The organism is Mycolicibacterium helvum (genome assembly GCF_010731895.1).
Classification (GTDB): Bacteria; Actinomycetota; Actinomycetes; order Mycobacteriales; family Mycobacteriaceae; genus Mycobacterium; species Mycobacterium helvum.
Window position 1 is genome coordinate 6135690 of sequence record NZ_AP022596.1, and the last position, 229003, is coordinate 6364692.

Sequence of the window (229003 nt, forward strand, 5' to 3'; positions counted from 1 at the left end):
GCGCGATCGCCGGCCAGATCGCCGGACGGCTGCCGAGCGCCTAGTTTGGGTGCCCCACGCGAGCCGTGCGGGCGCATTTGGGACTCGGGTCACTGATCCGTTAGCCTTAAGCGCCCCTGGGCTGGTCTTCAGGGGAAGGTCCGAGTGGCGGAATGGCAGACGCGCTAGCTTGAGGTGCTAGTGCCCTATTAACGGGCGTGGGGGTTCAAGTCCCCCCTCGGACACAATTTTCTCGAGCGCATCAGCGCAGCTAGACGGCGGTTTTGGTGCGCGAGCGGCGACGGTCGGCAGGCGCTTTGGACACGGTTTGGACACTGCCCGAAATTCTCGCGTCCAGATTGACGGCCACCGCGTCGAGGTCGCTGTCGAACAGATCGGCGTAAATCCGAAGCGTCACGCTCGGGTCCTTGTGGCCGAGCATCCGCGACACCGCAAGAACATTCGCGCCGGAACTGACAGCCAGGCTCGCGCAAGTATGCCGAAGATCGTGCGGAGTGATCGTCTGCACTCCGGCACGCTCGACCGCCCGGTTGAACCACCCCGTTGAGTCATAGCTCGGCCGCTTCAAATAGCCGCCGGCGCGGGCCGGGAACAGTAGGTCGTCGGCGGTGCGGTCCTCGCACCGGACGGCCAGCCGAGACAGCACCGACGCCGCTACCGGCACCATCCGGTTCTCCTTGCCCTTCGTCTGCCCGACCTCGAACTGCTGACCGACTTGGACAGCGTTGCGATGCACCGAAATGCGCCGTTTGAGGAACTCGACGTCGGCGACGGTCAGGGCGATCGCCTCACCCCAACGCAACCCGGTGAACGCCAGGGTCAGCACCAGGTCGGCGTAGCGGCCGGATTCCTCGGCCAGCCGGCACACGTCGTCCTCGGTGAGGTAGACGTGGCGCTTCGGGGCCTTCGTCGGCTTCTCGCCGCGCTTGAACCGGCGGGCCGGATTGAACACGAGCGCCCGGTGCTCGACCGCGTCGTCGAGGATGCCCGCCAGGATGCCGACGGCGCGATTGACCACGGTCGCACTGGACCCGTCGCGGGTCATGGACGCGGCCCACGCTTTCACGTCCAAGATGTCGACCTTGTTCACCGGCACCCTGTCCCACTTGGCCGCGACGTGTTTGGGGTACGCGTAAGCGATGGTTCGGTAGTAGGACGGCGATAGCGTCTGCTCCTGCCGTGCCAGCCATCCGACCGACAGATCGCCGACCGTCACCCGGCCGCGCGCTGGTGACACGAAGGCACCCTCGGCCTTCGTTGTCTCAACCTTCGAGCCCCAGGCCGACGCATCACGCTTAGTGGTGAAACCACGCTTGCGGCTGGTAATTCCGCTCGGCTGCCGGTACCGGACTTCCCACCGCTCCCCCGCGGCCGTCGTGTAGCGCTTAATCGTCGCCATCGTGGTCCTGGTCGCCGTCGTGCAACGCCGCGAGCTCGGCTTCGAGCCTGCGGATCTGATCGTCGTAGTTCGTGATCAGCTCACGGTCGCGGTCGAACTCGCCGCGGATCAGCAGCATGCTTTTGGCGCTCTGCGCAGACGCAAGCTCTCGTGACAACCGCAGAGCCCGCGTGTTGTTGAGCCACACGTTGCCGTCGTTGCGAGCCTGCGGAATGTCCGCCCAATACCCGAGCGCCGAGAACCATTGCGCTGCAGCAAATTCCGTGAGTTCACGACCGGGCAGCGCTTCAATCTCGCGATCGTAAGGACCGGGATAGAGCAGCGCGACGGGGGATGTATTCAGTGCGTGCGCGAGCACCAGGAGTTCCTGCACCGTGACCGTCTTGCGCTTACCCGTTTCCAACTCGCTGATCGTAGGCCGTGAGATCCCCCAGCCGTATTTGGTCGTCCGTTCTGCGAGCCATTGCGCAGAGCGTTTGCCGCGGAGCCGCCGAACTTCGGCGCCGATTCGCTTGGTGACCGTCGCTGCCCAATCGGACTGGTCATCACTTGTCGTCATTTCCGACACGCTACGGCGTTGTGGCGTGAATATCCATCAGTGTGCTATTCCTTGCAAGGCAATCCAGCAGAATCAACACATTCTGCTGACTTCACCTACATGACGGATGGAGAAATACGATGGACCTACCGGAGGTCGTCACCCCGAAGCAGTTGGCCGAGTACTTCCAGACGACCGAGGCATCGTTAGCCCAGGATCGTTACCTCGGTCGTGGTGTGCCGTTCATCAAGGTTGGAACCAAGCGCGTCCGATACCTCCGCAGCGACGTTCTGGCCTACCTCGAATCGCAGCGCCGGACGCAAACCGGTGTGGCATGACCGAGCCAGAGTTGATAGCTCAACATCTGGCCGGCTCGCCGTGGTTCCCGTTGTCGGCATCGGGGGGCCCGGTAGCTGCGCGGGAGTCGGTCGCTCACGTAGAGGTCGATGGCAACGCGATCACGATCCGCGTAACGGATGCCGTCGGCGCCAAGCGTGAGTACCAGGCCCGCGTGGAACCCATCACCGGCCAATGCCAGCACTGCACCGTACCCGTCGACCGTGGCGACACCTGTGCGTTCTGCCTCGACTACGTGCCACCGGAGTCCCCGCATGTCCGACAACAAGATTGACGGCGCTCGTCGATCGGCGGATGGCACCGTGGAGCCGCCCAAGTTCCTGAAGGTGCGGCCCGCCGACATCGGCCGCGTCGGTGTGCTCGGTGCCGCCATCCTGGCGCTGGTCCGATACGTGATCGCGTTCCCAGACGAAACCGACGGCCGCAAGATAGTCGACGGCGAAATGTGGTGGTGCGCATCGCACGACGACATCGGCCGAGCGCTCGGCGGCGTGCATCGCGATTCGATACGTCGAGCGCTGGCCAAGCTGCAAAGCGCGGACGAAATACTGACGATTCCAGCGGACAGGCGCTACGGCGACCGGGCCCACGCGTATCGAGCCCCTGACCTCCCATTACGCGGAATGCAACAAGGGTCTGAGCTGCCATTACGCGGAATGCAGCAAGGCATTACGCGGAATGCAGCAAGCAGCTGCGGCGAAACACAACAAGCAGCTGACGCGAAACACAACAATCTTCCTCTTACTAAAGAACTAGAAGAAGAAGGGAGAAGCGCCGCCCCGCCTTCGCTGCAATCAGCTAACGGCAAACCGACCTACAGCCCGCGGTGTCCGAAGCACATTCACGATGAGAATCCGCCGGCGTGCGGTGGATGCGGACGGGCGCGCGAGGCGTCCAAGGCATCCGCCCAGACAGCCCAGGAACGCGAAGCCCAACGGCGCAACCAGATCCGCGACGCCATCGATGCATGCGGGGACTGCGATCAGGTCGGCCGGCTCGACGACCTCAGCGACTGCCCGAAGCACCCGAACTTCCGCATGATCGCGGTCAGCGCATGAGCCACCGCAGCGATATCGAGCAGACCGGGCGCAAAGCGCGGTACGCCGCGATCCGCCGGTGCAGACATTGCGATCCCTGCGGCTGGCGCCTGCTCCCCGACGGCACACCCATCGACCCGGCCGTCCGGTGTGACCACAACAGCCCACCGTCGGCGCCGGCATCGGGGCGGGACATCACCGAGCCCATCCACAAACCGGATCTGTTCTCCGAGCCGCTACACGATCTGACGGCCCCGAGGAGTAAGCCGTGAACTGGAAGTCCATGGCCGCGTTGATCGCTGGCATCCCAGACCTTCCCGGCGCGCGCTGCAAGGGCAAGGCGGATCTATTCGAGGCGACCGTCGGCGTGCGTCCAGTCGACGGTCGACCCAGCAGGGACGAACTCGAGAATGCTCGCAGCGAGGCTCTGCGCCTATGTGAGACGTGTCCGGCATTGGATGCCTGCGAAGCCTGGCTCGACGGCCTGCGGCCCACACGTCGCCCGCGCGGCGTCGTCGCCGGCCGAGTCGTGAACACCGTGAACAGATGACCGATCTCGACCGGCAACTCCTCGGCGAAGCCGCCTACGTAATCCGCGACGCGATCCACCGGCTGAACGTCAGCCGCGAACAGATCCCGCCCCGATGGCCGCGACTGCTCGACGCCCTCAACAGGCGTTTGTCCGCGGGCGGACATCGCGATCGGGTCGACCTGTCAGCCTTGAAGACGAGCAAGCAACTCGCCGCCGAATGGGGTTGCACGCCAAGGACAGTGACACGCAAAGCCGAAGCGGCCGGCGCCCGCAAGGTCAACGGCTGGATTTTCCCGGAGGGCACATGAGCACCACCAGCGAAGACGAAAAAGCATTCGCACGAACACTTTTCGCACCCGACGACGATGACGGCGTTCAGGCCCTACACAACCTGTTCGAATCCGACCATGGGCAGGCACAGGGCGCAGAAGTCGACGACGGACTCGACGCGCAGCACCGCTTCGCCGCGGACCTCTTCGCACCTGAGGACCCCGACGCCGACATCCTCCCAGGCCTCAAACCTGGCAGGAACGTCGGCCGCTGGCGGCACCCCGAACCCGAACCCGTCGACAGAGGTCCCTGGTTCGACCGCCGGTAACTCGTCGGCGCCCAACCCACCACGCAACCAAAAAGGAACCAACGCAATGCTTCACATGCTCTCAACGAACACCCACGCGATGACCGTCACCCGCACCGCCGAAACCCTCGGCATCCCGCTCCCAACCGGCTACGTCGAACAAATCGCGGAGGTCGACGCATTCACAGCCGCAGTCGCCCAAATTGCCGTCACGACCGACCAGCTGCACGAAGCGGTCCTGGACGCGATCGCAGACGGAAGGGACTACCACGCGGACGAAACCGTCCAGCGGCTCGCGCTGGATCGGTCACTGACGGCGCAGAACATCAGCGCCCACCGCGCCCAAACCCGCGCCGACCAGATGCGCAGAGCCGCGCTCGCAGACTGGGCCGACGAGATACTCGAAGACTGGGCCGACGCCCTCGGACCGCATTCGGCCGCGCTCGTCGACGCCGCCGCAGACGCCAACCTCAGCGATCTGACGGACACAGCCGCCGCCGTCGCCAAAGGCGGCGACACCATGGACAAACTGCACCACGCACAGGTCGCCGTGAAGGCCTGGACAGCGGCAGTCAACGGCTTTTTCTCGCTGGCCAGCATCTCTAGCGTCGGCTACAACGGCGACGCCAGCGTGGCGATCTACACCCCTGCACGGCATTCGGACCTCGCCCCGGCGTTCGCGTTGGCCGACAAGTCGAGGACCGATGTCGATGCGTGGACGCTGGCGCGCTGCGGCATCCCGCTCGACCTTGCGACCCTCGGCGACTTCATGTCGCGCGCCGCAACGTTCAACGCAGACCGCGAGACCGAGGCCCGCGCTGAGAAGGAGCAACTCAAACAGCGCGTCGCCAACAGCTGGTAGCCGCGGCCCACACACAGCCTCGCGGCTGGCGCGCGTTTGACGTAGGCGCAGCGCCGCCGCGAGGCCCCAGGAATCGACGACGAGGACCAGGACGTGAGCACCAGCCAGCGGCCGCCAGCACCCAGGGCGGGTGACCCCACCCCGCCCCCACAGCCGCACCCCATGGCATAGGCACTGCTCCCCCCGACCAGATTTTTTCTATACCCAGCGGAAGGGAGTTGTGACGTGACTGAGCGGAGGTTGCGTGCTGTGGCGGCGGATGAGAAGGCGCCGGCGAAGCGGGCTGCGCGGAAAGCCGCGCCGATGTCGGTTTTCGATGCTGCGAGGAGTGGTGATCGGCGAAAGCTGCTGGTCGCGTTGCAGCATCGGATCGCCGAGACCATCGACGACCCGAAGACTGCGGGCCCGGCTTTGGCAGCATTGATCAAGCAGCTGCGCGATATTGCCACCGAGATTCAAGCGATCGACGCGGCCACAAGAGCGAACTCGGCCAGGCCGCCGAAGTCGGTGATCGCCACGACGCCCGACGCGGCGTGGGACGAGTCCATGATCTGAGCGCCGGCCGTGCCCGCCATCCGGTCGGCGCCGTGGTCATCGTCGTCGGCGAGGGTCGCAGGCGACCTGCACGGCAACTTCGCGCTACGCCACCCGGAGTGCCACTTCGGCCGTTCGGCGAGGAAGAATTGACTTCGCGACCGCACCTTCCATCAGTAATCATCCTGAGAAGCAACATGATTTGGTCGTCGGGTGGGCACGTCAACGTTTCCGGAGAATGACGCCTGCGGTCCGCGATGGGTGGCCCGGACAGCGCCGTCCTCGCCATCTCTTGCCGGCCGCTCGTCATCCCGCAGTCGCGAGGCCTCCTGGCTATGCGCCAAAAAGTTTCTAAGTCGCTTGTACATGGGCCGCAAAGCCTCGTCGCGTGACGCCATCTCCAACAGCGTGTCCATGTCTGCCGATGTGAACCGACCTTCGGAGGTCTGCCGTGCGAACAGATCGGCCAGATTCGCGATCGTTGCGTCTTGGGGAGGAGCCTGCCGCCGTCGTTCCCGGAGAACAAGCCGCTCGACCACGTTCTCCATCGACGCCACGGACTGCTGAATGTCGGCGAGGGCGATTTGATTGGGGTCGCCCGAACTCCTCAACTTGTCGAGGTCGATCGAAATTGTCACCGGACTGATTACCTTGTAATCGTCGCCGGCGTCGATAATCTCCTTGGCCGCCGCGCGAACTGACATCTTCGCCTCATGCATGCTGTCTGGGTTCGTGGTGTCGTAAAAAACGGTCCGCAGCGTGGCGACGTCGAATGGAATCTTCTCGCCGTCCTTGATCATGTGGATGAACGGCTTCTTGACGGCATGCCGCAACGCCAGCTCGTAGAAGACATTGGGGTTGTGGTCGGTCAGGTCGGCGACGACTAGGTCGGCATTGAGCAGCTCGGTCACGATCTGCTCGGTGATGATCCCCGACCCATTCATTGTGTCGGCGCGGCGAACCGTGAAGTCGAACGGTTCGAGCGCTTCCCCGACGATGTACTTGCGGACGTGATCGCTCCGCAGGCGTACCGGACTTCCCGCATCGCTAATAGGTGACACGATGAAGCAAGATCTCTGCGTGTGGGCGGAGGCCTCTGTCGGGTTGGACGTCATAGCGGGCATTCTCACACGATCAGCAGCGGCGACCGACCGATTCTGGGAGGCCACCGCATTCTTCGCCACCGGTCCCCGGTCGTCGGCATGGGATCCGCCAAACCGGACCGGCACGCTGCATCATGGCCGGGTGAATATGCGGCAGGCTGCGACGTGCGCCCTATACGAGGGCAGGAACGCCGAGATAGGCGCGGCGAACCCCTACCGCGGACGATTCGCGCTGGCCGCGTGCTGGCAGCGCGGCTACATGACGATGCTGACGATCAGAACCGCGGCGACGCCGGCGCGCCAGAAATACCTCCGGGCGCGTGCTGGCGGCGACGCGTAGCTACTCGCTGTCCGACGAGCCGGTCGGCGTCGCGTCGGCGAGCTCGGCCTGATCGGCGTCCGCCAGCTCGTCGAGCAGATCCCGCTCCCACACCTCGGCGGGCCGCATTACCTGCACGCCGTCGACGTTCTGGCCGATCGGAAATCCCTCGTCGTGGGTCATCAGATAGCTGCATCCGAGCCGAACGGCCGCCGCGAGGTGTGTGGCGTCCGCGCCGCCGAGCCGCTTGTTCGGTGCACTGAATTGCTGCCACTGCCGGGCCAGGCGGGCAGCGTCGCGGCCGAGGAACCTGTCGATGTCGGTCCACTGTGTCGATACGGCGGTGAACCACCCGCGGACCTGCTCGTTGATCGACTCGCTGCCGTCCCGGACGACCGAAATGCAGTTCACCTCGGCTTCTAGCAGTGCCGATGCCGCAAGGATCACCCGATCAGCGTTGACAGCATCGAGGACGGCTTTTGCGCTTTCCCACCTTGGCCGCCCGGTCTCTTTGTGCTCGTCCTCATTCCTGGCGAGCAGGTCGATGTATATGCATGTGTCGAGGTAGACCAGCGGGGCCGGCTCGGGCTTAGTCATCCCGGAGCCTGTCTACGAACTCGTCGACCGTGACGTTTCGGAACAATTCGGCGGCCGCGCCGAGCAGGTCGTCCGTCGCGGGCCGGCCAGCGTCGTCTTCGGGCATCGACTCGATGCGCTCGACGTCCATGCGGATTGCCTGTCCGCGAACATTGCGCTTAATCTTCCCGCCGAGCGTGACGCGGTGACGCCAGACGTCTCCGGCCACGTCGGCGAGGGCCGCCGGCGCTTCACCGTCGATCGCCGCTCGAGTCAACTCGTCGCGGATCGTGAGCTTCACTCGGCCGGCGCGTAGCTCCTTCACGCCGAAGACACGGCCGGTCACCGTGCCCCATGAAATCTCGAACGGCTTCACCGCGGCGGCGGCGTTCTCCTTGACCGACTCGTCGAGGTCGACCTTCTCGCCGCGCTCACCGTTGTAGGTCGCCAGCGATACGCTCTGAACGCCGTCACGCGGGACCGACAGGCCGGCCAGCCGGTTGACCGTGGCCGGGGTGAACAGTCGTGGCACGGAGGGTTCGGTTTGTAGAACGTGCGCACCATCGACGAGCGCCTGGACCGGCACGAGCATGTCCGACAGGTCGCGCTTGGCCTGCACGTTCCTCGCCTCAAGGCACACGATCAGGTTGCCGCGGCGATGCCGTAGCGAGGCGAGCACCCACGTCGCGCGGGTCTCGTTGGCGATGTAGACCTCGTCGATCTCCCGTAGCGAGCGCACGATTTCGTCGAGCGTGCGGGTGAATCGCGATACCTCTGCCCGCTCGCGGCCCTGGTGAAGGGTGACCTCTAACCCTGTCGCCGCCATGTTCTTACGGTAGCGGCGGGTTGTGACCGTCGGGCCGCAACGTGGTATCGAGCAGGAAACGGCGGAAGACCAGCGTCTCGTGCTTTCGGTTTACTGCGGCTCCCGGCCCGTCCTGACCGAGCGTCTTGCGGTTGTCGTCAACTGGTCCACTTGGACCAATTGGAAAGATCGCGGGCAACGGTCTGATGACCGACGTCCAGCATGTCGGCGATGGCGCGGTTGGACACGCCGGCGTCGGCCAGGCCGGCGACGAACTCGCGGCGCCGCGGAACCGGCTAATCGCTAACCGCGGCCATCGCCGCGGCGCGAATCTCGTCGGAGTCGACCGCGGTGTACCGCTCCGTGGTCGCGACGCTCGAATGTCCGAGCAGCACTTGCACGGCACGCAGGTTGCGGGATCCGCGGTAAGCGCGGGTGGCGAATCGGTGGCGCAGCGTGTGCGCGGTCCAGTGATCGGGCAGCGCGCCGGCCATCAGCTTGCCGACGTGCTGCGGTGTCAGGTGCCCGTCGTCGTCTCCGGGAAACAGGTAATCGCCGCCGTCCGTGACGATGGGGTATGTCTGGCATAGCCCATCGGCAATACCCTCTGTCGGCCGTAGGGTATTCGCCGACCGGACTCCCTTCGCGATCGCCGCAGCCAGGTCGTCGCCTATCGGCACAGTGCGCAGCTTGCCGCCCTTGCCGTGGACCAGAAGCTCAGCACCGGCCGGCCCGCGAGTGAGGTCGCGGCGGTGCACGCGCGATATCTCGGCGCGACGGAGACCCGCTTCGGCGCCAAGCCTCAGCATGAGCCCGACGCGCGGATCCGCGGCGGCGATGGCTGCGGACCACGCCGCGTCGGGGGCGGGCCGAGGCGCCGGCGCAGCCGCGCGCATCACCGGAAGCTCGGCCGCAGGGTTTGTCGGAAGGTGGCCGGTCCGGTGCGCCCACCCGAAGAACGAAGCCGCCGTGTTCCGGTGGCCGCGGCGTGTCTCGATGCTCCACGTCTTCCGTCCGAACCACGCGAGGATTCCGGCCGTCGTGACGCGCACCGGTGCACACCGGAGCCCGCGCGCCATGTAGGCCAGATGCCCGCGGCGGGTCGCGAGTGTGGCCGGCGACCGGCCCGCGCCGGCCTCAGCGCTGAGGTAAGCCGAGATTAGGTCAGCCCACGCCGGCGGCAACGGCCGGCGTGCTGGGCCGCTCACATCACGCCCAGCACGATCGCGGCGACGTCGAGCGCCTGGGCGATGCCTTCGGGGTTGGCGCAATGCCGATCCCAGTAGCCGGCACGCATCGAGCCGGCTCGGATCCGCAGCGAGCCGACGGGATCGTCGTCCGTGAGCGCGTCGTAGGCGATCGCCGCGGCGGCGAGTCGAGCGTCATCCCATACAAGACCGGCGAACGCGCCTTCGACTTGGAGGGCGCCGGTGAGGTCTTGCAGCACGGCACGTAACGCGGTGCCGCCGACGGCTTCCGCGGCTTGAACGATGAGGTCGAGCGCGGCGGATTCAGGGTCCGCCGGCGGGGTGCTGATAGTGGTCGTCATGCACCGAAGCTAACCTCACAGATAGCGAATTGCCAAGGGCTACACGGAAAGTCGTACATATGTCGTCACCAGTGCAAATGTCAGATTCGGGCATATGTCGGGATCGGCGCAAATGCCGCACGGATGGCCGGCAGTACTTCGCCGGTGATCCAGCGCCGGAACGCGACGGCTTCGGGTTTGTCCGACCGGATCACCACTTCGTACATGCCGGCTTCGTTGACGACGGTCACGTTCGGGTTGCCGCGAATACCCTCAGTCAGCCGTAGGGTATTCACGACGGCGGCGTCGAGTCGTGCAGTGACGTTGCGCGGGTTGACGATTTCGAGCACGCGGCATAGATCGGCGAGCACGAACCAGGGTTCGCCGTCGAACATGACGACGCCGGCGAGCGTGGACACCGTTTGGACACAAACTGCGCGAAAACCAGTGCATCTGCGGTGATTTGCAGTGACGTGTTTCCGCAGATAAATGCCTTTTCGAGCCCCTGAGCTGGGGGTCTGCGGGGGTTCAAGTCCCCCCTCGGACACAGAGTAGGCGTTATGGCTCAGGCAGGCCTGACCTAGCGTTGAAAAGCGCACCGCGAGCAAAGCTCGTCCCTCACACCCCCATATGTGAGACACGTTCGGCCCCTTGGCCTTTCCCAAAACGCAACTCTGGGGCCATTTCTCCAATGGCCCCAGAGCATTCCGTCGCAGAACCTAACGCGACACTGATTGCGATGACGCCATCGTGCTGACCACCTATCCGGTTCTTCCCGCCGTGATCGGGATTGGTGAGGATCTCCAGCGATCCAGCAGTGCTCATTGAATAACCCCACACCAACGCATCCATTGGTTCGAGGGTCGCTGATCGACGCCCAAACGGCTAGTAGCGTCACGCCTGGCAACTTATGGTGCCGCACTCGTTGATCCGACCGATAATCCGGCGTAAACATCCCTGAACTGGCATGATCTCCATGCCTAGACCGTGCCGGCACCTATGACTGATCCGGAGGATTGTATGTCCACAGCAACATCTCGTTTAGCCGTGGGCCGGGTGGGTGCGCTGGCCGTGGCACTGGGAATCGGTGCGGTGGTTATCGCACTGCCAGGAGCTGCGGCGGCGGATGTGGCGTCGGCGGGATCGGGAGCCTCAGGACGCTCGCATGCGGCGGCGAGTTCATCGGGGAGCAACGGTCACAGCTCAGGGTCCACCGCGAAGTCGGGTTCCGGCGCGAAGACCTCGTCATCGAAAGCAGCGACGCCGTCGGGTAAACACTCCGCCCTGACCCGATCAGCGACGACCGTCCCGGCGTCGGTCACGGGGACCGTACGGCCGATACAGGATTTCATCGCCCTCTTCGTCGGCAATGGCACCGAATCCCACCCCAATGCGGGTTTACTGCTCGGCAACGGCTACTCATGGACCGCTCAAACCTGTAATACAGGCACGGCCTGCAAGGGCGGCCGGGGCGGCTTGATCGGCAACGGCGGCGATGGCTATAACGGCGGTAACGGCGGCGCGGCCGGTCTAATTGGCAATGGCGGTGACGGCGGCGACGGCATCGCTACCGTGAACAACGGAAACGGCGGAAACGGCGGCAACGGCGGGGTCCTCTACGGCAACGGCGGTAATGGGGGGGCTGGCGCGTATTCCACAACCGCGAGTGTCAACGGTGGAAACGGCGGAAACGGCGGCCGTACCGGGATTTTCGGGCTTTGGAGTTCGGGCGGCACAGGTGGCGCGGGCGGAGCGGGAGGCGCCCACGCTGACGGCGGCCGTGGCGGCAACGGGGGCCACCTGGGCTTTTTGTCACTGCTATCCCACGGCGGCGATGGCGGGCAGGGCGGAGCGGGCGGCACCAAAGCCCATGGCGGCTCAGGCGGCACCGGTGGCGGCGCGGGCATCGTTGCGTGGTTCGACCGTGGCGGCGCGGGCGGCCACGGTGGCACCAGTGGCGACGCAGGGAATGCGGGCGACGGCGGCACCGGCGGCCAAGGCGGCGTTCTGGCGGTGCTGTCGGTGGGCGGCAATGGCGGTGCGGGCGGAACCGGAACGACAGGCGCCTCCGGAGCCATCGGCACCCCGGAGAATCCAGACGGCGGTGACGGCGCCCGGGGCGGCAAAGGCGGCAATGGCGGGATCGGTGGCGGGGTCGGTTGGCTGTCCCTGTTGAGCCTGGGCGGAGCTGGCGGAGCTGGCGGAGCTGGCGGAGCTGGCGGGACCGGCGGCACAGGCGGCACGGGTGGTGCGGGTGCTCGCGGCAGAATCGGCGAAGACGCAGGGTCCGATGGTGGTGATGGTGGTGATGGCGGCAACGGGGGTGACGGCGGCACTGGCGGGACTGGTGGTGCGGGCGGCCGCGGGTCGCTGATCCTCGGATTCCTTGGTGGCGGCGGCACCGGCAGCACCGGCACGGGCGGCGGAGGTGGAGTCGCGGGTGCGGGCGGTGACGGCGGTGACGGCGCCGACGGCGACGCCGCCACACCCGATGGGGGCAATGGCGGAAAGGGCGGGAACACCGGCATTGCAGGAAGGTCGGCTACCGGCGGCTCCGCGGCCGTGACGCTAGCCGCCACAGGTAATGGTGGTGACGGCGGAAATGGCTGGAATGCAACAACATCCGGTGCCAACGGCGGCAATGGCGGTTCGGGTGGCACCGGCGGCAACCGCGGTAACGGTGGTCTCGGCGGCAACGGTGGCAACGGGGCCAACGGCACCACGAGCGCCGATCCGAGCATCGCTGGCACCACCGGCGGGGCGGGCGGAAACGGTGGTGCCGGCGGTTCAGCGGGTGCCGGGGGCACCAATGGCAACGGCGGCAACGGCGGCGCCGGTGGTGCCGGTGGTGACGGCGCTAACGGCACCGACGCCCTCACCGCCGGAACCAACGGAACCGACGGCGGCCAGGGCGGCCAGGGCGGTCACGGCGGTAACGCGGGTGCAGCCGGAACCGGCAGCGGCATCGCAGCAACCCAGGGCATCGGCGGCGCCGGCGGTCACGGCGGCAACGGCGGCAACGGCGGCACCGGAGCCAACGGCACCGACAACACCGCCAACACCGGAGTCGCCGGCGGTGACGCCGGTGACGGCGGCAACGGCGGCAACGCCGGCACCGGCGGTGCCGGTGGTACCGGATCGGTCCACGGCCTCGACGGCGCGGCCGGTAACGGTGGTCTCGGCGGCAACGGCGGCAACGGTGGTTTCGGCGGCACTGTTCTCAACGCCGGTGATGACGGCACCACCGGCGGGGCGGGCGGAAACGGTGGTGCCGGCGGTTCAGCGGGTGCCGGGGGCACCGGTGGTGACGGCGCTAACGGCACCGACGCCCTCACCGCCGGAACCAACGGAACCGACGGCGGCCAGGGCGGCCAGGGCGGTCACGGCGGTAACGCGGGTGCAGCCGGAACCGGCAGCGGCATCGCAGCAACCCAGGGCATCGGCGGCGCCGGCGGTCACGGCGGCACCGGCGGCAACGGCGGCACCGGAGCCAACGGCACCGACGGGGCGGTAGCCACCAACGGCGGTGACGCCGGTAATGGCGGCAACGGCGGCAACGCCGGCACCGGCGGTGCCGGTGGTACCGGATCGGTCCACGGCCTCGACGGCGCGGCCGGTAACGGTGGTCTCGGCGGCAACGGCGGCAACGGTGGTTTCGGCGGCACTGTTCTCAACGCCGGTGATGACGGCACCACCGGCGGGGCGGGCGGAAACGGTGGTGCCGGCGGTTCAGCGGGTGCCGGGGGCACCAATGGCAACGGCGGCAACGGCGGCGCCGGTGGCACCGGTGGTGACGGCGCTAACGGCACCGACGCCCTCACCGCCGGAACCAACGGAACCGACGGCGGCCAGGGCGGCCAGGGCGGTCACGGCGGTAACGCGGGTGCAGCCGGAACCGGCAGCGGCATCGCAGCAACCCAGGGCATCGGCGGCGCCGGCGGTCACGGCGGCACCGGCGGCAACGGCGGCACCGGAGCCAACGGCACCGACAACACCGCCAACACCGGAGTCGCCGGCGGTGACGCCGGTAATGGCGGCAACGGCGGCAACGCCGGCACCGGCGGTGCCGGTGGTACCGGATCGGTCCACGGCCTCGACGGCGCGGCCGGTAACGGTGGTCTCGGCGGCAACGGCGGCAACGGTGGTTTCGGCGGCACTGTTCTCAACGCCGGTGATGACGGCACCACCGGCGGGGCGGGCGGAAACGGTGGTGCCGGCGGTTCAGCGGGTGCCGGGGGCACCAATGGCAACGGCGGCAACGGCGGCGCCGGTGGCACCGGTGGTGACGGCGCTAACGGCACCGACGCCCTCACCGCCGGAACCAACGGAACCGACGGCGGCCAGGGCGGCCAGGGCGGTCACGGCGGTAACGCGGGTGCAGCCGGAACCGGCAGCGGCATCGCAGCAACCCAGGGCATCGGCGGCGCCGGCGGTCACGGCGGCACCGGCGGCAACGGCGGCACCGGAGCCAACGGCACCGACAACACCGCCAACACCGGAGTCGCCGGCGGTGACGCCGGTAATGGCGGCAACGGCGGCAACGGCGGCACCGGCGGTGCGGGCGGCGTCGGCGATACCGACGGTGACGGCGGCACCGGCGGCAACGGCGGTGCTGCCGGCGACCCCGGCAACGGCGGTAACGGCGGTAACGGTGACTCCGTCACCATCGACGGCAGTAACGGCGGCAAGGGCGGTAACCCCGGTGCGGCCGGTCAAGGTGGCAGCGGGGGTAGCGGGGGTAGCGGCCTTGTCTCCGGTGAGAACGGCGCGGACGGCGCTACGGTGACCGGCCCGGCCGGTAACGGCGGCAAGGGCGGTGACGGTTACGACGCCGGCGCCGGCAGCGGCAAGGGCGGCGCCGGAGGTGACGGCGGCATCGGCGGTGCGATCGGCAATGGCGGTGACGGCGGTGACGGCGGTGACTCCGTCGACGACAGCGGTGGCGCCGGCGGTGACGGCGGTGCGACGGTCAATACCGGAACCGTGGCCACCTACGGCGGCAACGGTGGCAACGGTGGCAACTCCGGCATTACCGTCGGTAATGGCGGAGCGGGTGGCGATGGCGGTGCTGCCAGCAACGGGGTCGGAGGCAACGGCGGTAACGGTGGCAGCGGCAACCAGGTCGGCGGTACGGGCGGCCGCGGCGGCAACGGTGGCGATTCCACGAGCGACGGCATTATTGCTGCGGTCGGCGGCAACGGCGGTGACGGCGGCTGGTCAGAGGGGGCCACCGCCAACGGTGGCCAGGGCGGTCGTGCCGTCGTCGCCGACCCAACGTCCTCAACGACCGCCACCGGCGGCAATGGCGGAGCCGGTGGGACCGGCGGCGGCGGCGTAAAGGGCGGCACCGGCGGCGCCGGCGGCGAGGCGGAGAACTACGGCCTGGGCTCGGCCACCGGTGGCCATGGCGGAGTTGGCGGTCTCAGCACTGTCTACAGTGCCGGCGGATCAGGCGGGACCGGCGGCGCGGCGGTGGCCCATGGGGACGGTGATGCCATCGGCGGCGCTGGTGGAGCCGGCCACGTGGGTTCCGGTGACGTCTCTGGAAGCGGAGTCGGAGGAACAGGCGGTAACGGTGGAGCTGCGACCGTAAACGGCTCCGGGACCGCCATCGGCGGCGTTGGGGGCGAGGGCGGCGCCGGCTATTACCTTCTTGGTCGCACGGGCAATGGTGGTGCCGGTGGAACAGGTGGAACCGGTCACGCCACCGGCGATGGCAACGCAATCGGCGGAACCGGCGGTGCCGGTGGAGCCAGCCCTAACGCCGGCGGCGGGGCGGGTGGCGATGGCGGTAACGCGATCGTCGACGGGGACGGCGACGCCACCGGCGGCCTCGGCGGTGACGGCAACAACGGCTCCGCGGGCGGTGCGGGCGGAAAAGGTGGACAAGCCTCCGCCGTCGGATCCGGCGACGCCACCGGCGGTGGGGGCGGATCCGGGGGCAAGGGCTTAGCCACCACGGCTAACGGCGGCAAGGGTGGCGACGGCGGTAGCGCCACCCAACCCGGCACCGGTAATGCTTACGGAGGTAGAGGCGGTAACGGCGGTGACGGCGGTATCAGCCCTCTCGCGGGGAAGGGCGGCAACGGCGGCAACGGGGGGCAGGCCTCCATCACCAACCCGTCCTCGGCCGCCGATGCCGTCGGCGGACGCGGTGGCGATGCTGGGGCATCGCCCCATACCGCCGGTACCGGTGGAGTTGGCGGCGCCGCAGAGACTTACGGGATCAGCGGCAACGCGACCGGCGGTCAAGGCGGCGCCGGCGGCCAAGGCGCCGTCGGGGGCACTGGAGGAACCGGCGGAAGCGCCCAGGCCTACAACACCCCGGGATCGGATGCATCGGCGACCGGCGGAACCGGCGGAACGGGCGGAACCGGGGGCTACGGCCTCTTAACGGGCGGCCTGGGCGGCAACGGCGGAGTTGGCACCAGCTGGACCTCCGGCACTGTCACCGGAGGCACCGGCGGCGACGGCGGGGCGACGACCAGCCCAACGGCAGGCACCGCAGGAACCGGCGGCAACGGCGGGGAGGCCGACGCGTACGGCACCGGTGCCGCCGTCGGCGGCTATGGCGGCAACGGCGGCAACGGAGGGGCCAACGGCGGCTATGGCGGTGACGCCAGTGACTCCATCATCTGGAATGCCAATTCGTCAGCACCTGCCTACGGCGGCAACGGCGGCAACGGCGGCAACGGGCACGTCTACCCTGGGTACGGCGGAAACCCGAGCATGGGCAACACCCTGGGTAGCGGGATTACAACCGTCGGGAACGGAGGCCAAGACGGGGTCATCGTCTGACCCAACAGCCTTCTCCGGGTTCGCAGACGGTCATCGTGCGCTGCCAGCGAGCGCGCTGCGCACGCATGATCATCAATATGCCTTGAAAGCATATTGCGCACCGGGCTCGACGGGTTGACGTGATACCAGGAGCATCGAACGATTACTATCCGGCGCTGGCCCGGCCCCGGGTCTTGGCCAGGCTGGCCACCGTGGTCACCAGCAGCACCACGCCAATCGCGCCGATCGACATGCCTGTGGAGATCACCGGCACCGCAACGTGTTGGCCGCCGTTGATGAACGGCAGGGTGTTCTCGTGCAGCGCGTGCAGCACCAGCTTCACACCGATGAACGCCAGGATCAGCGCCAGCCCGTAGGACAGGTACACCAACCGGTCCAGCAGCCCGCCAATCAGGAAGTACAACTGGCGCAGCCCCATCAGCGCGAAGGCGTTGGCGGTGAACACGATGTAGGGCTGCTCGGTCAGGCCGTAGATGGCCGGAATCGAGTCCAGCGCGAACAACACGTCAGTGAACCCGATTGCGATGAGCGCCAACAACATCGGCGTGACGGCTCGTTTGCCGTCGAGTTTGGTGAGAAATTTGTCGCCGTCATAGTCGTCGGTCGTTGGGACCAGCCGGCGCACCAGGGCGATGATGCGGCTGTCGCGCTTCTCCTCGACCTCCTTCTCGTGGCCGGCCTCCTTCGCCAGTTTGACGGCGGTGAGTACCAAGAAGATTCCGAAGAGGTAAAACACCCAGCTGAAGGTGTTGATGGCCGCCGCGCCGACCGCGATGAACCCGGCCCGCATCACCAGCGCCAGCACGATGCCGATCAGCAGCAGCTTCTGCTGGAACTCCCGCGGCACCGCGAAAGTCCCCATGATGACCGTGAAGACGAACAGGTTGTCGACGGACAGCGCCTTCTCGGTGACGTAACCGGCGAAATACTCACCGGCGAACTGGCCGCCCCATAGCCACCACACGACGAGCCCGAATACCACCGCCAGGCCGATGTACACCGACGACCAGATCGCCGATTCGCGGAACGTCGGCTCGTGCGGCACCCGCACGTGCGCGTAGAAGTCGAACACGAACAACCCGAGTATCACCGCGCACGTGATGACCCACACCAGTACCGAGACACTCATGACAGCCATTATCTCGCTGCGACAAGACTGGCGTGCGCTGGCAAGATCTGACGCTTATGACGGTGCACCGCCTTCCGGCGACGGCCCAGACGGTGCATTGGGGATATTTCGACCCACGACAGGCTCCCGCGCTGACCGTCGAATCCGGTGATCTGGTGGCGATCGAGACGCTGACCCACCACGCCGGTGACGCCCCCGATCTGCTGATGGACGAACACATCTCGCGGGTGTTCGCCGAGGTCGACGACCGCGGGCCGGGACCGCACATTCTCACCGGACCGATCGCGGTCACCGGGGCGCGACCTGGTGACGTGCTGCAGGTCGACATTCTGGAGGCCACCCCACGGCTGCCCTACGGTTCCAATCTCGCCGGCCATTGGGGCTACCTGTTCAACGAGATTCCCATCGAGCGGGTCACCGTCTACGAGCTGGACATCGACGCGTTGCTGGGGCGCGCGCTGTTCGGCTACGACTGGACCGCCACCCCGCTGGCCAATGAGCCCGGCACGATCGTCACACCCGATCCCGCGCGCCGGGAGCCTGCGCTGCCCGGCGTGGTGGTGCCCTTGCGGCCGCACTTCGGCACGATGGGCGTGGCACCGGCCGATCCGGTGCGGGTCTCCTCGGTGCCGCCGGGCAATCACGGCGGCAACGTCGACAACTGGCGCATCGGCGCCGGTGGCCGGATGTACTACCCCGTCCAGGTGGCCGGCGCACTGCTGTCGATCGGCGATCCGCACGTCTCGCAGGGCGACGGGGAGGTCAGCGGCACCGCGTTGGAATCGTCGCTGAACGGCTTGCTGCGCTTGACGATTCGCCGCGATCTGCCGTTCACGGCGCCGGTGTTGGAGACCGCGACCGAGCTACTGGTGCACGGATTCGGGGACAGTCTGGACGCGGCGATGAAATGCGCGACCCTGCGCACGCTGCACCTGCTGCAAAGCCACTTCGGGTTGTCCGGCGCCGATGCGTACTCGTTCATGTCGGTAGCGGTGGACTTCACCGTGACGCAGGTGGTCGATCAGCGTCAGGGTGCACACGGCCGAATCGACAAACGGTGCTTCCCACGCTGGCACAATCCAGCGGCATGAGTGGTATCCAGGCGTACACGTTCACCCCTGCCGACGGCGTTCCGCCCGCGGTGGCGCCGTTCTCGCACGCGACCGCGGCCGGCCAAACCCTCTACGTCACCGGGCAGATGCCGACCGACACCACTGGGTCGGTGGTCGGCGATGACGTGGCCACCCAGACCGATCAGGTGCTCGCCAATCTGCTGCGGGTCACCGAACTGTGCGGCGGCGGGCTGGCAGACGTGGTGTCGGTGCGGGCATTTCTCACCGACTGGACCGACTATGGGGCGTTCAATGCGGCGTACGCGCCGTGGTTTCCCGACCGGCTACCGAGCCGGACCTGTGTCGGCACGACCGGGCTGGCGGTCGGCGCGCTGGTCGAGATCGACTGGGTCTGCTGGCGGGCCGACGGTTGGGCCTGACTCACGCCCCGTCACCGTAACGATTCAGCCGCTCGCCAATGGCGCTGGCGGCCAGGAGAACCCGCTCGCCGAGGCCGGTGATCGCCCGTGAATCCAGCATGGCGAACGGCGCTGCGGTGACCGACATAGTCACCACGCCGTCGGCGTTGGTGATCGGCGCCGAGACCGTCGCGATGCTGTGGGTGGCTCCGGCGCCCAATTCGTTTGGCAGAACGTCGATCACGCTGAGGTCGGCGAACGCGCGGGCGAGCTGCGCGGTGATCGCGTCCACTTCGCCGTCGCGGCTGAGCGCCTCCAATGCCGAGTAGACCCGCAGGTACTCTTTGGTGAGCCGTTCTACGACAAAGCCGCGGTCACGAGTTTCGCTGAGCACAGCCGAGATTCGATCGCGTAGCGCATCGCTGGGTTGGCCGATCGCCTCGAGCCAGGCACGCTGCGCTTCCGGAGTCGACCACGCCACGTAGTCGCGGCCGAACGGCGCGACGAATGGCGTCCTGGTCCCCCGTCCGATCCGGGGCGCGGTCAAGCTCTGACCGGCAACGCCGATGATCACCAGGCTGTTGACCTCACGCCGGGCCAGGTAGACCTGCATGCCGGTGTCCGCCGCCAGGTCCTCGAGCTCGCCGCGGAACAGGTCGGCGGGTTTGGCCAGGCTGGCGATGGCCGGGCCCCAGGCGTACTTCGCGGACCGGGGGTCGCGGGTCACCCACTCGTGCGCGACCAGGGTCGCCAAGATGGCGTGGCCGGTGGCCCGGCTGATGTCGAGGCGACGAGAGATCTCGGCCAACGAGAACTGCCGGCCGGGGTCGGCGCCGAGCATTTCCATCACCGCGATCACCCGCCCGGTGGGCGGCGATGACGCTTGACCCGCCGTCTTGGCAAGGTCTACTTTGAGCGTCATATTTCCGAACAATACGTCGAATATTCGACAGGAACAAGATATGGCGACTCGGTCATCAATGGAGACCCTGAACCTCGACGACCTGACCGACCCGGTGCTGACCGACACCCAACGCCACATCCTGGAATACACCGAGTCACGCGAAGTGACGTTCGACCTCGACGCGATGCTCGCCGAAGCGGTGGCGCAGGCCAGGGCCGACGACCTCACCGACGACGACGGATTCAGCGACCGGCTGGCCGCGCATATTGCCGCGATCGAGTCGGATACGGGCCTGCGTCAGCTGAGCCGAAGCACCCTGCGCGCCAGGGTCGTTCGCAAGCTCCGTAATCGGCTCTCGCTGACCGACCTGATCAGGCGTTACCCCGAGATCGAGGCGATCCCGATCGAGCGGCCGCTGATAGTGGTCGGCATGCCCCGTTCGGGGACCACCCACCTGGTCAACCTGATCGCGCGGGACCCGCGCCGCCGCGCCCTGCCCTACTGGGAGAGCGAGGATCCGATTCCGGCCCTCGGCCAGGGACCCGATGTGTTCGGCGTCGATCCCCGCTACGCCCGGGTCAAGGCCGAACACGAGGCACTGATGGCCAGCACCCCGTATGTGGCCGCGATGCACGACCGCTTCCCCGAGGCCATCGAGGAGGAGGTCGAGCTACTCGACCTCGATATGGCCGGCTACGTCCTCGAATGGCATGCGCGCGTTCCGGGCTGGCGCGACTTCTATCTCGGCCTGGACCACACCCGCCACTACGCCTACCTCAAGAAGGTCCTGCAGGCACTGACGTTCTTGCGCGGTCCGCGGACCTGGGTACTGAAATCGCCGCAGCACGCCGAACAACTCGGTCCCTTGATGGCCACCTTCCCCGACGCCACCGTGGCCTTCACCCACCGCGACCCCGTCGCGGTGATCCAGTCGGCGATCACCATGATGGCCTACTCGGATCGATTGCGCCGCACCAGTATTGACCCCGACTGGCTGGTCGACTACTGGAGTGATCGGATCCACCGCCTGCTGAGCGCCTGCGTGCGTGACCGGGAACTCGTGCCGGCAGAGCGCAGCGTCGATATCGGGTTTCATCACCTCAACGGCAACGAGATGCCGGTGCTCGGCGAGTACTACCAGCGCGCGGGCATCGACGTTCCGCCCAAGGTGGCCAAGCGATTCCAGGCCTATATCGACGGCAACCGGCGCGGCGCCAAAGGGCGCATCCCCTATGACCTGAAACGTCACTTCGGCGTCGAGCCGCAGGAGCTGCGCTCCCGGTTCGCCTTCTATTTCGACCGTTTCGACGTCCACCCCGAGATTTAGAGGTCACCGTGGAACCCATCTATCGTAGTCGCCCGGGCGCCGACGCGATGGCGCCCGCCTCAGCCGAACAGGCCGAGGAAGTCGCACCGGGGATCTGGTGCTCACCGGGACTGACCAACTCCTACCTGCTGACCACCTCGGACGGCCGCGTCGTCGTCAACACCGGCATGGGATTCGAAAGCCCGGTGCACCGGGCCGTGTTCGACGCCGTCGACTCGTCGCCGGTGCGCTACATCCTGATCACCCAGGGCCACTACGACCACGTCGGCGGCCTGGACACCCTGCGTGACCGGGATACCAAGGTTGTGGCACAAGCCAATTGGGAACAGTGGCGCGACGATAACGAGCGACTACTGCCCTATCGCGCTAACCGCAGCGCCTTCGCGTTCTCCGGCAGGCTCGCCGGCGGCATCGCCAAGATTCAGCAGCGCTTCGGCAAGAAGCTCCCCTCCCAGAGCACCGCAACCGCCGACATCGTCGTCGAGGACCGGCTGACACTGACGGTCGGCAACCGGCGCTTCGAACTGATCGCGACCCCCGGCGGGGAAACCACCGACTCCATGGTGATCTGGCTACCCGATGAACGAGTCTGCCTGTGCAGCAACACGTTCGGCCCGGTGTTCGGACACATTCCAAACCTGGTCACTATTCGCGGCGACCGCTACCGGGATGCGCTGACGGTCATCGACACCATCGAACGCGTCCGCGCGCTGCAGCCCGAGGTGCTGCTCACCGGACACTTCGACCCCATTCGCGGGGCGGGGGTGATCGACGCCGAACTGAGCCGGCTGCGCGACGCCATCCAGTACCTGCACGACGAGACCGTCGCAGGAATGAACGCAGGCAAGGACGTTCGGACCCTGATGGCCGAGATCACGCTGCCCGACCATCTCGATGTCGGCCAGGGCTACGGCAAGCTCGCCTGGGACGTCCGCGCGATCTGGGAGAACTACTCCGGCTGGTTTCACCACCGTTCGACCACCGAGCTGTATGCAGTCGGGCCCGACGCCGTCAGCGCCGACGTGGTGGAGCTGGCCGGCGCCGATGCCCTGACCGAGCGCGCCGGCACCCATCTGGCGGGCGGTCGCCCGCTGGAAGCCATCCACCTCGCCGAGCTCGTCACCCAGGCCGACCCCGAGCACGACGGGGCGCGGGCGGTACTCAAAGCGGCCCACGAGGAACTTCTGGCGAGCAGCGTCAACTTCTGGGAGACCGCCTGGCTGACCAAGCAGATCGAAAGGTACACATGACCGCCCAGCTCAGCTTCGACTTCACCGGCACCCAGGCACTGGTCACCGGGGCGACCAGCGGCATCGGGCACGCCGTCGCCGTGCTGTTTCGCGATGCCGGGGCCGACGTCATCGTCACCGGCACCAAACCCGCCGCCACCGATTACGACACCGACCTCTCGCAGATGACCTACCGCCAACTTGTGCTCACCGACAATGCATCCATTGACAGCCTGGCACAGAGCATCTCCACGCTCGACGTTCTGGTGAACAACGCCGGCGCCAACTTCCCGGGCGGCCTCGACGAGTCCACGCCCGACGGGTTCGCGGCCTCCGTCGCCCTGAACCTCACCGGGCCATACCGGCTCACGGTTGCCCTGCGCCACGCGCTGAAGGCTTCCGCGGCGACCGGCGGAGCGAGCGTGGTGAACCTGGCGTCGATGTCTGCGCTGCGTGCGGTCACTATGGTCCCCGGCTACGGGGCTGCCAAATCCGGCGTCATCAACGTCACCCGCAACCTGGCCGTCAAGTGGGCCAAGCACGGAATCCGGATCAACGCCGTGGCGCCAGGCACCATCGAAACCGCGATGACCGCGCCGATGCACGCCGTCCCGGAGGTCATGGCGACCGAAATCGCCCACATCCCGGCCGGGCGGATGGGCACCGTGGGCGAGGTCGCCCCCGCCATCGCGTTCCTGTGCACGACCCAAAGCAGCTACATCAACGGCGCGGTGCTGGTCGTCGATGGCGCCTCGGACTGCGTCTAGCGGCAGTTCTGCCGTACCGTGTTCGGGTGCCCCGTCAGGTCCTGTTCATCTACAACGATCCGATCGCGCCCGAGGCATTACTCGGCGAAACGTTCACCGAACTCGGTTTCGACGTGGACACATTCGAGGTGGTTCCGGCAGCGCGAGCCGGCGACCCTGCGCTCGAGGTCACCTTCCCCGACCCGACCCGCTACGACGTGATCGTGCCGCTGGGTTCGCGGTGGGCGGTCTACGACGAACAGCTGCCGTGGGTGGCCGCCGAGATCGATACCGTGCGGCAGGCCGTCGACGCCGGGCTCGGCGTGCTCGGGGTGTGCTTCGGCGGCCAGCTGATAGCCACCGCGCTTGGCGGCTCCGTGCAGCGGTCGCTTGCCCCCGAGGTCGGCTGGCACCAGGTACACAGCAGCAACCCCGATCTGGTGCCCGACGACGGACCATGGTTCCAGTGGCACTTCGACCGGTTCACTCCCCCGCCGGGAGCCACCGAGATCGCCCGAAACGACCGCGCATCACAGGCTTTCGTCCTCGGCCGGGCGATGGGTCTGCAGTTCCACCCCGAACTCGACCACAAGCTGCTGGAGCTGTGGATTGATGACGACCACAACCGCGGCAGCGGTGATCTCGTCCAGCTCGGGCTGAACCCCGACGATCTACGGGCCGACACCACCACCCACGTCGACGACGCCGCTCGCCGGCTGCGGCTATTGGTGCGGGGCTTCCTCGATAAGGTCGCCCGCTAGCCGGCCAACAGGATTTCGTGACCGCCTGTCGCCCAGGCTTTTTCGAACGTGTCGATGCTGACAGTCTCGCCGCGGGTGTCGTCGCCGCCGCTGTCGCCGAGATAGACGACGCCCTCCCCGGTGTCGATGGCGGCCACCGTCACCAGATGCCCGCACCTGCTCCGGTCCCCGTCGGTGTCCCAGATCGTCGCGGAGCTGACGCACACGATGGCTTGCTTCCCCTCGCCGAGGTAACTCTGGAGAGCCTTCAGGCCGGTGGGGATGCCGCCGCCGCTGTCGCTGGTGTATTCCGAAGCGACCCCGTAATGACTCAGCAGCAGCGCCAGATCCGTCGTACACGTGCCGTGTCCGGTTCCACCGTCCGACGGATCGAAACTGTCGTCGTACACCGGTTCCCCGGGGCTGCATTCGCTCGGCGTCTTTTTGGCCAGGTCGATCATCTGCCCTTCGGTGGGCGTCTGGCCGGTGAGTTCGGCAATGGCGAGCCGAGTCGCCATCAGGCCGCAGTCGCTCTGACTCTGCTGCTGCCAGTACCTGCTGGCGGCCTCCGGGTCACCGAAGACCTCACCCGCAGAACCAGATCCGTTCTTGGCCTTCGGTGCTACATGCGCCACGGTCGGGAGCACGTCCGGCGGTGCCGGGTCCACCCCGCGGCATCCCCAGTTGGACACCGGCTTGCCCGGGGCCGGCGCGGGAGCGGTGGCGGGCTGCGTCGATGACGCCGCGCTGGTCGACGCTTTCGGCGCGTCAGCCGTGTGTTTCGCCTCCGAACAACCCGCCACCAGCAACATGACAATTGCCGCTGAACAGCACAGTTTATGCATCCGGCGAAGATAGCACAGCACCGAGAACCACGGGCCGGTTGCCCGGCCCCAACCGTTCACGCACTCGCAACGTGAGATGACTAGCGTCGTTGCCATGGCCGCCGCCGCGCAACAGCTGGATCGACTGCAGTGTGACGTCGACGCGCTGCTGGCGCGGCTGGCCGATGCCGAATCCCGATGGCAACCATGGACCGCCCCGGTCGCCACCGAGAACCACTGCAGTGCAGTGAATTTGGTTCACTACTGGGCGCTGCGGCAGGTCGACCTTCGCGATGTACAGGAACGGCTGACCGGCTTCGGGCTGTCCTCGCTGGGCCGCAGCGAGGCCCATGTGCAGGCGACACTGCAGCTGGTGTCGGCCGCGATCGCGGCGATGCGCGGTCACGGCTGGACTCCGGACGAGCAGGCTTGCGCGAGGATCACCCAGGGCGCGCAGCTGCTCGAGCGCAATGCCGTCGAACTGCTCGGCCCGACCGCCGACGACCGTGCGGCACGGATCATGGTCACCCTGCCCTCAGAAGCCGCCGGGGATACCGCTTTGGTGCGCACGCTCCTCGACGCCGGAATGCGAATAGCCCGGATCAACTGCGCCCACGACGACGCCACGGCGTGGAAAGCAATGGCCGCCAATGTCCGCGCCGCGGCCGCCGCAGCCGGCCGCAGCTGTCTGGTGGCGATGGATTTGGGTGGCCCGAAACTCCGCACGGGCCCCCTGGAGCCCGGGCCACGGGTGGTTCGGCTGCGGCCGACACGCAACGCGCAAGGTCAGGTGGTGGCCGCCGGCCGTGGCTGGCTGACCTCAGCGAAACGGCCGGCCCGCCCACCCGAGCCCGGCCTGGTCACCCTGCCGGTCGACGCCAAATGGCTGGCACACCGCTCCGAGGGCGACGAACTGGTGTTGCGGGACACCCGCGGATCCAAGCGGCGGCTGCTGCTCGCCGCGGCCGGCCCCGGCGGATTCGTCGTCACCACGGAGAAGACGACCTACCTGAGCACGGGGACTGTGTTGCGGACCGGCGGGCAGGAGCGGAGCGACTCGGGAAGAAATACCGGCGGGCAGGAGCGGAGCGACTCGGGGAGAAATACCGGCGGGCAGGACTCCACCGAGCTCGGCGAGCTGCCCGCCGTCGAGCAGAGCATTCGGCTGACCGCCGGTGACATCGTGCGACTGACCCGCGATTGCACACCGGCACCCGTCGACGACGACCAGCGGCCCCGGATCGGCTGCACGCTGCCGGAGGTGTTCGACAACGCCGAAGTGGGCGAGCGGGTCTTTTTCGACGACGGCAAGCTCGGCGGCGAAGTCGTCGCCGTCGCCGCCGACAGCATCGACATCCGCATCGACCATCCCCCGCACGGCACGGCAAAGTTACGCGCCGCCAAGGGAATCAACGTGCCGGACACCAACCTGCCGATCTCGGCACTCACCGACAAAGACCTGGCCGACCTGGCCGCCGTGATCGAGCTCGCCGACTTCGTGCAGTTCTCGTTCGTACGCGAGGCCGCCGACGTGATCCGGCTCTTCGACGAGCTGGACCGGCTCGGCGACCACGACCTCGGCGTGGTACTCAAAATCGAAACCCGACAGGCCTTCGAGCAGCTCCCGCAGCTGCTGCTCACGGCGATGCGCCGACGCCGGGTCGGGGTCATGATTGCACGCGGCGATCTGGCTGTGGAGACCGGCTACGAACGGATGGCCGAGCTCCAGGAGGAGATTCTGTGGCTGTGCGAGGCCGCACATCTGCCGGTGATCTGGGCGACCCAGGTACTCGAGCAACTAGCCACCACGGGGCTGCCGACACGCGCCGAAATCAGTGATGCCGCAATGGCCGAGCGCGCCGAGTGCGTGATGCTCAACAAGGGGCCTTACATCACCGACGCCGTCTTCGCCCTCGACGACATCCTCGGCCGGATGGCCGGCCACGAGTACAAGAAGAACCCGCTATTGCGCAGCCTGCACTCGTGGCGGGCCGACGCACTCTAGCCATCGTGGCCCAGCTGGTGGGCCAGCGCATCTTCGATCGTCGGTTGGCGGAATCGGTGTCCCAGCGCCTGCAGCTTGGTGGGCAGGGCACGCTGGTCAGCCTCGGCGAGTTCGCGCGCGCCCTGGGCGCCCAGCAGAATTCGCGGACCGATCGACGGCACCGGCAGCACGGCGGGGCGATGCAGCGTCGCGGCCAGCGCCTTGGTGTATGCGTTGTTGCGCAACGGATTTGGCGCGACGGCGTTGACGGCACCGGTCAGCCTGTCGTCGTAGGCCGCCCGGTAGTAGACGTCAAGCAGGTCGTCGAGACCGATCCAGGACAGCCACTGCTGACCGCTGCCCAGCCGGCCACCCAGGCCGGCGGCGAACAACGGCCGCATCAACCTCAGGGTCCCGCCGCGGGCGGCCTGCACGATGCCGGTGCGCACGCAGACCGTGCGGACCCCGGCGCGGGCGGCGGGTTCAGTGGCCGCCTCCCAGTCCGCAACCACGTCGGCTAGAAAGCCGTTCCCCCGCGCGCTTTCCTCGGACAGCACCGCGTCTCCGCGGTCGTAGCCGTAGATACCGATCGCCGAAGCGCTGACGAATGCCCGCAACCCGCCCGATGTCGCAGCCAATTCGGCCAGCCGCCGGGTCGGTTCGATGCGTGAGTCGCGGATCGCCCTGCGGTGGGCATCGGTGAACCGCCCGGCGATCGAGGCACCGGCCAGATGGATGACGGCATCGACACCCTCGAACAGGTCGGGAGCGGGATCGCTTGGCGCCCAATGTCGTTCATCAGGCCGGACCGGATCGTGACGGACCAGCCGGATCACCCGATGCCCGCCGGTCGCCAGCAGGGCGGTCAGCGCGGTCCCGACCAGACCGGACGAGCCGGTGATCGCCACAGCCAGCCCGCTCGCACCCGCCTGCTCGGCATCCCGATGCGCGGCGAGATCGTCGGCCAGTTGACGATGCCGGTAGGCGAAGGTCGCGCGCAGCGCGGCGCCCGGGAGCGTGGTGTCTACGTCGTCGTGCACAGCCGTGGTGCCGGCGCCGGCGTCACTGAACCGGTGGGTGTGGCGCCACCACCCGATGATCCGTGGCGGCAGAGTCATCAACCCGTCCGAGGACAACACGTCCACGAACTGGTGCGGCGGATCGAAACCGGCCGGATCGTGCCTGGCGATCCAGCGCAGCCCGCCAGGCAGGCCAAGGACCGCGCGCCCGTCAGCCAGCGACTCGGTCTCGCTCACCACGCGCATCGGCTGCCACGGCGGAATCAGCCGAAGCATGGCGCCCGGGCGGGTGTGCCAGGCGAACACCCTGTCGATGGGATGGTCGACGACGCTCGTGTAGTGGATGCCCATGGTGTTCTCTTTACCCGCGCGGGCCGGGAAAAGATCAGCGTGAGCCGGATTCGCCCGAAGGCTCTTCCTCAGCTTCTTTCGCGGGCTCGTCGGCCGGCTCGTCGTCGGCCGGCTCGTCGTCGGCTGGCTCGCCGTCGAGCGGCTCGTCGTCGACCGGCACCTCAGCGGGCGCATCGTCGGGATAGTCGGCGTCGAACGTCGAGTACGTGGCGTCTACTGCCTCGTCGGTCTCGGCGTAGGCAGTGGTCTCGGCTGTTGCCGACGACTCGGTGGTCTCGGCGGCCACCGCCGCCGGCGCCGACTCCGCTTCGGCACCGCGGCGGTTCTGCCGCTCCCGGATCGCGTCGACGATCAGCAGGATCACACCAATAACACTGGCCGCGATACACACCCAAGCGACCAGCTCATTGCTGGTGACGACCGCGGTGACCAGGGCTGCGAGACCGATCACCGCCAGTACCAGGGCAACGATCAGCATCGATCAACCTCCGGTCGACAAACGATTAGTTATTGCCCCGGTTGAACTGGTTGAAGCCGCCGCCGTCGCTGTTCGCGCCGGAATCGACCGGTGCGGCTGACCCGCGCTGCCCGAGCTCCTCGAGCTGGGACTCCAGGTAGGTCTTGAGCCGAGTGCGGTATTCGCGCTCGAACGTCCGCAGCTGTTCCAACCGTCCCTCGAGGACGGTGCGCTGCTGGTTGATGGTGCCCATGATTTCGGTGTGCTTGCGCTCGGCGTCAGCCTGCAGGGCATCGGCCTTCTCCTGCGCCTGCCGCAGCTGGGTCTCCGAGCGGGTCTGCGCATCGCTGAGCATTGCGTCGGCGCGCTGCTTGGCGTCGGCGACGGTGGTCTCCGCGGTGTGGCGAGCCTCCGACACGATCTGGTCGGCATTCGCGCGGGCGTCGGCCAGCAGCTTGTCGGCCTCTGCCTTGGCGGTGCCGGTCAACCGGTCGGCGGTGTCCTGGGCCAGGGCCAGCACACGAGCGGCCTTGAGTGCTTGCTCCTCGCTGGCGGCCGGGCTCGGCACCGGCTGCGGGGCTGCCTGCGGCACGGGAGCCGGCGTGGGCTCCGGTTCCGGCTGCGGCTCCGGCTGGTAGAGCGGAATCGCCTGGGTCGGCTGCGGTACAGCACCCCCGGCGCGGGCGGCGCCCAGCTCCTGATCGAGCTCGGCGACCCGCTGGCGCAGATCGGAGTTCTCCTCGATGAGGCGAGTCAGCTCGTTCTCCACCAGGTCGAGGAAGGCGTCAACCTCATCCTCGTTGTAGCCTCGCTTGCCGATGGGCGGCTTGCTGAATGCCACATTGTGCACGTCGGCCGGTGTAAGCGGCATCATCTGCCCCCTCGGGTCTGGGCGTTAACCGTCTGCAAAGTGTAGAACGCGGCTAAACGTTCGTTCCGTACTGTAACTGGCGTCCATCCTGTCACACCAGAACCGTCACTCCGATAATTAAGAGCTAATTTCAATCTTTCGATACCACGCACCCGGCGTGGCTAATCGCGATTCGCGACGCAATAGCGTACCTTCCCGTCTTTCGACGGCACGTCAGGCTGCGGCGCCGAACGCCAGTTGCATCCCGATGAACGCCACCAGCAGCAGAACCATAATCGACAAGTCGAATCGGACAGCGCCGATCGTCAGCTGCGGGATTAGTCGACGTAATAGCTTCACCGGTGGATCGGTGACCGTCATGATCAGCTCGAGGACGACAACGGTGAAACCACGCGGGTGCCAGTCCCGGCTGAACGAGCGGATGAACTCGACGACTACCCGCGCGATCAGCAGCAGCCAGAAGACGAACAGCACGAAGCCAAGAATTTCGAAGAACAGCGACAACTAAAGCCGGTCCTTAATAAACAGCGGATGTGACATTGGCGACATCGCTGGATTGCCCCAGCGAGACGCCGTCAGCCTACCTAAGTTTTTCGACGTCCCTCGACGACCAGCGATCGGCCGCCTACTGATAGCTGTAGAAACCGGCTTCGGCGATCCGCCGGCGTTCCTCGGCGCTGACGTCGACGTCGGCCGGTGACAGCAGGAAGACCTTGGTGGCTACCTTGTCGAAGGATCCACGCAGGGCGAAGGCCAACCCGGCGGCGAAATCGACCAGGCGCTTGGCGTCGGCGTTGTCCATGGAGACCAGGTCCATGATCACCGGCTGACCGTCGCGGAAGCGCTCACCGATGGTGCGGGCCTCGCTGTAGTCCTTGGGCCGCAGCGTGGTGATTTTCGACATCGGGCTGCCGGCCTCGAAGATCTCGGCCATCCGGCGTGGGTCCATCGCCAGCGCGCCGCGGGTCGAGCCGCGCAGCGCGCCGAACCGGGAAGCGCGCGGCATGTCGTGCGGGTGCTCGAACTCGCGCGGGCGGAACCGTGGCTCCTCGGCGTACGGGGCGCGGAAGCCGCCGGTCGGCGCGTAGTCGGCCTCGCGTGGGTCGTCGTACTCGCGACCCAGCCGCGGATCGCGGTCGTCGTAGCGGCCTGGACGCTCGAACTCGTCGTCGGCGAAGCGCTCACGGCGGGCGTACCCGCGGTGCGCGCCGCGGTCATCGTCGTCGTAGTACTCGTCGTCGTAATCGTCCGAAGGCGCCATGCCAAAGTAGGCCTTGACCTTGTGGAGAGTGCTCATCGCTGGACCCTTCTGAATGCGTGAAGTTCGGTGTCTGTGATGAAGATGTGACTGGAGTGACTACTCAGGGAGACGTTAGAGGACGTTTTCCCATAAGCGCGGTTCCGACACGCACACACGTCGAACCGTGTCGCACTGCAGCTTCCAGGTCACCGGACATCCCCGCCGACAGCTCTGTCGCGTCGGGGTGGTTGCGCAAAACGCGGCGGTGCTCGGCGGCCAATGCCGCGAATGCGGTATCGGGGTCGACGCCCAGCGGCGGGATCCCCATCAGTCCGGCCAACTGCAGCGCGCCGGCGTCGTCGACCTGGGCACACAGGGCGTCGACGGCAGCGGGATCACCGACGTCCACCCCACCGCGCGAGGTGTCCCCATCGAGGCTGATCTGCACGAACACCCGCACGGGCGCCGTCCTGATACCCCCCTCGATGGCGTGCGCGGCGCCACGGTCCAGTGCGGCAGCCACTTTGGCGGCACTCAGCGAATGCACCGAATCCGCCCATGCCGCAACGGCTTTTGCCTTATTGCTCTGGATCTGACCGACCATGTCCCACCGCACGTCCGACGCACCGGTGAGCTCGCCGAACTCGACGATCTTGGCGGAGGCTTCCTGTTCGCGGGATTCACCGAACGCCCGGCAGCCCAGCCGCCACAGGATCGCGACGTCGGTGGCCGGGAAGAACTTGGTAATGGGCAGTAGCTCGATATCGTCGATGTCACGGCCGGCGGCCTGGGCGGCATCTGACAGCCGGTCCCGTAACGCGGCCAGCGCGGTCGCCAAATCGGTTTCCCGGGTCGCTGCGCCCGTCATTCCATCCACACCAGACATGCCAGCCGGCCGGTCGGGGCGCCCCGCCGGTGGCTGAACAAGTTCTTGTCGGCCACCGTGCAACGCGGGTCCGCATCGATGGCCCGCACCCCCGCACCTATTAATTGGCGCGCAATTCCGGCCCGCAGATCCAGTCCCGGTGTGCCGCGCGAGGTGGTGGTCCGGCTCCCGGGCAGCCGGGCTTCGACATCGGCGGCCATCTGCGCGGGCACCTCATAGTTGGCGCCACTGACGGACGGGCCCAGAAGCACCGAGATGTCCTCGGCGCGGGCGCCGTTGGCCAGCATGGCTTCCAGGGTGCGCAGCACGACGCCATCGGCGGCGCCGACCCGACCCGCATGCACGGCGGCCACCACGCCGGCACTGGCATCGGCCATCAGCACCGGCACACAATCGGCGGTCACCACGGCCAGGGCCAGTTGCGGTGTGGTGGTCACCAGGGCGTCGGTGTCATCGACGGCGTCAGTGCGGGGTTCATCGACGACCACGACGTTCGAGCTGTGTACCTGGTTCATCCAGATCACATGGTCGTCGGGAAGCTTGATCGCGGCGGCCAGCCTCTGGCGGTTGGCCGCGACCGCCTTGGGATCGTCACCGACATGGTCACCGAGATTGAAAGTGTCGAACGGCGGCGCCGAGACGCCACCCGCGCGGGTGGTGGTCACGCGACGGATGCGAACAGTCACAACACCCAGTATCCGGGCGCAGCAAGCGGGGTCAGTGCCGCATGAACGGCGGCACGTCGACGTCGTCGTCGGAGATACCGTCGTCGCCGCCACCGATGCTGACCGTCGCGCCGTTGGTGTGCACCGGCACGCTGGCGGCATCGATCGGATCGAAGAGCGAGGAGCTGAGCTTGCCCGCCGCACCGGGTGCGATGGGCTGAGCACCGGTGGTCGCTCCCCCGACGACGGGCTTGCGGCTCGGGCTGGCCGAGTCGAACCCGGCGGCGATAACTGTGACCCGGACCTCGTCGCCGAGCGAGTCGTCGATCACCGTGCCGAAGATGATGTTGGCGTCCTGGTGGGCAGAATCCTGCACCAGCGAGGCGGCCTCGTTGATCTCGAACAGGCCGAGATCGCTACCGCCGGCCACCGACAGCAGCACGCCCTGGGCGCCCTCCATCGAGGCCTCCAGCAGCGGCGAGTTGATGGCGATCTCGGCAGCCTTGAGCGCACGCCCGTCGCCGCGCGCCGAGCCGATACCCATCAGGGCTGTGCCAGCGCCGCTCATGACGCCCTTGACGTCGGCGAAGTCGACGTTGATCAGGCCCGGGGTGGTGATCAGGTCGGTGATGCCCTGCACGCCGTTGAGCAGCACCTCGTCGGCGCTGCGGAAGGCGTCCATCAACGAGACCTGTGCATCGCCCATCTGTAACAACCGGTCATTCGGGATGACGATCAGGGTGTCGCAGCTCTCGCGCAGCGCCTGGATGCCGTTCTCGGCCTGGTTGGAGCGCCGCTTGCCCTCGAAGGAGAACGGCCGGGTCACCACGCCTACGGTCAGCGCGCCGAGCTTGCGAGCGATGGTGGCCACCACAGGTGCGCCGCCGGTGCCGGTGCCGCCGCCCTCACCTGCGGTGACGAAGACCATGTCGGCGCCGCGCAGCAGCTCCTCGATCTCGTCCTTGGCGTCCTCGGCCGCCTTGCGGCCGACCTCAGGGTCGGCGCCGGCGCCCAACCCACGGGTGGATTCACGGCCGACGTCGAGCTTGACGTCGGCGTCGCTCATCAACAGCGCCTGAGCGTCGGTGTTGATCGCGATGAACTCCACGCCCTTGAGGCCCTGCTCGATCATTCGGTTGACGGCGTTGACACCGCCGCCGCCGATGCCAACGACCTTGATGACGGCGAGGTAGTTATGCGGGGGGGTCATCGTCTGTCTTCCTCCCAAGTGGGGATCGGGTCCTGCGGCCCTCCTGGCAAACCCTCAACCTCAACCAGAGGCTTAGAGTTATGTCAAGTAGTGCCGCGCAACCAGAACGGTATGGCCGGTGGGTGCTGGATTGGGGAGGCGCGCCGACGTGTCGCGGCGAATTTGTCGCGAGCGCCGATGCCGCCCGCTCACTTGACGGTGGGCAGGTCCGGGCTGGAGACGTCGTAGACCTTGCCCGGCTGCGTCAGCAGCGCGGCCAGCTTCTCGGCCTTCTCCTCGGTGCGGTCGGTCGTCCCCCACACCACGGTGCGGCCGTCGGTCAGCGTCAATGTCACCGATGCGACCGACGGCGCGGCCACCCGGCTGACCTGAGCCACCACTTCTGGGCGCAACGCCGTCATCACCTCGAGTGCGGCCCTGGTCGGTTGATCCGTCGGGCCCGGATGGTCGACGTCGATATACGGCAGCCCGGGCGGGGGCGGCGCAGTCGCGAAATCCACCCCGTCCCGGTCGAACAGGTGCGGCCCGTCGGGATAGTCCTTCACCACGATCGGGATGCGCTCGACGATGGTGATCCGCAGCGTCGACGGATACTCCCGCTGCACGCGTGCGCTGGCCACCCGCCGGATACCGGCCACCCGGTCGGCCACCTGGTCGGTGTTGATCTGCAGCAGCGGGGTGCCGAGGGTGACCTTCGCCGCGTCGACAACCTCGTCGCGGGTGACCGCGCCGATCCCGGTGATCACCAGCGAGCGGGCCGACATCACCGGGGTGAAATAGAGGATCAAGCCCAGCGCGACGCTGACGATGGTCAGCACGATCAGCCAGGTGAGCAGCTTCAGGCCGCGAACAGCCCTATTACCCAAGGGTTTCGGGGCCTCGACGGTCTGGCCGCGGACCCGGCGCTTGGCTTCGCGGCGGTTCTCCTCGATTGCCGTGGCGCGGGCCTGCGCGGCGCGCCGCTCGGCGCGCTCGCGGCGTTCCCGCCGACGGGGGCCTTCTTCATCTTCTTGTTGGTCATCGAGATCGACGTTGGGGACGTCGTCACTCGCACTTTCGCTGCCGTTTGCCGGTTTGGGCAGGATGGGGGGCTCCTCGAGGGGTGCCTCCGGCGCCGCCTCGTCCCCATCCTCACTCATCGATTCCCCTTGGCGTGCAACGCCGTCAGGATCTCCTGGCCGAGCATCGTCACATCACCCGCACCCATGGTGACCACGACGTCACCCGGCCGGGCCGCGGCCGCCACCTGCTCAGCGACGGCCGAGAAGTCAGGAATGTAGGTCACCTCGACGGTGACGTGGTCGGCGATCGTCGCACCGCTGACACCTGCAATCGGCTGTTCACGGGCACCGTACACATCGAGGACGAAGACCCGGTCGGCATCGCTGAGAGCCGCACCGAACTCCCGCGCGAAAATCTTTGTCCGCGAATACAAGTGCGGTTGGAAGACGACGATGGCACGACCCGCCCCCGCATGGGTCGTCTCGCCCTGGCGGGCCAGTGTGCGCAACGCCGCCAAAGCGGCACGGACCTTCGTGGGATGGTGGGCGTAGTCGTCAAAGACGCGCACGCCGTTGCTTGTGCCCACCAACTCGAATCGCCTGCGCACACCCTCGAATCCGGCAAGCCCATCGAGGATGCCGTCGACAGAAGCGCCCGCCTCGATCGCCGCCAACAACGCCGCCAGTGCGTTCAAGGCCATATGCCTACCCGGCACCGCTAGACGCATCGCCCGTGGATACGGTTCGCCCGCGAGTGCAACGTGCGCCAGCGCACTGGTGCCCTGTTGCTCCCAACCGAGCAGTGTCGCCGCCAGGCCCGGAACCGGGGCACCATCCTGTGAGCTGCCGTAGCGCAGCACCCGGATGCCTTGTTCCGCAGAACGATCGGCCAGTGCGGCGGCACCGTCGTCGTCAGCGCACGCGATCAACACACCCCCCGGCGCCAGTCGCTCGACGAACGCGTCGAAAACCGCGGTGTAAGCCTCGGCGGTGCCAAAGAAGTCCAGGTGATCGGCCTCGATATTGGTGACCACCGCGACGTCCGGTGTGTATTCGAGTAACGAACCGTCACTCTCGTCGGCCTCGGCCACGAAACACGTGCCGCTGCCGTGGTGGGCGTTGGTGCCGGCCTCCCCCAGGTCGCCGCCGACCGCGAACGAGGGGTCAAACCCGGTGTGCTGCAACGCCACAATAAGCATCGAGGTGGTGGTGGTCTTGCCTGCCGTGCCGGTGACCATCAGGGTGCGATAGCCGGCCATCAGCTTGGCCAGCACCACGGGCCGCAGGATCACCGGGATCCCGCGCCTGCGGGCCTCGACCAGTTCGGGATTGGTCTTCGGGATCGCGGCGTGGGTGGTGATCACCGCGGTGGCACCGCCGGGCAGCAGGTCGAGATTGGCCGCGTCGTGGCCGATGCTGATCGCCGCCCCCCGCGCCCGCAACGCCACCACTCCGCGGGACTCCTTGGCGTCGGATCCCGAAACCATGCCGCCACGATCCAGCAGGATCCGGGCGATACCAGACATCCCGGCACCGCCGATGCCGACCATGTGGACCCGCTGCAGTTCGGGGGGCAGCCCCTTGGGTCCCTTCGGCGCGTTCATCGGCGGCCCTTCCGGGTGCGTGCCACATCAAGGGCTACCTCGGCGACCCGCTGCGCGGCATCACGGTGGCCGACCCGCGCGGCGGCCGCCGTCATCGCCTGTAGCCGCGGAGTGTCGGTGAGCAGACCGGCGACCTCGCGGGCGACGAACTCGCGCGTGAGCTGGGCGTCCTCGACCAGCAGGCCGCCACCGGGATTGACCACCGGCAGGGCGTTGAGCCGTTGTTCGCCGTTGCCGATCGGCAGCGGTACGTAGACCGCGGGCAGTCCGACCGCGGATACTTCGGCCACCGTCATCGCCCCGGACCGGCAGATCGCCAGGTCGGCGGCGGCATAGGCCAGATCCATCCGGTCCAGGTAGGGCACCGCGCGATAGGGCGGCTCACCGGGCTGCGTGGACCGCAGGTCGAGGGTGTTCTTGGGGCCGTGGGCGTGCAACACCGAGACGCCGGCGGCGGCCAGGTCGGCAGCGGCTGCCGACACCGCGCGGTTGATCGAGGCGGCTCCCTGCGAGCCGCCGAACACCAGCAACACCGTGGCGTCCTCGGCGAAGCCGAAGTGCTCGCGGGCCATCGCCCGCAGTGCCGCACGATCCAGCGAGGTAATCGAGGCCCGAACCGGCATGCCGACCACTTCGGCGTGCCGCAGGCCCGAGTCGGACACCGCCGAGAGCACCCGCCGGGCGGTGCGCGCACCAACTCGATTGGCCAGCCCGGCACTGGCATTGGCCTCATGCACGACGACAGGTATCCGGCGCCGGTGCACCGGGCCGCCACGGGCGGCCAGGTAGGCGGGCAGCGCCACGTAGCCGCCGAAACCGATCACCACGTCGGCGTCGACGCCGTCGAGCACGGCCCGGGTTTCCCGCACTGCCCTGCGCACCCGGATCGGCAGGCGCACGAGGTCGCCGTTGAGTTTGCGCGGCAGCGGCACGGGCGTGATGAGTTCCAGGTCGTAGCCGCGGTCAGGCACCAGCCGAGTCTCCAGCCCGCGCGGGGTGCCTAGCGCGGTGATGCGAATATCCGCGTCCAGCATTTTCAGTGCATCGGCAACCGCCATGGCCGGTTCGACATGCCCTGCGGTACCTCCACCGGCAAGGACGACCGACACCGAGACACTCACCCGTAACGCTGACCTTCCAATGTGCGGGACCGCCGTGCGCGGCTGCTTCCCTCATTCGGATGCTGCGCGCTATTGCGCGGAGCGTCACCATGATGCCCTGAGCGCCGGGTGGGTCGCTCAGCCGTCCGGGTTTTGGCAGGTAAAGGCCTACGTTCGCGGGTGGGCTGGGATGTGCGGCCCGCTTTTTTGGCAGCCTTGGCGGCCGGCCGCGCGGCCCTAGCCGGTTTGGGAGTCTTGGTGGTCTTGGTGGTCTTGTCGCCCGGCTGGGTGCGCAGCCGGTCGCGCAGCGCCTCGACCCGCGACGGCACGTAGGCCTCGGGCAGTGGCAGTCGCAGCAGGCGATTCACCCGGTCCTCGCGGCCGGCGCGCAGCGCAGCCACCGCTTCCGGTTCGTGGCGGGCGGCGTTGGTCATCAATCCGATCATGAACAGCGTTGTCGCCGTGGATGTTCCACCCGCCGAGATGAGCGGAAGCTGAATACCGGTGACGGGCAGCAAGCCGATGACGTAGCCCACGTTGATGAACACCTGGCCGATCACCCACATCGTGGCGGCGGCGGTCAGCAGCCGCAGGAACGGGTCCGCCGAGCGCTTGGCAATTCGCATTCCGGTGTAGGCGAACAACCCGAACAGGGCCAGCAGCCCGAACGCGCCGACGTAGCCGAGTTCCTCGCCGATGATCGCGAAGATGAAGTCGTTATGGGCGTTGGGCAGGTAGTTCCACTTCGCGGTGCCCTGGCCCAAGCCGTCACCGAAGACACCGCCGTTGGCCAGCGCGAACTTGGCCTGACGAGCCTGGTAACCCGAGCCCTGGGCGTCCGCGCTGGGATCCAGCCAGGACCGCACCCGGTCGGAGCGGTAACCCTCCGAGACCGCCAGCACGGCCGCGGCGGCAACCGCCGCCAGCAGCGAGCTCACGAACACCTTCAGCGGCAGACCCGCGTACCAGAGCAGGGCCAGCAGGATGATGCCCAACGACACCGTCTGCCCGAGGTCGGGCTGGGCCACGATCAACACCAGCGCGACCACCGCGGCGGGAATCAGCGGGATCAGCATTTCCCGCAGCGACGCCCGCTCCATGCGCCGGGTCGCCAGCAGGTGGGCGCCCCAGATCGCGAACGCGATCTTGGTGAGCTCCGAGGGCTGCATCGACAGGCCGGCAAACACGAACCAGCCGCGAGAGCCGTTGGATTCGTGGCCGATACCGGGGATCAGCACCAGCACCAGCATCACGATGGTGACGGCGAACGCGGAGAATGCGGTGTTGCGCAGGAAACTGACCGGCACCCGCAGCGCGACCCAGAATCCGATCAGACCCACCACGGTCCATAGGACCTGGCGACCGAAGATCGCCCACGGTGAGCCGTCTTCGTCGTAGGAGTGCACGCCAGACGCGGACAGCACCATGGTTAGGCCGAGGGTGACCAGCAGCGCCGACACCGAGATGATCAGGTGGAACGACGTCATCGGCCGGCCCAACCAGGCACCGAACTTGCGGCTCACCTCGAACCGGGCTTTGGCCGGCGCCGCGGCGGTGGTGACGGGTTCGGTGGTGGTTTCGGTGGTGGCTTCGGCGGCGGCCGTCGAATCGGCCTGGGCCTCGGTGCCTTCGGCCGCGTCGCTGTCGACGGCGTTTTCTGCGGTGTCGGCCGCGCCGCGACGGCGCAGGCGGGACAGGATCTTGGCCACAGCGACTACCGAGCCGCGGCGCGCACGGCGGCAGCGAACGCGTCGCCCCGGTCGGCGTAGCCGGCGAACTGGTCGAACGACGCGCCAGCGGGAGCCAGCAGCACCGTGTCACCGGTTCGAGCCAGGCTGGCGGCAGCGGCGACGACCTCGGTCATCACCCGGGCACCCAGGCCGGGCGCCGAGGCGTCGACCACTCGAGTCTCATGAGTAACAGTGGTCTCATGCACCACTGCATCCTCTCGTGTCACAACCTCGATGACGGGGACATTGGGCGCGTGTCGCGATAACGCCTCGGCAACCACCGCGCGGTCGCGTCCGATGAGCACCGCCCCGACCAGCCGATCCGCGATCTGGGTGACCATATCGTCGACGGACGCCCCCTTGAGCAGGCCGCCGGCCACCCACACCACCCGTGGATAGGCCAGCACCGAGGCCTGAGCGGCATGCGGGTTGGTGGCCTTGGAATCGTCGACATAGGTGACGCCGCCGACGACCGCCACCCGTTCAGCGCGGTGCCGGCCGACCTGGAAGCCGGCCAGCGCGGCCGCGATCGAGGCGGGTGCGACGCCGACGGCCCGGGCCAGCGCAGCCGCACCCAGCGCGTCGAGCACACCGACCGGTCCGGCGACCGGGATGGAGGTGATCGGTGCAAGTACGACGCCATCTGCGTCGTCGGCGAACGCCCGGTCGACCAGCATCCCGTCCCGCACCCCCAGTTCCCCGGCTTCCGGCTCGCCGAGCCGGAAACCCGCCTTGACCGGCGCGTCGGCACTCGGAAGCAGGCCGGCCGCCACCGGGTCATCGAGCCCGACGACCGCAACGCGGCCATCGAGCGCGCGGGCCTTGGCATCGGCGTACGCCTCCATCGAGCCATGCCAGTCGAGATGGTCTTCGGCGATGTTGAGCACCGCGCCCGCCTCCGGCCGCAGTGACGGCGCCCAGAACAGCTGGAAGCTGGACAGTTCCACGGCCAGCAGATCGGCCGGCTGGCTCAACACGTCGAGCACCGGGTCACCGATGTTGCCGCACAACACCGCTCGGCGGGCATCGGCGATCAGCATGGCGTGCAGCATCGAGGTGGTGGTGGTCTTACCGTTCGTGCCGGTGACCACCAGCCAGCGTCGGGGCGGCCCGTAGTGGCCCGCCGCGTCCAGGCGCCAGGCCAGCTCCACGTCACCCCAGATCGGGATTCTGGCCGCGGCAGCCGCGGCCAGCACCGGAGAGTCCGGCGGGAAACCCGGGCTGGTGACCACCAAGGCAAAATCGCCGATCGCGGTGACCGCCTCAACGGGTGCGATCGTGCCAATACCGTTGTCCGCCCATGCTTTCAGCATGTCGGCGCTGTCGTCGCAGACCTTGATATGCACGTCGAAAGAGGCCAGCGCCGCCACGATCGCACGCCCGGTGACCCGGGCGCCGGTCACCAGCACCTGCGCCCCCGAGGTCAGCTCCCCCAGACCGGGCTGCACGTCAGGCCCCGATGGCAGACAGCCACTCGCCGTAGAACAAGGCCACGCCGAGCCCGCAGGCGATTGCGGTGAGCAGCCAGAACCGGATGATCACCGTCGTCTCGGCCCAGCCGACCAGCTCGAAATGGTGGTGGAACGGCGCCATTCGGAAGACCCGGCGCCCGGTAGTTCGGAAGGCCAGGATCTGTACCACCACCGAGGTGACCTCGGCAACGAACAACGCGCCCAGCACCACCGCCAGCACCTCGGTGCGGCTGGTGACCGACAGCCCGGCGATCATGCCGCCCAGCGCCAGCGATCCGGTGTCGCCCATGAAGATCTTGGCGGGCGCGGCGTTCCACCACAGGAACCCGATGCACGCGCCGGCGGTCGCGGCGGCCAGCACCGCCAGGTCCAGCGGGTCGCGCACGTTGTAGCAGCCCAGCCCGGGGGCGGTGGCGCAGGCATTGCGGTACTGCCAGAACGTGATCAGCACGTAGGCGGCGCTGACCATCGCCATGCTTCCGCCGGCCAGCCCGTCGAGGCCGTCGGTGAAATTCACCGCATTGGACCACGCGCTGACGATGACCACGCAGAACAGGACGAACACCGCCGAGCTCAAGGTGACGGTGGCGATCTCGCGCACGTAGGACAGCTCCGGACTGCCCGGGGTCAGTCCGTCGGCGTTGCGGAACTGCAGCACCAGGATGCCGAACAGCACCGCAGCGGTGAGCTGCCCGACCGTCTTGGCGGTCTTGTTCAGGCCGAGGTTGCGCGAACGCCGGATCTTGATCAGGTCATCGACGAAGCCGACCGCACCCAAGGCGGTGGCCAGGCCTAGCACCAGCAGCCCGGAGGCCGAGGGGCCGTCGCCGTCGAGCGCCAGGCCGACCAGGTGGGTGCCGAAATAGCCGGCCCAGATGCCGGCCAGGATCGCCACGCCGCCCATCGACGGGGTACCGCGCTTGGTCTTGTGGCTCGGCGGGCCGTCCTCGCGGATCTCGTGGCCCAGGCCTTGGCGGGTGAACAGCCTGATGAGCGCCGGGGTCAGCAGGATCGACACCGCCAGTGCGATGCCGACGGCGATCAGGATCAGTCTCATGCCGGGTCACCCACCAGCGCTTCTGCCAGTGCCCCCAGCCCGGCGGCGTTCGACGCCTTGACCAAGACAACGTCACCGGGCGCCAACTCGGCGCGCAGCAATTCCAGGGCAGCGTCGGCGTCGTCGACCATGGTGGATTCCGAACCCCAGGATCCCTCCATGACAGCGCCGTGATGCATGGCGTTCATGGGCCTCCCGGTTCCGACGACGACGAGTCGACTGATATCTAAGCGCACCGCGAGTCGGCCGACACGATCATGCTCGGTAATCGAGGAGTCCCCCAGCTCGGCCATCTCGCCGAGCACGGCCCAACTGCGCTTGTTCTGGCGCCGCGCCATCACCGCCAGCGCCTGCAGACCGGCCTTCATCGAGTCGGGGTTGGCGTTGTACGCGTCGTTGACGACGGTCACCCCGTCGCCCCGGGTGTGCACCTCCATACGATGCCGCGACGCCGGGCCGGCGCTGGCCAGCGCGGCGGCCGCCTGCTCAGGTGTCGCCCCGCATTCGAGCGCCACCGCGGCCGCGCTCAGCGCATTACCGACCTGATGCTCACCGTGCACGGCCAGTTGCACATCTGCGGTGCCGGCCGCGCACACCAACAGAAAGCGGGGCCGGGCCAGATCGTCGAGTTCGACGTCCACGGCGCGGATGTCGGCGCTCTCGGACCGCCCGACCCTGACCACCCGCGCGGCGGTTCGCTGCGCCATGGCGGCCACCATCGGGTCGTCGGCGTTGAGAATCGCAACTCCTGAGTCCGGAACCGCTTCTACCAGTTCGCCTTTCGTGGCCGCGATGATCTCGCGCGAACCGAACTCGCCAAGGTGGGCGGTGCCGACGTTGAGCACCACCGCGATCGACGGCGGGGCGATCGCGGCCAGCGCGGCGATGTTGCCGGGATGACGCGCGGACATCTCGAGAACCAGATAGTCGGTGTCCGTGGTCGCGCGCAGCACGGTCCACGGATGCCCCAACTCGTTGTTGAACGAACCCGGCGGGGCCACCACCTCGCCCAACGGGCGCAGCACCGCGGCAATGAGATCTTTCGTCGACGTCTTGCCCGACGATCCGGTGACCCCGACGATCGTCAGCCCGCCGGCGACGAGTTCGGCGGCCACCGCGGTGGCGAGTTTGGCCAGCGCGGCCAGCACGGCCGCACCAGAGCCGTCGACGTCATGCTCGAGCACCCCGGCGCCGGCGTCGGCGGCCGACGCCGGCGGCACGACGATCGCGGGCACCCCGACCGGGCGCGCGGCGAGCACCGCCGCGGCGCCGGCATCGACGGCGCCCCTGGCGAAGTCGTGGCCGTCGGAACGCGCACCGGGCAACGCCAGAAACAGTCCGCCCGGGGTGACGGCCCGCGAGTCGAACTCGACGGTGCCGGTGACCACCCGCCGGGCGGCCTCCTCGGGACTGATGTCGGTGAGCACTCCCCCGACGATCTCGGCGATCTGGGCGACGGTCAGCGCGATCATCGGTTCGTCTCCCGCTCGTCGAGGGCGGCGGCGAGCTCCGCACGATCGTCGAACGGCCGGGTCTGGCCCGCCGCGGTCTGCCCCTTCTCGTGGCCCTTGCCGGCAATCACCACGACGTCCCCGCCGCGAGCCCACGCCACGGCGTGCCGGATCGCAGCACGGCGGTCCCCGATCTCCAGGACTTCAGCGCCCTCGGCCCCGCCGTTTCCGGCTCCGGCCAGGATGGCCGCGCGGATGCTCTCGGGGTCCTCGTCGCGAGGGTTGTCATCGGTGACGATCACCAGATCGGCGAGTTCAGCGGCGATGCGGCCCATGGGTTCTCGTTTGCCGGGATCGCGGTCGCCGCCCGCGCCGAACACCACCGCCAGCCGGCCCCGCGGTCGCTTGAGGGTCTCCAGCACCGCCTGCAGTGCGCCGGGTTTGTGCGCGTAATCCACGACGGCCAGGAAGTCCTGGCCGCGCTCGATGGCTTCCAGCCGGCCCGGTACCGAGGCGTCGCGCAGGCCTGGCGCCGCCTGTTCCGGCGACACCCCGACGGCGTCCAGCATCGCCAGCGCCAGCAGTGCGTTGGCGACGTTGTAGCGGCCTGGCAGGCGGATTCGCAGCCGGTGGTGCACACCGGCAGGGTCCACCACGGTGAACTCCTGCGCACCGCCGTCGAGCACCACCACATCTTCGGCCCGCCAGTTCGCCGGGCGGCCCTCGGCAGACACCGTGACCGCGTTGTCGGCACGGCGGGCCATGTCACGGCCCGCGTCGTCGTCGACACAGATCACCGAGATCGCGGCGTGCGTGGGTGAGGCCGGGTCGAACAACCGGGCCTTGGCTTCGAAGTAGGCCGCCATCGTGGGATGAAAGTCGAGGTGATCGCGGGACAGATTGGTGAACCCGCCGGCCGCGAACCGGATGCCGTCGGTGCGGCCCAGCTCGAGCGCGTGGCTGGAGACCTCCATGACGGCGGTGTCGACGCCGCGCTCGGCCATCACGGCAAGCAGTGCTTGCAGGGCCGGGGCTTCCGGGGTGGTCAGCGAGCTGGGGACGTCGGCCCCGGCGATCCGGACACCGACGGTGCCGATCAGGCCCGGCGTGCGCTCGGCTGACTGCAGACCGGCCTCGATCAGGTGGGTCGTGGTCGTCTTGCCGGACGTGCCGGTAACGCCGAGGACCACCACCCGGTCCGACGGGTGGCCGTAGACCGCGGCCGAGAGTGCACCGAGCACCGCGCGCGGGTGTGGATGCACCAGGACCGGGATGGGCGCCGGCTCACCGAGTCTGCGGTGAATGACGGCCAGGCCTTCGGCATCGGTGAGCACCGCGACCGCACCACCCTCGATGGCGGTGGCCGTGTATTCGGCGCCGTGCGAGGACGAGCCGGGCAGCGCGGCGAACAGGTCCCCGGCCAGTGCCTCCTGGCCGCGCAGAGTCACGCCGGTGATCGGAACCTGGGGAGCCACACCGCCGGCGGCCGGCACCGCGCCGACCCGGGCGGCCAGCATCGGCAGGGTCAGCGCGACAGTGGTACTTGGCCGCAGGGCATTGATCATCGGGTTGTCACCCTACCGATCTACCGGGGGTAAGCCGGCACACACGCGCGCCGGGGTCGGCCGACAGCTATGTGGCCTGCAGGATCAACGGCGCGCCGGGGTCGGCCGACAGCGGGATGTTCTGCCGCTGCAGCAGCCAGGCGGCGATGTTGTGGAACAGCGGCGCGGCTGACGAGCCGGGCGTGCCGTCGGCAGCGCGGTGCGGGGCGTCCATCATGATGCCGATGACGTAGCGGGGGTCGTCGGCGGGCGCCATGCCGGCGAAGGTGATCCAGTAGACGTCGCTGTAGTAGCAGCCGCAGGCCGGGTTGATCTGCTGCGCGGTGCCGGTCTTGCCGGCGATCTGGTAGCCGTCGACGGCCGCGGCCGGGCCGGTGCCCTGCTGGTATCCCATCGGGTCGCGTTGGACGATCGCCCGGAACATGTTGCGCACCGTGCGCGCGGTGTCGGGCGAGATCACCCGAATGCCGTCGGGGCGCGGCTCCTCGGTGCGGGTGCCGTCCGAGGCGACGGTGGCCTTGACGATCCGCGGCGGGATGCGCACCCCGTCATTGGCGACGGCCTGGTAGATGCCGGTCATCTGCAACAGGGTCATCGAAAGACCTTGTCCGATCGGCAGGTTGGAAAATGTGCTGCCGGACCACTGGTCGATCGGGGGAACCAGACCGGAGCTTTCACCCGGCAGTCCGACGTTGGTGCGCTGACCGAGCCCGAACTTGCCGAGCATGTCGTAGTAGCGCTCCGGACCGATGCGCTGGGCCAGCATCAGGGTGCCGACGTTGGAGGACTTCCCGAACACGCCGGTGGTGGTGTACGGCATCACGCCGTGGTTCCACGCGTCGTTGACGGTGACGCCACCCATATTGATCGACCCGGGAACCTGCAGCACTTCGTCGGGGGTCGACAACCCGTACTCGATCACCGACGAGGCGGTGATGATCTTGTTGACCGACCCGGGCTCGTAGGGCGAAGTGACCGGGAGGTTACCCATCTGCTTGTCTTGCTGACGCCCGATGTCCTGGCTGGGATCGAAAGTGTTGTCATTCGACATGGCCAGCACTTCACCGGTTTTCGCGTCCAGCACCACCGCGGAGACGTTCTTGGCACCGGAGGCGTCCTTGGCCAGCTGAACCTGCTGCTGGACGTAGAACTGGATGTCGTCGTCAATGGTCAGCTGGATGGTGGAGCCGTTGACGGCGTCGTGCTTGTTGCGGTAACTGCCGGGGATGACAACGCCGTCGGAGCCGCGGTCGTAGGTGATGGAGCCGTCGGTGCCCGACAGCTTGCCGTCCATCGAGTCCTCCAGGCCGAGCAAGCCGTGGCCGTCCCAGTCGATGCCACCGACGAGGTTGGCCGCCAACGCACCTCCCGGGTACTGGCGCAGGTCCTGGCGTTCGGCGCCCACCTCGGGGAACTTCTTGATGATGGCTGTGGCGATCGCCGGATCGACGGCGCGGGCGAGGTAGACGAAGGTTTCGTTGCTGCGCAGCTTCTTCAGCAGCGTGGCCGCGTCGGGCTTGTTGTTGAGCTTGGCGGCCACCTCGGTGGCGATCTGAGTGAGTCGCGTGTCGGGATCCGGTGCGGCGGGCGACTTCTCCTTGGCCTCGGCCAGCTGCTTGCGAATCTTGACCGGCTGGAAGGTCAGCGCCCTGGCCTCGATGGTGAACGCCAGCTTGTCGAAGTTGCGGTCGACGATGCTGCCGCGGACGGCCTTTTCGACATCGGTCACCTTGAGCTGGCCGGCGGCCTCGGCGCGAAGGCCGGCAGCCTGCGGCACCTGGAGGTTGAACAGCTGGACGGCGGCGATCCCGAGAGCAAGGAAGATGACGATGTTGCCCGCTCGGTGGCGGAACACGAATGACGCTGTTCGGCCGCCACTTTCGACCAGCTCGCGGGTGCGTCGAGCCTTGGCCGACCGTCCCTGCCCGGCCTCCGGCGGCGACTTGACCACCCGGCTGCGTTGCCGCGTGGTCTTGACGGGTCCGGTCCCTTTGTCGGACTTGTCCCGTCGGCTCACTGCCCGGCCCCGACGGGCGCGACCGGCGCGCCGGGTACCACGTCAGGCATCAACGCCGGCGGGGCGGCGTCGGCCGGCGCGGGCGGGAGAACGACGGCGGGGGCGGGTTGGGCAGCCGGCGCCTGGGCGGGCACCGCCAGTACGCCTGCCGGGGGCGGTGCGATCGGGGCCGTCGCCAGCGCGCCGGGCAACGGCGCCACACCAGGCAACGTCGGCGCTCCCGGCGGCAGAACCGTGCCGGGCGGGAGTGTCAGGGCACCAGGCGGCAGGGTCACGCCACCATTGAACGGCAGCCCGCCAAGCGGTGTCGGTACGACACGCACGGGAACCTCTGGCGAACTGCCCGGCTTCGGTGCGGCGGCCGGGGGCGGCGCCGGGGCGGCCGGGGGCTGCGGCACGGCGTCGGGCAGCTTGTTGTTCAGCGGAGGCGGCGGCACCCCTTCGGCGGGCTTGGGCTTACCGACCACGGTCCAGTTGCCCGTCGGGTCCTGCACCAGATGGGCGGTGTCCTTGGACGGGATCATGCCCAGGTTGCGCGCGGACTCGGCCAGCGCCGGCGCCGACTCGGCCTCGAGCACATCGCGTTCGAGGGCTTCCTTCTGCTGCGAGAGCGCCTCGTTGGTGGAACGGGCGGCGCCCAGCTGGTAGGACCGCTGCGCGGCATCGGTGGACAGCCACAGCGTGACGGCCAGCCCGACACCGAGCGATCCGATGACCAGGACCACGAACGGGACCTTGGCCATCAGTGTCTGCGGACGCAGATCGATGGTGGCCAGCCGGGCGATCAACCGATCGCGTAATGGCGGCCGAACAATCCTGGGAGCCTTGGCCTTACGAGCCTTTGCGCGAGCCTTGGCCTGGCTGACGTTCTTGGCCCGCGCCGGACGTTCGGCCGGCCGGGCGACGGGAGCGGTCTGCGGGCCCTGCCGCAGGCCCCGCGGTTCGTGGGGCCGGCGAGCGGTAGCGCGGCCGCCGCGCGCCGGCGTCTCGGCGCCGCGGCGCCGAGCCGTGGCCGTGCCGGCCGCCGCCTTACCCTTCGCCGCCTTCTTCGGGGCCGGCGCTTTCTTATCCTTCTTGCCTTCTGCCTTCGCCGCTGGCCGATCTCCCGGACCCGCTGGCTTGCGCCCGACCTTCATCAGCTCTTCCCTCCCCGTCGCGGGTTGCCCGGCGCCACCCGCTGCAGCGCCCGCAGCCGGACCGGCGCACTGCGCGGATTACGTTCGATTTCTTCGGCGTCAGCACGTTCGGCGCCTCGGGTGATCGCACTGAATTCCGGCTCGTAGCCGGGCAATTCGATCGGCAGACCCGCTGGTGACCGGGACGCGGTCGCTGCGGCGAACGTGGTCTTGACGATGCGGTCTTCCAGCGACTGGTACGACATCACCACGATGCGCCCGCCGGGCCGCAGCGCGGCCAGCGCGGCGGGCAAGGCCTCGGAGAGCGAATCGAGCTCGGCATTGACGGCGATCCGCAGCGCCTGGAACGTCCGCTTGGCGGGGTGACCTCCGGTGCGCCGGGCTGGTGCCGGGATGCCGCGGTAGATGATCTCGACGAGCTCGCCGGTGGTGGTCAGCGGCGCCTTCTGACGCTGCTCGACGATCAGCCCTGCAATCCGCTGGGCGAACTTCTCCTCACCGAAGCGGCGCAGGATGTCGGTCAGCGCGCCGCGGTCGTAGGTGTTGAGGATCTCCGCTGCCGTCAGCGGAGCGTCGGTGTCCATCCGCATGTCCAGCGGTGCGTCCTTGGAGTAGGAGAAGCCGCGGTCGATCTGGTCGAGTTGCATCGACGACACACCGAGGTCGAGGAGCACACCGTCAATCGAATCCGTTGTTGCGCAGCCAGCTTCGGCCAGCGCATCGGCGATGCCGTCGTAACGGGTGTGGACCAGGGCGATCCGATCGGCGAACGGGGCCAACCGCGCCCCGGCGATCGCCAGCGCGCCAGGGTCGCGGTCGAGGCCGATCAGTCGCAGCTCGGGGAATGCAGTCAGGAAGCGTTCGGCGTGACCGCCGGCGCCCAGGGTGCCGTCGACGAGGACGGCCCCCGGTCGGGCCAACGCGGGAGCCAGGATCTCGACGCAGCGCTCCAGCAGGACGGGGACGTGCCCGTGGTCGGATTCGGGGCCGGATTCGTCAACCACGACGGGACCTCCGGGTAGGTGGGCACGGTGCACCCGAGAATCGAGGTCCCTGTCCGAGATCGCGAACCTGGCGTTGGGGAAGTACGTCAGGGTCGGTTCGGGCAGAGGCCACGATGCACGGGCTACCTCCGGCTGGGCGGCCAGCTCAAATGATGTCGCTGAGTGCTTCATCGCTGGCCGCGGAGAAGTTCTCTTCGTGGGTCTCTTGGTATTCCTGCCAGGCCTGGGCGTCCCAGATCTCGAGGAAGTCGACAGCACCGATCACCACGCAGTCCTTGGACAGATTGGCGTAGCGCCGGTGGTCCGCGGACAGCGTGATCCGACCTTGGGAGTCGGGGTGCTGTTCATCGGTGCCGGCCGCCAGGTTACGCAGAAAGGCACGCGCCTCCGGATTGCTGCGCGAGGTCTGCGTAGCCCGTCGGGCCAGCTGTTCGAACTCCGCACGCGGGTAGACAGCAAGGCTGTGATCTTGGCTTTTGGTGACCATCAACCCTCCTGCCAACGCGTCACGGAACTTGGCGGGCAGTGTCAGCCGCCCCTTGTCATCGAGCTTGGGCGTGTAGGTGCCGAGAAACATGCTGCGCACATCCCTTCGCACCTACCGGAGCCCCAGCCCCTTGGAGCCGTCGCTCCGTTAGCCGCCACGATACCCCACAATCCCCCACTTCGCTCCACTTAGCGGCCCGATTTCGGCCGCGGTCCACCACTTTCTGCCACCAAGCGCGCAATGTGGCACCGCAAAGCACCACCGACGTCGACAAAAGACCAGGTCAACCGCTAGTGGGGCGGTGTGGGGGATGTGGGGCGTGCCCGAAATCGACACCAGGGTTGCCCGCAGCGCGAATGCACGGCCCTCGTGTCGATCTCGCCGCGCGCAAACAAAAACGGGGCAGCCGGATGGCTACCCCGTACGCGAGACGTTCCCGCTCACTCGTCGAAACGACGCCTGAAACGATCCTCCATGCGGCTGGTGAACGAACCGCCGCCGCCCTTGGCCTTGCGTTGACGCGGACCGGACGACGAGGACGGGCCGGACTTGTCCCGTCCGCCGGCGACGCGCGGACCGGTGATCGCGAATACGACGCCACCGAACATCACCACGAAGCCGACCACCGACAGGATCGGGAAGCTGCCGATCATCGTCGCCTTGAACGCGACCCCGGCAACCAGCATCGCCAGGCCGATCACGAACAGACCGGCGCCCTGCAGTCGTCGACGCGTGGAGGGAGCCCGCAGCGTTCCGCCCCGTACGCTCGAGGCGAACTTGGGGTCCTCGGCATAGAGTGCGCTCTCGATCTGATCGAGCATGCGCTGCTCATGATCGGAGAGTGGCATTCGTCCCTCCTTGCCGACGCGGCCGGTCACGATTCCGATAAAACTTGACTGCCCAGCGATTACGGGGCAACTAACCAAATGATACGAGCTGAAGGTGCGCCGTACCACCTAGTTGGTCCACCCGATTGTAGCTGTGTCCAGGGGTTGTTCTGTTCCCGCCATCGCGACGTAAGAGGCACGTCATCACCTCACCGGTGAAGCTCGGGCCGGGACTGCCCGGATAATGGCCTCACACCCATGACTGATCCGCAGACGAGGAAGGGCACTGAGGCGTTGGCGACTTTCCTCATCGATCTGTCGCCTGACGATATGGCGCAGCGTCTCCACGACGCGCTGACCGTGTATGTCGACGCCATGCGCTACCCGCGTGGCACCGAGGGCCAGCGGGCCGCGATGTGGCTCGAGCACACCCGCCGACAGGGATGGAAGGGCGTTGCGGCCATTGAAGTCGACGCGACCGACGCCATCGGTCAACAGCCCAGCGCCGAAGCACTCTCTGGCGCTCCCCTGCTCGGAATCGCCTACGGGTACTGCGGAGCGCCCGACCAATGGTGGCAGCAGCAGGTCGTCGCGGGGCTGCATCGGATCGGCATGCCTGCCGACGACGTCGGCCGGCTGATGCGTGACTACTTCGAGCTCACCGAGTTGCACATCCACCCGAACGCCCAGGGCCGCGGACTGGGTGAGGCACTCGCCCGGCGCCTGCTGAGCGGCCGCACGGAAGCCCATGTGCTGCTGTCCACCCCAGAGATCATCGGCGAGGCCAACCGCGCCTGGCGGCTGTATCGGCGGCTTGGCTTCACCGACGTGATCCGCGGCTACCACTTCGCCGGCGACCCGCGAGCGTTCGCCATTCTGGGCCGCAGCCTCCCGCTTTAGCCCGAATCTGGCACGATACCCACGTGCGCGACCGATCCCGCCGCCTGCGCTTACGCGCCGTGGCGTTGCTGTTGCTCCTTGTGGCGCCACTGGCAGTCGGCTGCGTGCGCGTCCACGCCTCGATCACCGTGTCGCCCGACGACCAGGTCTCCGGGCAGATTCTCGCGGCCGCGAAACCGCGCGATGCCGGCGATCAGGGGCCGCAGTTCGATCTCAATGTGCCCTTCAGCCAGAAGATCTCGGTGTCGAAGTACGACACGGACGACTACGTCGGCTCCCAGGCCGTGTTCTCGAACCTGAGCTTCGCCGAGGTGCCTCAGCTGGCCAACCTCAATCGTGAGGCGGCCGGGGTGGACATCTCCCTGCGGCGGGCCGGCAGCCTGGTGATCCTCGAAGGCCGGGTCGACCTGACCAGCGTCAGCGACCCCGACGCCGATGTGGAGTTGACGGTGTCCTTCCCCGGCGAAGTGACCTCGACCAACGGCAACCGGCTCGACACCGACGTCGTCGAATGGAAGCTCAAGCCGGGTGTCGTGTCGACCATGAGCGCCCAGGCCCGCTACACCGACCCCAGCACCCGTTCGTTCACCGGCGCGGCGCTATGGCTCGGGCTCGGCGCACTGGTGGTCTGCGGCGTGATCGGGACGCTGGCTTGGGTCAGCCGGGACCGTTCACCGCGGTTCACCAACGCCGATCAGGCCGACAACTGATGCTCAGAAGGGCTGGTTAGGGCCTGAGCAGTGGGGACGCTCTAGTCTGGTTGCACCCACCCGCGTACACAGAAAGGGGCGCCGCGCTGAGCGTCGAAGCAACAGCTCCGTCGGTCGTCCAGCTGGCCGGCGCCGTCACTGATCAACTGCGGGGATACCTCGCAGGGCGCCGCGCCGACGCCGCTTACATCGGCACCGACTACGACGGGCTCATCGCCGCTCTGGAGGACTTCGTCCTGCGCGGTGGCAAACGTGTGCGCCCCGCGTTCGCGTACTGGGGATATCGCGCGGTGACCGCCGAGCCCGACGCGGCAGTGGACGACGGGATCCTGCTGCTGTTCTCGGCGCTGGAGCTGCTGCACGCCTGCGCGCTGGTCCACGACGACGTCATCGACGATTCGGCGACCCGGCGCGGCTGGCCGACGGCCCACGTCCACTTCACCGAACTGCATCGCAGCCGCGGTTGGCGGGGCTCCTCCGAGCAGTTCGGCCGCTCGGCGGCCATCCTGCTGGGCGACCTGTCGCTGGTATGGGCCGACGACATCGTCGCCGGGGTGGATCTGCCCGTCGACGGCCGTCGGCGCCTCCAGCGCGTGTGGTCCGATATCCGCACCGAGGTCCTCGGCGGCCAGTACCTCGACATCGTCGCCGAATCCAGTGGCGCCGAGTCGATCGAGTCGGCGATGAACGTCAATACCTTCAAGACCGCGTCGTACACCATCTCGCGCCCGCTGCAGCTAGGCGCCGCGGCCGCCGCCGACCGGCCCGACGTACAGGCCATTTTCTACGAGTTGGGCACCGACCTGGGTGTCGCGTTTCAGCTGCGCGACGACGTTCTCGGTGTGTTCGGGGATCCCGCGGTGACGGGCAAGCCGTCCGGCGACGACCTGCGCTCCGGGAAACGCACCGTACTGCTGGCCGAAGCCGTCGAACGGGCCACCGCCTCCGACCCGGCGGCCGCCGACCGGCTGCGGGCCGGCGTCGGCACCGAGCTCACCGACGCCGCGGTGCGCGAGCTGTGCGACATCATCGAATCGGTCGGGGCGCTGGCCGCGGTGGAAGCGCGCATCGAACTGCTCACCCACCGCGCACTGGGGCTGCTGGAGAACGCGCCGATCAACGCGCCGGCGAAAACCGGTCTGACCGAGCTCGCCAGATTGGCCGCCAACCGGTCGGCCTAGACCCATGTCCGCAATCACACCCACCCCACCCAAACCCCAGGCCGGCCTCGCGCGCCTGGCGGCGTTCACCGCCGGCGACGAGGGGCGGCCGGCGCTGCTCGGCTTCCTCGGCGCGGCACTGATCACGCTCGGCGGGCTGGGTGCCGGAAGCACCCGCCTGCACGACCCGTTGCTCGAGTCGATCCACTTGTCGTGGCTGCGGTTCGGCCACGGCCTGGTGGTGTCCTCGGTGCTGCTGTGGGGCGGCGTCGTGGTGATGCTGGTGGCCTGGCTGTGGGTGGGGCGGCGCGTTACGCAGCCTGATGCCGACGTCAGCGATTACACGATGATCGCGACGACAGGGTTTTGGCTGGCCCCGCTACTGCTGAGCGTTCCGCTGTTCAGCCGCGACACCTACTCGTATCTGGCGCAGGGCGCGCTGTTGCGCGACGGCCTCGACCCCTACGCGGTCGGGCCGGTGGAGAACCAGAACTCATTGCTGGACAACGTCAGCCCGATCTGGACGACCACCACCGCACCCTACGGGCCGGCGTTCATCCTGGTGGCCCGATTCGTTACCACGCTGGTCGGCGATCACGTGGTGGCCGGGACGATGCTGCTGCGGCTGTGCATGCTGCCCGGATTAGCGATGCTGATCTGGGCGGCACCCGGGTCGCCCGCCATATCGGCGCGAATGGCGCGGTGGCCCTGTGGATTTGTGTGCTCAACCCGCTGGTGATCATCCACCTGATGGGCGGCGTGCACAACGAGATGCTGATGGTCGGGCTGATGATGGCCGGCATCGCGCTGACCTTCGCCCGCCGGCACGCCGCCGGCGCGGCGCTGATCGCCATCGCCGTCGCGGTGAAAGCCACCGCGGTGTTGGCCCTGCCGTTCATGGTATGGGTGTGGATGCGGCACCTGCGGCAGACAAAGAATCTCTCTGCCATAAGGGCTTTCGCCACGGCATCGGCAGCATCGGTGGCGATCTTCATCGCGGTGTTCGCGGTGTTGTCCTGGGTCGCCGGGGTGGGCCTGGGCTGGCTGACAGCGCTGGCCGGTTCGGTGAAGATCATCAACTGGCTGACCATCCCGACCGCGATCGCCAACCTCACCAACGCCGTCGGCAGCCTGTTCATGCCGGTGAACTTCTACGCCGTCCTCGAAGTCACCCGCATCGCCGGGATCATCATCATCGCGGTGTCACTTCCGCTGCTGTGGTGGCGGTTTCGTCACGACGACCGCGAGGCGCTGACGGGCATCGCGTGGGCGATGCTGATGGTGGTGCTCTTCGTGCCCGCCGCACTCCCCTGGTACTACACCTGGCCGCTGGCCGTGATGTCGGCGCTGGCGCAGTCCCGCGCGGCGATCGCACTGATCGCCGGGTTCTCCACGTGGATCATGGTGATCTTCAAGCCGGACGGCTCGCACGGCATGTACTCGTGGATCCACGTGCTGCTGGCCACGGCCTGCGCACTGGCCGCCTGGTATTCGCTCAGTAAGCCATGGCCTGAGCGCGCCGGATCACCTCGCGGGCCTGGTGCGCGTGCAGCGCATCGATCGGGCGGGCGTTGCTGACCGACTCACGTGATCCGTCGCGGGTCACCGTCAGGGATGGATCAGCGGTGAACAACCAGCGCAGGATCTCCGTGTCGCGATAACCGCCGTCGCGCAAGACGGCCAGCAAGCCGGGCAAACTTCGGACCACCTCGCCGTGCTCGTTGAGGAAAGCCTTCGGAATCATCGGGACGCCGCCACGCCGGACCGCCACCAAGTGGCCCTCGCGTAACTGCTGGTGGACCTTGGTCACCGGGATGTGCAACAACTCAGCGACTTCGGGAAGATTGTAGACGGGCTCGTCGGGATCGAGAATGTCCTCGCCGGCCGGAATGCTGCTCACCCCCCTAGTGTAAGACCGAGACCCGACCGGCACGGCATACCATGTGGCGGTGACGTCGGACCCACTCAACGGCGTGTTGCTGGAAGGCCGGTACCGCGTCGACGCCAAGATCGCGACCGGCGGAATGTCGACCGTGTATCGCGGCCTGGACGTCCGCCTGGACCGGCCGGTGGCGCTGAAGGTGATGGATGCGCGCTACGCCGACGACAGCCAGTTCCTGACCCGCTTCCAGCGTGAAGCCCGCGCGGTGGCGAGGCTGAAGGACCCCGGCCTGGTCGCGGTCTACGACCAGGGCGGCGGTGGGTCGAGTCGGGAGGCTCCTTTTCTCGTCATGGAGCTGGTCGAGGGCGGCACGCTGCGCGAACTACTGCGCGAACGCGGCCCGATGCCGCCACACGCCGCTGCGGCGGTGCTGCGCCCGGTGCTCGGGGGTCTGGCCACCGCGCATCACGCCGGGCTGGTGCACCGCGACGTCAAACCCGAGAACGTTCTGATCTCCGACGAGGGTGAGGTCAAGCTCGTCGACTTCGGCCTGGTGCGCGCAGTGGCCGAAGCCGGCATCACCTCGACCAGCGTCATCCTGGGCACCGCGGCCTACCTATCCCCCGAACAGGTCAGCAGCGGCTTGGCCGACGCCCGCAGCGATGTGTATGCCGTCGGGGTCTTGGCCTACGAATTAATCACCGGCACAGCGCCGTTCACCGGTGACAATCCGCTGACCGTGGCCTATCAGCGAATGGATAACGACGTGCCGCCGCCCAGCACGGCGATCAGCGGGGTGCCCCGGCAATTCGACGAGTTCATCGCGCGGGCCACCGCGCGCAATCCCGACGAGCGGTTCGCCGACGCCGAGGAGATGGCCGAGGATCTCGACGCGATCGCAGACGAGCTGGCGCTTCCGAAATTCCGTGTGCCAGCGCCGAAAAACTCCGCTCAGCACACGGCCGCCACGGCGTTTCACAGCCGGCCAACCGACGACTATCGGGCCGCACCAGCACCACCGCTGGCGCCGCCGCAAGCAGGCAAGAATCCCACCCGGCAGCTCATCCGCGACCCACAGGACTGGCAGGCCACTGCGACCGAGGACGAAAGCCCGGAATCACCAAGCCAATTCGCCGGTATCGAGATCGGCGAGTTCATCTGGGAGCGTCAGCGCGCCCGGCGGTCACTGGTGTTCTGGATGCTGGTCGTGCTGCTGCTCACCGGCGGGGTGGCCGCGGCCGGCTGGACGCTCGGGACCAACCTACAGGCGCTGATCGGACAATAGCGGCAATGTAGCCGCGACCCAGCCGACGCGAGCGGTGGCCGATCCGCTTCACGACATCTGTTCTGCCAAAGCCAGATTCAGCTGATCACCAGGAAACTCCAAGTTGACCCGGGCATCGGCAATGGGGTCTACTGTGCTCCGCACACGCAGTTTCGCGTGTGTCCGCAACGTCGACAGCCGGAGGTGACCACCATGGACGAGGGAAGTAGTTCCCGCATCCGTGCCCGGCTCGGAAACGTGCGGACGCCGCGTCAGCGCGGCTGAATTCCCACTTTCCGAGGACACGCACACCGACGGCGAGGTCGGTGCTGCGAGGGCATGGACACACCCCACGAGACCCTGGGCCGCCACGTGCCCGCCACCAATGTCCGAAGGTCGGGTGATCACGCATGGCCACCACCACGTTTCCGAGCCGGGGCGCCCTGGCGCGTCCGGCGACCAGCCGGGCCGCCGATATCGCGGTGTTCGCCGGCGCTGCCGCACTGCTCTGGCTGATCGTCCGCGTGGGTTCGACCGCCGATGTGCCCTGGACGGTGGAACACGCCCCGACATCGGTGTCGACCGATCCGGCCGATCTGCCGTACTACGCCGCGAGATCGCTGCTGCGCATGTTCATCGCGCTCGCACTGTCGGTGGTGTTCACCTTCGTGTACGCAACAGCTGCCGCACGATCCCGGCGGGCCGAGAAGGTGCTCATCCCGGTGCTCGACATCCTGCAGTCGGTGCCCATCCTCGGCTTCCTGTCGATCACGGTGACCGGCTTCATCGCCCTGTTCCCGGGTTCTGAACTGGGTCTGGAGTGCGCGTCGATCTTCGCGATCTTCACCTCCCAGGCGTGGAACATGACGTTCGCCTTCTACTACTCGCTGAAATCCCAGGCCCGTGACTTCGACGAGGCATCCCGACTCCTGCGGCTGTCGCGCTGGCAACGGTTCTGGCGAGTCGATCTGCCCGGCGGAATGATTCCGCTGGTCTGGAACGGCATGATGAGCTTCGGCGGCGGCTGGTTCTTCCTCACCGCCTCGGAGGCGTTGAGTGTCAACGGGCACCAGTTCGCTCTGCCTGGCATCGGCGCCTACGTGGCGGCAGCCAGCGACGAGGGCGACCTCAAGAAGGTGATGCTCGCCGTCGCCTTGATGGTGGTGCTCGTCATCTCGGTCAATGTGTTGTTCTGGCGCCCTCTGACCGCCTGGGCCGAGCGGTTCCGCGTCGAGGAGTCTGAAGCCGCCGAAGCACCGCGCAGTATCACCCTGGATGTGTTGCGCCGCTCACGGATACCGGAGCTCGCCGGCCGGCCGCTGGGTCGCTTGATCCAGCCGCTCGACCGGGTGATGTCACTGTTCGGCATTGCCGACCGGCCGCTTCGGAGCGCGCCGATCCGTCGCCGGGTGGGCGACGCGGTGTTCGCACTGGCCGTCGGCGCCGTCGTTGCGTACGGGGCGTACCGGGTGGTCACCTACATCGGCGACGGCGTGGGCTTCGGCGAGGTGGGCCATGCGCTGCTGTTGGGCCTGGCGACCTTCGCGCGGGTGATCGTGGTGGTGGTCGTTTCGACGCTGTTGTGGGTGCCGGTCGGAGTGTGGATCGGGATGAATCCACGGGTCTCCCGGCTCGCCCAGCCCGTCGTTCAAGTGCTGGCGTCCTTCCCGGCCAACTTCTTGTTCCCGCTGGTGACCGCGGGCCTTATCGCCACCGGTATCGGCCTGAACATCGGCGGAATCCTGCTGATGGCGCTCGGCTCGCAGTGGTACATCCTGTTCAACGTCATCGCCGGGGCCAGCGCGATCCCCAACGACCTGCGGGAGGCGTCAGCCAACTTGATGCTGCCCACGGCGCTGAAGTGGCGCAAGCTCGTCCTGCCGGCGATCTTCCCCAGCTACATCACCGGCGGTATCACGGCGGCCGGCGGCGCGTGGAACGCGTCGATCGTGGCCGAGGTCGTCAGCTACCACGGCTCCACGTTGACCGCCACCGGCTTGGGTTCCTACATCACCGAGGCGACCGCCGCCGGGGACTGGGGCCGCATCCTGATCGGCGTCATCGTGATGAGTTTCTTTGTCGTATTGACGAATCGGGTGTTCTGGCGGCGGCTGTACGCACTGTCCGAACGTCGCTACTCGCTGGCCTGACAACTGCTCGATGGAGGTGTCCTCATGACCGGTCGTGACCAGGTGATCATTTCGCTGGACCACGTCACCAAGAGTTTCACCGGCGCCGCCGGTGACACGCTGCTCGTGCTCGACGACATCAGTCTCGACCTGATCGAGGGCGAAATCGTGGCGTTGCTGGGGCGTTCGGGCTCCGGCAAGTCCACGCTGCTGCGCACCGTCGCAGGCCTGATCGCTCCCAGCTCCGGGGCCGTACGCTACCGCGGCACCGAACTCAACGGCGCCAACCCCGGCACGGCCATGGTGTTCCAGACTTTCGCGTTGATGCCCTGGCTGACCGTCCAGGACAACGTGGAGCTCGGCCTGGCCGCCAGGGGGGTCGGACCGCAGGAGCGACGACAACGCGCGCTGAAAGCGATCGACGTGATCGGCCTGGACGGCTTCGAATCGGCCTATCCCAAGGAACTTTCGGGCGGCATGCGCCAGCGCGTCGGTTTCGCCAGGGCGCTGGTCCTCGAGCCTGACCTGCTGCTGATGGACGAGCCGTTCTCGGCGTTGGACGTACTGACCGCCGAGAACCTGCGCAACGAACTGATGACGCTCTGGGGTGCCAAGGAGTTCCCGACCAAGGCGATCTGCCTGGTGACCCACAACATCGAAGAAGCGGTGTTGCTGGCCGACCGGGTGATCGTGCTGGGGGCCAACCCTGGGCACATCCGCGCCGAAGTGACCGTCGAGCTGGATCGACCGAGGGACCGGCGTTCGCGGGCGTTCGAGAGCATCGTGGACAAGCTCTACGGCTTGCTCACCGGCATCGATACCGACACCGACACAACCGAACCCGCTGCGGCCACCCCCACCAGCAGACCGTTGCCCAATGCCACCGTCGGCGGGCTGGCCGGGTTGGTGGAGATCGTCTACGCCCAGGGTGGCCGCGCCGATCTGCCTGACATCGCTGCCGAACTCAACTTCGACATCGACGATCTGCTCCCACTGGTCGATGCCGCCGCGATGCTGGGATTCCTGCACGTCAGCGAAGGTGATCTCGAATTGTCACCAACTGGACAAGAATTCACCACGGCTGACATTCAGACCAGCAAGCAAATCTTTGCCGCGCAAGCCCGCCAGCGAGCGCCGCTGGTGCGCACCATCTGCCGCGCGTTGGCCACGTCGTCCGACGGAAGCCTGCGCGCAGGATTCTTCCTCGATCTGCTGCGGCGTGGGTTCGGGCCGGATGACGCTCGCCAGCAACTGGATACGGCCATCGGCTGGGGCCGCTACGGCGAATTGTTCGACTACGACACCGACAGCGACCAGATCACCGCCGATCCTGCGGCCGGGATCTTCGCTACCCGAGCCTCGTAGCGCGAATCGGGCCAGTTCCCATACCGGAACGGAGCGTCCGAATCAAGGGCCCGATGGAGGATCTTTGTTCGGGATTGACCGGCCACCGGGCCGATCCGCCGCACCGTCACGGCACCGAAGACTGTGGATGTCAGAATCCAGCCACGACCCTTCGGAGCAACAGTGCCATCGGTATCCCGTCGAGGATTCCTGCTCGGGTTGGCGGCGAGCCCGATAGCGCTTTCGCTGGCGTGTTCGGGCCGCCCTCCCGCAACACCGACGAACAACGGCGGTAAACGCCCGCTGCCGATCCCCCCACTGGCCGAATCAACGCTCGATGACAAGCAGACCCGGATCTTCTCGCTGCGGGCCGCCGCCGGAACATCGGAGATTCGTGCCGGGCAGCACACCCCAACGTGGGGCTACAACGGATCGATCCTCGGTCCGACCCTTCGGGCCAAGGACGGTGAGACCGTCGCCGTGCACTTCGACAACGATCTGCCGGAGCCGACGTCCGTGCATTGGCACGGAATGCACGTGCCCGCGCGGTGCGACGGCGGCCCCCACCAGGTCGTCGAATCCGGGGGGCAGTGGCAACCGACATGGACGGTCCGCCAGCCGGCGGCGACATTGTGGTATCACCCCCATCCCCACGGCGCGACCGAGAAGCACATCTATCGCGGGCTGGCGGGCTTTTTCATCGTGGATGACGCGTCCTCGGGCCAGCTCCCGCATGACTACGGCCACGACGACATCCCGCTGGTCATCCAGGACCGCCGGTTCACCGCGTCCGGCACCCTGGACGAGTCAGATTCGACACACGTCGGGCTGCTGGGCGACACGATCATCACCAACGGGGTGGCCGACGCGTACCTTCAGGTCCAGTCGCAACGGGTGCGGCTTCGCATCCTCAACGGCTCCGGAGGTCGGCTCTACAACCTGGGTTTCAGCGACGACCGGCCCTTCTTCATCGTGGGCAGCGACGGGGGCCTGCTGTCGGCGCCGGTCGAGGCCAAGCGCGTCCGGCTGAGCCCCGGCGAACGGATGGAGATCGTGGTCGAACTGCGTTCGGGCGCACCCGTTTCCCTTCGATCGTTCGCCTTCGACGACAACGCCGGGGTGTCCCCGTCCGAGGCGAAGCGATGCGGGCTCGACGACACCTTTGAGATTCTGGAGCTCCGCCCCGACGCGACACTGCGATCCGGCGGCGAGGTTCCAGCCGTGCTCGCGGCCATCCCCACCCCCGACATATCGCGGGCGACGGCGACGCGGACGTTCGACCTGCGCTGGTTCATGATCGACGGGGAGCGGATGGACATGGATGTCATCGACTTCGATACAACCGTCGACACGACCGAAATCTGGACGGTTCGCAACATCGACAATTGGCCGCACAACTTCCACGTCCACGACACTCAATTCCGCATCATCGACGTTGACGGATCGCCGCCGGTACCAGCGCTTGCCGGCTACAAGGACACCGTGTACGTCGCACCGGGACAGCGGATTCGGCTGGCGGTACGCTTCACCGACTACACCGACGCGACCTTCCCCTACATGTACCACTGCCATCTGGCGATGCACGAAGACCGCGGGATGATGGGCCAGTTTCTGGTGCTCGCACCGGGCCAGACACCCGCCCCGATGCTGGGGCAGATGCCCGCGGGCAGCGGTCACTCCATGCACTGACACCCGTAGATCGCGAGCTGAACGCGGTTTGCGCAACCTGTCTTATCCAACAGGTTGGCCACATGGGTTTTCACCGTGGTCAGCCCCAGATGAAGTTCCTCGGCAATCTGCCGATTGGACAAACCCGTGCTGAGCAACGCCAGCACGTCGCGCTCGCGCGCCGTCAACGACACCGGCTCCGGTGATCGCTCGACGCCGCTTTCCGTCACCGCCTTGGCGACCAACCGCCGCAGCAGATGTGGTGACACCGTGACGTCACCGTCAGCGGTTCGCCGGATAGCATCGGCGAGCTGGGCCGGGGACGTGTCCTTGACCAGAAAACCTGCCGCACCGGCGGCCAGCGCCGGGTAGAGATGCTCATCGTCGTCGAACGTGGTGAGCACCAGTATCTTGGACTCCGGCCTGGTGGAGGTCAGCAGTCGGGTGGCTGCGACGCCGTCCAATCCGGGCATCCGCAGGTCCATCAGGATGACGTCTGGCGCGAGTTCTGCGGCCAGTCGGACCGCTTGCTCACCGTCCGCGGCTTCGCCCACCACGTCGAGGTCCTCGGTCGCCTCGCACAGCATGCGCAGGCCGGCCCGTACCAGCTTCTGGTCGTCGACGAGCAGCACACGAATCCCGGCCGTCATCGCGCGTCCCCCGCCCCGGCGACCCGTTGCGGAATCCACGCTTCGAGCACCCACAGCCGGCCAACGCGACGGGCATCGAATCGCCCGCCGACGAGGTGCAGCCGCTCGGTCATTCCGATGATCCCGTGACCAGTGCCGCTCGGCGGGCTCGGAGATGCGCAGGTGTTGCTGACCCGAATCGCGACGCCGTCGTCCTGGTGGTCGATGGTCAGCTCGACGGGGTCTGACAGCGTGGCGTACTTCATCACATTCGTCAGCGCCTCCTGCGTCACCCGCAGCAGGGTGAGCCGGGACATGACGTCCAATCCGCCCACACTTCGATCAATTCGCGTGCTCATGCGCAAACCCGCGGCCGCAGCCCGTGCGGTGGCCGCGTCGATCTCGGTCCAGAGTGTGTCGGATTCGATCATCGTCACCTGGCTCAACTCCGGGTCACGTAACGCATCGTGTAGTCGGCGAATGTCTGTCAGCGCAGCCGAGGCGGTGCCATGAACATCGTCGAGCACCGCGGTCACGCCTGGGGAAATATCGTGAATAGCATGCTGCGCCACAGCGATTCGCAGAACTATCGACGCCATGTGATGTGCGACGACATCGTGTAGCTCACGCGCCATCGCGGTGCGTTCCTGCGACCGCACCACCGCTTCTGATGCCGCTCTTTGCAGCTCCGCGTCTTCGGCGCGCTGTCGGTACATTGTGGCGAGTCGCCGCTGAGCTCGCAGATAGAGTCCGGCCAGAACCGGCACTGCGACAACCGCAGCGGCAGTTACCAACGTGGCAGCGTTCCGCAACGACGTATGGTCATCCAACGAGTACCCGACGATAACTGCCGTAGACCACGCTGCGGTCGTGGCGACAACCGGCAGAGCGCGTGCGCTGCGAGCGGCAACGTCGGCTAGCGCGACCGCGCCCAGGTACGGGACCAAGCCGGACAGCCCCCACGCTTCGGCGGCGAACAGCGGAACCGCCAGCGCCGATATGGCGAATGACGCAAGGGCGGGCCAGCGCCAACCTGCGCCGAAGCAGAATGCCGCGCAGATCGACAGCAGAGCGTACGAGCACGAGACCTGGAATCGGCCGGGAAATATGCTGAGGCCGAGAAACACCGGCACGATCAACAGCGGTGCGACGCGAAACACCAAGGCCCCCCACGGAAGACGGCGTTCACCGATGGTCACGCCTTCTCCGTACTGGGTTGGCCGCCAACCCGTTGCCAGCCGCGATCGCGCCGACTGCTCGCGCGAAATCCTCAGTCGCGCAGCATCTCCGCGACCAGGAACGCCAGCTCAAGACTCTGCTGGGTGTTCAGCCGCGGATCGCAGGCCGTCTCGTAGCGGCCGGCCAGATCGGTGTCGGAGATGTCCTGCGCGCCGCCGAGGCATTCGGTGACGTTCTCTCCGGTGATCTCGACGTGGATGCCGCCGGGATGGGTGCCCAGTGCGCGGTGCACCTCGAAGAAGCCCTGCACCTCGTCGACGATCCGGTCGAAGTGGCGGGTCTTGTAGCCCGTCGAGGACTCGTGGGTGTTGCCGTGCATCGGGTCGCACTGCCAGATGACCTGGTGACCCGAGGCCTGCACCTTCTCGATGATCGGCGGCAGCACGTCGCGCACTTTGTGGTTGCCCATCCGGCTGACCAGCGTCAGCCGGCCGGCCTTGTTGTGCGGATCGAGCCGTTCGACGTACTCCACGGCCAGCTCCGGCGACGTGGTCGGGCCGATCTTCACCCCGATCGGGTTGGCGATCGTCTCGGCGAAGGCGATGTGTGCGCCGTCGAGCTGGCGGGTGCGCTCCCCGATCCAGACATAGTGTGCCGACAAGTCGTAGAGCCGAGACTCGGGCGCCTCGAGCGGGAACTCCTGGCTCAAGCGAAGCATCGCCCGCTCGTAGTCGAGCACCAGCGCCTCGTGGCTGGCGTAGATCTCGGCCGTGTCCAGGTTGCGGTCGTTCACCCCGCAGGCACTCATGAACTTCAGGCCGCGGTCGATCTCGCCGGCCAGCGTCTCGTAGCGGGCCCCCGCCGGTGAGGTACGAACGAACTCGCGGTTCCAGTCGTGCACCAGGTGCAGTGAGGCCAATCCCGACGAGGTCAGCGCGCGCACCAGGTTCATTGCCGCGCTGGCGTTGGCGTAAGCCCGCACCAGCCGGGACGGATCATGTTCGCGCACAGCGGCATCCGGGGCAAAGCCGTTGACCATGTCACCGCGGTAGGACTTGAGTCCGAGCGCGTCGGTGTCCGACGAGCGCGGCTTGGCGTACTGCCCGGCGATGCGGGCGACCTTGACCACCGGAAGGCTGGCACCGTAGGTCAGCACGACCGCCATCTGCAGCAGCGTGCGGATGTTGGCCCGGATGTGCGGCTCGGTGTTGTCGGCGAACGTCTCGGCACAGTCGCCGCCCTGCAGCAGAAATGCCTCACCGCGGGCCACCGCGGCCAGCTGGGCGGACAGCTTCTCGATCTCGGAGGGCACGGTGACCGGTGGCACACTCTCCAGAACCGTCCGCATCGCCTGTGCCTGGCCGGCATCCCAGCTGGGCTGCTGGGCGGCCGGCTTGCTCAGCGCGGCGTCGAGGCGTCCGCGCAGATCAGCGGGCAGCGGCGGCAGCGACGGCAGCTGTTCGATGGGTACATCAACGGTCCAATTCACCCGTCCATGGTAACCGGGGCGTGCACCCCCTTTTACCGCTCCGTACTGGCCGCACCGCGGTCGACGCCGGTGGTCATCAGCACATAGCGGCGCAGGTTGTGGCGGGCGTCGACGAGCGCATCGTGGGTGTCGTGCGGCCGAGGTGGCATCCGCGGGCAGCCCCGCTCTTCCCAGAACTGGCGCAACTCGCGGGTGAACCGCGGGATCTGGGGCGGCAGGCTGGTCATCGGTCCCCACAACTGGCACAGGGCGACGTGATCGTAGGCGGCCACCCAGGCCCACAGCTCGATCGGCTCGTCACCGTCGATGCCGAAGAACTCCTCCAGGCTCTCCCGGATCTGACGTCGGGATTGCCACAGCTGCGACGACGGGCTCGGCAGTTTCGGCAGCACGTTGGTGCGCACCCACTTGCCGGCCGACTCGGGGTCGAATTCGGTGGAGATCGCGTAGAACTCGCGCCCGTCCTCGGCCACCACCCCGATCGAGATCAGGTCGATGATCCGGCCATTGTCGATGAACTCGGTGTCGTAGAAGTACCGCACTGGCGCACACCCTATCCCGTCGAGACCTGCGGCTCAGCGCCAGCGGTTGGCGGTGGTGGCGCCGCATGGATCTCGCGGTCGAGTTCGGCGTCCACCTCGGTATCGGCCGGGAAGCTCGGCTCACCGGCGATGATGTGCTGCAACCACAGCTTGGCCTGCACCACGGGCCGGCGCACATAGCGTTCACGCTCCAGGGCGCGGTGCATCTTGCGGGGTTTGTCCTGGTAGTGCCAGCGCGCCCACGGGGCGTGCGGCCGGGACAACCGGATGGCGCCGACAAACAGCAGTGGCGTGATGAACATGCCGACCAGACCGGTCCAGACCTTGCCCTTGAGCAACACGACCACTGCTAGCGCCAGGGTCAGTGCGGCGAAGACGACGACGACGGCGCGGGCCCCGACCGAGTCGTCCGCGCGCCAGATCCCGATGTCGAAGAACGACAACGGGTTGAATCCCATGATCAACAGGCCCGCGACGGCGATCGCGGCGAACACCGCGTCCACCGACGCCCGGCCGTCCTCGGCCCAGTACACGTCCTCCAGATGCAGGATCAGCGCGAACTCGTCCAGTACCAGGGCCGCGCCGATCCCGAAAATGATTGCCGCTGCAGTGAATTCACCGATCCCGCCGTCGACAGCCAGGGTCACCATGGTGACTCCGGAGATCATCACCAAGACGATGCCGATCACGACGTGGTGGATGTGCAGCCCTCCGCGGCCGGAGATGTTGCGCGGTTGCCACCACTTGCGGGGAGCGTCGTTGCCGGCGTTGTGGCGGATGTAGCGCACGATCGTCCTGGTCACGAAGAACGTGAGGATGAACGCGATCAGGCACCACATCAGCGGCACGCGCCCGGGGGCGACGACGTCGAAGTGCAGGTGGAAGGACACGGGGTCAGAAGATACGCCCGATAACCCCGATGGGGGCCGGCACGGCCGGGATAACTCTCGGCGCGTCGCACCCCGGAGATAGTCTGGTGGCGACATGACTATGCAGCGGTTGCCCGGCGTGGGCAGTGTGACAGGGCCCTGGCTGACCGCGGCGTGGCGGGTGACGCAGGTGGCGATCATCGCGCTGGTCATCAACGCCGGCTGGCTGTTGTTCGCGAAGATCCCTTACCGCATCGACATCGAGGTCTACCGGATGGGCGGGCAGGCCTGGCTGGACGGCCGGCCGCTGTATGCCGGCGACGCGATGTTCCACACGCTGGCCGGGTTGAACCTGCCGTTCACCTATCCCCCGCTGGCGGCCATCGTCTTCAGCCCATTCGCCTGGATGTCGTTGCCGGTGGCCAGCGTGACCATCACGGTCATCACGCTGATCCTGGTGCTGCTGTCCACCTGGATCGTGCTGACCCGCCTGGCCGTCTGGCCGGTCTCAGCGGCCACCCGGGAGCCGGCATGGCTGCGTCGCGCCTGGCTGGCCGCGGGGATCGTGGCGCTGGCCGTGATGTACCTCGAGCCGATCGACGCCAACTTCGACTTCGGCCAGATCAACGTCGTGCTGATGACGCTGGTGATCGCGGACTGTCTGCCGCGGCGCACCCCCTGGCCGCGCGGAATGCTGCTGGGCATCGCGATCGCGCTGAAGCTGACACCCGCGGTGTTCCTGCTGTACTTCGTCCTGCGCCGGGACGGCCGCGCCGCCCTGACCGCGGTCGCCTCGTTCATCGCCGCCAGCCTGCTGGGCTGCGCACTGGCGTGGCGCGATTCGGCGGAGTACTGGACCACGACGGTGCTGCACACCGACCGCATCGGCAGCGCGGAGCTCAACACCAACCAGAACATCGCCGGCGCGCTGGCCCGGCTCGGCCTGGACAAGAGCACCCACTTCGTCCTGTGGACGCTGGCATGCTTCGCGGCGCTGGCGCTGACGATCTGGGCGGTCCGGCGAGTGCTGATGGCAGCCTCCGCCGCAGCAGGAGATTCGGGGGATGAAACGACCCTGGCGCTGATGTGCGTGGCCCTGTTCGGACTGATGGTCTCGCCGGTGTCGTGGTCGCACCACTGGGTGTGGGCACTGCCAGCGGTCGTCACCGGCACGGTCATCGCCTACCGTCGCCGCAATGTCGCACTCGGTCTGGTCACCGCCGTCGGGGTGGTGGTGATGGTGTGGGTTCCCCTGGAGTTGCTGCCCAAGCACCACGAGGAGACGGCGTCGTGGTGGCGCCAGCTGCTGGGGATGTCCTACGTGTGGTGGGCGCTCGCGGTGATCGTGGTCGCGGGGCTGACGGTGGCCACGGCGGGCGCTACCCCGCGGCGGTCTCCGGGATCCGCGCCGGTGGCTCACCTGGTCCACCCGGCTTAGGGTCCGTGTTCTTCAGCGTCGCGGCGTAGATGTCGACGTACTCCTGGCCGGACAGCTCCATCAGCTCGTACATGACCTCGTCGATGACGGCGCGCTCGATGAACCGGTTGCCGGCCAGACCGTCGAATCGGGAGAAATCCATCGGCTTGCCGAAGCGCACCGTCACCCGGCCGAAGCGCCACATTTTCGATCCGGGCGGGTTCACGACGTCAGTTCCGATCATCGCGACCGGAATCACCGGAACCTGAGTTTCCAGTGCCAGCCGAGCCAGCCCGGTCTTGCCCTTGTAGAGCCGGCCGTCCGGTGAGCGGGTGCCCTCGGGATACATGCCGAGCAGCTTGCCCTGCTTCAGCAGTCGCTCGGCGGTGGTCAGTGCGGCCTGGGCGGCATCGGCGTCGGCACGGTCGATCGGCACCTGACCGGCGGCCGTGTAGAACCACCGGGTGAACCAGCCCTTGATGCCGGTGCCGGTGAAATATTCGGACTTGGCCAGGAACGTGATCCGCCGGCTCACCACCAACGGCAGATAGAAGCTGTCCGCCACCGCCAGGTGATTACTGGCCAAGATCACCGGCCCGGAATCCGGAACGTATTCCAGCCCTTCAACTTTCGGCCTACCGAGCAATGCCAGCAGGGGGCCCATGAAGATGTACTTGAACAGCCAGTACCACATGGGGCCTCCCGATCGGTCACGCGCTTTGGGCTAACTCTACCCAGGCGGGCGGACACCGACCACAGGTCAGGCCCGGTTCACACCGGATAGTCAGGGCCCGCGGCGGCTTACTCCTCGACGCTGACCGGGATGTGTTGGTAACGGGTCGGCCCGGGGCCAGGCGAATCCGGCCCGGGCTCATCGGGTGGTACACCGTCGGGCCCGGGTCCGGGCTCGCCTTCGCCGCCCTCGGCGACCATCGCCCGGATCATCGTCACCAGAGCCACGCTGTGCTCGGCGACAACAGTCAGCAGCGGGTGCTGTTCACCGTTGACCAGCGCGGCCAGCGCACACACCGGGCACCACACCTGCTGACATTTGCCCGGTGGGCTGCCCGCGGTCATTGCGGCGCCGGCACGGACGGCTGGATCGAGCCGGTCCAGGATCGCCTGGGCCAGCGCACGCAGTTCGGGCCCCAAGTCGGGATGTGGGCCGTTCACGCGGGCCACACCTCCGGGTTGGGTCGAAAGCGCACGGTCAGCTCGGTACCGCGCAGTGCCGCGTCCACCACGATGCACCGCCGCAACACCGACGCCAGTCGCACGCGGCGTCGCATCCCTGCGGCGCCGATGATCAAGTCGTCGTCGACCCGGCCCAGTGTCAGTGTTTCCGGATCGATTTGCGGCAACTCTAGCCGCATGCGGTAGATCACATCGACCCCCGAGCCTGATTCCCGATCCACCACGGGCTTCAGCGGCCCTGGCGGCGGCGAGCCGTCTCGCCGGCGCGCGCTGTCGAGCAGCTGGCCGAGCGCCTTGGCCCCGATCGGCTCACCCGCCAGGTGCGGCGCCAGGACCAGCGCAACGTCGCCGATCGCACCGGCGAGCTCGTCGAGCACCGCCTGCTGCTCGACGATCCGCTCGGAGTACCAGTCGAAGGCGGGATGCTCAGGCAGGTTGCGGTACTCGTACGAATCATCCTGGACCAGAATCTGATTGACGATAAGTTCAGCCACCCGCAGCCCCATCAGCACCAGCGAACCCAGGGTGCGCACAGCCTCGGCGGCGACCACCCGCTCGGCGGTCAACACCAGATGCGCACTGACCCGCCGTCCATCGGTGAGCAATGCGGACAACCCTTCGACCCCGCCGCTGATCCCCTCGATCACCGCCACGGTGGCGGCGCTGTGCGCGCTGTCGAGGGCAGCGCTGAGCCGGCGATGCCGCGGCCAGGCCCGCTCGATGTACATCGCGAACGCCGCGGGCAACGTCAGCATCCGCATGGCGTCGGCGGTCGAGGCACAGTCGACAACGATGTAATCCCACCGGCCCGAGTCGGCCAGTGCCGCGACCTCAGCCAGGCCGAGCACCTCCTGAATCCCTGGCAGTGCGGAAAGCTCCTCCGGGGCAACGTCTTTGAGATCAGAATCAGGGAATCTGGCGGCCAGAACCGGCGCGATGGCCCGCCATCTGCCCTCCAACAGCGCCAGGGTGTCCAGGGCGAGCGCGTCGAGGTGGCCGCCGCCGACGGCGTCGGTGCCCTCTTCGGTGAGAATCCGCACCGGCTCACGCCCACCGGTTGGCGCAACCGCAACACCGAGGACATCACCCAAGGAGTGGGCCTGGTCGGTCGACACCGCCAGCACCCGTTCGCCGGCCAGTGCCGCGCGCACCGCCGTCGCCGAGGCCAGCGTCGACTTGCCCACACCGCCCTTGCCGACGAAGAAGCTGATCCGGGCCTGGTCAGTCAGGCCCGCATCGGCGGGGGCGTCACCGGGGGTCACTCAGCCCTCGACCCATTTCTTCAGGTCCTTGAGGGCGGTGTCGGTGAGCCGCCGCTCGGCCTTGCGCTTGAGTAGCCCGATCATCGGGATGACCAGGTCCACTGACAGTTCGTAGGTGACATCGGTTCCAGAACCCTTGGGGGCCAACGTATATGCACCGTCGAGCGCCCTCAGCAGCGAGCTCGACACCAGCGACCAGCGCACCGACTTGCGGTCGGCAGGCCAGTCGTAGGACAGGACCATGGTGTCCTTGAGTACCGCGGCATCCAGCACCAGCCGGGCAGTCAGCGGGTAACCCTGTTCGTCGGAATCGAGAACTTCGGTCTCCTTGTACTCCGAGACCCACTGCGGGTACGCACCGATATCGGCGATGACGTCCATCACGGTGCGGGGATCCGCGTCAATGTAGATGGTCTGCGCCGTCTTGTCAGCCACTGTTGCCAATTCCCGTCGCTTTGCGCTGCGCGACCCGAGAAGATCGCGCTCCCTCGGCCACAAACGGTACCCTCCCGGCCCAGGGTGTGACCCGATATCAGTGCCGGGGTGCGACGCCCACCGGGCGGGCCGCCTCCAGCGTCGTTTTCACCTCGAACGCCATCCGTTTCCCGGCGACCCGACGCTCATGGGTCAGCTTCGGCAGGTTCATCTTGGCCAGTTGCCAGGCCGCGACGCCGGAAGGCTCGGCGTGCAGAAAGTAGTGCAGCAGCACGCCGTCGAGCACCGGTTCGAGCCAGATTTCCATGGTGCCGGTCAGCGGACCGGTGACCGTCCACCGCACCCCTTTGTCGGCGCGGTCCTCGACGACCTCCAGTCGCAGATCCGGCCACCATCGCCGCCAGCTCGCACAGTCCGAGACCGCGCGCCCCACCGCCGCCGGATCAGCCGCGACGAACGTCTCGTCGGCGACCTGGATGCTGTTCATGGGCACTAGCTTCACATATCAGACCCGCGAGGCCACCGCCCGCCCGTTGACTACGCTGGTGGACATGCGTGAATACAGTGTTCCGGCGTCGTTCACCATTGGCGAACACGACAATGTGGCCAGCTCCGTCTACGACCACGAGCGGACCGATCCGGACTACGTGATCGTCCAGCGCCTCGTCGACGGCGCCTGGACCGACGTGACCTGTGCCGAGGTGGCCGCCCAGATCCGCTCGGCGGCCCTGGGATTGATCGCCGAGGGTGTGCAGCCCGGTGACCGCGTGGCGATCCTGTCGGCGACCCGCTACGAGTGGGCCCTCCTCGACTACGCGATCCTGTCGGTCGGCGGCGTCACCGTTCCCATCTACGAGACCTCCTCGGCCGAGCAGGTCCGCTGGGTGCTAGAGGACTCCGGCGCGGTGCTGGTCTTCACCGAGACCGACGCACACGCGCAGATGGTCTCCGAGCTTCACGACGAGCTGCCGGCCCTGCGCACCGCGCTGCGCATCGAGTCCGTGGGCCCCACCGCACTCGACGAGCTGGCCGAACGTGCGGCCAGCGCCGACCCCGCAGAGCTGAACCGCCGGCTGGCCGAGCTGCGATCGGCCGACCCGGCGACCCTGATCTACACCTCGGGCACCACCGGCAGGCCCAAGGGCGTCGCACTGACCCACGCCAATCTGATCTCCGAAATCCGTGGCGCCACAACGTGTTTCCCGACGCTACTGCGCCAGAACGAACGTCTTCTGGTCTTCCTGCCGATGGCCCACGTACTGTCCCGCGCGCTGTCGATGACCGCGTTCGCCAACAAGGTGACGCTGGGCTACACCAGCGATATCAAGAACCTGGTGCCGATGCTGCAGTTGTTCAGGCCGACCATCGTGGTCTCGGTGCCCCGGGTGTTCGAAAAGGTCTACAACACAGCGGAGTTGAACGCGCGCGACAGCGGCAAGGGCCGGATCTTCGAGTTGGCCGCCAAGACCGCGATCGCCTACAGCGAGGCGCAGGCGTCGGGCGAGCCCAATCTGCTACTCAAGGCCGCGCACGCCGTGTTCGACCGGCTGGTCTACGGCAAGCTGCGTGCCGCGCTTGGTGGCGACTGCCACGCCGCCATCTCCGGTGGCGCCCCGCTCGGCAAGCGGCTGGGCCACTTCTACCGCGGCGTCGGGCTGTCCATCTACGAAGGCTATGGGCTGACCGAGACCAGCGCCGCGATCACGGCGAACCGGATCGGCGAGCTGAAGGTGGGCACCGTCGGCAAGCTGATCCCTGGCAACGCCATGAAGGTGGCCGGGGACGGCGAACTGCTGGTCAAGGGGGGCGTGGTGTTCACCGGCTACTGGCACAACGAGAAGGCCACCGCCGAGTCGATCGTCGACGGCTGGTTCCACACCGGCGATCTGGCCAGCGTGGATGCCGACGGCTTCCTGTCGATCACCGGCCGCAAGAAGGAGATCATCGTGACCGCGGGCGGCAAGAACGTCGCACCCGCCGTCCTCGAGGATGCGCTGCGGGCCCATCCGCTGATCAGCCAGGCGATGGCCGTCGGTGACAAACAGCCGTTCATCGGCGCGCTGATTGCCATCGACCCCGAGGCGTTCGACGTCTGGAAGTCCCACCACGGCAAGCCGGCCGGTGCGTCAGTCGGTGATCTGCGGGATGATCCGGATCTGATCGCCGAGGTCGAAATGGCCGTCAAGGACGCCAATCAGCATGTGTCGCATGCGGAGTCGATCCGCAAGTTCCGCATCCTGCCGTGCGATTTCACCGTGCTGACCGGTGAGCTGACGCCGACGCTGAAGGTCAAGCGCAACGTGGTGGCGGAGAAGTTCGCCGACGAGATCGAGGCGATTTACACGAAGTGAGCCGGTTCAGCAGCCAGGCCAACGGAATCGTGACGCCCAGCGTCAGCAGGTACAGGCCGGGCAGTGAGCCGGTGAACAACGGCCAGCCCAGCACCGCGCCCAGCACGACAGCCATCACCAGCACGTGCAGCAGGAAGATCTCGTAGGAGATCTCGCCGAGCCACACCATGGGCTTGCTGGCAATCAGCCGGTCGAACATTCCGCGCCCGCCCAGCGTCGGCGCCGCCACGACCAGCGTCGCGATCGCGGCATACAGCAGCGCCTTGGCCAGCGGCTCCCACAGCGGTACCGGACCCATCGTGACCGCACCCGCCACCGGCGTGGACACCACCAGGTAGAGGATCGCCGCGACCGGCACCAGCAGCCCGGCCCGCCAGCGCACCCCCATCACGCTCAGCACGGCCACCGCCATCCCGCCCGCGAACGGCGCCAGCTGCGCCGGCAGCCACATCCCGGCCGAGTTCGGCAGCCAATCGCTTGTGTTGAGCACGAGCAGCCACAGCGGACTGATCGCGGCCAGGCCGGCCAATCCGGTCAGCAGCCGGGCCGGGCGCCACCGGTCACCGCACAGCACCACCAGCAGCAGATGGGCCAGCAGCGGCAGAACCGCGTAGAACGCCACCTCCACGGCCAGGCTCCAGGTTTGTGACAGGCCGCGGTGCAGGTAGGTCAGCAGATAGTTGTCGGTGTAGATCTGCGTCAGCGTGAGGTGCCGGATCAGTCCCGAAACACTTTGGCCGGGGTTGGGGCCGGTCGAATAGAACGAGTACACGCCGTAGGCCAACAGGACGGTCACCACGTAGGCCGGCATGATCCGGCGCAGCCGGCGCCGGGCGTAGGCCCGCGCAGACGGTGCCAACGTCCCGTCGGCCGCCGCGGCGACCCACGGGCGGAACAGCAGAAAGCCGGACAGCGCGAAGAAAATCGACACCCCAACCTCCAGGCGCGCCCATACGACACCGATGTAGCCGTGGGTCAGCTTGCCGGTCGCGAAGGCTGCGTGGGTGCCGACCACCAGCAGGGCCGCCAGCGCCCGCAGCCCGGTCAGCGAGTCCAGCCGGCCATCCTCCCGCCGGGATACGCCGGCGCGGAGGTCGAGGTCAGAGCCGGCCAGCACCCGGGCGACGGTAGCCGGACAACCCGTGAAACTGCTGAGCCGCAGCTCAGATCAGGCCCGCGACGAAGCCCGCCGCCTGATCTGGGTACGGCGGCAGCTCGTAGGCACTGTGCGCGCCGCGGTCGCGTCCATCCGAGCAGATCGGGTCACCACCGCTGCACACGTCGATGGCGCGGCCGGCGAACTGACCCGTGCTCGACAACGGTGTGCCGAACCGGGCGCCGGGATTGCCGAACACCGCGACCGCGGCGACCCTACCGGCGGCCGCCGGCGGCAACGGCGGCGCCGACCCGATGCTGCCGATCCGTTGTCCGACCGGTGGCACGCCGGCCAACATCGACACCGCGGCCGCGCCCTGGGAGAACCCGCCCAGCACCAGCGAGGTCTGTGGGCACCGGGCACCCATGTCGGCGATGCGAGCGGCCGCGTCGTCGGCGCCGGATGCCGCCGCGAGGAAGTTCAGGCTGGCCGGGTAGTTCACCGCATAGGTGTCCATCGTCCGCCCGCCCAGCCGCGGGGCGAGTGCGTCGGCGAAAGCCTGGCCCACCCGCCCGATGCCGGGCGGTTCGCCGGTGCCGCGGGCGAAGATCACCTCGACGTCGGGACAGTCGTCGGCCGTCGCGAGACCGACCGGGACAAGCAGCGCCGCAACGGCGGCCAGGACACCGCCGAGCGCCGTCACGCGGGTCATGCTCATCGGCACATCGTCACACGGTCCGATCGGCCGCACGCAGCAGTTCGGAAAGCCGCGCCGTGTGGGCGGCCCAGTTCCAGTCCGTCTCGACCCACGTGCGGCCGGCCTCCCCCATCCGCGCGGCCAGCGCGGGATCGGCGAGGATGCCCGAGACGGCGTCGGCGATCTGCTCGACCGAGCGCCCGTCGACGACGCGGCCCGTCTCGCCCTGGATGACGGCTTCGGGGGCGCCGCCCGAGTCACCGGCGACCACCGGCACGCCGGTGGCCGACGCCTCCAGGAACACGATGCCGAGCCCTTCCACGTCCAGTCCGGAACCCCTTGTGCGGCAAGGCATCGCGAAGACATCAGCCATCGCGTAGTGGCCCGCCAGCTCGGCACTGGGCACCGCCCCGGTGAAGACGACGTCCTCGCTCACGCCGACGTTGTGGACCAGCTTGTGCAGGTCATCGGCGTAGGGGCCGCTGCCGACGATCACCAAGACGGCGTCACCGACCCGGCGGCGGATATCGGGCAGCGCCTTGATGAGCATGTCCTGGCCCTTGCGCCGCACCAGCCGGGACAGGCAGACGACCGTGGGCCGCCGGCCTAGGCCATAGCGAGCGCGCAATTCGGCCCCGGCCGCGGGGTCCGGCCGGAACCGATCGGAGTCGACGCCGGGCGGCAGGTGTTCCAGCGCGGCATGCGGGCCGAACGCCGAGGCGAACCGACCGCGGGTGTAGTGGCTGACGAACGTCACGACGTCGGTGTCCTCGCCGATGTGCCGTAGCGCCGAGCGGGCGACGGGCAGCATCGACCAGCCCACCTCGTGGCCGTGGGTGCTGGCCAGCACCCGGCGCGCACCAGCGCCGCGGGCCCGGTTGGCCAGCAGCGCCAGCGGCGCAGCGGCGCCGAACCACACGGTTTCGATGCCGTGCTCGACGATGAGGGCACGCATCCGGCGGTCCACCCCCGGCTCGGGCAGCATCAACGTGCCTGGGTGGCGCACGATGCGGTAGCCGGCCGCGCGGTCGTAGTCGTCGGCACCCTTCCACGTCGGGGCATAGACGGTGAGCTCGTGTTCGCCGGTGTCCACGAGCCGGCCGACGAACTGCTCGAGATAGGACTGGATGCCGCCACGGCGGGGCGGAAAGTCATTGGTGACCAGCAGGACTCGCGTCATCGTCACCTACGCTAGCGCGTCAGCCACTGCGCCCAGCGGGCACGTAGCTCGGCGGTATCGGTACCAAGCGCGCGGTGCACCGCGGTCGCGAAGTCGCCGTGACCGGGCCCGCAGGCCTCGACGTAGAGCCGGCGCAGCGCATCGACGCCATAGCTGTCGGCGACGAATCGGGCGAACCACCAGGCCCGGTCGTAGCCCCGCTCGCGCCGCGGCCCGGCCACGTCGAGGTCGGCGTCGACCGGCAGTGCGGTGTCCGTCGCGGCGTCCCGCGGCAGCGGCTCCGGCGGCCGTGCCACGAAATCGGCCACCCCCTCGACCAGCCAGCGTGGCGCATCCAGCGCGGTGTCGGCCCGGGCGGCAAGGTGAAACAGCTCATGGGTCAACACAATTCGCAGCGATCCCGCGCTCATGTCGGCGGCTCCGGGCGCGAACACCATGCGCTGCCCGCTGGCGTGATGGCGCGCGAAGTCGACGTGGTCGGCGACCGACACCGCAGCGATGTCCGCCCAGTTCCTGTCCGGAGCAAGACCGGCCTGCGCGATGAACTGCGCCTGCGAATCGGTGGCGATGACGACGATCTCGTGGTCCCAGTCGGTGCCCCAGAACGTCTCGACGGCACTGACCGCATCGCCGATGTCGCCGGCGATCCGGGTGAGCAGGCCGTCGGTGTGGGCACCGCCCAGGCTGATCAGCCGCACGGTGCGACCGTCACCGACGACCAGCGGCGCCGGTGCCAGAACCGCGACGGACGGCGAGGGGGGCGGGGCGGACGGCGCGACGATCAGCACCGATGCCGCAATCAGTTGGGCGATCAGTACGACGGCGACGACGGCCGTGAGCCGCCTGCGGTCAGTAGCGGCGAACGTTGTAGATCGGGGCGTTGTTCACCGGGGAGATCATCACCGGTCGGCCGAACGTCGAAGCGTGGACCATCATCCCGTCGCCGATGTAGATCGCCGAATGCGATGCGTCGGAGTAGTAGTTCACGACGTCGCCGGGCTGCATCTGGTCCATGGAGACCGGCTGACCGCCGGCGGCCAGCGCCTGGCTGGAGTGCGGCAGGAAGATACCGGCCTGCTGGAAGGCCCACATCACCAGGCCGGAGCAGTCGAACTGGTTGGGACCCGAGCCACCCCATACGTAGGGATCACCGATCCGGGTGAGCGCGGCCTGCACAGCCACGCTGCCCTGATCGCTGCCGGGGCCGGGGACGGGCACGGCGGCCATCGGGATGACCTGGGCGGCGTCCGGCGGCGGCGGGGCGTCAGGCGGCGGCAGAGCAGGCAGCGCGTCCGGCGGCGGTGGCGGCGCGTCGGCCAGCGGCGGGAGACCAGCAGGAGCTCCCAGTGCCAGGATGTCGGCCGGCGGCGGCGGTCCGGGGGCGGCCAGCGCCGTCCGCTGTTCGGGGGTCAAAGTCTGGTAGCGCGCCTTCACAGCCGAGATCTGTACCTGCAGCTGGGACTGCTTACGCTGCAGGTCGGCACGCACAGCCGCGGCCTGTTCAGCGGCCGTCTTCGCGTCGGCCGCCGACTTGGCCGAGGCGGCCTCAGCCTGGCGAAGTTCGTCGTCGGCCCGTCGATAGTTCGCCATCTGGGCCGACATCTCGGTGGCCATCGCGCGCTGCACGGTCAACTTGTCGATCAGGCCCTGCGGTGACTCGGCGGTCAGAATGGCGCTCAGGCCGTCCGTGCTGCCGCCCATGTAAACCGCAACAGCAAATTTGTCGACCGCAACCTGATAGGTAGCCAACTGGGCCTTGGCCGCGTCGGCGGCGGCGATGTCGTCTGCGTGCTTCTTTTCCGCGGCACCCTCTGCTTGCAGCTTCTTGTCAAGATCAAGCTGAGCGGAATGCATCGACTCGGTGATCTGTTCTGCTTGTCGTGACAGCTCATTCAGCTTTGCCACACCGTCTTCGGCGGGATCGGCATGCACCGAACCGGCGATAACTGTCGCAAAGATCGTGAGCCCCGCGATCCCACCTACTAGAGGGCGTTTGAAAACGCGTTTAGTCAGGTACCTGCGGTCAAAGCTCAAGATTGCGCTTCCTTGTATCGCCGTCGACGTCGCTGCATCGAGTGCCTAAGGTCTCGAACAGGTTACGAAATGGCATCAGCGTTGTCCAACCAGGGACACAGTTCTCAAGAGACTCTCAGCCTCACCGGCCACACCAGTCACAACCTGCCATCCAACCTATCAGGCCCCTAGCTCGCCAGCCCTGAGCCTCCGTGGCGGTGGATCGGTACCAGCTTCAATCGCGGCGCTAAACCAGCCTCGGCCAGCACTTCCAATGCGGCTCGCTCATCTTCCAGCAAAGTCTCCGGCACACCGAGCAAAACGCTCACCACACAGTCGCGGCAGCCCAGCCCGCGAACCGCGCAGTCGTCGCAGTCGATGACAACCGGTTCGGTTGGGTCTATTTCCATCTCGGGTCTCCTCTCTCATCGTGTTGGCCGCACGCTAACTGCGACCCCCGACAAGTCCGGCCACGTCGCGATCCACTCGGAGTGGCGCCCGCGTCCTGTCGGTGGGGCTGCCTACCGTCAACTGCTGTGGCGGGGTCAGTTGATGCGGTTTCCGGTGCTGCGCACCGGGGTGATGTGCAGCTGAGCTTCGCCGATGTCGATCCGACCGCCGACGTGTCGCTGCGGGACACCACATTCGTGGTCGTCGACCTCGAGACCACCGGCGGGCGCGCCACCGCATCGGCCGACGGGTCCTGCGACGCCATCACCGAGATCGGCGCGGTCAAGGTCCGCGGCGGCGAGGTGCTCGGCGAGTTCGCCACCTTGGTGGACCCGCAGCGGTCCATCCCACCGCAGATCGTCCAGCTGACCGGGATTACCACCGCGATGGTGCACGATGCGCCCACCATCGCCGCGGTGCTGCCGATGTTCCTGGAGTTCGCCCGCGACGCCGTGCTCGTGGCGCACAACGCCGGCTTCGACGTCGGCTTCCTGCGCTCGGCCGCCGAACAGTGCGGCATCGCCTGGCCGCGCCCGCCGGTGCTGTGCACAGTACGGCTGGCCCGCCGGGTGCTCACCCGGGAAGAGGCACCCAGCGTGCGACTGGCCACGCTGGCCGCACTCGTCGGCTCCGCCACCCGGCCGAACCACCGCGCCCTGGATGACGCCCGCGCCACCGTCGATGTGCTGCACGCGCTCATCGAACGGGTGGGCAATCAGGGCGTGCACACCTACACCGATCTGCGCGGGTACCTGCCCAACATCTCCAATGCCCAACGGGGCAAGCGGGTTCTGGCCCGTAACCTGCCGCGCCGGCCCGGGGTGTACCTGTTCCGCGGGCCGACCGGCGAGGTGCTCTACATCGGCACCGCCACCGATCTGCGCCGCCGGGTACATCAGTACTTCACCGGCGCCGACCCGCGGGGGCGGATGAAGGAGATGGTGGGTCTGGCCACGAAGGTCGACCACGTCGAGTGCGCCCACCCGCTGGAGGCCGGGGTGCGCGAGCTGCGGCTGCTGGCCGCGCACGCCCCGCCGTACAACCGACGCTCCCGCTTCCCGCACCGCTGGTGGTGGATCGTGCTGACCGACGAGGCATTCCCCCGGCTCTCGGTGGTCCGCGAGCCGCGGCACGACCGTGCCATCGGCCCGTTCCGGTCGCGGGCTGAGGCCGCCGACACCGCCGGCCTGGTCGCCCGGTTCACCGGGGTGCGCACCTGTACGGCCCGCATCGGGCGCAGCGCCGAGCACGGCCCGAAATGCCCCGAGCGGGAGGTCTCCGGATGTCCCGCGCCGCGCGGGATCTCCGCCGCCGACTACGCGCCCGCCCCGCTGCGGGCGGCCGCGCTGATCGAAGGACTGGACAACAGCGCACTGAGGGCGGCGGTCGATCAGGTCGGCGAGCTGGCCGGGCGGGGCCGTTATGAAACCGCCGCGCGGCTGCGCGATCACATCGCCGTGGCCGTCGACGTGCTCTGGCGCGGCCAGCGCCTGCGCGCGCTGACAGGAATCGATGAGCTCGTTGCCGCCGCCCCGGACGGCGCGGGCGGCTGGCACCTCGTGATCGTGCGGCATGGTCAGCTCGCCGCGGCGGGAGTCGCTCCGCGTCGCGTCCCACCGATGCCCGTCATCGAAGCCTTACAGGCGTGCGCACAAACCGTGCTCCCCCGCCCGGCCCCGTTGGGCGGCGCACTCGTCGAAGAAACCGCACTCATCGCCCGGTGGCTCAATGCTGCAGGCGTACGAATCGTCAGCGCTACAACAGGTTTGGCGTCACCGCTGCATTCGGCGGGACCGTGGAACCAGTGGGCCAACACCGCGCGCTCGGCGCGGATAGCCGCCGAGCAGGCCGAGAGACTCGACTCAGAGCTGCTGGGTGAACCGCGCCCAACGCGCCAGGAGCTGCTCGGCGGCACCGGAGTCGATCGCCTCGGCAGCGCGGGCCAGCCCCTCCTCCCAGCACGGCAGCCATTCGGCGTGGCTGGATAGCCCGCCGTGGGCGACCATCGCCCCGGCTGCGTTGAGGATCACCGCGTCCCGCACGGGTCCGTGCGCACCGCCAAGCACACTGCGCGCCTCGGCCGCGTTTTCCTCGGCTTCCCCGCCGACCAGTTCCTCGATGCGGGCCCGGGCGAAACCGAATCCCAGCGGGTCGAAGGTGAGCTTGTCGATGGTGCCGGCCTGCACCCGCCAGATGGTGCTGGTGGTTGTGGTGGTCAGCTCGTCGAGCCCGTCGTCGCCGTGCACCACGAGCACGCTGCAGCGCCGCGCTGCGAACACCCCGGCCATCACCTCGGCCAGGTCACCGAACGCACAACCGATCAGCCCCGCCCGCGGGCTGGCCGGATTGGTCAGCGGCCCAAGCAGATTGAACACGGTCGGCACGCCGATCTCGCGGCGCGGCGGTCCGGCGAACTTGTAAGACGGATGGAACACCGGCGCGAAGCAGAACCCGATGCCTACCTCGTGCACGCTGCGGGCCACCTCCTCGGGGCCCAGATCGATGCGCACCCCGAGCGCCTCGAGCATGTCGGCCCCGCCACTCTTCGACGACGCGGCACGGTTGCCGTGCTTGACCACCGGCACCCCGGCGGCGGCGACCACGATCGCCGCCATCGTTGAGAGGTTCACGGTGTTGGCGCGATCGCCACCGGTGCCGACGATGTCGACGGTGTCGGTGCCGATGACATCGGTGGGCACCATGCGCGCATAACGCAACATCGTGTCGGCCAGCTCCCGCACCTCGGCCGGCGTCGGCCGCTTCATCTTCATCGACACGCCGAAGGCGGCGATCTGCGCCGGCGTCGCGACGCCGGTCATGATCTGGTCCATCGCCCAGCTCGCCTGCCCCGGTTCGAGTTCGAGGCTGGCCGTCAACCGGTCCAGGACCTGCGGCCATGACGAATTCAGCGCGTCGGCGCCGGGCTGGGAAACGGGGTGAGTCACGCGCCGATATTCCCATGCCGGCGGGGCACTCCACAGCTGGTGTCGCCGACAGTTCTGACAAATTCGGCCCCTGGCTGTACCTCAACAACTACAAAGCGTCATACTTCTTGATGTGACGAGCGCTGTTGGCACTTCGGGAACTGCGATCACATCGCGCGTACATTCGCTGAACCGGCCGAACATGGTCAGTGTTGGCACCATCGTGTGGCTTTCCAGTGAGCTGATGTTCTTTGCTGGGCTGTTCGCGATGTACTTCACTGCCCGTGCTCAGGCCGGCGGGGTATGGCCGCCGCCACCAACCGAACTGAACCTGTATCAGGCGGTTCCGGTGACGCTGGTGTTGATCGCGTCGTCGTTCACCTGCCAGATGGGTGTGTTCGCGGCCGAGCGCGGTGACGTCTACGGGCTGCGCCGCTGGTATGTGATCACCCTGGCGATGGGCGCCTTCTTCGTGGCCGGCCAGGCCTACGAGTACTACCACCTGGTCACCCACGGCACGACCATCGCCAGCAGCTCGTACGGCAGCGTGTTCTACCTCGCTACCGGCTTCCACGGCCTGCACGTCGTCGGCGGTTTGGTCGCCTTCATTCTTCTTCTGTTGCGCACAACGATGAGCAAGTTCACGCCCGCTCAGGCGACCGCGGCCATCGTCGTGTCCTACTACTGGCACTTCGTCGACATCGTGTGGATCGCGTTGTTCGCGACGATCTACTTCATCCGATGAGAAGGGGTTCGATGCTCAAGAGATCGGCGCGGGTGAAGGAACCGGTGAGCGACAAGTCGCGTCGTCGGCTTCGTCGCCGCCTGACTGGCGCGGCGCTGCTGCTGGTCGGCCTCGGTGTCGCCGGCGGTGTGGCCGCCACGTTGACGCCCACACCCCAGGTCGCGGTCGCCGACGAATCGCAGTCGGCGCTGTTGCGCACCGGTAAGCAGTTGTTCGACACCTCGTGCATCAGCTGCCACGGCACCAATCTGCAGGGCGTGCAGGGCCGCGGCCCCAGCCTGATCGGCGTCGGCGAGGCCGCGGTGTACTTCCAGGTCTCCACCGGCCGGATGCCGGCGATGCGCGGCGAAGCCCAGGCCCCGCGCAAGGACCCGATCTTCGACGAGGCCCAGATCGACGCGCTCGGCGCCTACGTTCAGGCCAACGGCGGCGGTCCGCTCGTTCCGCGGGACGCCAATGGCCAGATCGCCGATCACTCGCTGCTCGGCAACGACGTCGCCCGCGGCGGCGATCTGTTCCGGCTCAACTGCGCCTCGTGCCACAACTTCACCGGCAAGGGCGGCGCACTGTCGTCGGGCAAGTACGCGCCCGACCTCGAGCCGGCCACCCCTGCCCAGATCTACACCGCGATGCTGACCGGTCCGCAGAACATGCCCAAGTTCGGCGACCGCCAGCTTTCTCCCGAAGAGAAGCGGGACATCGTCGCCTACGTGCGCATGGCGACTCGCGCGCCGGATCCCGGCGGCTACAGCCTCGGCGGCTTCGGACCCTCGTCTGAAGGTATGGCGATCTGGATTATCGGCATGGTCGCCGCCATCGCGGCGGCGCTGTGGATCGGAGCAAGATCATCATGAGTGACGTGAATCGGCCGAGCGACGAACAGCTCGCAGCGATGTCACGCGAGGAGCTCCTGGAGCTCGGCGGCAAGATCGACGGCGTCGACATCATCCTCAAGGAGCCCCGCTGGCCCGTCGAGGGCACCAAAGCAGAGAAGCGCGCCGAGCGCCTGGTGGCCGGCTGGCTGCTGCTGGGCGGCTTCTTCGGTCTGGCCCTGCTGCTGGTGTTCATCTTCTGGCCGTGGCAGTGGGACGGCTCGAACGAGACCTCACTGGCCGACTTCGCCACCCCGCTGTACGGACTGACCTTCGGGATGTCGATCATGGCGATCGGCATCGGCGCGGTGCTCTACCAGAAGAAGTTCATCCCCGAGGAGATCACCGTCCAGGATCGCCATGACGGGCGTTCCCCGGAGATCGAGCGCAAGACCGTGGTGGCCAACCTCACCGACGCCCTCGAAGCCTCGACGATCAAGCGGCGCAAGCTGGTTGGGCTGTCGTTGGGCATCGGCCTCGGCGCGTTCGGCGCCGGCACGCTGGTGGCCTTCGTTGGCGGCCTGATCAAGAATCCGTGGAAGCCGGTGGTTCCCACCGCCGAAGGCAAGAAGGCCGTGCTGTGGACGTCGGGCTGGACCCCGCGGTTCACCGGCGAGACCATCTACCTGGCCCGGGCAACCGGCCTGCCGGGCCAGTCGCCGTTCGTCCGGCTGCGGCCCGAGGACATCGACGCCGGCGGCATGGAGACGGTGTTCCCGTGGCGCGAGAGCGACGGCGACGGCACCACCGTGGAAAGCCACGAGCGGCTGGCGGAAATCGCCATGGGCGTGCGCAACCCAGTGATGCTGATCCGCATCAAGCCGGTCGACATGGCCAAGGTGGTCAAGCGTGCAGGCCAGGAGAGCTTCAACTTCGGCGACCTGTTCGCCTACACGAAGGTCTGCTCGCACCTGGGCTGCCCGGCCTCGCTGTACGAGCAGCAGACCTACCGGATCCTGTGCCCGTGCCACCAGTCGCAGTTCGACGCATTGCATTTCGCGCGACCGATCTTCGGTCCGGCCGCGCGCGCACTGGCGCAGTTGCCGATCACGATTAACCAGGACGGGTATCTGGTCGCCAATGGCGACTTCGCCGAGCCCGTCGGACCCGCATTCTGGGAGCGCACATCATGAGTCCGAAACTCGCTGATGCCCTGGCCAAGCAGGGCGACGACATTGACTCCCGCTACCACCCGTCCGCTGCGGTTCGGCGCCAGCTGAACAAGGTCTTCCCCACGCACTGGTCGTTCCTGCTGGGCGAGATCGCCTTGTACAGCTTCATCGTGCTGCTGCTCACCGGCGTGTACCTCTCGCTGTTCTTCGACCCGTCGATGGCCGATATCACGTATCAGGGTGTCTACCAACCCCTTCGGGGCGTCGAGATGTCCAAGGCATACGCATCCGCCCTCGACATCAGCTTCGAAGTCCGCGGCGGCCTGTTCGTCCGGCAGGTCCACCACTGGGCCGCGCTGTTGTTCGCCGCGGCGATCATGGTGCACCTGGCGCGCATCTTCTTCACCGGCGCCTTCCGCCGGCCCCGCGAGGCCAACTGGGTGATCGGTTCGCTGCTGCTGATCCTGGCCATGTTCGAGGGTTACTTCGGCTACTCGCTGCCCGACGACCTGCTGTCCGGCATCGGCCTGCGCGCAGCGTTGTCGTCGATCACGATGAGCGTGCCGATCGTCGGAACCTGGTTGCACTGGGCGCTTTTCGGTGGCGACTTCCCCTGCGGCGGACTCGGCTACCAGTGCAGCACGGTGGGCACCATGCTCCCCCGGATGTACGCCCTGCACATCCTGCTGATCCCCGGAATCATCCTGGCGCTCATCGGCGCGCACATGGCACTGGTGTGGTTCCAGAAGCACACCCAGTTCCCCGGCCCCGGGCGCACCGAGAAGAACGTCGTCGGCGTACGCGTCATGCCGGTGTTCGCGGTGAAGTCCGGTGCGTTCTTCGCGATGACCACCGGCATCCTGGGCCTGATGGGTGGTCTGCTGCAGATCAACCCGATCTGGCAGCTCGGCCCCTACAAGCCGTCCCAGGTGTCGGCAGGCAGCCAGCCCGACTTCTACATGATGTGGACGGAAGGCCTGGCCCGCATCTTCCCGCCGTGGGAGCTGTACTTCTGGCACCACACCATCCCCGCGGCGTTCTGGGTCGCGATGTCCATGGGCATCGTGTTCGGGCTGCTGATCGCGTATCCGTTCCTGGAGAAGAAGTTCACCGGGGACTACGCGCACCACAACCTGTTGCAGCGTCCGCGTGACGCACCGACGCGCACCGCGATCGGCGCGATGGCGATCTCGCTGTACATGGTCTGGACGCTGGCCGCCATGAACGACATCATCGCGCTGAAGTTCCACATCTCGCTGAACGCGACGACGTGGATCGGCCGCATCGGCTCGCTGGTGTTGCCGCCGCTGGTGTTCTTCATCGCCTACCGGTGGGCAGTCGGGCTGCAGCGCAGCGACCGCGACGTGCTCGAGCACGGCATCGAGACCGGCATCCTCAAGCGGCTGCCGCACGGTGCCTACATCGAGCTGCACCAGCCGCTGGGCCCGGTCGACGACCATGGCCACCCGATCCCGCTGGAATACCAGGGGGCGGCGTTGCCCAAGCGGATGAACAAGCTGGGCTCCGGCGGCCAGACCGGCCACGGCAGCTTCCTGACCGCGGACCCCCCAGCCGAGGATGCCGCGCTCAACGAGGCCGCACATGCCTCCGAGCACCGGGCGCTCACCGCACTGCGCGAATGGCAGGACGCTGAGTCCAACGGCAACGGAAGCACCAACGGCCAGCACTAGGCACACAACGAAAGACTCCCGCACCACTGAAGTGCTCCCCGGAAGTGGGACCGAGAAATTCGGTTCCTTCTTCCGGGGAGTACTTTTTTGCGTCCAGGTAGCTGTGGCGACGCTTTTCCTGGGGTGAAGCGGTGGATCTGTATCGCCGGTGGCGTGTACACGGTATGGGCGCACTGGTGGGCAAGCCGACGACGTTCGCGTTCAAAGGTCGATGTCGTTCACAAGGTCCTCGACGGGGAAGCCACCGCCGCTGAGGTTCAGTCATGGGTTCGGGTATGCCGCCGCCACGGTGAAGACGGGCTGAAGCCCAACGTGAAGGGCCGTCGCTCCCCCGGGATCCGCCGATGCCTGAGATGAGCGAGATTGGTCATTGATTCTGCGCACAGCGCCTAGCTGCCCGCCAGATTCACACGCTCACTGCGGAATCGATGTACTCATCGCCGACTAGTTAGTCGACGGTCTCCTCTACCGCGCCATGCAGCTGGCGCAGATAGGTCACCGGGACAGCCGGCATGGCGATCGTGATGACGGCGGCCAGGCCCAACGCCACCCAGGCCGCGGTGTCGTTGTCCACCGCCAGCAGATAGGTCGCGGTCGATACCCCGAGCAGCGCCAGGCCGATCGCACCACCCAGCATGGCTGTGCAGCGCAGCCACAGCCGGTCCAGCTCGGTGGCCGGGATCAGCGGATCGGCCCGCCGGGACGCCGACGATTGGGCGAAGTCGGGCTGGTAGCGCTCATACGGGTCCACCGTCGAGCCGAACACCTTCAGCTTCTCCGTCGGCGCCTCGGTGCCGCGCACAGGGGCGGCTGGTGCCGTGCTGGGACGTTGGGGACTCGGCGCCTTGGGGGGATCGAAGGGTGTCAGCCGCGCATCGGCCAGCGCGGTGCGCCTGGCCCGGATCAGCAGCGGGATCGCGCCGACGATGATCAGCGCCGACACCGCGATGATGCTGTAGAGCAGCCACGGGGTCCGTGAGCCGTCGTTGCCTGCGGTATGACCTCGGCTCATGTCGACCAGGGCGACGATCGCAATGACCGTCACAGCCAGCAGCACCAGCCAGATCGCACCGCACACGCCGACCAGCAGGCGGTCCACCGTCTCCGGTGATCGTCGATCTTCCTCCGTTGTCCCGGCCAGCGGGAGCTCTGTTTCGCGCGCCATCAGCAACTAGTCTGCGCGGCGTTGTTCTGATTGGACGACAACACCACTCCATCGCTGGTCGTGATCGAACAGTTAAGCCTGCTGACCAGGAACAGGCTGGACGCCTGCACCGAGCCGACATCGGACTGCGAGATCGGTGTCACCGTCAGTGACCATGGGATATAGACATTGCGCTGGGTGCGCTGGCGACCCGACGCATCGACGTAGGTCACCGAGATGATGTCACCGGGAGCCTTGGTCCCGGTGACCGAATAGGTCACCTGACGCGGGCCGGCGGGCGTCGTCGTCGTGGTGGTCGGGGGCGGCGGGGCCGTCGTCGTGGTCACGGGTGGTGGTGCCTCCGTCGTTGCTGGCGGGGGTGGTGGTGGCGGTGGTGCCGGGGGTTCCGTCGTCACCGTCACCGTCTCGGGGGGCGGCGGTGGCGGCTCCTCGGTCGTCACCGGCGGAGGTGGTGGCGGTGGCGGCGGCTGGGTGGTGGTGATCTCGTCCTGCACCGGCGGCGGTTTGACGGTCGTGGTGGTCACCGGAGTGGCCAACTTGTTGGTGTCGGTGCTGGTCACCAGCAGCGACACCGACACCACCAGCGCGATGGCGGCCACGATCGCGGTGATCCCGACCACCCACGGCCACCTGGGCGGCTGTGCCTCGTCGAGGTATTCAGTACCCGCGTCGTACGTGTCGTAGTCGTAGAGCGCGGGGTCGGGCGCGACAAAAGGGCCTGCGGTGTATTGCTCGGCTTCCGGTGCGGAATAGGCCTGAAAGCCTGTACCTGTGGGTGTCTCACCCCGGTCGCCCGACTCCTCATCCGGCGGATTCGGCCCGCTCATGCTCGCCTGTCCTCTTTCGACTACATCACCGCGGCACGCGGGCCAAGGACTGGCACGCAGCGTACCGACGGCTCCCGTTGCCCTGGCAAGACCCTACCCAACCGGGCGGGCCGGGTAGAGCGCAGCACACCGTTGGCGCGAAGTGATGTCTCGATTGTGACCTTCGCCCGGGGCGCTCAGTGCTTCTCGGGTCCGATGTAGTACTCGAACACCAGACCGCAGACTGCCGCGATCACGAAGACCACGCCGGCCGCAATCAGCCATGGCAGCCACAGTGCGGCGCCGACCGCGGCGGTCGAAAAGGACAGCGCGATCAGGATGGGCCACCAGCTGTGCGGTGCATAGAACCCCAACTCCCCTGCGCCGTCACTGATTTCAGCGTCCTCGTAGTCCTCGGGCCGGGTGTCCAGGCGGCGCGCCACGAACCGGAAGAAGGTGCCGATGATCAGCGACAGGCCGGCGGTGAGCACCAGTGCGGTGGTACCGGCCCACTCGATGCCGCCGTACTGGAACACGGCAGTCAACGCGCCATAGACGATCGCGGCGAGCACGAAAAAGGCGGTCAGGATTTCGAAGAGCCTGGCTTCAATATGCATCTGCTCATCCCCTACTTACTCGCCTGCGGGATCACTAACTCGCCCCGGCGGGTGTCGAACGGGTGCGTGGTGGTGGCCACCGGTGACTGGTTGATCGACTCCAGTGCCTCGGCGTTGGTCTTGCCGGCGATGCGCTGGTCGAGGTAGGCCTTGAAGTCGTTGGGCGAGACCACCCGGACCTCGAAGTTCATCATCGAGTGATAGGTGCCGCACATCTCGGCGCAGCGCCCGACGAACGCGGCGCTGGTCTGACCGTCCGGCAGCATGATCTCGGAAACCTGGAACTTGTTCTCGGTGTGGTTGGCTTCCGGGTTCGGGAAAACGTCACGTTTGAACAGGAACTCCGGCACCCAGAACGAGTGGATGACGTCGGCGGAAGCGATCTGGAACTCGATCCGCTTACCGGCCGGCAACACCAGCACCGGGATCTCGTTGCTGGTGCCCAGCGTCTCGACCTTGTCGAAGTTGAGGTAGGTGCGGTCCTGCGGGTTCAGGCCACGCACCGCGCCAACCCGCTCCTCGCCGTGGGCGTCGACGCCTTCGGGCTTGGAGACCATCGCGGCCTTGCGCGCCGGGTCTGCACCGTCGTAGTTGAACGTGCCGTCCTTGAAGTCGACCTTCTGGTAGCCGAACTTCCAGTTCCACTGGAACGCCGTGACGTCGACGACGACCTCGGGATTGGGATCCCGGTGCATCATCTTCTCCTGCACGACGACCGTGAAGTAGAAGAGCACGGAGATGATCAAGAACGGAACGACCGTCAGCACCAGCTCCAGCGGCATGTTGTAGCCGAACTGGCGGGGCAGCTCCTCGTCGGCGGGCGTGCCCTTCTTCTTGCGGTGGAAGGCCATCGTCCAGAAGGTCAGGGCCCAGACGATCACACCGACGACGAGCGCAGCAATGACCGACCAGACCCACAGGTCTCGGTTGGTCTGCGCTTCGGGGGTGATGCCCTTCGGCCAGCCCAAGCCGAACACTTCCTGCCAGCTGCACCCGCTGAGAGTGAGCGCCAGCGCGCCGAAAGTGACGGCTAACGCCAGCACCCGAAACCGGGAACCGCGGGTCTTCACGTAGGCGCCTCCTGCTCGCGGGAACTTTTCGCGAATCGAATACTACGCAGCGTAGACCACACCCGAACACCCAGCCCGGTTGATTGCTCGGTTACGGCATACTGGGCCCGGTGTGCGGACTGCTTGCCCTGGTTACAGACCCCGCCGGCACAGTTACCCCCAACATCGTCGAGGCGGTGGCGGGCGCGTCGCATCTGATGCGGCACCGGGGCCCCGACGAGCCAGGAACCTGGTCTGATGACCGGGTCGTGCTGGGGTTCAACCGGCTTTCGATCATCGACATCGCGCACTCCCACCAGCCGTTGCGTTGGGGTCCGCCCGAGGAACCTGATCGCTACGTGTTGGTGTTCAACGGCGAGATCTACAACTACCTGGAACTACGGGAAGCGTTGCGTTCCGAGCACGGCGCGGTCTTCGCCACCGACGGCGACGGCGAGGCGATCGTGGCCGCCTATCACCATTGGGGCACCGCGGCGCTGAGCCGGCTGCGCGGGATGTTCGCGTTCGCGCTGTGGGACACCAGGAACCAGGAGTTGTTCTGCGCCCGCGACCCATTCGGCATCAAGCCGCTGTTCATGGCCACCGGGCCCGGCGGCACCGCCGTCGGCAGTGAGAAGAAGTGCCTGCTGCAGCTGGCCGCGGAGGTCGGCATCAATCTGGCCATCGACCAGCGCGCCGTGCAGCACTACACGGTGCTGCAGTACGTGCCCGAGCCCGAGACGCTGCACCGCGGTATCCGCCGGCTCGAATCCGGCTGTTACGCGGTGATCCGCCCCGGCGAGCAGCCCCGCGTCAGCCGCTACTTCGTGCCGCGGTTGACCGCCCGCCCGTTCACCGCGGGCAGTGAACAGGCCCGCTACGACGAGATCACCGAGGTCCTGGAGGACTCGGTGGCCAAGCACATGCGCGCCGACGTGACCGTCGGGGCGTTTCTGTCCGGCGGTATCGATTCGACCGCGATCGCCGCGCTGGCCATCCGGCACAATCCCCGACTGATCACCTTCACCACCGGTTTCGAGCGGGAAGGCTTTTCCGAGGTCGATGTGGCGGTGGCCTCGGCGGAGGCGATCGGCGCGCGGCACGTGGCCAAGGTGGTCAGCCAGTCCGAGTTCGTGGCTGCACTGCCCGAAATCGTCTGGTACCTCGACGAACCCGTGGCCGACCCGGCGCTGGTGCCGTTGTTCTTCATCGCCCGCGAGGCCCGCAAGCACGTCAAGGTGGTACTGAGCGGCGAGGGCGCCGACGAACTGTTCGGCGGGTACACGATCTATCGGGAACCGTTGTCGCTCAAGGGATTCGACTACCTTCCCCGGCCAGTCCGTAGGACGCTGGGCCGGGCGTCGCGGCCGTTGCCGGAAGGCATGCGCGGCAAGAGCCTGCTGCACCGGGGCTCGCTGACCCTCGAGGAGCGCTACTACGGCAATGCCCGCAGCTTCTCCGACGATCAGCTGCGCGCGGTGCTACCGGGTTTCGATCCGGGCTGGACGCACACCGACGTCACCGCCGGAATCTACGCCGAGTCAGCCGACTGGGACCCGGTCGCTCGCATGCAGCACATCGATCTGTTCACCTGGCTGCGCGGCGACATCCTGGTCAAGGCCGACAAGATGACGATGGCCAACTCGCTGGAACTGCGGGTGCCGTTCCTGGACCCCGAGGTGTTCGCCGTGGCCTCCCGGCTGCCGTATGACCAGAAGATCACCCGCACCACCACCAAGTACGCGCTACGCCGCGCACTAGAGCCGATCGTCCCGCCGCACGTCCTGAACCGGGCCAAGCTGGGCTTCCCGGTGCCGATCCGGCACTGGTTGCGGGCAGGCGAACTGATGGACTGGGCCTACGGGATGATCGCCGCTTCGCAGGCCGGCCATCTCGTCGACATCGCCGCGGTGCGCGCCATGCTCGACGCGCACCGCGCTGGCGAGGGCGATCACAGCCGCCGGCTGTGGACGGTGCTGATCTTCATGCTGTGGCACGCCATCTTCGTCGAGCAGAGCGTCGTGCCGAAGATCAGCGAGCCGCAGTACCCCATCGAGCTTTAGGCAAGCGCAGCCGAAATCTCGTCGGCAGCTTCAGGGCCATAAGCGTCCTTGATGCGCGCAATCCCGGCGTTGCGGTCCCAGGTCCACTCCTGCGGACCCGGTGCCTCCAGCACCAGGGTGGCGACCAGCGACGCGAACTGCGCCGCGCGTTCCAGGCTCAGTCCGACATCGCGGCCGGTGAGGAATCCGGCGCGGAAAGCGTCGCCGATACCGGTCGGGTCGTCCTTCTGCGTCTCAGGCACCACGTCGACGTGGATGAAGGTGCCGTCGCGGCCGACGAGGTCGACACCGTTGGGGCCCAGCGTCGTGATGCGCAGCTGAATCTGGCTCATCACTTCGGCTTCCGACCAGCCGGATTTCTGCAGCAGCAGATCCCACTCGTAGTCGTTGGTGAACAAATAGGTGGCGCCGTCGATGAGCCGACGGATCTCGTCACCGGAAAGGCGGGCCAGCTGCTGGCTGGGATCGGCGGCAAACGCCAGGCCCAGCGCCCGGCACTCCTCGGTGTGCAGGAACATCGCCTCCGGATCGTTGGCGCCGATGATCACCAGTTCCGGTGCACCGCTTCGCTCTACGAGATCGGCGAGCTTGATGTCGCGGGCCTCCGACATCGCGCCCGGGTAGAACGACGCGATCTGAGCCATGTCCTCATCGGTGGTGCAGACGAACCGGGCCGTGTAGGCGGTCTTCGACACCAGGACGTGCGAGGTGTCCACCCCATGTGATTCCAGCCACTGCCGGTACTCGTCGAAGTCCGAGCCGACGGCGCCGACCAGCGTGGGGTTGCCACCGAGCAGGCCCATCGCGTAGGCCATGTTGCCCGCGACACCGCCGCGGTGCACCACCAGATCGTCGACCAGGAAGCTCAGCGACACCTTCTGCAAGTGCTCGGCCAGGAGTTGTTCGGAGAACCGCCCGGGAAACCGCATCAGGTGGTCGGTGGCAATGGATCCGGTCACCGCGATCGTCACGGAGGGCCCGCCCTTCATTTGCTAATGGGACTAGCCCCGCTCGGTGCGCTAGCCTGCGTACAAGAGCCGACTATATGGCCCGGCATCGGCCCCGTTGCGACGGGTGCTTGAAGTTTCGGCCTACGCGAAGAGCCCAGGGAGACTTATCGATGGCTGGCCCGATTCCGCCGCATCAGCAGGCCGGGGCCGTGGGTCAACCCAATCTTGGGCCACCCCCGTATTCCGAGCCCTACCCCGACGAGCCCTACGGCCGCCCGGGAATGGCCGCCCAGGGGCCCTATCCCGGCGTGCACCCGGGGGCATTGCCGCCGCCGGTGGTCTACCCGAAGCCGCGTCGGCGGCTGGGGCTGTGGCTGGGCCTGGGCGCGCTGGTGCTGGTGGGCGCCATCGTGGCGGGGGTCCTGACCATCCGCACCGGCGAACCCAGCACGACAGCGGCCGGCGGATTCACCGAGGCGTCGGCCAAGTCCGCGATCACGGGCTACCTGACCGCGCTGTCGAAGGGCGATACCGAAACCATCGCGCGCAGCAACTTGTGCGGCATGTACGACGGCGTGAAGGACCGCAAGTCCGATCTGGCGCTGGCCCGGCTGGCCAGCGACGCTTTCCGCAGGCAGTTCTCCGGGGCCGAGGTGACCTCGATCGACGCGATCGTGCCGTGGTCGAACTACCAGGCCCAGGTGCTGTTCACCATGAAGGTGGCGTCTTCGGGCTCACGCGGCAATCGCGGCGAGGAGCAGGGCGTGGCGCAGTTGCTGCGCCAGGGCAATCAGCTGCTGGTCTGCTCGTATCTACTGCGAACGGCCGCCCAGTACTGACTGGACGGCCGCTGGCAGGACGAGCGGGATTTCGTTTTCTCAGTTGAATGAGTCGCCGCAGGCGCAGGAGCCGGTGGCATTCGGGTTGTCGATCGTGAAGCCCTGCTTCTCGATGGTGTCGACGAAGTCGATGGTGGCGCCCTGGATGTAGGGGGCACTCATCCGGTCGACGGTCAGATTGACGCCGCCGAACTCACTGATCAGGTCACCGTCGAGGGTGCGGTCGTCGAAGAACAGGTTGTAGCGCAGGCCGGCGCAGCCACCGGGCTGGACGGCGATCCGCAGCGCCAGGTCGTCGCGACCCTCCTGGTCCAGCAGCGCCTTGGCCTTGGCGGCCGCGGCATCGGTCAGGACCGCGCCGTGGGTCTCGGTTGTGGTCGACTGATCGGAAACAGTCATTGCGTCTCCCTAAAAGCTGATGTCTGTGTGGGTTGCCGTGAGGTGCTAGCCCACCTGGTCAACGGTACCTTGTCCGGGCGCTATTCCCGAGTTGATGCAGCGCCCAGCTCGGCCGCGGTCCGGCGGGCCAGTCCGGTGAGCTGGTTGGCGGCGTCGTCGATGGCGACCTGCACCGACCCGGCGAAGTCGGCGATCGCGTGGGCCGCGGCGATCCCCGCCTCGTCCAGCACCGCCGGCGCCAGGGTGACCTGCCCGGCCAGCACCAGCACCGGGATACCGCGGGCCACGGCGCCGCCGGCCAGTGCGCTGACCACCTTGCCGTGCAGGGACTGGTCGTCGAAGCGGCCCTCTCCGGTGACGATCACGTCGGCGGCCGCGATGTCGTCGGCCAGCCCGGTGAATTCGGCGATGACGGCCGCCCCGGATTCGCGCCGGCCGCCCAGGGCCAGCAGTGCGGCGCCCAGTCCCCCGGCCGCACCCGCGCCGGGCAGCGGGCTGACCGTGTCACCTGCCAGCGCGTCGAGTTCGGCCGCCCAGGCCGTCATCCGCTGCTCGAGAACCTCCACGGTCGCCGGGTCGGCGCCCTTCTGCGGGCCGAAAATCCGCGCCGCGCCCATCGGACCCAACAGCGGGTGTTCGACGTCGGTGGCGGCGACCAGCTCGACGGCGGCGAGCTTCTCCTTGGCCTGGGCAAGCCCGCCGAGGGCCTCGATGAGCCCGCGCCCGCCGTCGGTGCAGGAGCTACCGCCCAGGCCGACCACGATCCGGGTCGCGCCGGCAGCCAGCGCGGCGTCGACCAGCTGGCCCACCCCGCGGCTGTGCGCGGCGACCGCGGTGTCCGCGGTGGGCGGCCCACCCAGCAGCGCCAGTCCGCAGGCCTGCGCGCATTCGATGTAGGCCGTCAAGGTCCGGCCGTCATACACCCATTCGGCATCCACGTACCCGGCCAGCGGACCGGACACCCTGGTGTGACGGACATCGCCGAGTCGGCCGGCCAGCACGCCGACGAAGCCTGGGCCACCGTCGGATTGCGGCGCGAGGGTGAGTTCATCGGACGGCCGGGCTTGGCGCCAGCCGGCTGCGATGGATTCGGCCGCTTCCACGGCTGTCAAGCTGTCGCCGTAACAGTCCGGCGCAATCACCACCCGCATTCGTGCAGGGTAGCCTGACACGCGTGAAGCTGCTGGGCCGCAAGAAAGACGAGGGCGACGCCAACGCCGAACCGATCGAGGCCGATGTGCCCGTCTCCTCGGCGGGCACCACCGCGCCCAAGGGCAAGCCCACCCCGAAGCGCAGCGAGTCCGCCAAGCGCCGTGGGCCGGTCGCCCCGGCGCCGATGACGTCTGCCGAGGCACGCAAGCGCCGCAAGGAGATGCGTGCCACGCTGACCAAGGAGGAGCGCAAGGCCGAGAAGGCTCAGCGCCGCACGGCGATGAACGAGCGGCGTGAGCGGATGATGTCGGGCGACGAGGCCTACCTGCTGCCCCGCGACCAAGGTCCGGTGCGCCGCTACGCGCGCGACATCGTCGACTCGCGGCGCAACATCCTCGGGCTGTTCATGCCCGCGGCACTCGGCCTGATCTTCGTGATGCTTGCCGTGCCGCAGGTTCAGCTGTTCATCTCCCCGGCGATGCTGGTGTTGATGGCGCTCATGGCGGTCGACGGAATCCTGTTGGGCCGCAAGGTCAACAAGGCAGTCAACGCCAAGTTCCCCGATAACGCCGAAGGATCGTTCAAGCTCGGGATGTACGCCGCGGGCCGGGCCTCTCAGATGCGCCGGATGCGCGCGCCGCGACCGCAGGTCGAGCGCGGCGCCAAGGTCACCTGATCCGACCAGACGCGGTGCGCACGCTGGTGCTCGGCGGAATCAGGTCGGGCAAGTCACGTTGGGCTGAGGAGATCATGGCCGGCGAGTCCTCGCTGCGCTACGTCGCCACCGGCGCGCCAGCCGACTCCGATCCGGCCTGGGCACAGCGGGTCGCCGCGCATCGCGATCGAAGGCCGGCATCGTGGAGCTCGATCGAAACCACCAATGTGGCGGCTCTTCTGCACGCCGGTCCACACACCGCGACCCTGGTCGACGATCTCGGCGGCTGGCTGACCGCCGCCCTGGACCGCCGGGGCTGGGATGGCGGTTCGGTGGCCGCCGACGTCGACGAGCTGGTGGACGCCGTCGACGGGTTCTGCGCCCCGTTGGTGTTGGTCAGCCCGGAGGTGGGCCTGACCGTGGTGGCTGCAACGGCGTCTGCCAGGCGCTTCACAGATGAGCTCGGCACACTCAACCAACGACTCGCCCAGTGCTGTGAGCAGGTGGTCCTGGTGGTTGCGGGACTTCCGATCTGGGTCAAACCGACGAAGGCGTTGAACTGATGGAATTTCCCGCGGTCACACCGCCAGACTCCCGTGCCGCCGCCGCGGCACAGCGCAGGCAGGACATTCTCACCAAACCGGCCGGTGCGCTCGGCCGGCTCGAGGACCTCTCGGTGTGGGTGTCGGGCTGCCAAGGACTTTGTCCTCCACAGCAATTCGAGCGCGCCAGGGTGGTGGTTTTCGCCGGTGACCATGGCGTGGCCCGCACGGGTGTGTCGGCCTACCCGCCGGAGGTCACCGCGCAGATGGTGGCCAACATCGACGCCGGCGGCGCGGCGATCAACGTGCTGGCCGGTATCGCGGGCGCATCGGTGCGCGTCGTCGACATCGCGGTGGACTGCGAGCAGCCGCTGACCGAGGCGATCGGCGCGCACAAGGTCCGCCGGTCCAGCGGCAACATCGCACTCGAGGACGCCCTGAGCACCGAGGAGGTCATCGCCGCACTCGAAGCCGGCCGGCAGCTCGCCGACGACGAGGTCGACGCCGGTGCCGATCTGCTGATCGCCGGCGACATGGGCATCGGGAACACCACGGCGGCGACGGCGTTGATCGCGACGCTGACCGACACCGAGCCGGTCGCGGTGGTGGGCCGCGGCACGGGCATCGACGACGCGGCGTGGGTACGCAAGACGGCGGCGGTGCGCGACGCGATGTTCCGGGCCAGGCAGTTCCGTCCGGATCCGGTTGGGCTGCTGCGCACCTGCGGCGGCGCGGACCTGGCCGCGATGGCCGGCTTCTGCGCGCAGGCCGCGGTGCGGCACACTCCCCTGCTGCTCGACGGCGTGGTGGTGACCGCGGCCGCGCTGGTCGCCGACCGGATGGCCCCCGGCGCGCGGGCCTGGTGGCAAGCCGGGCACCGGTCGACCGAGCCGGCGCACACGCTGGCGCTGGCCCACCTGGACTTGGTGCCGATCGTGGACCTTGGCCTGCGGCTGGGTGAGGGCACCGGCGCCGCGGTGGCGCTGCCGGTGCTGCGGGCGGCCGTCGCGACGCTGGCGTCGATGGCCACCTTTGAGGGCGCCGGCGTCTCCGAGCGCGCATCGCACTGACTGTGTTTCGTTCGCTGGCAACCGCTTTCGCCTTCGGGACGGTGTTGCCCGTCCCGCTACGGGGTGCGGTGGTCGGCCGTTCGGCGATGACGGCGCTGCCGGTGGTCGGCGGCGCCCTCGGTGCGCTGGCGGCCGGGGTGCTGTGGGTCGGCGCGTGGGCCTTCGGCGCACACAACCCGCTGGCCGGGGTGCTGGCCGTGGCCGCGCTGCTGCTTGCCACGCGGGGCCTGCACATTGACGGGTTGTCCGACACGATCGATGCACTGGGCTGTTACGGACCGCCGGACCGCGCGCTGCAAGTGATGCGAGACGGAACGGCCGGCCCGTTCGGCGTCGCGGCCGTCGTCGTCGTGGTGGCCGCGCAGGGTCTGGCGTTCGCCACCGCGCCCTCGGGATGGACCGGCCTGCTGGCCGTGGTGACCGCGCTGGCCACCGGCCGGGTGGCCGCGGTGCTGGCCTGCCGGCGCGGGGTGCCCGCCGCGAGTGACAGCGTGCTGGGCGAACAGGTGGCGGGCAGTCAACCGGTCGCGGTCGCGCTCGTGTGGGTTCTACTGGTCGCAGGGTTGGCGAGTGTGGCGACGCCGCAGGTGTGGCAGGGACCGGTGGTGGTGCTGGTCGCACTGGGGCTGGCCATGATCCTGGTGGCCCACTGCGTGCGCCGCTTCGGCGGTATCACCGGCGACGTGCTGGGTGCGGTGATCGAGCTGACCACGACGCTGACGATCGTCGGTTTGGTTGCACACGCCTAGCTGAGCCGGGCCATCCAGCCATGCGTGTCGGCGAAGGTGCCGCGCTGGATGCCGGTCAGCGTGTCGCGCAACGCCATCGTCACCTCACCGGGCTCCCCGTCGGCGATGGTGAATTCGCCGTCGCCGTACTTGACGTGCGAGACCGGGGTGATGACGGCGGCGGTGCCGCAGGCGAACACCTCGGTGATCTCGCCGGCGGCGGCACCCTTGCGCCACTCCTCGACATCGATCTTGCGTTCCTCGACGCCGAAGCCGGCGTCACTGGCCAGTTGCAGCAGCGAATCGCGGGTGATGCCGGGCAGCAACGAGCCGGACAGTTCCGGGGTGACCAGCCGTGCCGAGCCGCCGCTGCCGAAGACGAAGAACAGGTTCATCCCGCCCATCTCTTCGATGTAGCGGCGTTCGATCGCGTCCAGCCAGACCACCTGATCGCAGTTGTGCGCGGTCGCTTCGGCCTGCGCCAGCAGGGAGGCGGCGTAGTTGCCGCCGAACTTCGCCGCGCCGGTGCCGCCCGGGCTGGCCCGCACGTAGTCGGTGGACAGCCACACGCTGACGGGTTTGATCCCGCCCTTGAAGTACGCACCGGCCGGTGAGGCGATGACCAGGTAGCGGTATTCGGTGGCCGGCCGTACCCCCAGGCCGGGCTCGGTCGCGATGACGAACGGCCGCAGATACAGCGACGCCTCGCCGCCTGCGGGCGGCACCCACTGGTTGTCGACAGCGATCAGCTGGCGCAACGATTCGACGAACAGGTCTTCGGGCAGCTCGGGGATGGCCAGCCGGCGCGCCGACGTGCGCAGCCGCGCCGCGTTGGCCTCCGGGCGGAACGACACGATGGATCCGTCCGCCCACCGGTAGGCCTTGAGGCCTTCGAAGATCTCCTGCGCGTAATGCAGGACGATGGCCGACGGGTCCAGCTCGATCGGGCCGTACGGGACGACGCGGGCGTCGTGCCAACCCAGTTCATCGGTGTAGAGCACCGACACCATGTGGTCGGTGTGGAACCGGCCGAAGCCGGGGTCAGCCAAAATTTGTGCCCGTACCTCGTCGCTCGCCGGATCTGCATTGCGCTCAACCGTGAACTCGAGGGGGCCGTCTGTCATAGCCGAAATTGTAGACCGGGCCGCTAGCCGATTTCCCGGGTCGCTTCGCTCCTGCCCGCCGCTAGCCGATTTCCCGGGTCGCTTCGCTCCTGCCCGCCGCTACCGAGTTTTGACCTCGACGAACGGCGGCTTGACCACCTCGCACTCCAGTGCACGGCCGCGGACGTCGACGTTGACCAGCGCACCGTCGTCGATTCCGGCGTCGGCGTCGATGAGGGCAAGGGCGATACCGACTTTCAGCGTCGGCGAGAACGTCCCGGACGTTGTGACGCCCACCGGCTCAGTGCCATCAAGCACGGTCAGATCCTGGCGCAGTACGCCCCTGCCGGTCGCGCGCAGGCCGCGCAGCAGACGACGCGGGCCGGCTTCTTTCTCGGCCAGCAGGGCTTCGCGGCCCCAGAACGCATCCTTCTTCCAACCGATCGCCCAGCCGCAGCGGGCCTGCAGCGGCGAAATGTCCAGCGACAGCTCGTGGCCGTGCAGCGGGTAGCCCATTTCGGTGCGCAGGGTGTCGCGTGCACCCAGCCCCGCGAGTTGTCCACCCGCGCCCTGTACCTCGGCAACCAGGGCGTCGAACACCACCGGCGCGGAGTCCCACGGCGGCAGCAGCTCGTAGCCGTGCTCGCCGGTATATCCGGTGCGACAGACCCGCACCGTGATGCCATCGACCTCCCCGTCCCCAAAGCCCATGTAGTCCATGTCGGTGGGCAGGCCCAACGCAGTGAGTACATCGCCCGAGCGGGGGCCCTGAACGGCCAGCACGGCATACGAGCGGTGCTCGTTGGTGACTGAAATACCAAGTGGCGCAGCCGCTTGCAGGGCGTCGACCACCGCGGCGGTGTTGGCGGCGTTGGGTACCAGGAAGATCTCGTCGTCGCTGACGTAGTAGGCGATGAGGTCGTCGATCACCCCGCCGTCCGGCGTACAGCACAGGGTGTACTGCGCCTTGCCGGGACCGACCCGGCGCAGATCGTTGGTGAACGCGGAGTTCACGAATTCCGCGGAGCCCGGGCCGACGACGAGCGCCTTACCGAGGTGGCTGACGTCGAACAGGCCGACCGCTTCGCGGGTGGCGGCGTGCTCGCCGACCGTCCCGGCGTAGGAAACCGGCATCAGCCAGCCCCCGAACGGCGCGAAGGTGGCGCCCAGCGCGCGGTGCTGACTGTCGAGCGGCCCTAGCAACAGATCGGATGTGTCGGTCACGGCCAACAACACTAATCCCCCGCGATTAGGGTGAATCCTCGTGAGCACTGAAGCCGGCTACCTCGCCCCCACCGTCACCGTCGCGACCTCGCTGCCCAAGCGCGCCCTGGGGGCCGTCTTGATCGTCCCCGTCGTGACCGGCCTGGGCGGGGAAGGCAGCGACGGCTCCGCCACCGTGGTTGGCGGACCGTTCCTCGACGCCGAGACCATCGGCGAGATCCAGGTGAGCCTGCGGGCCTTGGGCGCCAAGGGCGGCGCCGAGCAGCTCACCCGCCTGCATGTGCCGTCGCTCGCGGTGGGCAGCGTCTTGGCCGTTGGGCTCGGCGCCGACCGTGACGAGTGGCCGGCCGAGGTGATCCGGCGCGCCGCTGGAGTGGCGGCCCGCTCGCTGTCCGGTGTGGAGACCGTCATCACCACGCTGACCGAGTTGCACCTGGAGGCCGCGGTCGAGGGGCTGATCCTGGGCAGCTACCGGTTCACCGAGTTTCGCAGCGCCAAGACCGCCCCGAAGGAAGCGGCCCTGGCCAAGATCGTCGCGCTGAGCACCGCAGCCGGCGCCAAGAAGGACGCCGCCCGGGCCACCGCCATCGCGACCGCGGTGGCTACCGCCCGCGATTTCGTCAACACCCCGCCCAGCCACCTGTTCCCGGGCGAATTCGCCAAGCGCGCCAAGGCCCTGGGCGAGGCGGCCGGCCTGGAGGTCGAGGTGCTCGACGACAAGGCGCTGGCCAAAGCCGGCTTCGGCGGCATCGTCGGGGTCGGCCAGGGCTCGTCGCGCCCGCCGCGCTTGGTGCGGCTGGTGTACCGGGGCGGGAAGGGCAAGAAGGCGAAAACCGTCGCCTTGGTCGGCAAGGGCATCACGTTCGACACCGGCGGCATCTCGATCAAGCCGGCCGCCTCGATGCACCATATGACCTCGGACATGGGCGGCGCCGCGGCGGTGATCGCCACGGTCGTGTTGGCCGCCAAGCAGGGCCTGCCGCTCGACGTGATCGCCACGGTGCCGATGGCCGAGAACATGCCGTCGTCGACCGCACAGCGCCCCGGTGACGTGCTGACCCAGTACGGCGGGATCACCGTCGAGGTGCTCAACACCGATGCCGAGGGGCGGCTGATCCTGGCCGACGCCATCGTGCGGGCCTGCGAGGACGACCCGGACTATCTGATCGAAACCTCGACGTTGACCGGCGCGCAGACCGTTGCGCTGGGCGCGCGTATCCCCGGCGTCATGGGCAGCGACGAGTTCCGTGACCGGGTGGCCCGGATCTCGCAGGACGAGGGCGAGAACGGCTGGGCGATGCCGCTGCCCGACGAGCTCAAGGACGACCTCAAATCGAGCGTGGCCGACCTGGCCAATGTCAGCGCGCAGCGGTTCGCCGGAATGCTGGTCGCCGGGGTCTATCTGCGCGAGTTCGTCGCCGACGATGTGCAGTGGGTGCATATCGATGTCGCCGGTCCGGCGTACAACACGTCAGGCCCGTGGGGGTACACCGGCAAGGGCGGCACCGGGGTGCCGACCCGAACGATGTTCGCGGTCCTGGAGGATATCGCCGTCAACGGCTAGCCCAGCGGGAAGTCGATGCCGTGCTCGGCCAGCGGGCGCGGGTGGTCTCGGTCATGCTTTGACCTTGGCAGCCGGGCTCGCGACTGACATCACCACAGGCCGCCATCCGGTCTTACCGGCTCGCCGCTAAGACGGCCTAGATGAGCTTCTGGCGCGCGGCGCTGCGCATGATCTGCGGGGCGACGCGCGAGGTGCCGTACAGCAGGTAGGCCTCCGGGGCGACGGGCCGGATCGCCTTCTTCTTGACGACGGACTCGACGATCGCCTTGGCCACCTTCTCTGGGCCGTAACCGCGCTTGTCGAACCCGGCGGCGACCTGCTTTTGCCGGGCCGCCACGGCGCCGGCCTTGCCTGCAGGCGCATCCCAGCGCGTGGTGTGGATGATGTTCGTGTTGATCACACCCGGACAGATGGTGGTCAATCCGATTCCGGCGGAATCTAATTCGGCACGCAGACAGTCGGAGAACATGTAGACCGCCGCCTTCGACGTGCAGTAGGCGTTCATCGCTTGCAGCGGCGCGTATGCCGCCATCGACGAGACGTTGACGACGTGACCACCCAGACCGCGGTCGACCATCCGGTTGGCGAACGACCGGCAGCCGTTCACGACGCCGCCGAGATTCACCTCGAGCACCCGATCCCACTCTTGTGCTGGAGTGTCCAGGAATGAGCCCGCCTGGCCGATGCCGGCATTGTTCACCACGACGTCGGGCACGCCGTGCTCACGACAGATCCGTTCGGCGAATTCCTCAACAGCCTCGGCGTCGGACACGTCGAGCACGTAGGAGTGCGCGACGCCGCCACTGCCGCTGATGTCGGCGGCGGTCTTCTTCACACCGGCCTCGTTCAAATCACTGACCACCACCTCGGCACCCAGTCGGGCGAACAGCAGCGCCGTCTCGCGGCCGATGCCGCTGCCGGCGCCGGTGACCGATACGAGCATGTCGCCGAATTGCTTTCGCGGCCGATTGACCTGGGCGCGCAACAGCGCACGGCTGGCCGGCTTGCCGTCGAGGTGCTCGGCAAGCTCGGTGACGGCCGCCGCCAGCACCTGTGGGTGGGAGAACGGCGACCAATGCTTGGCGCGGATATCGCGGCGCCACAACCGCGGCGCCCAGCGCGCGGTGTCGTCATAGACATAGGGCCGCACGTAGGGGTCGTCGAGGTTGACGATCAGCTGCACTGGGACGTGGACGTAGCGGTCGTTGCGGACCCGAAGCAACGAGTGAAAGAAGTTGGCGCGGTATATCTTCAAGCCGTTGGCGGCGTCGGAGGTGTAGGTCTGCCCGTAGTGCCGCTGCTCGACGGGAATACCCCGGTTCAGCAGCTGCTTCAGCGGCGCGGCGGCGGCACGCATCAGCGCCGGGGCCAGGACAGGTATGGAGAATCCCGCCATGTAGCTCAGGTGGGCGGCCTGAGACAGTGCGCGGGCGAACAGCTTCGGTCGATACGGCCGCTTGAGGCCGTCGCGGACATAACGGCTGAAATGGTCGGCGCCCGGGCCGGACACCGAGGTGAACGACGCCACCCGGTCGGCCGCTTCGGCGCGGGCCACGTACTCCCACATGGTGGCCGAGCCCCAGTCGTGGGCCAGCACGTGCACGGGCTGGCCGGGGCTGAACTCGGCGATGACCGCGGCGAAGTCGTCGGCGAGGTGAGCCATCGTGTAATACGAGAACGACTTGGGTCCCGACGAAGCGCCGGCGGCACGGTTGTCGTAGCGGATCACCCGGAACGTGGGGGCCAGCAGCGGCACCACGGCGTCCCACAATGCGTGCGAGTCGGGCCAGCCGTGGACCAGGACGACGGTCGGGCCGTCGGGGTTGCCTTCCTCGTAGACCGCAAGCCGGGTTCCGTCGTTGCCGTCGACATAACGCATGGTCATCAGGACCCTCCAGTGTTTCCGCGAGCGTTCACCGCTCGTCGAGTTCCTCGCGCAGGGCGCGGCGGCGTTCGATCCGCCGCCGGGCGTCGTAGTCGCGCATCCGCTGTGGATACCCGACTTTCTCCACGTCGTAGACGGGAATGCCGAGTTGCTCGCCGAGTCGGCGGGCACCGGCGGGACCGCCGGCCGGCCGACGGGTCCACTCACCGTCGGCGGCGACCAGCACGATCGTCAGCGGCGTGACACTGGTCTGGGGCTCGACGAATGCCTCGACACCAGTGCGCTGCGCGGCCCACTCCCGCAGATGCTTCTGGTCGGCGGCAACATCTGATTCGCCCCGGCGACCGGGCCGGAACCTGTCGAACAGCCCCAACTCCGACGCACTCCTCTCGATGGTTCTTCCCGTCGATGGTGCCAGAGAAAACACACGTCGCCCTGAGTGCGTGTGAGTGGCCCGGCAATGACAGGATGGGTACACGACGCTGTGGTAAGCCAGAATTCCGACCCGCACAACTGACCGTTCGAGGGAGTCAACACAATGGCCGTCTCCGTCCAGATGCCGGCACTCGGTGAGAGCGTCACCGAGGGGACTGTCACCCGGTGGCTGAAACAAGAGGGCGATACCGTCGAAGTCGACGAACCTCTGCTCGAAGTGTCGACCGACAAGGTCGACACGGAGATTCCCTCGCCGGCGTCGGGCGTGCTGACCAAGATCGTTGCCCAGGAGGACGACACCGTCGAGGTCGGTGGCGAACTGGCGGTCATCGGCGAAGCCGGCGAGGCGGCGGAGTCCGCTCCTGCCCCGGCCGAGGAACCGGCAGCTCAGCCCGAGCCGGCCGCCGAAGAGAGCGAGCCCGAACCGGAGCCTGAGCCAGAGCCGGCCGCCCAGCCGGCCGCTGAGTCGTCGGGGTCTTCGACGTCGGTGGTGATGCCCGAGCTCGGCGAGTCCGTCACAGAGGGCACGGTGACCCGGTGGCTGAAGAAGGTCGGCGACTCCGTCGCGGTCGACGAGCCGCTGGTCGAGGTGTCCACCGACAAGGTCGATACCGAGATCCCCTCGCCGGTGGCCGGGACGCTGATCAGCATCACCGCCGAGGAGGACGTCACCGTCGCCGTCGGTGGCGAGCTGGCCAAGGTTGGCGATGCCGGTGCCGCGCCGCAGGCTGCGCCGGCCCCCAAGCCCGAACCGAAGCCGGAACCCAAACCGGAGCCCAAGCCCGAACCGAAGGCTGAACCCGCACCGGAGCCCAAGCCGCAACCGAAGGCTGAACCCGCACCCAAGCCAGTCCCCGCACCCGCGGCCGCCGACGAGACCGCCGGCGGGGACGGCAGCCCCTACGTCACCCCGCTGGTACGAAAGTTGGCCGTCGAGAACGGGATTGACCTCGCGACGGTCAAGGGCACCGGCGTCGGCGGACGGATCCGCAAGCAGGATGTGCTGGCCGCCGCCGAAGCCAAGGAAGCAGCCAAGAAGGCTCCTGCCGCTCCTGCGGCCGCGCCACCTGCTGCAGCCGCCCCGGCCGCCGCGGCAACGCCTTCGCCGCTGGCCCATTTGCGCGGCACGACGCAGAAGGCCAACCGGATCCGGCAGATCACCGCCAAGAAGACCCGCGAATCACTGCAGACCACCGCGCAGCTGACGCAGACTCACGAGGTCGACATGACCAAGATCGTGGCGCTGCGGGCCAAGGCGAAGAACAGCTTCGCCGAGCGCGAAGGCGTCAACCTGACGTATCTGCCGTTCATCGCGCGCGCCGTGATCGATGCACTCAAGGCGCATCCGAACATCAACGCCAGCTACAACGAGGACACCAAGGAGATCACCTACTACGACGCCGAGAACCTTGGCTTCGCGGTGGACACCGAGCAGGGTCTGCTCTCGCCGGTGGTGCACAACGCCGGTGATCTGTCGCTGGCCGGGTTGGCGCGCGCCATCCACGACATCGCCGACCGGGCTCGCAGTGGCAACCTCAAACCCGATGAGCTGTCCGGTGGCACGTTCACCATCACCAACATCGGCAGCCAGGGTGCGTTGTTCGACACCCCGATCCTGGTGCCGCCGCAGGCCGCGATGCTGGGCACCGGCGCGATCGTGAAACGCCCCCGGGTGATCGTCGACGACTTCGGCAACGAGTCGATCGGCGTGCGATCCATCTGCTACCTCCCACTCACCTACGATCACCGGCTGATCGACGGCGCGGATGCGGGCCGATTCCTGACCACCATCAAGCGGCGGCTCGAAGAAGGGGCATTCGAGGCCGACCTGGGCCTGTGACCTTATGGGCCAGCCAGTAGAGGGGCTCGTCGTTGCGATCGCCGGTTCGTCCGGCCTCATTGGATCGGCGTTGGTGTCGGCGCTGCGCGCCGCCGACCACCGTGTGTTGCGCATCGTCCGCCGGGCGCCGGCCAACAGCGACGAGTTGCACTGGAATCCCGATAGCGGCGAGTTCGATCCCGCCGGCCTCGAGGGCGTCGACGCGGTGATCAACCTGTGCGGGGTGAACATCGGCGAGAAGCGGTGGTCGGGCGCGTTCAAGCAGAGCCTGCGCGACAGCCGGATCGGACCCACCGAGGTGATATCGGCCGCGGTCGCCGACGCCGGCGTCCCGGTGCTCATCAACGCCAGCGCGGTCGGCTATTACGGCGACACTCGCGGCCGGGTCGTCGACGAAACCGCCCCTGCCGGAGGGGGTTTCCTGTCCCGGCTCTGCATCGACTGGGAATCGGCGACACTGACCGCCGAGGACGCCGGGGCCCGCGTGGTGCTGGCCCGCTCCGGGTTGGTGCTCTCCCCCGGCGGCGGCGTCCTGGCACGGCTGCGTCCATTGTTCAGCCTGGGCTTGGGGGCTCGGCTGGGCAGCGGGCGGCAGTACATGCCGTGGATCAGCCTCGAGGACGAGATCCGCGGGCTGCTGTTCGCGATCAACAACGACGAGATCACCGGCCCGGTCAACTTCACCGGACCGGCGCCGGTGACCAACTCGGAGTTCACCGCGGCGTTGGGCCGGGCGCTGAACCGGCCTACCCCGTTGCTGGTGCCCGGGTTCGCCTTGCGGACCCTGCTCGGCGAGTTCGCCGACGAGGGGCTGCTCGACGGACAACGGGCCATCCCCGCCGCACTGGAGCGGGCTGGTTTCGTCTTCCACCACAACACCATCGGCGAGGCGCTGGCGTACGCCACCGCGGCGACCTCGGCGTAGTAGCGTCGACTAGATGCGGCAGTCCATCCGATCCAGTTCAGCGGGCCTGCAGGTGCGCCAGCTGGGCACCATCGACTATCTGGCCGCCTGGGAGTTACAGCGCGAGGTGGCCGACGCCCGGATCGCCGGTGGACCTGACACGCTGCTGTTACTGGAGCATCCCGCGGTCTACACCGCGGGCAAGCGCACCGAAGCCCACGAACGGCCGATGGACGGCACCCCCGTTATCGATACCGATCGCGGCGGCAAGATCACCTGGCACGGCCCCGGGCAGTTGGTCGGCTATCCGGTGATCGGCCTGGCCGAGCCGCTCGACGTGGTGAATTTTGTTCGGCGCCTTGAGGAATCGCTGATCCGCGTGTGCGCCGACTTCGGGGTGGATGCCGGCCGCGCGGACGGCCGCTCCGGGGTGTGGCTGCCCGCCGACAGCGTTCGTCCGGCCCGCAAGATCGCCGCGATCGGCATTCGGGTGGCCCGCGGGACGACGTTGCACGGGTTCGCCCTGAATTGCGACTGCGACCTGCAGGCGTACTCGACGATCGTGCCGTGCGGAATCTCCGATGCCGGGGTCACTTCGCTCACGGCAGAACTGGGTCGGCGGGTCGGCGTCGAGGACGTCCGCACCCGGGTCGCCGAGACGGTGTGCGACGCACTCGATGGCCGCCTGCCCGTAAGCTTGACCACGTGACAGTCACTCCGGAGCCCAATGTCGCCGGCCCAGCGGCTCCGGAAGGCCGCAAGCTGTTGCGGCTGGAGGTCCGCAACGCCGAGACGCCGATCGAGCGCAAGCCGCCGTGGATCAAGACCCGGGCGCGCATGGGCCCGGAGTACACAAACCTGAAGGCGCTGGTCAAGCGCGAGGGTCTGCATACCGTCTGCGAGGAAGCGGGCTGTCCCAACATCTTCGAGTGCTGGGAAGACCGGGAGGCGACGTTCCTCATCGGCGGCGAACAGTGCACCCGGCGCTGCGATTTCTGCCAGATCGACACCGGTAAACCAGCGGAGCTGGACCGCGACGAGCCGCGGCGGGTGGCCGAGAGCGTGGCCGCGATGGGATTGCGCTACGCGACGGTGACCGGGGTGGCTCGCGACGACCTACCTGACGGTGGAGCCTGGCTGTACGCCGAAACGGTGCGCGCCATCAAGGAACTCAACCCGGCCACCGGGGTGGAGCTGTTGGCTCCTGACTTCAATGGCGAGTCGGACCTGCTGGGCGAGGTGTTCGATTCGCGTCCGGAAGTGTTCGCGCACAACGTGGAAACAGTGCCCCGAATTTTCAAGCGGATCCGCCCGGCATTCCGCTACCAACGCAGCCTCGACGTGCTGACCGCCGCCCGCGGGGCTGGACTGGTCACCAAGAGCAACCTGATCCTCGGCATGGGCGAGACCATCGACGAGGTGCACACCGCGCTGGCCGATCTGCACGGTGCCGGGTGCGACATCGTCACCATCACCCAGTACCTGCGTCCGTCGGTGCGCCATCACCCCGTCGAGCGCTGGGTCAAGCCCGAGGAGTTCGTCGACCTGGCCGCCTACGCCGAAGGGCTGGGATTCGCCGGGGTGCTGTCTGGGCCGCTGGTGCGCTCCTCCTACCGAGCCGGCAGGCTGTACCAGCAGGCTGCAGCGGCGCACAAGCTCACGCGGTGACCGCGGCGTCACGCTGATCGCGGGCCCGTATTCTTGGTAGTTATGGCGAAATCCCGCAACGCTGCCGACAACAAGGCGGCCAAGGCCGAGGCAAAAGCTGCCAGCAAGGCTGCTGCCAAGCAGCGCCGCAGCCAGCTATGGCAGGCCTTCCAGATGCAGCGCAAGGAAGACAAGCGACTGCTCCCCTACATGATCGGTGCATTCGTGCTGATCGTGGCCGCTGCTGTGGCGACCGGGGTGCTGGTCGGCGGGTTCACCATGTACATGCTGATCCCGCTGGGCGTGGTGCTGGGTGCACTGGTGGCGTTCATCATCTTCGGCCGGCGCGCCCAGAAGTCGGTGTTCACCAAGGCTGAGGGCCAGACCGGTGCAGCGGCCTGGGCGCTGGACAACCTGCGCGGCAAGTGGCGGGTGACCCCGGGGGTTGCGGCCACCGGCCACTTCGATGCGGTGCACCGGGTGATCGGACGGCCCGGCGTGATTTTCGTCGCCGAGGGTTCGCCGACGCGGGTCCGGCCACTGCTGGCGCAGGAGAAGAAGCGCACCGCCCGGCTCGTCGGTGACGTCCCGATCTACGACGTGATCGTCGGAAACGGCGAGGGCGAGGTGCCGCTGTCCAAGCTGGAGCGACATCTGACCAAGCTGCCTGCCAATATCACCGTCAAGCAGATGGACGCTCTGGAGTCCAAGCTCACCGCGCTGGGCAGCCGGATGGGTCCGGCCGCGATGCCGAAGGGGCCGCTGCCCGCACAGGCAAAGATGAAGGGCGTGCAGCGCACGGTGCGGAGGCGCTGACAAGCGTGGGGGGCCGATCGTTTGTGTACTGCATGTGAGTGGGCGCCGCACTTCAGCGCCCTCGGAACCGGTGTCCTGACGCGACGGTCGGCCTTGCGTGCGGTGGCGGTGACTGCCGTCGCGGCGACAGGTGCGGCGTGTGTGAAGCCGCCAGCGGCGGTCGGCAAGAAATCGGCTGACTTCGTGTTCCGCAACGGCCGGATCTACACCGTGTCCCCCGCACAGCCCTGGGCGCAGGCCGTTGCCGTCACCGGAAACGCGATCACCTATGTCGGGGACGACGCCGGCGCGACGGCGCTCGAGGGACCCGACACGCACGTCGTCGACCTCAAGGGGAACCTGCTGCTGCCGGGGTTCGTCGAAGGGCACATCCACCCGTTCCTGGGCTCGTTTCTCACCAGCGGCGTGGACCTACAGGTGCCCACCGGCGCGGACGCGCTGGCGGCGATCGCCGCGTACGCGAAGGAACATCCCGACGGTCCGGTACGTGGATTCGGTTGGCGGGTAGACATGTTCGGGCCCAACGGGCCTACCCGCGACGAGCTGGACCAGGTGCTGCCGGACCGGCCCGGGTTCTTCTTTGCGATCGACGGCCACAGTATGTGGGCCAACAGCAAGGCACTGGAGAAGGCGGGCGTCAACCGGGACACCCCGGATCCGATTCCCGGGTTCAGTTACTACGCCCGCGACTCACACGGCGAGCCCACCGGGTATGTGCTCGAGGTCGACGCCGTGCTCAGCCTGGTCAACGCCGTCGACCCGATCTCACCGCACTCGATGCAAACACTGCTGGAGACGTGGCTGCCCAAAGCCTCGGCCGCCGGGATCACCTCGGTGTTCGATGCCGGGGTTCCGCCGATCGGCGAGGATCAGGGTGCGCTGATCGGGCTGTACGCCGAGCTGGAGCAGCGAGGGAAGCTGCCGTTCCGGGTGGTCGCCTCCTACAGCGTGAAGTCACCGCCGGTCGACGACGCGGTGGCCAAGCTGACCGATATCCGCAACCGGATCTCGACCGAGCTGGTCAACGTCGGCGTGGTGAAGGTCATCGGTGACGGCACGCAGGGCGGATACACCGCGTGGCTCATCGAGCCCTACGCCGACAAGCCCGATTCGGTCGGCGGGTCGCCCTTCACCGAAGAGCAGTGGCACCAACTGGTCCGCGAGGTCGACGCCGCCGGGTTCGATGTGCACGTCCATGCGTGCGGTGAGCACACAGCGCGCACGGCGCTGGATTCCATCGAGGCGGCGATCGCGGCCAACCCACCCCGGGACCGCAGGCACACCATCGCCCATCTGGTGTACGTCGAGGATCCCGATAGCCAGCGATTCGGCAAACTCGGTGTGATCGGCCAGTTTTCGGCGAACTGGATGTCGGCCGATCCCGACACGGTGCAGAACATGGCTGCGCGCTACGGCAAGCCACGTCAGGACCTGTTCTACCGGGCGCAGGACGTCCTGCGCGCCGGTGGCCGCATCTCGCTGGGCACCGATTGGCCGGCGGCGGGGTATTTCTCCACCTATAAGCCACTGGAATCCATCCAGATCGGCGTGACCCGTCAACTGATCGGCGACCCGAACGCGCCCGTGCTGGCACCGGCCGAGCAGCGACTCAGCGTCGCCGAGGCGGTGCATGCCAACACCATCGGTGCGGCTTACCAGATCCGGCTGGACGCCTTGGTCGGCTCAGTCGAGGTAGGCAAGCGGGCTGACCTGATCGTGTTGGATACCAATATCTTCGAGGCCGACCCGCACGATATCCACCGCGCGACCATCACGATGACGATGATGAACGGTCAAGTCCGTCACCAGATCTAGAAACGGCAGCGGGTGTCGCTAGCGCTCCCGCCGCCAGTACCACAGGCCGCGGTACATGACCCACTGCCCTTCGGCTGAGGACAGCCCAATCTCACGTCGCCGCCTGGGCAACGCAGCGTCTGGATGCTCGCTGGGCGGTGCAGGATCCGGGGACACCAGTTGCCGGGCAGCCTCCAGAAAAGCCATCTGCCGTTCGGTCATTGGCACATGGTTGCGGGAGACGAATTCACCGACGATCTCGTTGAAGCGCGCGTGGAGACCTTGCAGGTTCATGCCAAACAGTGGCAAGACCTCCTCCTCGTCTGGACCTCCGTATGGAGCCCACTTGACCATGAACTCGATTATTTCCCAATGGAACTGGTCGTTGGCCGAAAACCGGGGCTGCACGGAGATTTCAGTGAAATCCCGTATCTCACTTGCCCCGTGTGGACCGTCGTTGAGCGGACTAGGCCTGGGCCTTGCGGCCGTCATGGATGCTCCGAGATGCGTTGGCGATGATGTTGTCGCGAGAGTTTCAATTGCGTTCTCTAACTCGGATATTTCACCAAGTACGTGTTGCGAGCGGCCGGGTTAGCAGACCACCCACGATCGTTGCGGTGACATCTGCGGCGCGTGCGACGAGCGGGAGCTGAGATGGTTCAGCGCCCCAGGTTCGCGCTGTCGCCATGTCGATTTCGACCGCATCGAAGGGCTCGCCCACGACTAGCCCCGGCGCACGCTGGCACAACTCCGACAACCCGAGTGAGCGCCCGCCGCCCATGGCGCCGGCTCTCCACAATGTCTCCACTGGGAAAATCCCACGGCGCTGCAACCGCAATCGCTGATCGAACTCAAGGCGGCTGAGCTCTTCCAAGGGGTCGATGACCACGTGCTGATCGGACCCGATCGCGATGCCGGCACCGGCAGCCAACAACTCGGGAGCCGGGCCAATCCCATCACCGAGATCCGCCTCGGTCGTGGGGCACATGACGACCGTCGCTCTGGCATCACCGAGTAGGCGGATATCGTCGGCAGTGAGGTGTGTCGCGTGCACGGCCGAGAATCGTGGCGACAGCAGCCCATACGCTGACAGCAACCCGGTGGGCGTCACACCGTACGCGTCCAGGCATGCTCGATTCTCGGCGGGTTGCTCCGACACATGAGCGTGCAGTGGCACATCGGTCGGCAACTCGTCGGCGATCACGCCGAGATCGTGGCGCGATACGGCTCGCACGGAGTGGATCGCCGCACCGAGTGTGACCAGTCCTCGTCCGCTGGCAGTGAGCGTGTCCTGCAGCGCGTGCCAGCGTTCTAGCCACCCGTGTACGTCCGCATCGCCGAACCGGCGCTGTTCCTTGCCGAGCGGCTTCCCCACGCCTCCGTGCAAGTAACACGTATCGAGCAGGACGAGTCGAATACCGGCCGATACCGCGGCGTCGGCGAGCGCAGACTCCATCAGATGATCCGGATAGGGCTGACCCTGCGGATCGTGGTGGACATAGTGAAATTCGCCGACCGCCGTGAAGCCTGCGTCACGCATCTCGGTGAACACCCGATGAGCGAGGTCGCGATAACTGTCTGGAGTGAGGTGGGTGGCCGTCTCGTACATCCGGCGGCGCCACTGCCAGAAATCGCCGCCGTCGGCGTGAGTGCGTCCGCGCAACTCACGGTGGAAAGCGTGGGAATGCGCGTTGACGAATCCCGGGACGACCGCGCCAAGCGGAATGTCGCCTGGCTGAGGCGACACACCCGCCGTCACCTCGGCCAGATCTCCAGCTTCCACCTTCAGGCGCACTTGCTGGACGAATATGCCGTCGATGAGCGCGAGCTCACAATGGTAAAGCCGGTCCACGACTGTCATGGGATCGCGGTGCCCGCGAGATGCCGGAGGACGGCAGCGAGCCCCAGCGCACCACGCTCGCAGTCTTCATCGCGTGCGATCTCCCCCGGTGCGTGAGACACCCCGGTTGGGTTCCGCACGAAGATCATCGCGGCCGGCAAATACGCGGAAAGCACACCGGCGTCGTGGCCGGCACCGGTCGGGATGGCCGGCGCCCCGCCGAGCACGTCGGCTATCCGCCCGGTCAGCGTCTGGTCGAACGTGACCAGCGACGAGAACGACTCCTCATCGACATCGAGGAGGCAACCCTCGGCCTCTACACATTTCTGTATCAGCGCGACAGTGGAGTCCAGTTGAGCACGCACCTCCGCATCGGTGTGCGCGCGGATATCAAGCCATGCATCGACCCGCGAGGCGATCACGTTCGTTCCGTTCGGTGTGACGGCGATCCGGCCGACCGTACCGCGTGCCGTCGGGTGCTCCAGCGCGACGTCGCGAACGGCCAGTGCCGCCGCCGACGCCGCGACCACGGGATCGCGTCGCCCCGCCATGGGAGTGCTACCCGCGTGGTTCCCCTCGCCTGAGATCGTCAGCCGCCATCTGCCGTGCGCCATGATCGCTGAGGCGACCGCGAGCGGTCGGCCGCGCTCTTCCAGATCGAGGCCCTGTTCGACATGCAGTTCGACGAACGCGTCCAGTAAGGCCAATCGGTCATGATCGGGACCCATCCGCGACACATCCATACCCGCCTGCCGCCACGCATCTTCGAGTGTGACCCCATCACCGTCGGCTCGGGCCAGGGCGGATTCCGGGGAGATTTCGCCGACGAGCAACCTAGAACCCAGGCACGGCATGCCGAAACGGGTGCCCTCTTCCTCGGTGAAGGCGCAGACCGCGATCGGACGTGCCGGAAGCCAACCTTGTGCCTTCAGGATTGCCACTGCCTCAAGCGAACTCGCTACACCGAGGGGACCGTCATACGCTCCCCCTCCAGGGACCGAGTCCAGGTGGCTTCCTGTTGCGATCGCACCGGGTCCCGGATCACCCCACCATGCCCAGAGATTGCCGTTCCCGTCTAGCTCGACGGTCAGGTCAAGCTCTCGCGCCGAGCTGCAGAACCAGTCGCGAAGCGCCAGTTCGGCCGCTTCCAATAGGTGTCGCGAATAGCCTTGGCGGATCGGATCGCGCCCGATCTCACTGATCTGCGCAAGCCTTTCAAGCACCGACATGGCTCGCTCCTCTCACATGGATTCGCGCAGATCGTGTTTCAGCCAGATTGATGTCGACACAGTGGTTCGTGGCCAAATGTGTCGGAGTCAGGTCTGTCAAGGAGTCGTCTTCCTCACGGGTCTCGAAGTGGTGGTCAATGCGATGCGGCTCTACATGTCGTCTCCTCTACCGGCCACAGCACCCCGCAAGACCAAGCCGAAGAAGGCGGTCAGCTCACCGGCGACCGTCTCGGGCTGCTCCAGTGGGCCGGCGTGCGCTGCATTCGGGACGCATTGAACGGAACCCCGCCGTACGCCACGTGCAATCTGTACGGATCGCTGTTCGGGGACCAGTTGGTCGTGTTCTCCCCACAGCGCCAGAACGGGTGGCGCTACCTGCGCCAGCCTCGCCGTGGCGTCGTAGTCGGCGAGCGCCTCACAGGCCCGGGCATAGCTCTCGTCGTCGGTATATCCGAGTGCGAGAAGCATGCGGTTGACTCTGTCGGGGTGCAATTCCCGCGTCGATGGAGCGAACCAACGCTGCAACGACCCGGCTGCCAGAGAATCGGTGCCATTGGCTCGCACCGATGCCGCCCGCTCGGCCCACGCGACACGAGAGTCCACACTCGCTCCTGCCGAAACGATCGCCGCGGCGGCGACCCGATCGGAGTACCTCAGCGCCAAGTCGAGCCCCACCGTGCCGCCGATCGAGACGCCCGCATAGAAGAATCTCGACACCCCGCGAGCATCGAGGTGCTCCATGATGGCGTCGGACAGGTCGCCGATCGTGAAAGCGTGCTCTGCCGAAGGCGATTGGCCGTGTCCGGGGAGTTCCCAGCACACGACATGAAGCGACTGTGCCAGCAGGGGAACGACATCCGCCCATAGGGCAGCGGAGGTGCCCAGAGAGTGCCCGAGTACCAGAGTTGCGGCGTCGGCGGGGCCGACCGGATCGGTGAACGTGAGCGTGGGGGTGGGCACAATCTTGTCCTGGGGTCTAGGTCTGTCGGTTCGGCGCCTCGCGCCTCGTTCGGGTTCTGGTGTCAGCCCACGTGGTTGAGGAAGAGTCGCGTCCGTTGGGAACTCGGTGAGTCGATGAGCTGCTCGGCCGGACCGATCTCGATCATCCGACCCTGATCCATGAAGGCGACGCGGTCGGCGACATCGCGCGCGAACCGCATCTCATGGGTGACCACGATCATCGTCATGCCGGCTTCTGCCACGCGGCGCATAACCGACAGCACTTCGCCGACCAGTTCGGGGTCCAGCGCGCTTGTCGGCTCGTCGAACAACATCAGCTTGGGCTCCATCGCCAATGCGCGGGCGATGGCCACTCGCTGCTGTTGGCCGCCGGAAAGATGACGCGGGTACGAATTTTGCAGGTGCTCGAGCCCCACGTCCGCCAGGGCGGCCCTCGCTCGATCGATCGCATCGCTCTTGGAGAGACGGCGAACCTTGGTGAGCCCAATTGTGACGTTCTCGAGCGCAGTCAGGTGAAGAAAGAGATTGAAGTGCTGGAACACCATGCCGATGTGCTGGCGGTATCTCGCAATCTCCGACTCGCTCGCCTCGTGCAATTCACCATTCTTGACGACGGCACCGGCAAACTGATCGTCCACTTGGATGTAGCCGCCGTCGATCCGTTCGAGATAGTTCACACAGCGAAGCAGAGTGCTCTTGCCAGACCCGGACGGCCCGATGACGCAGAGCACTTCACCCGGCGTGACATCGAGATCGATCCCCTTGAGGACGTCCACCTCGCCGAAGCGCTTGACGACGTGTCTGATTGTGACAAGGGGTTGCTGCTTCATTGGGACGCCTTCGCGAGACGAGGGGTGACGGGTTTCTTCTGAGGGCCTCCGGACAGCGAGTACTTCTTCTCAAGGAAATGCTGACCGACGCTCGCGAGCGTGACGAGCACCAGATACCAGAAGCTGGCCACCATCAGCAGCGGTATGGTCTGGAAGTTGGAGCCGTAGATCTGCTGAGCACGCGTGAGCAAGTCACCGCCGCCGATGACGGCCACGAGCGCGCTGGCCTTCAACAGACTGATGAACTGATTGCCTGTGGGCGGAATGATCACCCTGATGGCCTGGGGGATCACGATGGTCCGCATGGCGAGGCCTCGCTTCATCCCCACGCTCTGGGCCGCCTCCCGCTGGCCGCCGGGAACCGACAGGAAACCCGCCCTGATGATTTCCACCATGAACGCGCCTTCATGCAGCGACAGCCCGATGATTGCTGCGCTGAAGCCGGTGATGAGTGTGTTGGTGTCCCAGCTGAAAGCGCCGATGCCCACCCGGGGGATGAACAGCGCCGCGTTGAAGCAGATAAGGAGGAGAATGAGCAGCGGAAGTCCGCGGAAGAAGCCCACATACGCTTTCACGAGGGTGCGAAATACGGGGTTGGGGGACTCCCCCAGTAACGCCAACAGACATCCGATGAGAACCGCAAAAACTTGGGACACGAGCGATAGCTCGATCGTCACCTGCACCCCTTGCAGGATGGGGTCGGAAAACACGTACTGCGCGAAGACGGACCATTTCATGTTCTCGTTGGTCGCAAACCCATAGCCAACCCCGCCTGCCAGCAGGATCGCCACGAGTCCGCTGATCCAGTAGCTCGTACGTCTGCGTGGCACGGGCCTCGCGTGGGGGTCCCGCACCAAGCCGTCCGCGATCAGATCAGTCATTGGTGCACCTTCCTTTCGTTGTCTCCCGAGTATGTGGTCGGGGGGCGACCCCACGAGGCGGTGCAGACGCCGCTTGACCTTCGGCGTCTTCCCGCTCAGAACCCACAGGCTCCGCACGGCTCGGGCACCTTGAGCGGTCGGGTCGTCGCCAGGTTGATGCCGGGCTCGTCCAGGGCGATGTCGGCAAGACCCCACTTGTCCATAACTTTGCCGTAGGTGCCGTCTTTGATGATTGCCGTGAGCGCGCCGAGGAACGCCTTGGCGGTGTCGTCAGCGTCGGGTGTGACGACAATGCCAACGTATGTGCGCGCCAGCAGCGGGTTGGGGACGACCTTGAACGCGTTGTTGGACGTCTTCACTTGCCAGGCGCCCGTTGCGGTGTCGGTGACGGCGAAGTCGATCTGGCCGGATTGCAGAGCGGTGTTTTGATCGCCTGCGGACGGGAAGTTGGTCACCTGCACCGGCGGGCGGCCTGCCCCCTGGCAGTTCTTGTTGAAAAGGTCTACGTCACTGACGAATTCGGTGCCGGTCTGCACGCCCGCGTTCAGACCACATAGAGTCAACGGGTTCTCAGTAATGCCCTTGTCGCTCTTCGAACTAACGAGAAGGCTCTTCGTCGCGTACGCGTAATCGACGAACTTGACCGTCTTTTCACGCTCCAGGTTGTCGGTGATGCACTCCATGGCCGCGGTGAAGCGCCCACTTTGAACTCCCGGCAGCAGGCCGTCGAACGTGATCGACTTCTGCTCGATCTTGACACCGAGTCGCGGGGCCATTGCCATCAGGAGATCGTGGTTGAAGCCGTCGATTTGGCCGGCGTCGTTGGTGAAGTCGCACGGTGGGTACGAAGGATCCGTCGCCACCGTGATGACGCCCGAGTCGCGAACCTGTTGAGGAAGCAGGGCATGCAGTTCGGGCATGACTTGAGCATTTGGCGTTTCGGTCCCGCTGGGCGACGCGGTCTTGGACGTACAGCCGGCGCCGAATAGTGCCGTGACGGCGATTGATGCGAGCGTGATTGCAAGCGCACTGGACTTGGGCATCTCTGGCTCCTAATGTGACGCGGAACATCCGAAATGAACAAAACTATTCACTGTGACGGAAAACGTATCAGCCGTTATGCAAGGGGGCAACCCCCAAATTCGCACGCCATCCAGCTGTTTCATGGCCGTAACACAGGGAAACCGCCCGCCCACCCCGTCCCACCCATCGATGGGCGAGAGACGTGCCCAGCAGCGGACAGCAGAGGGGGTGGGCACAACGTGCCCACCCCCTCGGTCGCCGCCACATTCGTCACGGCGCGAACCGCTCGCTAGCCCACGGTGTCGAGTGACACCCCGGCAATCTTCACGAAAGCCCCGTCGAGAACTTCTGCGGCAATGGACTCCATCTCCCCTGCCATGATCCGGTCATCCTTGAGGAAGGCGGCCTTGGACCGGACGAGCTCGTATGTGGGACGGTTGGCCGTCGCGGCGTGCCCACCGTTACGAAGGTCCAGTCCCTGTGCGGCGCATAGCAACTCAATGGCAACGACGTACGCCGCATTACGCACCATCGCCCCTAGGCGAACGGACGCATGAGTCGCCATGCTGACGTGGTCTTCCTGACCGGCGGAAGTGGGGATGCTGTCCACGCTGTTGGGCGTCGCCTTGGCACGGTTCTCTGCGACGAGCGCGGCGCTGGTGACCTGGGCCATGATGAATCCTGAGTTGAGCCCCGCGTTCTCGACCAGGAAGGGCGCGAGCCCGCTCATAGAAGCATCCATCAGCATTGCCTGGCGACGCTCCGAGATGGAGCCGACCTCACAGATCGCCAAAGCGATGATGTCCGCCGCGTACGCGATGGGCTGCCCGTGGAAGTTCCCACCCGAAAGCACAACACCGTCATCAGGGAACATCAGCGGATTGTCGGAGACGGCATTGACCTCCTGCTCGATCGTGCCCGCCGCGAACGTGAGAAGGTCCAGCGCTGCGCCCATCACCTGCGGCTGGCAGCGCAGGCAGTAGGGGTCCTGCAGGCGGCGTCCCTCGAACTCGAGATCGAGCACCGCGCTGTCTTCGACCAGGCGACGCAGGGAGGCGGCGACGCGGATCTGACCGGCATGTCCGCGGATCTGCTGGATGCGGTCATCGAGCACCACCTGCCGCCCCGCCGTGGCTTCCAGGGTGAGCGCGCCCGCGGCAAGCCCGGCATTGAACACGGCCTCGGCCCCGATCAACCCACGCAGAGCGATGGCGGTAGACGCCTGAACGCCATTGAGGAGAGCCACGGCTTCTTTGGGGCCGAGCACCACCGGGGTGATCCCAGCCTTGGCGAGTCCCGCGACGGCGTCGTAGGTGACCCCATCGATCCGCACGCGACCCTCACCCATCATCGCTCCGGCCAGGTGTGCCAGGGGTGCGAGGTCTCCGGATGCCCCCACTGAGCCCTGGCTCGGGACGACCGGCAGCACATCGGCGTTGAGAAGAGCCACGAGCATCTCGGCGATCTCCACGCGGACGCCAGAGTGGCCCCTGGCCAACCCGATCAACTTGATGACGAGGATCGCGCGCACGATCTCGTCCGAAAGTGGGTCACCCACCCCGACCATGTGCGAAAGCACCGACCGCCGCTGCAATTCCGCGAGATCCCCTGGCGAGATGCGTCTATCCGCGAGCTTGCCGAAACCGGTGTTGACGCCGTAGACGACATCTCCTCGGCTGATCGCATCGAGGATGACCTGGTGTCCTCGCCGCAGGTTCTCCACCGCCTGATCAGTGAGCTCGACTTGGACGGGTCCTCGGAATACGGGCCGAAGTGCGTCGAGGCTCAAACGCTCGCCACTTACTGTGATGGCGGTCATGGTGATCTATCTCCTCGTACTAATAACTCCCGTGTGATGGTGCCGAAGCGGGCAAGACAGCTGGTGGCCCGCAGCGAATGCAGAAAATCATTCAGTCGACATGCAGACGGTATCTTTTGCATGCAAGGCAGGCAACCTCCGCGTATGGTTCAGCCGTGACTCCCACGACGGCCGTCGTCCTCGCCTCACGCCCGAACGGTGAACCCGTTCACGAGAACTTCCGACTTGAAGTGCGCGACGTCGGCCCCGTGCGGGAGGGCCAGGCCCTGCTGCGGACGATCTACCTCTCCCTTGACCCGTATATGCGCGGGCGGATGAATGCCGGCCGGTCATATGCAACCCCGGTCGAGATCGGCGAGGTCATGGAAGGAGCAACGGTCTGCGAGGTCCTCGAATCGGCGTCGCCCCTGGTCACTGCCGGAGATATCGTGTTGGCGCATACCGGATGGCAGACCCATACGGTCGAGGATGCCCGGCTGCTGCGCCGGATCGATCCAAGCAAAGCGCCCATCTCGACCGCGTTGGGAATTCTTGGCATGCCGGCCTTCGCCGCGTACGTCGGTCTCACCGAAATCGGCCGTCCACGACCGGGCGAGACCCTTGTGGTCGCGGCCGCCGCCGGTCCGGTCGGCTCCATGGTGGGGCAGATCGCGCGGTTGCGGGGCGCACGCACCGTCGGGATCGCGGGCGGGCCGAAAAAGGTCACCTGGCTCAAGGAATTGGGTTTCGATGCTGCGATCGACCACCGCTCAGCCACCTTCGCCGACGACCTGAGCGCGGCGGTCCCCGATGGCGTCGACATCTACTTCGAAAATGTCGGCGGTGCGGTGTGGGACGCCGTCTTCGAGCATCTGAACGACTTCGCCCGAATCCCGGTCTGCGGGTTGATCGCGCAGTACAACCAGACCGGCCCGTCGGCCGGGCCCGACCGACTGCCCCTGTTGATGAAGGCCGTCAACACCAAGCGCCTACTTGTCCAGGGTTTCACCCAAAGAGACTTCATCACAACGCATTACGACCAGTTCCAGCGCGACGTTTCGGGCTGGCTGGCCGACGGGAAACTCAGATACCGGGAGGACTTCGTCGACGGCATCGAGAATGCGCCCGACGCGTTCTTCGGGCTCTTGCAGGGTAAGAACTTCGGCAAACTCATCGTTCGGGTTTCCGAGGACCCGACGAGCGCCGCGCCGGGCGTGCAACGCGAGTGAGTCGAACCCGTTGCTTCAGTCCTCGAACACATCCAGATCCGCAGCGTGCGTTTCGAAACGCTCCAGCCCGTCCTGGGAACTCCCGGGACTGGAATCGGCCATCGCATGAAGCAGCGCGCTCGACATGATGTTGATGGCGGCCGACGTGTCGAACAGCAGGCCGCTGGCGAGCCTGACCGTGATGAGCTCGTCGGCTTCATGGCCTACCGTCGCAAACGACTCGTCGCTGAGGACCACCGCCTTGAGCCCGATCTGCCGCGCATAGCGCACGAGCTCGCATGACTCACGCGGATAGCGGGGAAGAATAAAGAACAGACACCAGGTCGCGCCCCGGCTTTGTGCCCGGGCGATGCTCTCTTTCGCCTGGGTGTCGCCTCGGCAGATCACCGAGATTCCCGAATGGACCTTGGCCCCGAGGTAGGCGAAGTGCTCGGCGAACGATCGGGATACCCGAAGACCGACGACGGGCAGCAGGTTCGACGACATGATGGCCGCGCCGACCCGGGCAACCTGTTCGGCGAGGCCGGCCGAACTACCCAGCCATTGCAGGTTGGCGATCTCGGCGTTGATTGCATCGTCGAGCGGGCTTGGATCCTTGGTCTCCGGCGTATGCGCAGCCATCTCCAACCGCGCCCACTTCTGAAGTGCGCGTTTAAAATCGGAGAATCGTGTATAGCCAAGCGCTGCAGCGAATCTCGAGACCGACGGCTGACTGACGCCAACCTGGCGTGCGATGCTCTCGCTCGTCAGGAATGCCGCCGCGTCGCGATGGTCAACGATGTAGCGCGCGATCCGTCGCTGCGCCGGAGAGAGCCGGGCTGTTCTCAGTCGGTCATAGATGTCATCGGAGAAGACGGGCGCAGTCGTCGTCATCGCGGCCCTCCCACGCAGCTGTCCTCAAGCCCCGCGTGGCCAGGGTCGAGAACCGGTTCGTCGAACGTACCCAGGATCTCCAGAAGCAACGCTGCGGTGGCTGCGGGATCGCTGATGTTCGGGGAGTGCCGTGCCTCGATGTCGTAGACGCAACAGTGCGGCGCGTGCTCGGCGATTTTCCGTGCCCAGTCGCGTTCCACGAGGTTGTCCTTCACACCGCTGACAAGTGCAAGACGAGCCTTCACATTCCGGAGGTTATCCGGATACTCGTCCGCGGGCTTTGCATCCGCGTTGAACGGTGTGGCGAGTCCGGCCGCGGCGACCGCTCGGTAGTGGCCGGGGCTGGTCGCGTCGCGCATCCGCATGTCGACGTGGCTGTCGATACCATCGAAATCGCCAGTGAGCATGCGAACAATTCGCAGCATATCGGCGCGTGAACCGTCGAAATGCGAGAGAGCGACCAACGATTCCTTCGTGCGGTAGGGGCCCCCGGTTCCCGCGATCGACACCGCAGATCGCACGCGCCACGCACACCACGGCAGGGTCGAGGCGCGTAGCGCCATGGCGCCGCCGAACGAATTTCCGACGAAGTGCGCGGCCGTGGCGCCCAACCCGACCGCGTCGAGCAAGTCGGCGACCTGTCGAAGCCGGAACTCGTAGGGCGCGACGTCAAGCTGGACCATCTTGCTGGACTGTCCGTAGCCGTACAGGTCGGGGGCGATCACCCGGTAGCGGGTGGCCAAGATCGGAATGATCTCGCGCCAGCTGGCTTCAGCCGACCCGCCCCACGCCCCGTCATGCAGGAGCACGACCGGTTGAGCGGAGTGGTCCCCCGCAGACAGGTAGCTCGTCTCCAGCCCACCGATCGTGATCTGGTCCCGCTGGATTGTTGCCATCCCGTATTCTCCCGTCTCAGAAGCGTGCCCGCGTACGGCCGATCGTGTCCGCCTACGCGAGGAACTCGTAATCGGCTTCGATCACCGATTCGGTGATGTCCCAGTACTCGACGTTCGTATATGGCCAGATCTGGGAGACCCGGCCATGCGTGTTCTGGTACCACGTTTGCACGTAGGACTGGCCCCACGCCATTTTGCGGTTGCCCTGGTCCACCCACGTGACGAAGCGGTCGAGCGCCTCGGGGCGGACATCGATCGCGGAGATATGCCGGCTCAGGATGTGGTGAATCAGCGACAGTGAATACTCCACCGCGCGTTCGAGCATGAAGTGCAGGCTTCCCGCGACGACACCACCGACGTTGGGGCCGTAGACAAGAAAGAAGTTGGGAAATCCGGGGACGATGATCCCGTTGTAAGCGCGCGCGTCACCCGCCCAGAACTCGTGGATCTCACGACCACCGCGACCGATGACCTCGATTTCGTCCAAATAATCGGAGGGCTTGAAGCCAGTCGCGTACACCACGATATCGACCTCGTGCTCCCGCCCCGACGCGTCGACGATCCCTTTCTCGGTGAACCGTTCGATTCCCGCGGTCACCAGCGTCGTCTTGTCTGCCCGCAACGCGGCAGCCCACACCTCATTGTCGCGAAGCATCCGCTTTGCACCCGGCGGGTAGTTCGGGATCGCGTGCTCGAAAAGGTCTGGGCGACTATCTAATTGCGCTTTGACGCGGGCGCTGAGGTACTCGCGCAGCTCCTGGTTCTTCGGCGAGATGCTCAACGGAGCTCCCGGCCAGTTCTCCTGTGCCGTCACCGTGTGCGCCCTGCCGGGGATGCCGGTGAGGATGACCCACAGCCGATACCACTGTGCGTAATGGGGAACCTTGAGCCGCAGCCAGGTGAAAGCATCCGTGACAGGGTGGTGGTAGTTGGGTGCAGGCAGCATCCACGGGGCGCTGCGCTGGAATACCACGAGAGATTCCACCTCGTCGACAATCGCCGGCACCACCTGATACGCACTCGCACCGGTGCCTATGACCGCGACTCGCTTGCCCGCAAGGTCAACATCGTGGTTCCACTCCTGGGTGTGCATTGCCACACCGCGGTAGAGCTCCGACCCGGCGATGTCCGGGATGTTCGGCCGATCGAGCTGTCCCACCGCGCTAATGACAGCGCAGAACCGTCGCACTTGCTCAGAACCGTCGCCACCACGAGTAGTGGCCTCCCACTGGCGAGCATCCTCATCCCACCGCAGGCGTACGAGCCGCGTCGAGAATTCGATCTCATTCGTGATCCCGGCCCGCTCGGCGACATCGCGAAGATAGTCGAGGATCTCGCCGCCCCGAGCGAATTGGTTGGGCCAGTCACCTCGCTGGGCGAATGAGTACGAGTAGCCGAAGGTCGGCGTGTCGAGGCGAACACCAGGATAGGTGTTCTTCGCCCACGTCCCACCGACGGTCGCGGCGGCCTCGATGAGGACATAAGGGACACCGGCCTGCCGATACCGGTGGGCGGCCGCTATGCCGCTGACGCCCGCGCCAACGATGAGCGTCGAGAACTCGCGCCCGTTGGCTACCTCATCGAAATCCCATCCGGGCCGTCCGCCTTTGCGTTCGGCGATGTCGAGTTCGTGCGTGAGCATGTTGCCCCACTCGCGGCGGCCACCCGAGAGATAGCCGAGGATCTCGCCCACGGTCGCATCCGAGAGCATGTCGACGGAGTTGATTTTCGCTTCGCGTATCTTCTGCAACCCTGTCAATGCCAGGGCAGCCGCCTTCTTCTGCTGATCCGGTGTCATGCCACCGTGTGGCTGCGGCTCGGTATCCATCGGCGTCAGCGGTGGGACCAGATCAGCCGAAAGAAACGAGGTGTCGCGCAGTGCGGCAGCGATCGCGGCCAGCAAGACCGGCAGCTCCGCATTGGCCACGATCTGCTCGAGGAAGGTGTCGTCCTCGACGATGACCTCGGACCGCGACTCCCAGTACAAGTCGTCGAACTGGTCAGCTCCCCCACCCTGGGACTCGCGACTACCTGCCATGTCGAGTTGCATCCTCTCCGTGGGTCACCTGGCCAACTCTTTGTATAATCCTATTCCAGTCTGACAGATATGCATAGAATGCAGTCATTCAACGTCGCCATGTGCCAGGTCAACAGTGAGGAAGAATCAATGACTGTCTCAGCTGACAACGTGAAGGACTGGCTGGAGAGCTTCGGTCGAGTCTGGCGCGAACGCGACGCAAAGGGTGCCGCAGCGATCTTCACCGAAGACGCCAGCTATCGAAACAGCCCCTTCCTTGACGAAGCCTTCGTCGGCCATGACGCCATCGAGGGATTCTGGGCGGCGGCCGTCGCCGACGTTGCCGACGTGGACTTCCGTTATGGGGTGCCGGTGATCGAGGGCGATCGCGTGGGCGTTGAGTGGTGGACGAACCTGAAATCCGGCGGGGAGGACTACACACTGGCCGGCAATTTCCTTCTCACTTTCGCGGGTGAACGGGTATCGGATCTCCGTGAGTCGTTCGTGAAACAACAAGGCGCACACAGCCCTCACCCGGGCTGGGGGCTGTGACCAGCTACCCAGGCCAAACCATGGACGCCGGGCGAGCGAACCGAACTGAAGTACTCGTCGTCGGCGCGGGCGTGATCGGCGCGAGTGCCGCACTGGCGCTGGCGAAGTCGGGTCACGATGTGCTTGTCATCGACCGCAACAGCGGCGTCGGCGACGGATCGACGGGCGCGTCAGCCGGGATCATCCGGGTGCACGCGAGCGATACACAGAGTTCGGCGCTCGCCGACGACGCGTTGACGGTGTGGAAAAACTGGCGGGAATTCCTCGGTTCTGACGAATCCGAGAACCTCGCCCGATTCGTGCAGTGCGGTTCGCTCATCCTCGATGCTGGCAACGGATTCACCGACCAGGCGGCTGCAGCGATGACTGGCGCGGGCGTCGCGTTCGACAAGTGGACCCTCGACGAGATGAGCGGTCACTTTCCGTACTTCGACTTCCGCCGATTCGGTCCGCCCAAGTCGGTCAATGACGAGGCGTTCTGGGACGAACCCACCGACTATCTCAGCGGCGGCATCTACACGCCGCAGTCCGGCTACGTGGGAGATCCGACGCTCGCGGCCGTCAACCTGATGCAGGCTGCGCAAAGAGCGGGAGCGCGTCTACGGCTGTCGGCCACCATCGCCGGCGTCGATATCGACGGTGGCCGCGCGGTGGGTGTCACACTCGCAGATGGCACCGTCTTGCGGGCCGAGGCGGTGCTCGTCGTCGCCGGGCCGAACACCGACGGCCTGATCCGAGGCATCGGCGCAACCGCCGACTTCCGGGTGCGCACGCAGCGCATCCGGGAGGAACTCATCCACATCCCGGCACCGCCTGACCTGAACCTTGCACTGCACGGGGTGCACCTCGTGGACGGCGATCTCAACATCAACTTCCGCCCGGAACGCGACGACGCCATCCTGGTGGGGAGCAATGGCGATCGCGCGGATGAGCGGACACTCATCGATGATCCCGATGACTTCAATCAGCTTGTGACGGCTGCCGTTTGGGAACGGACGACCTTGCGACTCGCCAGGCGAATCCCAGATCTGGGCATACCGCGAACTCGTATGGGGGTCGTCGGGCTCTACGACGCCGCCGAGGACTGGCTTCCGATCTACGACCGCACATGCTACGACGGCCTTTTCGTCGCGATGGCCACATCCGGAACGCAGTTCAAAACCGCGCCGATCGTCGGCGAGCTACTCCGGCACGTCATCGAGACCGAGCTGAACGGACGCGATCACACGGCCGAACCCTTCCACAGTCCGGTCGGCAATCGCACGTACGCGACGGCACAGTTTTCCCGATTACGAACTCCGAGGGAAGACCAGTCACGAGGATGATCGGAGACGTGAACGTATGACAGGGACACAGGAATCCGTTCTCCTCGACGGCATCTCAGAGCTGACGACGAACGACGAGGCGAACGGCGGAAGGGTCACCGACGCGGCGCTGGTGATCGAGGGCGATCGAATCGCCTGGGTCGGCGCGGCTGGTACCGCACCGGCTGCGGACCGAAAGATCGCCGTCGACGGCCGCGCGGTCCTCCCTGGCTGGGTCGATTCCCACACGCACATGGTGTTCGCGGGAGACCGAACTGCGGAGTTCGAGGCGCGGATGGCTGGTCAGCCGTACTCAGCCGGCGGCATCAATGTCACGGTTCAAGCCACCCGCGCTGCGAGCGACAGCGATCTCGAAGCGAACATCGAACGACTCGTCGCCGAAGCACGTCGGGGCGGGACAACGACGATCGAGACCAAGACCGGCTACGGGCTCACCGTGGTCGACGAGGTGCGGGCCGCACACGTGGCCCGTCGATATGCCGATGCCGTGACCTTCCTGGGTGCCCACGTCGTACCCGAGGACCAAGACCCCGTCGACTACCTCGAACTCGTCACCGGCGCCATGCTTGACGCAGTGGCACCTCTCGTTTCAGCGGTCGACGCATTCTGCGAGACCGGCGCCTTTGACGAATCGGCGACGCGACGGGTTCTCGAAACCGCACGAGCGCGCGGCCTGGCACGCCGACTCCACGGCAACCAACTTGGGCATGGTCCGGGCGTACAACTCGCGGTGGAGTACGGGGCCCTCAGCGTCGACCACGTCGGATTCCTCGCCGACGACGATATCGATGCACTCGCCTCCTCGTGGGTGGAGGGAATGCGGGGCACCGTTGCGACCGTGCTTCCGGCCTGCGACTTGTCGACGAAGATGCCGCTCGCACCAGCCCGCCGGCTACTCGATGCCGGAGCGGTCGTCGCGATCGCATCGAACTGCAATCCAGGTACGTCATTCACCACCTCGATGGCGTTCTGCGTTGCCACCGCGGTTCTCCAGATGGGGATGTCTGTCAGGGAGGCGGTCCGAGCGGCAACGCTGGGCGGTGCGATCGCACTCGGAATGCACACGGACGGATGGCTCGATCCTCGAGGTGCGCCACAGCTGGCGGTCGGCGTCTTACGCGCCGGCGCGCGGGCAGACCTCCAAATACTTGATGCGCCTTCGGTCGCGCACCTCGCATACCGCCCGGCGGTGCCACTCACACACGCGGTCTGGAAAGCCGGAATCCGCGAAATCTAGCTCCTGACCGTCCAACTCGATCCGTCCCCACATCAACCACGTTCAGAAACGGAAGCGGTATGAATCACCAGCTCGACGGCAAGACAGTCCTCATCACCGGCGCCGCCGAGCGTGCCGGCCGCCAGTTCGCATACAGGTTCGCGGCTGCCGGTGCGGCAGTCGTCGTAAACCATTGGCAGCAGGGGGAACTCGCCGAGGAAACCGTCGAAGCCATCCGTTCTGAAGGCGGTGAGGCCACCGCGATCGAAGCCGACGTATCGCAACCGTCGCAGGCTCGGTCGTTGGTGGACCGCACATTTGCCTGGCGCGGGGACCTCAGTGTCTTGATCCACAACGCGAGTTCGCTTCGGGCCAAGGAATTCGAGGATGTGACCGAGGACGACTTCGACGCGGCGTTCGGAATCAACATTCGGGGCCCTTTCTTCCTCAGCCAAGAGGCGGCAAAACTCATGCAGAAGCAGGGGCACGGCCGAATCATCGCGTTGGTGGGCAATTCGACCAACGAGGCGTGGCCCAACCTCATCCCGCACAGCGTGTCCAAGACTGCTCTGATTCGACTGATGGAACAGCTCGCAGTGGCGCTCTCGCCGACAGTGCAGTGCAACGCCGTCGCACCGACGCAGTTCTTCCGATCTGACGACGGAACCAACGACGCATTGCGGCGATACCGCGGCGAGCCCTTGGTCCAGGGTGACACCTACCGCGTCGGCACACGCTACGAGTTCCGCAACGGGGACGCCGACGACGTCGCCGAGACACTGCTGTTCTTGTCGACGTGCTCGCCCTACCTGACCGGTACGGTCATCCGCCTCGACGGCGGCAAAGCGCTCTATTGACGTGACGGCGCGGCGCAGGCATTACGACGGCGGTGCACAGACATTGTATAGAAGCGTCAAAACTCAGCGGCGCACAACAGCCGTCGCGGTGAACTTGTCCTGCAGGCCGCGGCCGTCGGCGTCGGTGAACAGACCCGGGATCACCAGTGCGAGCAGCACGCCACGCACGATCGCCCGCCCGGTACCCACGTGCTGACGATTGTCGACCGGAACCACCATCAGCCCGAGCGCATACTGCCCCGGCGTGAACCCGAACAGCCGAACCGACAGCACACCCAGCACGAACCAGATCGCCAGCACCGCCGTCGACAGCGTGGCGATGCTGACGATGCCCACTGTCATCCCCAGCGCGGCCAGCCCGTAGGCGATCAACCAGTCGATCAGCAGCGCCAGGAACCGACGGCCCATCCGCGCCAGCGAACCCGTCCCTGATTCCGGCAGGCCAAGCGTCTGACCGGGCCATCCCGCCTCGTCATCAGGCTTTACCCCTTCCGGTCCGGACAGCCAGGATCCGATCTCGCGCGCCATGGCCCCAGGATATGCGGGCCTGCGGCAACGCCTGGCAGCGCTCCGCCACCTAGGATGCGTAACGTTGGCGCAACATGAGCTTGACGGGCAGGCAACATCTGCTTCATAGCGTCAGCCGCGGGTTCACAAACCCCTTGCCGAGACCTGCGCAAAACCGGCTGCACCGAAGGAGTTGTAAGTGGCAGAAAAGAACGCTGATGACCTGTTCAAGCTGATCAAGGACGAGAAAGTCGAGTACGTCGACATCCGGTTCTGCGATCTGCCCGGCGTGGTCCAGCACTTCTCCATCCCCGCCTCCGCGTTCGACGAGAGCGTGTTCGAGGACGGCCTCGCGTTCGACGGTTCGTCGGTGCGCGGCTTCCAGTCCATCCACGAGTCCGACATGATGCTGTTGCCGGACCCCGACACCGCACGTATCGACCCGTTCCGCGCCGCCAAGACGCTGAACCTGAACTTCTTTGTGCACGACCCGTTCACCCGCGAGGCATACTCGCGCGACCCGCGCAACGTTGCCCGCAAGGCCGAGAACTACCTGGCCAGCACCGGCATCGCCGACACCGCGTACTTCGGCGCCGAAGCCGAGTTCTACATCTTCGACTCGGTCAGCTTCGATTCGAAGATCAACGGCACCTTCTACGAGGTCGACTCCGAGTCGGGCTGGTGGAACACCGGAGAGCCGTTCGAGGCTGACGGCTCGGCCAACCTCGGTTACAAGGTTCGCCCGAAGGGCGGCTACTTCCCCGTCGCGCCGTACGACCACTACGTCGACCTCCGCGACGAGATGTCCACGAACCTCCAGAACGCGGGCTTCACGCTGGAGCGCGGTCACCACGAGGTCGGCACCGCCGGCCAGGCCGAGATCAACTACAAGTTCAACACGCTGCTGGCCGCGGCCGATGATGTGCTGCTGTTCAAATACATCATCAAGAACACCGCATGGGCGAACGGCAAGACCGTCACCTTCATGCCCAAGCCGCTGTTCGGCGACAACGGTTCGGGCATGCACGCCCACCAGTCGCTGTGGAAGGACGGCAAGCCGTTGTTCCACGACGAGGCCGGCTATGCGGGTCTGTCGGACATCGCCCGGCACTACATCGGCGGCATCCTGCATCACGCGCCGTCGCTGCTGGCGTTCACCAACGCGACGGTGAACTCCTACAAGCGCCTGGTGCCGGGCTACGAGGCCCCGATCAACCTGGTGTACAGCCAGCGCAACCGCTCTGCCTGCGTGCGTATCCCGATCACCGGCAACAACCCGAAGGCCAAGCGCCTCGAGTTCCGTTGCCCGGACAGCTCGGGCAACCCGTACCTGGCGTTCTCGGCGATGTTGATGGCCGGTATCGACGGCATCAAGAAGAAGATCGAGCCGCTCACCCCGGTCGACAAGGACCTCTACGAACTGCCGCCGGACGAGGCCGCTGCGATCCCGCAGGCGCCCACCTCGCTGTCGGCCGTCATCGACAAGCTCGAAGAGGACCACGAATACCTCACCGAGGGTGGCGTGTTCACCGAGGATCTCATCGAGACCTACATCTCCTACAAGCGTGAGAACGAGATCCTGCCCGTGCAGATCCGGCCTCACCCGTACGAGTTCTCGCTGTACTACGACGTGTAAATCGGCGTAGCAGTTCGATTGAGTCCACCCGTTCGGCCGGCACAGTCCGCCGAGCGGGTGGACTCGTCTGCGTCGGGCCACAAATGGCCGTAGGTGTCCAACGTGGTCCGTGCTGAAGCGTGGCGCATGCTTATCCAGGATGGGAACGCCCGGTCGACGAGCCACGGACGGGCTCGGTCGCTGCCATGCCCGTTTGTCACCATCACTTCGCTCGGGTACTTCTCGACCGAGGCGGCGAACAGTAGAGCGAGATCGCGCGAGATCGGGATTGGGCCACTTGCGGCCACCGGCCTTGTGCGCGAACGATTTCGAATGCTCCCTCCCCCGCTCATCGACGTAACGCGCCAGCCAGCGGAGACCCTTGCCGTGACGCAGCTGCTCGATGTATCGCATGGCGCTCGACTCCATTTGCTCCTTCATCGCAGCTAGCGCCTGTTCAGCCTTATCAAGGGACTCCTGCATCTCCTGGATTGGCTATCGCAAATCCTCGGGCGCCTGTCCCTACAACACAGCAAGTGGGACGCCCGAAGGATGTTCACGAAGGCCGCGGTACTTAGCCCTGCCGCCGGGCTGAACAACCAGCCGTTCCACCATGCCGAGAGTTCTCTGATATAGCCAATGAATACGAGCTTGCCGCCACTCGTCACGCGGACATCGCTGTGAGTCGCCCCGACCTTGACGCGGTCACCCGAGATGACCGTGGGTACAGGGCGAACGATACTGGCGCACAAGGACGCTCGTTTGGTCGCACAATTCATAGTCGAGCGCTGCGGCAAGTCACGTGCCAATCCCGACCGATCCTGAGAAACTCCTGATAAATTCCACGTCCATGTGGATAGCAGCAGCTCATCGCTCGGTTTGCGCTCTCGCCGTCGCCACCGCACTAACGCTGGGCGTGGTGTCGGAGCCTCCGCCGGCCCCGACGCCTCGGACAGAGATTATTCACGTCGTGAACGTCAGCGATGTGGTCTTGGCAGGATCTTCGTCGTTGTCATCAAATGAGGTGACCCGTGCAGATGTTCTGAAACCGTTTGTGCAGATTGCTTATTGGGTGGGGCGTTGGGTCGAGCTGGGAGCGTATATTGCGCTAGCGCCGGTGTATCTGCCTACGGTTGAGTTCTTCCACAGCTTGGCGCCGGACTTGATCCCCAGCTACTTGGACACAGTTCGGTGGTTTCTCGACAGAGCCCTCACGAACCCATTCACAATCAACCCCTGGCCTAAGGTGACGGCGCCATATCTCGTGGCCAACCGTCAGGTGACCTCGGCTGCAACGGCGTCCGTAGCCACAACCCGGCAAGTAGATCCCAGCGATGCGACCTTGCCGGTGCCTTCGTCTTCGTCGCCGGTGGCGAGTGAGGTGGCCGCTCCGAATCCGCTGGCGCCATTGCAGCAGATTGGCAACTGGGTGGGGGGCCTGCTGGCACTGGGTCTGCTCATCGTGGGGCCACCAGTCCTTGAGCCGACGGTCTGGCTGGCGCGGCGGGCAACGGGCAATACGACGGCTTCTAATCCGATCGCCTACATTCCCGACTATCTGAAGATGCTCTCGGACACTTTCGTGGGACTCGTTCAGTACCCGTTCAAGGTCATAACGGGAGCGGCTGCCACAACCTCCGCTTCCGCAGCATCGATGGTGGTCAACCGCGAGATGAGTTCGGCTGCCGCGGATTCCGTCGACACATCTGCGCCAAAAGCATCGCGACAGATACACCGCGCAGCACCGGGTCAGGGCAAGGCATCGAACCATCGCTCAGCCCAGCCGAATACAGCCGCCGGGCGAGTCGCCGCCACGCATGCGGATGCACAGAAGGCCCGTACGGGTCCCACCGCCGAACGCCACTCTGGCCAGGGGCACGGCGCACGTAGCGCCAGCTGACCGGGGCGCCCGCTCAACTCGGCCCGCCTACAGGAGACGAGGGCGGAACGGGGATACCACAGTTCGCTTTCATCAGCGAGCCGGATCGCAATGCGCCGACGACGTGAACCGCCCTGAGTTCCCCGTTTCGTGGGGAACGTGCGGCGGGGGAAATATCCCTGAGTACGTCGCGACCTCATTGACGATCCAAAGATTTGGACCCACTCCCCACCTCGCACCGAATCACGAATAACAAGACGGCGAACTCTCGGGAAGAGTTGCAGGAGAACAGAAATAATAGGGCAACCGGTGGCGAGCGGTCACGTCACCAGAACACAACGGGGCGCATGGTGGCCGGTGTGCGCGCCAGCCTTGCCGAGCTTGAGTTGGCGTTGGGCAGGGAACGTCGTTCGGCGTCTCGGGATGCGCGGCGGGCGCGCGGGCAGTCCATTGGTCGACCGAAGGCACTTGACCAGTCGAAGGTGGCTCTGGCAAAGCGTATGCAAGCTAGTCCGCTCTCAGTCCGCAGTAGTTCCAGCATCCATGCTGCGCAGCAAGCAGATCCAACACGCTGAACACCGAAATCCCGATTCACACTTTGGTGTCGAACATCTACTGATCTGGCAGCTCACTAGATTGCTCGAGTTCTGTTCGGGCCTGGTCAATTTGGCCGTAGGCGTAGGTCACAATTTCAGCGGTGGTCATCGACTCACCCTTGCCGGCAAGCGATTCGAAGGTCTGGTTGTCAAAGACATCGCGGAGGTGGGTGATCGCGGTGAGGATTTCGGGGACCGCCGCCTGCGCCAGGGGATTGACGGCGAAGCCGGCGACGGTGGCCGCGGGTTGGTAGCGTCCGAGCCGATCGAAAAGAACGGCGAGGACGGCCAACGGGATACGGATCGTCGTCGTGTTGCCCGAATTGTGCCAGTTGCCGATCGCCAGAGTGAGGTGATCGAATGCGGGCACCGCTTCGCCGTGTTCGGCCTCGAGTCGCGCCAGAAGCTGCGCCAATGCTGACACGCCAGCACGGTTGCCGCTGTCTTGGGCGATCGCCAGACCCCGGCCGACGGCGCTGAGTGCCCCGAGTGGATCTACGTCACGGGAAGCGGCACCGTAGGCACCGAGCGCCGATGCGATCCACGCCGGATTGCCTGTTGCCTCCGCAGCCTCGATTAGGCCGTCCGCGGATTCCATCGCCTCCCTAGAAGAAGCGGACAATGAAAGCGCGCTAACCAACCACGCCCGGATGTGGACGTGGCTGTCGCGGCGCCGCGCGAGTTGGCAGCGGCACAACTCGACCCACCTTTCGGGCTGCCCGGTAGCTAGGTAGACGGCGCCAAGGAAGACTTCGGTGCCATACGGCAGGGCGTCGCGACTCTTACCGAGAACGATCTGGCCGGCGTCGCTGTAGCGGAGAGCCGCCTCGATCCGTCCTGTTGTGTAGCACAGCGACGCAATTGCGTACAGGGCTGCGAGCCGAGGGTGATCGACCGCCCGGGCACGCTCGATCAGCTCTTCAGCCCACGCTATCGGCTCATAGATTTGGACCATCGCGCCGAGCAACCCGACATAGGTGGCGATGGTGGCGGCGGCATCGAGATCGCCTTGGTCCTCCGCCCACCGAAACGCTGAGCGCAGGTTGGCCAGTTCGCTCGCAGACCAAGCGTAGGCCTCACCCTGTCGGGGGCTGTCCCACACGGCCATAACTGCGGCTTCGCGCTGCGCGAAGTACTGCGAGTGCGCGGTTCGAATCTCGGACGCTTCGCCGCGGGCGTGGAGTTGTTCCTCGGCGAACTGGCGGATCGTCTCTACCATCGAAAAGCGGGTACGCCCGGAGGACCGGTCGGCGACGAGCAGCGACTTTCGCACGAGAGCATCGAGCAGATCCAGGGTAGCGAACTCGTCATCTGATCCTGCCAGGACGCAAGCGCTTTGCAGGTCGAATCCACCGGCGAACACCGAACACCGATCCAGTAGCACCTTTTCCGTGTCATGGAGAAGGTCGTAGGACCAAGCGACGGCGTGGCGCAACGTCTGGTGGCGTTCCAGACCCCGCCGCGGCCCGACTAGCAGCCGGAACCGCTGATCGAGCCGATCCCGGACCTCGCTGGCAGTCATCGACGCCATGCGCGATGCTGCCAGTTCGATGGCCAGCGGGATCCCGTCGAGGCGGCGGCAGATCTCCACCACCGCGGCCGCCTCATCAGGTGGGGCCACCGAGAATCGGGAGGAGACGCTATGTGCGCGTTCGGCAAACAGTGTCGCTGCTGCCGAGTCGATACCCGCGTCGACGTCCAGCGAGGACACCAGCCACAACTGTTCGTCGACAACCCCCAAGCCCTCCCGACTCGTGGCTAATACCTTGACCGTGGCCGAGTGCGCGAGGATCGCCTCGACCAGATCGGCGACGGCGTCGCGCACATGCTCACAGTTGTCGATCACTAACAGCCGAACTCTGCCCTCCAACGCCGTCGCCACGCTGTCGCCCACGCCTTTACCGGGTTGCTGGGTGATACCAAACACCGCCGCCACCGCATCAGGCACTGCCGCCGGATCAGCCACCGCAGCCAATTCGAAAAGCCAGACACCGTCGGGGAACTCATCACCGAGCCGAGCTGCAACTTCGGTTGCCAGGCGGGTCTTGCCGACCCCACCCACCCCGGTCAACGTGACCAGCCGATGAGCCTTCACCGCGGCTTGCACCTCACCGACCTCGGACTCGCGGCCGATGAAGCTGGTGACCGCGGGCCGTAGGTTGCCAGGACTGGCATCGAACGCGCGCAGGGGCGGAAACTCCGTGCGTAGTCCCGGCGCTCGCACCTGGAACACTCCGATCGGGCTCAGCAGGTCCCGCAGCCGGCGCGCCCCCAATTCGAGCAGATCAACTCCATTGAGCAGACCCGCCGTCGACTCCGCTAACAGGATCTGACCGCCGTGGCCGGCGGCCATGACCCGCGCCGCACGGTTGAGCACCGCACCGAAGTAGTCGACCCCGCGCAACTCAGCCTCACCGGTGGCGATCCCCATTCGCACCGGCAGCTCAAGCTCTCGCTGCGCCGCCACAGCGGCATCCACCGCTGACCTCGGCGATGAAAACGCGGCGCACACACCGTCGCCAGTGTGTTTGAACATGAAGCCGCCATGGGCCTCAATCGCTTCGCGCAATACCCCATCATGCTTGGCGAGCGCCGCCCGCATGTCGTCGCCGTCAGCCTCCCACCGACGGGTCGAACCCTCGATGTCGGTGAACAGAAAAGTCACAACACCCGAAGGAGCGGACATCTTCGCAGGATGTCACAAGAAACCCTGTTCCACCCTGGACATCGCCTGGGAGCACCCAGATAACCCACTGAGGGACCCGCCACACTGGTGAGCAATAGTTTGGATTAGGTCCTCCCGACCGAAAGCCCTACGACGTCTTGGCCTTCCGAACGAGCATGACTATGCCGCGAACTGAGGTGCGCCGCACGGGGTGACCTGTAATAACGCCGGACGTGTGGAACATCTCTACAGAGAGCCAGTCAACCCGATTATCCGGACCGCAGTCCGAATAGTAGGGTTGACGCCATGACGCAGAGACTTGACGCTCGCCTCGACCGCAATGCACCTGCCGCCCTCAGCGTGTTCCGGATCTTCTTCGGACTGCTGTTCCTCTTCCACGGTCTGTCGAAGATCTTCGGCTGGCCGATCGCGCCTGGTGGCGGCACGGTCCCGGTGGGCGCGTGGCCCTTCTGGTACGCGGGCATCCTCGAGCTGATCCTCGGCGCGCTGATCACCCTCGGATTGTTCACCCGGATCGCCGCGTTCATCGCCTGCGGGGAAATGGCTTTCGCCTATTTCACCCAACACATCGAGGTCAGCTTCTGGCCCATCGTCAACGGCGGCGAGCTCGCCGTCGCGTTGTGCTTCGGATTCCTGCTGCTGGTCTTCACCGGCGGCGGCGCGTACGCACTCGACGCCGTCCGCGGCCGCCGCTAGGCGTCCAGCGCCAGATCCTTGCGGAACCGCCGCATTCCGTCGATCTTGTCGGCCAGCGACGCGTCGGGGCCGGAGTAGAACATCCACGGCATCGTCACGATCCCGGTGATGCCCGCCGACGCCGCCCGCTCGTAGTGACCGATGGTGAACGCATCGGTCAGCGGTGTCAGGATTTCGAAACCGTCCATCGTCAAACCGTTTTCGGCGCGCAACGCACGCAGCTTGTCCACTCGCAGAATGGCCTGGTCGAGGCTGATCAGGTCGCCGATCCAGCCGTCCAGGCGAGCCGCCCGCCGCAGCGCAATGTCAGACAGTCCCCCGCTGTAGATCGGGATGTGCGGTGGCGTGGGCATCATTTCCAGCCGCGGGGTCTGATAGAACTCGCCGTCGAACTCGGTCCAGCCCGGCTGCCAGAGCGCCCGCATCAGCTCGATCATCTCGTCGGTGCGCTTTCCGCGCTTGGCGAACTGCTGGCCCATCAGCGTGAACTCTTCTTCACACCAGCCCACGCCGATGCCGAGCTCCACCCGCCCCTTGGCCAGATACGCTGCGGTGCCTATCGATTTGGCCGCCGAGTACGGATCGCGCATCCCCGGGATGTAGACGGTCGTCACGAATTTGATCTCACTCGTGACCTGAGCCAGCGCGCCCACCAGCACCCACGGGTCGGGCCAGTCGGTGAACGGCTGCCAGCGCCGCTCGCCATTCTTGGTGTACGGATACGGGGTGGCCAGAGTTTCCAGGTTCACCACATGATCGGGAATACCCAGCCCGTCATAGCCCAACTCGTCGGCTGCTTTGGCGATCTCGAGGACCTCGCTGGTCTCCAGGAACGCAACGCTGACATAGAACTTCACTCTGTTTCAACCCCCGAGTCGCTTCGCTCCTGCCCGCCGTCCAGGTCCCTCGCCCACGCCGGCATGATGAAAACCCCTTCTGCTTCTACGGTTGTTCCCTGTGCGTCGCTGAGAAATCCGCGCGCATACGTCTTATAACCCTCGGTGCGCTCCACCCAGGCCTCACCCCGCAACGGGCCCAGCGGCGTGCCACGCAAGTACTTCAGCGTGATCGTGCCGGTGAACTTGGGCTTGCTCAGCTGGTGGGTGGCGACTTCACCCAGGAGCTGGTCGAGCAGCAGCGCACAGATGCCGCCGTGCACCAATCCGGGCGGCCCCTCATAGACCGGCCCGAGGCTGAACTCGGTCCAGACCCGGCCGTCCTCATGGTGGGTCGTCATCGGCGGCGCTAACGGATTGTGCCGTCCCACAGCCGGATTGCGCCATACCACCGGTAGGCCAGTCTCAGCGTGCCGCAGTGTCCGTGGCCGATCGGTCGGCATGCGCTCGAGCATCTCGCTGACCTCGTCGATCGTCTGCCGGGCCGCCACGATCGTCTCCTCATCGGCCCCACTGTGCAGGCTCGCGTCGACCAGCCTGCGTACCGCCTCGGCCAACGGCTCATGCAGTGCCTTGATCCGGTCGTGCTCGTCGGCGCTGATGACGCCCCATTCGAAGTCCATCGTGGCCTAACCTCCGAATACCTTGAGCACAACGGCTTTCGCGCGCCGCGTCACCCGCAGATAGTTGTCCAGGAACTCGCCGCCGTCGTCGTTATGCCAGCCAGCGGCCACCGCGACCGCATTGAGCTGACGCCCGGGGCCGGGCAGCTGGTCGGTCGGCTTGCCGCGCACCAGCACCAGCGCGTTGCGCGCACTGGTCGCTGTCAGCCAGGCCTGGCGCAGCAGGTCGACATCGTCCTCACCCAGCAGCTCGGCGGCACCGATGGCGTCCAGCGTCTCCAGTGTTGAGGTGTTGTGCAGTGCGGGCACTCGGTGGGCATGACGCAGCTGCAGCAGCTGCACCGTCCATTCGATGTCGGCCAACCCGCCCCGCCCGAGCTTGGTGTGAGTGTTCGGATCGGCACCGCGCGGCAGCCGTTCGGCATCCACCCTCGCCTTGATCCGCCGGATCTCCTGCACGGCTTCGGCCGACACCCCGCCGGCCGGGTACCGCGTTTTATCCACCATCAACAGGAAGCGGTGCCCGAGATCCAGGTCGCCGGCCACCCCGTGGGCCCGCAGCAACGCCTGGATCTCCCACGGCTGCGCCCACTGCGCGTAGTAAGCCTCATAGGAAGCGAGGGTGCGCACCAGCGGACCCTGCCGGCCCTCAGGACGCAGATTGGCGTCGACCTCCAAAGGTGGGTCGGCACTGGGGGTTCCGAGCAGTGTCCGCACCTGCTCGGCGATCGTCACCGACCACTTGACCGCGCGCGAATCCTCGATGCCGGGATTCGCCTCACAGACGAACATGACGTCGGCGTCCGAGCCGTACCCTAGCTCTCCACCGCCAAGCCGGCCCATGCCGATCACCGCGAGCTTGGCCGGCACGACGCCGTCGGCAGGGGTGTTGGCACGAATCACCGCGTCAAGCGCCGACTGCAACACAGCCAGCCAAACCGACGTCAGTGCGCTGCAGACCTCGCGAACCTCCAGCATCCCAAGTAGATCCGCGGAGGCCACCCTGGCCAACTCCCGCCGGCGCAGGGTCCGCGCGGCCGCGATCGCACGCACCGGGTCGGCATGCCGCGTGGTCGAAGCGATCAGCGCGCGGGATACGGCCTCGGGGTCGACGTCGAGCAGCTTGGGTCCGGCCGGACCGTCGGCGTACTGCTGGATCACTTCTGGCGCTCGCATCAGCAGCTCGGGCACGTAGGCCGAGGTGCCCAGCACCCGCATCAGCCGCTTGGCGACCGCGCTCTCGTCGCGCAAAGTGCTCAGATACCAACGCTGTTCAGACAGCGCCTCGCTGACCCGCCGGTAGGCCAGCAAGCCGCTATCCGGGTCGGGGGCATCCGAGAGCCAGTCCAGCAGCCGCGGCAACAGCACCGCCTGGACCCGGCCGCGGCGCCCGCTCTGGTTGACCAGTGCGCTCAGGTGCGTGAGCGCACTCTGTGGGCCTTCGTAGCCCAGCGCAGCGAGCTGGCGCTCGGCGGCGGCGGGCGTCAGGCCGGGCGCAAGCCCCACCGACGGGCCGACCGACTCCAGCAGCGGCTGGTAGAAAAGCTTGGCGTGCAACCGCGATACCCGAAGGTTCTGCCGCTTGATCTCCTCGCGCAGCACACCCAGTGAGTCGTGAGTACCGTCGGGACGCATGTGCGCGGCCCGGGCCAGCCACCGCAGCCCTTCCTCATCCTTGGCGGGGGGCAACATGTGGGTTCGCTTGAGGCGCTGCAACTGCAGGCGATGTTCCAGCAGTCGCAGGAACTCATACGACGCGGTCAGGTTCGCGGCGTCGTCACGTCCGACGTAACCGCCGGCCGCCAGCGCCGCCAGCGCGTCGACCGTCGAGGCCACATGCAGCGACGCATCGGTGCGGCCGTGCACCAATTGCAGAAGCTGGACCGCGAATTCGACGTCACGCAGACCACCGGTGCCGAGCTTGATCTCGCGGTCACGCACGTCGGCCGGCACCAACGCTTCCACCCGGCGGCGCATTGCCTGCACTTCGGGCACGAAATCCTCACGCTCGCAGGCGGTCCACACCATCGGCATCAGCGCGGCGATGTACTGCTCCCCCAGGTCGGCGTCACCCACCGCAGGCCTGGCCTTCAACAGCGCCTGGAATTCCCACGTCTTGGCCCACCTTTGGTAGTAGGCGACGTGCGAATCCAGGGTGCGCACCAAAGCGCCCTGCTTTCCTTCGGGGCGCAGCGCGGCATCCACTTCGAAGAACGTGTCCGACGCCAGCCGCATCATCTCACCGGCCACCCGAGTGGTCACCGCATCGGCGTCCTCGCCGACGAAGATGACATCGACGTCGCTGACGTAGTTCAGTTCCCGCGCACCGCATTTGCCCATGGCGATGACGGCGAGACGGGGGGCCGGACTGCCCTCCTTGCAGACCGTCGCGATCGCCACCTTCAGCGCGGCGTCCAGCGCCGCGTCGGCGATGTCCGACAGGTGTTCGCCGATGGTGGAGAACGCAGGCACCGGTTCGTTCTCCACAGTTGGCGCCAGGTCGAGTCCGGCCAGAACCAGCAGCTGGTCGCGGTACAGCGTGCGTAACCGCGGCATGATGACGGCCGGGGCAGTGCCGAACTCGGCGATGCAGTCGTCGAATTTCCGGCGCAGCGCGGCGGGATCTGGCAGTGTCACCGCACCTTCGAGCAGATGCCACGACTGTGGGTTGGCCACCAGATGATCGCCCAGGGCCAGCGACGAGCCGATCACCGCGAACAACCGGCCGCGCAAGCCGCGATCCTTGAGCAGAGCGGAATTCAGCTGCGGCCAGTCACCGCCGAGCGCGTCGGCCAATCGGCTCATCGTCTGCAGTGCCACGTCGGCGTCGGGTGCCCGCGACAGCGACCACAACAGTTCCACGTGGGCGTCGGTGTCCCAGCCGAGCCGCCTCAGTTCAGCGGCGGCCGAGGGTTCGACCAGACCGAGCCGACCCACGCTGGGAACGCGTGGGCGGTGCGTCGCTGGTTTCGCCACGTGCACGACGGTAGCGCAGACCCTTTTCCCGGGTCGCTTCGCTCCTGCCCTCCGGCCGGCATCAGCGGTCGGCTACAGAGACAGGTAAGCCTTCAGCTCGTACGGCGTCACGTTGCTGCGGTACTCCTCCCACTCGGCGCGCTTGTTGCGCAGGAAGTAGTCGAAGACGTGCTCGCCCAGCGCCTCGGCGACCAGCTCGGAGCTCTCCATCTCCGCCAATGCCATGCCCAAGCTGGACGGCAGCTCCCGGTAGCCCATCGCGCGGCGCTCTTCGGGAGTCAGCATCCACACGTTGTCCTCGGCCTGCGGACCCAGCACATAGTTCTTCTCGATACCGCGCAAGCCGGCTGCCAACAGAACCGCGAACGCCAGATACGGGTTGCATGCCGAGTCCGGGCTGCGCACCTCGATGCGCCGCGAGGAGGCCTTGCGTGGGGTGTACATCGGCACCCGCACCAGCGCCGAGCGGTTGGCCGCGCCCCACGACGCCGCCGTCGGGGCCTCGCCGCCGTGCACCAGCCGCTTGTAGGAGTTCACCCACTGGTTGGTGATCGCACTGATCTCACTGGCATGCTCCAGGATCCCGGCGATGAACGACTTTGCGACGTCGGAGAGCTGCAGCGGATCGTCGGGGCCGTGGAAGGCGTTGGTCTCGCCCTCGAACAGGCTCATGTGGGTATGCATGGCCGAGCCGGGATACTCGGCGAACGGCTTGGGCATGAAGGACGCCCGCACGCCTTCGGCGAGCGCGACTTCCTTGACGACGTAGCGGAACGTCATCACGTTGTCGGCCATCGACAGCGCGTCGGCGTAGCGCAGATCGATCTCCTGCTGGCCGGGCGCACCCTCGTGGTGGCTGAACTCGACCGAGATGCCCATCTGTTCCAGCGCATCGATGGCGTGCCGGCGGAAGTTGGGCGCCGAATCGTGCACGGCCTGATCGAAGTAACCGCCGTTGTCGGCGGGCACCGGCACCGAGCCGTCGTAGGGACCTGGCTCGAGCAGGAAGAACTCGATCTCGGGGTGCACGTAGCAGGAGAACCCGAGGTCGCTGGCTTTGGCGAGCTGGCGGCGCAGCACGTGGCGGCTGTCGGCCCACGACGGCGAGCCGTCCGGCATCGTGATGTCGCAGAACATCCGGGCCGAGTGGTGCTGGCCCGCGCTGGTGGTCCACGGCAACACCTGGAACGTCGACGGATCCGGGCGCGCGACGGTGTCGGATTCGAAGACGCGCGCGAAGCCCTCGATCGAGGAGCCGTCGAAACCGATGCCCTCCTCGAAGGCGCCCTCGAGTTCGGCGGGAGCGATCGCGACCGACTTCAGGTAACCGAGCACATCGGTGAACCACAGCCGGACGAATCGAATATCCCGTTCCTCCAGCGTGCGCAGCACGAATTCCTTCTGGCGGTCCATGACGCGAGCGTATGCAGCGGGTGTTAATTCCGTGTTACGGCGCTGCTGTATCTGGTTGTCAGCAGTTCAGATTGGCCGGCACCGTCTGGTCGACGAAGTACTTCACGATCGCCGAGTCGACGCATTCGTTGCCGTTGAACACCACGGTGTGCTGAGTGCCGTCGAAGGTGATCAGCGGTGCGCCCAGCTCGCGGGCGAGGTTGACGCCCGCGTCGTACGGCGTGGCCGGGTCATGCGTCGTGGACACCACGACGACGCTGCCGGGTGGGGCGGGCAGCGCCGGGTGCGGCGCCGACGTCGGCGGCACCGGCCAGAACGCACACAGATCGCGCGGCGCGAATCCGGTGAACTGGCCGTAGGCCTGGAACGGCGCCAGCTCGCGGGTTCGTCGATCGATATCGGCCCATACCGCCGGGTCGGTGGGTGTCGGGCCGTCGACGCAGCGGACCGCGTTGAACGCGTCCTGCCCGTTGCTGTAATGCCCGTAGGGATTACGGCCGTCGTACTCGTCGGCGAGCATCAACAGGTCGCCGGCATCGGTCTGGCGCGCCAACCCCAGCAGGCCGCTGGTGAGGAACTTCCAATATTGCGGGGTGTAGAGGGCGTTGAACGTGCCGGTGATTGCGTCTTGATAGCCCAGCCCGCGCGGATCGGACGTCGGGCCGGGCTTGGTCACCAGTGGATCGACCAACTGGTGGTAGCGGTCGACCCAGTGCGCCGGGTCCGTCCCCAGCGGGCAGCCGGCCGATTTCGCGCAGTCGGCGGCGTAGTCGTTGAACACCACCTGGAAGCCGGTCATCTGCTGAATGATCGAGGCGACGGTGTCCTGCGCGGGGTCGATCGCGCCGTCGAGCACCATCGCGCGCACCCGGTCCGGGAACTTCTCCAGATACGCGGTGCCCAGCTCGGTGCCATAGCTGAACCCGAGATAGTTAATCCGCTCATCGCCGAGCACCCGGCGGACGGTATCCATATCCTTTGCCGCCGAATCGGTTCCGACGCCGGCCAGGAACGCCGCCCCCATCTTGTCCGCGCATTCCTTGGCATAGGCACGGTTGATCTGCTCGATCGCAGCCACCCCGGCGGGGCTGTAGTCGACCATCGGGTTGCGCCGCCATGCGTCGAACTCGGCGTCGGTGCGGCAGCGCACTGCGGGCGTCGAGTAGCCAACTCCGCGCGGGTCGAACCCGACGATGTCGAAGTGTTCGGCGATCGGGCTGCCCGCCAGCGCGTAGCTCATACCGGCTGCGGAATCGACCGCCGAGGCACCCGGGCCGCCGGGGTTGACGAACAGGGCACCGATGCGCTCGCCACTGGCCGGGATCTTGATGACAGCCAACTGTGCTTGCGGCCCAGTGGGATCCGCGTCGCTGATCGGTACCGGCACAGTTGTGCACTGCGCGGTGGGGATGTCACGAGCGCCGTCGCCGAGGAAGCGCTGACAGCCCCCCCACGTGACCTGCGGCGCCGACACCTGACCGGGCCCGGCGTTCGGCGTGGCAGCAGCCGGCGGGGCCGTGACACCGACGGCAAGCGCGATGCAGAAGAAGAGCACCGAGCCGATTCGACTCGTGCGTCCCATGGGAGCAATGGTCGCACGGCGGCACGTTCGGCGCGGAGGCGAGGCGGTCACACTCCGATCTCAGATGAAAGCCACGTCGGTAACGATTCTTGACGCAGGCGTAGAAGCGTTGTGGCGCCGAGGGTTTCGCGTCAGCAGGTGGCGCCGGGCGGCGGCAGCTTCAGATCGACCAGGTACGCGGCGGCGTAGTTGTCCACACAGGTGTTGCCCTGGAAGACGACGGTGTGCTGAGTTCCGTTGAATGTCAGCAGTGCTCCACCGAGCTGCTTGGCCAGGTCCACACCCGCTTGGTACGGCGTCGCCGGGTCGTTGGTCGTGGACACCACCAGCACCGGCGGCAGGCCCTGCGCCTTGACTGAGTGCGGGGTGCTGGTCGCCGGCACCGGCCAGAACGCGCACGTGCTCAGCGGGGCGTGCCCGGTGAAGTCGCCGTAGCTCATGAACGGCGCGACCTCGCGCAGCTTCTTGTCTTCGGCGATCACCTTGTCCCGATCGGTGATCGGCGGCTGGTCTACGCAGTTGACCGCGATGCGCGCGTCGGTGGCGTTGGTGTAGTGGCCCTGCCCGTCGCGGCGCATGTACATATCGGCCAGTGCCAGCATGGTGTCGCCGCGACCGTTGGTCATCTCGGTCAGGCCCTGCGTCAGGTGCCGCCACAGGTTCGGCGAGTACAGCGCCATGATTGTGCCGATGATCGCGTCGCTGTAGCCGAGGCCGCGTGGGTCGGAGGTCGGCAGCGGCTTGCTGACCAGCGGGTCGACCAGATTGCGGTAGACGTCGACGGCCTTGGCCGGGTCGGTGCCCAGCGGGCAGCTGGGATCCTTGGCACAGTCGGCGGCGTAGTCGTTGAAGGCCTGCTGGAAGGCCGCGGCCTGGTCGATGTCGGCCTGGATCGGATCGGCGTTCGGGTCGACGGCGCCGTCGAGGATCATCGCCCGCACCTTGTCCGGGTAGGCCTCGGCGTACGCCGAACCGATCCGGGTGCCGTAGGAGTAGCCGAGATAGGTCAGCTTGTCGTCGCCGACGGCCGCGCGCAGCGCGTCCAAATCCTTGGCGACGCTGGCGGTGCCGACATTGGCCAGGAATTCCTTGCCCATCTTGTCGACGCAGCGCTGGACGAAGGCCTTGGTCTCGCCCTCGATATGGGCGACACCCTCGGGGCTGTAGTCCACCTGCGGGTCGGCCCGCAGGCGATCGTTGTCGGCATCGGAGTTGCACCACAGCGCCGGGGTGGAGGAACCCACCCCGCGCGGGTCGAAGCCCACCATGTCGAAGCGTTGGCGTACCGAGGCGGGCAGGTTCTCCACGATGCTGGCGGCGGCTTCGATGCCCGACTCGCCGGGGCCGCCGGGGTTGATGATCAGCGAGCCGATCTTCTGGCCGGTCGCCGGGAAGCGAATCAGCGCGAGCACGGCGACGCCGCCGTCCGGCTGCGCGTAGTCGACCGGCACGGCGATCTTGCCGCACTGTGCGCCCGCCGGGATCGGCAACGCGTTGCCGCCACCACCGCCGGCAACCCGGCACGGACCCCACTGCACCGGTTGCCCGATCTGCGGTCCGGCGATCACGGCCGTTCCCCCCACGATCGTGCTGCAGCCGGCGCTCGCGACGAGTGCGGCCACGACGGGGAGCACCAGAGCGGTGCGGACAGCGCGTGGTCGGTGGTAGAGCCTCATGGCAAACATGCTGCCATGTACGGCTGTGGTGCCCCGCATGCCGACCCGCCGGGACAGGTCATTTGGTGGCGTCGAGCAGTTCCTTCATTCCCACGGCGAAGTCGTCGGCCAGATCCCATAGGTCCGGCAACAGTTCGGGGCAGGCGATCAGACCCACGTCGAGTTTGCCGTTCAGTGACATCACGGTGATGTTGAGACCCGAGCCGTGGAAGATCGGTCCGAGCGGGTACATCGCGGTCACCTCGGCGCCCAGGAAGTAGAGCGGGATCTGCGGGCCGGGCACATTGGAGATGACCAGGTTGTGCACCGGGCGGGCCTCGGTCAGCCGGCTTCGGGCGTAGACCCGCATGGCGACACCGAAGATGGCCGGGCCGGCGAATTGGCTCCAGTCCTGCAGCAGGGTCGCCCCGATCGCCGAGCTGTGCTCCTTGGCGGTGGTGTTCGCCGCGGCGATGGCCTTGATCCGCTCGGCGGGATCCTCGATCTGGGTCTCCAGTTTGGAGAACATGCCGGATACCTGGTTGCGGCCGGGACGGTCGGAGCGATCATGCACCGAGACCGGAACCATGGCCACCAACGATGCCTCGGGCAGTTCGTCACGGTCGAGCAGATACTGCCGCAGCACCCCGGCGACCAGGGCCATCACCACGTCGTTGACTTTGACCCCGAAGTGGTTCTTGACGGTCTTGATGTCCTCGAGGTCCAGCTCGACGAACGCGACGTTGCGGTGCGCGGTGATGCTGGCGTTGAACTTGGTTTGCGGCGCCGCGAACGGGGCGGCCATCGCCCGCCCGCCGATCGCGCGCTGGACGGTGTCGACAACGGTGCTGACCGTCGAGGGAATCACCTTGGTGGCCAGGTGCAATGGCCGGGTGGCGAACCGACCCAGGCCACCGAGGGCGATACGCAGCTGGTTGGTGGCGCCGAACTCGTCGTCGACCGGGTCCGGTGGCGGCGAATCGGGTTCGGTGCTGCAGAGCTGGGACATCAGGTTCGCGCCGGTCACTCCGTCGACGGCCGCGTGATGCACCTTGGTGAGCACCGCCAGCCGTCCGCCGTTGCGGGCGTCGGTGCCGCCGACGCCCTCGATGACCCAGGTCTCCCACAGCGGGTGACGACGATCCAGTGGCAGAGACGCAAGATGACCGCAGATTTCGCCGAGCTCCGCCCGACCACCCGGCGCGGGCAACCCGATGCGGTGCAGGTGACGGTCGATGTCGAAGTGCTCGTCTTCCACCCACACCGGATGGTCGAGGTTGAGGAAGCTGTTGGCGAGTCGCTCACGGAAGCTCGGTATTGCCTTGACTCGCAAGCTCAGTTCGTCACGTAGCCGTTCGAACGTGTAGCCACCCGGGATCGTGGAGGCGTCGAGCTCCAGGATCGAGCACACATGTAGTGGCTGTGAAGGAGTTTCAAGGTAGAGGAAGCTGGCGTCGAGTCCACTGAGTCGCTGCAGGTGTTGCACCATGCCGCCGATGGTATGTCGGCGCGCCTGTGACAGGTGTGAGAAAGTCCACTTCACCCCTGCGTTCACCTTTGCCACCCGCGGTGGCACACTTGAACGCGTCAGACGAACCCGGGGACCCGGATGGGCCTCGAGGATCGACAGAGACAAACTCTAGGGACAAAGATGTCTGAACAGACTGTCTATGGTGGCGCTAGCGTGCCGACTGTTTCGCGCACCAAGATTCGAACCCACCACCTGCTGAAGTGGAAATCCGAAGGCCACAAGTGGGCCATGCTCACGGTCTACGACTACTCCACCGCCCGGGCTTTCGATGAGGCCGGGATTCCGGTTCTCCTGGTCGGCGATTCCGCCGCCAACGTCGTCTACGGCTATGACACAACCGTGCCGATCTCGGTCGACGAGCTCATCCCCCTGGTTCGCGGTGTCGTCCGCGGCGCCGAGCACGCGCTGGTCGTCGCTGACCTCCCGTTCGGTACCTATGAAGAGGGGCCCAAGCAAGCGCTGCGGACCGCAACCCGGTTCATGAAGGAAACGGGCGCGCATGCGGTCAAGCTCGAGGGCGGCGAGCGGGTCGCCGAGCAAATCGCCACGCTGAGCGCCGCGGGCATCCCGGTGGTGGCCCACATCGGGTTCACGCCGCAGAGCGTCAACGGTCTGGGCGGCTTCCGCGTCCAGGGCCGTGGTGATGCCGCCGAGCAGACCATCCACGATGCGATCGCGGTTCAAGAGGCAGGCGCCATCGCGGTGGTGATGGAGATGGTGCCCGCCGAGCTGGCCACCCAGATCACCGGCAAGCTCACGATTCCGACCGTCGGTATCGGCGCCGGGCCCAATTGCGATGCGCAGGTGCTCGTCTGGCAGGACATGGCCGGGCTCACCAGCGGCAAGACCGCTAAGTTCGTCAAGCGCTTCGGTGATGTCGGCGGCGAATTACGCCGCGCGGCAACGCAATACGCCGAAGAGGTGGCGACCGGCGCGTTCCCGGCCGAGGAGCACAGCTTCTAGCCGAACTCGGGCGCGCGCTTGTTCAGGAACGCGTCGATACCTTCGCGGCCGTCAGCACTGTCGGCGCACGCTGCGATCAGCCGGCCCTCCAGTTCCATCTGCTCCTCGAGCCCGCTGCCGAATGTCGCCAGCATGAGTTTCTTCACCGCGCTACCGGAACCCTTTGCCGCAGAAGCGATCTGCTCGGCAAGCGCCTGCCCGCGGGTCTCCAGCTCGGCGGCAGGCACCACCTCGTTGACCAATCCCCAGTCGGCGGCCTCGGGAGCTTTCAGCGTGCGGTTGGTCAGCATCAATTCCTGGGTCCGGCGCACGCCGATGATGCGCGGCAGGTAGTACGACGAGCTGCCATCCGGGCTCAACCCGGCCTTGGTGTAGGCCATGGTGAACGACGCGGTGTCGGCGGCCAGCACCAGATCACCCGCGACAGCCAGGCTGAAGCCGGCGCCCGCGGCCACCCCGTTGACCGCGGTGATCAGCACGGCATCCATCCGGGCCAGCGTCGAGATCGCGCGGTGCAGGTCGTCGGCGATGCCCTTGACGAAGCGGCCCGGTCCCAGCGGGGACGCCGCCATCGCCTTGAGGTCTCCCCCGGCGCAGAAGAACCGGCCGGCCCCGGTGAGCACGACGGCTTTGATCTCCGCGACATCGCAGCGGGCCGCGACCTGCGCCAGCTCAGCAGTCATCACGTCGTTCATGCCGTTGGCGGCCTCGGGCCGATCCAGCACGATCCGCGCGATCGGGCCGGCCTGCTCGAAGGACAAGGTCTGGTAGTCGCTCACGGCCGGAACGTTAGCAATGCCAGCCCAGAATCCGAAGGGCGGCATCGGCGATCACCGTCGGCGTCTCCGGTGTGCACTCCTCGTTGTCGGAGCGGCGGTTGATGACCGACTCCACCAGGCGGAACGGAAGGTCGTCAGCATCGGGGATCCCGTCGCACTCGGCAATCACCTGGGCCGCCAGCCGGCGGTAGCGGCGACGCAACTCCTCGCGATTGGCGCGAAACTGCGCGAATCGGTCAACGCGAAGTTCCGGCAGCAGGTACAGCGCACCGAGATTCCATCGACTGCCACACAGCTGTGAGCAATCCGCGACCACCAAGGCGTGCAGCCTGATCCCCGCAGGGCCATCCTGGGCCAGCAGCTCACCGGCCAGCCGCAGCGCCTCATCGACGGTTCCGGCCAGCAACGCATCCAGGATGTCGTCCTTGGTGGCGAAGTGGTGGTACAGCGAGGCCTGGCGCATGCCAACGGCATCCGCGATCCGGCGCGTCGAAGTTCCGGCGTAGCCGATCGTGGTGAAGAGTTCGGCGGCAGCATCGAGGATCTCCTCGCGCGCGGTGTTACCCGGTCGACGGGATTGTTCGAGCCGAGGTCGGCCCCGCCCCTCGTGGCCCGCGCTGCGCATAGGCCATTGTCGCATTCACCCCCTGCGCGATTACCTGTCATTTGATAGAAATACAGTCAACCCAGTCGTTACACCGGCGACACCCGCCGGGAACCGCGCCTGGGAAAACTTTCAGTTGACAGTTAATCGGGCGTGGGCCCGGACAGGAGTGACGAGATGACCACCGCGTCAACCGACGGCGCTCGCTCGCACGCGCGGTCCCAGGCGGGCGCCGCCACCATGCGAGTACCAGCAGTGCCCCACGGCGTCGACGGCACCCGATTGGTCTGGGCCGAGGCCGTGCCCGCCGAGTCCTACGTCTCCCGGGTGCTCGGGCGGGGCACCCGGCTGCGGCTGTCCGACCCCGACGGCGGCGCCTGCGCGCACCTGCTGCTGTTCCGCGCCGACGCGTCCTGGGAACGGCTCAATGTCGCCGACACCATGAAAGTGCCGTGGCAGGCCTACCTCAGTGTGGGCCACCCACTGCTGTCCGACCAGGGCCGTCTGCTGGCGACGATCGTCGCCGACAGTTCCGGCCATCACGACCTGCTGTGCGGACTGCCACCTGCCGGCCAGCAGAAGATGCTGCTGGCAACCATGAAGCACGGCATGGACATTCGCGACGTCGCACCGTCAGCGACTCTGTTCAAGGGCGTGCGGGTCGAGGATTCCGGTGCATGTGTGTTCACCGGCTCGGCCGGGCCGGGCGCAACCGTCGACCTGCTGATCCACCTGCCCGTCGTGGTCGCGGTGGTCAACACCGCCCATCCGCTGGACCCGCAGCCGGCGACAACCGAGCTGGACATCGTGGCCTGGCGGGCCGACGAGGAACTGTCCGTTCCGGTCAACACCGACCCGGAGTACTCCCGAGCCTTGTTCAACACCGAATCCACCTGGGCGGCAGCACAATGATCTCCGACGACGTCGTCGCGGCCTGCACGCCGTGGTCAGCCATCCTGCGCACCGGCCAGTCTCTGCAGATCATCGACCTGCACGGCAACCAGGCGGTGGACACCCTGTTCTACGCCGTCGCCGGTGATCGGGTCGATCCAACCGGGCGCTACAGCGCGCAAGCCACAATCACCGCGCAGCGCAACATCTTTCTCACCACCGGCTCGGTGCTGCGAGCCGCCGACGGCCGGGCATTGGTGACGATCGTCGCCGACGAGGTGGGCAACCACGACACCATCGCCGGCGCGTGCTCCAAGGAATCCAACACGCTGCGCTACGGCCACCACACCGTGCACCAGCACGCCTGCGCGGAGAACTTCCTCGCCGAGGCCGCCAAATGGGGAATGGGCAAGCGCGACATCGTCTCCAACATCAACTTCTTCATGAACGTGCCCGTCGAGGCCGACGGCACCCTCGGCATCGTCGACGGCCTGTCCGCGCCGGGCAAATCACTGACCGTCCGCGCCGACGCCGACACCCTGGTGCTGGTGTCCAACTGCCCCCAGATCAACAACCCGTGCAACGGATTCGACCCCACCGAAGTGCGGATGGTGATCACGGCGTGACGACCATCGAGGTGGTGCGGCCGGGAATGCTGACCACCGTTCAGGATTGGCCCGGCCGCGTCGGGTACTGGCATGTCGGGGTGCCGCCGTCGGGTCCGATGGACGACCTGTCGTTCCGGGTCGGCAACCGGGTGCTCGGCAACCCCGAGGGCGCCGCTGGCCTGGAATGCACGAAAGCCGGCCCGGCACTGCGTTTTCCCGAGGGTGGCCGGGTCTGTGTTGCCGGTGCGGCCGCCCCGGTGACACTGGACGGCATTCTGGTGCCGATGTGGCAGTCGGTCACCGTTCCCGCCGGTGGTGTGCTGGATGTCGGCGTGGTCCCCGGGCCGGGGATGCGCTGCTATGTGCTGATCGCCGGTGGCCTATGCGAACTCGAATACCTAGGCAGCTCAGCGACATTCACCATGGGCTGCTTCGGCGGCCACGACGGACGTCCGCTGCGGGAAGGCGACCTGCTGAGCGCGGGCGACGATGCCGGCCCGGCGTCGGCCCGGCCGGCACGCGCCGCCATCGACGAACAGCCTGCGATCGGCCACCGCTGGCAGGTCGCGGTCACCGAGGGCCCGCACGGCGCCTCGGAGTTCTTCACCCGTGCGGATATGGAAACGATCGTCGGCACGGACTACACCGTGCACTTCAACTCCGATCGCACCGGTGTACGCCTGATGGGCCCCAAGCCGCAGTGGGCCCGCACCGACGGCGGCGAGGCCGGACTGCACCCGTCGAATATTCACGACAATGCTTACTGCGTAGGCACTTTGGACTTCACCGGCGATACCCCGATCCTGCTCGGCCCCGACGGGCCCAGCCTCGGCGGGTTCGTTTGCCCGGTCACCGTGGCGCGAGGCGATCGCTGGAAGCTCGGGCAGATGGCCCCCGGCGACACCGTGCGGTTCGTGCCGGTTCGCGCCGACCGCGCCCCCTCGCTGGGCAGTATCGACGCCAACCGGCGCGCGTCGATGCCGCTGGTGATCTCCACCTCCAGCGACGCCGACGACGGCGTGCTGACCCGATTCGTCGGCACCGAGGGCACCGATGTGACCGTGCGCCGCGACGGCGACGGCGGCGTGCTCGTCGAATACGGTCCGATGGTGCTCGACCTAGCCATGCGTGCGCGAGTTCATGTTCTCTACGAATCCCTTTCGGCCAGTGCAGTTCCCGGTGTTACCGAGCTGACACCGGGGGTGCGCTCGCTGCAGGTGCAGTTCGATCCCGGCGTCCTGAGCACGCGCGAGTTGGTGGACCTGCTGGCCCGCACCGAGGAGGCGTTGCCCGCCACCGACGAACTCGTCGTACCCAGCCGTACCGTGCGCCTACCGCTGTCCTGGGACGATCCGGCCACCCATGAGGCGATCCAGCGCTACATCCACGGGGTGCGCGCCGACGCCCCCTGGTGCCCGTGGAACATCGAATTCATCCGGCGGATCAATGGTTTGGCCGACGTCGAGCAGGTGCACGACATCGTCTACGACGCGCAATACCTGGTGCTCGGGCTCGGCGACGTCTACCTGGGCGCGCCGGTGGCCACTCCACTGGATCCGCGCCACCGGTTGGTGACCACCAAGTACAACCCGGCGCGCACCTGGACCCCGGAGAATGCGGTCGGGATCGGCGGCGCCTATCTGTGTATCTACGGCATGGAGGGCCCGGGCGGCTACCAGTTCGTCGGGCGCACCACGCAGGTGTGGAATCACCGCCATCCGCAGCACTCGCGATCCTTCGAGCCCGGAACCCCTTGGCTGCTGCGCTATTTCGACCGGATCGGGTTCTATCCGGTCAGTGCCGAGGAACTGCTGGACCTGCGCGCCGATATGGCCGCCGGCCGTGGTGACGTCGAGATCGCCGACGGCACCTTCTCGATGGCCGACTATCAGGACTTCCTGGGGGACAACGCCGAAGGCATCGCCGAGTTCCGGGCCCAGCAGGCCGAGGCGTTCGCCGCCGAGCGGCAGGCATGGGACAAGGCCGGCGAGTTCACCAACCAACTAGCAAGCTAGCCGAGCACCCTGCTTCAGGCGGTGATGCCGTAAGTCTTGAGCTTGCGGTACAGCGAGGATCGCGACATCCCCAGATGGGCGGCGGCGACCACCCGGTTTCCCTTTGAATCCTGCAACGCGGCCACGATGGCGTCTCGTTCGGCGGTCTCCAGCGGTGTCAGCGCATGCCGCGACACCGTCTGGCAGTAACCCGGCAGATCATGCTCCTGGATCTCGCCGACTGGGCGACGGCGCAGCGCATGAACCAGAGCCTCGCGCAGCTGGGCGATGTTGCGCGGCCAGGAATAGCGCGCGATCAGCCGGTGGGCCTCCGGGCTGAGCCGCACTCTGCGCTGCGGTGCCAGATTGCGCAGCAAGCCGGCGGTGATGGCGGGCAGATCATCGGTGCGGCAACGCAGCGGCGGCAGGACGATCGATGCGTCGAAATGGTGCAGCAACTCACTGAACGGCAGGTCGGACCCGTCGAGGGCGGCTGTGGAGGTATCGGCGACCGTCGCCACCACCCACACCGGACCGGTCAGCTGCTCGACGGCGGAGAAGTACTCCTCGAGACGGTCGGCCCCGTCCGTGCTGGCCTGGTCGAGATCGCGGATGATGTGCAACGTGGGCTGGTCGGGGCTGCTCAGCAGCGACCGGATGTCCGAGGGGGGCCCCTCGGCGCCCAGCTGGGTGGCGTCGACCGACAGACTGCGACCGCCGGGATAGACGCAATGGAAGAGTTCGGCGGTCAGGGTGAACTTGCCCACCCCGCGCTCCCCCACCACCAGCGTCGGCTTCTCGTGTTCGAGCGCCTCGCGCAACTCGTCGCAGGCCCGCAGCCAGGCCGGTGATGTTCCCGTGGCCACCGAATCACGCGGCCGGCTCAGGCCGTCGAGAATCTGCGAGGTCTGCGCCGTGGCAACCGCGATCGGCGGCAACCGGTGTTCGCTGAAGTCCGCCGGCGAACCGGCCTGCCGGTCCGACACGATGTCGGCGATCACCACCATGCCGGCCACCGCGGCGCCGGCCAGGATCCGAGTGCCGCGGATGTGCACGAGCCGCTGTCCACCAGGCAGCGCCAGGGTGTCGCTGGCACGTTCACGGCCGCCCATCAGAAATGTCGCGTGCTCCCGCAGCGTGCGTTGTTCATCGGCGTCGAACAGCTGCTGGGCGACAGGGTTGGCCATGAAGATGGAGTCGCCGAACGCGAACACCGCCTGTCGCGCCGAGCGTGCCGTCACCCGCAAGTAGGTGTCGAAGATCGCGTGCTGGGACTGGCTGCGGTCCAGCAGCAGATTGCGTGCGATGTCCTTGGCAGCGCTCTTGACCAACGTGTGCATCACCGGGCTCCAGGCGTCGGCCAGTGTCGAGACGTCGAGCACGCCTTCGAGGCGGCCGGTGATCGGATCGATCACCGGTGCGCCGGTACAGGCGAACAGGTGCAGGTTCTCGCTGAAGTGCTCGGGGCCGACGACGCTGACCGGTTGCCCAGCCTCGAATACGGTCCCGATCCCGTTGGTGCCCATCGTGGACTCCGAGTAGTCGAAGCCGGGCGCCAGGTCCACCCGGTCGAGCAGCCTGGCCACCGCCGTCGAACTGTCGATGCGGCGCACCACCCGGGCGCGGTTGTCGGTGAGCGCGATGACCAGTGGCATGTCGGCAGTGTCGGCCTCCAGCTGGGCCAGTACCGGTTGGGCGGAGCGAATCAGCAATGAGCTGGTGTCGACGTCACCGGTGAAGGCGCTGTGCGGCCGCGATACGTCCACTCCAGCCGCTTGACTGCGCTCCCAGGACGCCGCCACCAGGTCGGATACGCCGGCCGACCCGGCACCGCCGTACTCGAGGAAGTCCGCGCGGGCAGCCGCCACCCGCAGCATCCGCGCCGCACTGTTGGGCATCACTGCCTCTCTCTGAACGGCGTCACGCCTCCATGGTGGACGAGATCTGCGTCACAGGAAAGCCCGCCGGATGTCCCATCTTGGGACATCGGCCCGGGGTGAGACGTCGGCAACGTTGTCCCAGCGGATGTGGCACAGCACACAAGGGTTGCGCTACCCCATCCCCTCATCCGGTTAACCACCCCACGAGGCGACGACGAACGGAACATCGCATGGGCACATTGATCAACATCGACAACGGTGGCACGCTCACCGACATCTGCGTCTGGGACGGCGCTGGCTTCACCTTCACCAAGACCTTGACCACGCCGCACGACCTGTCCGAGTGCCTGTTCACCGGGATCGAGAAGGCTTCCGCGGCACTCTACGGCAATGCTGACATCACCCGGCTGCTGCACGCCACCGAACACATCCGCTACTCCACCACTCAGGGCACCAACGCCCTGGTCGAACGGCGCGGGCCGATGATCGGCGTGCTCACCTCGATCGCCGGGCTCGATGACCAGATGCGCACCTCGCCGGCCGAAGAGAAGCTGTTCGAAGGTCTGGTCGCCAACCGCCTCGTGACCCTCGACGCCGATGACGACGCCTTCGAATTCGACGCCGTCCAGAGCATCAACCGACTGACCACGCTGGGGGCCGCGCGGATCGTGGTCGCCGGCCCGACGCCCGAGGACGAGCGCCGACTGCGCCACATCCTGCTGCGAAAGTTCCCCCGCCACCTGCTCGGCTCGGTGCCGGTGATCTACAGCTGGGAACTGGCCGGCGACCGCAGCCACCCCCGCCGGGTGTGGTCGTGCGTGGTCAACTCCTTCCTGCACCCGACCATGGAGCGCTTCCTCTACGGAGCCGAGCGCCGCTTGAAGGAATACCGGGTGGCCAACCCGCTGCTGGTTTACCGCAATGACGGGGCCTCATCCCGGGTGGCGAAATCGGTTGCGCTGAAGACCTATTCGTCGGGACCGCGAGGTGGCCTGGAAGGCACCGCCGCGCTGGCCGGCAGGTACGGACTGGACCACGCGCTGATGATGGACATCGGCGGGACCACAACCGACGTCGGTGTAGTCGAATCAGGCGCGGTGGCCGTTGCCGAGCGCGGGGCCATCGAAGGCGTCGCGATGTCCTATCCGCTGAGCAATGTGTCCTCCGCCGGCGTCGGCGGGTCATCGGTCATCAGGGTGCTCGACGGCGCCATCGTGGTCGGACCCCAATCGGTGGGCGCCGCACCGGGACCGGCTTGTTTCGGGTTCGGCGGCAAGCAGGCCACCATCACCGATGTCAACCTGCTGCTGGGAATCCTGGATCCGGATACCTACCTGGACGGCACCTTCACCCTCGACGCCGACCGGTCACGGGCGGCGATCACCGACGCGATTGCCACCCCGCTGGGAATCTCGTTGGAGGAAGCGCTGATCCAGATGGAGCAGGCCTACTTCCGGGCGCTTGCCGACGCGTTCGCCGATCAGGTCAGAGCGGACACCACCTTGCTGGCGTTCGGCGGGGCCGGCCCGATGAGCGCGGCGGGCGCGGCGCGCCTCGCCGGTGTCAAGCGGGTCCTCATTCCGCGCACCGCGGCGGTCTTCTCCGCGTTCGGAATCTCGTTCTCCGACATCGGCAAGACCTACGAAGTCATCGTCGCCGAACCCAGCACCGAGGCGGCGCGGCAGACCCACGACGCACTGCTCACGCGTGCCGAGCGGGACATGTTCCAAGAGGGCTATTCGCTGGCCGAGTGCGACACGTCGTGGCAGCTGCTGGTGGAGAACCTCGATGACGCCACGGTGTCCCGGCTGCCCTATCAGCCGGGTGACGAAGTCGACTTCCCCGGTTGTGCAGTGTCACTGCAATTGAGTACCACCGCCGCGCTGCCGCACCCCGACCTGGCTGGCGACACCGTCATCGAAACCACTGCCGCACCGTCGATCGGGCAGCGCAGCGTGCGCTCGGCCACCAACACCGTTGACACGGTGCCGGTGCATGCGCTCGACCAGCTCGAACCCGGCCATGCCGGCAGCGGCCCAGCGATCGTCGAGGGTTCCTTCTTCACCGCACGAGTGCTTCCCGGGTGGACCTTCCAGGTGACCTCGGCCGGCGATCTCCTGCTCATCGATAACGCCTAACCGGCGCCCCAGTCCCGTTATTCACTGCTTCCAGAAAGGAATGCTCCCATGCGAGTACCCATGACCGAGTATCTCGTGATCGACCTCGACACCGAGCGCTGGGTATGTCGAGTGTGCGCCCACGACATGGGCTCTGCCCATGAGAACTACAAGCCGGGGACACTGGTCTACGACCGCGACCCCCGCGAGATTCACCAGCCGGTACTCGACCCCGACCGCTACGAGTACACGTTCAGCCCAGACCCCTCCTACTGCCGGATCCTCGAGTACTACTGCCCCGGGTGCGGCACACAGCTCGAATGCGAATACCTCCCCCCGGGCCATCCCCCGGTGCTCGACATCGTCGTCGACGTGGCAGCGCTGCGCGCCCAGTGGGAGCAGCGCGGGGTCGACGCGGAGAAAGTCCACAACTACGGGCCGGGCGAAGACGCCCAGAAGCACACCGCGGCCCTCAAGGCCATCGGCCACCTGCACTGAGCTGACAGGAGAAACCAAGAGATGAAACGTATTTCGGTCGACATCGGTGGCACGTTCACCGACTGCTTCTTCGTCTGGGACGACATTTATGTCGACGCCAAGGCCCTGACCACCCACCACAACTTGGCCGTCGGTTTCAACGACGCCCTCGACTTGGCCTGCAAACGCGCCGGACTGGATCGCTCTACGGTGCTCTCCGAGGTGGATTCGGTGCGCTACGCCACCACCCTGGGCACCAATGCGCTCATCGAACGCAACGGCCCGAAGGTGGCCGCGATCGTCACCCACGGATTCGAGGACACCATCCCGCTGTCCCGCGGCCGCGGCTACGGCGAGGGCCTCGACTACGGGATGCAGCAGAATCTTCCGGCTGCCGAACGGCCCGACCCGCTGGTACCGCGGGCGATGATCCGCTCGGTGAAGGAGCGAATCAACTCCGCCGGCAAGGTGGTGGCCCGCCTCGACCCCGAGGATGTCCGCAACGTGGTGCGTGAACTGGTCGATGCCGGCGCCGAGGCGATCGTGGTCTCGCTGGTCAACTCCACCGAGAACCCCGATCACGAATTGGCCGTCCAGGAAATCATTCTCGACGAGTTCCCGCCGCACGAGCTGGGCGCCATTCCGGTGCTGCTCGGCCATCAGGTGTCCGGCCGCAAGGGCGAGTACGTGCGGGCCACGTCGACCATCATCGACGGCTACCTCCACGAGATCATGTTCCACGCGCTGGCCCAGTTGTCGACCAACCTGCGGGACTTCGGCTATGACAAGCCGATGCTGGTGATCCACAACTCCGGCGGCATGGCCCAGATGAACTCCACCGATGCGCTGCAGACGATCCACTCCGGCCCGATCGCCGGAGTCGGTGCCGCCGAGCATCTTTCGAACGAGACCGGAATCGGCCACGTCATCGCCACGGACATGGGCGGCACCTCGTTCGACATCGGCCTGGTACCCGAGGGCGGTGTCAAGCATTACGACTTCCTGCCCACCATCGACCGCTGGCTGGTCTCGGTGCCGATGGTGCACCTCGACACCCTCGGCGCCGGTGGCGGATCGATCGCGGCCTACGACCGCATCCACAACTCGGTCAAGATCGGCCCGAAGTCGGCGGGCTCCAATCCCGGACCGGCATGTTACGACCGTGGCGGGCTCAAACCGACGGTCACCGACGCCGACCTGCTCCTGGGGTACCTCGACCCGGACAACTACGCCAACGGCTACATCAAGCTCAACCCGAGGCGGTCACTGTTCGCCATCGAAGAAGAGCTGTGCGATCACCTCGATATGGATCCCATCGACGTCGCCCGGGTGATCAAGGACGGCGTGGACGAACAGATGGCCATCGGCATCGGCAAGGAACTACGGGTCCGGGGCTACCTGCCCGAGGACTTCACCATGCTGGCCTACGGCGGCAACGGGCCGCTGCACGCTTGCGGAGTGGCCCGGCACGCCGGCATCAAACGTGTTCTGGCTCCGCCGTTCTCCTCGGTCTTCTCGGCCTGCGGGGCGGGCAACATGAAGCAGCTGCACTTTCACGAGCGCGGGGTGCACGTCACCATGTACAACGCGACCACCCGGGCCCTCTACGACAATTACGCCGAGTTGAACGCCGTGATCGCCGAGTTGGAGGAACGCGGCTGCGAGGATCTTGTCAGACAGGGCTTTTCGGCTGACGATGTCAAGTTCCGGCTCGAGCTGGACATGCGCTATGGCAACCAGCTGCTCACCCAGGCGGTGGCGCTGCCCGATATCCGCCGGGTGGGCGGCGTCGGGGACCTGCTGGCCATCATCAAGACGTTCGGGGACGTCTACAGCCACCGGTTCGGCGCCTCCTCGGCGGCCCCCGAAGCCGGCATCCGGTGCAACACCGTGCGGGTCGCCGCCTACGTCGACGGCGATGTGGTCAACTTCGAGTCACTCGAGGACGGCGGCCATCGCACTGCGCCGACTCCGGTGGGTTCTCGCCTGGCCCACTTCATCGGCATCGCCGATCCGATCGACACCCCGGTCTATGACCAGGACTCGCTGACCGCAGACCGCGTGATCACCGGCCCGGCGATCGTCACCACCGAAAACACCACGTTCCTCGTCGAACCCGGCTGGCGGTTGGAACCCACCAGCCAGGGCGCCGTCTGGTTCCTGCAGGACTGAACCGAAACCGAGCAAAGGACACACACATGACCACCATCAACGAACGCCCGGCCGGCACTCTGACGGCCGAGGAGCAGCAGTGGGTCGACCAATTCATGGACGAAACCACCTTGTTCCTCGGGCCAGACCCGGAAATCATGCGAAGCCACCGTATTTCGGAGCGCTCGCCGCACGAGGAGACGGCCATCGCCGCCGGGGTGGACCGCCTGCAGGTGGAACGCATCCGCAAACGCATCGCCGGCGCCCTCGATGAGGGCTATGAGATGTGCGAGGCGCAGGGCGCGGCGCCCGGCGCCAAGTGGGGTGATCTCACCACGGCGATCTACACCGGGTCCGGGGATGTCTCATACCTGTCCTGCCACGGTGTCATCGCCTTCAGCGCGATCCTGCACCACCCGATCCGGTACATCATGAAGTACTGGAAGGACGAGCCGACCGTCGGCATCAACCCCGGTGACGGCTTCATCCACAACGACGCCCGATTCGGCAACGTGCACAACACCGACCAGTCGATGATCATGCCGATCATGCGTGACGGGGAGATCATCGCCTGGGTCGCCGCCACCATCCACGAAGGTGAGAACGGCGCATGCGAGCCCGGTGGCATGCCCTCTGGCTCGGAGACCGCATTCGACGATGGGCTGAGGATGAGCCCGTTCAAGATCGTCGAGCGCGGCGAACTCCGCCGGGATCTGCTGACGTTCCTGCAGCATTCGGTTCGGGACCCCAAACTGCAGCTCGCCGACCTGAAGGTCAAGATCACCGCGGTGCGCAAGATCATGGAACGCGTCGACAAGGTGATCGACGAGGTGGGTGTCGACACGTTCGTGGCCGCGCTGCGCACCACCGTCGAAGACGTCGATCTCGAGGTGCGCCGCCGGATCAGCGAATTGCCAGACGGGACTTACCGGTTCGATCAGTTCATGGACAGCACGCTCAAGGAGAACATCCTGATCAAGTTTGCGTGCACGATCACCGTCAAGGGTGACCACATGACCGTCGATCTGCGCGGCACCGGGCCCGAGATCCTCAACCGGGCCATCAACTCGCCGCTATGTTCGGTGAAATCGATGATGATGCAGGCGATTCTGGCGTTCTGGTGGCCGGACCTGCCGCGCTGCACCGCCGCCATGAGCTGCATCGATATCGTGTCCGACGAAGGCACCTGGGCCGACGCGTCCTACGACGCACCCATGGGCCAGTCGCTGCAGGCTTCCTTCCGCGGCTTCTCCTGCATGCAGGCGCTCTACAGCCGGATGTCGTTTTCCACACCACACAAGTACAGCAACGTGGTGGCCAACTGGTTCAATCAGATCAACACCTTCCTGTGGGGAGGCATCACCCAACACGGCGACATGGTCGGCAATCTGTGCGCCGACCTCAACGGGATGCCCGGTGGCGCAAAGCCGTTCCGCGACGGCGAGGATGCCGTCTCGCCGCTGTTCTGCGCCATGGCCGATACCGCCGAACAGGAGGTGATGGAGGAAGAGGTGCCGTTCATGCAGCTGGTGGCCAAGCGGCTGGTCCGGGACAACATGGGCTTCGGCAAGTTCACCGGCGGCATGGGTTACGAGATGATCGTCGCGGCCGAGGGCAGCCCCCAATGGGGGTTCATGACGGTGACCTCGGGGGCGAAGTTCTCCTCCATCTACGGCATGTACGGCGGGTACGGGTGCGGCACGTATCCGCTGGCCATGGTCAAGGGCACCAACGTCTACGAGCACTTCCGGCGGGACAACAAGACGTTCGACCTGTCGATGGAGAAGGTCATGAACAACCGGCCGTTCCCGGACGGCCGGTACTCGACCTATCACATGGGGTTGCAGTTCGATCTCGCCAAGGACGGTGAGCTCTACATGATCAGTCAGGGCGCCGGCGGCGGATACGGAGATCCGCTGGAGCGGTTGCCGGAGTCGGTCGTGCGGGACGCCGAGCTGGGCCGGATCAGCCAGAAGGTGGCCGAGGATATCTTCGGGGTGCGCTACGACCCCGCCACCTACCGGCTCGACGCGGCAGCGACCCTGGCCGCCCGCGTCGAGGCGCGCAAGGCACGGTTGCGGCGCGGCAAGCCGTTCGCCGAGTTCTGCGCGGACTTCGTCACACCGGAGCCACCGAAAGATCTTGCCTACTACGGATCCTGGGGTACCTGGACCGAGGACGCCCCGGATATCACGGCAACGGTCTACAGCATCGACGGTCCGGAGCGCGTGACCGCACCGCTCAACGAGCTGCCGATCGTGATGGTTCCCGACCGCCGCGAGGTCAAGATCAACAAACTCGAGGCACGCATCGCCGAATTGGAGTCCAAATACGGCGAGACTGTCAACCGACTGACCTGATCCGCGGCTATCAACAAGGAACTCACGATGATGTTGAAAACCCTTGTCGTCGAACCACCCAGTGGGCGGCGGCGGCCATTGTTCATCGACGATGCGCAGTACTCCACCGCGGTGATCCGGCAGGGCGCACCGATCCCGTGGACCGACACCGCGGCGCTGACAGCGCATTTCGGTCAGGTCCGCGGTCTGCTCGATCCCGACGCCCAGTGGATCGACATCCGCCGGGTCTTCGAGGCTCACTGCGAGGCTCGTCCGGAACTGATCGAAGCGATGGGGGCGCGTTCGCGCTGCGGATATCCGCTGCGGACGGTGCTCGGCGACCCGCGGATACTCACCGCGGTTCTCGAGTCGCTGAGCACCGTGGCTGCCACCTCGGCCCGACCGCTGGTGTTGCACGTTCCCTCGCCGGCCTGTTGGCTGGCCTGGGCACACCAGCTGGCCGGCAGCCCCCTCGACGACGTCGATGCCGACCGAGCCGACAGCGCATCGATGTACATCGCCGAATGGCTGGGACAACTGGGGGCTCTTCCGCTGGCCCTGGTCCTTTTTGACGCCCGCCAGGCGCGGTTCAGCTCTCCCGAGCACCTGGAGTCCTATACCGCCCTGGCCAACGTCGCCGCGCACTTCGACTGGTCACTGGCCCTGTGGCAATCCGACGGAATCACCGGCCAGCCAGGCTCGCCGTCGGTCGGCGTCATTGCACCGGAATTCTGGACATCCGGCGACACCGTGCCAGACACCGACGTCCTGGTAACGACGATCCCCGACACCGGAACACCGGAGACCGTCCTGGACCAACTGGCCACCCTGCGCTGAAAGGCAGTCTTGCCCGCTCAGCAGACCATAGGAAGGTAAAGATGAAGGCGCTTGTCTATCACGGCCCGGGACAACGTAATTGGGAGGAAGTCGCTGATCCCGTCATCGACGATCCCGCCGACGCTGTGGTGCGCGTCGACACGGTGACGATCTGCGGAACGGATCTGCACATCCTGCGTGGCGACGTCCCAGCGGTGACCGATGGGCGCATCCTGGGCCACGAGGCGGTCGGCACGATCACTGCGGTCGGTCCCGGCGTTCGCCGGTTCGCCGTCGGTGATCGGGTGTTGGTCTCGTGCATCACCTCATGTGGCAGCTGCCGGTACTGCCGGGAGAACAGCTACGGCCAATGCATCGGCGGCGGCGGATGGATCCTGGGACATCGCATCGACGGCACTCAAGCCGAGTACGTCCGCGTCCCTTTCGCCGACAACTCGCTCTACCCGGTTCCCGACGGTGTCACCGACGACCAGATGATCGTGCTGGCCGATATCCTGCCAACCGCCTACGAGGTCGGAGTGCTCAACGGCAACGTCCAACCGGCTGACGTCGTCGCGATCGTGGGTGCCGGACCGATCGGCTTGGCCGCGATCATGACCGCTCGGCTGTTCAGTCCCAGTCATATCGTCGCGATCGACCTGGCCGACACCCGGCTGGACGCGGCCAGGAGTTTCGGCGCCGACGTCGTCGTCAATCCCGCGCGCCACGATCCTCGCGAGGTGATCCTGGGGCTGACGGATGGGCTGGGTGCCGACGTCGTGATGGAGGCGGTCGGGCTCCCCCAGACCTTCGAGCAGGCGGTCACGCTGGTGCGGCCGGGTGGGCATGTCGCGAACGTCGGCGTACACGGCACGGCCGCGACGTTGCATCTCGAGGACATCTGGATCAAGAACATCACCATCACCACTGGACTGGTGGACACGTTCTCGACGCCCACCCTGATCAAGTTGCTCGCCAGCGGAAAGTTGGACACCACATCGATGGTCACCCATCGATTCGGCCTCGACGAGTTCACCCGGGCCTACGACGTGTTTGGTGATGCCGCCGCTACGGGGGCACTGAAAGTCCTGCTGACTGCCAAGCGGTAGTAATCGGGCGGCCCTCGACGGGTCTAGCGCGGCCCGTACACGCCGGCCAGGTACTCGTCGCGGCAGGCGCGCCGGGCCAACTTGCCACTCGTGGTGCGCGGGATCGTGCCGGCGGCGACCATGCGGACGTCGGCAACCGGCAGGGCGTGCTGGCGCGAGACGGCCGCCCGGATCACCTCGACGATGGGCCCGGGTTCGGCCTTGCCCGCACCGGGGGCCCGCTCGGCGACGATCACCAGGCGCTCCCCCGCGCCTTCGGCGGCAGGCACGGAGAAGGCCGCCACGAACCCGGTCCGCACAGCCGGCGAGGCCGCGGCAACGGTGGCCTCGATGTCCTGCGGATAGTGATTGCGGCCGTCGATGATCACCAGATCCTTGATCCGGCCGGTGATGTAGAGCTGACCGTCCAGGTGCACACCCATGTCGCCGGTGCGAAACCAGGTGGCCTCGGCCGGGGCCCCGTCGGCGTGGCTGCCGCTCTCCAGCCGCACCTGCAGCTTGTTGCGGAACGACCGCTCGGTCTCGACGTCCCGGCCCCAATACCCGCGGCCGATGTTGTCGCCATGCAGCCAGATCTCGCCCACCTGGCCGTCGGGGAGTTCGACTTCGGACACCGGGTCCACGATGGCCGCCCACTGGCTGCGCGCAACCCGCCCGCAGGACACCTGCGGCACGGCGTTGGGCGCGTCGGGCGGCACCCGCACCGCGCGGCCGGCACCGAGTTCGGTGCGATCGAGATACGTTGCGCGGGCCTGATCTTCGGCGCCGATGGTCGATACGAACAGGGTTGCCTCGGCCATGCCGTAGGACGGTTTGACCGCGGTGGGCGGCAGCCCGTAGGGGGCGAACACGTCGTTGAAGGTGTTGATCGAATCGATGTTGACCGGCTCGGAGCCATTGATCAGCCCGGCCACGTTGCTCAGGTCGAGGTCCTCGCCCCGGGGCGGCAGGCCCCGCTGCGCGGCGAGCTCGAAGGCGAAGTTGGGCGCGGCGGCGAAGGTTCGACCGTATTGTGCTTCCACGGCAAGCTCTTTGATCCAGCGATGGGGCCGGCGCACGAACGCCGTCGGCGACATCAGCGTCAGATGCCCGCCGAACATCGCCGGGAACATGATCATCAGCAGGCCCATGTCATGGAACAGGGGCAGCCAGCTGACGCTGGTGGTGTCGAAGTCCAATCCCACCGAGATGATCATCTGGGCGACGTTGGTCAGCACCGCCCGGTGGGTGATCTCCACTCCGGCGGGGGTGCGCGTCGAGCCCGACGTGTACTGCAGATAGGCCAGATCACTGCTCTGCAACCGCGCTGGGGTGAAGGTCGCGCCGACCGACTCCGGCAGCGCGTCGAGCGCGATCACCCGGGGGCGCTGCGATCGCGGCGACGTACGCAGGAAGCTCCGCACCCGGTCGGCTGCCGCCGTGGTGGTGAGCACCACCGAGGGCTGGGCGTCCGACATGACGGCTTCGAGTCGTTCGCCGTGGCCCGGCAGTTCCGGCGCGAACAACGGGACGGCGATAGTGCCGGCCTGGATCGCGCCGAAGAAACCGACCACGTAGTCGATGCCCTGCGGCGCCAGTATCGCAACCCGGTCACCGGGCTGGGTCACCTGCTGCAGCCGTGCGGCGACCGCACGCAGCCGCGCGCCAAGCTCCCGCCACGTCAGCTCGACGGCGTTGCCGGTGGAGTCGTGGTCATAGTCGAGGTAGCGATACACCACGCTGTCGCCGAACTCGAGCACGTTGTGGTCGAGAAAGGTCATCAGCGTCAGGCCTGGCGGCAGGACGATGTTGCCGTCGGCATCGAGGTAATCCTCGAGTTTCAAGCGCGTCCCCTGACCAGAATTGGCAAGTGTTCCGCGGTTCATAAGGAGATTTTAAGACTCCTGCCGGTGCCACACCGCCTACATGTGTCGGCGTGCCGCGATCTCGCGGCACCTCGGCGAGGCTGAGCCGTCGCCGGGCCCCAAGAAAGTACGGCGTCGTGTTCACTCAGGTGTGACACCCTGTGCAGCAATGCGTACCGCCGATGATCGTCGCGAGCGAAGGTGAAAATGGGTTCTGGAAACCGCCATGTCGAGGTGGAGCGAAAGTTCGACGTCCCCGCAGGCACGGTGTTCCCGTCCTTCGACGGGCTTGCCGCGGTGGCCCGGGTGGAGCGGCAACCAGCGCAGTCGCTGGACGCTGTGTACTTCGACACACCCGGGCGCGATTTGGCCGCCCACCGGATCACGCTGCGCCGCCGCACGGGTGGCCCCGATGCCGGCTGGCACCTCAAGCTGCCCGCCGGGCCCGACGCCCGCACCGAGGTCCATGCACCGCTGGACACCTCCACCGAAGTGGCGGACATGCCGGTGCCCGACGAGCTGCTCGACATCGTGCTGGCGATCGTGCGGGACCGCCCGCTGGCGCCGGTCGCGCGGATCGCCACGACCCGCAATGTGGTGATGCTCTACGGCGGGGACGGATCGGCGCTGGCCGAGTTCTGTGACGACGAGGTCAGCGCGTGGGCCCTGGGACCGGCCGACGGCGAGGCCGGGGAGGAACAGCGCTGGCACGAGTGGGAGCTGGAGCTGGTCGACGGCGAGATCGATGGCGGCAGGGATCTGCTCAAGCGCCTGGGCAACCGGCTGTTGGATGCCGGTGCGGCGCCCGCCGGGCATGGCTCGAAGCTGGCGAAGGTGCTCGACACCGCCGGTTCGCTCCCCGAGATGGCCGAGGAGCCGGAGCTGTCATCGGATCCGGTGCACCGGGCGGTCGCCGAGCAGGTGGACGAGCTGCTGGTGTGGGACCGCGCGGTGCGCGCGGACACCTACGACTCCGTCCATCAGATGCGGGTGACCACCCGCAAGATCCGCAGCCTGTTGCAGGCCTCCGAGGACACGTTCGGGCTGACCGACGACTCCTGGGTGCTCGATGAGCTGCGTCAGCTGGCCGGCGTGCTGGGTGTCGCCCGCGACGCCGAGGTGCTCGCCGAACGCTACGAGGTGGCGCTCAAGGCCCTGCCCGACGACCTCATCCGTGGTCCGGTGTACGAGCGTCTGGTGGCCGGCGCACAGCGCAGCTACCAGGCCGGTCTGCGGCGCTCGCTGTCCGCGATGCGCTCTCCCCGTTACTTCCGGCTGCTCGATACCCTCGACGGGCTGGTCGCCGCACAGCCGCCGGAAGCCGCTCCGGGTGAAGAGCCGAAGCCGGTGAGCATCGACTCGGCCTACCGGCGGGTGCGCAAGGCCGCCAAGAACGCCGCGGCGGCCACTGAGGACCGCGACGAGGCGCTGCACCGGATCCGTAAGGGCGCCAAGCGACTTCGCTACGTCGCCGCCGCCACCGGCGAACCCAAGGTGTCGGACCGGGCCAAGACCATCCAGACCCTGCTCGGCGATCACCAGGACAGTGTGGTCAGCCGTACGCACCTGGCTCAACAGTCCCTGGTGGCGCACGCGGCCGGTGAGGACACGTTCACCTACGGCCTGCTCTATCGGCTGGAGGACGATCTGGCGAACAGGTGCCGCGATCAGCTCGACGATGCGCTGAGCGCCTTGCGGACGGCCTTCAAGAAGGCGCACTAGCGCACGCCGACTTGGCAACCCGAGAACTCGCCGCACCTGCTGGTCCCGACACTGCAGGAGCGCCCGGGCACGGCTGAAATCGCTCGGCAATCCAGCGACGCCGCGGCTACGAATACGTAGTGACAGCCCGGTCGACCTGATCTGTGCTGATCACCAGTAGGAAGCGAGTTCTGACAGTGACGTCAAACCAGCCGCATTCGGCACAGGATGTAACTGCTACCACCGTTCTCGGGGCGGCCTTTCTCGGGATTGTCATCGCGACACTGGGCTTGGTGATGACCACATTCAGCCTCCCGGCCGCCCACATCGCCACCGGCCCGCAGCCCTGCGTCAACGGGATCGTCCCACTCAACCCCTACGTCGTGAACTGCAACCTGCCGTCGCGTGGCAACCAAGTGATCGGTGCGGCACCCGACGCCGGGGCAATCATCAGCTGCAGGCACAACCTTGCGTGCTTGGCCTTGTACGTCAATTACCCCGGGACGGTGCTCGTTCCCGGGTATCGATCCTGACCAGGATCCGGTGCCGACGTCAGGCAGCGGAGTCTCGCTGAGGGCTTAGCCGAATCTCCAGGTCAACGTGGGGCGAACGAGTTGGCCTGTAAGCCGGATTCTGTCCCGCCCTGCCCCGGGTAACCGTGGCAGGGCGGCGGCGACCATCCATCTGGGCACACCGTCGCCGGGTGCCTCGAGCGGCCTACCCGCAGGCTCGGGCGAGCAGCCCTCGAACACCTGCGCAGCCACACCAGGTGCGGCCTCTTGGCCTTGCTTCGGGTGGGGTTTACCAAGCCATCCCGGTCACCCGGAATGCTGGTGCGCTCTTACCGCACCGTTTCACCCTTACCACCCTTACGGGTGGCGGTTTCTTTTCTGTGGCACTGTCCCGCGAGTCACCTCGGATTGCCGTTAGCAATCACCCTGCTCTGTGAAGTCCGGACTTTCCTCGACTCATGAGAGCCGCGGCCGCCCAGCCAACTCGTTCGCCTGAACAAGGTAGCGCCTGGCCGCTTTTTCCGCGACTACGTGCTCACCTGCGCCGCAGTTGGATCACATTGTCGACGATGCTGGCCTGCTGACCATCGGGTCCGACAGCATCGCGCTCGGCCGGCCCCAGCCGCACCGTCTCCCACTGCGTGGCATCGAACCCAAGGCCGGCCAGTACCTCCTCGGCAGCCGGGAACTCGTGGTGGTGCATCTCCTCGGAGGCCCACGGCGGGGCGCCGCCGTGGTCGACGATCAGCAACGTGCCACCCGGAGCAAGAGTCGCGGCGGCGCGGCGCAGAATCGCGACCCGGTCCATCTCCAGGGGGGTGTGGAAGAAATGCGCCGAAACCAGGTCGAACGGCCCGTCGGGAAGGGTTTTGGTGAGATCGTGGTGCTGGAAGTCGATGCGTCCCAGCACTCCTCGGGTTTGGGCGTCTTCGGCGGCGCGGGCCAGGGCGGTGGTGGAGACGTCGACGGCCACGACCTGCCAGCCGTGCTCAGCCAGCCACATCGCGTCGCCGCCCTCGCCGCAGCCCAAGTCCAGTGCGCGCGAACCGGTCAGTCCGCTAACGATCTCGGCGAGGCGGGCGTTGGGGCGCCCGCTCCAGATTCGCGGCTTCTCCGCGTAGAGGGTCTCCCAGTGCGTGTGGTGATCGGTGTCCATGGCCCAAGCTTGTCGATGCCACGCCTGAGTGGCAAGGTTCTTTGCCATGCAGGCAAACGACGATGTCGATTCCAGGGTGCGCAGGCGGCTGCGCGAACTGCGCGGCCGGCACGGTCTGACCCTCGAGGATGTCGCGTCCCGGGCCGGTATCGACTCCTCAACGCTGAGCCGGCTGGAGTCCGGTAAGCGCCGGCTGGCCCTTGACCACCTGCCCCGGCTTGCCGCGGCGCTGTCGGTGAGCACCGACGAGCTGCTCGGCGCGCCGGAGACCGTCGACCCCCGGGTCCGCGCGCCGTCGCACACCCGCCACCTGGTCACCTACTGGCCGCTGACCCGCCACGGCGGAGCCGGCGGGCCGCAGGCCTTCAAGATCCGCATCAGCGCACGGCGGCGTACGCCGCCGGCCGAACTGCCCACCCACGAGGGCCAGGAGTGGCTTTATGTGTTGTCCGGTCGGCTCCAGTTGATCCTCGGCGAGCAGCATTTCGTCATCGAGCCCGGCGAGGCGGTGGAGTTCAGCACCTGGACCCCGCACTGGTTCGGCGCGGTCGATGGCCCAGTGGAGGCCATCATCCTGTTCGGTCCGCATGGTGAACGAGTCCACCTGCGCCCGTAGGATTCAGCTCAGATACGAGGTCTGGTTCACCAGCCGCACCGAGGCGTTGCCGTCGGGATAGAACTCCGCGATGCTCAGCGACGCCAGGTCCAGGTGCAGCCGGTGCAGGATGCTGGTCCCGGCGTCCAGCGCCAGTCGCAGCATCGTCTTGATCGGCGTCACGTGCGACACCACCAGCACCGTTTTGCCCGGATACTCGGTGAGGATCCGCGTCCGGACCCGCTGAACCCGTTGCTGCACATCGTCGAAACTCTCCCCGTCCGGCGGGCGCAAACTGGTGTCTCGCAGCCAGTGCCCGTGCAAGTCCGGGTCGCGTTCGCGGGCCTCCCCGAACGTCAGCCCTTCCCAGGCGCCGAAATCCGTCTCGATCAGCTCATCGTCGACCGTGATGCCCAGACCGAGCGCCGTGGCTGCGGCCGCCGCGGTGTCATAGGCACGCCGCAGCGGTGACGTGATCACCGCGTCGATGCCGCCACTCTCGGCCAGATAGCGCGCCGCGGCATCGGCCTGGCCGCGACCTGTGTTGGTCAGCTCGGGGTTGCCGCGGCCGGAATAGCGCCGCTCGCGGGAGAATTGGGTCTGCCCGTGCCGCAACAGCAGCACGCGCGTGGGTGCGCCCTGATTGCCGGTCCAGACCGCAGGCGGCACGGCGACCGCCGCGGATGCCGGCTCGGCGGCAGCGGCCTGCGCATCCATCGCAACGTTGGCCAGGCGGTCGGCATACGAGTTCTGTTCGCGCGGAATCCATTCGTAGGTGACCGAATCGAATGTCGACGCCAGCGCACGGGCCTGCTGTTGCAGCTCGGCCATCGCAGGGTGTTTGACCTTCCAGCGGCCGGACATCTGCTCCACCACGAGCTTCGAATCCATCGACACGCCAACCTCATCGGCGCCAAGGCGGCGTGCCTCCTCCAGCCCCGCGATGAGCCCGCGGTACTCGGCGACATTGTTGGTGGCAATCCCGATCGCCGCACCGTGCTCGGCCAGCACACTCTGGTGATCGGCCGACCAGACGACACAGCCGTAGCCGGCCGGGCCGGGGTTACCCCGCGATCCGCCGTCGGCCTCGATGAGCACCTTCACGCCTACGCCCCGCCGATGCGCAACAGGATCGCCTGGCACTCCGGGCAGCGAACGACGTCGTCCTCCGGCGCGGCCGAGATCCTGGCCAGCTCACCGCGATCGAGCTCGATGCGGCACGCACCGCACCGCTTGCCCAGCAGCCGCGCCGCACCGGCGCCCGATACGGCCCGCTGCCGCTCGTAGAGCTGGACCAGGCCCGAATCCAGCCCAGCCACGATCTGCGCCCGACGGCCTGCCTGCCCGGTACGAACCCGCTCGATCTCGGCCAGCGCATCATTACGGGCTTGCAGTGCCGCGGCCAGATCAGCCTGCAGCGCTTCGATTTTCGCCACCTCCACGGCCTGATCCCCGGCCAACTGTTCGAGGCGCTCCATCACCTCGATCAACGAATCCTCCAGGCTGGACTGCCGGCGCTCGAGGGTCCCCAGTTCGTGCTGCAGCTCCTCGAGCTGTTTGGGACTGGTGGTGCCGGAATCGAGTAGTTTGCGGTCCCGGTCCTCGCGCTGGCGCACGCCGTCGATCTCGGATTCGAACCGCGTCACCTGAGCTTCGACGTCCTCCCGTGCAATGCCCAACGCCGCCAGCCGATCCCCCACCTCGCGGTGGGCGGCCTCCACGGTGTCGTAGGTCTGTTGCTCGGGCAGGTTGGCCGCCCGATGGGATAGCCGAGCCAGCTCAGCATCCAGCTCGGCCAGCTCCAGGAGCGAATGTTGCTGCGCCAATTCAGCTTTCACAGCGTGCCTCTCGAAACATCGATATTCCACGGGTCGGTGCGCAGGTCGCAGACACCGACCGTCAGCGCCGCACCGAAATGACTCCTCAGCAGCGCGGCGGCTTGCCCGCACCACGGATACTCGCTGGCCCAGTGTGCGACGTCGACCAGGGCGACGCCACTGGCCCGCCGGTGCTCGTCGGCGGGATGATGACGCAGGTCGGCGGTCACGTAGGCGTCCACGCCCGCGGTAGTCGCCGCACCCAGCAGCGAATCGCCCGCACCACCACACACCGCCACCCGCGCCACCGGAGCGTCCGGGTCCCCGGCCGCCCGCACCCCCCAGGTCGTCTGCGGCAGCACCGCGCCCACCCGGGCGACGAAATCGGCGAACCGCAGCGGTTGCGCCAGCGTTCCAACCCGGCCGATCCCCACACCGGCCGGCAGCGCAGCCAGCGGCACCACATCGAACGCGGGCTCCTCGTAGGGGTGTGACGCATGGATCGCGGCAAGCACCTGGGCCCGCAGCCGGGCCGGCGCCACCACCTCGACACGGTCCTCGCCGGCACGCTCCACCGATCCGATCGACGGTGTCGCGCCGGCGGCGAACACGGCCGCCCGGACCGCGTCGGCGTCAGCGCCGGGCACCAGGATCACCCACTTGTCGGCGTTCTGACCAGTGGCCGGATCGAGCACGGCGTCGACCGTCAGCCCCAGCACCTCGGCCAGCGCGTCGGACACGCCAGGGTTGGCCGAGTCGGCGTTGGTATGGGCGGTGAACAGCGCGGCATCATCGCGGATCAGGTGGTGGATCAGCGCACCTTTCGGGGTGCTGGCCGCCACCGTGTCCACGCCGCGCAACAGCAGCGGGTGGTGGGCCAGCAGTAGTCCACGCGGTCCGACCGTCGCCGCCACCTCGGCGGTGGCGTCGACGGCCACCGTCACGGAGTCGACCACGCCGTCCGGGTCACCGCACACCAGCCCGACCGAGTCCCAGCTGTGCGCCAGTCCAGGCGGGTACGCGGCGTCGAGCACGGCGATGACCTCCGCCAGTTTCACGCCCATAGCGCTATCACCACCACGCCAAGAACAGTAGTGCGCGGCGATCGGCAACAATGGAGCGGTGACCAGCACGGCCTCCGACACCCGCCCGCAGTTGGTGATCTTCGATCTCGACGGCACCCTCACCGACTCGGCCGACGGCATCGTGGCCAGCTTCCGGCACGCGTTGACCGCGATCGGCGCCGACGTGCCCCCCGGTGACCTGGTCGGCCGCATCGTCGGCCCGCCGATGCACCTGACCCTGGCCGGCCTGGGTCTTGGCGAGCGCGCCGACGAGGCGATCGCGGCCTACCGCGCCGACTACACCAGCCGGGGCTGGGCGATGAACAGCCTGTTCGACGGCATTCCGCAGCTGCTGGGTGACCTGCGGGCGGCCGGGGTGCGACTGGCGGTGGCCACCTCCAAGGCCGAGCCGACGGCCCGGCGGATCCTCGAGCACTTCGAGCTGACCGAGTACTTCGACGTGATCGCCGGCGCCAGTGTCGACGGGTCACGCTCCAGTAAGGCAGACGTGGTGGCGCACGCGCTGGGCCAGCTGCATCCGCTGCCCGAGCGGGTGCTGATGGTCGGCGATCGCGCCCACGACGTGCAGGGCGCCGCCGAGCACGGCATCGACACGGTCGTCGTGGGATGGGGCTACGGCGCGACCGATTTCCTGGAGCCGCACGCTGCCGAGGCCGCGGCCGCCCATGTCCCGACGGTGTCGGCGCTGCGCGAGGTGCTCGGTGTCTAGCCGGCGGGCAGGCCCCGGGGATCAGACCGAGCCGTTGCACGTGACGTTCGTGTGCTCGGGCAATATTTGCCGCTCGCCGATGGCCGAGAAGATGTTCGCCCACCAGATCGACCAGCGCGGCCTTGCCCATCTGGTCCGGGTGAGCAGCGCCGGAACCGGCAGCTGGCACGTCGGAGACGGGGCCGACGAGCGGGCCAATGCCGTCTTGCGCCAACACGGCTATCCGACCGAGCACTCGGCCGCGCAGGTGGACGACGACCATCTCGGAGCCGACCTGGTGATCGCGCTGGGCCGCAACCATCTGCGGATACTGACCCACCTCGGGGCTGCGCCCGAGCGGGTGCGGCTGCTGCGGTCGTTCGATCCGCGCTCGGGTAAGCACGCCGACGACGTCGAGGACCCCTACTACGGCAGCCACGCCGATTTCGAGGAGACCTTCACCGTGATCCAGGCGGCCCTGCCCGGCCTGCACGCGTGGGTCGACGAGCGGCTGGCCGCCGACGGTCTGACCGGCTGATGAAGCGGTTGACGTTCCTGCTGCGCCCGGGCTGGCTGGCCCTGGCGTTGGTGGTGGTGGCGTTCGCTTATCTGTGCTTCACCGTGCTGGCTCCGTGGCAGCTGGGCAAGAACACCAAGACCAACCGGGAGAACTCGCAGATCGAGAACTCGCTGAAGGCAGCCCCGGTTGCGGTGACAACACTTCTGCCGCAACAGAATTCATCGGCGCCCGATGCGCAGTGGCACCGAGTGACAGCCACCGGGCACTATCTGCCGGCCGCCCAGGTGCTGGCCCGCCTGCGGGTGGTCGGCGGCGCACCCGCCTTCAACGTGCTGGTGCCCTTCACCGTCGACGGCGGACCGACGGTGCTCGTCGACCGGGGCTATGTGCTGCCTATCCAGGGAAACAAGGTGCCCGAGTTCGCCCCGGTGCCCGGCGGGACCGTGACGATCACCGCACGGTTGCGCGATTCCGAGACCGCGCCGGCCGGCAAGCCGCCGCTGCGCCAGGACGGTTTCACCCAGGTGTATGCCATTGACACCGCCGAGGTGACAGCGGCCACCGGGGTGCCGTTGGCAGGCTCCTATCTGCAGCTCGTCGAGAACCAGCCCGGCGTTCTCGGCGTCGCCGAATTGCCGCATCTGGACCCGGGGCCGTTCCTGTCGTACGGCATTCAGTGGATCGCGTTCGGGATCGTGGCCCCGATCGGGCTGGGCTACTTCGCGTATTCGGAGATCCGCGCCCGCCGCCGGGAGGCCGCGGCCGCCGCCGAGAAACCGTCGTCGGCCCCGGTCACGGTCGAGGACAAGCTCGCCGACCGCTACGGCCGACGGCAGTAAGGCCGATCGCAACCACCGCCGCGGCAGCCTGAACGGCCCGCGACAGCCGCACCGCCCGGCGCAGGTCGTCGACGCCGGGGACGTGGCCGTCCCCAAGCGTCGGGCGGATCTCCAGCTGATGGTGATATTGGGTCGGGCCGCCGAGACGCACCCCCAGCGCCCCGGCGAAGGTCCCCTCCACCACCCCGGCATTGGGGCTCGGGTGCCGCGCCGCGTCGCGGCGCCAGGCCCGCAGCGCGCCCGCCGGTGAACCGCCGACCAGCGGCGCGCACACCACCACCAGCACACCGCCCACCCGGGCCGCGACATAGTTGGCGGCGTCGTCCAAACGCGCTGCCGCCCAACCGAAACGGTCGTAGCGCGGGGAACGGTGGCCGATCATCGCGTCCAAGGTGTTGACACCGCGGTACACCATGACGCCCGGCACTCCCCCGACCGCCGCCCATAGCAACGGCGCGACATGCGCGTCGGAGGTGTTCTCGGCCACCGATTCCAGGGCCGCCCTAGCCAGCCCGTCGACATCGAGCGCCGACGGGTCGCGGCCGCACAGTGACGGCAGCAGCGCCCTGGCGCCAGCGATATCACCGGTGGCCAGCAGGTCTGCCAGCCGGTCGCCGGTGCGGCCCAGCGTGGTTCCGCCCAATGCGGCCCAGGTGGCCGAGGCTGTCGCTGCCGCCAGTCCGGGACCCCTGGCACCGCGTTGGGTCAGCACACCGGCGATGGCAAGCCCGCCCAGCAGGAGTCCGGTATGCAGCGCGCCTGCGGCCCTGCTGTCGCGGTAGGTCAGTTTTTCGAGTGCGGCTGCACACCAACCGAACCCCGCGACGGGGTGACCACGTACCGGATCACCGAGAGCCACATCGGCCAGCTGGGCCGCGAGGATGCCAACACCCCTCCACCGTCTGCGCGCAAACACCCCGGCACTCTCTCACACGTGGTGTACTGCCGTTATGAGGCCGCGATGATGCGCCATCCGAGGCGGGTCTCCGACCTGCTCAATCCGGCCGCGACGCTGGCTCCGGCCGCCAATGTGATCATGCAGCTGGCCCACCCTGGCGTCGGTTACGGCGTCCTGGAGAGTCCGGTGGACACCGGCAACGTCTACAAGCATCCGATCAAGCGAGCGCGCACCACGGGCACATATCTGGCCGCGGCCACGATCGGAACCGACGCCGACCGCGCCCTGATCCGCTCGGCGGTGGATACCGCCCATGCGCAAGTCCGCTCGACGCCGGCCAGCCCGGTGCCCTACCGCGCCTTCGATCCGCAGCTGCAACTCTGGGTGGCGGCGTGCCTGTATCGGTACTACGTCGACCAGCACGAGTTCCTCTACGGCCCGCTCGACGACGCCGCGGCCGACGCGGTCTATGCCGACGCCAGCCGTCTGGGCACCACGTTGCAGGTACGGGAGAGCATGTGGCCGGCCGACCGCGCGGCCTTCGACGAATACTGGAAACGCTCATTGGAGGACCTCGCCATCGACCCGCCGGTGCGCGAGCACCTCAAAGGTGTTGCCGCCATGGCCTTCATGCCCTGGCCGGTGCGGGCGACGCTGGGCCGGTTCAACTTGTTCGCGACCACCGGTTTCCTGCCGCCCGAGTTCCGCTCGATGATGCGCCTGACGTGGGGCGCCGACCAGCAGCGCCGGTTCGAATGGCTGCTCGCCGCGCTGCGGCTGGCCGACAAGCTGATCCCGCATCAGGCGTGGATCTTCGGTTATCAGCTCTACCTGTGGGACATGCGGGCCAGGGCCCGCCGGGGACTGCGGATCGTCTGACCGAAAGCCGTTACGAGGGGGAACATGTCGACCATAATTCTGACAGCCGGGACCGTTATCACGATGGATCCGGCGCGTCCCCGCGCGGAGGCCGTCGCGGTATCGGACGGGCGGATCGCGGCAGTGGGCTCGGTCGCGGAGTGCCGCGAAGATTACCCCGAAGCGGAGCTGATCGACACCGGCGTGGCCGCCCTGCTACCGGGACTTGTTGAACCGCACAGTCATCCAGTGATGAGCGGCGTGGCCACCCAGCCACCGGCCCGCTCCATCGCGCCCTGGGACGCCCCGAACTGGCCTGATGTCGAAGCCATTTTCGCCGACGCCATCGCCCACACCGACCCGAAGACACCGCTGCTGTTCGCCGGATTCGATGCACTGCTGCACAAGCGCCCGTCACCGAAAGCCCCCGAACTCGACCGCATCTTCGGCGAGCGTGTCACGGTGGTCTCCGACAACTCCGGGCACGGCGTGTATTTCAACACCGCGGTGATGAAGCAGCGCGGCTGGGACGTCAATCCCCCGGCCGATCCCGTCGGCGGTCACTTCGGCCGCAACCCAGACGGCAGCCTCGACGGCCAGGGATTCGAGACGCCGGTATTGATCGCCGTCGCCGGACCGATCCTGGCCGAGCTGGGCAACCCGCTGGTCAGCGCCGCCGAGTACTACGCGTGGATGGCCCGCGGCGGCTACACGTCAACCTCGGACATGACCTACGAGCCGAAGCTCAAGGCCGCCTATGAGGCGCTGGCCGCCGCGCCGTGCTGCCCGTTACGGATCAGCATGTGGGAGATGTCGACCACCGGAACGTACAACGACGCGGAAACCTTCAGCGCCGCAGAGACTTTACTGGTCAAGCAGGGCGTCAAACTCTGGACCGACGGGTCACCGTGGATCGGCAACATCGCCATCTCGTTCCCCTATCTGAGCACCGAAGCCACCAGGACCGCCGGCATCGACCCCGCGGTGGCCGGCGGAGTGCAGTCGATGAACTACAGCCGCGAGCAGCTCGACGCCATCCTTGACGTCGCGGCGCCCACCGGCTGGCAGATGGCATTCCACGCCAACGGCGATCTGGCTATCGAGCTGGCTCTGGACGCGTACGAGGACGCATTGGGGCGGCACAACCTGATTGGCACCGACCACCGTTGGCGGCTGGAGCATCTGGGGGCCGGCACCCGCGCGCTGTTCGACCGGGCCGCGCGGCTGGGCGTGCACGTCTCGATGGCGCCGTTCCAGTACTACTACTGGGGCGAGCTGCTCGACGGCCAGATCTTCGACCACGAACACGGCAGCAAGTGGGGAGCATTCGCCGACGCGGTGGCCTCCGGCGCGGTGGTCTCGCTGCATAACGACGGATCGGTGTCACCGCCCACACCGGTGCTGAACATCCAGACCGCGGTGACGCGACGGACCCGGGCCGGCAACGTGCATGGCGCCAACCAGTGCATCACACTCGACCAGGCACTGCGCGCCCATACCATCGACGCCGCCCGAACGCTGCACCGGGACAAGCTGATCGGATCACTGGAGGTTGGCAAGCTCGCTGATTTCACCGAGCTGACGGCCGATCCGTACGCGGTGGATCCCGCCCAGCTGGCGGACAAGGCTCAAGTGAGCGGCACCTGGCTCAGCGGCGAGCGCATCGATTTGGCCGCGTTCGTTGCCGCGGTCGGCGGCACCGATCCCGGCCAGCACGCGCAACTGGCAGAACAGCCCCGGCACACCTGCTGCTGACGTCGACCCCGCTCAAACCAGCGTGGTCTTCATCAGCTGGACGTTGTAGCTGCCCCAGATCGACAGGTTCCAGTAGATGTCCTGGCCGGTGGACAACGGATCCATCATCGGGGCGTAGAGACCCGGATACTGCGCCGAGGTCACCAGCGTCGTCGCAGCCGACCAGGTGCCCTGCGGTGAATCAGCGGTGCGGATCACTACGCTGCCAACGCTATTGGAGTACATCGCCACGTATTTGTTCAGATAGGTGTTGTACTGCACCGACATCTCGCTGACATGCCCGCTGGGGCCACCGACCCCGAATAGTCCGGCGACCCAGCCACCGAAGAACAGGCCCAGTTGGCCAAGGATGCCGCCGGCGTACTGGTTGCTGCGGGTCGCCGGCAGGATCGGGACCGCGGCGCCGGGCTTGCCGGCCACCCAGGTGTCGCCGTCCCAGTATTCGTATTTCGTCAGATCCAGGATGTCGGCCTCTTGGACCCGGGACACGTACGCCGAGCCCAGGCGCCCCGATGGAGTCCCGTAGGAGAAGACATATCCGGCGTCCGGTGAATCGGCGGGCGGTTTGACGAACGCACCTTGCTGAAAGTTCTGGTTTCCGTAGACGAACGGCGCGCTCGACCGCAGCCAGCTGGCCGCGCGAACGGTCTGCGGCGCGACGGTCCAGTTCTGGCCGTTGTCGTCGGAGTAGGCGATCGCGGAGTAGTTGGTGGTCCAGGCACCGCCGAAGTCCCAGGACCGGACCGACATGAAGTTGACGTACTGCCGTGCGCCGTACTGGTTGTCGTAGGGCACCGAGATGGCCGCGGTAGGGATGATCGTCACTTCGGATCCGAATGGACCGAGATATCGGGCACTGCCTGCGATCACCTGTTTGGACATCCCGGCCGAACTCAGGGGCGACCCGGCGAACGGATTGGTCGTCGAACCCGGAGCGAAGACGCGGCTGATCGGATCGACGGTGCGCAGCAGTACGTTCGAGCGCCACGAACCGGTCATGTTCGGACCGCTGAAGGTGTCCCCGAAGATCATCAGCACCTGGTGGTTGACGCCGGCCATGCCGTTGTCCCACATGATGCCGACGTCGGTGCCGTAGACGCCGAATCGGCTCGGCGTCACGGTGTTCGGTCCAGTCACCCAACCTTCTCTAGTGGTGACTGGTGCGGGGGCGACGGTGGTGGTCGCCACCGCCGTAGCGGTATCCGGCCGGGTCGGAGTCTTCGGAGTCTGGGATCTATTGTCGGACAGCATTTTCGCAGTACTTGGCGCGGCAGTCACACCCGGTCGGGACGCGGCCGTGGTCTTGAGTTTCGGTCGTGGTGAACGACCGACGGACGAGTGGGCGCTCGATGCGGCTTGACTCGTCGAGGGGCCGGAATCAGTCGCATCGGCCGAGGCGGTCCCGCAGCCAGCGGTCACCGCCGCGCCCACGCCCAGGGCCACCGCGAATCCGCCGATTCCGCCGACATAAGCCGCTGTTCGCATGGCCACCCCCGTTGCTCGCCGCGTGAGCATTTTATGCCGTCCCCCAATCGGCGGATGCACAATTCGGCCGGTACGCGGCCCAGTTGGTGGACAGACACCGCCGGTGGGCGGGCGCAGTATTCGTTTTGTGCCTCGCTCAACCAGGGCAGGCCCAGAATCTCGGAGGACACGATGACTGCACAGATCACCAAGCGTGCCGCAGGACTTGTCGCCAGTGTCGCCGCCGCCGGCGCACTGGCCCTGGGCCTGAGCTTTGCCCCCACCGCTAGCGCAGCCGATGGCTGCGGGATCGGCTACCACCTCGATGGCCCCAACTGCGTGCTGAACGCACCTGGCCCCAACGCCCACTTCATCAGCCCGAACTGCTGGATCAACGTCAACGGCGACGAACGCTGCTACGCCCCGTAACGGCAGACAATTCCATACCTTCCCGCCCGGGCCTCACGGCCCGGGCGGGAACATGTCTTCTGGACCTCTCGGAAGGGATATTTAGGGCGCTCGTTCGGGCGTATTGCGGGGCAAGGCGATACCGCTGCGGCATCGCGATGCATACCTTGTGGCCCCATGAGCACCCACTTCGACAAGTTCCTGATCGGCGGCCGGTGGACCACACCTAGCTCGAACGAAGAGATCGTTGTGGTCTCCCCCAACGACGAGCGGCGGCTGGGCAGCGTCGCCGCCGGGGTTCAGGCCGATATCGACGCGGCCGTCGACGCGGCGAGGGCCGCTTTCGACGCCCCCGGCGGTTGGCCGAACTGGCCGGCAGACAAGCGGGCCGCGGCAATGGAAACCCTTGCCGATGCCCTCGACCGACGGAGTGAACAACTCGCGCACGCCGTCAGCACACAAAACGGCATGCCAGTCGCGATCGCCGGCCAACTCGAGGCGGTCTTCCCCCAGGTGCTGTTGCGCTATTACGCACAACTGGCCCGCGCCGAAGAGTTCATCACCGAACGTCCTGGCCTGCTCGGTGGGCACACCACCATCACCCGCACCCCGGTAGGCGTCGTAGGCGCGATCGTGCCGTGGAATTTCCCGCAGGTCCTCAGCGCGTTCAAGTACGCCCCCGGGTTGGCTGCCGGCTGCACGTTCGTCATCAAGCCCGCACCCGAGACGGTATTCGACGCTGTCCTGTTCGCCGAGGCGGTCGCCGAGTCCGACATCCCGGCCGGAGTGATCAACGTGGTGCCGGGGGGACGCGAGACGGGCGCCTACCTGGTGGCGCACCCCGGAATCGACAAGGTGGCGTTCACCGGGTCCACCACAGCCGGTCGTGAAGTCGCCACGGTGTGCGGCGGATTGCTGCGGCCGGTGACACTCGAACTCGGCGGGAAGTCGGCGGCGATCATCCTCGACGACGCCGACCTGAACCTGGGTGTGATCGGCGAGAAGCTCTTCGCCGCAACGCTGCTCAACAACGGCCAAACCTGTTTCATCGGGACGCGAATCCTTGCACCGCGATCCCGCTACGCCGAGGTCGTCGACGTGGTGTCCGCATTGGCGGCCTCCCTGACGGTCGGCAACTCACTGGATCCGGCCACTCAGATCGGGCCGCTGGTCAGCTCTCGCCAGCGCGACCGGGTCGAATCCGCCATCGCCGCCGCCCAGCGCAGCGGCGCACGGCTCACCACCGGTGGTGGCCGACCGAACGGACTGGAGTCCGGATGGTTCGTCACGCCAACGGTTTTCGCCGACGTGTCCAACGACAACCCGGTCGCCCGCGAAGAGATCTTCGGGCCGGTGCTGACGGTCATCGGGTACGACGACGACGAGGACGCCGTGCGCATCGCCAACGCCAACGACTACGGCCTCGGTGGCTCGGTATGGACCAGCGACCCGCAGCGCGGGTTGGCAGTGGCCAAAGGCGTACGGTCGGGCACTGTCGGGATCAACCACTACCTGCCCGATCCGACCGCCCCGTTCGGCGGCGTGAAGGCCAGCGGACTGGGACGGGAACTCGGACCCGAGGGGTTGGCCGCATACCTGGAACTGAAGTCGATCTATCAGCCAGCCGAATGATCAGAGCGTGTGCGAGATACCGTCGAGGAGCTGGTTGAGCCCGATCAGAACTCCCCGACATGGCTTTCGTCGCCGCCATCGAAGGCACCGGCGTCCAATGCGGCGGCCCGCTTGTCGCCAGATACGCCCGGCCCAACGCGACCGACGAATATATGTTGGGAGGGTTGATCGTTCTCACGCCGAACATGAAGGAGACGAGCTGTGAGCATGGCATATCTGGCGCAACCCGAGCAGCAGCAGCAGCTGGAATGGCTAGACGGCGGCACGCTGGCAATGTTGCTTGACGGCAAGGCCACTGACGGCCAGTTGATGATCGGGCGTTTTGATGTGAGCGAAGGCGAAGCCCCGCCCTTCCATAAGCACACTCGCGAGGACGAGGTGTTCATGCTGATCAAGGGCACCGCCCTGCTCTGGTACGACGACCAGGAGATGGAGCTGTCGGAGGGCGGGATCGTCTTCTTGCCCAAGAACATTCCGCACGCGTATCGCATCACGTCAAAAAGGGCGGATCTGCTCATGATCAACACGCCAGCAGGTATCGAAGGCATGTTCCGCTACTCCGGCCGTGACAAAGCAACGCCTCGCCCGGAAGGCTTCGAGATCTCGCCCGCGCGGTTGGCGGAGGGAGCCGAGAAGTTTGGGCAGATCATCATGGGCCCACCGCGCTAACGCCGACAGCCAGAACGTTAGCGTCTCCGCGATGCCTTGCCTGCCAACTTTGCGGTCACTCTGTCTCCGTCGGCGTGAACGCGATGTGCAGTTCGCTGAGCCCGCGCATGATGAACGTCGGCTCGTATCGGTAATGCCGGTCGCCGGCCGGACCATGGTCGGACTCCGAGATTCTGATATCGGTCATGCGATCCAGAATCCGGTTCAGCGAGATCCGTCCCTCGGCCCTGGCCAGTGGTGCACCCGGGCACGAGTGCGCGCCACGGATGAACGCGATGTGCTCGCACACATTCGGCCGGTTAGCGTGGAATTCGTGCGGCTCGTCGAACTTGTCGGCATCCCGATTGCAGGCGCCGGGCAGCAGCATGACGGTCGTGCCGGCCGGGACAGCCACATCGCCGATAGTCGTTGTCGTGCGTGCCATCCGGAAGTGCGCCTTGACCGGGCTCTCCATCCGCAGCGTCTCTTCGAGGAAGGCAGGAATCTTGCTGCGGTCCTCGCGTAGTGCCTGTTCGGATCCCGGGTTATCAGCGATGAACCGCACCGCCGAACTCACCAGCTTCGTCGTCGTCTCGCTTCCGGCGGCAAACAGGAAGGTCGACAGGTTCACCACATCCGCGAGATCGGGTGTCGACCCGTCTTCGTACTTGGCCAATGCGAGTCCGGTGAGCACATCGCCACGCGGTGCGCGCCTGCGTTCGTCGAGATAACGGTAGAACCTGTCGTTCAGCCACTCCAGCGGGTTGTGCGACGTGGGGCCTGCGAGCCGATCTCACCGACGTTCTTACCGGCGAACACCGCCGCGAAGTCCATGTGGTCCTCTGCCGGCACACCCAGCAGGTCGGCAATGACCAACAGCGAGAAGGGCTTTGCATAGTCGGCAAGGAACTCGCACTGCCCGTTGGCGAGGAAGGTGTCCAGCTGCTGATCGGCCAACCGCCACATGAAGTCCTCGTTTTCTTTGAGGCGCTTGGGCGTGAGTAGTGTGTTCATCAGGCCGCGGGTGCGGGTGTGCAGCGGCGGGTCCTGCGACGTGATGTGTTCAGCCATCGGAACGTTCGCGCTGTGCTGCTCGATCAGCTCGGTGACGTCATCGGACTCACCCGGCGTGATCGGCATGCCCGAGAATGGTCCGGCGACCGATACACAGGACGAGAACGCCGGGTTCTTGTACACACTCAGGGCGGCGTCATACCCGGTGATAGCCAGCACGTTGAAGGCGGTGGCCGGCACGACCGGACATTTCGACCGCAGGTGATCAAAGTACGGATACGGGTCGGGTACCAGTGTCTCGTCGGTGAAAAGTCCACGACGTCAAAGTCGGAGCCGTCAGGCCGGCGACCATCCACAGGGGGCAACGATCCGTCCTCAATTCGCCTGGTAGGACAACGATTTAATCTCGATTGCCCCATCACCGTCGATCCGGTGAACGAGATCATGTCCGCCTTCGGCGACAGCGTGAGTTCCTCGCCGCAGAAATGTTCTGACGCGGTCGATGATCTCCTCGGTCGCCGGGTTGATGTTGGCGAAGGTTCCGGCCTTACCGCCGACGAGCTTGCCGTCGATCATCATCTTCGGCTCAAAGCACACATCAGCCACAGTTTCTGCCCATCGGGTACAAAACCTAACTTTTGTTCGGACCCTACCCAGTCCCTCACCCGCCGTCAACGATAAAGCAGCCTGCGGACGCGCAGCAGTACAGCGCACCGAGATACTGACGGTCCGCGGCCGCGCTGATCACCGTCTCCGGGCCGAAGACCGACGCTAACGCAATGTCAGCCACAACAGGCTGCCCAGTCCAGCCAGAATGCAGTAGATGGCAAAGGGAGTCAGCGTTCGAGTTTCGAAGTAGCGAGTGAGAAACCGCACCGCGAGATAGGCCGCGGCGAACGAGGCGATGCTGCCGGCAAGCACTTGGCCACGGATCCCGTCCCCAAGTGGACCGAGTAGGTCGGGAATCTTCAGAACGCCCGCGGCCATAATCACCGGTGTCGCAAGCAGGAAGGAGAACCGCGCGGCTTCTTCATGCGAGAGCCCGCGCAGCAAGCCGGCGACCATCGTCACACCGGAACGGCTGATGCCCGGTAAGAGTGCCAGAACCTGAGCTGACCCGACGACCAATCCCTCGAGCAAAGGCATGTCAGCGATGCGCGCGTCGACAGCATCTAAGCTTGACGCCGACTGTACGACCGCGCTAGCACGTTTCCGAAGCCGTTCTCCCACAAACAGAATGACGCCGTTGGCGATCAGGAAACTGGCTGCCGGTATCGGACGACCCAGTGTGGTCCGGAACAGATGTTCCAGCGCCAGGCCGCTGACGCCGACGGGGATCGTCGCAACGATCACCAGCCACGCCAGACGCTCGGCGGGCGAACTGATCCGGCGGTACCGCAGCGAGGTTACGAAGCCGCCGATGATCGCCACCCAGTCCCGCCAGAAGAACATCAACAAGGCGAGCGCCGTCGCCACATGTAGCCCGACGATGAACGCCAAATAGGGTGATTCGGGTGCGGAGACGTCAAGGTCTTGCGCCCAACTGCGACCCATCAGTGCCGGCACCAGTATCGAGTGCCCGAGACTGGACACCGGGAAGAGTTCGGTGACTCCCTGAAATGCGCCCACGACGACCGCCTCCAGGTAGCTGAGATGAGCGCTCACGGTGTCCCGCCAACCACCGGGCGGCTCGCCCGGGTCGGACGTAGGAACAGTGTCAGGACCATTACCGCGCCGTAGCACAGCAACACGATCAACACCGCCATACCGGTTTTCAGCTCACCCGAGATGGATGCGCCGATATACACAGCCACAAAGATCGCTGCGACCATCGCAATCGCCGTGCCCACTCCGATTTGATCAGGAATGCCACCGGGGTCAACACCACGATGCCGGTCTCCAGCCCTTCCCGCACCCCGATCAGCGCACTGCCGAGCAACTGAGCGTTAATCGACGAGACTCCTCCGCCGATGACGCGATTGTCTATCACACAGCGCCTTCCGCTCTAGCGATGGCCGAGGGGTGCGGATGGCCCATTCTTGCCTAACCTAGTGCCGGCTAGCTGAAGGGACGCTGAGAGTCAGCCGTCAGCCGCGCAGGCGGTAGCCGACGCCGCGCACTGTTTCGATGCTGTTGGTCCCGAATGGGGTATCGATCTTGCGTCGTAGGTACCCGACGTAGACCTCGACAAGATTATCCGGGCCGTCGTAGAACTGGTCCCACACATTGCGCAGGACGTCAGCCTTGGTTATCACCATGTCCTTGTGCCGCATCAAGTACTCCAACACGCCGAATTCGCGTGGCGTCAGGGCAATCGGTGAGCCCTGACGGTCAACCGAGCGGCGGCCGGGATCCAGCGAGAGGGTTCCCGCCGTCAGGACGACAGGGCGTTCCGGTGCACCGCGGCGCACCAACGCCCGCAGCCGCGCGACGAGCACACTGAAGGCAAAGGGCTTGGTCATGTAATCGTCGGCGCCCAAATCGAAGGCATCGACCTGGTCGTACTCACCGTCCTTGGCGGTCAGCATCAAGACCGGAGTCCACACCCCCTGCGCGCGCAGCCGTCGCAATACCTCATATCCGCTATGGCCCGGCAACATGATGTCGAGAACGACAACGTCGAAGTGGTCCTCGGTCGCGGCATGGAGTCCCTCCACTCCGTTATCGGCGGCGACTACGACGAAACCTTCGGCCCGCAAACCCATCGACAGCGTCGCCGATAAACGTTGCTCATCTTCAACGAGCAGGACCCTCACACCGTGAGGCTACCGTCAGCAGAGCCCCGATCACTTCAGAGTGGCCAGCAACGTGGTTAGTGCCTGCGTCTCGGTCGCGGCGTCGGGATTGCTCGCGCGCAGCGACGACAACACATCGTCAATCTGCCCATCCACAACGGTCCAACCGGTGTCGTCGAGTGACTTCAGGGTGGATTGGTCGTGATCCCATGCGGTCTCGAGGTCAGTGATTCGTGTCTTGGCACCGGCTTGATCACCGGCTTGGACCATCACAAGCGTGTCGTGCGTGATGGTGCGAAACTTCACGACCTCGGCCGGGGGAAACTCTGCCGTGGCCGACTGACCCGCGGGAAGTGTCGCGGTCACCGAAGGCGCGGCCTCCGAATCCGTTTCGGCTGACGCCGCATGCGGCCGCCCAGCGGTCCACACGAGTAATGCGCCGCAAGCAATCGCGACCACCACGTAGTACCCCAGCATGATCCGTTCGCGCGCCGGATTCCCTTCCAGCTCAGGCTTCTCCGCCACTGATTCTCTGATCACGTCGGCACGGGTGACGGAAAGGAGGATGACGGTGGCCGATATCGCAACCAGGAACATCACACTGGTAAGACCAACACCCAAACCAAGACCCTGCTGCTCACGTGGGAAGCCAAGCCAGTCACCAATATTCGCGCCAAGTGGGCGCGTCAAGATGTAGGCGAGCCAGAACGACAGGACCGCGTTCGCACCCAATCGCCAGCCGATCACGATCGCGACGATCAGGCCGGCCGGCAACAGCACTGAGGTGCCGGGGCCCCATCCAGTAAGTTCGAGTGTCCAGTCCCCCACGGCGGTTCCCAGGGCGAACGTCACGAGCACTGCAACCCAATAGAACAACTCTCGCGGCGTGGTGTTGATGCTGTGGATCGACAGCGTTCGTTCCCGGGCATACCAGACGCCGAAGACGACGGTCAGCACCGCCGCAAATACAGTGGTACTGACTGCGAGCTGAACGCCGAGGCCGTCGGTGAGGATGTCCGTGTAGAGCGTGCCCGTCACGCTGATGACGACGACCACCAGCCAGTAGACCACGGGCACATAGCGATCGAGGTATAGCTGCCATGCCAGTACCACGCCGAGGGCGATTGTGAAGATGAGCGCGGTCGCAGCCAGCCCCACGCCCAGGGTCATGTTTATCCAGTCCGCGAAACTCTCCCCGACAGTCGTACACAAGACCTTGATTATCCAAAACCACACCGTGATCTCGGGAACCTTGCTTTGCATGACGCGCCTTGCGCTGGTGGCGATTCTCGTCGTCTCGGTCACTCGGCCGATGCTATGGGGATCTCGCTGAAGTGATGCTGAGAAGTTTGGCGCGCCGGCTCCGCGGGCCCAATGTTGCTCGGACCGCTCGAAGAGTTTCGTTGGTCGCACAATCGGCCGGTGTGCAGGCCACCGCTCCGATGAACAAAGGTATCGCGCATTCACCGTGGGGCTGTGGGAAGTGGTTGCTGAACACACGCTGAGAACCATCACGCGTGCACCGTCCGGTGCTGCAGAGTGGGTGGGGTGAGCCTGCGCATGCCGCGGTGGAGTATCGCCACCCGATCCGCCGTCATCGCCGGTGTGGTCGTACTTGTGGCACTGGCGATCGCCGGTGCGGGTTTGACTGCGCTGTTTTACCGGTCGTTGATTGCCGGCGTCGATGCGGCTGCGTCTGGGCGAGTGCGCGATGTCGCCGCGGGATTGCAGGAAGACCCGCCAGCCCAGCTCGACGATCCACTGCTCGCGACGGATCAACGGATCGATGAAGTGCAAATCATCGACACGCATGGCGCGGTCGTCCGCAAATCCGATAGCGCCCCCGACAATCCGTTGGTCGCGCCCGACAAGATTGGCAACACACTGCTCGTGGGGATAGTCCCGGATCTCCCCATCGACAGCGATATGCGCATCAGTGCACAAACGCTCGACAGCCCCAACGGGCGGTTCACCGTTCTGGTCGCCGGCGGCGACGAGGCCGTGGAATCAACTGTCCAAACTGCTGCGATCCTGCTGCTGTTGGCCGCCCCGGTTGTCATGGGAGTGGCGGGAGTTGCCACTTACCGCCTCGTGCGTCGGTCGCTTCGCTCAGTCGACGCCATTCGGGCGCAGGTCGCCGCTATCAGCACGTCCGATCTCGCCGAACGGGTACCGGTGCCCAGCAGTAACGACGAGATCACCGCGTTGGCCCTCACCATGAACGACATGCTCGCCCGTATCGAAGCGGGCCATGCGGCTCAACGCCGATTCGTTGGCGACGCCTCACACGAACTGCGCAGCCCATTGACCGCGATCATTTCTGCTCTCGACGTCGCGATCGCTCACCCCGACCTGCTCGACGTCGACCTGGCCCGCGAAACACTCGTACCGGAAGCCCAACGGATGCGCACTCTCGTAGAAGATCTGCTGCTCTTGGCTCGGGCCGACGAGCGCGGTCTTGTCCTCCACCGAGAACTCGTCCGTCTCGACGAGATCGCGGTGGGCGAACTAGCCCGGCTGCGCCGCACCTGTACTCACGCGACACACATCCACGCCTGCGAGGTGGAGCTGTCCGGCGACGGCCGCGCACTGTCTCGGGTAGTACGTAACCTGCTTGAAAATGCTGCCCGCCACGCCTTCTCGCGTGTCGAAATTGTTGTATCGGAGGATTGCGATTTCGCTGTTCTGACAGTGTCGGACGATGGGCCGGGAATCCCGCCTGCCGATCGACTGCGGGTATTCGACAGGTTTGTGCGCCTCGATAGCGCTCGCTCACGTGCAGGTGGCGGAACAGGGCTCGGATTGTCGATCGCAGCCGAAATCGTCAACGCGCACGGAGGCACCATCACCGTCGCCGATCGGCTCGGCGGCGGCACCGTCGTGAAGGTTCAGCTCCCACTGAGGGCCGCGTCGGACTCCAGCCGGTAACCGACCCCGCGAATCGTCTCGATCGTGTTGGTACCGAAGGGGATATCGATCTTTCTCCGTAAGTAGCGGACATAGACTTCGACGATGTTGTCCGGCCCATCATAGTGGGGATCCCACACGCCCTCGAGAATGTCGACCTTCGTGCACACAGCATCCTTGTTGCGCATCAGATACTCGAGCAGTCCAAACTCGCGCGGACTGAGGTCGATTGGTGTACCGGCACGTTCGACGATGTGCCGGGCCGGGTCGAGGCTCAGATCGCCGGCGGTCATCGCGACCGGACGCTCGGGTGCGCCGCGGCGCACCAATGCACGCAGCCGGGCAACGAGAACCACGAACGAGAAAGGCTTAACCAGATAGTCGTCGGCGCCCAGGTCGAAGGCGTCAGCCTGGTCGTACTCACCGTCCTTGGCCGTCAACATCAACACCGGTGTCCAGACTTCGCGGGCTCGCAGCTGCCGAAGCACCTGATAGCCACTCAGTTCCGGCAACATGATGTCCAAGACGATGACGTCGAACCGATTCTCGGTGGCTTGCCACAACCCCTCGGGACCGGTCGCCATGTCAACCACCATGAATCCCTCAGCGCGAAGTCCCATCCTGAGGCTGGACGCGACGTGGGGCTCGTCCTCCACCAGCAGGACCTTCAACTCAGTGAACCTCCCCTATCCGACGACCGACCATCACCGGCGCCGCCGAACGGCCGACGCGCCAAACTTGGCTCGGAAATCCGCGCATCGGTGTCAACGAGAGCAGATCGAATCTCCGAAGTGGCGCGCCGGCCTCACTCGGCGGGCCCGAGTCCTGTCCCATCGACCATTGACCGGACATCGCCACGATGTCAGTTCACCGCTGAGAGAACGCTGAGCAGCCGTTACCGGCAGGTGAGAAGGATTCTCCCAACCAATCCCAGGTGCCGCTCAGTGGGCGCTACACGATCGGCAGGCGCAGCCGCCTCCTAACAGCGGAGGGTCAGGAGCCAAACAGATCCTTGTTTCTCTGAATTGCGATGCCGTCGCCTGAATCGGACACGTGCTGAGGGAGTCAGTTCATGTTCCAGGGTTCGCCGTAGGTGGTGACGCTGTCACCGGCCTTGGAGATCAGCCGGGCGAACGGGCGCAGCAGCACACCGCCGGCGGCACCGGTGACGGTGCCGTGGGCGTTGGCCACGGCCACCGAGCCGTTGGGGCCCGAGACGTCCACCGAGAAGGTGGCGACTTCCTGGATACCGGGGCCGTTGCCTAGATCAGCGCTGATCGAGACACCCGGGAACAGATTTGGAGTGATGACCTGATTGAGCGGGTGGAAATTGGTCGGCGAGATACTCACGTCGTCGAGCAGGATGTTGGGCGTGGTGTAGCTGAAGTTGATGCCCACACCCAGCGACCACGGGAAGCCGACCTGGTAGCCCAGCTCCAAGGTGCCCGCGAAGTCATCGGCGCCCGGGCCGACCACGCTGTAGACAGCCTTGCCGGAGTGGAACCACTCACGAGTCAGCCGGTTGCGGTCCAGGGGGAACACGCCATTGAGGAAGGTGTCCCACTGCTGAATCGTCATCGTGCGGCCACCGCCGTCGACCAGACTCAGCTCGTTATCCAAACCCGCGTGGGCGGCCCCAGGACCGACGTACAGAGCTGCAACCACAGTCACGACCGCAACTGCCACTCGCCCGATGATCCTCATACTCCTCCGTCGTTGGTTCCGTGATGCCACCTCGTGGCCACCGTCGATCGCACTAAAGCAGCTGCCCAAGGCAGCCAAACTTCCCGTGCGCTCATCGATGAATCACTCGGGGCGGCGAGCATCGCATTTACTCGCTTAGAAGACGCTGAGAGACGCGCAGCGAAATGCACCCATCGTCGTAGCGGTGGCTGCCCTTCACTGCGTCTCTCGGCGCTTTCGCAGGGGGAGTTGCCGACTTTGGGACCATGATCGGTGCGCGACAGCCCACCGCATTCGTCACCAACCCACCGATCGGGCGTCCCGATCAATCACCTGAGTCGCGGCAATGACGCCCGCGTCGTGTGCGCGGGCCACCCAGTTCGTCAGGCCAATTCCGAAGGGACGATCCAGCTTTGACACGTGGTGAAGTTTCGCCGCGAGCGGCACGTCGATCCCGACCGACCGCGACCAGTCCGTCGAGAACACGGCACCTCGTGCCTCAGACGTAGCGGTTACGCCCGGCGAACACGCCCAGGGTGATCTGCACGGCGTAGACGGCCAACACCATGATGAACGGGACCGTCCACCCGCCGGTCACATCATGCAGCGTCCCGAACAGGAATGGGCCGATGCCGGCCAGCAGATAGCCGTAGCCCTGCGCCATCGCCGACAACTGGACAGTGTCCTCGGGCGTGCGCGACCGCAACGCGATGACAGTCAACGCCAACGAAAACACGCTCATGCCCATGCCCACCAGCACACTCCACAGCAGCGGGCTGAAGCCCGGAGCGACCAGCAGGCCCACCACGCCGGCGACGCCGCACACGCCCAGCGCGGCGATCCACCCACTCTGGTGGGCCGAGCGAGCCGCCATCGGCGCAAGGATGAGGCTGATCGGCACCGCGATCACCGAGAGCAGCCCGACGAGCATGCCCGCGGACGTCTTGCTCACGCCGTTGTCGATGAACACTTCCGGCAGCCAGCCCATCATGATGTAGGCCAGCATCGACTGCGTCCCGAAGAACAGCGTGACAATCCAGGCCAGCCGATTCTTCAGCAGCGACCGATGCTCTCTGGTGCCAGCCCCATCGTCGGCGGGACCATCGACGCGGCGCGCGACGATGAGCCACGCCAGCAGCGCGACCACGGCCAGCACGGCCCAGCTGCCCAATGCCGGCCGCCAGCCACCAAACACATTCTCCAGTGGCGGCGTGATCGCCGAACCCAACGCTCCGCCGCCCTGCAACGCGGCGGTATAGATGCCGGTCATCAACCCCAGCCGAGCGGGGAATGACTGCTTGATCACCACCGGGATGAGGACGTTGATGACGGCAATGCCCGCGGTGGCCACCAACGTTCCACCGATGACGACGTAGGGGCCGTCGAGCACGCGAACCAGGAGCCCGACAATCAGAATGACCAGCGCCATGCTGATCGACCGGCCCAACCCGAACCGGCGGGACAATTTCGCGGCTGCCAAACCCGCACCCGCAAAGCACAATCCGGGCAGCGTCGTCAGGACACCGGCCCAGATCGCTGACGCGCCCAGCGCGCGCTGCATATCGCCGAGGACCGGTCCAACGCTGGTGACCGCGGGGCGCAGGTTCAATGCGGTGAGCACAACGGCGACGATCAGGACGGCACCGGCGGCGGCCCGTCCAGCGGGTGGCACCTCGACGGCGCCGTCCAGTTCGAGCGACAGGTCGTGCTCATAGCGGCTCACCGCGCTATCCTGCCATACATCCCATGATCGGATGAAAAGGGTTTTTCGATGCCGCTCGCCGCCGCACGCCCCACCGGGCTGGTCGACCACGTCATAGATCAGCTGCGACAGTCCATCGCGTCCGGTGAATGGCCAGTTGGGACGCGCATCCCAACCGAGCCGGGCTTGGCCTCAGCTCTCGGCGTCGGGCGCAACACCGTCCGGGAGGCCGTCCGCGCGCTCGCACACAGCGGGATCCTCGAGGTCCGCCGTGGCGATGGCACCTATGTCCGCGCCACCAGCGAGATTTCGGGCGCACTTAGCCGGATGTACGGATCGAAGCTCCGCGAGGTGCTGCAGGTGCGGCGATGCCTGGAGGTCGAGGGCGCGCGGTTGGCGGCGGCGGCCCGCACCGAGGACGACCTGGTTGAGCTGCGGGACCTACTCGCCCGCCGCGACGCACTGGATGGCGGGACCGACCGAGCCGAGTTCTCGCGAGCCGATGCCGATCTGCACTTCGCGGTGGTGCGCGCGTCGCATAACGCTGTCCTCATCGAGCTGTACCGCGGATTGACCGAGGCGGTGGCCGACAGCGTCGCGATCGCCAGCACGATGGACGCTTCCCAACATGTCGGCCACTCCGAGCTGGTCGATGCTATCGCCGAACGAGACGCCGACCGCGCCGGGCATGAGGCAGGCAGCTTCCTCGACGAGCTGATTGGCGAACTTCCAGAACAAGGGGCGCTTCACGCTTAATCTCTTGGGGCGCAATAGGACTCACTACGGTTTGATGCGGATCGGACCTGGGTTCCAGAGGCCGCTGCGGGTGGCCGTTCCGAGTTCGATGTGGGCTTCGGGGGCGTCGACTATGGGTTCGAATCGGCGCAATGACCCCCAGTCACGGCCCCAGTCCCGGGACAGGTAGGTCGGCATGACGTGCGCGCGCAACAGTATGTCGGTGATGCCCAGCGGTCCGCCGTTCTGGCCGGATTGCCAGGTGTCCGGCATTTCGATTTTGGCCGGATAGTCCGGGGAGATCCGGTAGGCGGGGACCTGGGTGACGCCGTTGGCGTGCAGCATGGGCTGCTGGCAGGGGAACACCAGTCCGACTGCCCAGTCCAACAAGATGGGCTGCGTAGAGCCGAGATACTCCTGCACGGAGCGCAACTCGGGTACTCGCGGTGGAGTGACCGCGACCCAGTCGCCGAGGTTGAGCGAACCGTCCTCGGCCACGATCCGCACGTAGCGCGCGTCCGCGGGAATCTGGTTGCGCGGAAAGCGCAGATTGCGCCAGGCGGGCTGGGGGCCGATGTCGTATGGGGTGAGACGACCGCCGGGTATGGGGGTGCCGTCGGAGTCGGGCGTCGCGTATTCGAGTGCGACAGTTTGAGCCGTGGTGTGACCGGAGAGCACGCTGTTGCCGGTGATCGTCCCCGCTGCGGTGATCACGACGAGCGGGTGAGCGGCGTCGGCGGCCGGGAGGCGATACCAGGCCGAGGTCAGGGTGCCGATTTGTTGCGGGCCGGCAGTGAAGCTGCCCGCCACCGGTACCGTCGCGGGGTCCAGCCCGTAGGGCAGTACCACGCTGGAGCCGTTGATCCCGGGCCGATCGAGAGCGGTGGGGGCGTCCCAGTCGTAATCAGTGCCGGACTTGGCTTGGCTCTGCCAGATCGCTTCGGCCAGTGTGTGTTCCGGAACCCCGTTGGGATTGAAGCCGGTCGAGTCAGTGCCTCCCAGCGGACCCAAGGGACCGTAGCGGCCCGGCACCGGAGTCAAGAAGCCGGTATTGGCATCGGGTTCGACCAGCACGTCATCGGCCAGTCCACAGCCGCCGGCCAGTTCGCGCAGGTTGGCCCAGCCGTTGGAATAGGTGGGGTATTCCTTGATCGCGCCGTACAGCATCGACCCGGCGGACACCACGACCATGATCGCCGCGGCGACCGGGACCGGTGCAGCGGTCAGCACACGGCCCACGCGAGACGGAGTTCCTTTCGGCGGCACAAGGTGCAGCCAGCCGGCATAGCCGGCGGCGAGCAGGCTGAACACCAGGAAGACAGTGCTGACGGTGACAGGTCCCCAACGCGGGCTGCTGTCGTTGAACGGCACTCCGTAGCTGGAGACGTACCAGAAGCCATTGGTGGAAGCGAAACACAGCGCCAGCACCAGCAGAACCACCGACAGGAATGCCGTCTGGTTGCGCGGTGAGCGCAGCACTGTCGGACCGAACAGCACGGTCGCCACAGCCGCCATCGCCGCACCCACCGCGGCGAAGAGACCGAAGTGGTGAATCCACTTGGTCGGGGCGAACGTCAACAGGAACAAGGTGGCGAAGATGACACCCATGAGGCGCCACACGGGGCCGACCGCTACACCGGGAATACGTTTGCGGCGCAACAATAAAAACATCGATCCGAACAGGCACGCGATGGTTATCAGGATCCCGAACCGCCGCGACAACGCGCCGTCGGTGGTTGGCAGGAACAGGTAGAAGTAGCGCAGGTTTTCGGTATACCAGGGCTGTGCCGGTCCGATCGCCGTGCGCACCGAGGTGGCCTCGCGGACCGCGGCAAGGGTCTGGTCGGCGAAGATCACGGTCAGCACCACCACGCCGGCGGCGGCCAGTGGCAGCAGAATCGGCCAGAGCCCCACTGCTTTGGCACGAGTGACGATGATGCGCACGATCAGACGGCCGCCGGCCAGCAGCACGGCCACAGCGATGATCCCGGTGGGCTGGATGCCAAGGGTGAACGCGGCCACCACGATCGCCAACCCCACCAGCGACGGGCGGCGGGTGATGATGGCGCGCTCCACCAGAATGTAGGTCAGCAGTGCCCCGGCCGCGATCTGACCTTCAGGTCGTAGCCCATTGTTGAAGGGCATCCAAGCCGCCAGGAAGACCAGTGCTGCCGCCCACACCGCGGCACGATTCCTCACAACTGCCCGACCGAGGCGGGGCAGGACCTCGCGGGAAAGCAGCAGCCAGCACACCAGCGCGCAGATCAGATCCGGCAGGCGCAGCCACAGACTGGCGTGGCTGACCTGGGTCATCGCCGCAATCAGGTCGTAGTACCAGCCGAACGGGTCTTCGGGGCTGCCGAACCAACGGAAGTAATTGGCCATATAGCCGGCATGGCTCGAGGTGTTCGCCATCCCGAACTGGTAACCGTCATCAGAAGATCCAGCTCCGGCGATGAACCAGAACACCGACAGTACGATCACCGTGACGTCGACCGTGGTCAAGGTTCGCCACCGGGCCGGGACGAGCCGTTGCCGGCGGCGCCCGTCGAGGCGGTCCAGGCGCCACAACGCCAGCAGACTGATGACGGTGCCCAGGACGCCGGCCACCATCGCCGCCAGCTTCAGCGGTGAGGGTGAGCTGGTGTAGCGGGTGTCGATCACCGCAGAGAAGGACAGGCCGGGCGGGGCGGGGCCGGTGAGATCGGTAAAGACTCCGACGATCTGCGGCCGCAGATTCGGGTCGGCGAACCCGCCGCGCAGTACTTCACCGGTATCGGGGTCGGTCAGTCCAGCGACCTCGGCGAATGTGCCTGCCATAGAGCTGGATACGTCCAGCGCCCCGCACTGCGGGCCGGCCATCCGGGTACGCGGCACGCTGAGGATGACGACGTTGCGGGCGATCACGTCGACCCGCTGGGCGGACGCGGTGACGAAGAGACCGTTCAGCGTCGCCTGCTTGCCGGCCGCCGGCGCTGTCGCGAACACCAGCCCACCTTCGGGCGGTATATCGCGAATCACGCTGCAGGGCACCGAAGCTGTCAACGAGATCGGCGTCAACGTGATCAACGGCGCGGTCACACTGCCGAGCTGACCCTGCTGGGGCCAGTGCAGGGTCGCCGTGGTCTGTATTACCGGCAACACCGGGATCAGCACACTGGCCACGAATCCCACCGCGCCGGCGATCATCGCGACCAGCCGGGTTGACCGCATTGGCCGGCCAGCACGGATCCTCGGCACCTCGACGTCGTCGCTCGCGGCGGTGCCGGCGTCGCGCATCACGCTCACCGGGCGCTCCCTGCCCACGCGTTCTGTCCCACCGAACCATCAGTATCTGAAGCAAGTGTTACAGTCAAGCGTGCCACGGCCGCTCGACCGCGTGAAGCGTGAGGAGCTTTTGGCCACTGCCGGTGCGATTTTGGCACGCACCGGGGTGGTCGATACCTCGCTGCGCGAGCTCGCTTCCGAGATGGGCACCAGCGCCAGGATGCTGGTCTATTACTTCGGCAGCAAAGAGCAGCTCATCCTGGAGGTCCTGACCCGTCAGCAGCGGGCCGCGATCCCCGGGACCGACGAGTTGGACCTTCCGGAATCAGTTGCAGCACATCGCAAGTGGTGCTTCGAGGACTGGCATGCGTGCACTCGGGGTGAGCGGCGCGACAGCCTGCGGGTGGTGCTTCAGGTGTTCGGTGCGGCCTGCGGACTCGACAGCCCCTACCGCGACTACACCTGGGACACGCTGTCCCTGCTGACCCGCAACTCCAAGGCCCGCCTGCAAGCTCTGGGGATGCCTGACGAGATCGCTGAAACCCGATCGCGGATCGCGCTGGCCGCCTTCCAGGGCTTCATCATCGAGTACTTCACCGCACCCGACCCCGCCTTCGTCGATGACACCTTCGCCAGGTTCGTCGACGAATTCCTCCTCGCACCGTGGGCACGGCCGAACCGTCGCCATCCCAGGAGCACGACTGATGACCCATAGCACCGGTGCCTCGAAACCACTGCCCGACCTGCGCCGCGGCCTGATCAGTGTGGTTGTCGGCCTCGGTGTGTACTACGGCGCCCGATATCTCGGGGCGACACCGCTGGAGGCGTTGCTGTTCAGTACAACAGCATCGGCACTGCGCCTGGCATATTCGGCGTGCAGAGCCCGCACCTTCGATCCCATCGCTGGGTTCCTGATGACCGCAGACGGCATCACACTCATCGTCGGTCTACTGTCCCGCTCGCCGACCGTGACGATGTTGGGCCAGCACATTCCCGGCGTCGTTTTTCAAGTCTTCGTCTTCGTGGGCTTGGCACGCAACCGACCCATCACCGAATCCCTGCTGGCATGGTTGCGGCCTGATTGGGCCCAGCTACGGGTCTGTCAGCACGACCAACATTCGGCTGAAGCGCGGATTTATCACCGTTTGCATATGCGGCTCACTCTGGCTGTCGCCACAGCCGGACTCATACATCTCATCGTCGCCGCGGTAGTCATTTTCGCCGTGCCCGTCGACGTTGCCCAAGCCACGTTAGGGCTGCTCGCACTCGCGACGGACGGCGTCATCCTGGTCGTGGTGATCGGCGGCATCGGCAGATTCATCCGAATTCACAGCCAGACCGTCCGCGCCGTCTGAGCCGCCGGCCGTTAGAGGACGGCGCGTGCAATCATCTCAGCCACCTGACCTGCGGTGACATTGGTGGGCGCGGACGGTATCGAACCGCCGACCGCTGGTGTGTAAATGGCCTTTTGCCGTGTTGGTGGCGTCTCGTCTGATGCGTTCCTTTCGGGTCTGCGCAGGTCAACGCGTCGCAGCCGTTTCACGGCGTCGACGGCCTTTCGTCTGTTTTTGCGCGTCTTGGCACACTCTCGGCACAACCGGGGGGTCGATTTTCTCTCCCTCGTCGGGTCGTTCGGTTGTCGAGACTCAACCACTCTTACGGTGTGTTTCACAACTATAGCGAAAACGATATAGTTGTGTGTATGACTGACGTGATCACCACTCAGCAGGCCGCCCAGCGGCTGGGCGTGCACCCCTCGCGTGTGCGGGCCCTCATCGCTGCCGGCACGCTGGCAGCGACACGCGCAGGAAGCCAGTGGCTCGTGGATGCCGACAGTTTGGATCGACAGGCAGACCTCGTCGCTGCCGGCGCTACTGCACGATCATTCGCACCGCGCACCGCGTGGGGCGCGGCTGCCTTGTGTGATGGACTCCCTGACAAACTGACCGCCGCCGAGCGGCACCGCCTACGCAACCGGCTGGCACACGCCGCGAGTGGCGGCGCCGAGACGTGCGCGCTGGTGCGCCGATGGCTTTCCCAGCGTGCGGATTCAGTGAATCGCTATCGGGTCAGCGAACGGGATCTGGCCGATCTTCTGAGCGCACGCGGTGTCATGCCGACCGGGATCAGCACTGCGGACACGTACGACCTCGGACTGGCAACGGGGGGCGCCGCCGACGCCTACGTAAACGACGCCACCTGCCGCGAGCTCGTGAAGACACATTTCCTGATCGACAGCGCCCGCGGCAATCTCACGTTGCGCGTTACCAGCACGGAGACGTTGGCGACCGCGGTCGCTCCCAGGCTGATCGCGGGCGTAGACCTCGCTGACGACACCGATGCCCGTACCCGCGCTGCAGGATGTCGCCTAATCGCCGAAGCGCTGCGGGCGGTGCAGGACTGATGACCCAGGCGGCCGGCGCTCCTAGCCGGGGCAATAATGTGCCGCTGGCGGCCATAGCCGCCATAACCGGCCAATCGGAGTCCAGCGCGACCGAGATGTTTTACACCGCGCGACAATCTGAGGTCGATGAGAACTTGGCCAGCTTCGAAGACATCGGGCTGGCAGTCGACAGGTTGTGCACGCGCGTGGGACTCGCACCTGCACTCATGCAGGATGAACGGGACCACCGGATCCGAGCATTGCGCGATCCGCTCTCCGATCGCTCCCCCGGTCTGACCCGCGGCGACCTCAATGCGTGGGACCGCCTGCTACGCACGACGCCCGACCGCGTGCCGACCGTGCAGCGGGAGCCACTGACCTTGTCCGACATGCCCGAGCATCAGCAGGCAATGTGGCTGACGCTGCTGGACTTCGAAGAATCCGATCCACCCCCGTGGGTACTGCTGGGCGGACAGATGACTGCACTGCACCTGGCCGAACACGGGCGCACCGCGCACCGCCCGACCGACGACGGCGACATGGTGGTCGGCGTATGGACCCGCCGTGATGCCTTGCACAGCACCACGATCTACCTGACAAGCAACGGATTCACCGAGCGCACGACCAGCGACGGCTATGGCTACCGCTTCGTGCGCGGGAAGACAGAGATCGACGTAATGATCTCTGAGGGGGCTTGACCGCCAAAAGCGCTATCCAACAACGGGATCGGGACGGCCAGGACTGCCAGCCGACGGCGGAGATCAGGCGCTCACTCGGGCCGAGCGGCTACCGATCCGCATCAACGACCAAGTGGGCTACGTTCGCCGCCCAGCGCTGCTCGGCGCCATTGTGGCCAAAGCCCGCGCATGGGTAGTCGATCGCCGAGATCCCGAGCGCCACGCCGTACGAGTTGCCCTACGTCGCCTTCCAACCGACCATCGCCTGTGGCGCGCCGCCGAGGACGCACCGGCCACGCGCAACTTGTTGAACCGGCTGGCACAATCGCCGAACTAACAGGAAGTCGGCGGAATCCTCCGCGGCCGTCTACGCCGAACTCAACAGCGGACGACCACGATCCGAGCGCGGCCTCTTGGTTATGACCTGACTTGGCTCACCGTTGTCGGCTCCGGTCGAAAAGTGAGCAGGTAGTTCCGGTCGAAAAGTGAGCACCCTTCTGATTGGAGAGTGATCACTGTGGAGGATTGGGCGGAGATTCGCCGGCTGTATCGGTCGGAGAACCTGTCACAGGTTGCGATCGCGCGCCGGTTGTCGCTGTCGCGGAACACCGTGGCCAAGGCGATCAGCACAGAAGCGCCACCGCGCTATGAACGCGCACCGTCGCGGATGTCGGCGTGGGCGCAGATCGAGATGGCGGTACGGGTACTGCTGGGTCAATACCCGACCATGCCGGCCACGGTCCTGGCCGAGCGGGTGGGCTGGACCGGCGGGCATTCCTGGTTCGCCGAGAACGTCGCGCGGATCCGCCCGGAGTACGCCCCGGCCGATCCGTGCGACCGACTGGTGCACCTGCCTGGTGAGCAGGTGCAGTGCGACTTGTGGTTCCCCGGGGCGCTGGTGCCCGATCACGCCGGGGTGCTGCGGTCGTTCCCGGTCCTGGTGATGGTGGCCGCCTATTCGCGGTTCATCGCCGCGATGATGATCCCGTCGCGGGTCACCGGTGATCTGCTGGCCGGGATGTGGCAACTGCTTCAGGGTGTCGGCGCGGTGCCCCGAACACTGTTGTGGGACAACGAGTCCGGTATCGGTCAACGCGGCCGCCTAGCCGAGGGGGTGGCTGGCTTCTGTGGCGTGCTGGCCACACGACTGATCCAGACCCGCCCGTACGATCCCGAATCCAAGGGCCTGGTGGAACGGGCCAACGGCTATCTGGAGACCTCGTTCCTGCCTGGCCGGACGTTCTGCTCGCCGGCGGACTTCAACACCCAGTTGTGGGCGTGGCTGGCCGCGATCGCCAACCTGCGCACCCACGCGACCACCGGCCTGATTCCCGCCGATGCACTCGCGGCGGATCGGGCGGCGATGATCGCACTGCCGCCGGTAGCCCCCGCGGTGGGGACGACGGTCACGACGCGGTTGGGTCGCGACTACTACGTCAGTTCCGGCGGAAACACCTACTCGGTGCATCCGGAGGTGATCGGACGGATGATCACCGTCACCACCGCCCTGGACCGGATCACCGCCCGATGCGGTGACCGGGTGGTCGCCGATCACGAAAGGCTTTGGGGTAGTTCGGGTCTGGTCACCGACCCGGAACATCTCGCGGCCGCGGCGGTCTTGCGGGAGCAGTTCCGTGCTCGTCCCGCCGCGGGGTCGCATTTGGCGGTGGACGTCGAGGTGGCCGATCTGAGTGCCTACGACGCGCGGTTCGGGACCGGGGAGGTCGCCTGATGCCTGCCAAGCGCACGCCCTCGGCGCCCGGTGACGCCGACAAGCTCATCGCCCATCAAGCCCGTCTGCTCAAGGCCCCGCGCATCGCCGAGCACTACCACCGGCTGGCCGAACAGGGCCGCGACGCCGGCTGGTCACTGGAGGACTACCTCGGAGCAGTGCTCGCCGTCGAGTCCAATGCGCGTGCGGAATCCGGAGCGCGGCAACGCATCCGATACGCGGGATTCCCGGCGATCAAGACGATCACCGACTTCGACTTCACCGCCCAACCCGCCGTCGACCGCGCTCAGATCGCCCGCCTGGAAGCCGGCGGCTGGCTGGCCGAAGCTCGCAACATCGTCCTGCTCGGCCCACCGGGCACCGGCAAAACGCATCTAGCCACCGCGCTGGCGATCGCGGCCGCCCACGCCGGGCACCGCGTCGCTTTCGCCCCGGCCACCGGTTGGATCACCCGCCTGGCCGAAGCACACCGAACCAACCGCCTCGAGGCCGAACTGCGCAAAATCAGCCGCTACGGGCTCATCGTGATCGACGAGGTCGGCTACATCCCGTTCGACACCGAAGCGGCCAATCTGTTCTTCCAGCTGGTCTCCACCCGATACGAGAAGTCTTCGATCGTGCTGACCTCCAACCTGCCGTTCTCCCGCTGGGGACAGGTCTTCGGCGAGGCCACCATCGCCTCGGCGATGATCGACCGGATCGTGCATCACGCCGACGTCATCGCCCTCAAAGGTGCCAGCTACCGCATCAAACACACCGCGATCGAGTCCCTGCCCTCCGTGGAAGCCGATCGTCAGGCAGACTCAACCCCGTAAACCTGCTCATTTTTCAACCGGAGCAGGCTGCTCAGGATTCAACCGGAGCCGACAACCGTTCGGGGTCTGGGATGACAGTGGCCGGCTGACCTGAAGTTTTGCTTGCGAATCGGTCGGAATTTGAACACTAAAGCGAGGTCGTAGGGTGCGCGGGTCGCCTATGTCCGCACCGTGAAGACGGCCTCGGGGACGGCAGCGGTGCAGGGCGTGTGATCCTGGTGGCCCGCACCAACACAGGCGAAGTCAACGTGACCACCGCATACGCCGCGACATTCTCAGCCAATAGCTATATCGACAACATGCGAAACGCGATCTAATGAAGGTGATCGGGACCAATAAGGGCAGCGAGTGGGCGGCGCAAAAAGCATATGAACCCCGCAAATATCGCGACAGCGATCGTCGCTGGACTGACCCTCATTACGACTTTGGTCATAGCCTGGCGACAACACCATCGCCTGCAGAAGGCCTACCTCGTGTTGGGTCTGACTCTTGGGAAAGTGAACGACGGCCAGCTCATAGTCCACACCTCCCTTGACAATCGTTCCATGTTCAAGAAGCACATCCATGCGGTTCAACTACTTGTCTGCCCGTATGACGAAAAACCCGAGGACGCGGCGAACATTTTATGGCCGAAGCCGCCTAAGACGCTGACGGACATGCGCGACATAGCGAACACTGATCGATCGAGTCCTCTGCTCGATGAGGAGCGAGTGTGGCTGCCGCTTGACTATTACACCGTGGATAATCTCTGGGTTGCTGACGAAATCCTCACCTACGACGCGGTCATCAACGTCAGCAAATTCAAGCCAGGCAAGGCCTACAGCGTCAGACTGGTTTTGGTCGGACCCGAGCGACTGACTCGCACCAAGCCGTACAACATGCTGTACGACGCCGTTCGCTGGGTTGGCTCCAAGCTGTACCGCGGCGTTCGCAGGGTTTTTTTCCTGCCCATCGACCAAACTCCTCTCCCCAAAGGCGCCCGGTATCCTAATCCCGACGCCGGGTTGTACCGCGTGGTTCATAGGTCATTTGTCTGTCCCTCGACAACCTCCGTTGCCGTCGACAACGCTCATGCACCGAACATTTGAGCAACTCGGCGCACTCGAAGCTAGATAGCTCGGGTATGACAATTGGCACGCAGTCACCGAAAATAGCTGCTTCAATTTCGACCATGGAATGGATCCAGTTCGGCGAGAACGAGTACGGTACGCCGACATCCGAGGACGGTACGTCCTACATAGTTCACAAGGGTGCCGGGCAAGAGCGATGGGAGGTTCTCCAACACCTCGGCTGGCCTAAGCCAAGAAAATTCCTCGAACCGCCTCCACCAGGCGCAAGGACGGTCACGCGTTACGCATCAACACTGGAGGAAGGCCAAGAACTTGCCGAACGGATCGAGCGCGATCGAACCCACTGACCCTGACAGTCGTGGTGGCGAATCAGGCCCCAAAGACACAATCGACTTCCTGATCATTATCGCCCCGGGATTAGCCTGGCCCTGCTCTTTCGAACTATTTTTCAGTCGCCAAATATGTGAACAGCAGACGACCACGATCCGAGCGCGGCCTCTTGGTTATGAGCTACGCACCGGGCGTTTTCGTCGCTACGCCAGATTCCATAACCACTGGTCAATCGGTTGCTTAGGTCCGCTCAGTACCGCTGGGTCCCATCCGTTTGGGCCAGTTTCGCAGCGTTGTGTTCCCAAAAGTGTTCTCAATCTGGGCCTTACCCCGGCCCGTCCAGACCAGGCGCCTTCCGGCAGGCCAACGCAGCGACTATTCCAACTGGAGCCCATGAACTTCAGCGTCGCGCTCTCCAAGAAGCCTTACAAGGAAGTCTGGGACGGACCGGCCCTCTTTGACAAAGATGGTTCCCTCTGGATCGGCCGGGAGCCATTCGTATCCGCCCGGCCACTGGGAGAAGATCACCGTCACGGCCTTGGGCCAGGGGCCGTTGTCCGTTTGCAATCGGCAAGCTCAGTACGACTCGATGGTCGCTCAGTTTGCGGATCAAAAGTTGAGGGCTGAGCCGGCCACAACCGACATCTATTTTGAGATCGAGACTAGTGACGGCCAGCTGATCCAGCGGCGAGGAACACCCACCTTCAGTGGCGAGAGTCTGGACGTCGACGATCAGCAGTGGCCCGCAGGCCGCTGGAAGCGTCTGACGGTTCATCCGTCGGGCTGGGCGCCGCCGAGGACCGCGACACCCTCTAGTGCTCCACGCCCGAAAGGTTTGTCGTCGTGGACCACACAACGCGTCGCTAGCCCTTCGTCGAATGAAGGTATGGCCCAATAATGCCGTGGATTCCGCGGCCAACACGTACTCCTTCCGTACGACATCAGCAGGGGTGCATTAGCAAGCAAGGATCAGCGCAAGTACGCCTGACTGTCTATTACTGCTGAGCTTGCTCGACATCACCTGGTTCCTTGTTTATCGGTTTCTTCTTAGCGGTATCGATGATCGTCAGGTTAGGGTTCTCAATAGGCTCATCGGATCCGATTGCGCCGCCAGCATTTACGACGCCAACTCCAACGATGACGAGGTCTGAATCGGTGTCGTTGGAGTATTGATACTTAGTCATTCCCTTTAATGTGTTTCAACGCTTTGAGTTTGCCAATAGCGATCGAATAATCAGTTGCGCTACATGAGACACTGGTCGAATGCTTGAGACTGAAGCACTAGAGACTGGGGTATGGCAAGCGTTCGATGGTTGGCTGACCATCTTTAACGACACGCTAGAACTCACCGCGGCGGTACCGCACGCGTTCAAGTATGTCGTCGATTCTGTGGACACGGATAAGTGGGCACATATCAACCGCATACTCGGCATGATCGCCGGTCAAACCTATGACGCCTGTAAGAACGTCATCGACCGCGAGCATGAGACGCTCCACGTCCTGTGCCTTCTGGCCTCCTGGGGTGCATTCGAAGCGTTCATCGAGGAGGCAACGAAAGCCGCCTTGCGAGCAGAACCCGCACTCCTCGCAAAGCCTGAGTTCGCCAGAACAACAAGGAAAGTGGCAGAGAAGAATCTATCCCCGGACGACAGTCGGGAGGAGATCATCGACAAAGTTGTGAACGGCCAGCGCGGGCCGCTGACCGAGGACGGCGACGGCAAATACGAAGACCAACTGCGACTCGCCGACCTCGGGGATCAGGTCCCGCGTGACCTCGCGAAGGCGCTCATGGAGGCGCAGCAGGTCCGCAATGTCTGGGCACACAATAGCGGGCGGGCCGACGACGTGCTGATGAGACAAGCGCCTGGACTCGGGGTCCAGATCGGAGACACGGTCAAGGTCGACCTAAAGATGCTCGGGACGTACATCCTGGCACAAAACACCTACGCCACAATCATCATCAACCGCTTTCGCAGTAAGCACGGGCTGCCAGCGATGGAATGCCACGGCGGCGTGAACATGTTCAAGTCATCTTTTGACCAACTGTATCCTAGCGCTCTATCTGCCTATGAGCTGCAGAAAAGCGTAAAAGCGGAACGGAGGCAGAAATGAGCGAGGATGACTCAGCCGTCGATCCGGCACAGCTGGCGTTCCAACGGTTTACAGAGCTGATAGGTGAATTTACGCATTTCAGCGTGTCTGCCTTTGGTGGAATCAAATTGGCTAACGACGCCCATAACTTGGGGCGCACTATCGGCATGCATGAAAAGCCGCGCAAAGATACAGGAGCCCAATTCGAATATCTTCGCGGTCTGATGCTCCTCGCGCTATGGGCAGGGTTCGAAGCATTCTTCGAGGATTTCTGCAAGGGAGTGCTGATGCGGACAATCTCAGCGCAGGAGGCTCAGTCTCAGTACGTCAAGATCTTCAACAAGTCGCGGTCAAAGCGAAAGACCTCACTAACCAAGTTCGAGGCAATCCTCGAGCCACTTGCTCGTCATGGCGACATACCGCCCAACCTACTCACCGCGTTCAAAGAAGCCGAAGCCATCCGAAATATCTGGGCCCACAACGCAGGCCGCGTCGATGAGAAGTTCCTTCACGATGCACCTGGGCTTGAGCTGACCCTCGGCGACAAAGTCAACATGGACGTGGACCAGTACATCAAATACATCCAAGCGATCTCGATGTACTCCATAGTGATCAGCACGCGGGACACGATCGCACTCGGATACGCCGCGCTTCCAGAGGATTACATGGGGGACGGCCAGTTCAGGGCTGACTACGCCACGCTGTTCTGTTCTTAGACCCGGTTCGGAATGAGGTACGGGAGGGTCAGCGTCAGATGACCTTCCTCTGTGATCACGCCCTCGGATCGCGGTAGAACGCCGAGTTCAAACCGCATTGACTGGCCGAGTGCGATCTGCCGGCGAGTGGTCGGCTCGGGTACGCGAAACTTGTTCATCAAGGCGTACTTCACCGTCGATGAGTCGTAGCCACCATCAACTCCCCTGGCTTCCACCAAATCTCGAATGTCAGTAGTCGAGAAACGTGCTAACCCAAAGTCCAGGAGTGGAAATCGACTTGGACTGGGACTGTGGATTTAACGGTGTTTCGGGCCTGACACGCTGAGCGATGCTCGGTGAGAAAGGTGCCGTGATGACGACACTGGACGATGTGGCGAAGAAGAAGGCGGTTGAGCAGTCCGCGGAGCAGAAGGCTGCGGTCGAGCTAGTCCGGCTGGCCCGGGAGCAGGGCCTGTCGCTGATCGGGCCTGACGGGTTGCTCAAGCAGCTGACCAAGACGGTCCTGGAGACCGCTCTCAATGAGGAGATGACCGAGCATCTCGGTTATGAAAAGAACGACCCGCCCGGGGCGGGGACGGGCAACGTCCGTGACGGCACCCGGACCAAGACGGTGCTGACCGACACTACCGGCGCAGTCGAGCTCGAGGTGCCGCGGGATCGGGCCGCGACTTTTGAGCCGCAGATCGTCAAGAAACGTCAGCGCCGGCTCTGCGGTGTCGACGAAGTCGTACTCTCGCTCTACGCGAAAGGGCTGACTACCGGGGAGATTTCGGCGCACTTCGCTGAGATCTACGGTGCGTCGGTCTCGAAGGAGACGATCAGCCGGATCACCGACAAGGTGATTGAGGAGATGAACGACTGGGCGGTGCGACCCCTTGATGAGACCTACGCCGCCGTGTTCATCGACGCGATCGTGGTGAAGGTCCGCGACGGCCAGGTCGCCAACCGCCCCTTCTACGCCGCGATCGGAGTGACCCTCGGCGGGGAACGCGACATCCTCGGATTGTGGGCCGGCATCGGCGGGGAGGGCGCCAAGTTCTGGATGAGCGTGCTCACCGACCTGCGCAACCGCGGCGTCAAGGACACGTTCTTCGTCGTCTGCGACGGCCTCAAGGGACTGCCCGAGGTGGTCGGCAACGTCTGGCCACAGGCCATCGTGCAGACCTGCATCATTCACCTGTTGCGCAACACGTTTCGGCTCACTTCCCGTAAGTACTGGGACGAGATCAAGCGGGACGTGAAGCCGATCTACACCGCAGTCAACGCTACCGCGGCCCGTGCGGCGTTTGACGAGCTGGCCGAGAAATGGGGGCAGCGCTACCCGGCAGTGATCCGATTGTGGGACAACGCCTGGAACGAGTTCATCCCGTTCCTGGACTACGACGTGGAGATCCGCCGAGTGATCTGCTCGACCAATGCGATCGAGTCGCTCAACGCCCGCTACCGCCGCGCGATCAAGGCCCGCGGACACTTCCCGTCCGAGCAGGCCGCCCTGAAGTGCCTTTATCTGGTGACCCGATCTCTAGACCCGACCGGCGTCGGCAGGGCACGATGGACGATGCGGTGGAAACCTGCCCTGAATGCGTTCGCAATCACCTTCGGCGACCGATTCCCGGCAGCCGAAACCTACTGATGAAAACCGCCGGAAACACCGTTAACGAGATAGTCCCGTGCCAGTAGGAACTTGGGGGTGAGACGGATGAGACGTATTGGTGTAAGCGTAATGGAGACAGGGAGTTTGGGACGCCTTGGCATGTATGAATGTGTGGCGCGATGGGCAGATCATGACGATGGAGAGCGTTGGATAAAGGACATGAGGGTAGGAACAAGAGCTGCTGTCCCAACGCAGGACGTCTGCGTGACGGCGACATCGAATGGCGCCGATGATCGACGCATTGGTCATTCTTCGGCTCGAAGGGAAGCCCGTCGCGCAACGGGAAAGACGGGGTCGACGCTCAGCCGAGGTGCTCGCATTCCTCCGCAGCCACCCCGAAGGGGCGCAGTACTCGGATATGTATGCCGCTCTGGGCAATTCGGGTATAAAGGCGCTGGATCGTCTGGTGGCAAGCGGCGACATGCTGAAGCCAGCCCGAGGCCGTTACGTCGCGACACAACCGGCGGATCCTCAGCGCCCGAAGGTCCCCGGCGGAGTCACAGCGCGAACGGTGGTGAGCATGCTGGTTGTCCTGTCAGCGGCGCTCGACGATGCGATGAGACAGGGCTTAGTGACCCGCAACGTCGCACGCATGGTCAAGCGTCCAGCCATCAAGCACCACGAGATGGCCACGTGGACACCTCAACAAGCGACGCAGTTCCGGGACCACATCCGAGATGATCGACTGGCAGCATGCTGGCTGCTGACCCTCCTAGGGCTGCGGCGATCAGAAATCCTGGGACTGCGGTGGTCTGATGTGGACTTCGATGTGGGCACGGTGACAGTGGCCCGGGGGCGCGTTGTCGTCCAAGGTGTTGGAACGGTGACAGGTGATCCCAAGTCGAAGCGATCACGGCGCGTGCTGCCGATGCCTCCCGACATCTTCGCCGCATTACGCACGTTTAAGGTTCAGCAGGCCGCTGAGCGGCTCGCGTTCGGGAACGGTTACCAAGACAGCGGACTGGTTGCAGTCAACGAGAACGGTTCACCGATTCGACCAGAAACCTACTCGTCGGAATTTGCGCGCCAGTCGAAATCTGCTGGGGTGCCTGCAATTCGGCTACACGACGTCCGCCACACAGCTGCAACCATGCTGCTCGACGGTGGCACCACCGCGATCGCGACTGCGAAGTGGCTGGGCCACGATCCTGCCATCACACTGCGGGTGTACGGGCACGTCTATGACGATGCTTTGGCGGCGGCCGGCGACGCACTGATGGGTCGGACTCGTGCGACCGAACTGCGATAGACGGGGCACGCTGGATGGCTGATAGCGAAGAATCAAGGGCCGCACGTGACTCTGAGGCGCTCCGAAATACAGCCAGCACAGGAGTAATCAGTTACGACCTTTGACTTCACCATGTGGCAGGCAACGTGTCATGTAACCGTTACGATGCCCGACATGACTCGGGGAAGCGCGACGTGGGCACTGTGCTGGTTCTTCGCCGTCATCGGCGTGATCGCAGTATCGATCGGCATAGTGTTCATCGTCGCCGTTCCGATATCAGCGAGCGACAGCGACGGATTAACGTTGTCGTGCGGCACCACCATGAAAATCGACGAACAATCATTTGATCGATACGCCGAGATGCGACTCTCGAACCCGGACCCGTCAGGTCCGCCGCCTGACTGCGTCGGAGCAATCAGGACGCGACGCACATGGGCCATCACCACCGCGGGGGTCGGCGCCGCACTCCTCGTGTCAGCATTAGCGTTAGGGCGGAGCTCTAGACGGGCTGACGCTGTTTGATCCCTAGATGGAAAGTCGACCGCTACGCCGAGCCGATGGCTAGATTCGCCGACGCAATGGGTTTGGACGTGTAGGTCCGCCCGCCGCTTTCTACAGTCGCGATGATGCGTTGTCGGCGTGGATCGATCACTCCGCTGGCGGCGGACAGCGCGCGGATATTTACGACGCCGGTGAAGAACGTCGCTTCCGCGCCGGGTGCGATGTCGTGCGGGACCGACGGGCACCCCAGTGGGTCGTCAACGGAGACAAACGAGGTGCGGGCGGGGTCGGCTCTTAATGCCCACTTCGCGACGTGGAAAGGTGCGCGTCCCGCGTTGACGATGTTGACGCCGACGACAAACTGCCCGCCCTGTGGAAACTGCGAGATGGACGTGCGGAGCGACTCCCGTACGTCGCGGCTCGCGTCGTTCGTCAGCAATCCGCCGCCGTAGTGGTAGCCGACGACCGGTGTCAGCTTGGGCCGCGCGCCCTGCATGAGGAAGGTGTACACCTGCCAGGTCAACGAGGAGACGGCAACGCCGAACCCCAGTAGACCGAGTATGAACGCGGCGATGGTCATGACAGGTCCCTGACTGACGCATGAGGTGCCTCGATGAGGTCACACGCGTCGACCCATCGTGCAAGCAGGCTGAGAACCGATAGCCGTTCGACGGCCTCCTGCGGGGTCATCTCGCCCGGACCGTGTGTCGCCGGGTTCCGGATCGTCATTTGCGCACCTGGGGCAAACCGGCGCAGTCCGTCGTTCATCGAAACCACGGTCCGGTCGGTCTGGTCGGCTGGCCACCGCAGCCTCGGCCTGCCCGGTTCAGGGTCCTTCTCGGAGAAGGCTTGATTCCACCGGGTCGTATCGTCGAGTTCCGGTCCGCCCGTCCGCGACTTGACCAATTGCACGACGCCATCCGCGGCCGCCTGCACCGCGTGCCGATAGTGGCCGTCCCGCCATAGCCGTGCCGCCTGACCCCACACCGCTGGATGCATCTGAGCAACGTCGACCGTAGGCGGTGCCTCGGCCTCGGCTTGGGCCGCCATGTCCTCCAACGACCCGATCATCTGATCGCAGGCGTCGATGATGTTGGCCGGTTCAAGCAAAGGCTTCGGTTGCGTCACGGTGTGCCAGGCTGCGATCGGGTCAACTACGTCGGGCTTGCCACCGGCGGGGTCTCGGACGCCGAAAACGCAGCCGGTCAGCGCAGGTGCACGACGGGCGCGGCCCGCCGCCTCGAACGTTCGGGCACGGCGGACTTCGATCTCTGCCGGATCGGACTCGTCTAGCGGGGAAACGGCCGGGAAGATACCGACACCAGGTCCTCTATAAGTCGGCGTGTGAAGTTCGAGGAACGACCGGAACGCGTCCCTGAATACCGCGACATGCCCGGCAAGGTCGCGAAGATAGGTGGGGTTGCGGTCTGCGTCCGCCATGGTTAAAGACGCTACTTTCGACCGTGCCGACTACCACACCACGACATACCGCTGCTGCGTTCGCCTAGAGCGGACACACGCGGGCTACGTTCCGGGGAGCGCATCCATCTCGAGAATGCCGCCGAAACCCATCTCATCGAGCGCGCGGACGACCTCGCTCGACGGGATACCGCGATAGAACGACGGGGCGAACGCCTTCTCTTTCAGCTCCGCGACGTCGCGGTCTAGGCGTTCGAGCCGTTCGGGCGTGGAGCGCGGTGGTGGCTCTATTTGGTCGTCGCCGCCTGCACCGGCGCGTGTGGACGTTCCGCTGTCTTCGACAACTAGACCGATGACCCGCCCGTCCTGCGCAACGATCGGTCCACCGCTGTTACCGGGGCGTGCGATCGCCGAATACAGGAATATCTTCTGCCGCTCGAACGTCAAAGCGGCCGGGTTGACCACCTCGCCGCGCTGTACCGTGATCGCCATCTCTGCCGTCATTGGCACCCGCGGGTAGCCGAAAACGAAGACCTCATCGGCCCAGTCGGGGTCACGAAACCCCATGCCACCAAGGCGAGGGATCAACTTGCCTTCAGGCATGTCGAACTCGATCACGGCGACGTCGAGTGTGTGATGTGGGTGAGCTGTACCGACGACGGACACTTTCTCTGCTTTGGACAGGTCGCCTGCGGGAGACACCGTCAGGCCCGCGCTCCTGCCGACGAGTCCGGTCACGACGTGCTTGTTGGTGACGACATGCTTGTTGTCAATGATTAGGCCTGTACCCCAGCTGCCGACCGGGTCACCATGCTCATCGTGACCGGCCAGCTGCAACGTCACCGCCCGGTAGCTCGGGATGATCAGCGCAGCTCCGAACACCGGCGATAACCAGAGGTTTCCGCCTAGCTGCCCCTTCGAAATGTGGCCCGTGGAGTAGTAGCGCTCGCCCATGATTGGCAGTTGAGGGTCGCGGCCTACCAACCACAGGAGCCCAGCGCGTTCGAGTTCACTGAGCAGCTTGGTGAGTTGGATCGCGTTATTCGCACTCGGTACTCGCTGAGCGTCGAGATATCGGGAGAAATCCAGGATGCTCCACGGATCGAACGGCATCGCATTGCGCGGGTCTCCGGCCGTCGCCGATGAGTCGCCAGCCGGAGGGATAGGTTTGCCGATCGCTTCGGCGACTTGGGGATCATGTGCAACGCTGAAGAATTGGTGGGCACACATCGCTACGATGACGCGCCAGTCAGGTGTGCCCGGTTTCAATTCGGCAAGTGTCTGTGCCGGTCGCGGAGGCACGGCCGCCTCATCGTCGGTATCCGCCATGGCCATCGACGCTACTGGCGGCTGGCCGAGTTCTCGTGCTTCGACATGCCGCTGTGCCGTAGGTGGGCCGCAAGCGAATGCGCGCTGACACACCCAACCCAGCACTCGCAAACTGTTGGCACACTCTTGGCACAACGGGGGTTCAGGATTCTGAGGAGAAGCCAACTTGCAAAGCCCTGAACTGAGGATTTGATGGTGGGCGCGGACGGTATCGAACCGCCGACCGCTGGTGTGTAAAGGGACCGGAGAAAGTGAACACACGTTCTGGCGTGTCCACCGCGTGCAGGTCAGCGTTGGTGGCCGTGTCCACCCGGTGCCACCGCGTCTATGGGGTTCGGTCGCGTAGTGGGACACTGGCGGCCCACTGACGAACGGATGTTCGGGCAGTTTGGGGTGCGCCTGGCCCCGCTGGTCAAGCGGGCGGGAATGGCTTCCAAGCCCACCCGGCGCGGCGGCTCCATGTGAGCACCTGCCGATAGCCTCCGGTGACCCAGAGGTGCGTCGCGGCGAAGTGCTCCCCTGGCGCGTACTCAGGCACATAGCCGCTCGGCGAAAGCAACTGGTCGAACAGATCGAACCCCGGCCCATAGTGGTGGACGCCGACGGCGAGGTGCCGTTCGGTGACGCCGTCGTGGTCTCGGAGCTTGTTCAGCTTCGACGTAATGCGTGGGTTCGAGAGCATTCGGTGCAAATCGTGGTCCAGATTCTCATCGCGGGGAAAGCCTACGGTTGGCGGCATCCGCACAGCTACGGCGCCGGGAGCGGCCATCGCGCTGGGCGACAGCCCGAGATCCGACTCGATGAACCACTGAACGTCTTCGCTGTCCTCACTGAGCGGTAGTTGCACGGGGTCATCGACCCCGTGACGGTCACATGCAGCGATAACCGCAGGCAGTCGCTTTCGCAGCTGATCGATTCTCGTGCGAAGCTCAACCCTGACCATCCACCCACGAGGACTATCAACGGTGATCGTTTCACCGTCGGCGTTCAGCTTGGATTGCAGCGCCGCAGCCCGTCCATCGCGATAGGTGGTCATCTCCACAGCCCCGGTCGCACCTTCGGATGAGGTGAACACGTAGTCGACTGCCCGCTGGCGTCCGTCACGGTCGAACTGTTCTAGCTCGACGTTGTGCAGAAGCTCGATGAGCACCCGCAGGTACTTCTCTTCCTGACGTTCGTCACCCACTGCTGCACCGTAGCGAATGCGACCGCGTTGACGCCTTCACGCGACCTTCCGCGTCTTCGGTGGTTTGATCCCTGCCGCTTTGGCGGTCCACAGGTCGGCACGCGTCCGCTGATTCCCGCAGGCGACGCAGAAGTAATCGCAAATCAGGGCCTTGCCGCCGTGCCAGGTGACGGCGTCGGGCTCCGTCAGCGTGGCCGCGCGTGTCCGGCTGTCGGCGTTGTGCCCCAGCGGGTTACAGCCTGGGCAGTAGTCGGTCAGCCAGAAGTCATGGAACGGGCTGGCTTCAGTGGCGGTGTTTACGGTCATGGCGGGGCTCCTCGGTTGTGCTGTCGTTGGGTGAGGTGGTGAGGCCCGTGGTTGTCGGGTATCGGCCCGCTGTCAGGCGGGCACGCGCTTCTTCTTCGCAGTCATCGGCGGTACAGACCGCAAGCCGGAGCGAAGACACGCCAGCTGCGCTGACGTGTGCCCGCCGCCGTCGGTGATGTCGAGGGCGGCGAGCACGTCGGCGTGGCGGACCTCGCCATGAGCGAGGAGCTTCTGGGCTGTCCTGATGATTGCGGGCCAACATCTCTCCAGCAGCGGCACGACGTCACGCCCGGTGTGCCAACCGTCAGCGGGAGCACTCGCGATCAGCACCCGATCGTCGTCATGGCCGGTGGTCCGCAATGCTGTGAACACCTGGCGCTGGCTCGGGCAGCGACCCCCAGCGCCGAACTTCGCCTCGCCGTACGGTCCCGCGTACGCCACCTCGGCATTGCGATGCTCGGGAAAGTCGTCGGGCTCAAACCTGGTGAGACCGTGCATGCCGGTGACGCGACCACCGGCGACTACAGCGCGATGCAGCTGTGCCCCGAGAGCAACTCCGACCACAGCGTGGGACGCCTCATGAACACACAGGTCCAGGTGTTCCCGGTCGGCGGCGCTGAGATCCGCCAGCGTGAGCGGCCTGGATCGGGTCACCGGTGTGCTCCGTCTGTGCTGGCGGTTATTGCGTGTTGGATCGGTCGGCGTCGGGACGGTGGCGCGGTACACAACGCAGGTCCGCCACCGTCCCGGCGCCGACCACCACTGACCGGAGTCGAGTCTGTGTAGTTGGCGCGAGATAGTCTGTGCAGCAAGCGTTCCCGCTCTTTGCGGTCTTTGGCGTCGGCCCGCGCGGCGCTGGCGTCGAGGTATCGCCCGATGCAGGCCAAGCACCGCCACCCGTGGACCGAGCCCTTGTAGGTCGCGCACGGCCCCCCGCACTCCCAGCAGAGCGCCCCGACATATTCGTCGGCGCCAGTCATGGCGCTTTCGAGGGCCGCAGTCGCAGCGATCATGGCGTCACCGTCGCTGCGCCGACGAGCTTCTCGTAGCCGATGACAGCTGATCGTTCAGCCACCGCGATGAACGTGTTGTTGTGGGCGTCGATGGCATCACGCAACTGGACCTCACTGCGCCAACCGAACGGCTGACTGGTGGCCACCAGGGTGTCGCCGAGGCCGTCGATGTATCCCCCGCCGAACACCCAACGGTGACCGAGCGGTGTGGTGAAGCCGGTTCCGGTGCGGGTCAACAGATTGTCGCGAGCTGCCCGTGCCGCCCACCCCGTCGAGGCGTGGACGAACCCCAGAGTGTTGGTGCGGCCCAACGCGTCCTCCAGCGCGGAAACAGCGTCAACGAGATCACCGGCGCTACCCGGACTACCGGCGTCGGCGAGCAGCCTTGTCGCGAATTGGCGCTCGACTGCGTTCTGTTCTTCGAGGCGAAACACCTGGGCGGCACGCTGTCTCACCTCGGCTCGGCTGGGCGCGGTCAGGTCGCATTCGTCTGCCGCCCAGACCGTCATGGCCGCGAAGGGGTCGCCAATCTGGGGACGCAGCGCCGCCTTGCGATCCTCCGGCGTCAGATCGTCCAGGCTGGCACACCAGTCAGCCACCCAGACGCCAAAGGACTGCCCGCCGCCGTAGTTGCCCACGGGGCGCATTTCGATGCCGCTGTCGAGCCAGCGAGTCGGCCCAGACTCCGGTATCCACTCGGTTGCCGCATACAGACCGTTGGGTGAGGGATTGAGCGGCGGCGGCGCGAAACGCACCGGCAGCATGGCCGAGTACGTATCGACTGGGAAGTCGGGCAACGAGACGGTCATAGTGTCACTCCCAGTGATTCGAGTTCGGCACGCGCACGTTCGGTTTCAGTCGCGGGCTTACTCTTTGCAGCTCGGTGAGCGCGGGCCTTCTCGTCGCGGTCGAGGCGGCGCTCCAGGGCCAGCGCTGCGCGGTCGACTTCACGCAGCGCGGTCAGCACTCGGTCGGACACCGCCGAGGTCAGCGCATTGCCGAGAAGGTCGGCCAGCTCGGTTGAGTAGGGCTCGACCAGCAGGATCAGAGTCGCCGACCAGGTGCCCGCCGCCAGCGCATCGTCGGTGACCTCGGGCAGCGTGGGGCGCTCGGTTAGGTCGACCAGAATGCGGATGCTGCGGCCCCGTTGATCGATACCGAGGTGGGCGGTCCTGCGCCGGGCGTCACGCTCGGCCAGCAAGCCGACGGCGGCGTGCACCAAGCCGTGCACACCCAGCGCTAGGTCATCGACCAGATGCCAGTACGTGGCCGCAACGGGCGAGGTACCGACCCGCTGGGCCAACGGGTCACAGATCGCGGCTATCTCGGCTGTCAGACTCCAGCCCCCGCCGAGAGCGACGATGAGTCCAGCACGGCGCCGGTCTCGCCGCTCTGCCTGGCTGTAATCCGGCACCGGCTTCGGACGCCGGGCAGCGAGCGCGGCGTGAGTCCGATTGTGGGCGCGGACGGTCATCGGGACACCGCCGGGTGGGCGTGCTCGAGCAGTTCTGTCAGAGCTGGCACGTGCGCCGGATTCAGATGCTCGCGGTCGGCGTCAAGCACCCGCCGGACTCGCCAATACGCTAGGGCGGCGAGACATTCTGCGACCCGCATATCAGTGTCAGTCGCTCCCCGGGAGCGCAGCGCGGCTAACCGGCCCGACCATTGCGCCGGGGTCAGCGTGCCGGGATCGGTCGCATATGTGCACGAAATCGTGGCGGTCACGACACCATGAGAACACATGACAATGCAGCGGGGCAGCTCCGCAGCCGCGGCGGGCGTGTCAACTAGATATGTTGTACCCCAACAGATTTAGTGGACACGGTAGACACTCACGACCGCTCGAATTAAACGGCTAGGCCAGGCCGCGAAACCACGCGAACCCACGCGCATGATGAACTGGATTGATGATCCCCGCCCCAGTCGGACGCGAGCGAACCAGCGGCGACGGTTGCCGTCGGTACATGCCGCTGCACTATACGTTCGATACACGGAACACCCTGATGGACCATGAGGAGGAGTACGGCGCCAGCTGGGAGCCGGATATCCGAGCTCAATGGCGCCAAAATCTGAGGCAATTCACCGTGGAGCTGATCCATGAGTTTGGCGCTGCGGACTTCGAGGCGAAGTTCACTGACTATCGAGCTCTCGGCGCGAAGCCGATGAGTGTTGTCGCTCTGCACAATGTCTTTTTGGCTCAGATTCGGACCGCTTTCGCCGCAGGCGCTTATTACCCAGCTCTTGTCGGAGCTAGCGCATTAGGCGAGCGGATTCTCAATCAGCTAGTGGTGGTGCTGCGCAACGACTATCGCGGCCATCCGGCGACGACGGACGAAATTGCTGGTTGGCGGTCATTCACCAAGTGGGGTCAATGTACCGACGCGCTGGCAGGCTGGGGCGTGCTGTCGGACGAACTCGTTGACCAGTTCACTCGACTAGGGAAGCTGCGTCACCGCGCCGTGCACTACAACCCCGGGCTGGACAACACCGACGCCCGAGACCCCGCGATCGACGCCGTCCGTCTGATCCAGGACATCATTCGGGAGCTCTTTCCGCCGTTCGGTGGTCCGCCGCGCTTTATCGAGGGCACCACCGGCCAATCATTTCTCAGTTCGAACGCTGAAACACAGCCACTGATCAGGCGTTTCTATCTCCCGGCATGTGTCCTCGTTTCTCCCCGCTACGAGATGCGACCAATGCGGCGCGAGGATGGACGCCCGTGGTTCGACGTGTACGACGATGGTGACTACCAGATCCGCTACCCGACTTTGACTGACGCGGAGTACGCCGACCACTGCAATGACATCGCACGCTTTTGGCCGGAATCGACTGACGGACAGTCAGACTGAACGCAGCGGAGACCCGTGGTAGGGGCAGCGCCGCTGCGCGAGCGCACCTCGCTGCGAGGTCGGAGAGTCGGTGAACAACGGGCTCAAGTGCCCGCACTGCTCGCACTCCTCGCAGCCGCGAAAATCGACCTTGCCCAGGCAAAAGAGCGTTGCCACGCGGGGTGATACATGGTTCAACACTGCGTCGGCGTCGGCGTCGGCATCGGACATCGGACGCTCGACACCCGTGCAATTGCGACATCCGCAGCCACGTCCCTCGCTATCGGCGCGCTCCGGCTCTGAGATGAGGAATGCGCGCAGCTGCTCGCGGCCACCGCGGGCGAGGTTGCCCTCCTTATCCCCGTACAGACAGCCGGGATCGTGATGGCACACCGCAACATCGCCGATGTCGGGCGTACAAAGTGAGCGGTCAATCTGGTCGGTCATGGTCGGTCTCCAATCCGTCGCCGCATCCAGGCTGGAGGCGGTGGCATACGGCCCTCGCGTGCGCGGCGCGCAACCCCGATGGGGCTGACGAAGTGTGAATGACCCCCGTGCACCAGCACGTCATGGGCGATCACCGCTGCCGCAACGCAGTCGGGCTGGTGCTGCCCGGCCTGCCATCGAGTGGCCTGACCCTCAAGGCTTTCGAGGTGGCCGACGAGGCGCACCGTACCGGTTTCAAGCCCTTGGATCAGCTTGGCCGAGCGCGCCAGCGCGTCGCCCCGGCCCCGCCCGCTGCGGTTGCTCTTGGGTGGCCACGACGTGACACGGATCGGGTGCGCCAGACGGTAGCGGCGCAAGGTGGTGTTGAGCACCGACAGATAACCCTCGCGTGCGGTAAATGTCTCGACGGCGATCTCGCTGGCACCGGTGTCGATGGCGAGTTGGACCGCCGCCCGTGCCCACGCCTCGGGGGTCATCGGCTTACTGATGTCTCGGTGGACGGCCACCACGCCCTCGCGAGTCAGACTGGCCGCAACGATTCCCGCCGCGTCGCCTTGGCCGCTGTCGCTCGGATCAACCGCGACCACGGTGCGCACCGGATCGGCGGGCATTGCGGACATCCGCCAGACGTCTAGCCACGCGCGCCGGATCACGTTGCCCTCGGGCGACGTTGGTACGCCCTGAAACTCGGCCCACCACATGCGCTCCCCCACCGCTCGGCGCAGGTCGGCGAAGTGCTCGGCGGTGCGCCCAACGGCGGAGACCATGACCTCGCCGGGCGCGCGACCGAGCGAATCGGGCACACCGGAGTCGGCCACCGCCGGGACGCTGACCACCCGCCACCGCTCAGGCTCCTCGGCGAGCAGCGTGCCGATCAAATCCTCGGGATGCCAACGTGTTCCGATGACGACCACAGACGCGCCGGGCTCGGTGCGGGTCAACAGCGTGCTGCGAAACTCGGCGACCACGCGGCGGCGGTAGGTCGGCGAGTCGGCCTCGGTCATGTTCTTCACCACGTCGTCCACGATCAGCAGCCCATCGGTGCCATGGCCGGTCAGTCCCGACAGCAGACCCGACGCCAGCAGCCCGCCCCGGTGTCCGTCGAGGGTCCATTGCCCGGCACTCGCCTTGTCTGGAGACAGGGCGAGGCCGAGCAGGTAGCCGTGTTCGGCGATGAGCTGGCGCGCCTCACGGCTGTGCTTCTCGGCAAGTTCATCGGCATAGGACGCCAGGATGATTCGGGCATCGGGGTTACCACGCAGCGCGGTCAAGGTGCCCAGCACTGCGGTGGTGGTTGACTTCCCCTCACGCGGCGGCATGACGATAATGAGCCGCTGGTCGGGCTCGCGGATCGCGCGGTCGATTTCCTGCCCGATGAGCGCTACCGCTGGCGTGACCCTGTAGCCGCGCATGATGCGCCGACCGAGTTCGTGAGGTGTGGTCGGCACCCGCCGTGCGCGCAGTTGCGCCAGGTGCTCGGCCTCGGCCAGCGCTTGGGCGGCCTGCTCGATGCTGCCGAACACGAGAGCGTCTGAGCTGGCATTATGCCCCGTCATCGGTGGTCCGTTCGATCGACTATCAAGTGGTCGCCAGGTTGGCCGGCTGGTGTCCTCGCAGGTCAGACCGCACTTTTTCCGGGCCTCGGACGCTCTCAGCGCACTGGGTGACCCAAGTCTGTCCCATCGAGCGGTGGCGCTGCGGGTCCACTATGAGGGCCATAGCACCTCACCCGGCCTGTATCCGGCGCGCCAGGTAGCGGCATCGCGCTGGCGTTGGGTTGTGGTCGGCCCAGCCAGGCCACGCAGCACCCGCTCTCCGGTGCAGCCGCGCGTTTGCATGAGTTCGGCGAAGCTCATGCGGACGCGGTACTGCGATCCGAATAGGTGCTCGCGGCGCAGTGTTTCGGGCGCTGGCGCAGCGATCGGCACGCGGTCAGGCGCGGTGGCTGCGGTGGTCCTGCTGCGGAGGCGGTCGAGCAATCTGCGGCGGTGGCGGTTATCGGGCATCGGTCTCCCCCTCTCGCTGTCGGCGGCGGTACCGGTCGATCACTGCCAGCGCCGCCGCTTCTGCCTGGGCCAGTACCTCCTCCGGCACATCGGCGAACTCGTCATTGTCCGTGGTGTCCACGGTGTCTATTTGTGGCGCAACACGCTTCAGCTCAGCCCCGGCGTCAGGCTCAGCATCGTGGGAATCGGGGCTGCGCGCGCCAGACAGCGACGAAACTGAGGCGGGCGAGTAAGTGCCCGCACCGCCGGGGTTCTCGCGGTTCCTGGCCACACTCAGCCACTGGGCCAGCTCGCCCGCCGGGAGTCCACTGTGGCCGAGCACCGCCCGGCACAGATCGACGTGCACCGGCCAGAGCGGATCGGTCGGACCGTCGCACTGGCCGAACACCTCGCGGCACCGTTGTACCGCCCGGTCGGCCATTGTCGCGGCGGTCAGGGTCCCCTCGGACACCTCGGTCATCAGGACCGCCACCGCCTCGGCGGCTGCAACGTCGGGGACGGGACGTGCCGGGGCGGTCACCGGACCACCTCGCCGTCGATGACCACCGACGCGCGCGCCAGGGCCCCGGGCTGACTGCCATCGCTCACCGCAGCGGCGGCAGCAGAAACCTGGCGCAGCCACTCGGCGGTGGCCAGGGCCGGGGCGGTGTCCACGGACACGCTCACGTTCTGCGGTGCGTAATACCCCGCCGCCTTGGCCAGCTGGTCGTCCACGCGGTCGATCTCCCGAGACAGTTGCCCCACCGCCTGCGAGTCGTTGGCACCCTCGGCAACAGACAGTTGACGGCACAGCCGCGCCCGTAGCCGTCGCTTGCCGTCGACCCACTTGCGCCGCGCGATGCTGGACGGGTCCGGCGTCGTCTCGGCGAGATGGCGCTGGACGGCTTTCTGCGCTCCCGAGCGACCACGAAAGCCGAGGGCGTGGGCGATCTCGGCCCAGGTGTGCCCGTCGAGGTGCATCGAGTACGCCTGCTCGGCGCGGGCGCGGCTGTCGCGGTGTCGCATGACGGGGGCCATGTACCCATTATGTAGACAATCCGACGAAGCCGTCGCAACCAATGCTGTTGCGCGCGTTGACAATCCCGACAAAGGTGGGGAACTCGGCAATGGGTCGAGGGTGCCGCCGCCGTGCCCCATCAAGAGCACCACCGCCTCGGCAGCCCGCACCCCGGCACCGAGGGCGGAGTGTGTCGTGGTTGGTTGTCGTCGGTCCGCGACCGTCCACTGTCCGGCCCGTCCACGGGGCACCCTAAAGGGATGCCCGCTCCCGTGGACATTGGGGAAGGCGAAAGAGACAGGTGGAGACATTTTGGAAGTTCCCAGGTCAGTAAGCATTTTCAGACCTCATGGACGCGGGTGGACGGCGGTGGACAAGACTGGCGGTGTCTCCGGCTGTCCACGACACTCGAAACACAACCTGAACTGCGGCGTCGCTGATTTGTCTCGCGGTGACGGAGCAGCGTGGACAAGTTGTTGGAAAATCGCAGCTCGGTAAGCGTTTTCGCGGCCTCTCGTAAGGCGTTCACCTCGTTGCCCCGCTCGCGAGCTTCTCCACCTCGCCGGGGTCGGTCGGACGGTTGACCGACCACCGCCCCCACGCTTCGGCGAACGGCACGACGTGGCCACCGACCAGCCTGTGCGCGTCGGTCTTGGCCGTGTCGTCGGTTATGCGTCCCTCGGCCTTGCGCAGGCACAGCGCGGTGAGGATGGTCTCCACCGCCTCGGTGTAGGTCGGCGAGCCGACGACGGTCACACCGTCCCCGGCGTTCGTGGCGTTCTCGGTGAGGGCTCGCACGGCGAGCCGTTGTGTGCCCGCGACCCTGACGAGTTGCTTGCCGTCGTCGTGGAGTGCGGCCACCGCCTTATAGATCGCGCTTCGCGAGCCCAACCCCTGCTCGGTAGCGAACTTGACGATTTCGCTTCGGGTGAGCCCGTCTCCGCCACCGTGCTCGGCGACGAGGGCAAGGATTTCGGCCTGCGTGACGCTGAGACTCTGCTCCTCGTCCGGCTCATCGGTGTAGGGGTCAATCCCGGCCAGCACCAGCGTTGAACGCTGCAAGGCAGTGGCTTCGGGCATCAGCGGCTCGCCGACGGTGTGATCGGTGAGACGGAACTCATGGGTGCACCCGTCAGACCACTCCTTATGTTTGACGCAATTGATCTCGACCTTGCGGGACTTCTTGGCCTTCTTGCCCCCGCTGCGGGTCAGTAGCAGCGACGACCACACCGCCCCGTCCCACGCCGTTGTCCCCCGCGCCCGCTCGCCCCCGGCGGCAGTGTGGTGCACGACGAGAACCGCCGCGCCGGTCTGCTGGTTGATGTCGTCGGCGTTCGCGATGACCCGCCCGTGGTCGGTCGCCGAATTTTCCTCGACGCCAACGGTGCAACGTGCGCGGGTGTCGAACACGACCAGGGCCACACCGTGGCGCTTCACCACGTCGAGGACTTGGGCCATGTGCCCTTCGTCGCCCATCTGGACTGCACGCGGAGCGATGATGAACGTGTCCTCGATCGACTCGGGCGCAACCCTGTTGGCTTCGCACCATGCGAGGAGCCGGGCACGGATGCCTGAGGCACCCTCGGCAGCGACGTAAAGGACCGGCGCGCGCTCGGGCACCGCATGCCCGCACCACGTTCTGCCGGAGGCAATTGCAGCCGCCATGCTCACCGCCGCCATCGTTTTGCCTGCGCCGGGCTGTCCGTTGAGATCGGCGAGCTGGCCCCGTGGAAGAAAGCCCTCGATGAGCGGGCGCACCGCTTCGAGCTTGGCGAGCCCCGAGAGCGTCAAGACCTCGGCGTCGAGGTCGAGCGCGGGCACGCCGCCCGCCCGTGCGCGCGCGGTGATGCCGTCGTTGTACCGAATTCGCGCGATCGACAGTTCAGCGAGGGCGGCATTGCGCTCAGCCGCGGTCGCCTTCGTCATCGCCGCGATGACTTCGACCGGCACGCCGATGGGGCCGACCAGCTCGGCGGCAGTCATCACGTATTCGTGCTCGCGGAAGCTGTGCGGCTTCGGGTGCGACCAAGCTTTGCGATTGGCGTCATCGATCTGCTGCCTGCACTTCCCTGCGACCTCGGGTCCGGCAACCGCGTCAATTTCGCCGAGGGTGTAGGCAGTGCTGGCCGGAATTTTCCTGGCATTAAGAGCGTCGTCGGTCCGCTTCTTGCGGTCGAACCGGTCCCACCGCGCCCTCTTGAGCCGCTCCCCGATGAGATGCGGGTCATCGGTAATGGTGTCGGCGGCGAACTCGATGACCTGCGCGCGGGTGAAAATCACCTTGGGTCTGGCGGTGTGGACGACCGCAGTCGGCAGTGCGTCGAAGTCGAGGAACGCCATGCTGCTGGCGCCATCAGGCAAGTACATCGTGACGTCGTACTGGCGGCAGAACTTTCGCACCGCGTTCCATGTCTCGGCACCGAGCACGTCGGCGATGGGCGTTTCGGGATCGACGTTGAGCGCGTCGGCCCACTGCATGCCGCTGACCCATTCTGCTCGCGCGTCGGGGCCATCGCTGGGGGCGCCTGGCCCGCGCCCGTTGGTCGCCGATGGCGCGGCAGTTGTCGTAAAATCGGCCCTGTCGATGGGCATTCCTAGGTGTCCTCGTTTCGGTGATAGGTCGCCCCCGGTCCGGTGTCGTTGTCGGGCCGGGGCGCTCTACGTTTCGGATCTGTCAGTCCTCGCCCAGCACCCGCAGCAGGCTCGCCGATTTGACCCGAACGCGCTTCTCTCCCAACGTGATTGCGTCAAGCTCGCCTGCGTGGGTTAGCTGGTAGGCGTAAGCCCGACTGACGCCCAGCAGCAATGCGGCTTGTTCAACGCTGACGGTCGGGTGCACACGCAGGTAGTCGACGGTGACGGGTCCGCGCCGGATGACCGGGCACGCGGCCCCGCCCGGCGCGGCGGGGGACGTCGTGGTCGTGATGGTTGCCATGGCGTCCACTATGTGCCGAATCGTTGATAATTGCCACAGCATTCGGTTATCATTTATTTGTGCTCACCGATAACCCCGACATGGCCCGGAATGCCCGCGCAATCAAAGGCGACGTGATGACCGACGCCATCCGGCGTGTGACGGGCGAGCCCGGCAGCACCGACGGTCTGATCGAGATTCCGTTAGTAGGCCACCGCCACCGCTACCGCGTGCGGATCGACGGCAGCGGCGCTGCCCCTCGCCTCGTAGAGCTTCAACTCATCAGCGATGGCGACGTCGCCGAGATCGACCCCGACACGATCCGCCAGATTCCCGTCCGCCGGCTGGCCAAGGCGGCGGCTCGCTTCGTCAGCCTCAGCGAGCGCAGCATTGGCATTGCGGGCGATGAATACGACCCGACTAATCTGCTGCGCCCAGATCATGAGCCTGGGCGGCGAACGCTCGATGATGTGCATTACCGTCAGGTCGCCAATCTGCTGACGATGGCCCGTGAGTATGGCCTTTCACCGCGCGAATATGTCGCTGACCGGCTGAGCGCATCGCTGCCGACCGTTGACCGATGGATTAAGGAAGCCAAGCGACGTGGATACCTGCGCCGCGACTGGAGCACCACCACGACCGAGGACGACCAATGACCGACCACCCAGTCGCCGACACGCGCGAAGCCGAGCAGAGCAAGGCCAAGCGCACCCGACGCGCCGAGCCGATCAGCAAGCGCGTCGCGAAGAACGGCACGGTGAGCTACGAGTTCCGCGCCGACCTCGGGGCCAAGCCGGACGGCAGCCGCGACCGGAGGCGGTTCACTTACCGCACACTGGCCGAGGCCCGTAAAGAGCTGCGACGCATCACTTCCGAGGTGGCGGCGGGCATCTACAACCGCCCGACCCCGATGACCGTGGACGAGGCCTGCGACGAGTGGTTGGCCGGTCGGCGTGGCATCCGGCGCGTGACGCTCTACAGCTACGAAATGGACCTGAAGCCGGTACGCCGCTACCTCGGCGGCCGCAAGCTGCAACAGCTCACAAAGGCCGACAGCGACGCCCTGGTGCGGTGGATGCTGACTGAGGCGCGCACGTCGCCAAAACACTTTCGGGACGGCTCGCTGGCGAGCCAGGTGGTTGCGCTGGTGTCCAAGCACCCCGAGGGCATCGCCGCCGCCGAACTCGCCGCCGCGCTGCCCGGCGACGTGCACTCGGCCCTGTCCGCACTGTTGGCGACGCGACGGGTTACCCGCGTTCGGCGCGGTGTCTATGCACCCGCGCAGCCCGAGACCACCGCCGCCGCCGAGAAGCGCGGTCTCAGCCCCCAGACCGTCCGCTCGACGCTGACGACGTTCGGCGCGGTGGTCCAGAGCTACACCGATCAGGGTGTGTTGCCGCGCAACGTCATTGCATTGGTCGAGCGACCGAAGGACGCTCACACCGACGACGGCACTGAGCCCGTCGAGGAGTCGTGGACGCTGGCCGAGGTGGTCAGGTTTCGCGAGTCGGTGGCCGATCACCGCCTCTACGCCTGCTGGCTGCTGTCCTGCTACGGGATGCGCCGCTCGGAGGTGCTCGGGTTGCGCTGGAGCGCAGTCGATCTCGACACAGGCACCCTATCGGTCCGCCGAGGCCGTGTCGCCGTCGGCAACGAGGCTGTCGAGGGTGGACCGAAGTCGAGGCGCAGCCGTCGCGATCTACCGCTACCGGCGGACGTGACCGAGGCGTTGCGTGCACTCAGGACGGCACAAAAGCGTGAGGCGATGGCGGTTGGGGTTGCATGGTCGGATGACCGTCTGGTGGCCGTGCGTGAGGACGGCGAACCGCTGCGCCCTGAGTCCTACTCCGACGAGTTCCAGCGATTACGCTCGCGGGCGGGACTGCGGCGCATCAAACTGCACGGTCTGCGCCACACGGCAGGGTCGTTGATGCTCGACCAGGGTCAGCCTCCGCACATCGTCGCGGCCTGGCTCGGTCACGACCCGGCGGTGCTGCTGTCGATCTACGCGCACGCCAAGCCCGACGAGTTACGGGCCGTGGGTGCTTCACTATTTGGATGAGCCAGGGTGGTTGGTGCTAGCAACCCATTCGAATGTCGTCCCTCCGCGGGTTTCCACTTCCGGCCCGCTACGGTGGCGGCATACGCACTACCAATGGCATTACAACTGAGGCAGGGCAACAATGCTGACCCGACTTGAACTAGCGAATTTTAAGAGCTGGCGCGATACCGGGAGGATCGAGCTTGCGCCGGTCACTGCATTCTTCGGAGCCAATTCCTCGGGCAAAACAAGCATCCTGCAAAGCCTGCTCATGCTTCGCCAGACAGTAGAGAATCCCGATCGCAACCAGACGCTTGCCTTAAGCGGGCTCGCGGATCTGGGCACCTACCAGGACATCATTTATGGGCACCGGGAGGAGTCGCCACTCAGGCTATTTCTCAAGTGGCAGTCCGAAGAACCCGTCGAGGTATTCAACATCATCGAGCGGGCCCGCAAAAAGTCCTCAGTCGTGGAAGTAAGCAATGAGCTCTCTCTCAATGCGGAGATTGACATACGGTCGACCCAAGCCAACGTGAGGGAAATGACCTACGCAGTAGGAGACACTACGTTCAGCATGATCCGCAAAGCGGATAACGAGTATGAGCTGATGTCGAACCGATACGAATTCAAACGGACCCAGGGCCGCGCCTGGCCACTTCCCCATCCGAATAAATTCTACAGTTTCCCGGACCAAGTCCGCCTATACTATCAAAATGCCAGCTTCCTGAGTGAGATCGAATTCGGGTTCGAGACCGCTTGCCGAAATATTCGCTACCTCGGGCCGCTGCGAGAAGATCCACGACGAGAGTACATCTTCAGTGGGGGCGCGCCTCGCGACGTCGGCACTAGAGGTGAGCTGTCCATAAATGCACTAATTGCGTCACGAATATCGGAGCGGAAAATTTCGCGCGGGTGGACTGGCCCAAATCACAATCGCCGACTTCGCCGAATTCCAATCGAGCAAGTAATCGCCCAGTGGCTATCCGAACTCGGTCTTATATCTTCCTTTGAATTGGAATCCCTCGATGATCGCGGGACCCTGTACCGCGTCAGCGTTAGACAGCGTCCTAGGTCAACGCCGGTACTGCTCACAGATGTTGGTTTTGGAGTGAGCCAGGTGCTGCCCGTTCTCGTGCTCCTCGCATACGCCCAAAGCGGTGATACATTGATTCTTGAGCAGCCGGAGATACACCTGCACCCGGCAGTCCAGTCTGGTCTCGCGGACATCATTTTGGAGACGGCACTAACGCGCAACATCCAGGTGATTTTGGAGAGCCACAGCGAGCACTTACTCACCCGTCTTCAACGACGCATCGCGGAGTCCCACTTCGGCCATCACCTGCGCGTCAAGTCCACCGACGTCGCGCTGTATTTCTGCAAGCAGGTTGAAGGCGAGAGTACCCTCGATCAGCTAGAGGTCGATCTATTTGGAAATATTGCTAATTGGCCCGAGGAATTCTTCGGCGACCCGCTTGCTGACCGAATCGCCATGCTGGAGGCCGAGCGGCGCCGAAAGGCGGGGTCGAACGCGTGAAGCGTGTGGTCATCGACACCAATGTCCTGATTGTCGCTAATCGTGCAAGTGAACAGGCTGATGACGATTGCGAGTTGGAGGCGGCACGCACACTGTACGAAGCAATGAAGCAGCATATTGTTTTGATCGACACGCACACGCTCGCCACTTCTGAATACGAAACTTATTGCCGACGCTCTGGCCAACCAGGTGTCGGTGATCTCTTTTTCAAGTCTCTTCTGGACAATATTGCTAACGAGTCCCGCGTGTTGCGAGTTGAAATCGGCTCCGCGCCGGAAGAAATTGATGCGGCGATACCGCCGGTGCTGGCCAACTTCGATCCGAGTGACCGGAAGTGGATAGCGCTACACCTCGTGGGGTCAGCAGACGCAATCGTCAACGCCACAGACTCTGACTGGGCGCAGCGGAAGAGCGACCTGGAAACCGCAGGCGTTCGTGTGCTCGAACTATGCCCCCATTGCCTCAGCGACCGCAAGATTCGTCGGTCGAAGTCGGCGGGGTAGCGCCACGTCTAGCCACGCTTCCCTGGGGGACCTGCTAAGTCACCAAATTGCTGAAACCAACTTGGGACATTCTTGGGACACTCCATCCCAAGGACGAGGTAGCGCGACGTTGAGCCGTGCCCAGTTATGAAGGCTGACCTCGACGTTTGATGGTGGGCGCGGACGGTATCGAACCGCCGACCGCTGGTGTGTAAAACCAGAGCTCTACCACTGAGCTACGCGCCCGTGCCCGGGCAGGTTACACGGCGGGCGCCGGTGCAGGGAAATCCTGGTCAGGCTGACAGCGCGGCCAACGCCTCGGTCCAGACCCCCTGATCGCGCGCTTCACCAGGCTGCTTGCACTCGGCGAACCGGACGATCCCGGCGCGATCGATCACGAAGGTGCCGCGGTTGGCGACGCCGGCGTCGGCGTTGAACACCCCGTACTCCTGGGCGACCGCGCCGTGCGGCCAGAAATCGGACAGCACGGGGAACAGGAATCCGCTCTGCATCGCCCACACCTTGTGCGTCGGCGGCGGGCCGACAGAGATCGCCAGCGTCGCGGTCTCGTCGTTGGAGTAGACCGGCAGATGGTCACGAATGGCGTCAAGCTCACCCTGGCAGATGCCGGTGAACGCCAGCGGGAAGAACACCAGCAGCACGTTCTTGGCACCGCGGAAATCGCCGAGCGTGACGAACTGGCCGTTCTGGTCTTTCAGCGTGAAGTCAGGGGCGAGTGATCCAACCCCAACCGTCACGAGTGCCTCCCGGCCGCCTTCGACTTCGGCTGCACCAACCGGCTTGCGCTCCAGTCCCCCAGATTGGCCGAGGAGGTCTGCATCAATCCCGCGGTCGGCGCCGATTCGGCGATCTCAGCGGGAAGCACGTGCCCGGGCTTGCCGGTCTTGGGTGTCAACACCCAGATAATGCCATCGTCGGCCAGCGGCGCTATTGCGTCCATGAGCCGATCTACCAGGTCACCGTCACCGTCGCGCCACCACAGCAGCACCAC

The 229003-nt window shown here is 66.4% G+C and carries 210 protein-coding genes, 2 tRNA genes, 1 other RNA gene and 5 pseudogenes (2 of these 218 only partly in view); 96 read left to right on the forward strand and 122 right to left on the reverse strand.

Going from position 1 to position 229003, the window contains the following annotated elements:
• Positions 1-44, forward strand: the end of a protein-coding gene (locus G6N38_RS28895) for a sensor domain-containing protein (RefSeq protein ID WP_163751508.1). 565 nt of this gene lie to the left of the window's left edge; only the last 44 of its 609 coding nucleotides appear in the window; the start codon falls outside the window, past its left edge; its stop codon occupies positions 42-44.
• Positions 45-138: 94 nt separating this feature from the next.
• A tRNA-Leu gene (locus G6N38_RS28900) sits at positions 139-224 on the forward strand.
• 26 nt (positions 225-250) lie between these two features.
• Here G6N38_RS28900 and G6N38_RS28905 read toward each other — a convergent pair.
• Together G6N38_RS28905 and G6N38_RS28910 are read right to left on the reverse strand one after the other, a co-directional pair.
• Positions 251-1399, reverse strand: a complete 1149-nt coding sequence (locus G6N38_RS28905) for a tyrosine-type recombinase/integrase (RefSeq protein WP_163751509.1) — start codon at positions 1397-1399, stop codon at positions 251-253.
• Entirely contained in the window at positions 1386-1958 is a 573-nt protein-coding gene (locus tag G6N38_RS28910; protein WP_246228116.1) for a helix-turn-helix domain-containing protein, read from the reverse strand. Before G6N38_RS28910 ends, G6N38_RS28905 begins: the two co-directional genes overlap by 14 nt.
• Before the next feature lie 119 nt (positions 1959-2077).
• On the opposite strand from G6N38_RS28910, the gene G6N38_RS28915 reads away from it, so the two are divergent.
• The 9 genes from G6N38_RS28915 (at position 2078) to G6N38_RS28955 (ending at position 5857) form a co-directional block, all read left to right on the forward strand.
• On the forward strand, positions 2078-2275 hold the full coding sequence (locus tag G6N38_RS28915) for a helix-turn-helix transcriptional regulator (protein ID WP_163751511.1): 198 nt from the start codon (positions 2078-2080) through the stop codon (positions 2273-2275).
• Positions 2272-2568: a hypothetical protein gene (locus G6N38_RS28920; RefSeq protein ID WP_163751512.1), complete on the forward strand. Its 297-nt coding sequence runs from the start codon at positions 2272-2274 to the stop codon at positions 2566-2568. Before G6N38_RS28915 ends, G6N38_RS28920 begins: the two co-directional genes overlap by 4 nt.
• Entirely contained in the window at positions 2549-3352 is an 804-nt protein-coding gene (locus G6N38_RS28925) for a hypothetical protein (RefSeq protein WP_163751513.1), read from the forward strand. Before G6N38_RS28920 ends, G6N38_RS28925 begins: the two co-directional genes overlap by 20 nt.
• The gene (locus tag G6N38_RS28930; protein WP_163751514.1) at positions 3349-3603 is read left to right on the forward strand and encodes a hypothetical protein; all 255 of its coding nucleotides are present in this window, start codon (positions 3349-3351) and stop codon (positions 3601-3603) included. The genes G6N38_RS28925 and G6N38_RS28930 overlap by 4 nt, the downstream gene beginning before the upstream one ends.
• Positions 3600-3881: a hypothetical protein gene (locus G6N38_RS28935; RefSeq protein ID WP_163751515.1), complete on the forward strand. Its 282-nt coding sequence runs from the start codon at positions 3600-3602 to the stop codon at positions 3879-3881. The genes G6N38_RS28930 and G6N38_RS28935 overlap by 4 nt, the downstream gene beginning before the upstream one ends.
• Complete coding sequence (locus G6N38_RS28940) at positions 3878-4171, forward strand: hypothetical protein (RefSeq protein ID WP_163751516.1); 294 nt, start codon at positions 3878-3880, stop codon at positions 4169-4171. The genes G6N38_RS28935 and G6N38_RS28940 overlap by 4 nt, the downstream gene beginning before the upstream one ends.
• A complete protein-coding gene (locus G6N38_RS28945) occupies positions 4168-4461 on the forward strand; it encodes a hypothetical protein (RefSeq protein ID WP_163751517.1) in 294 nt (97 codons plus the stop codon). Before G6N38_RS28940 ends, G6N38_RS28945 begins: the two co-directional genes overlap by 4 nt.
• 55 nt (positions 4462-4516) lie before the next feature.
• The gene (locus tag G6N38_RS28950; RefSeq protein ID WP_163751518.1) at positions 4517-5302 is read left to right on the forward strand and encodes an aldehyde dehydrogenase; all 786 of its coding nucleotides are present in this window, start codon (positions 4517-4519) and stop codon (positions 5300-5302) included.
• Positions 5303-5527: 225 nt separating this feature from the next.
• Positions 5528-5857, forward strand: coding sequence for a hypothetical protein (locus G6N38_RS28955; RefSeq protein WP_163751519.1), 330 nt, complete (start codon positions 5528-5530; stop codon positions 5855-5857).
• Between the two features lie 152 nt (positions 5858-6009).
• Here G6N38_RS28955 and G6N38_RS28960 read toward each other — a convergent pair whose 3' ends face one another.
• On the reverse strand, positions 6010-6951 hold the full coding sequence (locus tag G6N38_RS28960) for a hypothetical protein (protein WP_163751520.1): 942 nt from the start codon (positions 6949-6951) through the stop codon (positions 6010-6012).
• 136 nt (positions 6952-7087) lie between these two features.
• Between G6N38_RS28960 and G6N38_RS28965 the strand changes: the two genes are divergently transcribed.
• Positions 7088-7279 carry a ribosome modulation factor gene (locus tag G6N38_RS28965; protein WP_197748153.1) on the forward strand — a complete coding sequence of 64 codons (192 nt, stop codon included), beginning with the start codon at positions 7088-7090 and terminating at the stop codon, positions 7277-7279.
• Here the strand turns inward: G6N38_RS28965 and G6N38_RS28970 are convergent, their stop codons facing one another.
• The 5 genes from G6N38_RS28970 to G6N38_RS28990 all read right to left on the reverse strand — a co-directional run bounded on the left by G6N38_RS28970 (position 7280) and on the right by G6N38_RS28990 (position 10586).
• Positions 7280-7855, reverse strand: coding sequence for a type II toxin-antitoxin system VapC family toxin (locus G6N38_RS28970; protein ID WP_163751522.1), 576 nt, complete (start codon positions 7853-7855; stop codon positions 7280-7282). It abuts the gene before it with no gap.
• On the reverse strand, positions 7848-8660 hold the full coding sequence (locus G6N38_RS28975; RefSeq protein WP_163751523.1) for a hypothetical protein: 813 nt from the start codon (positions 8658-8660) through the stop codon (positions 7848-7850). Before G6N38_RS28975 ends, G6N38_RS28970 begins: the two co-directional genes overlap by 8 nt.
• A 275-nt stretch (positions 8661-8935) precedes the next feature.
• Complete coding sequence (locus G6N38_RS28980; protein ID WP_179968462.1) at positions 8936-9847, reverse strand: tyrosine-type recombinase/integrase; 912 nt, start codon at positions 9845-9847, stop codon at positions 8936-8938.
• The gene (locus tag G6N38_RS28985; protein WP_163751524.1) at positions 9844-10188 is read right to left on the reverse strand and encodes an amino acid aminotransferase; all 345 of its coding nucleotides are present in this window, start codon (positions 10186-10188) and stop codon (positions 9844-9846) included. Before G6N38_RS28985 ends, G6N38_RS28980 begins: the two co-directional genes overlap by 4 nt.
• 80 nt (positions 10189-10268) lie before the next feature.
• Positions 10269-10586, reverse strand: a complete 318-nt coding sequence (locus tag G6N38_RS28990; protein ID WP_246227506.1) for a BRO-N domain-containing protein — start codon at positions 10584-10586, stop codon at positions 10269-10271.
• A gap of 601 nt (positions 10587-11187) precedes the next feature.
• Between G6N38_RS28990 and G6N38_RS31075 the strand changes: the two genes are divergently transcribed.
• A complete protein-coding gene (locus tag G6N38_RS31075; protein ID WP_163751525.1) occupies positions 11188-16965 on the forward strand; it encodes a PE family protein in 5778 nt (1925 codons plus the stop codon).
• 145 nt (positions 16966-17110) lie between these two features.
• Here the strand turns inward: G6N38_RS31075 and G6N38_RS29000 are convergent, their stop codons facing one another.
• Positions 17111-18094: a TerC family protein gene (locus G6N38_RS29000; RefSeq protein ID WP_163751526.1), complete on the reverse strand. Its 984-nt coding sequence runs from the start codon at positions 18092-18094 to the stop codon at positions 17111-17113.
• Between the two features lie 56 nt (positions 18095-18150).
• Here G6N38_RS29000 and G6N38_RS29005 point away from each other — a divergent pair, with 56 nt between their 5' ends.
• Together G6N38_RS29005 and G6N38_RS29010 are read left to right on the forward strand one after the other, a co-directional pair.
• On the forward strand, positions 18151-19185 hold the full coding sequence (locus G6N38_RS29005; RefSeq protein ID WP_163751527.1) for an acetamidase/formamidase family protein: 1035 nt from the start codon (positions 18151-18153) through the stop codon (positions 19183-19185).
• On the forward strand, positions 19182-19586 hold the full coding sequence (locus G6N38_RS29010; RefSeq protein WP_163751528.1) for a RidA family protein: 405 nt from the start codon (positions 19182-19184) through the stop codon (positions 19584-19586). The genes G6N38_RS29005 and G6N38_RS29010 overlap by 4 nt, the downstream gene beginning before the upstream one ends.
• Before the next feature lies 1 nt (position 19587).
• On the opposite strand, the gene G6N38_RS29015 is transcribed toward G6N38_RS29010, so the two are convergent.
• Positions 19588-20487, reverse strand: coding sequence for a helix-turn-helix domain-containing protein (locus G6N38_RS29015; protein WP_163751529.1), 900 nt, complete (start codon positions 20485-20487; stop codon positions 19588-19590).
• Positions 20488-20527: 40 nt separating this feature from the next.
• Here G6N38_RS29015 and G6N38_RS29020 point away from each other — a divergent pair, with 40 nt between their 5' ends.
• From G6N38_RS29020 to G6N38_RS29035, 4 genes are read left to right on the forward strand one after another with little or no spacing between them, the layout of a single operon-like run.
• Positions 20528-21796: a sulfotransferase family protein gene (locus G6N38_RS29020; RefSeq protein WP_163751530.1), complete on the forward strand. Its 1269-nt coding sequence runs from the start codon at positions 20528-20530 to the stop codon at positions 21794-21796.
• 47 nt (positions 21797-21843) lie between these two features.
• Entirely contained in the window at positions 21844-23046 is a 1203-nt protein-coding gene (locus tag G6N38_RS29025) for an MBL fold metallo-hydrolase (RefSeq protein WP_163752538.1), read from the forward strand.
• Positions 23043-23792, forward strand: a complete 750-nt coding sequence (locus tag G6N38_RS29030) for an SDR family NAD(P)-dependent oxidoreductase (protein WP_163751531.1) — start codon at positions 23043-23045, stop codon at positions 23790-23792. The genes G6N38_RS29025 and G6N38_RS29030 overlap by 4 nt, the downstream gene beginning before the upstream one ends.
• 26 nt (positions 23793-23818) lie before the next feature.
• On the forward strand, positions 23819-24532 hold the full coding sequence (locus G6N38_RS29035) for a type 1 glutamine amidotransferase (RefSeq protein ID WP_163751532.1): 714 nt from the start codon (positions 23819-23821) through the stop codon (positions 24530-24532).
• On the opposite strand, the gene G6N38_RS29040 is transcribed toward G6N38_RS29035, so the two are convergent.
• Positions 24529-25314 (reverse strand): cysteine peptidase family C39 domain-containing protein, encoded by a 786-nt coding sequence (locus G6N38_RS29040; RefSeq protein ID WP_163751533.1) that lies wholly within the window; start codon positions 25312-25314, stop codon positions 24529-24531. The genes G6N38_RS29035 and G6N38_RS29040 overlap by 4 nt on opposite strands.
• 118 nt (positions 25315-25432) lie before the next feature.
• Here G6N38_RS29040 and G6N38_RS29045 point away from each other — a divergent pair, with 118 nt between their 5' ends.
• Positions 25433-27340: a pyruvate kinase gene (locus G6N38_RS29045; RefSeq protein WP_163751534.1), complete on the forward strand. Its 1908-nt coding sequence runs from the start codon at positions 25433-25435 to the stop codon at positions 27338-27340.
• Here the strand turns inward: G6N38_RS29045 and G6N38_RS29050 are convergent.
• From G6N38_RS29050 to G6N38_RS29150, 21 genes and pseudogenes are all read right to left on the reverse strand, one after another.
• Complete coding sequence (locus G6N38_RS29050; RefSeq protein ID WP_163751535.1) at positions 27337-28689, reverse strand: TIGR01777 family oxidoreductase; 1353 nt, start codon at positions 28687-28689, stop codon at positions 27337-27339. The genes G6N38_RS29045 and G6N38_RS29050 overlap by 4 nt on opposite strands.
• A gap of 34 nt (positions 28690-28723) precedes the next feature.
• The gene (locus G6N38_RS29055) at positions 28724-29167 is read right to left on the reverse strand and encodes a hypothetical protein (protein WP_163751536.1); all 444 of its coding nucleotides are present in this window, start codon (positions 29165-29167) and stop codon (positions 28724-28726) included.
• 25 nt (positions 29168-29192) lie between these two features.
• Entirely contained in the window at positions 29193-30017 is an 825-nt protein-coding gene (wag31, locus tag G6N38_RS29060) for a DivIVA-like cell division protein Wag31 (protein WP_163752541.1), read from the reverse strand.
• A 213-nt stretch (positions 30018-30230) separates the two neighbouring features.
• Positions 30231-30521, reverse strand: a complete 291-nt coding sequence (locus G6N38_RS29065; RefSeq protein ID WP_163751537.1) for a YggT family protein — start codon at positions 30519-30521, stop codon at positions 30231-30233.
• 121 nt (positions 30522-30642) lie between these two features.
• Positions 30643-31314 carry a cell division protein SepF gene (locus G6N38_RS29070; RefSeq protein ID WP_163751538.1) on the reverse strand — a complete coding sequence of 224 codons (672 nt, stop codon included), beginning with the start codon at positions 31312-31314 and terminating at the stop codon, positions 30643-30645.
• A gap of 64 nt (positions 31315-31378) precedes the next feature.
• Positions 31379-32125, reverse strand: a complete 747-nt coding sequence (locus G6N38_RS29075) for a YggS family pyridoxal phosphate-dependent enzyme (RefSeq protein ID WP_163751539.1) — start codon at positions 32123-32125, stop codon at positions 31379-31381.
• The gene (gene pgeF / locus G6N38_RS29080; RefSeq protein ID WP_179968463.1) at positions 32122-32829 is read right to left on the reverse strand and encodes a peptidoglycan editing factor PgeF; all 708 of its coding nucleotides are present in this window, start codon (positions 32827-32829) and stop codon (positions 32122-32124) included. The genes G6N38_RS29075 and pgeF overlap by 4 nt, the downstream gene beginning before the upstream one ends.
• Positions 32830-32860: 31 nt before the next feature.
• A complete protein-coding gene (gene ftsZ / locus G6N38_RS29085) occupies positions 32861-34018 on the reverse strand; it encodes a cell division protein FtsZ (protein ID WP_163751541.1) in 1158 nt (385 codons plus the stop codon).
• 188 nt (positions 34019-34206) lie between these two features.
• A complete protein-coding gene (locus G6N38_RS29090; protein ID WP_163751542.1) occupies positions 34207-35157 on the reverse strand; it encodes a cell division protein FtsQ/DivIB in 951 nt (316 codons plus the stop codon).
• The gene (gene murC, locus G6N38_RS29095) at positions 35154-36623 is read right to left on the reverse strand and encodes a UDP-N-acetylmuramate--L-alanine ligase (RefSeq protein WP_163751543.1); all 1470 of its coding nucleotides are present in this window, start codon (positions 36621-36623) and stop codon (positions 35154-35156) included. Before murC ends, G6N38_RS29090 begins: the two co-directional genes overlap by 4 nt.
• Positions 36620-37681, reverse strand: a complete 1062-nt coding sequence (gene murG / locus G6N38_RS29100) for an undecaprenyldiphospho-muramoylpentapeptide beta-N-acetylglucosaminyltransferase (RefSeq protein ID WP_246228118.1) — start codon at positions 37679-37681, stop codon at positions 36620-36622. Before murG ends, murC begins: the two co-directional genes overlap by 4 nt.
• A 59-nt stretch (positions 37682-37740) precedes the next feature.
• Positions 37741-39423, reverse strand: coding sequence for a putative lipid II flippase FtsW (ftsW, locus tag G6N38_RS29105; RefSeq protein WP_407663029.1), 1683 nt, complete (start codon positions 39421-39423; stop codon positions 37741-37743).
• A gap of 14 nt (positions 39424-39437) precedes the next feature.
• Positions 39438-40919, reverse strand: coding sequence for a UDP-N-acetylmuramoyl-L-alanine--D-glutamate ligase (murD, locus tag G6N38_RS29110; RefSeq protein WP_407663030.1), 1482 nt, complete (start codon positions 40917-40919; stop codon positions 39438-39440).
• Complete coding sequence (mraY, locus tag G6N38_RS29115) at positions 40903-41982, reverse strand: phospho-N-acetylmuramoyl-pentapeptide-transferase (protein ID WP_163751544.1); 1080 nt, start codon at positions 41980-41982, stop codon at positions 40903-40905. The genes murD and mraY overlap by 17 nt, the downstream gene beginning before the upstream one ends.
• On the reverse strand, positions 41979-43454 hold the full coding sequence (locus G6N38_RS29120; protein WP_163751545.1) for a UDP-N-acetylmuramoyl-tripeptide--D-alanyl-D-alanine ligase: 1476 nt from the start codon (positions 43452-43454) through the stop codon (positions 41979-41981). Before G6N38_RS29120 ends, mraY begins: the two co-directional genes overlap by 4 nt.
• Complete coding sequence (locus G6N38_RS29125; protein WP_163751546.1) at positions 43451-44998, reverse strand: UDP-N-acetylmuramoyl-L-alanyl-D-glutamate--2,6-diaminopimelate ligase; 1548 nt, start codon at positions 44996-44998, stop codon at positions 43451-43453. The genes G6N38_RS29120 and G6N38_RS29125 overlap by 4 nt, the downstream gene beginning before the upstream one ends.
• A 67-nt stretch (positions 44999-45065) precedes the next feature.
• Positions 45066-47061 (reverse strand): annotated as a pseudogene (locus G6N38_RS29130) (peptidoglycan D,D-transpeptidase FtsI family protein).
• Complete coding sequence (locus G6N38_RS29135; protein WP_179968464.1) at positions 47012-48151, reverse strand: cell division protein FtsL; 1140 nt, start codon at positions 48149-48151, stop codon at positions 47012-47014. Before G6N38_RS29135 ends, G6N38_RS29130 begins: the two are co-directional and overlap by 50 nt.
• Complete coding sequence (rsmH, locus tag G6N38_RS29140; protein ID WP_179968465.1) at positions 48151-49326, reverse strand: 16S rRNA (cytosine(1402)-N(4))-methyltransferase RsmH; 1176 nt, start codon at positions 49324-49326, stop codon at positions 48151-48153. The genes G6N38_RS29135 and rsmH overlap by 1 nt, the downstream gene beginning before the upstream one ends.
• The gene (gene mraZ / locus G6N38_RS29145) at positions 49301-49732 is read right to left on the reverse strand and encodes a division/cell wall cluster transcriptional repressor MraZ (RefSeq protein ID WP_094484486.1); all 432 of its coding nucleotides are present in this window, start codon (positions 49730-49732) and stop codon (positions 49301-49303) included. The genes rsmH and mraZ overlap by 26 nt, the downstream gene beginning before the upstream one ends.
• A gap of 350 nt (positions 49733-50082) precedes the next feature.
• Positions 50083-50490 carry an SCO2097 family morphological protein gene (locus G6N38_RS29150; protein ID WP_163752553.1) on the reverse strand — a complete coding sequence of 136 codons (408 nt, stop codon included), beginning with the start codon at positions 50488-50490 and terminating at the stop codon, positions 50083-50085.
• Between the two features lie 237 nt (positions 50491-50727).
• Between G6N38_RS29150 and G6N38_RS29155 the strand changes: the two genes are divergently transcribed.
• The 4 genes and pseudogenes from G6N38_RS29155 (at position 50728) to G6N38_RS29170 (ending at position 54817) form a co-directional block, all read left to right on the forward strand.
• Positions 50728-51369: a GNAT family N-acetyltransferase gene (locus tag G6N38_RS29155; protein WP_246227511.1), complete on the forward strand. Its 642-nt coding sequence runs from the start codon at positions 50728-50730 to the stop codon at positions 51367-51369.
• A gap of 23 nt (positions 51370-51392) precedes the next feature.
• Complete coding sequence (locus G6N38_RS29160; protein ID WP_163751548.1) at positions 51393-52079, forward strand: LppM family (lipo)protein; 687 nt, start codon at positions 51393-51395, stop codon at positions 52077-52079.
• Positions 52080-52201: 122 nt separating this feature from the next.
• Positions 52202-53260 carry a bifunctional (2E,6E)-farnesyl/geranyl diphosphate synthase gene (idsA2, locus tag G6N38_RS29165; RefSeq protein ID WP_163752558.1) on the forward strand — a complete coding sequence of 353 codons (1059 nt, stop codon included), beginning with the start codon at positions 52202-52204 and terminating at the stop codon, positions 53258-53260.
• A 4-nt stretch (positions 53261-53264) separates the two neighbouring features.
• Positions 53265-54817 (forward strand): annotated as a pseudogene (locus G6N38_RS29170) (alpha-(1->6)-mannopyranosyltransferase A).
• Here G6N38_RS29170 and G6N38_RS29175 read toward each other — a convergent pair.
• The gene (locus tag G6N38_RS29175) at positions 54735-55139 is read right to left on the reverse strand and encodes an Rv2175c family DNA-binding protein (protein WP_163751549.1); all 405 of its coding nucleotides are present in this window, start codon (positions 55137-55139) and stop codon (positions 54735-54737) included. The pseudogene G6N38_RS29170 and the gene G6N38_RS29175 overlap by 83 nt on opposite strands.
• 43 nt (positions 55140-55182) lie before the next feature.
• On the opposite strand from G6N38_RS29175, the gene G6N38_RS29180 reads away from it, so the two are divergent.
• The 4 genes from G6N38_RS29180 to G6N38_RS29195 all read left to right on the forward strand — a co-directional run bounded on the left by G6N38_RS29180 (position 55183) and on the right by G6N38_RS29195 (position 61547).
• Entirely contained in the window at positions 55183-56406 is a 1224-nt protein-coding gene (locus tag G6N38_RS29180; protein ID WP_163751550.1) for a protein kinase domain-containing protein, read from the forward strand.
• 389 nt (positions 56407-56795) lie between these two features.
• A complete protein-coding gene (locus G6N38_RS29185; protein ID WP_163751551.1) occupies positions 56796-58535 on the forward strand; it encodes an ABC transporter permease in 1740 nt (579 codons plus the stop codon).
• Positions 58536-58559: 24 nt separating this feature from the next.
• The gene (locus G6N38_RS29190; protein WP_163751552.1) at positions 58560-59879 is read left to right on the forward strand and encodes an ABC transporter ATP-binding protein; all 1320 of its coding nucleotides are present in this window, start codon (positions 58560-58562) and stop codon (positions 59877-59879) included.
• A 162-nt stretch (positions 59880-60041) separates the two neighbouring features.
• Entirely contained in the window at positions 60042-61547 is a 1506-nt protein-coding gene (locus tag G6N38_RS29195) for a multicopper oxidase family protein (RefSeq protein WP_163751553.1), read from the forward strand.
• On the opposite strand, the gene G6N38_RS29200 is transcribed toward G6N38_RS29195, so the two are convergent.
• From G6N38_RS29200 to G6N38_RS29220, 5 genes are all read right to left on the reverse strand, one after another.
• Positions 61532-62176, reverse strand: coding sequence for a response regulator (locus G6N38_RS29200; RefSeq protein ID WP_163751554.1), 645 nt, complete (start codon positions 62174-62176; stop codon positions 61532-61534). The two genes, G6N38_RS29195 and G6N38_RS29200, sit on opposite strands and share 16 nt — an antisense overlap.
• A complete protein-coding gene (locus G6N38_RS29205; protein WP_246227513.1) occupies positions 62173-63354 on the reverse strand; it encodes a sensor histidine kinase in 1182 nt (393 codons plus the stop codon). The genes G6N38_RS29200 and G6N38_RS29205 overlap by 4 nt, the downstream gene beginning before the upstream one ends.
• Before the next feature lie 71 nt (positions 63355-63425).
• On the reverse strand, positions 63426-64823 hold the full coding sequence (locus G6N38_RS29210) for a class II 3-deoxy-7-phosphoheptulonate synthase (RefSeq protein ID WP_163751555.1): 1398 nt from the start codon (positions 64821-64823) through the stop codon (positions 63426-63428).
• A 32-nt stretch (positions 64824-64855) separates the two neighbouring features.
• Complete coding sequence (locus G6N38_RS29215; RefSeq protein WP_163751556.1) at positions 64856-65365, reverse strand: polyadenylate-specific 3'-exoribonuclease AS; 510 nt, start codon at positions 65363-65365, stop codon at positions 64856-64858.
• Between the two features lie 11 nt (positions 65366-65376).
• The gene (locus tag G6N38_RS29220; RefSeq protein ID WP_246228119.1) at positions 65377-66204 is read right to left on the reverse strand and encodes a hypothetical protein; all 828 of its coding nucleotides are present in this window, start codon (positions 66202-66204) and stop codon (positions 65377-65379) included.
• A gap of 145 nt (positions 66205-66349) precedes the next feature.
• Between G6N38_RS29220 and G6N38_RS29225 the strand changes: the two genes are divergently transcribed.
• Positions 66350-67672, forward strand: coding sequence for a glycosyltransferase 87 family protein (locus tag G6N38_RS29225; RefSeq protein WP_163751558.1), 1323 nt, complete (start codon positions 66350-66352; stop codon positions 67670-67672).
• Here G6N38_RS29225 and G6N38_RS29230 read toward each other — a convergent pair.
• The 5 genes from G6N38_RS29230 to G6N38_RS29250 all read right to left on the reverse strand — a co-directional run bounded on the left by G6N38_RS29230 (position 67614) and on the right by G6N38_RS29250 (position 71029).
• Entirely contained in the window at positions 67614-68345 is a 732-nt protein-coding gene (locus tag G6N38_RS29230; RefSeq protein WP_163751559.1) for a lysophospholipid acyltransferase family protein, read from the reverse strand. The two genes, G6N38_RS29225 and G6N38_RS29230, sit on opposite strands and share 59 nt — an antisense overlap.
• A 107-nt stretch (positions 68346-68452) precedes the next feature.
• The gene (locus tag G6N38_RS29235; protein ID WP_163751560.1) at positions 68453-68824 is read right to left on the reverse strand and encodes a hypothetical protein; all 372 of its coding nucleotides are present in this window, start codon (positions 68822-68824) and stop codon (positions 68453-68455) included.
• The gene (locus tag G6N38_RS29240; RefSeq protein ID WP_197748111.1) at positions 68821-70107 is read right to left on the reverse strand and encodes an ArsA family ATPase; all 1287 of its coding nucleotides are present in this window, start codon (positions 70105-70107) and stop codon (positions 68821-68823) included. The genes G6N38_RS29235 and G6N38_RS29240 overlap by 4 nt, the downstream gene beginning before the upstream one ends.
• Positions 70108-70542 (reverse strand): SRPBCC family protein, encoded by a 435-nt coding sequence (locus G6N38_RS29245; RefSeq protein ID WP_163751561.1) that lies wholly within the window; start codon positions 70540-70542, stop codon positions 70108-70110. It lies immediately after the preceding gene.
• Between the two features lie 97 nt (positions 70543-70639).
• Positions 70640-71029 carry a polyketide cyclase / dehydrase and lipid transport gene (locus G6N38_RS29250; protein WP_163751562.1) on the reverse strand — a complete coding sequence of 130 codons (390 nt, stop codon included), beginning with the start codon at positions 71027-71029 and terminating at the stop codon, positions 70640-70642.
• Between the two features lie 64 nt (positions 71030-71093).
• Between G6N38_RS29250 and G6N38_RS29255 the strand changes: the two genes are divergently transcribed.
• Positions 71094-72893: an AMP-dependent synthetase/ligase gene (locus G6N38_RS29255; RefSeq protein WP_163751563.1), complete on the forward strand. Its 1800-nt coding sequence runs from the start codon at positions 71094-71096 to the stop codon at positions 72891-72893.
• Here G6N38_RS29255 and G6N38_RS29260 read toward each other — a convergent pair.
• From G6N38_RS29260 to G6N38_RS29285, 6 genes are all read right to left on the reverse strand, one after another.
• A complete protein-coding gene (locus tag G6N38_RS29260; protein ID WP_163751564.1) occupies positions 72832-74010 on the reverse strand; it encodes an acyltransferase family protein in 1179 nt (392 codons plus the stop codon). The genes G6N38_RS29255 and G6N38_RS29260 overlap by 62 nt on opposite strands.
• Before the next feature lie 46 nt (positions 74011-74056).
• Positions 74057-74701: a cutinase family protein gene (locus G6N38_RS29265; RefSeq protein ID WP_407663031.1), complete on the reverse strand. Its 645-nt coding sequence runs from the start codon at positions 74699-74701 to the stop codon at positions 74057-74059.
• Positions 74702-74717: 16 nt separating this feature from the next.
• On the reverse strand, positions 74718-75866 hold the full coding sequence (locus G6N38_RS29270; RefSeq protein WP_163751566.1) for a glycosyltransferase family 4 protein: 1149 nt from the start codon (positions 75864-75866) through the stop codon (positions 74718-74720).
• An 11-nt stretch (positions 75867-75877) separates the two neighbouring features.
• The gene (locus tag G6N38_RS29275) at positions 75878-76648 is read right to left on the reverse strand and encodes a hypothetical protein (protein WP_163752564.1); all 771 of its coding nucleotides are present in this window, start codon (positions 76646-76648) and stop codon (positions 75878-75880) included.
• A 67-nt stretch (positions 76649-76715) separates the two neighbouring features.
• Positions 76716-77900 carry a peptidoglycan hydrolase RipC gene (gene ripC, locus G6N38_RS29280; protein ID WP_163751567.1) on the reverse strand — a complete coding sequence of 395 codons (1185 nt, stop codon included), beginning with the start codon at positions 77898-77900 and terminating at the stop codon, positions 76716-76718.
• A 167-nt stretch (positions 77901-78067) separates the two neighbouring features.
• Positions 78068-78289 carry a hypothetical protein gene (locus G6N38_RS29285; RefSeq protein WP_163751568.1) on the reverse strand — a complete coding sequence of 74 codons (222 nt, stop codon included), beginning with the start codon at positions 78287-78289 and terminating at the stop codon, positions 78068-78070.
• A gap of 213 nt (positions 78290-78502) precedes the next feature.
• Here G6N38_RS29285 and G6N38_RS29290 point away from each other — a divergent pair.
• Positions 78503-80254: pseudogene (locus G6N38_RS29290) on the forward strand (DEDD exonuclease domain-containing protein); the annotation flags it as partial.
• On the opposite strand, the gene trpD reads toward G6N38_RS29290, so the two are convergent.
• Positions 80192-81274: an anthranilate phosphoribosyltransferase gene (gene trpD / locus G6N38_RS30920; RefSeq protein WP_163751570.1), complete on the reverse strand. Its 1083-nt coding sequence runs from the start codon at positions 81272-81274 to the stop codon at positions 80192-80194. The pseudogene G6N38_RS29290 and the gene trpD overlap by 63 nt on opposite strands.
• Before the next feature lie 112 nt (positions 81275-81386).
• On the opposite strand from trpD, the gene ctaE reads away from it, so the two are divergent.
• From ctaE to qcrB, 4 genes are read left to right on the forward strand one after another with little or no spacing between them, the layout of a single operon-like run.
• Positions 81387-81998 carry an aa3-type cytochrome oxidase subunit III gene (gene ctaE, locus G6N38_RS29300; protein ID WP_163751571.1) on the forward strand — a complete coding sequence of 204 codons (612 nt, stop codon included), beginning with the start codon at positions 81387-81389 and terminating at the stop codon, positions 81996-81998.
• Positions 81999-82009: 11 nt separating this feature from the next.
• A complete protein-coding gene (gene qcrC / locus G6N38_RS29305) occupies positions 82010-82852 on the forward strand; it encodes a cytochrome bc1 complex diheme cytochrome c subunit (protein ID WP_163751572.1) in 843 nt (280 codons plus the stop codon).
• Positions 82849-84003, forward strand: a complete 1155-nt coding sequence (gene qcrA / locus G6N38_RS29310; RefSeq protein ID WP_163751573.1) for a cytochrome bc1 complex Rieske iron-sulfur subunit — start codon at positions 82849-82851, stop codon at positions 84001-84003. The genes qcrC and qcrA overlap by 4 nt, the downstream gene beginning before the upstream one ends.
• Positions 84000-85673 carry a cytochrome bc1 complex cytochrome b subunit gene (gene qcrB, locus G6N38_RS29315; protein ID WP_163751574.1) on the forward strand — a complete coding sequence of 558 codons (1674 nt, stop codon included), beginning with the start codon at positions 84000-84002 and terminating at the stop codon, positions 85671-85673. The genes qcrA and qcrB overlap by 4 nt, the downstream gene beginning before the upstream one ends.
• 448 nt (positions 85674-86121) lie before the next feature.
• On the opposite strand, the gene G6N38_RS29320 is transcribed toward qcrB, so the two are convergent.
• The 4 genes from G6N38_RS29320 to ctaC all read right to left on the reverse strand — a co-directional run bounded on the left by G6N38_RS29320 (position 86122) and on the right by ctaC (position 89331).
• Entirely contained in the window at positions 86122-86838 is a 717-nt protein-coding gene (locus G6N38_RS29320) for a DUF2561 family protein (protein ID WP_163751575.1), read from the reverse strand.
• Complete coding sequence (locus G6N38_RS29325) at positions 86838-87665, reverse strand: MmpS family transport accessory protein (protein ID WP_163751576.1); 828 nt, start codon at positions 87663-87665, stop codon at positions 86838-86840. The genes G6N38_RS29320 and G6N38_RS29325 overlap by 1 nt, the downstream gene beginning before the upstream one ends.
• Positions 87666-87841: 176 nt before the next feature.
• A complete protein-coding gene (locus G6N38_RS29330) occupies positions 87842-88261 on the reverse strand; it encodes a cytochrome c oxidase subunit 4 (protein WP_163751577.1) in 420 nt (139 codons plus the stop codon).
• Positions 88262-88272: 11 nt separating this feature from the next.
• A complete protein-coding gene (gene ctaC / locus G6N38_RS29335) occupies positions 88273-89331 on the reverse strand; it encodes an aa3-type cytochrome oxidase subunit II (RefSeq protein ID WP_163751578.1) in 1059 nt (352 codons plus the stop codon).
• A gap of 110 nt (positions 89332-89441) precedes the next feature.
• Here ctaC and asnB point away from each other — a divergent pair, with 110 nt between their 5' ends.
• Entirely contained in the window at positions 89442-91373 is a 1932-nt protein-coding gene (asnB, locus tag G6N38_RS29340; protein WP_163751579.1) for an asparagine synthase (glutamine-hydrolyzing), read from the forward strand.
• Here the strand turns inward: asnB and G6N38_RS29345 are convergent.
• Positions 91370-92344, reverse strand: a complete 975-nt coding sequence (locus G6N38_RS29345) for a carbohydrate kinase family protein (RefSeq protein WP_163752566.1) — start codon at positions 92342-92344, stop codon at positions 91370-91372. The two genes, asnB and G6N38_RS29345, sit on opposite strands and share 4 nt — an antisense overlap.
• Before the next feature lie 149 nt (positions 92345-92493).
• Here G6N38_RS29345 and G6N38_RS29350 point away from each other — a divergent pair, with 149 nt between their 5' ends.
• Positions 92494-93162 carry an Rv0361 family membrane protein gene (locus G6N38_RS29350; RefSeq protein WP_163751580.1) on the forward strand — a complete coding sequence of 223 codons (669 nt, stop codon included), beginning with the start codon at positions 92494-92496 and terminating at the stop codon, positions 93160-93162.
• Positions 93163-93201: 39 nt separating this feature from the next.
• Here G6N38_RS29350 and G6N38_RS29355 read toward each other — a convergent pair whose 3' ends face one another.
• Both G6N38_RS29355 and G6N38_RS29360 read right to left on the reverse strand, forming a co-directional pair.
• Entirely contained in the window at positions 93202-93561 is a 360-nt protein-coding gene (locus G6N38_RS29355) for a HesB/IscA family protein (RefSeq protein WP_163751581.1), read from the reverse strand.
• An 80-nt stretch (positions 93562-93641) separates the two neighbouring features.
• Positions 93642-94712, reverse strand: coding sequence for a glycerate kinase family protein (locus tag G6N38_RS29360; protein ID WP_163751582.1), 1071 nt, complete (start codon positions 94710-94712; stop codon positions 93642-93644).
• A 74-nt stretch (positions 94713-94786) separates the two neighbouring features.
• On the opposite strand from G6N38_RS29360, the gene G6N38_RS29365 reads away from it, so the two are divergent.
• From G6N38_RS29365 to G6N38_RS29380, 4 genes are read left to right on the forward strand one after another with little or no spacing between them, the layout of a single operon-like run.
• On the forward strand, positions 94787-95389 hold the full coding sequence (locus tag G6N38_RS29365; protein ID WP_407663032.1) for a DUF3043 domain-containing protein: 603 nt from the start codon (positions 94787-94789) through the stop codon (positions 95387-95389).
• Positions 95390-95403: 14 nt separating this feature from the next.
• Positions 95404-95931, forward strand: a complete 528-nt coding sequence (locus G6N38_RS29370) for a bifunctional adenosylcobinamide kinase/adenosylcobinamide-phosphate guanylyltransferase (RefSeq protein WP_163751584.1) — start codon at positions 95404-95406, stop codon at positions 95929-95931.
• Positions 95931-96980, forward strand: coding sequence for a nicotinate-nucleotide--dimethylbenzimidazole phosphoribosyltransferase (gene cobT / locus G6N38_RS29375; protein WP_163751585.1), 1050 nt, complete (start codon positions 95931-95933; stop codon positions 96978-96980). Before G6N38_RS29370 ends, cobT begins: the two co-directional genes overlap by 1 nt.
• 2 nt (positions 96981-96982) lie before the next feature.
• Positions 96983-97729 (forward strand): adenosylcobinamide-GDP ribazoletransferase, encoded by a 747-nt coding sequence (locus tag G6N38_RS29380; protein ID WP_163751586.1) that lies wholly within the window; start codon positions 96983-96985, stop codon positions 97727-97729.
• Here G6N38_RS29380 and G6N38_RS29385 read toward each other — a convergent pair.
• Both G6N38_RS29385 and gcvT read right to left on the reverse strand, forming a co-directional pair.
• Positions 97726-98832, reverse strand: coding sequence for a branched-chain amino acid aminotransferase (locus G6N38_RS29385; protein ID WP_163751587.1), 1107 nt, complete (start codon positions 98830-98832; stop codon positions 97726-97728). The genes G6N38_RS29380 and G6N38_RS29385 overlap by 4 nt on opposite strands.
• A 99-nt stretch (positions 98833-98931) precedes the next feature.
• Positions 98932-100047: a glycine cleavage system aminomethyltransferase GcvT gene (gene gcvT, locus G6N38_RS29390; RefSeq protein ID WP_163751588.1), complete on the reverse strand. Its 1116-nt coding sequence runs from the start codon at positions 100045-100047 to the stop codon at positions 98932-98934.
• Between the two features lie 28 nt (positions 100048-100075).
• On the opposite strand from gcvT, the gene G6N38_RS29395 reads away from it, so the two are divergent.
• A complete protein-coding gene (locus G6N38_RS29395) occupies positions 100076-101599 on the forward strand; it encodes a leucyl aminopeptidase (RefSeq protein WP_163751589.1) in 1524 nt (507 codons plus the stop codon).
• Positions 101600-101735: 136 nt separating this feature from the next.
• Here G6N38_RS29395 and G6N38_RS29400 read toward each other — a convergent pair whose 3' ends face one another.
• A complete protein-coding gene (locus tag G6N38_RS29400; protein WP_163751590.1) occupies positions 101736-103484 on the reverse strand; it encodes an SDR family oxidoreductase in 1749 nt (582 codons plus the stop codon).
• 28 nt (positions 103485-103512) lie between these two features.
• A complete protein-coding gene (locus G6N38_RS29405; protein ID WP_163751591.1) occupies positions 103513-103857 on the reverse strand; it encodes an oxidoreductase in 345 nt (114 codons plus the stop codon).
• Between the two features lie 165 nt (positions 103858-104022).
• Between G6N38_RS29405 and sucB the strand changes: the two genes are divergently transcribed.
• From sucB to G6N38_RS29435, 6 genes are read left to right on the forward strand one after another with little or no spacing between them, the layout of a single operon-like run.
• The gene (gene sucB, locus G6N38_RS29410) at positions 104023-105759 is read left to right on the forward strand and encodes a 2-oxoglutarate dehydrogenase, E2 component, dihydrolipoamide succinyltransferase (protein ID WP_163751592.1); all 1737 of its coding nucleotides are present in this window, start codon (positions 104023-104025) and stop codon (positions 105757-105759) included.
• A gap of 4 nt (positions 105760-105763) precedes the next feature.
• Positions 105764-106684 (forward strand): TIGR01777 family oxidoreductase, encoded by a 921-nt coding sequence (locus G6N38_RS29415; RefSeq protein WP_163751593.1) that lies wholly within the window; start codon positions 105764-105766, stop codon positions 106682-106684.
• A 13-nt stretch (positions 106685-106697) separates the two neighbouring features.
• On the forward strand, positions 106698-107372 hold the full coding sequence (lipB, locus tag G6N38_RS29420; RefSeq protein WP_163751594.1) for a lipoyl(octanoyl) transferase LipB: 675 nt from the start codon (positions 106698-106700) through the stop codon (positions 107370-107372).
• Complete coding sequence (lipA, locus tag G6N38_RS29425) at positions 107369-108331, forward strand: lipoyl synthase (protein WP_163751595.1); 963 nt, start codon at positions 107369-107371, stop codon at positions 108329-108331. Before lipB ends, lipA begins: the two co-directional genes overlap by 4 nt.
• Positions 108332-108373: 42 nt before the next feature.
• A complete protein-coding gene (locus G6N38_RS29430) occupies positions 108374-109126 on the forward strand; it encodes a DUF4191 domain-containing protein (RefSeq protein WP_163751596.1) in 753 nt (250 codons plus the stop codon).
• Between the two features lie 21 nt (positions 109127-109147).
• Positions 109148-110941, forward strand: a complete 1794-nt coding sequence (locus tag G6N38_RS29435) for an amidohydrolase (RefSeq protein WP_163751597.1) — start codon at positions 109148-109150, stop codon at positions 110939-110941.
• An 18-nt stretch (positions 110942-110959) separates the two neighbouring features.
• Here G6N38_RS29435 and G6N38_RS29440 read toward each other — a convergent pair whose 3' ends face one another.
• The 8 genes from G6N38_RS29440 to hutH form a co-directional block, all read right to left on the reverse strand.
• Positions 110960-111229, reverse strand: coding sequence for a hypothetical protein (locus G6N38_RS29440; RefSeq protein WP_163751598.1), 270 nt, complete (start codon positions 111227-111229; stop codon positions 110960-110962).
• 253 nt (positions 111230-111482) lie between these two features.
• Positions 111483-112772, reverse strand: a complete 1290-nt coding sequence (locus tag G6N38_RS29445; RefSeq protein WP_197748112.1) for a formimidoylglutamate deiminase — start codon at positions 112770-112772, stop codon at positions 111483-111485.
• 5 nt (positions 112773-112777) lie between these two features.
• Positions 112778-113989, reverse strand: a complete 1212-nt coding sequence (locus G6N38_RS29450; protein ID WP_163751600.1) for an allantoate amidohydrolase — start codon at positions 113987-113989, stop codon at positions 112778-112780.
• A 150-nt stretch (positions 113990-114139) separates the two neighbouring features.
• Entirely contained in the window at positions 114140-114949 is an 810-nt protein-coding gene (locus tag G6N38_RS29455; protein ID WP_197748113.1) for an alpha/beta fold hydrolase, read from the reverse strand.
• 62 nt (positions 114950-115011) lie between these two features.
• Entirely contained in the window at positions 115012-115779 is a 768-nt protein-coding gene (locus G6N38_RS29460) for an amino acid ABC transporter ATP-binding protein (RefSeq protein WP_163751601.1), read from the reverse strand.
• Complete coding sequence (locus G6N38_RS29465) at positions 115776-116660, reverse strand: amino acid ABC transporter permease (protein WP_163751602.1); 885 nt, start codon at positions 116658-116660, stop codon at positions 115776-115778. Before G6N38_RS29465 ends, G6N38_RS29460 begins: the two co-directional genes overlap by 4 nt.
• 95 nt (positions 116661-116755) lie before the next feature.
• Positions 116756-117580 (reverse strand): ABC transporter substrate-binding protein, encoded by an 825-nt coding sequence (locus G6N38_RS29470; RefSeq protein WP_163751603.1) that lies wholly within the window; start codon positions 117578-117580, stop codon positions 116756-116758.
• 392 nt (positions 117581-117972) lie between these two features.
• Positions 117973-119502, reverse strand: coding sequence for a histidine ammonia-lyase (gene hutH, locus G6N38_RS29475; protein ID WP_163751604.1), 1530 nt, complete (start codon positions 119500-119502; stop codon positions 117973-117975).
• Between the two features lie 155 nt (positions 119503-119657).
• Between hutH and G6N38_RS29480 the strand changes: the two genes are divergently transcribed.
• Entirely contained in the window at positions 119658-120710 is a 1053-nt protein-coding gene (locus tag G6N38_RS29480) for an NADPH-dependent curcumin/dihydrocurcumin reductase (RefSeq protein ID WP_246227517.1), read from the forward strand.
• Between the two features lie 15 nt (positions 120711-120725).
• Here the strand turns inward: G6N38_RS29480 and G6N38_RS29485 are convergent, their stop codons facing one another.
• Genes G6N38_RS29485 through G6N38_RS29495 form a run of 3 tightly spaced genes read right to left on the reverse strand, consistent with a single transcriptional unit; the run spans position 120726 to position 124517 of the window.
• Positions 120726-121583: a MurR/RpiR family transcriptional regulator gene (locus G6N38_RS29485; RefSeq protein WP_163751606.1), complete on the reverse strand. Its 858-nt coding sequence runs from the start codon at positions 121581-121583 to the stop codon at positions 120726-120728.
• Entirely contained in the window at positions 121580-122479 is a 900-nt protein-coding gene (locus G6N38_RS29490) for an alpha/beta fold hydrolase (protein WP_163751607.1), read from the reverse strand. The genes G6N38_RS29485 and G6N38_RS29490 overlap by 4 nt, the downstream gene beginning before the upstream one ends.
• A gap of 52 nt (positions 122480-122531) precedes the next feature.
• A complete protein-coding gene (locus tag G6N38_RS29495) occupies positions 122532-124517 on the reverse strand; it encodes a flavin-containing monooxygenase (RefSeq protein ID WP_163751608.1) in 1986 nt (661 codons plus the stop codon).
• A 150-nt stretch (positions 124518-124667) separates the two neighbouring features.
• Between G6N38_RS29495 and G6N38_RS29500 the strand changes: the two genes are divergently transcribed.
• From G6N38_RS29500 to G6N38_RS29515, 4 genes are read left to right on the forward strand one after another with little or no spacing between them, the layout of a single operon-like run.
• The gene (locus G6N38_RS29500; protein ID WP_220101376.1) at positions 124668-125048 is read left to right on the forward strand and encodes a nuclear transport factor 2 family protein; all 381 of its coding nucleotides are present in this window, start codon (positions 124668-124670) and stop codon (positions 125046-125048) included.
• Positions 125045-126373 (forward strand): NAD(P)/FAD-dependent oxidoreductase, encoded by a 1329-nt coding sequence (locus G6N38_RS29505; RefSeq protein WP_163751610.1) that lies wholly within the window; start codon positions 125045-125047, stop codon positions 126371-126373. Before G6N38_RS29500 ends, G6N38_RS29505 begins: the two co-directional genes overlap by 4 nt.
• Before the next feature lie 16 nt (positions 126374-126389).
• A complete protein-coding gene (gene hutI, locus G6N38_RS29510; RefSeq protein ID WP_163751611.1) occupies positions 126390-127610 on the forward strand; it encodes an imidazolonepropionase in 1221 nt (406 codons plus the stop codon).
• 59 nt (positions 127611-127669) lie between these two features.
• Positions 127670-128446 (forward strand): SDR family NAD(P)-dependent oxidoreductase, encoded by a 777-nt coding sequence (locus G6N38_RS29515; RefSeq protein ID WP_163751612.1) that lies wholly within the window; start codon positions 127670-127672, stop codon positions 128444-128446.
• Positions 128447-128509: 63 nt separating this feature from the next.
• On the opposite strand, the gene G6N38_RS29520 is transcribed toward G6N38_RS29515, so the two are convergent.
• Positions 128510-128974 carry an RDD family protein gene (locus tag G6N38_RS29520; protein WP_163751613.1) on the reverse strand — a complete coding sequence of 155 codons (465 nt, stop codon included), beginning with the start codon at positions 128972-128974 and terminating at the stop codon, positions 128510-128512.
• Positions 128975-129152: 178 nt separating this feature from the next.
• Here G6N38_RS29520 and glnA (G6N38_RS29525) point away from each other — a divergent pair, with 178 nt between their 5' ends.
• From glnA (G6N38_RS29525) to G6N38_RS30925, 3 genes and pseudogenes are all read left to right on the forward strand, one after another.
• Positions 129153-130589: a type I glutamate--ammonia ligase gene (glnA, locus tag G6N38_RS29525; protein ID WP_163751614.1), complete on the forward strand. Its 1437-nt coding sequence runs from the start codon at positions 129153-129155 to the stop codon at positions 130587-130589.
• A 949-nt stretch (positions 130590-131538) separates the two neighbouring features.
• A complete protein-coding gene (locus G6N38_RS29530) occupies positions 131539-132468 on the forward strand; it encodes a hypothetical protein (RefSeq protein ID WP_163751615.1) in 930 nt (309 codons plus the stop codon).
• A gap of 311 nt (positions 132469-132779) precedes the next feature.
• Positions 132780-133022, forward strand: a pseudogene (locus G6N38_RS30925) (hypothetical protein); the annotation flags it as partial.
• Positions 133023-133059: 37 nt separating this feature from the next.
• Here G6N38_RS30925 and G6N38_RS29540 read toward each other — a convergent pair.
• The gene (locus G6N38_RS29540; RefSeq protein ID WP_163751616.1) at positions 133060-135729 is read right to left on the reverse strand and encodes an ATP-binding protein; all 2670 of its coding nucleotides are present in this window, start codon (positions 135727-135729) and stop codon (positions 133060-133062) included.
• A gap of 285 nt (positions 135730-136014) precedes the next feature.
• Here G6N38_RS29540 and G6N38_RS29545 point away from each other — a divergent pair, with 285 nt between their 5' ends.
• Positions 136015-136425, forward strand: coding sequence for a DoxX family protein (locus G6N38_RS29545; protein WP_163751617.1), 411 nt, complete (start codon positions 136015-136017; stop codon positions 136423-136425).
• Here G6N38_RS29545 and G6N38_RS29550 read toward each other — a convergent pair.
• The 7 genes from G6N38_RS29550 to G6N38_RS29580 all read right to left on the reverse strand — a co-directional run bounded on the left by G6N38_RS29550 (position 136422) and on the right by G6N38_RS29580 (position 147047).
• Positions 136422-137282 carry a TIGR03619 family F420-dependent LLM class oxidoreductase gene (locus tag G6N38_RS29550; RefSeq protein WP_163751618.1) on the reverse strand — a complete coding sequence of 287 codons (861 nt, stop codon included), beginning with the start codon at positions 137280-137282 and terminating at the stop codon, positions 136422-136424. The two genes, G6N38_RS29545 and G6N38_RS29550, sit on opposite strands and share 4 nt — an antisense overlap.
• Positions 137279-137944 carry a PaaI family thioesterase gene (locus G6N38_RS29555; protein WP_163751619.1) on the reverse strand — a complete coding sequence of 222 codons (666 nt, stop codon included), beginning with the start codon at positions 137942-137944 and terminating at the stop codon, positions 137279-137281. The genes G6N38_RS29550 and G6N38_RS29555 overlap by 4 nt, the downstream gene beginning before the upstream one ends.
• Before the next feature lie 6 nt (positions 137945-137950).
• Positions 137951-140926 carry a bifunctional [glutamine synthetase] adenylyltransferase/[glutamine synthetase]-adenylyl-L-tyrosine phosphorylase gene (locus G6N38_RS29560; RefSeq protein ID WP_179968466.1) on the reverse strand — a complete coding sequence of 992 codons (2976 nt, stop codon included), beginning with the start codon at positions 140924-140926 and terminating at the stop codon, positions 137951-137953.
• Between the two features lie 66 nt (positions 140927-140992).
• Positions 140993-142333 carry a type I glutamate--ammonia ligase gene (gene glnA, locus G6N38_RS29565; protein ID WP_163751621.1) on the reverse strand — a complete coding sequence of 447 codons (1341 nt, stop codon included), beginning with the start codon at positions 142331-142333 and terminating at the stop codon, positions 140993-140995.
• A 58-nt stretch (positions 142334-142391) separates the two neighbouring features.
• On the reverse strand, positions 142392-143915 hold the full coding sequence (locus tag G6N38_RS29570) for an alpha/beta hydrolase (protein ID WP_163751622.1): 1524 nt from the start codon (positions 143913-143915) through the stop codon (positions 142392-142394).
• Positions 143916-144046: 131 nt separating this feature from the next.
• Positions 144047-145591, reverse strand: coding sequence for an alpha/beta hydrolase (locus G6N38_RS29575; RefSeq protein WP_163751623.1), 1545 nt, complete (start codon positions 145589-145591; stop codon positions 144047-144049).
• Between the two features lie 58 nt (positions 145592-145649).
• Positions 145650-147047, reverse strand: coding sequence for a WS/DGAT/MGAT family O-acyltransferase (locus G6N38_RS29580; protein WP_163752571.1), 1398 nt, complete (start codon positions 147045-147047; stop codon positions 145650-145652).
• 174 nt (positions 147048-147221) lie between these two features.
• Between G6N38_RS29580 and panB the strand changes: the two genes are divergently transcribed.
• On the forward strand, positions 147222-148064 hold the full coding sequence (panB, locus tag G6N38_RS29585; RefSeq protein WP_163751624.1) for a 3-methyl-2-oxobutanoate hydroxymethyltransferase: 843 nt from the start codon (positions 147222-147224) through the stop codon (positions 148062-148064).
• Here panB and G6N38_RS29590 read toward each other — a convergent pair.
• Both G6N38_RS29590 and G6N38_RS29595 read right to left on the reverse strand, forming a co-directional pair.
• A complete protein-coding gene (locus G6N38_RS29590; RefSeq protein WP_163751625.1) occupies positions 148061-148843 on the reverse strand; it encodes an enoyl-CoA hydratase/isomerase family protein in 783 nt (260 codons plus the stop codon). The genes panB and G6N38_RS29590 overlap by 4 nt on opposite strands.
• Before the next feature lie 10 nt (positions 148844-148853).
• On the reverse strand, positions 148854-149468 hold the full coding sequence (locus G6N38_RS29595) for a TetR/AcrR family transcriptional regulator (RefSeq protein ID WP_163751626.1): 615 nt from the start codon (positions 149466-149468) through the stop codon (positions 148854-148856).
• A 156-nt stretch (positions 149469-149624) separates the two neighbouring features.
• On the opposite strand from G6N38_RS29595, the gene G6N38_RS29600 reads away from it, so the two are divergent.
• The 3 genes from G6N38_RS29600 to G6N38_RS29610 are packed head-to-tail and all read left to right on the forward strand — an operon-like array spanning position 149625 to position 152961.
• Positions 149625-150359, forward strand: coding sequence for a DUF1989 domain-containing protein (locus G6N38_RS29600; protein ID WP_163751627.1), 735 nt, complete (start codon positions 149625-149627; stop codon positions 150357-150359).
• A complete protein-coding gene (locus G6N38_RS29605; RefSeq protein ID WP_163751628.1) occupies positions 150356-150964 on the forward strand; it encodes an urea amidolyase associated protein UAAP2 in 609 nt (202 codons plus the stop codon). Before G6N38_RS29600 ends, G6N38_RS29605 begins: the two co-directional genes overlap by 4 nt.
• Before the next feature lie 26 nt (positions 150965-150990).
• On the forward strand, positions 150991-152961 hold the full coding sequence (locus G6N38_RS29610) for a 5-oxoprolinase/urea amidolyase family protein (RefSeq protein WP_246228120.1): 1971 nt from the start codon (positions 150991-150993) through the stop codon (positions 152959-152961).
• A 14-nt stretch (positions 152962-152975) separates the two neighbouring features.
• Here the strand turns inward: G6N38_RS29610 and G6N38_RS29615 are convergent, their stop codons facing one another.
• Positions 152976-154838, reverse strand: coding sequence for a sigma-54-dependent Fis family transcriptional regulator (locus G6N38_RS29615; RefSeq protein WP_163751630.1), 1863 nt, complete (start codon positions 154836-154838; stop codon positions 152976-152978).
• 212 nt (positions 154839-155050) lie between these two features.
• Here G6N38_RS29615 and G6N38_RS29620 point away from each other — a divergent pair, with 212 nt between their 5' ends.
• The 6 genes from G6N38_RS29620 to G6N38_RS29645 are packed head-to-tail and all read left to right on the forward strand — an operon-like array spanning position 155051 to position 163829.
• Positions 155051-156958 (forward strand): hydantoinase/oxoprolinase family protein, encoded by a 1908-nt coding sequence (locus G6N38_RS29620; protein ID WP_163751631.1) that lies wholly within the window; start codon positions 155051-155053, stop codon positions 156956-156958.
• Positions 156959-157006: 48 nt separating this feature from the next.
• Complete coding sequence (locus tag G6N38_RS29625; protein WP_163751632.1) at positions 157007-157435, forward strand: acetone carboxylase subunit gamma; 429 nt, start codon at positions 157007-157009, stop codon at positions 157433-157435.
• A gap of 21 nt (positions 157436-157456) precedes the next feature.
• The gene (locus tag G6N38_RS29630; RefSeq protein ID WP_163751633.1) at positions 157457-159586 is read left to right on the forward strand and encodes a hydantoinase/oxoprolinase family protein; all 2130 of its coding nucleotides are present in this window, start codon (positions 157457-157459) and stop codon (positions 159584-159586) included.
• A gap of 26 nt (positions 159587-159612) precedes the next feature.
• The gene (locus tag G6N38_RS29635) at positions 159613-161925 is read left to right on the forward strand and encodes a hydantoinase B/oxoprolinase family protein (protein WP_163751634.1); all 2313 of its coding nucleotides are present in this window, start codon (positions 159613-159615) and stop codon (positions 161923-161925) included.
• A 27-nt stretch (positions 161926-161952) separates the two neighbouring features.
• Positions 161953-162741: a hypothetical protein gene (locus tag G6N38_RS29640; RefSeq protein WP_163751635.1), complete on the forward strand. Its 789-nt coding sequence runs from the start codon at positions 161953-161955 to the stop codon at positions 162739-162741.
• A gap of 41 nt (positions 162742-162782) precedes the next feature.
• Positions 162783-163829: a zinc-dependent alcohol dehydrogenase family protein gene (locus G6N38_RS29645; RefSeq protein ID WP_163751636.1), complete on the forward strand. Its 1047-nt coding sequence runs from the start codon at positions 162783-162785 to the stop codon at positions 163827-163829.
• A gap of 23 nt (positions 163830-163852) precedes the next feature.
• Here G6N38_RS29645 and G6N38_RS29650 read toward each other — a convergent pair whose 3' ends face one another.
• Positions 163853-165694: a fatty acyl-AMP ligase gene (locus G6N38_RS29650; RefSeq protein WP_163751637.1), complete on the reverse strand. Its 1842-nt coding sequence runs from the start codon at positions 165692-165694 to the stop codon at positions 163853-163855.
• A gap of 186 nt (positions 165695-165880) precedes the next feature.
• Between G6N38_RS29650 and G6N38_RS29655 the strand changes: the two genes are divergently transcribed.
• Together G6N38_RS29655 and G6N38_RS29660 are read left to right on the forward strand one after the other, a co-directional pair.
• A complete protein-coding gene (locus G6N38_RS29655; RefSeq protein ID WP_163751638.1) occupies positions 165881-167395 on the forward strand; it encodes a CYTH and CHAD domain-containing protein in 1515 nt (504 codons plus the stop codon).
• A 176-nt stretch (positions 167396-167571) separates the two neighbouring features.
• On the forward strand, positions 167572-167907 hold the full coding sequence (locus tag G6N38_RS29660; protein ID WP_246227518.1) for a hypothetical protein: 336 nt from the start codon (positions 167572-167574) through the stop codon (positions 167905-167907).
• Between the two features lie 73 nt (positions 167908-167980).
• Here G6N38_RS29660 and rnpB read toward each other — a convergent pair.
• An RNA gene (gene rnpB, locus G6N38_RS29665) (RNase P RNA component class A) lies at positions 167981-168373 on the reverse strand.
• Between the two features lie 48 nt (positions 168374-168421).
• On the reverse strand, positions 168422-169042 hold the full coding sequence (locus G6N38_RS29670; RefSeq protein WP_163751639.1) for an SAM-dependent methyltransferase: 621 nt from the start codon (positions 169040-169042) through the stop codon (positions 168422-168424).
• A gap of 46 nt (positions 169043-169088) precedes the next feature.
• Here G6N38_RS29670 and G6N38_RS29675 point away from each other — a divergent pair, with 46 nt between their 5' ends.
• The gene (locus tag G6N38_RS29675; RefSeq protein ID WP_163751640.1) at positions 169089-169658 is read left to right on the forward strand and encodes a type II toxin-antitoxin system RelB family anti-toxin; all 570 of its coding nucleotides are present in this window, start codon (positions 169089-169091) and stop codon (positions 169656-169658) included.
• Between the two features lie 3 nt (positions 169659-169661).
• On the opposite strand, the gene G6N38_RS29680 is transcribed toward G6N38_RS29675, so the two are convergent.
• The 3 genes from G6N38_RS29680 to G6N38_RS29690 are packed head-to-tail and all read right to left on the reverse strand — an operon-like array spanning position 169662 to position 172518.
• A complete protein-coding gene (locus G6N38_RS29680; RefSeq protein WP_163751641.1) occupies positions 169662-170741 on the reverse strand; it encodes a bifunctional RNase H/acid phosphatase in 1080 nt (359 codons plus the stop codon).
• Positions 170742-170743: 2 nt separating this feature from the next.
• Positions 170744-171475 (reverse strand): zinc ribbon domain-containing protein, encoded by a 732-nt coding sequence (locus G6N38_RS29685; protein WP_163751642.1) that lies wholly within the window; start codon positions 171473-171475, stop codon positions 170744-170746.
• Positions 171472-172518, reverse strand: coding sequence for a Nif3-like dinuclear metal center hexameric protein (locus tag G6N38_RS29690; protein WP_163751643.1), 1047 nt, complete (start codon positions 172516-172518; stop codon positions 171472-171474). The genes G6N38_RS29685 and G6N38_RS29690 overlap by 4 nt, the downstream gene beginning before the upstream one ends.
• A 58-nt stretch (positions 172519-172576) precedes the next feature.
• Between G6N38_RS29690 and G6N38_RS29695 the strand changes: the two genes are divergently transcribed.
• The 3 genes from G6N38_RS29695 (at position 172577) to G6N38_RS29705 (ending at position 174586) form a co-directional block, all read left to right on the forward strand.
• Positions 172577-173248: an HAD-IA family hydrolase gene (locus tag G6N38_RS29695; RefSeq protein ID WP_163751644.1), complete on the forward strand. Its 672-nt coding sequence runs from the start codon at positions 172577-172579 to the stop codon at positions 173246-173248.
• A 79-nt stretch (positions 173249-173327) separates the two neighbouring features.
• Positions 173328-173765 (forward strand): low molecular weight protein-tyrosine-phosphatase, encoded by a 438-nt coding sequence (locus G6N38_RS29700; protein ID WP_246228121.1) that lies wholly within the window; start codon positions 173328-173330, stop codon positions 173763-173765.
• A complete protein-coding gene (locus G6N38_RS29705; protein WP_163751646.1) occupies positions 173765-174586 on the forward strand; it encodes an SURF1 family cytochrome oxidase biogenesis protein in 822 nt (273 codons plus the stop codon). The genes G6N38_RS29700 and G6N38_RS29705 overlap by 1 nt, the downstream gene beginning before the upstream one ends.
• Here G6N38_RS29705 and G6N38_RS29710 read toward each other — a convergent pair.
• Positions 174540-175502, reverse strand: coding sequence for a cobalamin biosynthesis protein (locus G6N38_RS29710; RefSeq protein ID WP_163751647.1), 963 nt, complete (start codon positions 175500-175502; stop codon positions 174540-174542). The two genes, G6N38_RS29705 and G6N38_RS29710, sit on opposite strands and share 47 nt — an antisense overlap.
• Before the next feature lie 45 nt (positions 175503-175547).
• Here G6N38_RS29710 and G6N38_RS29715 point away from each other — a divergent pair, with 45 nt between their 5' ends.
• Positions 175548-176363, forward strand: a complete 816-nt coding sequence (locus tag G6N38_RS29715; RefSeq protein ID WP_163752576.1) for an oxygenase MpaB family protein — start codon at positions 175548-175550, stop codon at positions 176361-176363.
• Between the two features lie 63 nt (positions 176364-176426).
• Positions 176427-178097, forward strand: a complete 1671-nt coding sequence (locus G6N38_RS29720; RefSeq protein ID WP_246227521.1) for an amidohydrolase — start codon at positions 176427-176429, stop codon at positions 178095-178097.
• 12 nt (positions 178098-178109) lie between these two features.
• Here the strand turns inward: G6N38_RS29720 and G6N38_RS29725 are convergent, their stop codons facing one another.
• Positions 178110-179234: a glycoside hydrolase family 183 protein gene (locus tag G6N38_RS29725; RefSeq protein ID WP_246227523.1), complete on the reverse strand. Its 1125-nt coding sequence runs from the start codon at positions 179232-179234 to the stop codon at positions 178110-178112.
• A gap of 519 nt (positions 179235-179753) precedes the next feature.
• Between G6N38_RS29725 and G6N38_RS29730 the strand changes: the two genes are divergently transcribed.
• The 3 genes from G6N38_RS29730 (at position 179754) to G6N38_RS29740 (ending at position 182270) form a co-directional block, all read left to right on the forward strand.
• Entirely contained in the window at positions 179754-179990 is a 237-nt protein-coding gene (locus G6N38_RS29730; RefSeq protein ID WP_197748114.1) for a hypothetical protein, read from the forward strand.
• Between the two features lie 156 nt (positions 179991-180146).
• Positions 180147-181601, forward strand: coding sequence for an aldehyde dehydrogenase (locus tag G6N38_RS29735; RefSeq protein ID WP_163751650.1), 1455 nt, complete (start codon positions 180147-180149; stop codon positions 181599-181601).
• Positions 181602-181808: 207 nt separating this feature from the next.
• On the forward strand, positions 181809-182270 hold the full coding sequence (locus tag G6N38_RS29740; RefSeq protein WP_246228122.1) for a cupin domain-containing protein: 462 nt from the start codon (positions 181809-181811) through the stop codon (positions 182268-182270).
• 55 nt (positions 182271-182325) lie between these two features.
• Here G6N38_RS29740 and G6N38_RS29745 read toward each other — a convergent pair.
• The 6 genes and pseudogenes from G6N38_RS29745 to G6N38_RS29770 form a co-directional block, all read right to left on the reverse strand.
• Positions 182326-183619: pseudogene (locus tag G6N38_RS29745) on the reverse strand (cytochrome P450).
• Positions 183620-183638: 19 nt separating this feature from the next.
• On the reverse strand, positions 183639-183842 hold the full coding sequence (locus G6N38_RS29750) for a hypothetical protein (protein WP_163745680.1): 204 nt from the start codon (positions 183840-183842) through the stop codon (positions 183639-183641).
• Positions 183843-184034: 192 nt separating this feature from the next.
• Entirely contained in the window at positions 184035-184928 is an 894-nt protein-coding gene (locus tag G6N38_RS29755; RefSeq protein WP_163751652.1) for an undecaprenyl-diphosphate phosphatase, read from the reverse strand.
• Positions 184925-185113 carry a hypothetical protein gene (locus G6N38_RS29760; RefSeq protein WP_163751653.1) on the reverse strand — a complete coding sequence of 63 codons (189 nt, stop codon included), beginning with the start codon at positions 185111-185113 and terminating at the stop codon, positions 184925-184927. Before G6N38_RS29760 ends, G6N38_RS29755 begins: the two co-directional genes overlap by 4 nt.
• Before the next feature lie 237 nt (positions 185114-185350).
• On the reverse strand, positions 185351-186019 hold the full coding sequence (locus G6N38_RS29765) for a response regulator transcription factor (protein WP_163751654.1): 669 nt from the start codon (positions 186017-186019) through the stop codon (positions 185351-185353).
• Positions 186020-186049: 30 nt separating this feature from the next.
• Positions 186050-187261 carry a COG4705 family protein gene (locus G6N38_RS29770; RefSeq protein WP_163752583.1) on the reverse strand — a complete coding sequence of 404 codons (1212 nt, stop codon included), beginning with the start codon at positions 187259-187261 and terminating at the stop codon, positions 186050-186052.
• A gap of 297 nt (positions 187262-187558) precedes the next feature.
• Between G6N38_RS29770 and G6N38_RS29775 the strand changes: the two genes are divergently transcribed.
• A complete protein-coding gene (locus tag G6N38_RS29775; RefSeq protein ID WP_163752586.1) occupies positions 187559-188926 on the forward strand; it encodes a sensor histidine kinase in 1368 nt (455 codons plus the stop codon).
• On the opposite strand, the gene G6N38_RS29780 is transcribed toward G6N38_RS29775, so the two are convergent.
• The 3 genes from G6N38_RS29780 to G6N38_RS29790 form a co-directional block, all read right to left on the reverse strand.
• Complete coding sequence (locus G6N38_RS29780; protein ID WP_163751655.1) at positions 188887-189576, reverse strand: response regulator transcription factor; 690 nt, start codon at positions 189574-189576, stop codon at positions 188887-188889. The genes G6N38_RS29775 and G6N38_RS29780 overlap by 40 nt on opposite strands.
• A 394-nt stretch (positions 189577-189970) precedes the next feature.
• A complete protein-coding gene (locus G6N38_RS29785; RefSeq protein WP_163751656.1) occupies positions 189971-190609 on the reverse strand; it encodes a porin MspA in 639 nt (212 codons plus the stop codon).
• 478 nt (positions 190610-191087) lie between these two features.
• Positions 191088-192290, reverse strand: coding sequence for a CynX/NimT family MFS transporter (locus G6N38_RS29790; RefSeq protein ID WP_163752589.1), 1203 nt, complete (start codon positions 192288-192290; stop codon positions 191088-191090).
• A gap of 69 nt (positions 192291-192359) precedes the next feature.
• On the opposite strand from G6N38_RS29790, the gene G6N38_RS29795 reads away from it, so the two are divergent.
• Complete coding sequence (locus tag G6N38_RS29795) at positions 192360-193046, forward strand: FadR/GntR family transcriptional regulator (protein ID WP_163751657.1); 687 nt, start codon at positions 192360-192362, stop codon at positions 193044-193046.
• A gap of 24 nt (positions 193047-193070) precedes the next feature.
• On the opposite strand, the gene G6N38_RS29800 is transcribed toward G6N38_RS29795, so the two are convergent.
• Positions 193071-196304 (reverse strand): arabinosyltransferase domain-containing protein, encoded by a 3234-nt coding sequence (locus tag G6N38_RS29800; protein ID WP_163752592.1) that lies wholly within the window; start codon positions 196302-196304, stop codon positions 193071-193073.
• A 79-nt stretch (positions 196305-196383) separates the two neighbouring features.
• Here G6N38_RS29800 and G6N38_RS29805 point away from each other — a divergent pair, with 79 nt between their 5' ends.
• The 7 genes from G6N38_RS29805 to G6N38_RS29835 all read left to right on the forward strand — a co-directional run bounded on the left by G6N38_RS29805 (position 196384) and on the right by G6N38_RS29835 (position 202987).
• Positions 196384-197007: a TetR/AcrR family transcriptional regulator gene (locus G6N38_RS29805; RefSeq protein ID WP_246227527.1), complete on the forward strand. Its 624-nt coding sequence runs from the start codon at positions 196384-196386 to the stop codon at positions 197005-197007.
• Complete coding sequence (locus G6N38_RS29810; protein WP_163751658.1) at positions 196997-197647, forward strand: VC0807 family protein; 651 nt, start codon at positions 196997-196999, stop codon at positions 197645-197647. The genes G6N38_RS29805 and G6N38_RS29810 overlap by 11 nt, the downstream gene beginning before the upstream one ends.
• 347 nt (positions 197648-197994) lie before the next feature.
• Positions 197995-198696 carry a helix-turn-helix domain-containing protein gene (locus G6N38_RS29815; RefSeq protein WP_163751659.1) on the forward strand — a complete coding sequence of 234 codons (702 nt, stop codon included), beginning with the start codon at positions 197995-197997 and terminating at the stop codon, positions 198694-198696.
• Positions 198696-199373, forward strand: coding sequence for a hypothetical protein (locus G6N38_RS29820; RefSeq protein ID WP_163751660.1), 678 nt, complete (start codon positions 198696-198698; stop codon positions 199371-199373). The genes G6N38_RS29815 and G6N38_RS29820 overlap by 1 nt, the downstream gene beginning before the upstream one ends.
• A gap of 496 nt (positions 199374-199869) precedes the next feature.
• Positions 199870-201084: an IS21 family transposase gene (istA, locus tag G6N38_RS29825; RefSeq protein WP_163752597.1), complete on the forward strand. Its 1215-nt coding sequence runs from the start codon at positions 199870-199872 to the stop codon at positions 201082-201084.
• Positions 201084-201899 carry an IS21-like element helper ATPase IstB gene (istB, locus tag G6N38_RS29830; RefSeq protein ID WP_163749168.1) on the forward strand — a complete coding sequence of 272 codons (816 nt, stop codon included), beginning with the start codon at positions 201084-201086 and terminating at the stop codon, positions 201897-201899. The genes istA and istB overlap by 1 nt, the downstream gene beginning before the upstream one ends.
• A 545-nt stretch (positions 201900-202444) precedes the next feature.
• The gene (locus G6N38_RS29835; protein ID WP_163751661.1) at positions 202445-202987 is read left to right on the forward strand and encodes a hypothetical protein; all 543 of its coding nucleotides are present in this window, start codon (positions 202445-202447) and stop codon (positions 202985-202987) included.
• Positions 202988-204294: 1307 nt separating this feature from the next.
• Here the strand turns inward: G6N38_RS29835 and G6N38_RS29840 are convergent.
• The gene (locus G6N38_RS29840; RefSeq protein WP_163751662.1) at positions 204295-204483 is read right to left on the reverse strand and encodes a hypothetical protein; all 189 of its coding nucleotides are present in this window, start codon (positions 204481-204483) and stop codon (positions 204295-204297) included.
• 79 nt (positions 204484-204562) lie between these two features.
• On the opposite strand from G6N38_RS29840, the gene G6N38_RS29845 reads away from it, so the two are divergent.
• The 4 genes from G6N38_RS29845 (at position 204563) to G6N38_RS29860 (ending at position 209009) form a co-directional block, all read left to right on the forward strand.
• Entirely contained in the window at positions 204563-205411 is an 849-nt protein-coding gene (locus tag G6N38_RS29845; protein WP_163751663.1) for a hypothetical protein, read from the forward strand.
• Positions 205408-206106, forward strand: a complete 699-nt coding sequence (locus tag G6N38_RS29850) for a hypothetical protein (protein ID WP_163751664.1) — start codon at positions 205408-205410, stop codon at positions 206104-206106. Before G6N38_RS29845 ends, G6N38_RS29850 begins: the two co-directional genes overlap by 4 nt.
• Before the next feature lie 352 nt (positions 206107-206458).
• Positions 206459-207739 carry an IS256 family transposase gene (locus G6N38_RS29855; protein ID WP_163751665.1) on the forward strand — a complete coding sequence of 427 codons (1281 nt, stop codon included), beginning with the start codon at positions 206459-206461 and terminating at the stop codon, positions 207737-207739.
• A 250-nt stretch (positions 207740-207989) separates the two neighbouring features.
• Entirely contained in the window at positions 207990-209009 is a 1020-nt protein-coding gene (locus tag G6N38_RS29860) for a site-specific integrase (protein WP_246227528.1), read from the forward strand.
• A gap of 128 nt (positions 209010-209137) precedes the next feature.
• Here the strand turns inward: G6N38_RS29860 and G6N38_RS29865 are convergent, their stop codons facing one another.
• From G6N38_RS29865 to G6N38_RS29910, 10 genes are all read right to left on the reverse strand, one after another.
• On the reverse strand, positions 209138-209419 hold the full coding sequence (locus tag G6N38_RS29865; RefSeq protein ID WP_163751667.1) for a hypothetical protein: 282 nt from the start codon (positions 209417-209419) through the stop codon (positions 209138-209140).
• 113 nt (positions 209420-209532) lie between these two features.
• On the reverse strand, positions 209533-210069 hold the full coding sequence (locus tag G6N38_RS29870; protein WP_163751668.1) for a hypothetical protein: 537 nt from the start codon (positions 210067-210069) through the stop codon (positions 209533-209535).
• Positions 210066-210929, reverse strand: coding sequence for a TIGR02391 family protein (locus G6N38_RS29875; protein ID WP_163751669.1), 864 nt, complete (start codon positions 210927-210929; stop codon positions 210066-210068). Before G6N38_RS29875 ends, G6N38_RS29870 begins: the two co-directional genes overlap by 4 nt.
• 84 nt (positions 210930-211013) lie before the next feature.
• Positions 211014-212138, reverse strand: a complete 1125-nt coding sequence (locus tag G6N38_RS29880; RefSeq protein WP_163752600.1) for a S1 family peptidase — start codon at positions 212136-212138, stop codon at positions 211014-211016.
• A gap of 511 nt (positions 212139-212649) precedes the next feature.
• Positions 212650-213423: a hypothetical protein gene (locus G6N38_RS29885; protein WP_163751670.1), complete on the reverse strand. Its 774-nt coding sequence runs from the start codon at positions 213421-213423 to the stop codon at positions 212650-212652.
• Between the two features lie 36 nt (positions 213424-213459).
• Positions 213460-213729 carry a hypothetical protein gene (locus G6N38_RS29890; RefSeq protein WP_163751671.1) on the reverse strand — a complete coding sequence of 90 codons (270 nt, stop codon included), beginning with the start codon at positions 213727-213729 and terminating at the stop codon, positions 213460-213462.
• A gap of 72 nt (positions 213730-213801) precedes the next feature.
• Entirely contained in the window at positions 213802-214383 is a 582-nt protein-coding gene (locus G6N38_RS29895; RefSeq protein WP_163751672.1) for a hypothetical protein, read from the reverse strand.
• 355 nt (positions 214384-214738) lie between these two features.
• A complete protein-coding gene (locus tag G6N38_RS29900; protein ID WP_163751673.1) occupies positions 214739-215551 on the reverse strand; it encodes a hypothetical protein in 813 nt (270 codons plus the stop codon).
• Entirely contained in the window at positions 215548-216216 is a 669-nt protein-coding gene (locus G6N38_RS29905) for a hypothetical protein (protein WP_163751674.1), read from the reverse strand. Before G6N38_RS29905 ends, G6N38_RS29900 begins: the two co-directional genes overlap by 4 nt.
• Positions 216213-216467: a hypothetical protein gene (locus G6N38_RS29910; protein ID WP_163751675.1), complete on the reverse strand. Its 255-nt coding sequence runs from the start codon at positions 216465-216467 to the stop codon at positions 216213-216215. The genes G6N38_RS29905 and G6N38_RS29910 overlap by 4 nt, the downstream gene beginning before the upstream one ends.
• Positions 216468-216706: 239 nt before the next feature.
• On the opposite strand from G6N38_RS29910, the gene G6N38_RS29915 reads away from it, so the two are divergent.
• A complete protein-coding gene (locus G6N38_RS29915) occupies positions 216707-217591 on the forward strand; it encodes a hypothetical protein (RefSeq protein ID WP_163751676.1) in 885 nt (294 codons plus the stop codon).
• Here G6N38_RS29915 and G6N38_RS29920 read toward each other — a convergent pair.
• The 6 genes from G6N38_RS29920 to G6N38_RS29945 form a co-directional block, all read right to left on the reverse strand.
• The gene (locus G6N38_RS29920; protein WP_163751677.1) at positions 217583-218017 is read right to left on the reverse strand and encodes a hypothetical protein; all 435 of its coding nucleotides are present in this window, start codon (positions 218015-218017) and stop codon (positions 217583-217585) included. The two genes, G6N38_RS29915 and G6N38_RS29920, sit on opposite strands and share 9 nt — an antisense overlap.
• The gene (locus G6N38_RS29925) at positions 218014-219573 is read right to left on the reverse strand and encodes a hypothetical protein (protein ID WP_246227533.1); all 1560 of its coding nucleotides are present in this window, start codon (positions 219571-219573) and stop codon (positions 218014-218016) included. The genes G6N38_RS29920 and G6N38_RS29925 overlap by 4 nt, the downstream gene beginning before the upstream one ends.
• Before the next feature lie 439 nt (positions 219574-220012).
• Complete coding sequence (locus G6N38_RS29930; protein WP_163751678.1) at positions 220013-220543, reverse strand: hypothetical protein; 531 nt, start codon at positions 220541-220543, stop codon at positions 220013-220015.
• Positions 220540-221040 carry a hypothetical protein gene (locus tag G6N38_RS29935; protein WP_163751679.1) on the reverse strand — a complete coding sequence of 167 codons (501 nt, stop codon included), beginning with the start codon at positions 221038-221040 and terminating at the stop codon, positions 220540-220542. Before G6N38_RS29935 ends, G6N38_RS29930 begins: the two co-directional genes overlap by 4 nt.
• Before the next feature lie 505 nt (positions 221041-221545).
• Positions 221546-223612 (reverse strand): AAA family ATPase, encoded by a 2067-nt coding sequence (locus G6N38_RS29940; RefSeq protein WP_163751680.1) that lies wholly within the window; start codon positions 223610-223612, stop codon positions 221546-221548.
• A gap of 82 nt (positions 223613-223694) precedes the next feature.
• Complete coding sequence (locus tag G6N38_RS29945; RefSeq protein ID WP_163751681.1) at positions 223695-223955, reverse strand: helix-turn-helix domain-containing protein; 261 nt, start codon at positions 223953-223955, stop codon at positions 223695-223697.
• A gap of 59 nt (positions 223956-224014) precedes the next feature.
• Between G6N38_RS29945 and G6N38_RS29950 the strand changes: the two genes are divergently transcribed.
• The 4 genes from G6N38_RS29950 (at position 224015) to G6N38_RS29965 (ending at position 228012) form a co-directional block, all read left to right on the forward strand.
• On the forward strand, positions 224015-224590 hold the full coding sequence (locus tag G6N38_RS29950) for a hypothetical protein (protein WP_163751682.1): 576 nt from the start codon (positions 224015-224017) through the stop codon (positions 224588-224590).
• The gene (locus G6N38_RS29955) at positions 224587-225996 is read left to right on the forward strand and encodes a tyrosine-type recombinase/integrase (protein ID WP_163751683.1); all 1410 of its coding nucleotides are present in this window, start codon (positions 224587-224589) and stop codon (positions 225994-225996) included. Before G6N38_RS29950 ends, G6N38_RS29955 begins: the two co-directional genes overlap by 4 nt.
• A gap of 121 nt (positions 225997-226117) precedes the next feature.
• Positions 226118-227509 (forward strand): DUF3696 domain-containing protein, encoded by a 1392-nt coding sequence (locus tag G6N38_RS29960; RefSeq protein ID WP_163751684.1) that lies wholly within the window; start codon positions 226118-226120, stop codon positions 227507-227509.
• Complete coding sequence (locus G6N38_RS29965; protein ID WP_163751685.1) at positions 227506-228012, forward strand: PIN domain-containing protein; 507 nt, start codon at positions 227506-227508, stop codon at positions 228010-228012. The genes G6N38_RS29960 and G6N38_RS29965 overlap by 4 nt, the downstream gene beginning before the upstream one ends.
• Positions 228013-228162: 150 nt before the next feature.
• Here the strand turns inward: G6N38_RS29965 and G6N38_RS29970 are convergent.
• The 3 genes from G6N38_RS29970 to G6N38_RS29980 form a co-directional block, all read right to left on the reverse strand.
• Positions 228163-228237, reverse strand: a tRNA-Val gene (locus G6N38_RS29970).
• A 47-nt stretch (positions 228238-228284) separates the two neighbouring features.
• A complete protein-coding gene (locus G6N38_RS29975; RefSeq protein WP_163751686.1) occupies positions 228285-228749 on the reverse strand; it encodes a peroxiredoxin in 465 nt (154 codons plus the stop codon).
• A protein-coding gene (locus G6N38_RS29980) for a DUF3052 domain-containing protein (protein ID WP_163751687.1) crosses the window boundary here: on the reverse strand, positions 228746-229003 show its 3' portion. It continues 171 nt past the right edge of the window; the window shows 258 of its 429 coding nt (coding positions 172-429); its start codon lies off the right edge, out of view — the gene reads right to left on this strand; the stop codon is at positions 228746-228748. Before G6N38_RS29980 ends, G6N38_RS29975 begins: the two co-directional genes overlap by 4 nt.

What these genes read in the sequence shown, in the direction of transcription:
- G6N38_RS28905 (WP_163751509.1), bottom strand. Translation starts at nt 1,399, where the DNA reads ATGGCGACGATTAAGCGCTACACGACGGCCGCGGGGGAGCGGTGGGAA.
- G6N38_RS28910 (WP_246228116.1), bottom strand. Translation starts at nt 1,958, where the DNA reads ATGACGACAAGTGATGACCAGTCCGATTGGGCAGCGACGGTCACCAAG.
- G6N38_RS28915 (WP_163751511.1), top strand. Translation starts at nt 2,078, where the DNA reads ATGGACCTACCGGAGGTCGTCACCCCGAAGCAGTTGGCCGAGTACTTC.
- G6N38_RS28920 (WP_163751512.1), top strand. Translation starts at nt 2,272, where the DNA reads ATGACCGAGCCAGAGTTGATAGCTCAACATCTGGCCGGCTCGCCGTGG.
- G6N38_RS28925 (WP_163751513.1), top strand. Translation starts at nt 2,549, where the DNA reads ATGTCCGACAACAAGATTGACGGCGCTCGTCGATCGGCGGATGGCACC.
- G6N38_RS28930 (WP_163751514.1), top strand. Translation starts at nt 3,349, where the DNA reads ATGAGCCACCGCAGCGATATCGAGCAGACCGGGCGCAAAGCGCGGTAC.
- G6N38_RS28940 (WP_163751516.1), top strand. Translation starts at nt 3,878, where the DNA reads ATGACCGATCTCGACCGGCAACTCCTCGGCGAAGCCGCCTACGTAATC.
- G6N38_RS28945 (WP_163751517.1), top strand. Translation starts at nt 4,168, where the DNA reads ATGAGCACCACCAGCGAAGACGAAAAAGCATTCGCACGAACACTTTTC.
- G6N38_RS28950 (WP_163751518.1), top strand. Translation starts at nt 4,517, where the DNA reads ATGCTCTCAACGAACACCCACGCGATGACCGTCACCCGCACCGCCGAA.
- G6N38_RS28960 (WP_163751520.1), bottom strand. Translation starts at nt 6,951, where the DNA reads ATGACGTCCAACCCGACAGAGGCCTCCGCCCACACGCAGAGATCTTGC.
- G6N38_RS28965 (WP_197748153.1), top strand. Translation starts at nt 7,088, where the DNA reads ATGCGGCAGGCTGCGACGTGCGCCCTATACGAGGGCAGGAACGCCGAG.
- G6N38_RS28970 (WP_163751522.1), bottom strand. Translation starts at nt 7,855, where the DNA reads ATGACTAAGCCCGAGCCGGCCCCGCTGGTCTACCTCGACACATGCATA.
- G6N38_RS28975 (WP_163751523.1), bottom strand. Translation starts at nt 8,660, where the DNA reads ATGGCGGCGACAGGGTTAGAGGTCACCCTTCACCAGGGCCGCGAGCGG.
- G6N38_RS28985 (WP_163751524.1), bottom strand. Translation starts at nt 10,188, where the DNA reads ATGACGACCACTATCAGCACCCCGCCGGCGGACCCTGAATCCGCCGCG.
- G6N38_RS31075 (WP_163751525.1), top strand. Translation starts at nt 11,188, where the DNA reads ATGTCCACAGCAACATCTCGTTTAGCCGTGGGCCGGGTGGGTGCGCTG.
- G6N38_RS29000 (WP_163751526.1), bottom strand. Translation starts at nt 18,094, where the DNA reads ATGAGTGTCTCGGTACTGGTGTGGGTCATCACGTGCGCGGTGATACTC.
- G6N38_RS29005 (WP_163751527.1), top strand. Translation starts at nt 18,151, where the DNA reads ATGACGGTGCACCGCCTTCCGGCGACGGCCCAGACGGTGCATTGGGGA.
- G6N38_RS29010 (WP_163751528.1), top strand. Translation starts at nt 19,182, where the DNA reads ATGAGTGGTATCCAGGCGTACACGTTCACCCCTGCCGACGGCGTTCCG.
- G6N38_RS29015 (WP_163751529.1), bottom strand. Translation starts at nt 20,487, where the DNA reads ATGACGCTCAAAGTAGACCTTGCCAAGACGGCGGGTCAAGCGTCATCG.
- G6N38_RS29020 (WP_163751530.1), top strand. Translation starts at nt 20,528, where the DNA reads ATGGCGACTCGGTCATCAATGGAGACCCTGAACCTCGACGACCTGACC.
- G6N38_RS29025 (WP_163752538.1), top strand. Translation starts at nt 21,844, where the DNA reads ATGGCGCCCGCCTCAGCCGAACAGGCCGAGGAAGTCGCACCGGGGATC.
- G6N38_RS29030 (WP_163751531.1), top strand. Translation starts at nt 23,043, where the DNA reads ATGACCGCCCAGCTCAGCTTCGACTTCACCGGCACCCAGGCACTGGTC.
- G6N38_RS29045 (WP_163751534.1), top strand. Translation starts at nt 25,433, where the DNA reads ATGACTAGCGTCGTTGCCATGGCCGCCGCCGCGCAACAGCTGGATCGA.
- G6N38_RS29050 (WP_163751535.1), bottom strand. Translation starts at nt 28,689, where the DNA reads ATGGGCATCCACTACACGAGCGTCGTCGACCATCCCATCGACAGGGTG.
- G6N38_RS29055 (WP_163751536.1), bottom strand. Translation starts at nt 29,167, where the DNA reads ATGCTGATCGTTGCCCTGGTACTGGCGGTGATCGGTCTCGCAGCCCTG.
- wag31 (WP_163752541.1), bottom strand. Translation starts at nt 30,017, where the DNA reads ATGCCGCTTACACCGGCCGACGTGCACAATGTGGCATTCAGCAAGCCG.
- G6N38_RS29070 (WP_163751538.1), bottom strand. Translation starts at nt 31,314, where the DNA reads ATGAGCACTCTCCACAAGGTCAAGGCCTACTTTGGCATGGCGCCTTCG.
- G6N38_RS29075 (WP_163751539.1), bottom strand. Translation starts at nt 32,125, where the DNA reads ATGACGGGCGCAGCGACCCGGGAAACCGATTTGGCGACCGCGCTGGCC.
- ftsZ (WP_163751541.1), bottom strand. Translation starts at nt 34,018, where the DNA reads ATGACCCCCCCGCATAACTACCTCGCCGTCATCAAGGTCGTTGGCATC.
- G6N38_RS29090 (WP_163751542.1), bottom strand. Translation starts at nt 35,157, where the DNA reads ATGAGTGAGGATGGGGACGAGGCGGCGCCGGAGGCACCCCTCGAGGAG.
- murC (WP_163751543.1), bottom strand. Translation starts at nt 36,623, where the DNA reads ATGAACGCGCCGAAGGGACCCAAGGGGCTGCCCCCCGAACTGCAGCGG.
- murG (WP_246228118.1), bottom strand. Translation starts at nt 37,681, where the DNA reads ATGGCGGTTGCCGATGCACTGAAAATGCTGGACGCGGATATTCGCATC.
- mraY (WP_163751544.1), bottom strand. Translation starts at nt 41,982, where the DNA reads ATGAGACTGATCCTGATCGCCGTCGGCATCGCACTGGCGGTGTCGATC.
- G6N38_RS29120 (WP_163751545.1), bottom strand. Translation starts at nt 43,454, where the DNA reads ATGATCGCGCTGACCGTCGCCCAGATCGCCGAGATCGTCGGGGGAGTG.
- G6N38_RS29125 (WP_163751546.1), bottom strand. Translation starts at nt 44,998, where the DNA reads ATGATCAATGCCCTGCGGCCAAGTACCACTGTCGCGCTGACCCTGCCG.
- G6N38_RS29135 (WP_179968464.1), bottom strand. Translation starts at nt 48,151, where the DNA reads ATGAAGGTCGGGCGCAAGCCAGCGGGTCCGGGAGATCGGCCAGCGGCG.
- rsmH (WP_179968465.1), bottom strand. Translation starts at nt 49,326, where the DNA reads ATGAAGCACTCAGCGACATCATTTGAGCTGGCCGCCCAGCCGGAGGTA.
- mraZ (WP_094484486.1), bottom strand. Translation starts at nt 49,732, where the DNA reads ATGTTTCTCGGCACCTACACGCCCAAGCTCGATGACAAGGGGCGGCTG.
- G6N38_RS29150 (WP_163752553.1), bottom strand. Translation starts at nt 50,490, where the DNA reads ATGCCACTCTCCGATCATGAGCAGCGCATGCTCGATCAGATCGAGAGC.
- G6N38_RS29155 (WP_246227511.1), top strand. Translation starts at nt 50,728, where the DNA reads ATGACTGATCCGCAGACGAGGAAGGGCACTGAGGCGTTGGCGACTTTC.
- G6N38_RS29185 (WP_163751551.1), top strand. Translation starts at nt 56,796, where the DNA reads ATGGCCACCACCACGTTTCCGAGCCGGGGCGCCCTGGCGCGTCCGGCG.
- G6N38_RS29190 (WP_163751552.1), top strand. Translation starts at nt 58,560, where the DNA reads ATGACCGGTCGTGACCAGGTGATCATTTCGCTGGACCACGTCACCAAG.
- G6N38_RS29200 (WP_163751554.1), bottom strand. Translation starts at nt 62,176, where the DNA reads ATGACGGCCGGGATTCGTGTGCTGCTCGTCGACGACCAGAAGCTGGTA.
- G6N38_RS29220 (WP_246228119.1), bottom strand. Translation starts at nt 66,204, where the DNA reads ATGTGGTGCCTGATCGCGTTCATCCTCACGTTCTTCGTGACCAGGACG.
- G6N38_RS29225 (WP_163751558.1), top strand. Translation starts at nt 66,350, where the DNA reads ATGACTATGCAGCGGTTGCCCGGCGTGGGCAGTGTGACAGGGCCCTGG.
- G6N38_RS29230 (WP_163751559.1), bottom strand. Translation starts at nt 68,345, where the DNA reads ATGTGGTACTGGCTGTTCAAGTACATCTTCATGGGCCCCCTGCTGGCA.
- G6N38_RS29250 (WP_163751562.1), bottom strand. Translation starts at nt 71,029, where the DNA reads ATGAACAGCATCCAGGTCGCCGACGAGACGTTCGTCGCGGCTGATCCG.
- G6N38_RS29255 (WP_163751563.1), top strand. Translation starts at nt 71,094, where the DNA reads ATGCGTGAATACAGTGTTCCGGCGTCGTTCACCATTGGCGAACACGAC.
- G6N38_RS29265 (WP_407663031.1), bottom strand. Translation starts at nt 74,701, where the DNA reads ATGACCCGCGTGACGGCGCTCGGCGGTGTCCTGGCCGCCGTTGCGGCG.
- G6N38_RS29270 (WP_163751566.1), bottom strand. Translation starts at nt 75,866, where the DNA reads ATGACGCGAGTCCTGCTGGTCACCAATGACTTTCCGCCCCGCCGTGGC.
- G6N38_RS29285 (WP_163751568.1), bottom strand. Translation starts at nt 78,289, where the DNA reads ATGGAAATAGACCCAACCGAACCGGTTGTCATCGACTGCGACGACTGC.
- qcrC (WP_163751572.1), top strand. Translation starts at nt 82,010, where the DNA reads ATGCTCAAGAGATCGGCGCGGGTGAAGGAACCGGTGAGCGACAAGTCG.
- qcrA (WP_163751573.1), top strand. Translation starts at nt 82,849, where the DNA reads ATGAGTGACGTGAATCGGCCGAGCGACGAACAGCTCGCAGCGATGTCA.
- qcrB (WP_163751574.1), top strand. Translation starts at nt 84,000, where the DNA reads ATGAGTCCGAAACTCGCTGATGCCCTGGCCAAGCAGGGCGACGACATT.
- G6N38_RS29320 (WP_163751575.1), bottom strand. Translation starts at nt 86,838, where the DNA reads ATGGCGCGCGAAACAGAGCTCCCGCTGGCCGGGACAACGGAGGAAGAT.
- G6N38_RS29325 (WP_163751576.1), bottom strand. Translation starts at nt 87,665, where the DNA reads ATGAGCGGGCCGAATCCGCCGGATGAGGAGTCGGGCGACCGGGGTGAG.
- G6N38_RS29330 (WP_163751577.1), bottom strand. Translation starts at nt 88,261, where the DNA reads ATGCATATTGAAGCCAGGCTCTTCGAAATCCTGACCGCCTTTTTCGTG.
- G6N38_RS29350 (WP_163751580.1), top strand. Translation starts at nt 92,494, where the DNA reads ATGGCTGGCCCGATTCCGCCGCATCAGCAGGCCGGGGCCGTGGGTCAA.
- G6N38_RS29355 (WP_163751581.1), bottom strand. Translation starts at nt 93,561, where the DNA reads ATGACTGTTTCCGATCAGTCGACCACAACCGAGACCCACGGCGCGGTC.
- G6N38_RS29360 (WP_163751582.1), bottom strand. Translation starts at nt 94,712, where the DNA reads ATGCGGGTGGTGATTGCGCCGGACTGTTACGGCGACAGCTTGACAGCC.
- cobT (WP_163751585.1), top strand. Translation starts at nt 95,931, where the DNA reads ATGGAATTTCCCGCGGTCACACCGCCAGACTCCCGTGCCGCCGCCGCG.
- G6N38_RS29385 (WP_163751587.1), bottom strand. Translation starts at nt 98,832, where the DNA reads ATGACAGACGGCCCCCTCGAGTTCACGGTTGAGCGCAATGCAGATCCG.
- G6N38_RS29400 (WP_163751590.1), bottom strand. Translation starts at nt 103,484, where the DNA reads ATGACCATGCGTTATGTCGACGGCAACGACGGAACCCGGCTTGCGGTC.
- sucB (WP_163751592.1), top strand. Translation starts at nt 104,023, where the DNA reads ATGGCCGTCTCCGTCCAGATGCCGGCACTCGGTGAGAGCGTCACCGAG.
- G6N38_RS29415 (WP_163751593.1), top strand. Translation starts at nt 105,764, where the DNA reads ATGGGCCAGCCAGTAGAGGGGCTCGTCGTTGCGATCGCCGGTTCGTCC.
- lipB (WP_163751594.1), top strand. Translation starts at nt 106,698, where the DNA reads ATGCGGCAGTCCATCCGATCCAGTTCAGCGGGCCTGCAGGTGCGCCAG.
- G6N38_RS29430 (WP_163751596.1), top strand. Translation starts at nt 108,374, where the DNA reads ATGGCGAAATCCCGCAACGCTGCCGACAACAAGGCGGCCAAGGCCGAG.
- G6N38_RS29450 (WP_163751600.1), bottom strand. Translation starts at nt 113,989, where the DNA reads ATGTCGGTGCTTGAAAGGCTTGCGCAGATCAGTGAGATCGGGCGCGAT.
- G6N38_RS29460 (WP_163751601.1), bottom strand. Translation starts at nt 115,779, where the DNA reads ATGAAGCAGCAACCCCTTGTCACAATCAGACACGTCGTCAAGCGCTTC.
- G6N38_RS29465 (WP_163751602.1), bottom strand. Translation starts at nt 116,660, where the DNA reads ATGACTGATCTGATCGCGGACGGCTTGGTGCGGGACCCCCACGCGAGG.
- G6N38_RS29470 (WP_163751603.1), bottom strand. Translation starts at nt 117,580, where the DNA reads ATGCCCGAACTGCATGCCCTGCTTCCTCAACAGGTTCGCGACTCGGGC.
- hutH (WP_163751604.1), bottom strand. Translation starts at nt 119,502, where the DNA reads ATGACCGCCATCACAGTAAGTGGCGAGCGTTTGAGCCTCGACGCACTT.
- G6N38_RS29485 (WP_163751606.1), bottom strand. Translation starts at nt 121,583, where the DNA reads ATGACGACGACTGCGCCCGTCTTCTCCGATGACATCTATGACCGACTG.
- G6N38_RS29490 (WP_163751607.1), bottom strand. Translation starts at nt 122,479, where the DNA reads ATGGCAACAATCCAGCGGGACCAGATCACGATCGGTGGGCTGGAGACG.
- G6N38_RS29495 (WP_163751608.1), bottom strand. Translation starts at nt 124,517, where the DNA reads ATGGCAGGTAGTCGCGAGTCCCAGGGTGGGGGAGCTGACCAGTTCGAC.
- hutI (WP_163751611.1), top strand. Translation starts at nt 126,390, where the DNA reads ATGACAGGGACACAGGAATCCGTTCTCCTCGACGGCATCTCAGAGCTG.
- G6N38_RS29515 (WP_163751612.1), top strand. Translation starts at nt 127,670, where the DNA reads ATGAATCACCAGCTCGACGGCAAGACAGTCCTCATCACCGGCGCCGCC.
- G6N38_RS29520 (WP_163751613.1), bottom strand. Translation starts at nt 128,974, where the DNA reads ATGGCGCGCGAGATCGGATCCTGGCTGTCCGGACCGGAAGGGGTAAAG.
- G6N38_RS29540 (WP_163751616.1), bottom strand. Translation starts at nt 135,729, where the DNA reads ATGTCCGCTCCTTCGGGTGTTGTGACTTTTCTGTTCACCGACATCGAG.
- G6N38_RS29545 (WP_163751617.1), top strand. Translation starts at nt 136,015, where the DNA reads ATGACGCAGAGACTTGACGCTCGCCTCGACCGCAATGCACCTGCCGCC.
- G6N38_RS29555 (WP_163751619.1), bottom strand. Translation starts at nt 137,944, where the DNA reads ATGGACTTCGAATGGGGCGTCATCAGCGCCGACGAGCACGACCGGATC.
- glnA (WP_163751621.1), bottom strand. Translation starts at nt 142,333, where the DNA reads ATGGACCGCCAGAAGGAATTCGTGCTGCGCACGCTGGAGGAACGGGAT.
- G6N38_RS29570 (WP_163751622.1), bottom strand. Translation starts at nt 143,915, where the DNA reads ATGGGACGCACGAGTCGAATCGGCTCGGTGCTCTTCTTCTGCATCGCG.
- G6N38_RS29575 (WP_163751623.1), bottom strand. Translation starts at nt 145,591, where the DNA reads ATGAGGCTCTACCACCGACCACGCGCTGTCCGCACCGCTCTGGTGCTC.
- panB (WP_163751624.1), top strand. Translation starts at nt 147,222, where the DNA reads ATGTCTGAACAGACTGTCTATGGTGGCGCTAGCGTGCCGACTGTTTCG.
- G6N38_RS29595 (WP_163751626.1), bottom strand. Translation starts at nt 149,468, where the DNA reads ATGCGCAGCGCGGGCCACGAGGGGCGGGGCCGACCTCGGCTCGAACAA.
- G6N38_RS29600 (WP_163751627.1), top strand. Translation starts at nt 149,625, where the DNA reads ATGACCACCGCGTCAACCGACGGCGCTCGCTCGCACGCGCGGTCCCAG.
- G6N38_RS29605 (WP_163751628.1), top strand. Translation starts at nt 150,356, where the DNA reads ATGATCTCCGACGACGTCGTCGCGGCCTGCACGCCGTGGTCAGCCATC.
- G6N38_RS29610 (WP_246228120.1), top strand. Translation starts at nt 150,991, where the DNA reads ATGCTGACCACCGTTCAGGATTGGCCCGGCCGCGTCGGGTACTGGCAT.
- G6N38_RS29615 (WP_163751630.1), bottom strand. Translation starts at nt 154,838, where the DNA reads ATGCCCAACAGTGCGGCGCGGATGCTGCGGGTGGCGGCTGCCCGCGCG.
- G6N38_RS29620 (WP_163751631.1), top strand. Translation starts at nt 155,051, where the DNA reads ATGGGCACATTGATCAACATCGACAACGGTGGCACGCTCACCGACATC.
- G6N38_RS29625 (WP_163751632.1), top strand. Translation starts at nt 157,007, where the DNA reads ATGCGAGTACCCATGACCGAGTATCTCGTGATCGACCTCGACACCGAG.
- G6N38_RS29630 (WP_163751633.1), top strand. Translation starts at nt 157,457, where the DNA reads ATGAAACGTATTTCGGTCGACATCGGTGGCACGTTCACCGACTGCTTC.
- G6N38_RS29635 (WP_163751634.1), top strand. Translation starts at nt 159,613, where the DNA reads ATGACCACCATCAACGAACGCCCGGCCGGCACTCTGACGGCCGAGGAG.
- G6N38_RS29640 (WP_163751635.1), top strand. Translation starts at nt 161,953, where the DNA reads ATGATGTTGAAAACCCTTGTCGTCGAACCACCCAGTGGGCGGCGGCGG.
- G6N38_RS29645 (WP_163751636.1), top strand. Translation starts at nt 162,783, where the DNA reads ATGAAGGCGCTTGTCTATCACGGCCCGGGACAACGTAATTGGGAGGAA.
- G6N38_RS29650 (WP_163751637.1), bottom strand. Translation starts at nt 165,694, where the DNA reads ATGAACCGCGGAACACTTGCCAATTCTGGTCAGGGGACGCGCTTGAAA.
- G6N38_RS29655 (WP_163751638.1), top strand. Translation starts at nt 165,881, where the DNA reads ATGGGTTCTGGAAACCGCCATGTCGAGGTGGAGCGAAAGTTCGACGTC.
- G6N38_RS29670 (WP_163751639.1), bottom strand. Translation starts at nt 169,042, where the DNA reads ATGGACACCGATCACCACACGCACTGGGAGACCCTCTACGCGGAGAAG.
- G6N38_RS29675 (WP_163751640.1), top strand. Translation starts at nt 169,089, where the DNA reads ATGCAGGCAAACGACGATGTCGATTCCAGGGTGCGCAGGCGGCTGCGC.
- G6N38_RS29690 (WP_163751643.1), bottom strand. Translation starts at nt 172,518, where the DNA reads ATGGGCGTGAAACTGGCGGAGGTCATCGCCGTGCTCGACGCCGCGTAC.
- G6N38_RS29700 (WP_246228121.1), top strand. Translation starts at nt 173,328, where the DNA reads ATGGCCGAGAAGATGTTCGCCCACCAGATCGACCAGCGCGGCCTTGCC.
- G6N38_RS29705 (WP_163751646.1), top strand. Translation starts at nt 173,765, where the DNA reads ATGAAGCGGTTGACGTTCCTGCTGCGCCCGGGCTGGCTGGCCCTGGCG.
- G6N38_RS29715 (WP_163752576.1), top strand. Translation starts at nt 175,548, where the DNA reads ATGATGCGCCATCCGAGGCGGGTCTCCGACCTGCTCAATCCGGCCGCG.
- G6N38_RS29720 (WP_246227521.1), top strand. Translation starts at nt 176,427, where the DNA reads ATGGATCCGGCGCGTCCCCGCGCGGAGGCCGTCGCGGTATCGGACGGG.
- G6N38_RS29730 (WP_197748114.1), top strand. Translation starts at nt 179,754, where the DNA reads ATGACTGCACAGATCACCAAGCGTGCCGCAGGACTTGTCGCCAGTGTC.
- G6N38_RS29735 (WP_163751650.1), top strand. Translation starts at nt 180,147, where the DNA reads ATGAGCACCCACTTCGACAAGTTCCTGATCGGCGGCCGGTGGACCACA.
- G6N38_RS29740 (WP_246228122.1), top strand. Translation starts at nt 181,809, where the DNA reads ATGGCATATCTGGCGCAACCCGAGCAGCAGCAGCAGCTGGAATGGCTA.
- G6N38_RS29750 (WP_163745680.1), bottom strand. Translation starts at nt 183,842, where the DNA reads ATGATGATCGACGGCAAGCTCGTCGGCGGTAAGGCCGGAACCTTCGCC.
- G6N38_RS29770 (WP_163752583.1), bottom strand. Translation starts at nt 187,261, where the DNA reads ATGCAAAGCAAGGTTCCCGAGATCACGGTGTGGTTTTGGATAATCAAG.
- G6N38_RS29775 (WP_163752586.1), top strand. Translation starts at nt 187,559, where the DNA reads ATGCCGCGGTGGAGTATCGCCACCCGATCCGCCGTCATCGCCGGTGTG.
- G6N38_RS29785 (WP_163751656.1), bottom strand. Translation starts at nt 190,609, where the DNA reads ATGAGGATCATCGGGCGAGTGGCAGTTGCGGTCGTGACTGTGGTTGCA.
- G6N38_RS29795 (WP_163751657.1), top strand. Translation starts at nt 192,360, where the DNA reads ATGCCGCTCGCCGCCGCACGCCCCACCGGGCTGGTCGACCACGTCATA.
- G6N38_RS29800 (WP_163752592.1), bottom strand. Translation starts at nt 196,304, where the DNA reads ATGCGCGACGCCGGCACCGCCGCGAGCGACGACGTCGAGGTGCCGAGG.
- G6N38_RS29810 (WP_163751658.1), top strand. Translation starts at nt 196,997, where the DNA reads ATGACCCATAGCACCGGTGCCTCGAAACCACTGCCCGACCTGCGCCGC.
- G6N38_RS29815 (WP_163751659.1), top strand. Translation starts at nt 197,995, where the DNA reads ATGACTGACGTGATCACCACTCAGCAGGCCGCCCAGCGGCTGGGCGTG.
- G6N38_RS29820 (WP_163751660.1), top strand. Translation starts at nt 198,696, where the DNA reads ATGACCCAGGCGGCCGGCGCTCCTAGCCGGGGCAATAATGTGCCGCTG.
- istB (WP_163749168.1), top strand. Translation starts at nt 201,084, where the DNA reads ATGCCTGCCAAGCGCACGCCCTCGGCGCCCGGTGACGCCGACAAGCTC.
- G6N38_RS29835 (WP_163751661.1), top strand. Translation starts at nt 202,445, where the DNA reads ATGTTCAAGAAGCACATCCATGCGGTTCAACTACTTGTCTGCCCGTAT.
- G6N38_RS29840 (WP_163751662.1), bottom strand. Translation starts at nt 204,483, where the DNA reads ATGACTAAGTATCAATACTCCAACGACACCGATTCAGACCTCGTCATC.
- G6N38_RS29845 (WP_163751663.1), top strand. Translation starts at nt 204,563, where the DNA reads ATGCTTGAGACTGAAGCACTAGAGACTGGGGTATGGCAAGCGTTCGAT.
- G6N38_RS29850 (WP_163751664.1), top strand. Translation starts at nt 205,408, where the DNA reads ATGAGCGAGGATGACTCAGCCGTCGATCCGGCACAGCTGGCGTTCCAA.
- G6N38_RS29855 (WP_163751665.1), top strand. Translation starts at nt 206,459, where the DNA reads ATGACGACACTGGACGATGTGGCGAAGAAGAAGGCGGTTGAGCAGTCC.
- G6N38_RS29860 (WP_246227528.1), top strand. Translation starts at nt 207,990, where the DNA reads ATGATCGACGCATTGGTCATTCTTCGGCTCGAAGGGAAGCCCGTCGCG.
- G6N38_RS29870 (WP_163751668.1), bottom strand. Translation starts at nt 210,069, where the DNA reads ATGACCATCGCCGCGTTCATACTCGGTCTACTGGGGTTCGGCGTTGCC.
- G6N38_RS29875 (WP_163751669.1), bottom strand. Translation starts at nt 210,929, where the DNA reads ATGGCGGACGCAGACCGCAACCCCACCTATCTTCGCGACCTTGCCGGG.
- G6N38_RS29880 (WP_163752600.1), bottom strand. Translation starts at nt 212,138, where the DNA reads ATGTGTGCCCACCAATTCTTCAGCGTTGCACATGATCCCCAAGTCGCC.
- G6N38_RS29890 (WP_163751671.1), bottom strand. Translation starts at nt 213,729, where the DNA reads ATGACCGTAAACACCGCCACTGAAGCCAGCCCGTTCCATGACTTCTGG.
- G6N38_RS29900 (WP_163751673.1), bottom strand. Translation starts at nt 215,551, where the DNA reads ATGACCGTCTCGTTGCCCGACTTCCCAGTCGATACGTACTCGGCCATG.
- G6N38_RS29905 (WP_163751674.1), bottom strand. Translation starts at nt 216,216, where the DNA reads ATGACCGTCCGCGCCCACAATCGGACTCACGCCGCGCTCGCTGCCCGG.
- G6N38_RS29915 (WP_163751676.1), top strand. Translation starts at nt 216,707, where the DNA reads ATGCCGCTGCACTATACGTTCGATACACGGAACACCCTGATGGACCAT.
- G6N38_RS29920 (WP_163751677.1), bottom strand. Translation starts at nt 218,017, where the DNA reads ATGACCGACCAGATTGACCGCTCACTTTGTACGCCCGACATCGGCGAT.
- G6N38_RS29925 (WP_246227533.1), bottom strand. Translation starts at nt 219,573, where the DNA reads ATGACGGGGCATAATGCCAGCTCAGACGCTCTCGTGTTCGGCAGCATC.
- G6N38_RS29935 (WP_163751679.1), bottom strand. Translation starts at nt 221,040, where the DNA reads ATGGCCCCCGTCATGCGACACCGCGACAGCCGCGCCCGCGCCGAGCAG.
- G6N38_RS29940 (WP_163751680.1), bottom strand. Translation starts at nt 223,612, where the DNA reads ATGCCCATCGACAGGGCCGATTTTACGACAACTGCCGCGCCATCGGCG.
- G6N38_RS29945 (WP_163751681.1), bottom strand. Translation starts at nt 223,955, where the DNA reads ATGGCAACCATCACGACCACGACGTCCCCCGCCGCGCCGGGCGGGGCC.
- G6N38_RS29955 (WP_163751683.1), top strand. Translation starts at nt 224,587, where the DNA reads ATGACCGACCACCCAGTCGCCGACACGCGCGAAGCCGAGCAGAGCAAG.
- G6N38_RS29960 (WP_163751684.1), top strand. Translation starts at nt 226,118, where the DNA reads ATGCTGACCCGACTTGAACTAGCGAATTTTAAGAGCTGGCGCGATACC.